Source organism: Streptomyces sp. NBC_00224 (genome assembly GCF_041435195.1).
GTDB lineage: Bacteria > Actinomycetota > Actinomycetes > Streptomycetales > Streptomycetaceae > Streptomyces.
In genome coordinates, this window is the sequence record NZ_CP108106.1 from 8,372,142 (window position 1) to 8,602,827 (window position 230,686).

The window sequence follows — 230,686 nt, forward strand, 5'->3', positions numbered from 1 at the left end:
TCGCCCGGCTCGGGAGCCGGGCGCCGCACGCGGATGTCCGGTTCTCCGGTGTGCAGGACGGGAGTCCCGCGTACGACGGCGGGCCGCGAGCGCAGGGCGGTGTGCCGCGCGGCGAGCCGGCGGGCCGCCGCTTGCAGACGAGCGGGGTCGACGGTGCCGTGCGGGAAGGCGAAGAACATCGGCACCACGTCGGGGCGCCCGGCCGGGTCCAGCGAGCGCACCAGTGCGAAGCGGCGCTGTGCCCCGGTGACGGGCAGCAGGGCGCTGGACCCGTCGCCGGCGGTGATACGCCGGTAGCGGGCCAGGTACTGGCTCGTGATGCTGGGCACGGAGTCCTCTTCTGTCGTGGCGTGGTCGTGGTCTGCCGGGGTGCGTGCGGGCGTGGTGGGCGGAACGGGCCGCCGCGTGCGAGGCCGCGGCGGTTGGTTCAGCGGGAGGGGGTGGGGGCGGGCTGTCCGTCGCCGTCCGCGGCGGTGTCCGCCAGGGGTATCTCGGGGGTGGAGTCGGAGACGCCCTCGGGTCCGGGCAGGTCCCGCATGCGGCGCAGCGGGGAGAACAGCAGCGGCAGCGGTACGAGGAGGAAACCGGCGGCGCAGCAGGCGAGTGCGGTGCGCGGCCCGAAGGACTGGGCGAGGGCGCCGCCGAGGAGCGCGCCGAGCGGCAGGGTGCCCCACATGAGGAAGCGCAAGGTGGCGTTCATCCGGCCGAGCAGCCGCGGCGGGCACAGTCCCTGGCGGAAGCTGACCTGGGCGATGTTGTAGACGACGGCGCCGAAGGAGATGCCCGCCGATCCGGTGGCGAACAGGACCGCGCCGAGGGCGCCGTGCGCGGACAGCGGCCACAGCACGGCGAACGGTCCGCTGAGGAGGACGGACCACAGGATGAGCCGGGCCTGCCCCCACCGGGCGGCGAGCCGCCCGGAGCACAGGGCGCCCAGGAGCCCGCCGATGGCTGACGCGGACAGCACCAGTCCCAGTGCGCCCGGCTCAAGTCCGACGACGCGTACGAGATGCACGGTCTGGGTTGCCATGAGGACGGCCATGCACAGGTTGCCGAGGCCGGTGGTGAGGGCGATGACACGGAGCAGTGGATGGCCGGTGACGAAGCGGATGCCTTCGCCGATGTCCTTGCGCAGGGAGGCGTCGGCGGGGGCCTGGGGCGGTTGCTCCGGCTGCTCGATGCGCAGGAGGACCAGGGCGGACAGCACGTAGCCGAGGGCGTCGGTGAGGACCGCGAGGTGCGCTCCGACGAGCTGGACCAGCCCGCCTCCCGCCCCCGGCCCGGCCACCTGCGCGGTGGAACGGACCGTCTCCAACGCGCCGTTGCCGGCCATGAGCTCCTCGCGCGGCAGGATCTGCGGCAGGTAGCTCTGGTGGGCGACGTCGAAGAACACGGTCGCCACTCCGGTGATGAGCGCGACGACGTAGAGCTGGGCCATCGTCAGGGCGTCGGCGAGCGCGGCGGCCGGGATGCTGGCCATCGCCACAGCGCGCACCAGGTCCGCGCGGATCATCAGGGGGCGCTTGCGCATACGGTCGGTGAGGGCCCCGGCGGGCAGCCCGACGAGCAGGAAGGCGGCGGTCTCCGCGGCGGTGAGCAGGCCCACTTGTAGGGCGGAGGCGTTGAGTTCGAGGACAGCTACCAGGGGAAGGGCCACCAGCGTGACCTGAGCGCCGAGTTGTCCGGCGGCCGCTCCCGCGAGCAGCAGCCGGAAGTCGCGTCGGCGTATCGGGCTACCCGTGGAGGCTCCGGTTGTGACGGACATGTGAACGACCTTCACCGAACGGTCGATCGGGAGTCAAAGGATCACGGCCACTTTCGGTCGAGTCTTGTCTCCGCTTGCCAGAAAGTCGGAAGAATTTTCGCCGAACTAGCGGTAACTCCGCATGAATGCCTGCCACTCGGTGTGTATGGCGGGACCGGCGCGGGTCGATGTGGGCAGGCGAGGCGTGGGAAGAGCGGCGGCTGCCCTGTACATGGAGTGACGGTTTCGATCCTGACCGAAAACGACCACTCACGATCATGTTGTAGCGGAATCGTCAATTCCGTCAGTTACAGGGCGTATGCGGCGTTGCTCCCCGCGCGCTGTGCGGCGGCGGTCCCCCAGCGTCACGTGGCGGGGACACAGGGAAGCCGACGTAGCTACAGCCCGTGCCCGCCCGTGCCCCGCCCCCGGAGAGAGCCGTCACCGTGCGGCGCGTAGCTGAAGAAGGTACGCCGCGGTCAGCGCGACGGCGCGGTCCTCGTCCTGCGACAACTCCACCAGGGCATGTGACGCCGTCGTCCCCGGGATGCCCGCCAGCGCCTGTGTCAGCCGTCCGCGTGCCGGCGCTTCAGTGGTGTCGTGGGCGAGACGGTCGACGAGCCTGGTCGCGATCTGATCCGCCGTCACGGTGTCGCTCGCCAGCGCGCTGAGCGCATCGGCCGCATCGGTGTCGTTCCTTCCCTCCACGATCATGTCGATGAGCGTCGGTGCCGCATCGGCCATTCCACGTGTCCCGAGCGCCAGCGCCGCATATCCGCGGACCACGGCGTCGGGGTTCGTGAGAGCGTCCCGCAGCTGCCCGGTGGCCTCGTCACCGGGCAGCTCGACGAGGGACTGAACAGCACGTTCCCGCACCGCGGCCACCGGTGAGCCGAGGCCCTGCGCCAGCAGTGCCGAGCCGCTGTCGCCCGATCGGGCCAGCGCCCATCGAAGGGCGCCGGCGACGTTCGGGTCCGTCTCGCTCAGCGCCGCCTCGACCAGGGCCTCCACCGGCACCGGAACCTCGTTGCCCGAGGAAAGGGCCGCGCGCTGGCGTGCGTCGGCGCTCTTCGACCCCAGCGCCTGGAGGAGCGCAACGACCTGGAGGACGTCCTCCCACTCGGCGGGTTCCGCGGCATTGATCCGGCACAGCCGCGTGAGCAACTCGGTCTCCGCCGCGATGCGTTCGCGCGTCTGACGGATGAGGTCGCCGACGAGCGCCGAGGGCATGAAACCGGGGTCGTCGAGTGCGCGCCCGATCTCACGCAGCGACAGCCCCAGCGACCGCAGGCTCTCGATGTGGAAGATCCGCCGGATGTCCTCGCCGGAGTACTCCCGATAGCCGGAGCCCGTACGACCCGAAGGCCGCACCAGACCGAGCGACTCGTAATGCCTGAGCATGCGGGCACTGACCCCGCACCGTCGCGCCACCTCACCGATCAACACGCCCTATCGTCCCTCCTGGCCGACCCGTCGAGAGCCACGACGCGTTTCGCCTCCTCGATCGCGAACTCGAACCCGGCGTCCGGGTCGTGCAGCAGCCGTTGTGTGGCGAGCGCGTGCGCGCGCACGCGTGGGTCAGGGCCCGTCGTCGCGGCACGCAGAGCCGGCACCGTCACTTCACCCAGCGCGACCAGTGCCCGGCTGAGACTCAGCTGCGTCTCCCGCTCACCGCGCCCGAGCTGCGTCGCCAACACCGCGGCCAACGCGGGCTCCTCGCCTTCCGGCACGAGCACGACCGCGGCTCGCCAAGCGCTCCGCGCCACTTCGTCGTCCGCGTCGGACAACAGCGCCCGTGTGATCGCCGGCCACGCCTGCCGGTCTCCGATCTTGGACAGCGTGTGCAGCGCCTGGCTTCGTGCCTGCGCACGCTCCGAGCGGACCGCGCGGAGCAGCTCGGGGAGCGTGAGGGACACCGGGTGGCGTGTGAGCGCCCAGGTCAGCATGTCGCGGACGAAGAACTCGGGCTCGATCGCGCATCGTTCGATGAGCTTGTCGACGAAGCGCGGGTCAGGCGTCGTGCCGACTGCCAGAGCGGCCTGCAGTCGCACGGACGAACGGCCGTCCTCCAGGCCCTGGAGTGCTTGGATCGCATACGTGTCCTGTCTCGTGATCGTCATCGGACCACCTCCTTGGCAAGCAGTGAAGGCCTTGTCACTGTGTCAAGGTCAAACGGGGCCCACTGCCCGATCACCAGTCACCTGCCACGTCCCGCCGCGTGCCCGGCTCTCCAGGAGTGCAGGGGTTGTACGAGTGGAACCCGCCGTCGTGTCATTCCCCGGCCGCGCGGGTGTGGACGACCTGGTACGTGTTGAAGTCGACCGAGGTCAGCAGCGAATTGGTGATGCGCTCTGCTTCCATGCGGGCGGCGGGCCTGTTGTCCTGCGCGACGGCCTGGTAGGCGTCGAACGACTCCTTGTTCTCCCACTGTGAGTAGGAAATCACGAAGGAGCCTTCAAGGCCGCGAGCGGCGATGCCCTTGAGTACGGTGTGGGAGACGTAGCCGGGCACGTCGTTGAGGTGTTCGGACTTCGGGCCGAGCGCGTTTGCCAGCTGGTCCTGGTTGTTCTCCGTCACGCCGAAGACCGCGATGACGGTGTAGTCGCCGCGTGCCGGGGAGATTTCGGCCTTGTCGCCGGACTGGGTCCCGGAGTAGACGATCTTGTTCTGGAGCAGGCGGATCGAGGTGGTGAGTTCACCGAAGAGCGGGAGCGTGCGGTGCTCGAACTCCTCGGCGTTGTAACGGTCTTCCAGGTCGGCGCGGCTGCGCCACTGGATGAAGTTGGCCGTGCCCGGCTTGTCCACACCGGCGTGCACGGTGGAGGACATCCAGCCCGGGTAGGCGGCCGAGTCGACGATCTCGCGCATCGCGCCGAGCAGGCTCTCCTGCTTCTCCGGGGCGTCCGTGGTGAAGATGTTGAGGACGGTCAGGTTCTGGTCTTCGGCGGAAATCTTGGGCATGTTCTTCGCTTTCTGTGAGGTGGGGGTTGGACAGGTGGAAAGGGGGGTTGGGCTCAGCTGGGCTGTCCCCTCCCACTCCTACGACGCCAGTCCTCGGCGTCGGTGACCAGACTTGCCGGGGTGGTGCGGCGGCGGGAGAGACCGGCTGATCCAGGGACTGGCACTCCCTACGTACGGGCGGGGCGTCCCCGGAGGCGGAGCGCTGCGGCGTCCGTCGAGGAACGCGCCGCTGACGACGAGCGAGGAGCGGCGAGAGGGAGGAGAATTAAGGGGTGGCGATACCTGAGGCCCAGTTTCCTGGGTGCCGTAACGCCTCGTCCTTTCCTTCCTCGCCCCCACATTCCTTTGACTCATGCCATCCGCCGCGCGATTCCTCTGGAGATCGCTGACCGCCGTGCTGGTGAGTATCGCGGTCGTGTGGGCTCCGACGGCGTTCTCGGCGCCGGGCGTGGTCGTGAAGCGGGAATCGATTCTTCTTGCCCCGTCCACGGGGCCGCCAGGGACGTCCGTTCACGTCAGTTTCACGAGCTGTGCCACACCTGGCTATATCAGTGGCATCAAGTGGGACCAGGACTACATCGACTTCAACGCGACAGATGAGGCCGGAGGTGCCGATATCTCTGTGCCGGCCGACGCCGCTGCGGGAGCTCATGACGTGGCGGCGCGGTGCTACAAAGGCGCTGATGGGGCGTTCTACGGCACTGGGACGTTCACCGTGACGGCACCGGCTGATCCCGAGATCACCCTGCACCCCACCGAAGGCGCGCCGCAGACGACTGTCACGGTAAGCGGTTCTGGGTTCAACTGCTCGTACGTGGATGTGACGTGGGACGGCACCCGGCTCGTCGGCGCCGACGTCACGAGTGAGGGGGCGATCAACGCGGAGTTTCCCGTGCCGGCAGGGTCACCCGAGACGACCTACACCGTACGAGCCGCGTGCACGGACTATCCCGATCGGAGCGGCGAGGCCGTTTTCACGGTGCGAGACCCAGGAACGAACGGAACCGCAACCACCGGGGACACCTCAGGAGACACCAGCGGGGACACGAACGGAACCACCTCCGGGGACACCAGTGGGGACACCAATGGGACCACCTCCGGAGACACCAGCGGAACTACCGCCGGAGACACCAGCGGGGACAGCAACGGAACCACCGCCGGAGACACCGCCGGAGACACCGCCGGAGACACCAACGGAACCGGAAGCGTCACCGGGAGCACCGACGGAGCCGACGGCGGGGGAACGGCGATACCAGCCGGTTGGGTGGTCGGGCCGTCCCTCTTCGGAGGCCTGCTGCTCCTGGCCGCCCTGTTCTCCCTGCTGAACCATCGGCACCGTGGACCACGCTGGGTCCACGACCACATCCGTGCGGCACTGCGCCCCGGAGCCGGGACGGTCGCCCTGCAGGAGCGACGGAACACCGGTTCGGCGAACCGCGCCGTACGGCTCGAACCTCACGCGGATCCAGGTGATCAGCGCCTCTATTGACCTCCGTTGACCTGCATCAGCCCTGTCAGCCTCTACCGAGGTGAAGCCATGACCACGACTGCCGCGGCGACAGAACCGTTCACGGTCCGTGCTTTCCTGTTCGGCCGGGAGGACCACGGCTCGGCCGAGGCGCTCGTCGGCCCGCTCCACGGCGGCGGGGCGGCCAGGGACCTCCTCAGCGGAACGACCCGCCCCCTGACAGCCGCGGCCGATCAGGCCGTCGAGCGTGAAATGGCGGCCGTCATCGATTCCTTCCTCGGCCTGGACCTCTTCGACGTGGCAGCGGGCGGCTGGCGCAAGCACGCCGACCTCACCGCCGCCGCGCGCCGCACGCGCGCCGCCCCGGGCAGCGAGGAGGTCCTCGCGCTCGCGACCCACGAGATCACATCCCGCCACCGCCCCTACGTCGACGTGCTCATGGACGGCGTCAAGATCGGCACCCTTGAAGTGGGCCTCGACCTGGCCTTCCGGATCTCCGGTCTTGTTGCTGTCGTACGCAACGCCGAGTTGGTCGCCGTACGCAGCGGGGCGTGCGTGCTGGACGGGAGTCTCACCGTTCAACAGATCCTGCTGGCGGAACGACAGGGCCAACTGGACCTCCCGGGCATCTGGCACCTGCACACCCCGCTCCCACTGCTCCGCAACGAGCCACCACCACCTCCTCCACCGCCACCCCCACCGACCCGTGCCGCATAACAGCGCAGGCCACGCGCCGTCGTCCGCACAGTCCCGGTCACTCGCCGCGCGATGCGCGCCATACCGGGCGCGAGGGCGGCGGAACATCTCCGTCCTGCCGTAGCGTCGGGAAGGCGCGAGGCGAGCGACGGTGGCCCTGGCCCATGTGCTCGGGTTGCCTTTCGAGTCAGGAGAACCGAATGGGGCGTGCACGCGGGGCGGCGCAGGCGGCAGCGCACTGAGCGGAGAGCGGGGATATGAACCAGGCTGCGCGCGTCCTGGAGGCATCGGGACAAGGGCCCTTTGTCAGAGACGAGTTGGCCGAGTACGTGTCGCATGCTCTGTACCCCTGCGTGGCGCATGACGGGCTGCGGCTGTTCGGTATGAACCCGGCGACGGGTGCGGTCTCCTTCGGGTTCCTGCACGGGTTCAGCCCCGACCTCGTCAGGGCCCAGCTGTACGAGTCGTACCTGGGGGCCGACCCTGTCAGTCCCGTCGATGTCGCCCGTCTGGCGTCCCCGGTGGGGCTGCTCGGCGGGGCCGGCCGGCTGTCGTCGGGCTGGGACACAGTCGGTCACCGGCGTGCCCGCAGGACACTGGCCGCCCATGGCGCCGGCTCGGAGCTGCGGCTGCTGCTGCGGGACGCGCGCGGACCGTGGGGCCTGCTCGGTCTGCTGCGCGATGAGGGCGGCAGACCGTTCGGCAGGGATGACGCCGAGCGGCTCGCGCGGCTCTCGTCATCGCTGATCACCCTGCTGCGCAAGTACGCCACCGAAGGAGAGCCGCACCCCAGGCGGCCGTACCTGCCGGCCGGAGTCGTCATCGTCGGCCCGGACGGCGACGTGCGGTCCATCACTCCCGAGGCACGGGCGTGGCTGGAGGAGATCGACCCCGCGCACGGGCTGGCGCCGCCGTGGATGCCTGAGGTGTCGATGCGTGAAATCGCCTTTGCCGCGCGGCGACATCGGATCGATCCCGCCGCCCCGTCGCCACTGGCATGCAGCCCCACCACCTTCCTCGGCCGACGGATCGCCGTGCACGCCCAGCCCCTGGACGCGGACGGCACCGGGGACGTGGCCGTGGTCCTCCAAGAGGCCACCGGCGAGCTGGTGTTGGCGACGTTCGCGGCGTGGCACGGCCTTACTGTCCGCGAGCGGCAGATCGTCCAGCACCTGCACCGTGGCGAGCCGCCCAAACGGATCGCCCGTGTCCTGGACGTCTCGGTGCACACCGTCAATTCGCATGTGCGGGCGGTCTTCCGCAAGGCTGGTGTCAGCGGCCGCGACGAGCTGTTCGCCGTACTGGGATCCTGAGTTGAACAGCGCGCCATACCCGGGCGGCCCAGTGGACGTGTGCCGGCTCCTACTGCGCGGCCGCGACGGGACGTGGCTCCGCGGCGAGTTCCATCACCTCGTCCAAGACGTCGCGGGAGCGCAGCAGATCGGCGATGAGCTGGTCGATCCGCCGACGCTCCTGCGCGAGTTCGGCGACCAGCCGCTCCGTCGCCTGCGCGGAGGGACCGCCGTCCGCGTCGCGCATGCAGGGCAACAGCGCCGCTATCTTGGTGCTGTTGAGGCCCGCGGCGTACAGGGCCTGAATGCGGATGACCCGGTCGACCGCCCACTCGCCGAACTGACGGTGGCCGCCGGCAGTCCGCTCGGCGGTCAGCAGGCCCTGCTTCTCGTAGTAGCGCAACGAGCGGTCGCTCACGCCCGTCCGTTCGGCCAGTTCCCCGACCCGCATCTTGCCCCCTGCCCGTGACGGGATCATCCCGTCCCCCTTGAACCTGACACCGGTGTCAACTTCTACCGTACGGTCATGACGCACACAACAGTCAACTCCAGCCTCTTCACCCCCGCCCGCCTCGGCCCGCTGCACCTGCCCAACCGCCTGGTCATGGCGCCGCTGACCAGGAACCGGGCGAATGCCGACGGTGTTCCGGGGGCCCTGATGGCCACGCAGTACGCCCAGCGTGCCTCGGCCGGGCTGATCATCGCGGAGGGCACCACGCCGAACGCCGCGGGGCAGACCTACCCCAACATCCCCGGAATCCACAGCGCGGCACAGATAGCGGGATGGCGCCAAGTCACCGACGCGGTGCGCGCCGAAGGGGGAGCGATGTTCCTCCAGCTCCAGCACGGGGGCCGGGTGGGGCACCCGGACAACAGCGGATTGGTGCCGCAGGCCCCCTCGCCCATAGCGCTCCCGGAGACGATCCACACGCCCGCTGGACGGCGGCCTTCCGTGGTGCCCCGTGCCATGACCGTCGAGGACATCCACGCCACCGTCGCCGACTTCGCCCAGGCGGCCCGCAACGCGGTCGAAGCGGGCTTCGCCGGGGTCGAGTTGCACGCTGCCAACGGGATGCTTCTGCACCAGTTCATGGCCGAGAACACCAATCTGCGCAGCGATGCCTACGGTGGGTCGGTGTCGCGCCGCATCCGTTTCGCGGTGGAGGTGACCCGGGCCGTGGCCGACGCGATCGGCCCCGAAAGGACGGGGCTTCGGATCTCCCCGGCGCACACCGTCAACGGGATCGAGGAAGGCGACACCACGCGCATCTACGACGAGCTCATCGAGGCTCTGGCGGATGCCGGCCTGGCCTATCTGCACCTGGAGTCCGCCGATCCGGAGGAGCCGATCTTCGCCCGGATCCGCAACAGCTGGCCCGGCACGCTGATGGCCAACCCGAACCTCGGCTGGCCCGCCCCCATGCCGGCGGACGGCGGGCGGCGCGCCGGAGAACGCCTGCTGGCGGCGGGTGCCGATGTGATCGCGCTGGGCCGCGCGTTCCTCGCCAACCCCGACCTGGTCGAGCGCCTGCGGACCGGCGCGCCCCTGAACGCGGTGCGGGACAAGTACACGATGTACGTGGGCGGGCCGACCGGCTACACCGACTACCCCACATTGAGCGAGGCGGCCGGCCGGGCGTTCGCCTCGGGACGCGCGGCTTGACGGTGGGGCCGTCGGCCGCGAGGAAGGCGGTCGACTTGGCCGAAATACTCGCAGCTGCTGGGCGGTGACCGTCCTGTCGGCGTCGACGCCCGGTCCGCGTTCCTGGCCTGCGTGAAGACCATGTGAAAGAGATGATCATGGCAAGTCGGCGCCGGTTACCCTGCCCGAATGAAACTTATGTTCGGACGAAGAAGTCGCCTTGCTCAGTTTGCGCTGGGAGCGGCCGTAGCCGCCTCCGTACTGCTTCCCGCCCAGTCCGCCCAGGCCGCCTCCGGCCTGGACCCGTTCACCGCGAACTTCAAGCTCACGCGTGTGGACGGGGACAAGACCAACCTCATCACCTCCGCCGAGGCCGCCGGAGTCGCCAAGGCGTCCGTCACCGACGTCCTGGGCACCCGTACGGGACGTCCGGGCCTCTGTCACGCCACCGGGCTGAACGGCGCTCTCAAGCCCGACGGGTTCTGTTGGGACGATGAGGACGACAGGTCCAACTACGCGGATGACGCGGGTGGTTGGATGCCACAGGGCTTCGCCGGTTCGCATGCCGCCACCGCCGACGGGCTGTATGCGGGCCGTTCCCTGACGGCCACCTCCTGGTATCACGGCACGTATGTCTCAGGTCGCACTCCGACTACCGTCGAGGACTACGCGAGGGTCTCGATCGCGGAGTCGACCGGCGGCCAGGTCAAGTACGGGCACATCGCGCTCGTGGAGCCGGTCAACGGCAACTTCAAGCAGCTTCAGTACCCGTCGCACTCGGACGGCGTCGCCTGGTACGGCAACAGGCTGTTCGTCGCCAACGGCGCGGAACTGCAGGTCTTCGATCTGACGCGCATCTGGCGCATGAGTGACACCACCAGCGCCCTCACCGGGCTGACTGCGGGCAAGACCTCCGCTCGCTTCCACCTCTGGGCGATGCCGCTCGTCGCCCGCTACAGCACCGTCAGTACCGCCGCGGTCGACAACATCTCCACGGCATACGTCAACAACAGCCCCCGCGCCTGTGGTCCGGCCGTCCACGACGAGCTGTGCCTGAGCAGCCTGAGCGTCGACCGCTCCGGCGCCACGCCGGCCCTGGTGTCGGTGGAGAACAGGAACGGCGCAGGCGCCCGCATCGTCCGCTGGCCGCTGTCGGCCCTCGGCACCGGCACTCCCACCACGGTCGCCTCGGAGACCACGGGCTACACCTCTCCCGTGTGGGGCATCCAGGGCACGGCCACGGACGGCACCAACTACTACATGAGCGGTACCTGCCCGACGTACTGGCCGGGCGGCACCGAGCTCTACTCCTGCATCCACGTGGCCAAGCCCGGCGAGGCGCCGCACGTCCTCACTCAGGCACCGCAGCTGACCCAGGGCCTCTCCTGGGACCCCCTGGCCAAGCGGCTCTGGGGCGCCAACGAGGCGCTGGTGGACTCCAGCGGGCCGCGCCGGGTGGTGTTCAACGTCGAGCCCGACGCCGGCAAGCCGGTCGACGGCTGGAGCTGGCTCACCAACTTCCACCAGGCGGGCTCCGTCTGTGCGACGCCTCAGGGCAACGCCACCGCCAACGGCACCCCGATCACCGTGTGGAGCTGCACGGGATCGGATGCCCAGCGGTGGAAGTACGAGAACGGTCTGATCGTCCACAAGGCCAGCGGCAAGTGCATCACCCCCGAGGCCAACGGCGCGAACACCAACGGCGCGCTGCTGACACTGTGGACGTGCAACCCCTCAAGCGACGTCCAGCGGTTCTCCCCGTCGGCGGACGGCAGCGCCGTCAACGCCTACGGCAAGGCCATCACACCGAAGGGCAACTCCCTGGGCAACGGCGTCTGGCTGACCCTGTGGACCCAGGGCAGCCCCACTCCTGACGTCCAGGACTGGGCGGTGAAGGGCTTCTAGCCCCACCCCCGCTGCCTCGGCGCCGCAGGGGCCGGCCCGTACTCGGACACCCTTGGCGAGCGCCCTCCGCGACGTGACGTCGGTCTGTTCCACCGCCTTGGTGCGGCAGGCCGACGTGGTGTCCCGGCCCGTCGTCTTCAGGCGAAGTCGGTAGCGGGCTCGGTGGCGTAGCGGCTCATCGTGTGGAGGCCGGCCTGAGGGGTCAGCGGCCTGCCGTCGGCGGTCATGCTCTGGAGGTCTCGGAAGTACTGCACGTACAGGTCGGGGGTGAACATGCTGAGCATGACGGCGGGTCGGTCGGTCATGTTGGCGAAGGTGTGCGGGGCGCCGGGCGGGACCACCACGAGCGTGCCCGCGGTCGCGTCGTGTTCCTTGTCCCCGACGGTGAACCGCACCGTGCCGGAGATGATGTAGAAGCCCTCGTCGTGCTGGGCGTGGCGGTGCTGCGGCGGTCCGGAGGTGTGCGGGGCGAGGACGGACTCGGTGATCCCCAGGCGGTGCCCGGTGTGGCTGCCGTCTTCGAGGACGCGCATGCGCGTGGTGCCCAAGACGATCCTCTCGCCGTCGGCGGGGCCGACCACCGATACGGCGGGGTCGGCCTGCGGTTCACTGGGCTTCGCTTCGTCAATCATGTTCCGAGTGCACCGCCAGGGCCCCGTACGTGTCCAACACCCGTTCCGCCACGCCGATACCTTGCGGGTATCGTCGCAGCATGGAGCTACGTACCCTGCGCTACTTCGTGGCGGTTGCCGAGGAACTCCACTTCGGCCGGGCCGCCGCCCGGCTGCACATGAGCCAGCCGCCGCTGAGCCGGGCGATCAAGCAGCTGGAGACAGAGGTAGGTGCCCTGCTGTTGGCCCGCTCGCCTGCCGGAGTCACGCTCACCCCGGTGGGGGCAGTGCTGCTCGACGAAGCGCGGGCCCTGCTCGACCAGGCCGACCGCGTCCGCGCCCGGGTGACTGCGGCGGCCGACGCCGCGACCCTCACCATCGGCATCCTGGGCGACGGCACCGACCCCGGTATCGCCAGGCTGGCGGCCGCCTTCCGCCGAAGCCACCCCGGCGTCGACATCCGCATCCGCGACGCCGACCTGACCGATCCCACCTGCGGACTGCGCGCCGGGCTGGTCGACGTCGCCCTGACCCGTGCGCCGTTCAACGACACCGCCCTGACGGTGCGTGAGCTGCGCAGCGATCCGGTCGGTGCGGTACTGCGCGCCGACGATCCGCTGGCCCGTCGCCACGACTTGAAGCTGGCCGACCTGGCCGACCGCCGCTGGTTCCAGTTCCCGCAGGGAACCGACCCGATCTGGCAGTCGTACTGGAACGGCGGCAAACCGCGCGAGGGCCCGGTGGTGCGCGTCGTCCAGGAATGCCTGCAGGCCGTGCTCTGGAACAGCACGGTCGGCTTGGCCCCACTGGGACACGACCTGCCCGAGAACCTGACCGCGGTTCCGCTGGTCGACATGGCGCCGAGCCGAGTGGTCGCGGTGTGGAACGACGGCCACACCAACCCGTTGATCCGCTCGTTCATCGAGATCGCGATCGGCGCGTATCGCTACTGAGCGCCTACGGTCCCGGCCGGGCACGGCCCAAGTGCCCAGCGAGCCCTAGAGTTCCTCTCCCGACAGCAGGGGTTCGAAGGACCGGTAGGCGTCGTAGTTCCTGAAGTGTCTGCTGTACAACTCGGATCCGTCACCGAGGTCGCTGTCGAGGGCTTCGTTCACATCCACCACGTGACGGAGTCTCCAGGTGATGGTTTCCCCGAGGTCGTTTTCGTAGCTCGTTTCCAGGCGCTTGCCGTGCGCAAGCGCCTTGCCGCGGGCCTCCTCCTCGTCCTGTGCCGTCAGCAGGACGAAGTTCTCCTGGTAGAGCGGAGCATGGTCTTCGGCCGTGCTCGTTGCCTCGCACAGCAGGACGGCGACGTAGACACTCATGCCTGGAGCCTACTTCTTGAAGCGGTTGTCGTTCAGGAGCTTCCAGGCCGTCTTGCAGGACCTCTCGCCGCAGCCCTTGATGTACTCCAGGGTGTCGCCGTAGTGCTGGCCGGGGAACTCCTGCCGGATGGAGCCCATGCGGCAGCGGGAGATGAAGTTGGTCGCGATCTCACCCAGGTTCTCGTTGGCGACGCACGCGTCGGCTGCGATCACGACTGCGGTCGTCGTGCTGTGCCGGGGTTCGCCGGCGCTCTGCCCGGTCGTGGCAGTCGCCATGGCCCCAGCCTGGGATCCGACCAGTGCGCTGATCGTGACGACAACTGTGGCCGCCACACGGGCGATGGTGTGTCTCATGTGGATGTCCACCTTCGTGCTCCAGAGGTCGGGCGTCATGCGGCCGGATTCAGCAGCCGACCATCTTCCCGTACGCGATCCACACCTCACCCTTGCCGTTGAGGCTGACGTCGCCGGTCTTGTGGAGCCCGGTGTACTTGCCCCGGTACTTCCTGAGCTCACCGAACTGCGAATCCAGCGTCATATACGGGGAGTCGGGCTTCCAGTCACCGGAGAACTTGGCATACACGCCGTCGGTGCCGTTCGTGCCGCTCGCCCAGCAGGCACGGGAGCCCGAGTAGAGGACGAGGTTGCCGTCGTACTGCATCTCCAGCCGGTAGCCGCCGTTGCGCAGGCACTCGCCGGGGATCATCTTGTCGGTGAATGACGTACCGATGCCGCGGCACTCCGCGCGGGCGGCGGCCGCTGTGCCGGTGGCGGTCGTGGGGGTGGCTGACACGGGGGCCGCGGACGTGGTGACGGTGACGGCCGCCACGAGGCCCGCGACGGCCACAGCGCAAGTACGGGACAGAATCCTCATGTGGTGATGCCTTTCGATGCTCGCTCACCGCACCATCTCACGGTCGGGCACGGAGAGTACTCGTTAGGCTACTAGAGGTGACTGACTGATGTCACTCACACTCGACAGGTGGCCGACGGGTCGGCGCGGGGGCGTTCAGCGCGGAATCACCCAGCCTGGCGCCCAGGTCCCGGCGGTGTCGTGGCCGGCCGCTGTGGTGGCGAGGTGGGCGCGGAGGGCGTCCAGCGCTGGGTGGGGGTTGTCGCGGTGCCACAGGAGCGAGTGCGGGTAGACGGGCGTCGGGTCGGTCACCGGGATGCGGCGCAGGCCGTGGTCGGCGGGCCAGACGAGGCGGGTGTGCTCGCCCATGAAGGTGGCCAGGGCCGGGGTGTCGGCGATGGTGTCGAGGAGCGCGTCGGAGCCGAAGTTGGGGCCGGTCGCCTCGATGGTGAGGCCGAACTCGGCGACGAGGTCGTCGTAGTAGGCGCCCCACTCGGTACCGGGGACGAGGCCGGGCATCCAGATCCGGTGTCCGGCGAGCTGGGCGAGGGGCACCGACCGGGCGCCCGCCAGTGCGTGGGCGGGGCCGGTGAGGAGCTGGAGCGGCTCGTCGAGCACCCGGACGGACTCGATGTCCTCGGGAAGGGGTCGGCCGGGCGCGGCGACGGCGCGGAAGGACGCGTCGATCGCACCGGAGCGGATGGCGGCGACGGCCGTCTCGATGTCGAACAACATCACCACGTCGAGGTCGATCTCGGGGTGTGCGCGATGGAAGCCGCGCATCAGGCCTGACGGCGCGACGCGCGAGGCGATCACGTCGATGCGTAGCGGACGGCGGCCGGGGCGCACGGACGTGACCGCGCGCTCGGCGACGCGCAGCAGCTCGCGCGCGTGGGGCAGGAACGCCTGCCCGTCGATGGTGAGCTCGGCGCCGCGCGCGGTGCGGGTGAACAGCCGCACTCCGAGGTTGCGCTCCAGCGCGGCGATGCGCTTGGAGACGGCTTGCTGGGTGACCGCCAGCTCGGCGGCGGCCTCCTGGAACTGCCCTGCGTCGGCGGCGACGACGAAGGTCCGGACGGTGTCGAGGTCCATGTCGACACCCTACGGGTACAACCATTGGTTGTGGCGAAACGGGCCTGTGGTTGTTTGATCCCCGGGCGTGATGCTCGCTTTGATGCTTCCGATCGCGGATCGGTTGTGCGGGTGAGTGGCGAGGGGCGGCGGGCATGAGGATCGGGCACCGGCTGGGACATCTGCCCGGACACCAGCTGGGGAGGCGGTTCGGCTGGCTCTGGGGAGCGTATGGGACCAGCGCGCTCGGCACATGGCTGGCCTTCGGCGCGTTCCCGCTGATCGCCATCCAGGTACTGCACGCCGGACCGGCCGAGGTCGCCGCGCTCTCCTCCGTGGGGGCTGCGGTGGGCGCGGCCGTGGCGGTGCCGCTCGGCCCATGGGTGGAGTTCCGCCGCAAGAGGCCGGTGCTGATCGCGATGGACCTGGTGCGGTTCGCGGCGCTGCTGACGATCCCCGCCGCGTACGCGCTGGGCGTGCTCACCTTCCTCCAGCTCCTGCTGGTCTCCATCGTCGTCGCGGCGGCCGACATCACCTTCCGCGCCGCCTCCGGCGCGTACCTGAAGACGCTGCTGGCGGCCGAGGACCTGCTCGTCGCCAACGCCCGATTCGAGTCCACGGCCTGGACGACCACGATCATCGGACCGCCGTTGGGCGGCGCGGCGATCGGGCTCCTCGGTCCGGTGGCGACGGTGGTGGCCGATGCGGTCAGCTACCTGCTCTCGGCGCTGGGCATCCGCGCGACAGGCGGGCACGAGCCGCGGCCCGAGCGCCTGGAGGCCACACGCATGCGGGCCGGGGACCTGCTCGACGGTTGGCGGTACATCCTCGCCGACGCGACACTGCGTCCACTGCTCCTCAACACCGCCTTGTTCAACGGCCTGGTGATGGCCGTCCAGCCACTGCTGGCCGTCCTGATGCTCGGCCGACTCGGCTTCGCACCGTGGCAGTACGGCCTCGCCTTCGCCGCACCTTCGATCGCCGGACTGCTCGGTTCACAGCTGGCCCGACCGCTTGTCACCCGGTTCGGGCAGCACCAGGTCCTGGTCGTGGTCGGGGCGCTACGCGCGATCTGGCCCGTCGGCCTGGCCTTCCTGGGCTCGGGCACCGGAGGGCTGCTGCTGGTGATGGGCGTCGAGCTCGGGCTCATCTTCTGCTGCGGAGTCTTCAACCCCGTCTACGCCACCTACCGCCTCGAACGCACCGCGACCGACCGCGTCGCCCGCACATTGTCCGCCTGGGCGGTGACGACCAAGGCCTCGACCGCGCTCCTGACGGCCCTCTGGGGCGTACTGGGCACCCTGCTCGGCCCGCGTACGGCCATCGGCCTGGCCGGTGTGCTCCTGCTGGCAACCCCGCTGCTGCTCCCCGGTCGCGCGGCAGCGCAACTCCCCGAGCCGGACCAGGAGTCGGAGCCGGACCCGGCACCGTTCGGATCGTCCACCCCTGCGGGACGGTGGTGACGCGCAGCCGTCCGACGTGCGACGATGCCCGACGACAAGGCGACGCGGAACGAGGAAGCCGGTGGAATTCCGGCGCGGTCCCGCCACTGTGATCGGCGAGCGAACCCCGAACAGACCACTGCCCGGACACGGGCGGGAAGGACGGGGTGAGCGGCGACCCGAGAGCCAGGAGACTCACGTCGTCGCCTCCTTGACGAAACCGGGGCGGATCTCCCCGGAGGAGGAGCGTGAGCGGTCATGTCGGAGCAGCGACCAGAAGGCGGCGCCGGACACACCCCAGCCGACTCGGCACCGTGCCGGATCGTGGTGTGCAGGGACTGCTGCTGCGGGAGCCCGAAGGTGCCCGGAGTCGACCACGCGCAGCAGAAGGCGCGCCTTGCCGAGAGCGCGCCCGTACGTGTCTCCGCCTGCCTCGACGTCTGCGAACAGGCCAACGTGATCGTGGTCCAGCCCTCTCGTGCAGCACGCGTCGCCGGTGCCCGCCCGGTCTGGCTCGGTCTGGTCAACGATCCCGCCGCCACGGACGACATCGCCGCCTGGGTCCAGGCCGGCGGCCCCGGCATCGCGCCCTGCCCCGACATCCTCGACCTCTACGTCTTCACCCCAAGCCGAAGGGCGCGATGAGCACGCTTGGCCGTCCGGCCCCGGCGTCCGTCCCTGAACGGCGGTTGGTCCATGACCTGTATCGGAGCCGGTTTGGCGGTCCGACCATGGTGATCACCAAGCGGTGAGCGAACGGGGGTTCGCCACTTCGTCAACTCAGGGGGAGCGGGGACCGTGGCCAAGGGATGACCCGCGCCCGGCTGTCACCGCCCCGCGAGCAGCTCCAGTGTGTCGATCACCCGGTTGGAGAAACCCCACTCGTTGTCGTACCAGGCGACCACCTTGACATGGCGGCCGTCCACCCGGGTGAGGGCCGAGTCGAAGATGGACGAGGCCGGGTTGCCCGTGATGTCGGAGGACACCAGCGCGTCCTCCGAGTACTCCAGTACGCCCGCGAGCGGCCCCTGCGCCGCCGCGCGGTAGGCGGCCAGCACGTCGTCGAGCGTCACGTCACGCTCGACGGTCGTGTTGAGCTCGACGATCGAGCCCACCGGCACGGGCACCCGGATCGAGTCGCCGGACAGCTTGCCGTCGAGGTTGGGCAGGACATGACCGATCGCCTTGGCCGCGCCCGTCGTGGTCGGCACGATGTTGACCCCGGCGGCGCGGGCGCGGCGGGGGTCGCGGTGCGGGCCGTCCTGGAGGTTCTGCTCCTGGGTGTACGCGTGCACGGTCGTCATGAACCCGTGCTCGATCCCGGCGAGTTCGTCGAGCACCGAGGCCAACGGCGCGAGCGCGTTCGTGGTGCAGGAGGCGTTCGAGACGATCGTGTGCGCCTCGTGGTCGTACGCGTCGTTGTTGACCCCGAACGCGAGGGTGACGTCGGCGCCCTCCGAGGGCGCGCTGACCAGGACCTTCTTCGCGCCCGCGTCCAGGTGGGCACGGGCGGCCTTCGCCGAGGTGAAGCGGCCCGTCGCCTCCAGGACGAGGTCGACGCCCAGCTCGGCCCAGGGCAGGTCGGCCGGGTCGCGCTCGGCGAGCACCTTGATGCGGCGGCCGTCGACGACGAGCGTGTCCCCGTCCACGGTCACCGGCCGCCCGAGCCGGCCGGCCGTCGAGTCGAAGGCGAGCAGCCGCGCGAGGGCGGCGGGCTCGGTGAGGTCGTTCACGGCGACGACCTCCAGATCACTGTCGCGTTCGAGCAGCGCGCGCAGCACGTTGCGTCCGATGCGGCCGAATCCGTTGATGGCGATGCGAGTCATGAGTGATGTCCCTTCGGTTCGCCTCCAGACTCGCGTGGGACGCCCGGCGGCGGCAGAGGCGTGAGCGCCATGGTTCGAAAGGATCTCGCCAAGGGGTGGCGGGGCGTTGCGGCAGGGGCGCGAGTCGCCCCGCGCCGAGCGACCCGTATGCAGACCGGCGCTCACTCCCCGCGCGCGAACGTCCGCCGGTACTCCGTCGGCGTAGTCCCCAGCACCCGCTGGAAATGCAGCCGCAGATTCGCTCCCGTCCCCAGCCCCACATCCGTCGCGATCTGCTCCACACTGCGCTCCGAACGCTCCAGCAGCTCACGGGCCATGTCGATACGGGCGCGCATGACCCACTGCATCGGCGTGTACCCGGTGTCCTCGACGAAGCGCCGGGAGAAGGTGCGCGCGGACACCGCCGCGTGCCGGGCCAGCGCCTCCAGGGTGAGGGGTTCGTCGAGGCGGTGCAGTGCCCACTCGCGGGTGGCGGCGAACCGTTCGCCCAGTGGTTCGGGCACGCTGCGCGGCACGTACTGTGCCTGCCCACCGCTGCGGTAGGGCGCCGCGACCAGGCGCCGGGCCGCGTGGTTGGACGCGGACACACCGAGGTCGCCGCGCAGGATGTGCAGGCACAGGTCGATGCCGGAGGCGGCACCGGCGGAGGTCAGCACACTGCCCTCGTCCACGAACAGGACGTTCGCGTCCACCCGTACGCGGGGGTGTTTTTCGGCGAGTGCCCGTGTGTAGTGCCAGTGCGTGGTGGCGCGCCTGCCGTCGAGCAGGCCCGTGGCGGCGAGCGCGAAGGCACCCGTGGAGATCGCGGCGAGCCGCGCGCCCCGGCCGTGGGCGGCGACCAGCGCGTCGAGGACGGCCCGCGGCGGGTCCTCGCGGCCGGGAAAGCGGTATCCGGGGACGAAGACGAGGTCGGCCCACGCGAGCGCGTCGAGGCCGTGGGCGACGGCGTATGACAGGCCGTCACCGCCGGTCACGAGTCCGGGCTCCGCCCCGCAGACCCGCACCTCGTACGGCATGCTCGCGCGGGTCGTGAACACCTGCGCGGGAATGCCGACGTCGAGCGGCTTCGCGCCTTCGAGCACGAGGACGGCGACGCGTCGCAGAGGGGTTGAGGCTGGCACAGGACAAGCGTACGAGGAGCGCATCATCGCCGCGTACGACGTGCGCCCGTACGACGCACCCGGCGTTCAGTGCCCGAGGCGTCCGCGGAGTCCGGCCCACCGTCCGCGTTGCCGCCGGGGTGCGGCTCGTCGCATCGCGGAGCGGATCTGCGCGACGGTCTCCGAGGGGCCCAGTTCGTGGCGCAGGTTCAGCAGATATCCGGCGGGGTGGCCCGCGAGGGCCTGTCTGCGCTGGTCGAGTGCGCTCTGCGTCGCTCCGACGAGGCACCCGGCGACCACACCCGCCCCGGTGACGGCGGACGGCAGGTTCGCGGTGTCGGCCAGTACGCCCAGCGCCGTCGGTGGCACGAGCGTTTGAAGGCTCAGCACGGCTCGGGCGGGTTGCATGCCGAGCCGCCCGAGTTCACGCTCCATCGTCTCGATCGGTTGCGCGATGCTCCTCTCCACATGGTTGCGCAGCCTGGCCGCTCTCACCTCGGGATCCCGCACCCCACTGATCTCGACGAAGTCCGGCGCGAGTGAGTCGAGGAACGCGCGAAACCGCATCAGCTCCGGCAGCAGGCGTCGCCGTGCCTCGATGATCCGCTCTACCGGGACCTCGGCGATATCGCGGGGGAGGACGGACTGCAGGGCCAGCACGGCGAACGTCTGATGGGCGTCGGTTCGTCCCTCCGCCGTCGTCCCGGTCTCGTCGGCGAGCAGGGCGTACGCCATGGCGTCGATGGTCCAGCCCGAGGTGGCGGCACAGGTCAGCGCCTGGTCGGTCACCGGGGTCATTCCGTTCTCCCTCGCCACCACGTCCGCGAGGATCGTCAAGTAGACGCGGGCCAGGCTTCGGTGCACCGCAAAGGTGTGTACGTCGAGGACTCTTCCGTCGTCTGCGCGGCGCCACTGGTAGTTCTGCGAAACCAGCAGCCCGGCTTCCGCCAGCCGTACCGTCAGGTCGTAGGAGAGCTTCGTCGGATGCACCTCCTCCAACCGGCTGTCGACCGGCAGGAGTTCGTCGTACACGTCCCGGGTGCGCAGGGACTCGATCCCGAGTGCGTGGGCGCCGTACCGCGGGATGAGTTCGTCCTGGTACCGGCTGAGGAAGTCGAAGAACAGCGCGTCGATCTGATCCTCGGTACTTGGCCACGGATCCCGCGGGAGGAAGTGCGGGTCCACTCTCGTCAAGACGTCGCCACTCACCCAGGACCCGCGGATCCGGCCCCGGTCGGGCCTCACATCCACGAGGAAGTCGAGCTCGTCCCGAAGCCGCTTGACCGTGTCGGAGTCCCGCAGGTGCCGGTACCCGACCGGAACGATGCGCCCGAGCTGTGGCCAGTGCAAGGCCGCGGCCTTGACCCACGCGTCGCCGGGCAGGTTGGCGTACGGGAAGTAGAGGGCAATGTCGCTCACGGGCCACACGATGCCCTGTGCCCGCCCGGTGGCGATAGACGGCGGGTGTGTCCCGCCCTCGGCAACCCCGACCTCGGCAACCCCGCCTGTCGTCACACGCTGATGCCCCACCACGCCCTTGAGTGAGGACTGCCGTTGGCGCCCCCGTGCCGTGTGTGCGATGTGTGTAAAAACTGTGCTTCGTGAGGCAGATTTTTCTCATGAGGATTTGAACCGATCACAACTTGGTCACTAAAGTCATGTCTCGAACCTTCGCGCGATGGATCACCCATTCGGGGTGTCGGCGAAGGGGCCGCCATGTCTGCGTAGTTCGGCGGCTCTGAGGAAGAAGGAGCTGCCCTCCGTGGGGTCCCACCGTCGTCCCAAGCATCCGAGCCGCGCCCGTGTCACCGTGTTCACCGCCACCGCCGCCGCGGCCGTCGCGCTCAGCTCCCAGGCCGCCAACGCCGCGCCTGCCAAGCCGAGCAAGGACGAGGTGAAGTCGAAGGTCGACGAGCTCTACCACCAGGCGGAGAAGGCCACCGAAGAGTACAACGGGGCCAACGAGAAGCAGACCGCCCTCCAGAAGGAGGTGACGGCCCTCCAGGACCAGGTGGCCCGCGGGCAGAGCGAGCTCAACGTCCTGCGTAACGGCATCGGTTCGCTCGCCAGCGCCCAGTACCGCTCCGGCGGCCTGGACCCGTCCGTTTCGCTCTTCCTCTCCGCCGACCCGGACAGCTACCTCGACAAGGCGTCCGCGGTCGACCAGTTGGGCGCCAGGCAGGCGCAGGCCCTTGAGACCATCCAGTCCAAGCAGCGGGCCCTGGCGCAGAAGCGCGCCGAGGCCGCCCGCAAGCTCGCCGACCTCGCGGACGTCCGCAAGACGGCCGGCGAGAGGAAAAGGGCCTTCCAGGGCAAGCTCGCCGAGGCGCAGAAGCTCCTGAACACCCTCACCACCGCCGAGCGCGCCAAGCTCAAGCAGGACGAGAGCCGAGCCAGCCGCGGCGCCGGCGAGCGCGTGAACCTGGGCCACGAGAAGCCGGGGTCCGGGCGCGGCTACGCCGCCCTGCAGGCCGCCGCGACGCAGATCGGCAAGCCGTACCAGTCCGGCCACGAAGGCCCTGAGTCCTACGACTGCTCGGGTCTGACCCAGTGGGCCTTCGCCCAGGTGAACGTCCACATATCGCGGGTCACGTACACGCAGATCAACGACGGCAGCTCGGTCAGCTTCAACGACCTCGCCCCCGGCGACCTGGTCTTCTTCAACAACCTTCTGCACGTCGGCATCTACGCGGGCAACGGCATGGTGCTGCACGCCCCGAAGCCCGGTGCCTTTGTCCGCTACGAGAAGATGAGCTACCTCGGCAGCTTCTACGGCGCCCGGAGGATCTGACGAGGAATCGTCCCGCCGGCTGGACCGTGGGGTAGGAAGCGGGGACGGGGGAAACAGCCGGCGACAAGGGCCAGTTGAGGAGCCTTCGGAAAACCCGTGGGCAGGTCCCCCGGACAGGAGGCACCGTCATGCGCATCCCCGGACCCGAGCACCAGGAGGATGGCGGGCTGGGCGCCGTCGCGGCCGCGGGCGGGCTGCACCGGTACCAATTGCGCCTGCACGACGCGTACGGACCGGTCGTGCGCTTCCAACTGCCGGGCGCGGACACGGCCGTGTCGGTCGCCGACCCAGTGCTCCTGGAGGCCGCGGCGCACCTGGACAAGCGGCCCGAGGAGCTGTTCGCGTTCCTGGACCCGTTGTGCGAGGCGGGCAACCTGCAAGTGCTCCCCGCCGACGAGCACACGCCCTGGCGTCGGCTGCTGCTCTCGGTGCTCGCCGGACGTCCGGCCCACGAGCGGCACTTCACGCGCTTCACGGAGCCGGCGCGGGAGCTCGCGGAGCGCTGGGCCGGGCAGGTGGACGGCGAACCCGTCGAGCTGCAGAAAGAGTTGACCGCGCTGTCGCTCCGCATGATCTGCGGGTTCGCGCTCGGCGGCGCGGACGCCGGCACGGACGCGGACCGCGTCGTCGCCGCGTTCGAGGCGGTGCTCACCGAGCACCTCGGGCGGCTCTACCAGGTGCCACGGACCGACCCGCGCTCGGCGGAGCGGGCCGATGAAGCCCTCGCGTATCTGCGCGCGACGGTCGACCGTGTGGTGGCGGCGCACCGCTCGGACGGCCGCGCCGACCGCAGCGACCTGATCGGGGCGCTCGTCGAGGCCGGGGAGAGCTCGGCGCGGATCCGGGACACCGTGATGGTGACGCTGCTCGCCGCCCACCACACCACCGGCGTCGCCGTCGCGTGGACGCTGCACCTGCTGGGCCGCCACCCCGACGCGGCCGACCGCGTCGCGGCCGAACTGGACCAGGTGCTCGGCGAGCGCGCCGCGCCCGACTACGGCGACCTGCGGCGGCTCACGTATCTGGACATGGTGCTCAAGGAGTCGATGCGCCTGTTCCCGCCCGGCCCGTACGGCGCGCGCGAGACGACCGAGGACCTGGCCCTGGGCCCGTACGAGATCCCCGCCGGGACGACGGTGTTCTATCCGTTCTGGGCGGTGCACCTGAACCCCGAGCACTGGCCCGAGCCGGAGCGGTTCGACCCCGAGCGGTTCACGCCGCAGGAGGTGGCCAAGCGGCCGCGGCTCGCGTACGTCCCCTTCGGGATCGGGCCGCGCAGCTGCGAGGGCGCCGCCCTGGCCACGGTCGAGGCCCAGCTCGTCCTGGCCGTCCTGCTCAAGCGCCTTCGCTTCCGGCCCGAGCCTGGGCACGAGGTGACGCCGGTGGAACGGTTCGTGCTGTGGGCACGGGACGGGATCCGGATGACGGTGAGGCCACGGGACATCTGAGGCTGTGTGGGCGAGCGTTCGTATTGCGCGTACGCGGCTGTTCCCAGGGCAGGGCAGCGATCTGCATGTCGGCGGCGGCCACGGCCGGGCCCCAAGTGCGGCATCCTCGTTCTATGGGGGATCGGCGCTACGACCTGTGGACGGCGGCTGGGGCGGTCGCCGCGGGTGCCGTGCTGGCAGCGGCCTCGGTGGTGTTCGCCGCCGGGCGGTTCCCGGGGCCGACCTGGGCGGCGGCCACCGTGGGTGCGGTCGTCGCGTGTGCGGCCATCACCGGGAAGAGGGCCGTGGAGGCTCTGGGAACACGGCTGGCCGAGCCCGTCGAACGAGTCGTACGCCGGTCCGCCGCGAGGAACGCGCTCCTCGGCCCGGCACAACGGGTCGTCGACTCCCGCGAGCGCATGGCGTTGAGCATTCACACGGCGATCCCCCTGCCGAGGGACGCCGACCCGGGTTTGTCGAGCAGCCTGCCGGAATACATTCCGCGCCGGATCGACTCCGACATCCGTGCATGGATCAGGGCACACACCCGGACCGGCGGGCTCGTGGTGCTGGTGGGTGAGGCGGCGGCGGGCAAGACCCGTTGCCTGTACGAGGCGCTGTGCGCCGAGGTCCCCCTCTGGGGGTTGCCCCATATAGAGACGGGTGCGCAGCTCAACGCCCTGGTCCGGGAGGGCGTCGATCTGGCGCAGTCCGTCGTCTGGCTCGATGAGTTCCAGAACTTCTTCGGTGACGAGGCGCTGACGGCCCCATCGGTACGGCAGTTGGTCGCGGGTCGGCACGGCCCCGTCCTGATGGCCGCCACCATCCGCACCGAGGAGCTGGACAGATTGCTGCACTCCACCGAGCCGTCGACCGAAGCCCCCGAAGGCTCGGACGCGATCGGCCGCCGTCACGCCCGCGAGGTGATCAAAATGCTGGCGCGCTGGTCCCCGCGTGGTGAGGCGACGGAACGCGCCATGCGCTTCCACGTCGACAGTCGCCTTTCGGCCGAGGAGCGGACCCGGGCCCAGGCCCTGGCCGCGATCGACCCCCGTATCGAGGTCGCGCTGCGCGGCGCGGAGGACGAGCGGATCACCGCGACCCTGGCGGGCGCCCCGGAGCTGATCGAACGCTGGACGCTCGACTCGGGCGACCGCCACGGCCAAGCGGTCCTCACGGCCGCCGTCGTCGCCCGCCGGTGCGGTCATCCCGAAGTCGTGCCGATGGAGGTGCTGGAAGCACTGGCCATGAGGGCACTGTCGGCGCAGGCGCGTGTCCCGCTGTCGGCCCAGTGGCTGTCCGACGCGATCGCGTGGGCCGAGAACCCGATCGAGGGAAGGATCAGCGCGCTCCGCAGATCGGCCACCACGCCGGGTGTCGTGGAGGGCTTCAAGGTCTCCGACATCCTTCTCCAGCACTCCTACTCGGCGGCCCGGAGCCTCGTGCGTCCCCTGCTTGACGACGAAGGCACGTGGAGCACGCTCCTGGCGCACGCCTCGCCGTACGCCGGGAGCGACATCGGGCTCGTCGCGGACGCCGAGGGCAGGACCGAACTGGCACGGCGAGCATGGCGCAGGGCCGCTGACGCGGGAGACCTGCGGGCGATGCACTGGCTCGGCTGGTCCTGCACCCGTCGCGGAGACCACGCTGAGGGCGCGAGCTGGTTCCGCCGTGCGATCGACCTGGGCGACAACACCGCGATGTGGGCTCTCGCGCGCTGCTTGCACGGATCGGGAGACTTTACGGGGGAGGAGCGCTGGTTGCGGGAGGCCGCATCCCAGGGCGACGCGTCCGCCATGGTGGATCTCGGCGTCGCCCTTTCCGCCCTGGGTCGGCAGGACGAGGCCGAGACCTGGCTGCGCCGGGCCGCGGGACTCGGTGAGGCGGTGGCCATGGCCAACCTCGGGTACCTGTGGGAACAACGCGGGGACCTCACCCAGGCAGAGCACTGGAACCGGCAGGGGGCCGTTGTCGGTCACCCCGGGGCCATCGAGAACCTGGCGCACCTGCTGAAGAACCGGGGGGACACGGACGAGGCGCTGCGGTGGTACCGGCGCGGAGCCGAGCGCGCGCGGGCACTCATGCAGGACTCCCCGGCCGCGTACCGGCCCTGGCCGGGTGAGTCCCAGGACCAGGGGGTGTCCGACACGGTCCTCGGGCTCGCCCGCATGTTGCTGGAGACGGGCAGGACAGAGGAGGCCGAAGTCTGGTTCCACGAGACCGCGGACCGCGGGGACCCGCGAGCCGCGGCGGCACTCGCGGACATCGAGATCGGCCGCGGAGAGCCGTCCCTCGCGGTGTTCTGGCGCCGCACGGCCGCCGAGTCGGCCGACGCCCTCCTCACCCGCAGCCGGCACTCACTGCGGGCCTCGTACGGTGAACTCGGCGTGCGTCGGCATGTGCGCATACTGCGGCGCTACGCGGAGTGCCTCGCCGACCAGGGCGACGCGGCCGGAGCCGCTGAATGGAACTCCCGGGGTGACAGGCACACTTCGCCTGGCTCGCTGCCTTGACCTGACAGGGCCGGTCCGGGCACGGGAGTGCCATAGGAACTCCCTATAGCACCTGCTGACATTTCGTCTTTGCCTCTTGTTCTTTTCCGGACGTACCGTCAAACAACTCGATGGACGAGGCGCTCACCGCGATTTCTCCGAAGAATCGCGCTCTGTGCACGTCGATTTTTTTCCGTCGAGCGGACGAACATGCGATTGAGGGGACCGGTGGCATGGCCACGATTGAGAAAAGCGGATCGGGAACGCGGGAACTCGCGGGAAAGCGAGCCCTGGTAACAGGTGGTTCTCGCGGAATCGGAGCGGCCGTCGTGCGCCAACTCCTGGACGCGGGCGCCGAGGTGCTCACGACCGCCAGGTCGGCGACGAGCACGGTGCCGGAGGGCGCCACCTTCGTGGAGGCCGATGTACGGACACGGGCTGGAGCGGAGGCGCTCGCCGCGGCCGCGCGGGACGTGCTCGGCGGGGTGGACGTCCTGGTCCACAACGCGGGTGGGGCGCAGCCGTACAAGGGTGCTTCGGCGATTCCCGACGAGGAGTGGCAGGAGGCGCTGGACTTGAACTTCCTGGCGTCGGTACGGCTGGACTCGCTGCTGGTAGCGGGGATGCGGGAACGGCGTTCGGGGGTGATCGTGCACGTCTCCTCGGCCGCGGTGCCTCTCACGCCGCCACCTTTCCTGCACTACACGGCGGCGAAGGCGGCGCTGGAGAACTACAGCCGGGGACTGGCCTCGGAGTTGGCCCCGTTCGGGATCCGGGTCAACACCGTGACTCCCGGCAGAGTCGCCACGCCCGGCGGCGAAGCAACGCGGGAGCAGTGGGCGCGCCTGGACCCGGCGCAGGGCCAGAACAACACCACCGTGCCGCTGGGGCGCGACGGTCAGCCCGACGACATCGCCCACGCGGTGCTGTTCCTCATATCCGACCGGGCGAGCTGGCTGACCGGGAGCAATCTCGTCGTGGACGGCGGCGAATTCCCCAGGGGTTGACGCCGACAGCATTCCGGAACGCCGGTTTCGAAAAGAGAATCAAGCGGCGCCCGCCTCCTTCTCGGCCGTCAGGACACCGGTGAGAAGGAGGCGGATTTGTACCAGGTCTCTTTACGCAGAAGTTCGAGCAGGGCTGTCTCCGCCGGGCCCGCGCCGGGCCGGACGGCGGCGACGACGGGCTGGGACACGACCGGGAACACCGGGCGCGCGAGATGCTCGTGACCGTGGGGCACCGCGGAGGCCGGGACGAGCGTCACCCCCAGCCCGTGGGCGGCCCACCGCACGGCCGTCGCCGCCTGGGATACACGGGCGACCGTGGTCGGGGTCAGCTCGTTGTCCCGCAGCACCTCGCGCAGCACGCCGTCGAGCGCGCTGTTGTGGTCGAACCTCACCCACGGCTCCCGCTCCAGTTCGCTCAGCTCGACCCGGTCCGCGGCGAGCCGCGGGTGCCCGGCCCCCAGCACCACGACGAACTCCTCGTCGCCGAGGTGGTGGCCGTCGTACAGGCCTTCCTCGCACGGCCCGGCCATCAGGGCGAGGTCCAGCACACCGCCGCGCGCCATCCGCTCCAACTCGGCGGGGTTCGGCTCCTCAAAGACGGTGACCTCCAGCCGCGGGAAGCGGCGGCGCAACGCGCCCAGCGCCCCCGGCAACTGCCGTGTGCCCAGGCCCATCTGCGCCGCGACCACCAACTCGCCCACCAGTTCATCGGCACCGGCCCGCGCCGTGGCCCTCGCCCGCCGCGCCGCGCTCACCGCGACCTCCGCCTCCCGCAGGAACGCACGGCCGACCACGGTGGGCACCAGTCCGGTCGGCGTGCGGGTGAACAGCTTTACGCCGAGCTCCCGCTCCAGGCCGCGGATCTGCTGGGACACCGACGGCTGAGCGACGTGCAGCAGCTCCGCCGCCGCCGTCACCGAGCCCTCCTCGGCAACGGCCAGGGCGTACTCGAACTGACGAAGGCTCATCGGCTCCCGTCCCCTCCCTGCGGTGGACCGCGGTCCACCGCATTGTAATCTTGTAATGGTAAGTCGAATGGGTGACGCCTCGTGGCTAGAGACATCAGCTGCGCCGTGCACCGGGATGTTGGGCGTAGCCGCGAAGGAGTGTCCGGCGCGCTACCTCACCAGGGCGGCCGTAGCGTTGCTGTCATGTGCTGGAGTGCGACGGCCGACCTCATTGCGGGCGTGGGCATTATGGCTGTGGGGGCCGCTTCGGTGACCTTGGCGGCCCGCCGCCCCCGTGACCTGCCGCTGGCCGCGCTGCCTCTCCTCCTGGGGGGTCACCAGATCATCGAGGCCGCGGTCTGGCACAACGGCGGCGGCACCGGGCCCGCCACTGTCGCCTGGGCTGTCATCGCGCTCCCGCTGCTGGCGCTGTGGGTACCGGCGGCCGTGCTGTGCGCCGCGCCGCCGAGCGCCCGTCGCCGCCTGATCATTCCCCTGGCGGCGGGAGTCGCGACGGCGGCGGCGCTCACCTACGCGCTGGCGACCCGCCCCGTGACGGCCGAGATCCGTGGGCACACCGTCGGGTACTCCCTGGGGCTGCCGCAGCCGGAGCTGATCGTCATCGGCTACCTCCTCGCCACCATCGGCTCCCTGCTCCTGTCCGGCGACCGGGGCCTCGTCCTGTTCGGCGTCCTGGTTGCCGTCGGGGCAGCGGTGTCCTTCGCGCTGTGGCGGCAGGAGTACATCTCCACGTGGTGCGCGTTCGCCGCGGTGTGTTCGGTGGTCCTGTCGCTCTGGGTCAGAAGGCGTCGCCCGCCAATTCCACGGCCCTCAGGCGGTCTCGAACCTTGATAGCGACGGAGGCGATCGGGCTCTGCCTCACCTTTTTCGAGCCGCACGGTGGGTCAGTGACGGTCTGGCGGGCCGGCTGGGCAGATGTCGTGGTGCCGGTGCGCGAACCGGCCGGGACCGCGACGGGAGGGATGGGGTCCCTGTCCTGCCTGGAGGAACAAGTTCCTCACGCACGTCGAGAAGGGCAGGCGACTTCCCAGGCCGCCTCGATCATCTGGAAGATCTCGTCCACCGCGGCCTCCGGATCGGCCGCCTCACGGGCCAGCGAATAGGCGTCGATCACGAACCTCGCGATCGTTCGGCAGGCCGTTGTGGTCTGTGGCAGGTCGGGATCGGCGGCGATGGCCGTCGCCAGTGTCTCCGCATGGCGCAGCCTCATCGACTCCTCGTACTCCCGCAGGGCGGGTGATTCGTCGATCATGCGCCAGATCGGGGCGGCGCTGTCCGCCGTGCAATGGCGCACCAGGGCCTGGATCTCGCGGCGCAGCGCAGGGATGAGCGGCTCGTGCGGCGCCCGGCCGGTGACCGCCTGCGTGAGGCGTTGCTCGAAGTCTTCGTCCTGCTCGAACACCAGGGCCTCTTTCGAGGCGAAGTGGGAGAAGAGCGTGGTGACGGCCACGTCGGCCTCAGCGGCCACGTCACGGATGCCCACCGCGTCGTACCCGCGTTCCAGGAAGAGCCGCAGGGCGGTGTCAGCGATCTTCTGGCGGGTCGCGGCTTTCTTGCGCTCACGGCGTCCGGGCGGCACGGTCATGCCCTGACACTATCAGATACAAAAACAGAACCGTTTCTAAACCCTAACGGTTAGTGTTACGGTCGGCCGCATGAGGAAAGTGAGCTTCGCCGAGTTCGGCGGTCCGGACGTTCTGCAACTCATAGACGCCGAGGAGCCCCACGCGGGCCCCGGCCAGGTACGCATCGCCGTGCGGGCGGCGGGCGTGAACCCCGTCGACTGGAGGATCCGTGAAGGCCAGTTCCAGAAGGTCCATCCGATCGAGTTGCCCGCCGGAGTCGGGCTGGACGCCTCCGGGGTGGTGGACGAGGTCGGTGAGGGTGTCGAAGGGGTCGAGGTCGGCGACCGCGTCTTCGGTGAAGGCTCAAGCACCTATGCCGAGTTCGCCGTGCTGTCGGCCTGGGCCCGTATGCCCGAGGGCCTGACGTTCGAGGAGGCAGCCGGCTACCCCTCCGTGGTGGAGACCGCGCTGCGCATCATCCGCCAGGCCGGTGTGCGGTCCGGGCAGACGCTGCTGGCCAGCGGTGCGTCCGGGGGAGTCGGATCGGCGGTGCTGCAGATCGCCCGCGACCGCGGCATCACGGTGATCGGCACGGCTGGGGCCGCGAACCAGGACTATCTGCGCAGCCTGGGTGCCGTCGCCACGACGTACGGCGAGGGCTGGGCCGAGCGGGTGCGGCAGCTCGGCCATGTCGACGCAGCTCTCGATCTGGCCGGGTCGGGGGTGATCGGCGAGCTCGTCGAGCTGACCGGGGATCCGCAGAAGGTGATCTCCATCGCCGACCTCGCTGCGCCGGAGCACGGCGCCCGATTCTCCGGTGCGGCCGGGAGTATGCCGGAAGCGCTCACCGAGGCCGCCGACCTCATATCGCGGGGGAAGCTCCACATCCCGGTCGAGAAGTCGTACACGCTCGCCGAGGCCGCGGCGGCGCACATAGACAGCCATGCCGGTCACACGCGCGGGCGCCGGGTCGTGGTCGTCTGAGTCGTTTGCAGCGTGGTTGCACGGCACCGGCAAGCTGAATTCCTACCCCGGCGCGGCTGGAACGGTTGTTGGCGCATGTGGACGAGGAGGGGGCCGGGGGCTGACGGAACCTCGTCCCCTCGGATGGCCTGCTCTGTTCGGAGGATGTCTCGGAGGGCCGGACGGGTGCCGGCAGTGGGGTGAATCCGGTGTGCTGCCAGCGCATTGGGGTGTCTGCCTGCCCCTTATGGCGGACACGCGTGCCGGGATGGCTCCCGATTGCGAAGGCCGCAGGGCCGACTCAGGGTGATCGAAACATCCCTCGGCTCGAAGGAGTACGTCCATGGGTGCCTCCCGCAGGTCCCGCTTCCTCCTGACGACAGCCGTCGTCGGCACGATCGCCCTCGGCGCCGCTCAGCACACGGCAACCGCCACCACCCTTTCTCATGTACGGGCGATGACGTACTCCTCCGTCTCCACACCCACTCCGGAGGCCCAGCGGCCGGACGCCGGCGCGGTCACCACGGCGACCGCCGACGGGGCCACGGCACCGACTCGCCTCGCCCCCGACGGGGTGGTGCCGGACGACGCCGCGCCTGCGGCCGACGGGGGCTCGAACCCGCTCGGTGCGGTCACGGGCCTGGTGAGTGGCCTGGTCAGTACCCTCACCGGTGTTGTCGGAGGCCTCACCGGGTTGGTGAGCGGCCTGCTGAAGGGTTTGCTGGGCTGACCGCGCGCGAGCGGGACGAGGCGACGCGTTCCGCCCCCGCGCGGCGTTGTTCGGGGCGGGGCACCCACTTGGCGTAGGGATTATCGTTTCAGTAAGCCTCTATCGGGTGGTGCACGCCGGCTGTTCCAGTCAGTGGGTACGGGTCGGGTCATGCTGCCAGGGTTCCAACTCTGGCAACTGAGGGGCCCTCCATGCGTCTTCGCCGTACCGCCGTCGCTGTCTTCGGCGCTCTCGCGCTCGTCATGACACTGCCTGATTCAGCCGGTGCCGCTTTTGGCACCTTCACCTACGTCAACGTGGACAATGAGGAACTGTCGATCAGCAACCCCATGAGCGGGGAATGTTTCCTGCTGGTCAGCGGGGCGAAGCACGTGGACAACGGCACGAGCTCCACGGCGATCCTGTACGCGGACCGGGGCTGCGAGGAGCCGCTGTCCCCGGGCCTGCCTCCCCGACAGGCTCGTGACTTCACGATTTCCGGTGCTCCCCACAGCGTCAAGTTCGGCTGAGGCGCCGACGCACTGGGCGCCGCTTTGACTGTGGAAGGGCTGGCCAATCCCTGGCGGAAGTGCTGGCTTGACACCGTCTCGCGGGAAACCCAGTTCGACCACACGGGCGGGTCTGCCTACGCTGCATTGCATGATCCCCGCACTGCGCGTCCGCCGACTTTTCCACGCCCTGGAGACGTACCAAGGTGCGGACGTCTTCCTCGCGGTTGTCGAACCGTGGCTGGACGAGCACACCGACGCCGTCCGGGAGGCCCTCGCGCCGCTGGCCGCTTTCGGCGGATGGAAGCGGACCGAGTACGAGCCCGGCGATCCGCTGGAGACGGCGTACGCGCTCAGCCGCGTGAGCGACGCACTGATCTACAAGTTCCAGCCGCTGTTGCCGCCGGGCTCTGACACCTTCTGGGCGCATGACATCCACGAGCCCGAGTGCTGGCCGCAGATCACCCGTGACCAGTACCTGGCTGCCTTCGCCCGGCTCGGTATGGCCCCGATCGCTGACGTCGCGTTCGAACCGTTCTTCCACGAGGTCGTCCACGTCGAGCAGGACGACGATCCGCAGGCGCCGGTCGAGATCACCGGAACGGTCTGGCCGGGCCTGATGTTCGGGGAGATGCTGTTCAGCCGCACCGGTGTGACGGTGCGCTCCGGCACCCGGCACCTGGTCGCGGGCATCGCGGACCAGTCGCCGCTCCACGAAGTGTTCATGCGCCGTCACCGGGAGACCTTGGACGGGTCGCTGGCCTGTGGCACCAACTCGCAGTGGAACATGGACTTCCGCCGCGACTACCTCACCGACGCCGCCTTCCACTTCGCCGTCGATGAGGACCCCGACTCGGACCGGGACATCCTCGGCAGGCCGAGGAGGCTGACTCCGGCCGAGCGATCGGACTTGGTGCGGCACCGCTGCTTGACCCGGCCCCTCCAGGATCCGGATGCTTGGAACAGCGCCTCCCCAGGCGGGCGGCTCACCCTCTCGCGGGATCCGAACTGACCTGCCCGGCGCTCCACCACGCTCCCGGCACTCCTGGCGCCCCTGCCACCGCGGGGGAGTCGGCCCTGGCGAGGGTGGCCGACTGCCCCCTGGTGGCGGCGTGCGACACCGACACGGCGGAGGCCGGGCAGCGGCGGTGGGTCTGCGACGGACACCCGTCAGGTAGTACGCCCTACTCCGGTACCTGGAAGCCGCCGATCTTCTGCTCAAGCAGTTCGGCCAGCCGCAGCGGGGTGCGGTCCTCGAACATCGGACCGATGAGCTGCACTCCCACCGGCAGGCCCTCGGGGGACTTGCCTGTAGGTATCGCGGTGGCGGGTAGGCCGGGCATGGTGGCCAGACCGGCCCAGACGAGCTGGTCGAAGTACGGGTGGTCGACGCCGTCGATGTCGAGCTTGCGTTCCCTGGGATCGGGGTTGTGGTCGTGCGGGAACGCGGGGGTGGGGGTGATGGGACACACCACGGCGTCGAACTCGGCGAAGAACTGCCGCCAGCCGTGGCGGTGGAGCTCGCGACGGTTGTTCGCCTCGATCCAGTCGTGGTGGCTGAAGACCATGGCGCGCAACCGCGTCGCATCGAGGCTCTGGTCGTCCGCGCTCAGTTGGGCGGCGCGGGTCCGCAACTCCTCGTACGCTTCGATGGGAAAACGCGCAACGGCGCTCGAAAACAGCAACTGCGTGTAGAGCAGGGCGGCTTCGGTCAGGTCGGGCAGCAGCGGAGTGTGGCGTTCGACGCGGGCTCCGCTGTCGGCAAGAGCCTCGGCCACCCGGTTCAGGCCCGCCCGCACGGCGGACCCGGTCGGTATGAGCGGATGCTCATCGAGGATCAGGACCCGGAAGTCGCAGAGCCGCTCGTGGCGCGCGGGCGGCAGCGCCACGTCGTGCGCCACACCGAACGTCAGCGGGTCCGGTCCGGCCATGACGTCGAGCAGAAGTGTGAGGTCGCGGGCAGAGCGCGCCATCGGACCGACGACGGCGAGGTCAAGGTCAACCGGCAATGCCGGCGCGTCCGGCGGGACCATACCGCGGTTCGCCGCGAGTCCGAGTGTCGGCTTGTGTGCGTAGACGCCGCAGAAATGTGCGGGGGTGCGCAACGAACCGGCGATGTCGGAGCCGATGGACAGCGCGCCGAATCCGGACGCCAGGGCGGCCGCTGATCCGCCGGAGGATCCACCCGGCGTGCGACCGTGATCCCACGGGTTGTTGGTGGTGCCGTAGATCCCGTTGAAGCTCTGCACATCCTGCAGTCCGACGGGCACGTTGGTCTTGCCGAGCACCACCGCGCCTGCGGCCTTGAGCCGCGACACCTGCACCGCGTCCTCGGCCGGCATGTAGTTCCGGTATTGCGGCATGCCCCAGGTCGTGGGCAGCCCGGCGACGTTGTAGGACTCCTTGACCGTCACCGGAACGCCGAGCAGCGGCTGGTCCTCACCGCGGGCGCGCGCCTGGTCGGCCCTGCGTGCGGCAGCTCGTGCACGGTCGAAGTCCGGCACGCAGATCGCGTTGATCGTCTTGTCGTCCCGCTCGATACGGGCGATCGCCTGGTCGGTCAGTTCCACCGAGGTCACTTCACCGGCGCGCAAGGCAGCCACGAGTTGTTCGGCCGTCTGAAAATTCCACTCCATGAATCCGACCGTACTGGCCTCTGGAGCAGGGCATGAAATACCGCTTCGCACAACGGGGATGGGTGCCTGAACACTCATCATGTCCCTCTCCGGCCACAGACATCGGCCCGGCTGCTGGCGCTGGCGCTGGCGACGCGCGGCGCGACCGCATGGCGGAAACACTCGGTGGGTGAACGGGTCTACAGCTCGATGGGCGGGCGCCGTGTGCCGCCGCAGAGCGGTGATCGATGGGCGGCCGACCGCCCAAGCCAGGCAAGGAGTTCCGCCTCCCAGGGAGTGCGTGTTGGTGAGCCCGGGTCGGTCACCGCCCAGCTGGTGGAACAACTCTCCCAGCCAGGACCGCCACCCGAGTTACGCGATTAACCGATAAATAATCAGTTGGGGTGAAATCCACGCACGGCCCCTATATGGCTTTGACATGTTGCGCTGTCATATTCGTGTCAGATTGCCCCGCTCATCTCGTCGCACCCATCAGGGGAAGGCAGGAACATGGGCAGATTCAGGTACGGAACCACGGCGTCGGCCATCGTGCTGGCCGCCTTGGGATCACTCGCAGTCGCGGGAGGCACGGCTCACGCGGAAGCGGGTCAGGACACCATCGGCATGCTGAAGCAGGAGAAGACCCAGTGGTGCTGGGTCGCCTCCGGGCTGACCATCGCCAAGTTCCAGGGCTACGGCTCCACACAGACGGACTTCTGCAACCGGGCCCAGCCCGCCTACGGTTGCAACAACCAGCCCGCCACACTCGACGACATGGCCAAGGGCTGGAGCAGCCTCGGCATGACCCACCCCGGCTCGGGCCTGAGCAGTGCGGCCACGTTCAACCAGGTGTACACCGACGTCAAGGCGGCCCGGCCGATCGGTGCCCGCATCGGGTGGACGTCCGGCGGCGGCCACATGAACGTGGTCTACGGCTTCGACACGTCGAACACCACGATCGCTGTGGCCGACCCGTGGCCGGACACCGCCACGTACACCTGGTGGAACTACAACGACTACGTGAGCAACAGCTCGTCCAAGTGGACCCATTCCCGCATCGGCATCTCCCGCTAAGGCAGGCGACATGCGCGACACCAGCGGCACCAGCGGCACCAGAACGTTCAGCAAGCGGACGGGCTCTCGCTTCTCCCGCCTGTCCATCGTCCTCGCACTGAGCGCATCCGCATTACTGTCCGTCGTCGGTCCCGCCCACGCGGCCCCGGCCAAGGACCCTCTCCCGGCCGACATCCCCGACTACCAGGCCGCCCTCAACGCGGTGAAGTCCGCCGACGTCCGCAACGCCGTCTGCCGCTTCCTGAGCACCCCGGTGCCCAGCGGCGGCACCGGTGGGCCGGTGCAGACGATCCCCGAGACGGCCGAGCCGTGCCAAGGCCTCCCGGCCTTCACGATCAAGGACCCGTTGGCGCTGAACGAGATCACCCCCGGGTTCGTCGCGGGTACCTCCCAGCCACTGCCCACCGAGGCGGTCAAGCTGACGCAGCTTGTCTCCTCGCTGAACGTCACCGTCAACGGCCGCAACGCCACCGTCATGCTCGCCCCCACCCAGGGCGGCGGCTGGCACCTGGCGGCCGTGCGCGACGGTGACAGCGACGCCACATACGCCAGCAAGGCCACCCTGGGCACGCTGGTCTTCACCGAACCGCAGATCCGCGGCTGGTACCAGCTCAAGCTCACCACCGTCGAGCCGCTCAACGACCAGGCCCGGCAGGGACTGGGCGGCCAGGCGTCGGTGTCGCTCAGCGACTACCAGAAACTGGTCAAGGCTCGCTACGCCGACAAGCTGCCCGGCTCGGAGTACGACACGAAGGGGTACTCCAGCGGCTACAGCCCCCAGCACAAGTCGGACGACGCCTCGTCCTCCATCCCGCTGATTGCCGGCGGTTCCGGCGCGGCACTCGTCCTCGCGGGTGGGGCCGCCGTGCTCCGCCGACGCCGGCGCGCAAGTATCTGCTGAGCCCGACCCCGTACGCCCCCTTGCTCCGCCCCGGCAGCCAGCCGGGGCGGAGCAAGGGGGCGTACGGCACGCTGGTACCGGCCATGGCCGGGGCTCAGTGGACCGGGAAACCGAAGGTGTAGCCCTGCTGCTTGAGCCGGGGGAGGAGACGGCGCAGGGCCTGGATGGTCTGGGTGCGGTCGCCGCCCGCGTCGTGGAAGAGGAGCGTCGGTCCGTTGGGCAGCTCTCGCTCGACGGTGGCGACGACAGCGTCCGTACCCGGACGCTCGAAGTCCTTGCTGTCGACGTTCCAGCCGAGCGGGCGCATGCCCCGGGAAGCGGCGAGGTTGCGGCTGTAGGGGGTGAAAGCCCCGCCGGGTGCCCGGTAGTACATCGGCCGTACGCCCCCGGACGCTTTGGTGATCATGCGTTCGGCGTCGAGTATCTGCTGCGACTGGTAGGTCTGGGACTTCTTGTCCATGGCGGTGTTGTGCGACACCGAGTGGTCGCACAGCCGGTGCCCGGCCGCGACCACTTTCTTTACGAGGTCCGGGTGGGCCTGCGCCTGCGTCCCCACCATGCAGAACGTGGCCTTCACCCCGTACTCGCGCAGCAGGTCGAGCACTTGAGGGGTCCACACGGGGTCGGGGCCGTCGTCGATGGTGATGTTGATGCCGCGCGTCCCCGCCTCCGAGGCATGCGCGATGGTCGCTGCGACCGGCTTGACGTCACTGCCCGGCGTGGCCGGTGCGGTCACCTCGGGCACCTCTGGTGACGAGTCGCCCCCGGTACCGGCCTGGGCGGTCCACACCGAGGCGCCGGTGGCGAGCATCGTCACCCCGAGCGCCGCCCCGGCCACCTTGCCGTACCAGCCCCGCCCGCCGCCATGCCGCACCATGTCCGCCCCATTTCGCGCAGTTCCTCGCCGATTCCCGGTCACCTTGCGACCACCTGGCAGGACGAGGCACGGCGGCCAGGGGATGCGTCTGTTACCGATCACGGACAATTCCGGGGGAGTTCGCGGACAACTCCCTACGAACAGCGGCCGGAACCATGCCGGTTGGCTCGATCGCGCCTCCTCCGGCACCGGCGCGCACCGGCGTGCGGGCCACCCGTACCGACTGCTCAAGACCGGGCCCTGACGGTCGCTCATGATGGGCAGCCGCACAACCCGTTCGTCGCGGCGCGCGCAGGAGCCAAAGGGGGCCGGTGCCTTGGGCGCGGGTCCGTGAAGCAGAAAGTCCGCTGCCCCCGGCGCGATACACCAGGGGCAGCGGACCTTCTCGGCACGGCGTCCGCGGGACAAGTCCCCGCCGAGCAAAGACCGGTCAGCGATGTCAGCGGTAGTAGATGGGCATGATGCGCTTGCTGTCGTCGCACCACACCTCGTGGTACCCGTTCGCCTGAGCCGTCGGAAGCTCCGACGCTTCGCACGCTGCCTTCGAGGGGTAAGCCTCGGCACCGACAGGGACCCAGCCGGCACCGGGAGGGCCGGCGGCGAACGCGGTGGTGCTGGTCAGCGGAACGGCGACCGCCGCCACACCGACAGCGAGACCGACACCGATACGAGTACGCCACGACTTCATAGGTATCTCCTTGACTGTCTTTCACGTTCTGAGCTGGTCACACTCAGAAATTGGGCGAACCCGCCCCACTCTGATGCGTCAGGCCCGCACTCCTCCAGAGACCCGGGGGCAGCCCCGCAGAACCGAACGGGCACAGAAGACTGTCCCGGCGTGCGCCAACAAAGTTCTACTGTCGTCAAATGAACGGGGTCATCACGTGTCGTCGTTGTCGGGTGAGTGCGGTCGGCGCAGGCCTTGGAGGAGTAGTTCGATCAGTCGGCGGGGGTCGTAGCGGGGGTCGCTGTCCCGTCCGATGCAGAGGTTGCCGACGCCGCGCATGAGTTCGTAGGGCTGGACGCCGGACTTGATGTCGCCGGCTTCGGCCGCGGCATCAAGCAGCTGGGCGCAGACCGGCATCAGGCGGTCGAGGAAGTGGGTGTGCAGTGCGGCGAAGCGGGCGCTGTCGGACTGCAGGGCGTCCGCGAGGCCGTGCTTGGTGACCAGGAAGTCGACGAAGAGGTCGATCCACCGGCGCAGCGCGTCGAACGGGGAGGCGGCGTCGGCCAGGAGGTTCGGGCCGGCCTCGGCGCATGCCTCGATCTGGTGGCGGTAGACGGCGGTGACGAGGTCCGCCCGGGTCGGGAAGTGGCGGCCGGTCATCCTCCTCTCGCACGGTCTCGGCTTCTCGAACCACCTCTCCTCGCTGAACGGCTACGCCCCTCTCGCGAACTTCTGGGCGGCACACGGCTTCGTCGTGATCCAGCCGACCCATCTGGACTCCAGGACGTTGAGCCTCGACCCCGACATGCCCGGGGCCGCAGCGCACTGGCGCACCCGGGTCGAGGACATGACGCGGATCCTCGACCAGCTCGATGTGATCGAGGCCGTCGTCCCGCAGCTTCTCGGGCGTCTCGACCGCAGTCGGGTCGCCGTGGCCGGGCACTCGATGGGCGGGCACACCGCGAGCCTGCTGCTGGGCGCCCGCCTCACCGATCCGCACGACGGTATCGAGGTCGACCTGGCCGATCCCCGGATCAAGGCAGGTGTGCTGCTCGCCGCGCCCGGCCGGGGCGGTGACGCCCTCACCGATTTCACCGTCGAGAACTACTCGTTCTTCCTGACCACCGACTTCTCCACGATGACGACGCCCACGCTCGTGGTCGCCGGTGACAAGGACGACTCCGCCTTCCTGACGGTCGCCGGCCCGGACTGGCACGCCGATCCGTACGTCCTCTCCCCGGGCCCCAAGTCACTGCTCACTCTCTTCGACGCGGAGCACGGGCTCGGTGGGGTCTCCGGATACGACGTCGCCGAGACCACGGACGAGAACCCCGAGCGGGTCGCCGCACTCGCGCGGCTCACCTGGGCCTATCTGCGCAGCGAGCTCTACCCGGAGGACTCCGCGTGGCAGGCCGCGCGTGATGTGCCGGCCGCCGGCCCCGACCTGCTCGGGCGGGTCGAATCCAAGTAGGCCAAGCAGACACCGTTTCCATGCCGGTCGAACGGCATGAGGGGGCCTCCTGCGTTCCGGGATGGGTTCTTACTGCTGCGCGAAGTGGTTTTCGAGCCAACTGAGCAGGGTCGCGAACGCCGGGGACATGGTGGTGTCGGACTGGGTGAGAACGGTCGAGCGGCCGTCGTCTTCCACCGTGATCGTGTAGCTCATCGCGTCTCGGGCGTGGTCGGGCCGTTCCGCTGTGGGCACCGGGACGGCCCCCGCGACCAGCCGGGCCAGCTCTGCTGAGGCGTTTTTGGGCAGGGTGTCGGTGTCCAGCACCTTGGGCGGGAGGCGGAGGTTGATCGCTGCCGCCTGCCCGCCGTGTGTCTCCAACGTCACCTTCATCGTCCCAACCTCCCGGCCCACGAAGCGGCGCTCTTTGCCGTCACGTTCGTCCGGGGGTTGGCCCGCATCGACCGCCGGGGGTCACTTTTTCCCCTTCAGCGTGGCCACGTCCTTGGCCAGCGCCGTCACCTGGGTGGTCAGTATCCCGATCTGCTTGGTCAAGGCCGCCAGGCCGTCCTGCCGACCCGTGCCGCCGTTCCGGTTGGCCGCGCGGCCACGTGTCCGGGCGGCCCCGGCCGGGACCCCGCTGATCTGGATTCCTACTTCCTGCCACGCAGCCAGCACAGCCAGCTGTTCGGCGCTGTCGGCCCCGAACTGTGCCTCGGCCTTCTGGTAGGTGGTGTCCGCGAAATCCTGGAACTGAGTTTCGACGGTGGAGGCCTTGAGCGCTTCGTACCAGATGAGTCCGGCGGCCTCCCACGCGAATCCGCCGATGCCCATCGCTGTGAGATAGAACGCCTTGTTCGGAATGCCGGAGTTGATGTGCACTCCGCCGTTGTCTCCTCTCTCGGTGTTCGGCAGGTGGGCGAACTGCCTCATGTGGTCGGGCTGCGGATCCTTGCCGAACAGGGCGTTGTCGTATGCCTGCCCCGGGGCCTTCAGCGATCGCAGGGCGTCGGCCTCGATCCCTGGGGTGAAGACCTCAGGTCCGATCAGCCAGTCCGCCTCCTCGACCGACTGCTTCAGCGACCACTGCTTGACCAGCGACCCGAAGACGTCCGAGATGGACTCGTTGAGTGCCCCGGGCTGATCGTGATAGGCGAGGCCCGCCGTATTCTCGGTGACTCCGTGCGTCAACTCGTGGGCGATCACGTCGAGGGATCCGGTGAAGTCGGTGAACACCTCTCCGTCTCCGTCGCCGAAGACCATCTGCTGCCCGTCCCAGAACGCGTTGTTGTACTTCGCGCTGAAGTGGACGTACCCGTCCAGACGCATCCCCCGGTCATCGATCGAATTCCGATTGAACACGTCGTGGTAGAAATCGTGCGTCGTGCCGAGGCCGACGAACGCCCGGTTGACGGAATCGTTTGCGGACGCCGGTCCGTCCTCCGACCGGGCCAGCACAGCCAAGGGAAGCGACCTGCCGTTTTGGCAGTCGAAGACGGTCCGTCGGCCGTTGCCGGGGGTGGCGGTGCCGGCGAAGGTCGCCCGCACGGCTCGCTCACCCCGCAACCCTGCGGTGGTCAGCAAGGTGTCCAAGGCTGCTTGGCGCACCTCGCTCGTTTCGCTTCTCAGGAGCTTTTCGAGGAGGACCGGGGGGATGATGCAATTGAGGCGGCAGGTCCTGGTCATCGGATACCTCGCGTAAAAGAGGAGCGGCGGTAGGGCCTCGCTCATCTGGTGTCTTGTGTGGGTTGTTCTTCGCTGTTCAGAACAACCACGCCCGCCTCGACTGGCTTGGTCACCGCGACATCGAACAAATCGTCCAGCTCGCCCTCGTGGATCGTGGGCGCCGGAGGCGCCGCGCGTCGAGGGCGCCGTACGGGGGCGCTCATCATCGGGAGCGACGGCGTTGCTGTGACCGGACGACCGCGTCTCACGCGCGGGACGACACCTGCGTGGAGGGCAAGGTACCTCCCTGCATGCCTGCTCAGCCGCGCAGCGAGCCCTTTCCGCCGACTGCGCCGTGCGCATGACCGCAGAGGTGCAAACCGTGTCTACTTCGAGTATCCAGTCGATGCCGCCGACGCGCACCCCGAGTGGGGCGCCGCTCTCCCACGATGACGCGGCCCGGTCGCCCTGACCGGCCTCGGCGAGCAACTTCACCGCGCGCTCCGTCACTTTGGAGATGATCTCGGTGGCGACGACGTCACCGCTGGGCCCTGGCACACAGGTGACCCGGACATCCTGATCGTCATTGGTGGAGGAGGCGTCAATGGTGGAGGAGTCGTCAGTGGTGGAGGAGAAAGAGCTCCCGCTCGCGCGACATCCTGACGTCTCACGTAGTCATGAGGGGTATGCACGAGGATCACGAAGCAAGTGAACGGGCGGGGACCGAGTGAAATCAGCACAGGAGGATGAGTACCTGGAGTTCGTGACCGCGAGGGCAAAGGCGCTGTACCGCTCGGCGTACGCACTCGCGGCCGGCGACACGCATCTTGCCGAGGACCTGGTCCAGGAGACGCTCAGCCGGGTGTATGTGCACTGGAGCCGGGTGGCCGGTGCGGACAGCCCGGCGGCCTACGCGCAGACGGTTCTGGTCCGTACCTTCCTCAGCCTGCGGCGTCGGCGCAGCACCGGCGAGCGCCCGATCGGGAACATGCCCGACAGCCCGGAGTCCGGCCCCGATGCCGCACTGCGGATCACCCTGCTGGACGCGCTCGGCCAACTGCCGCCCCGTGACCGGGCGGTGCTGCTGCTGCGCTACTGGGAGGGCCACAGCATCGAGGAGACCGCCCAGATGCTCAGGCTGAGCAGCAGCGCGGTCCGCTCGCAGGGCACCCGGGCACTCGGCAGGCTGCGTGCGCTGCTGGGCGAGAGCCTGTCCGATCTGGTTCCGCAGTGAGCACCGGTGCACGCAGGTCCATGCCGCCGCAACTCCCTCATCAGCGAAAGAGAAGTGATGCCACCATGCCGTTCGAAGCAGACCTCGCACATGCCCTGGACCGCACGACGGGCTCCCTCGAACCCGACCTCACCGCGCTCGTGAGCGGAGCCGTCCAGCGTGGGCGGAGCCGCCGGCGTCGGCGCGGCGCCGGCGTGCTGGCGGCCGGGGCCGGCGTCTGCGCGGTGATCGCGGCAGGCGGCGCGGTGATCCCCGGCGTGCTCGCCGGGACCCACTCCGCCGGGTCCGACATGGAGCCGGTGGCGCTGGCGATGCCCCGTTCCGCGATCACTGGCACCCAGATGGTCCGGGCCCTGGAACAGACGCTCCCCGGGGGCCGGTTCAGCCAGGTGACCGGACAGAGCAACAACCCCTCGGATCCATCCAACGGGAAGGTCGCCAACGGCGAACTGGTCGTCGACGACGGTCACGGCGCCGCCTTCGTCGGCGTCTCGGCCGTGCGGCTCAAGCTGCCGCTCAGGGATGGCGACGGGCTGAGCTGCGAACAGACGCCCGCGCGTGCCAAAGGCGACACCTGCACGCTGAGCGAGCTGCCGAACAGTGCCGCGATTCCCGGCGGGGCCGTGGTGATGTCGGAGCAGAATGCGGCCGAACACCCGGTCCGGGCGGACACCGCCCGCCGCTGGATGGTGACGGTGACCCTGAAGTCGACCGGCGCCCAGCTGCAGATGGTGCAGTGGAACAGCACCGGCGGCGGCAGTGGCTCCGACACACCGAAGCCGACCCGTGCCGCTCCGCCGCTCTCCGAGCAGCAGGCGGTGGCCGCACTCACCGGTGCCGCCTGGGCGCCGATCCTCGGCGCTGTCGGCTGAGCCGTCGCGACGCCGAAGGGGGTTGTGCCTACCGTCGGCCCCTGGACCCAGGCCCAGGGGCCGGACACCACTGAGCTTGATCCCCTCGTGCCTCGCGCCGCACCGGAGGCCGCCGACAGCTTCGCGCCGCCGCACCTGGGCCGATTCCATCGACGAGTACCGGCAACCGACGTACACCACCGTCCGTGGGGTCGCGAGTTCGCCACCGCAACGGCGAGAGGGCAGTCCTGACGCTCTGGCCTTATTGCGTTACGGGCAGGCACTCGGCGAGCAGGTCGACGATGTCGCGCCAGGCTCGCTGCGCGTGTTGTGGGTGGTAGCCGACGCCGGGGACCGTGGGGTGGTCGACCGGCGGGTGGTGGAAGGCGTGCAAGGCTCCGCCGTAGACCGCGAGGCGCCAGTCGACGCCCGCGGCCTGCATCTCGGCGGTGAACGCGTCCCGTTGCGCGGGCGGCATGATCGGGTCTTCCGACCCGACCCCGGCCCACACCGGGCAGCGAATGCGCGCCGCCTCGCCCGGTCGGCCCGTGGTCGTTGCGTTGACTGTCCCGATCGCGCGCAGGTTGACGCCATCGCGCCCGAGTTCCAGCCCGACGGCGCCCCCGGTGCCGTAGCCGACGGCGGCGATCCGGTCGGGGTCGGTCCGCGGTTCGGCGCGCAACACGTCGAGCGCCGCATGGCCGATGCCCCGCATCCGGTCGGGGTCCGCGAGCAGCGGCATGCAACGGGCCAGCATCTCCTCGGGGTCACCCAAATAGCGCCCGCCGTGAAGGTCGAAGGCCAGCGCTACGTATCCCAGCTCGGCGAGAGCATCGGCCCGGCGGCGCTCGACGTCGCTGAGCCCCATGCCCTCTGGTCCGATCAGGACCGCAGGCCGGCGGTCGACACCGGCGGGGAGCGCGAGGTGCCCAATCATCGTCAGGCCGTCGGCCGGGTATTCGACCGTGTGCGTGGTGACCATCGTCATGACTCTGGACTGTAGTGATCGTCGAGCCCGGTCGGGCCGGTCTTCACCCTCGGCTGAACAGCGCGGGTGTGGGCCCGTGGGCGGGCACTGTGGAGGCTCTGGTTCTTGGCGGAGCACATCGACACCGATACGAACCAGGCCGCCGGCCGTCGCCACGCCATTGAGGGAGCTCTGTCTGCAGTTCCATGGCCGAACTGTCGAAACAGCCGAACTCGTCCAGCCGGAGAAGAGCCACCTTGCCGTATTCGTACGGTCGACCGATTTGCGCACTCGATCGAGGGTTCTTCCGCTCTGGCGCCCGGTGTGCCCCGATGCTTGCAAGGAGGGCGTTGTGACCGGCGCCGTCCGGACGGGCAGCGGGTGGGGGAGATGGTGTGACGCAGGAAACGGGACGATGCAGGGGCCTGGACGGCCAGGCGCTGTTACTGGCAGCCGGGCTGGCTGATCTGGCGGTGAGCACGCTGGGCTCGGCCCTGGGAACGGTGCGGGGGTTGCTGCGCCGCTCGGACGCCGCGGAGCTGGCAGCGGAGGCCGAGCACGACCTCGTGGCGCGTGGGCGGCTGCTGCTGGACCGGTACGCGGCCGCGCCCCCGGCCCACTTGGAGGTCCTCGCCCGGCACGCCCTGGCTCGGAAGGCCGTCGATGACCTCTGACCGGTGGGATCCCACCGCGTTCAAGGCTCGCGTCGACGAGGTATTGCGCCGGTTCGTCGCTCAGGAGGCCGAGGAGTTCGCGGCGATCGATCCGGTCCTGGGGTCGGTGGCCGAGAGGCTGGAAGCGGCGGTCACGGAGGGCAAGCGGCTGAGGGCGGCGTTCTGCTACTGGGGCTGGCGTGCGGTGGGACAGCCGGACAGTGACGCGTTGGTGCGGGCGGCGGCCTCCATGGAGCTGGTGCACGCCGCCGCGGTCGTGCACGACGACCTCATCGACGACAGCCCGCTGCGGCACGGGCGGCCCACGGCCCAGGTCGCCCTGCGCGGTGCCGTGGGGCACTGCCCGGACGCCGATGCCGCCGCGTGTTCGCTGGCGATGCTGGTGGGTGACCTGCTGATGGCGCTGGCCGGGCAGCTCTTCGCCACCAGCGGTCTGCCCGCCGCGTATCTCGTCCGGGCCCGCCCGTTGTGGTCGGTGATGGCCCGTGAGCTGATCGCGGGCGAGTGCCTGGAGATCCTGCGTACCGGAGCCGGTCCGGACACCGAGGCGTCGTTGAAGGTGATCCGGTACAAGACCGCCAAGTACACCGTCGAGCAGCCCCTGTTGATCGGTGGCGCCCTGGCCGGGGCGGGCGCGCGGCTGCGCGAGGGCTACTCCGCGTACGGGCTGCCGCTGGGCGAGGCGTTCCAGCTGCGGGACGACCTGCTCGGCTTGTTCGGAGACCCGGAACGCACCGGCAAGGCCAATGCCGACGATGTACGCGGCCAGCGGCCCACGGCGCTGCTGGCAGAGACGTGGCGCCTCGCCGGCGACGGCGAGCGGGAGCTGCTGCGGGCCTTGCTGGGCCGGGGTGACCTGGACGGGGAGGGGCTGGACGCAGTGCGCGAGGTGATGCGTGGGCTCAGAGCACCCGACCGTATCGAGGACATGATCAGGGCACGGGTCGAGGAGGCTCTCGATGCCCTCCACGAGCTGGATGCGGCGGCGCACGCCGCCGCTGCCCTGACCACGCTGGCGCATTCGGCGGCGGTCCGCCTGTCCTGACTCTCGTACCGAGGCGGCGCGGAATCCGTGCCGTCCCCGGGCAACTGGCCCTCCCGCCGGCCGTGAACGATCCCGTGGAAGACGAGGAACCCTGCCATGACCTGTACCGAGGCATCGATGGACGCTCTGCGGGAGGCCGGTGACGAGCTCGCCGACGCCACCGTCGCCGCACTCTTCGAGCGCGGGGAAGTGGGCAAGTTCAACACCTTGATGCGCTACGTCTCCACCGCCGGCGCCCCGCTGCCGGAGGGGCTGCCCGACGTCGCGCGCGAGTACCTTGACGCCACCCGCGTACCGCCGGCCTGGGTGGACTGGTCGGAGATGGAGAAGGCCCGGCTGTTCTTCATCGACAACAACGTGCACATCTCCACCGCGCTGTCCTTCGCCTCCATGCCCGCCTGCTACGTCGTTCCGCACGTGGCGAAACTGCTGTCGGCCACCCACGGGCTGAAATACCCCTCCAAACGGATGGCGGAGACCGGTCAGTTCACCGTCTACCTGATGCAGCCCGACGCCTTCGAAGCCGGCAGCCACTTCATCCCCGCCGCCCAGAAGGTCCGCCTCCTGCACGCCTCCATCCGCCACCACCTCACCCGCGAGGGCCGCTGGGACGCCGAAACCCACGGGACGCCGATCTGTCAGGAGGACATGATCGGCGGGCAGATGTTCTTCTCCATGCTCGTACTGGACAGCCTGCACCGCCTCGGTATCCACATGTCGACGGAGGGCGCGGAAGCCTACTGCTACGCGTGGCGCGTCGTCGGTGCCATGCTCGGCGTCGACCAGGAAGCCGTCCCCAAGACCCTCGACGAGGCCCGCCAGTTCCTGGACCTGTACATGATCCGGCACATGGGGCCTTCCGCGGAGGGCGCGCACCTGACCCGGCAACTGATCGACCTGTACGAGGAAGTGGTGCCGGGAACCTTCTTCGACCCCATCGTCTCCGCCCTTATCCGCCACCTCGTCGGCGACACCTGCGCCGACTGGCTCCAGGTGCCGAGCACGCCGTGGGACACCGTCGTCAAGGCGCTTCCCCACCTCCTGGGCGTCCTGGAGAGCATCGAGGACCGCTCCCCGCTAGGAGCCTGGGCCCTGGACCGCCTCGGCCACCTCACCAGCGTCCTGGAACTGTCCTCCCTGACCCGGGGACGCGTCATGCACTACGCCATCCCCGAAACGCTCAAGAAGGACTACGGCATCGCCAGCGCGGTACCGCGCACCCACCGGTGGATCCCGCCGGCCGCCACCGTCTCCTGACGACCCATACGTGCCGGGGCGGGAGTGCTTGCTGCGCTTCCGCCGACCTGGAGGCCGTGCGCCGCCTTTCAGGCGTCTCCGGGGACGGTGACGCGAAGACCGGGTGCTTCCCTTCAGTCGGGGCGTGGTGAACTCGCGTCCCGCTCCGCTGCCTCGGCGACGCGCTTGATGTTCGCCAAGCGCCGGTCCCATTCGGTCGCGAGCGAGGCCATCCACCGTGCCGTCGTGTCCAACGCCGCGGGCCGCACCGCGTACCGCACCTCGCGTCCGACCCGGCCGCCGGACACCAGCCCGGCGGCGTCCAGGACGGCCAGGTGTTTGACCACCGCCTGCCGGGAGACGGGAAGTCGTTCGGCGAGCGTCGTGGCAGTGGCCTCGCCCTGCGCGGCGAGCAGGTCGAGCAGCTGCCGTCGGGTCGGGTCGGCCAGAGCGCCGAGGACGCTGTCGACGACCTCGGTGGCGCTGGGCCTTCCTTCCGTCACGTGGAGGCCTGTTCGGCGCGCGACTTGAGGGCGCCGAGTTCCAGGGGCCAGCCTTCGCTGTGGTCCTTGAGGTTCTGGCTGCGCAGTTCCTGGGACCCGGACAGCGCCGCGAACCCGCTCTCGACGACGCGGAGCCGCGTCTGGTCGCCTTCCTGGGTCAACGTGAACTCCACGAGGGTGCTGTTGTCCTCGCGCAGCTCTTCTCCGGGGAACGCACTGGTCCATCGGTATGCCAGGTACGTCGGTGGCTCGACCTTCTCCACGCGTACCGGGAAGTCGCCGTGCTCGGCGTTCTTCGCCACGAGCGACTCACCCTCCTTGGCCACGGTGCCGAGCAGGCTCGCTTTGTCGGCCACCCAGAACCCGGGTTGCGCCACCAGCGACCAGACCCGCTCCAGGGATGCCGCGATCAGGGTTTCGCGTTCGATCCGGTCCTCGCTCATGAGGGGCTCCTTCATCGTCACGATCGGATGCAACCCCAGAGTTGCACATCGAGGTCCGAGGTGCAACCCAAAGGTTGCACCTCGGGGTGGGGAAGGTGTGGCGCTCTGGAAGAGGCTGGTGTCGGCCACTCAGTCGAGACAGAACTCGTTGCCCTCGATGTCCTGCATCCCGAGGCACGACTCGTTGAAGCCATCGGCAAGCAGGAGTTGCCCGCGTACCGCGCCGAGCGCGACCAGTCGTGCGCATTCGGCCTCAAGTGCGGCCACGCGCTCTTCACCCACCAGCCCGGTGCCGACCCGCACGTCAAGATGCATCCGATTCTTGACGACCTTGCCTTCGGGGACGCGCTGGAAATACATTCGCGGGCCCACCCCGGAGGGATCCATGCAGACGAACCCTGCACCCTGACGCTCAGGCGGCAGCGAGCGATCGAACTCGTCCCAAGTAGCAAACCCCTCCGGCGGCGGCGGTACGACATACCCCAACACCTCACACCAGAAACGAGCGACACGCTCAGGTTCTGCGCAGTCGAAGGTGACTTGGAACTGCTTGATCGACGTCATCGGTCGATCATAGAGGCGGGGTCTTTCGTCCTCTCCGCGAGCCCGCCCCTGGCCAGGTTGTGGCGAGGAGGTCCTGGCGGACGTCGGGAACGTCGCATGCGCGCAGGTGAGTTGATGCTGGACCCTGCTTCATGAGTGCATCACCGCCGCAGCCGCTCGTCCCGAATATGCGCCAGCGGTACGGCGGTTGGCCCGCCTGCGCGGCAGCGACACACCGTCCGCGCGCATCACCAACACCGGCAACGGCCACGCCAGGTGGCTGCTGGTCGGGGCGGCCTGTCGTGGGCATCCCTCAGGCGGGAACCGGCTCGGACTCGGCGTACGGGCTGAGCATGGTGTCGAAGTAGCCCTCCGGGGCGTCCTCCAGGAATGTCGACAGATTCTCCAGGAAGGCGCGCAGCGGGGGTGTCGCGTTGTGCCGATCCAGGTCCTCCTGGGAGCGCCAGACCTCGTACAGGAAGAAGCGGCCGTCCTCGTGCTCGTGGAGGTGGTACTGCAGGTTGCCGGGCTCTTGCCGGGTGGGTTCCACAAAAGAGGAGAGGATGCGCCGGACCTCGTCCACGCGCTCCGGCCTGGGGCGCAGGAAACCGTAGAGGGCTATGGGGCGAGCTGTGTTCGTCGTGTTCGTCATGGCCCTCACGTTAAGATCTCACATCAATGTGAGGTTCAAGGGGTTGTGAGGAGCACCACATGAAGATCGGCGAGCTCGCCGCCACGACGGGCACCTCCGTCCGACTGCTGCGCTACTACGAAGAGCAGGGCCTCCTGGAGTCCTACCGCCTCAACAGCGGCCACCGCCGCTACGACGACAGCGCCCCCGTCGTGGTCCGGCGCATTCGCGCACTGTTGGACGCCGGCCTGCCGACCCGGGTCATCCGCGACCTGCAGCCGTGCATTCGCCAAGACGGCACGGTCGCCGAATGCCAGCTGGAGACCCTCCAAGAACACCTCCAGGGTCTGGACGACCGGATCTCCGCACTGTCGGAAACCCGTACCTCCCTGGCCGGGCTCATCTCCGCCACGCAGGCTAGCGAGCCGACACTCGTGTGAAACCGCCACCGCCACCGCGCGTGCGCGGTGGCGTCTACAGCCTCGGGGCGCTGTCGCCCGTGCGGCCTGAGCCCCGACCGTCTGCCCAACTCGCGTTGGTGAAGCCCCTTGACTGGCCCGCGAAGGCCAACTCGTTTGAGAGCGGCGCCACTTCGCATTCCCCATGCCTCCTGGCAGACCGGCAGGACGGAGTCGCTGGGGTGTGACCCCGCGAGAGCGCAGCGCCTCGGGTCGGCCCCGGACGCGCCCGGGGTCGGCTCACTATTGCGCCGACCCCGCCGCGAGGGCGTCCAGCTGCTCCTTCGACGATACGAGGCTGCCGGCTCGCAGGTCTTCCACCACCGCGCGCACCCATTCCAGCTCGGCGGTCGTCACGGCCCGCAGGTACTCGGTCTCCAGGCGGGTGATGCGCGGCAGTCCCTGCTCCGCCTCCGCGGCCATGGCCGCTTCCAGTCCGTCGAGCTTCTCCGCGAGTGCGTCGGCCCGCCGCTCCAGTACGTCCGCCATCTCTTCCGGCGTGAGCAGCAGCAGATTCGACAGGGCGGCAGGAAACTCCGGGAACTCCTGCTTGGGTGCGGAGAGCATCTCCTCCAGCCAGGCGCGGGCGGTCTCGCGTCCCGCGTCGGTGACTTCGTACACGGTCCGCTCGGGGTACTGCTGATCGCGCCCTGTCTCGCGGACCGCGATCAACCCGTCGCCATTGAGCCGCTCGATCGTGCGGTAGAGGCTCGCACGCTGCCTGACGTTGACGACCTGCTCCTTGCCCCAGTCCTTGACCAGCCGCTGGATGCCGTACGGGTGCAGCGGCTTGTAGTGCAGCAGAGCCAGAACGGTCAGGGCGAGGGGGGAGCTGCGGGGAGCGGATGCGGTCATGAACTCGATTTTAGCCCCGGAATAACTAGTTGACGAGAGACTAGTTTCACTGAAACTATCAAGTCGTCAACGCGACACCGCCCAGAGAGGAACCACCGAGATGTCCCTCACCGAGCGCATCCACTCCGACCATGGCCTCGTCAAACACCTGGGAAACTGGACCGAGGCCGGCCACTTCGAGATCAAGGCCCGCCACGGCGCTGCCGTCCTCGACCTCCGTTCCCCCGACCTCCCCGACGACGTCGAGATTCACCTCGACATGGACCGGGCCATGGTCAAGCTGCTCGTCGACGACGGCACCGCCATCGACCACTGGAACCTGAGGTGGACCGCCCGCGGCAAGATCAAGGACTCCCAGCCCCCATCCACCCGCGACGAGGCGGCCGGCCGCCGAATCCATCTGTCCGGCTCCGCGACGAACAGTGAGATCCGCATCCACCGCGGTGGCATCGCGATCCTGTCGGCGATGTTCTCCCGTGCGTACGTCCAGGACGTGCGCCGCGCACACAAGACCGGCGGCGTACCGACGATCGACGACCCCGCGAGGGGACACCAGTCATGACCCGTACAGGCAAAGCCCGCATCGGCAAAGCCCGCACCGCGCTGGTCATCGGCGGCGGTATCGCGGGTCCGGTCGCCGCGATGGCCCTCCGGCAGGCAGGTATCGACGCCACCGTCCACGAGGCGTACGACTCCACGGCCGATGGGGCCGGAGGCGGCATGACCATCGCCCCGAACGGCCAGAACGCCCTCGACGCGATCGGCGCCGGCGACATCGTCCGCGCCATCGGCACACCGGTCACCGCCATGGGGCTGAAGAGCTGGACGGGTAAGGAACTCGCGCAGTTCGCCCCGCCCTCCCGCCTCCCGCCCCTGCAGTTCGTCTGGCGCGCCGATCTCTACCGTGCGCTCTACGACGAGGCGGAGCGCCGCTCCATACCCATCCACCACGGCAAGCGGCTGACCGGGACGACGGACACCGGCTCCGGCGTCACCGCGCACTTCGCGGACGGTACGCAGGCGAACGCCGACATCCTCATCGGCGCCGACGGCATCCGCTCCACGGTCCGCTCCCTGATCGACCCGGCTGCTCCAGAGCCGAACTACGCCGGCCTGGTCTGCTTCGGGGCGCGGATGCACCAGTTAGGGATGCCCTCCACCAACGGCGTCATGTACATGTGCTTCGGCAAGCGCGCATTCTTCGGATACCAGGTCTTCGACGACACCTCGGCGGTGTGGTTCGTGAACCTACCCCACCGCCCCCCGATGACAGTCGCCGAGGCCCAGGCGATCGGCGCGGACGAGTGGATGAGCACCCTGCTGACCGCCTTCGCCGACGACCGCATCCCGGCCCGCGAGATGATCAGCCGTACCGACGTCGGCCAGCTCCTCATCACCGGCCCGATGGAGAACATGCCACGGGTCGCGACCTGGACCCGCGGCCGCATGACCCTGATCGGCGACGCGGCGCATGCCGCCTCGTCCAGCTCCGGGCAGGGCGCCTCCATCGCCGCCGAAAGCGCCGTCGAACTGGCGCGCTGCCTGCGGGACCTGCCCTACGACCAGGCTTTCGCGACGTACGAACAACTGCGCCGCCCCCGCGTGGAACGCATCATCAAGCTCGGCGCCCGCACGAACAGCAACAAGACCGCCGGTCCGGTCGGCCGTGTACTGCGCGATCTCGTGATGCCGGTGAGCATGAAGCTGATCAACCCGGAGAAGATGGCCTGGCAGTTCGACCACCACATCGACTGGGACGCGAAGGCAGCCCCGCTCACGTAACTCCAGCCCGTCCGCCGGGAACCGGCTGGTGCCCGCGCTCAGGCCCGGCACCGTGTCCCGGATGTCCTCATCGTCAGATCGAAAACTCGGTGACAACCGTCCCGGTCGGAGGAGACGCTGGCGGAATGACCGAGCAGCTGCACGTTTTCGGGATCCGTGTGATCCCGCCGGATCCACGTGACCGCCACCGCATGCCCGAAGTCCGGCCGCTGATCGACGGGGTGGACTTCATCGAACGGGACTACATGGCGTCCTGCGGCGACGCACGCAGCTGGCTCGCCCCCGACGGGCCATTCGCCGTGGGGGAAGCACCACATGAGGTGGAGATGGCGACGAGGTGCGGCTGCCACTCCGCCCTCGACGTCGCCATGCGGCGCGAGGGCTCCACGGTGGTGTGGGACCTGAAGGAATCCGAAGGCACTAACCCTGACGGCGGCGAACTGCGTTTCGACGCCGGGCAGTATGACGCCGAAGTGGCCCGGGCTTCCACGGACTCCAGATGGGAATGGCCTGCCCAGACCGTCGCCCGGGTCCTCGGTGATCTCTTGCGCTGCCGGACCGACTGGCTCGCCCACTGGTGCTGCGAGGCGGGCGAGGTCTGGTCGTCGCCGTGGGCCGACGAGATACGCCTCTACTTCGTCAACTACGAAACGCAGCCCGATGGCGCGCTGCGCTTCGCGGGCCGGTTCGGAACGATCCGCCCGGTCACAGACGAGAACCCCATCGCACAGGCAGAACGTCTGGCCCAGGAGATCATGGCGGGCGACCCGCGCGAGGCCGCCGGAATGCGCGGCGATTCCCCGGGAGAGGGGGATGTGCTGGACTGGCTGGGCGGCGGTTACCAGCTTCACGGCCCCAGCAGCTACAAGTGGCCGGTTGCACCGCGGGGGCTCCATTGACGTCCTCGCGCACGCTTTGTGCCCGTTGTACCCGATGATCCACCGACGGTGAATCATCCGCGTCAACACCCCTGGACCAGACGGGCCGTGGGCGGCGACGGCCAGGGTGGCTGTGACCAGGCTCCCGTACCGCGCACCTCCGCGAGCCGTAGATCAGGCCCAGAAGTCGGCCCATGTGCGGGCGGCCTTGGCGGTTGCTTCGATCCCCACCACGCCGTACGCCTTCCAGTCCTCCCACGACCGCGCCTCGGCCTCGGTGAGTACGCGCACCCCCTGGCGGGGTGCCTCAGTAAAAGCGGGGATGGCCGAGACCCACTCCTCCGCCTGTTCAGGGGTCTGCTTCCCGTCCAGGACGAGGCGGAAGCCCCACAGGGCCGCGTCGATCCATCCCGGCCCCCGTGCCGCCCACGCCCAGTCGATCAGCCATGCCCGGTCGGCGACGAGGAAGTTCGTCGCCGCGGGGTCGGTGTGCAGGAGCTGGCGTCCTTGGAGCAACGGCTCGTCCTCGGGATCGCAGTAGTGGCTCCACCGGTCCCATGCCGTCATCAGGCCGACATCCGGTGCGGGCCGGGTACTCAGCTCACGCAGCGCCGCCGCGACGGGCTCCAGATGACCTCCGTCCGGCGTGAAGTCGGCCCAGGGGGTCGCGGTGACGCCCTCGAAGCCCAGCAGCCGCCACCCGCCCGCTGACAGGTCCCACAGCAGCTTGGGCGCGAAGTCGGGCAGATACGCATTGACCTTCGCCTCCACCCCGAGCTCACCGGCCCGCTCGTGGTCCTCGGGCAGCCCTTTCACGAAGATCTTTCCGCCGTCCGGGAGATACAGAAGCGTGGCCACACCAGAACTGTCCCCCGTGGCCATCTCAGCTCTCGTGCACTCCGTACCGACCCGGTCATCCACCGCCGCGCGGGTCGCTTCGGGCAGCTGGTTGAAGGAGAGACGTTCGACGCGCATGGTCAGGCTCCCGCCCCCGGGGGATTCGGCGGGAAGGGAGGGTTCTTGTCCGGCCCCGGCCCGCTGGGTGGACGCCCCGGCGGCGGCTGGGAGGGCGGGCGTGCGGGAGGCTTCCGCGCCGGGCTTGTCATGGGCGCAGCGTAGCCGCCGGCCGCGTTTTCAACCCTGGTCGCTGCTAAAGACCTTGGGGGAAAATCAGATTGGCGATCACCGAGTTGCCCGAACAGGGGGCTCCGGTTGAAACGGTCATGTGCCGCACCAGCGCCGCTGTCTCCGGCCGCCTGATAACAGGGGCCGACCCGTGGACCGGCTGTCGCCCCCTGCGGCTACGGTGACCCGCATGACCGATACCAAGTACTGGACTTCCGCGCCGGACCGGATAGTTCGCGGCTCGATGGGTCTATGTCACCTGACGGTGGCTCAGTCGCCGTTCAACGTCGATGCCCGCAGCCTCCCGTCTCAAGACCCGTCGCGGGCACGCGCGTTCGCCGAGTCGTTCGAGGGCATTGAGGAGGTGTTGGAAGACCTCGGCCCGCGCTCCGTGCAGACCCCGTTGCCCTCCGCGGTGCGTGTCGATCTGGACATCGTCCATGCCGCCGCATGGGGGGGCATGTTGAGCATCGTGAATCCGGCGTTCGCGACCGACGGGAATGACGAGCCGCTGAGGTCGGCGGCCGGTGCGCTGCGTAAGCGATTCCCCGATGCGCGGATCGTGGGCCGGGTCGCCTACCACGGTGGCATGGAGCACACCGAGGACATCGTGTGGCTGCCGGACGGCGCCATGTTCCACGCCTCCGGCTGGCCCGGGGACGAGCCGTTCGTCGTCAGCGGTGACCCGGAGGCGGTGATCGCCTCCCTGGATCTCAAGAGCTGGATGCTCGACAACGCCGGTGTCGACCTGAACGAGGCACTGAACGAAATCGAGTGGTCCCGCCTGGCGGGTCTGGCGCTGGGCCATTCAGACCCGTGGGGGTGGGAGGAGATGCAGGCCACCGCGTTCCGCGTGCGGCATTCGCAGGACGCGGTGCGGGACATGGAGGACCTGTACTTCATCTAGGGCGTAAGGCGGCGGCCACTGGCTGGGGGGTCCGAGGATCGAAACTCTTCAGGCTGGTCAGCGGGCGAGCACGTGGCCGTCGTGGGGGCGGTGGTCGCGGGAGCGGCGCAGGTCGGTGGTGACGTAGGTGCGTTGCAGCCAGCGGTCCGCTCCGTCGTAACGGGGCTGGAAGGCGGTGCGCCCGTGGACGGTGACGCGGTTGTCGATGATGACCAGGTCGCCGGGGGTCAGGCGCAGGGTGCGGGCGGTCGCCTCGCAGGCGTGGCCGAATTCGGTCAGCGCCGCGGTGGCCCGAGGGGTGAGCGGGGTGGTGACGAGCTGGGCCATGCGTATGTCAGGGTCCTCGGCTGCTCCTGACAGCACCGGTCGGGGTGTGGCAGCAGGCTTGTTCACGGCTGCGTCGGGGCTGAAGGAGGGTGGTGGTGTGGTGATGAACTCCGGTGCGAACAGGGCCTGGCGGCCGGCTGGGGTGAGGAGCGGCAGTGCCTGGCGGATGCCGGCGGTGCGCAGGCCGGCGGTCCGGTCGTGGTCGGCGCGCAGGCACAGGAAGATCACGTAGTCGGGTGGGTGGGGGTGGAAGCCGTTCTCGGTGTGGAAGGAGAGCGGCGCCGAGCCGGCGTTGCCGTGGAAGGTCTCCTGCCCGGGCACGGGCACGACGTCCTGTACGAGGGCACCGGATTTCTCGGCAAGGTAAGCGAGGGGCTCGCCGAGCCCGCAGGCCACCATGGTGAGCACTGCGGCCGGGACGGTGGCCTGGCGCTGGACCGAGTTGGGCAGGGCCGGTGTCGCGGGCAGGGCCGCCTGATCGACGGGCAGACCGCCGATCACCAAGGTGCCGTACGGGCCGGAGTGTCGTCGGAACCGGCGCACCTCACGGCGCAGCAGCAGTGGAAGGTCCTCCCAGGCGTCGCGGGCCCGTGCCAGCCACTGCGGGCTGTCGATCTGGTCGTGCCCGCCGGTGCACAGGGTGCGGGCCACCCGCTCGCACGCGCCGGCATCGGCCGGATCGAGTTCCCGGTCGGCGGTTGTGCTTCGGGTGGGGCCGGGCGTCGTCTCGGGCATCAGGGTCTCCTGCCGGGTGTGGGCGTCGGACGCGCGGACTTACGAGGCGACTTACGAGCGGCGCAGGCCGGCTACCGCGTCGGCGACGTAGAGGTCCCCGAATCGGATCAGGGGGGCGTACTGGGCCGCTCGGCGATGGCGCATGAGCCGTAGTTCGGCGACGGCGTTGTCGGGGCCCTCAGGCCGCTGAGCGATGGAACGACGCAGATGCACCATCGAGTACGCCAGGGTGACGTGCCGTTCACTGTCCACGATGTCGGCTTCCAACAGGGCGTCCCGTGCCTCGGCCAGCTCCGGGGCGCGGGCCGCCAGCTGCTCGTAGGAGTCGGGAACCACGGACAGCAGGTCCTTCATCGCCGCCCGGAACAGTTTGTAGCCGCGATGCTGGCGCCCGCTCAACGGGACGTCCACCGACGGAGGCGCCATGCTCTGGCGTATCGCCGTCATGTAGTAGTCGGTCGGGATCGTACTGGCGTGGGTCATGGCCGCCGGGAAACCCCGCACATACACGGTCGCGTCTGCGAGCCGCAGCAGCGCGGCATCGCCGTCGCCGTGCCGCAGATGGCGGGTGGCGTCGGCCACGGCGACCGCGGCGCAGATGTTGAACAGGACATGGACCTGGTGCCCGATGAGCCACCGGGCACTCCACACACTCTCCAACGACGGCCCCGCACCAGGCTCGGGCGCCCGCGCCAGGAGGGCCACCGGCGAGGCGAGGTCACGATCGGAGCCCGGTGCCGCGCCGGTGAGGTCGAGCACCGACTGCCGTATCCCGTCCACCTCCAGCGCCAGGTCGGCACCCGACAGCGGAGCATCACACAGATCTTCCAGACCGCGGTGGATGACCAGGGCACCGTGCAGAGCGGCCTGCTGATCCGACAGCTCCACCTCACGGACCCGGAAGTATGACTGACTGGTCGACTCCGCCGGCACTTCCTCACCGAGTACGGCCGGAGCCAGAGCCGACAGGGCGGTCACCAACTCACCGGCAGCCGCGGTGGCCTGCCGCAGCGCGACGGTCCGCTCGACAGGTCTGGCGTGGGTCGCCACCCCGGCCAGCACACGCGCCGTCCGCCTCGCCTCGGCTTCGACCCGTGGGCCCAGTATCGGGACGGGCCGCCCGCCTCGGGGTTCACGGAAGACGGCGACGGCAGGGTGTTCGACGACCGGATGTAAGCCCATGGTTGAAGTGTTTCGCCAGGAACACTCCTCACGAAACCTTGATCTGCGAGTCTGTTCTTGTACTGGACCCCGGAGTTGTCATACGGGGTTTCATATCCACCCCCGGCGGGCCGCGATCACCCCCGCCTGGAAGCGGTTGGCCGCGCCCAGTTCCTCGTGGAGGCGGCTGATCCGGCGCCGCATCGTCCGCACCGACCAGCCCAACTGGCGGGCTATCGCCTCGTCCTTGAGGCCGCCGACCAGCAGGGTGAGCATCTGGCGGTCCTCCTCGTTGAGCGGGTCGTCGGCGGGGGCGTCCAGCGGGGTGGCCGTGCGCCAGCAGAGTTCCCAGTAGTCGATCAGTCCGTCCAGGAGGGCGGAGGGGCGGATGACGGCCGCGCGTACCTCCGCGGTGAAGTCGAGGGAGAGCGGCATCAGGGCGAGGCGCCGGTCCGCGATGGCCAGTTTGATACGGAGACCGGGCAGGACGCGGGCCTGCTCGCCGTGGTCCACCAACTCGCGGATGTCGCTCAGCACTCCGGGCCATTCCAGGGCCTCGGGGGCGTACACGGCGCGATAGCGGACGCCCCGGGTGAGGGCCGTCGCCTCGACCGGGTTGGAGGTGGTGAGCGCGTACGGCGGGCGGTCCAGTGTGATGACCTCCTCGCGTGCTTCCTGCTGCAGCTGTACGAACCAGCGGCCCAACGCCTCGCCGCCGGTGATGACTTCGACCTGTTCGAAGCTGCCCTGCTGGGCCGTGGTGAACAGACGGGAGAGCTCACCGGCGGCCGCCCGTACGCCGTCGAGGTCGGCGGTACGGGAGCGGACCAGGGACTCCAGGGCCGCGCCAGGCTCGATGGCCGCGTAGCGGCGGCGAGTTCCGGAGAGCCGCCCTACCAGGCCGTTTTCGCGCAGTCGGTCCAGGGCGCGGGCGACCCGCTCGGTGGAGCAGGACAGATCGCCGGCCAACTCGGCGGGAGCGGCGGTGTGGCGGACGAGGAGCGCTCGGTAGACGCTCTCGTCGAACGGGTCGATTCCGGCAGCGGTCAGCTGGGGCATGGACAGGATCCTGGCCTGTATGTGCCAGGGGCAGCAATGGGCCAGGCCAAATCATTGTCTGGACCACGGGATTCCGATTACTTGGTCGGGTATGACCCCTCGAAGATCCCTCACTGCCGCACTCGCGGTCGCCGTCCTCGGCGGCCTGCTGTCCGCGGTGCCCCAGTCCGCCACCGCGGACCCCCACCAGGATCCGGAGCAGCGCGTCATCGTCACGCTGACCGGGGAAGCCGCCGCGGCCGGGAAGGGCGTTCTGCGCTCTGCCGACGCCCGGGCCATCGGTACGGACCGGGCCGCCATCGCCGGCCGACAGAAGTCGTTTCTTGACCGGGCCAAGGGCGCCGGGCTGCACGCCGGTTCACCACGCACGCTGAATCTGCTGCTCAACGCGGTCGCGGTGACGGTGAAGGCTTCCGAGGTCGCCGCGCTGAAGCGGTTGCCCGGGGTGGCCTCCGTGGTCCCCGATGCCAAGATGCGCGTCCTCACCGATGCGAGTGTGCCGCTGATCAACGCTCCGCAGGTGTGGCGGCGCAAGGACCAGGCGGGCAACAGTGCTGACGGCAAGGGCACCACCGTCGCCGTCCTGGACAGCGGGGTCGACTACACCCATCCCGACCTCGGCGGCGGCTTCGGCGAGGGCCACAAGGTCGTCGGCGGCTACGACTTCGCCAACGGCGATGCCGATCCGATGGACGACAATGGCCACGGCACCCATGTCGCCGGCATCATCGCGGGCAAGGCCGCCGGGCAGGGCGGCGTCACCGGTGTGGCGCCGGGCGCGAGCATCCTGGCGTACAAGGTCATGGACGACGCGGGGGAGGGCTACACCTCCGACATCGTGGCCGGTATCGAGGCCGCGATCGACCCGGCCAATCCGCACCGCGCCGATGTCATCAACATGAGCCTCGGCGGCTACGGGGACGGCACCGACCCGCTGGGCGCGGCCGCAACCGCCGCCGCCAGGGCGGGCGTTGTCGTCGTCGCCTCCGCCGGCAACGAGGGTCCGGGCAGGGGCACCGTGAGCACCCCGGCCGCCGCCGACGGCGTCATCGCGGTCGGCGCCTCCATCAGCGGGCTGCGCATACCGAGCGCCGCCTACAAGGGCGGCGAGAAGATCCAGACGTACCGCGGAATGGTCTCCGCCAATCCGCCCGTCAAGCCCGTCACCGCCGATCTCGTCGATGTCGGGCGGGGCGCCGCGCAGGACTGGGAGCGGGTCGGCGACGTCAAGGGCAAGGCCGTCCGCATCGACATGCTGGTCGCCCAGTCCTCGCGGGACCTGTACATGACCGAGATCGAGATGGCCCGGGAGGCCGAGCGCCGCGGCGCGATCGCCCTCATCGGCGGGCCGTCCGGAGGCGGTGGCCCGGTGTTCGCCGCACCGGCCCCGCTGTCACAGGACCAGCCTCAACTCCCCTCCCACGACGGCTCGGTCCCGCTCGCCGCGCAGACCTCCCTCAAGGACTCCGGCGACTCGCTGCGCATGGACACCATGGTCATGCTGGGTATCGACTCCACCCAGTACGCCGAGCTCGGCCGCCGCCTGGCGAAGGGCAAGGTGGCGGTGACGGTCAGCGGCACGGATGTCACCGACAAGATCGCCTCGTTCTCCTCGCGCGGCCCCGGCCTGAGGTGGGACCTGAAGCCGGACCTGGTCGCACCGGGCTACGACATCCGTTCCACCGTCCCCAAGTCCCTCTACGCACCCGGCTATTACCGCATGTCGGGTACGTCGATGGCGGCGCCGCACGTCGCGGGCGCCGCCGCCCTGCTGCGTCAGCTGCACCCCGGCGAGAGCCCGGCCAAGGTCACCTCCGAACTGGTGGGCTCCACGAAGCAGATCAAGGGCTACGGGACGAGCACCGTCGGCTCCGGCCGCCTCGACGTCGCCGCGGCCGCCGACACGGCGGGCACCGGCATCACCACCACCCCGGCGACCCTCTCCTACGGCCTCGCCGACCTCGCCAAGCACACGGTTGGCGGCAGCAAGAAGCTCACCGTGACCAACTCCGGCACCAGGGCCCGCACCGTCCGCCTGAAGGCGAGCGGCGAGGCCAGGGTCAGCCCGGAGACCCTGCGCATCCCGGCGGGCGCCAGTGCGACGGCGACCGTGACCCTGCGGGCCGACCGCCCGGCGGGGGAGGCCGAGATCAGCGGCACGGTCACCGTCGCCCCCGAGCACGGCATCGCACTGCGCGTCCCGTACCTCCTGGTCGTACGGAAGCTGTTCGTCCAGGCCGGCCCCGACCCGAGCGACGGTAAGTCCACCGCCGTCGTCTTCACCCCGGCCCCGCTGGCGAAGCCGCCGGTCCTGACCGTCACCCCGCCGCACGGCAGGCCCTACACCGTCACCACCACGCTCCGCACCCAAAACGTCTACCAGGCGGAGATCACCGGCCGCGGCGAGGGCGCCCACCTGGTGTCCGCCGATGGCCGGACCACCGACGGCAGGACACTGACCAGCAACCAGGACGGCTTCGAGGTCACCCCCGCGAACAGCCGCAACTCCCGCTGGCAGCCCGTCGGCCCCAACTCCGAGAGCGGCGACATCACCACCGCGCCGAGCGCCGCCGGATCCGCCATCCTCACCCAGTACAACAAGACCGGCCCCTGGTCCACCGAGGACAACGGCGCGACCTGGAAGCAGCACACCCGGCTGCCGCTCGGTGACGTGGGCGGCGAGGCCTTCACCGTCATCGACCCGAAGAACGCCAAGCGCTGGTGGTACGCGGCCAACAGCAGATCCGGCATTCCCCGTACGGGCTCGATCCTGCGCACCGAGGACGGAGGCCGCACCTGGCGGACGCTGAACACCCCCGACACGTACATCACCGACTTCCTCACCGACGAGGCGGGCAAGAGCCTCGTCGCCGTCACCGCCACCGACCTGCTGATCAGCAAGGACGGCGGCGACACCTGGACCACCGAGCCCCTCGGCATCCCCGTCGACGTCGTCTACGACGTGGCGATCGGCGGCGACAGCCTCTACTTCTCAGCGGGCAAGTCACTGTGGAAGCGCGACGGCCTGTCCTCCGGAACCCTCGGCAAAGCCGCCAAGGTGTACGAGCCCACCGGCGGCAAGGTCTCCGTCACCGTCGTCGCGGACAGCCGGACCGTGGCGGTGTACGAGGTCGGGTCCGGCGTCGTCGGCTCCTTCGACGGCGGCAAGACCTGGGCCACGCTGGACAACCACGGATACGGCGGTACGGGTCTGACCCTCACCGGCGGCGACATGTACATCGGCTACGGCAAGGACATCCGGGTCGGCCGCGACCACGGCCGCCAATGGAGCACCCTTCCGGCCGTCAACCGCGCCTCGACCACGTCCGACTTCGACCGCTGGGCCGACGGCTCGCTGACCGTCTCGGCGGACGCGGCCGGTGTCTACCGGGGCACGGCGGAGGGCAGGGACTATCGGCGCCTCGGCGTCCAGGGCGGCACCGTCAACTCCCTGGCCATCAGCGGTGACCAACTGCTCGCGGCCGGCCAGCAGGGCACGCACCGCTCGCAGCTACCGGTCTCCGGCGCCGAGTGGGGAACCACCGGTGGCGAGGGCAGGATCGGCGTCGGCACCCGGCTGCTGCAGACCTCCGCCAAGGACTCGCGGATCGTGTGGCGGGTGCGCAGCGGAGCTTGGGGCAACTTCGACCTGGAACGCAGCGGCGACGGGGGTGCCACCTGGCAGAAGAAGGGCGAGAGCAACGGCACGGTCTTCGCCCTGGCGGTGCACCCCGCCGACCCCGACCGCGTGTATGTCTCGTACGCGAATCTCCTGGGCAGGGGCCTGTTCTCCACCGAGGACGGCGGCGCCAACTGGAAGAACCTCCTCAACGACCAGACGTACTTCACCGCCGTCGCGGGCGACTCGAAGAACCCGGACCGGCTGTGGCTCGGCGCCCCCGACGGCCTCTACCGCTCGGACAACGGCGGCGACGACATCACCAAGGTCGCCGACGGACGCGTGGACACCATCGAGTTCACCGGGTCGAAGATGCTGACCGGCGGCGACGCGATCAAGGTCTCGACGGACGGCGGAAAAACCTTCCGCACCGCCGACACCGGCGAGCTGCCGCTGCGGGTCAGCGACGTGCTGCAGGTGGGCAGCACCCTCTACGCGGCCACCACCAGCTACTGGGAGGCGGCCCTGCCGCGCGGGGGCCGAGGCGTCCTGCGCTCCACGGACGGCGGCCGCAGCTGGCAGAACATCTCCACCGGCCTGCAGAACCTCAACGCCACCAGCCTGGCGGCCGCCGGCGGCTGGCTGTACGTGGGCACGGTGCAGGGAGGTGTGCACCGCCTGAAGCTCTGACCGGGCAGGAGCGAAGGGGTGGCTCGCACGCACCGGGCGCGCCACCCCTTTCTCGTCGGCCGTCTCCCCCGCCGTCGTCACCGCCTGTGGTGCGCGGGTCAGCCGGCGTACGGATCCGGCACCGTGCCGGGCCGGGCGAGGAAGGTGAAGTCGCAGCCGGTGTCGGCCTGAGTGATGTGCTCGCTGTACAGGGCTCCGTACCCGCGCTCGAACCGGGCGGGCGGCGGCGACCACTCGGTCCGCCGACGGGCCAACTCCTTGTCCGTCACGTTGAGGTGGAGGCTGCGGGCCGCGACGTCGAGGGTGATGAGGTCGCCGGTGCGAACGAGGGCGAGCGGGCCGCCCACGTGCGACTCGGGTGCGATGTGCAGGACGCACGCGCCGTACGACGTACCGCTCATCCGTGCGTCCGAGATCCGCACCATGTCCCGCACCCCTTGCTTGAGCAGGTGGTCGGGGATCGGCAGCATCCCGTACTCGGGCATACCGGGACCGCCCTTGGGGCCGGAGCCGCGCAGGACCAGGACACTGTCGGCGGTGATGCCGAGCGACGGGTCGTTGACGGTGCGCTGGAGCCGGCGGTAGTCGTCGAAGACGACCGCCGGGCCGGTGTGCTTGAGCAGCCGCTGCTCACAGGCGAAGTGCTTGATGACGGCGCCGTCCGGGCACAGATTGCCGCGCAGCACCGCGAGTCCGCCCTCGACCGCGACCGGATCGGTGCGGGGCCGGATCACGTCGTCGTGGTGGACCTCGGCGGTGGCGAGCTGCTCGCGCAGGGTGTCGTGCGCGACGGTCGGCCGGTCCAGGTGGAGCAGGTCGGTGATCCGGGAGAGCAGTGCGGGCAGTCCGCCCGCGAAGTGGAAGTCCTCCATGAGGTAGGTGTCGCCGCCGGGGCGTACGTTCGCGAGCACCGGGACGGTCCGGGCGATGCGGTCGAAGTCGTCGAGGGTCAGCTCGACGCCCGCCCGCCGGGCCATCGCGATCAGGTGGATGACAGCATTGGTGGAACCGCCCAGCGCGAGGACCGTGGTCACCGCGTCCTCGAAGGCGTCCCGAGTGACGAGCGTGGACAACCTCCGGTCCTCGTGCACCAGTTGGACGATCCTCAGCCCCGAGGCGGCCGCCATACGGTCGTGCTCGGAAGCGACGGCGGGAATGGAGGAGGCGCCGGGAACCGTCACCCCCAGGGCTTCGGCAGCCGCGGTGAGCGTGGAGGCGGTGCCCATCGTCATACAGTGGCCGGGGGAGCGGGCCAGGCCGTTCTCCAGACCGGCCAGTTCACAGTCGCCGATCAGTCCGGCGCGCTTGTCGTCCCAGTACTTCCACATGTCCGTGCCGGAGCCGAGGACTTCGCCCCGCCAGTGGCCGGGCAGCATCGGCCCCGCGGGCACGAACACGGTGGGCAGGTCGACCGAGATCGCCCCCATGAGCAGCGCGGGCGTCGACTTGTCGCAGCCGCCCATCAGCACCGCCCCGTCCACCGGGTACGAGCGCAGCAGCTCCTCCGTCTCCATGGCGAGGAGGTTGCGGTAGAGCATCGGGGTGGGTTTCTGGAAGGTCTCGGACAGGGTGGCCACCGGGAATTCGAGGGGGAAGCCCCCTGCCTGCCACACCCCGCGTTTGACGGCCTGGGCGCGCTCGCGCAGATGGACGTGGCAGGGGTTGATGTCGGACCACGTGTTGAGGATGGCGATGACCGGCTTGCCCAGGTGCTCCTCGGGCAGATAGCCGAGCTGGCGGGTGCGGGCGCGGTGGCTGAAGGAGCGCAGGCCGTCGGTGCCGTACCACTGATGGCTGCGCAGTTCCTCGGGAGCGCGGCGGCGAGTCTCCTCGGGGGGTGGGGTCGGTGATGCGGCGGGGTTCATATGCCCCACCCCTCGACGATGGCGGCGACCTCCGCGCGCCCGGCCGCGTCGAGCGGCCTGCTGGGGGGACGTACGTGGCGCCGGCACAGACCGAGCACGGCCAGGGCCTCCTTGACCACCGTCACGTTGTTGGCGGAGGAGTCGGCGGCGCGCAGTTCCTCGAAACGGCGGATCTGCTCCCACACCCGCATGGCGCCCGGATAGTCGCCCGACCGCAGTGTTTCGAGCATGCTCAGGGAAACCTTGGGCGCGACATTGACCAGGCCGGAGGTGAATCCGATCGCCCCGGCGGAGAAGTAGGAGGGCGCGTACGGCTCGGCGAGACCGGCCACCCACACGAAGCGCTCCAGACCGGCGTCGCGGGCGAAAGCGGCGAACCGCGCCGCGTCCGGCACCGCGTACTTCACCCCGATCACGTTCGGGCACACCTCGCCCAGCGCGGCCAAGTGCCTGCCCGCCAGGCGCGTATTACGGATGTACGGGACGACGCCCAGCTCCGGGACGGCCTCGGCGATGGCGCGGTGATAGTCGACCCAGCCGCCCGCCGCGACGTAGGGGTGCACGGGCTGATGGACCATCAGCATGTCGGCGCCCGCCTCCCGTGCGTGCCGGGCGGCGTCGATGGCGGTCGGCACATCGTGCCCGACACCGACCACGATCGCCGCTCGCCCCGCGGCCTCCGAGACGGTCAACTCCACGACGGTGCCGCGCTCTTGCGGAGTCAGCGCGTAGAACTCTCCGGTGTTCCCGTTCGGCGTCAGCGTCCGTACACCGTGGTCGAGCAGCCTGCGCAGCAGGGCGCGGTGGGTGTCGTGCTCGATGGAGCCGTCCTCGGCGAACGGGGTCACCGGGATCGCCACGACATCGGCCAGGGCGGCGCGCATGGATTCGTACGTCGTCATACCGCCAGGTCCTCTCCGTGGGGCCGGGGGAAGGCCCGCTCAACGAAGGACGCGATGTGGGCGTGCAGGGCACGGGAGGCGCCGTCCGCGTCGCCGGCCAGAGCGAGCCGCAGGATCTCCCGGTGCTCGGTGGCCTCCCGCTCCCACGACGGATCGGCCGCCCAGGCGACCGCGGAGACCAGGGCGGCCTGGTCGCGCACCTCGTCCAGCATGCGCGCGAGCAGCGGGTTGCCGCACGGGAGGTACAGCGCGCGGTGGAACTCCCGGTTGGCCAGGGAGCGTTCGGCGGTGTCCGCCGCGGTGTCGGCGCGCTCCAGCGCGTCGCGCGCGGCGTCCAGGTCCGCGGCGCTGTGGACGGTGCGGCGCAGCGCCTCGGGTTCCAGGAGCAGCCGCACGTCGTACACCTCGCGCGCCATGTCCGCGTCCACCATGCGCACCGTGACGCCCTTGTACTGGTTCATCACGACGAGCCCGGTGCCGGCCAGTGTCTTGAGCGCCTCGCGCACGGGGGTCTTGGACACCCCGTAGTGCGTGGCGAGTTCGACCTCGACGAGAGCCTGACCTGGGGCCAACTGGCCGGTGAGAATGCGGTGCTTGACGGCCTCAAGCACGAACTGGGTCCGGGAGGGGATGGGTGTGGGCACAGAGGTCATGCGCGCCTCTCGACTGTCACGTATGGCATCTCATATATGACGCATCAGGTACGACGCGATGAAAGTAGAGCGGATTCCGGGGCGCGTCAACGGATCTGACGCACCGGCACCGGATGCGCCGGGGGCGTTGACGAGAAATCGCTTGCCATCTACGTTCCATTCATCAGTGTGACCCGGATTGCTCGCCCATGTGGCACGCGTCGAGAGAACGGCAGTTGCCGTACATGGCTGCGATCAGAGCAAATCAGGTAGTAGAACGCCGTTCCACACACTGAACTGTCTGGCTCATCCCCACTCGTCCGAACCCATGGGCAACATCCCGAACCGATGGGCAGCATCCCGAACCGAAGGGACCCACCCGCATGCGCACTCACGCCCCCACAAGCGCTCCCGCGCCCTCCTCATCGCCGCGACCGCCGTCGCCGCCACGGCATTGGCCGGGCTGCTCCATGCCGCGGGGGCCGCCGAACCCGCCTCGTCCGTCGTCGCTTCGGTGACGGCGGGAGCGGGAGCCGGAAAGCTCTGACGACCGCAGGCCCCGCAGCACAAGGAGATGAGACATGACTTCACCAGCACAAACCCGAGCACAGACCCGCACGCGGCAGCCCCGCCGGGCCGCCGGGCACCGCGCCCTCGCAGCGGGCGCCGCCGCGTTCGGCCTGGCCGCCACCGCGATCCTCGGGGGTGCGCTCACGGGTACGGCGAACGCGGCCACCGCCGCGGCCGCGGCCGCCTGGCCGACACCCACCACCAGCAAGCCCGTCCCGGCGACCATCGAGGTCTCGGGTGCGTACGACGGACAGATGCGGCGCTTCTACGGCAGCGGCGACCTCGGCGACGGCGGCCAGAACGAGAACCAGTCCCCGCTGTTCCAGCTGAAGGACGGGGCTGTCCTGTCCAACGTCGTCATCGGCGCGCCCGGCGCCGACGGCATCCACTGCCTGGGAACCTGCACGCTGAAGAACGTCTGGTGGGAGGACGTCGGCGAGGACGCCGCAACCTTCAAGGGCAAGTCGTCCTCGGCCGTCTACCGCGTGGAGGGCGGCGGTGCGAGGAAGGCGTCGGACAAGGTCTTCCAGTTCAACGGCGCCGGCACCCTGACCGTCACCGGCGGGTTCCAGGTCGCCGACTTCGGCAAGCTCGTACGCAGCTGCGGCAACTGCTCCACCCAGTACAAGCGCAAGGTGGTCGTCGACAACGTGGACACGACCGCGCCCGGCAAAGCTCTGGTGGGCATCAACAGCAACTACGGGGACGGTGCCACCCTGCGCAGTGTCCGCATCCACGGCGACAGCAGCAAGAAGATCAAGCCGTGCGTGCGCTACGAGGGCAACAACACGGGCGCCGAGCCCAAGGTGCTCGGCAGCGGCCCGGACGGCACATACTGCCGCTACTCCGCCGCCGACATCATCTACAACTGACCGGTTGCCGGCTGTAGTGCAGCTGCAGGCCGCCGCCCGGCGAGGGACCACGTCGGGCGGCGGTTCGGTCCGCCGCACTCGCCGGGGAGGCGGGTGGGCCGGGGGAGTCCGGTTCGGGTGGGTCGATGGCACGGAGCCGGTGAAGCGCGGCATTCAGCCCGTCGTTTTCCTCTGATTTCGAGGTGATCGCCCCGTCCCACCAGCATCTCGGAAGGGTATACGTGGTCACTCTTGGTGATGCTGAGGCGTTTCAAAGGTGAGCCGCCCCATAGGACCTACGTCACGTACGAGCGAGGATCGTAGTCCCGTGGGGCGCCGTATCGCTGCCTTATGTGGGCTCTCACCTGCGCGAATCGCCGTCCGGCGGTGGCAGGGGCGTCGGTGCCCGGGTGCGAGGCTGTCTAGTAGGTGGGGTTGTTGCCAGGCCGTCGGGGCGCCGGTAGAACTGGATGAGTCGCCGAGCGGCCCGGGTGTTTCTTCCCGCCGCAGACGAATCCCTCTCCCTCGTGTGAGTGGCTCACGCATGCCTGTGGCGTGCCGCGACCGTCCTTGTCCCCGTTGGAAGGCCTGCCTGTGTCGAAGTCCGTCATCCGCCGCATCGCCGCTTCGAAGAAGACCCTCGCGGGTGCCGTCGTCGCCCTCGGTGCCGCCGGTTCCATGCTCGCCACGGTTCCCGCCCAGGCGGCCCCGTCGAGCGCCAAGGCGATCGCCCAGCAGATGATCAAGGACCCGGCGCAGTTCGCGGCCTTCAACAACATCGTTTCCCATGAGAGTGGCTGGGACCACACCGCCACGAACTCCTCCTCGGGCGCCTATGGCCTGGTCCAGGCTCTGCCGGCCTCGAAGATGGCCTCGGCCGGTGCGGACTGGAAGACCAACCCGGCCACCCAGATCAAGTGGGGCCTGGACTACATGAACGACCGCTACGGCAGCCCCGTCGGCGCCTGGAACTTCTGGCAGACCCACCACTGGTACTAAGCCACCAGCGGTAGCAGACACACCAAAGACGCTCGGCCGGGACTACCCGGCCGAGCGTTCTTGCGTATGCGGCAGCCCCCCGCCACTGCACCACGTCGCTGGACACCATGGCACCACCGGCAGCCTCATCCCGTAGGTTCGACACACCGCGGTACACCCGGTACCGCGTACCGGACGCGAGGAACGGGGAACAGGCATGGGTTGGGGAGTGCTGGACCGGTTAGTGGGGGAGCCCGAGAGGTTCTTGGAGCGGTGTCGACACGGCAGGCCGGAGGTGTTCAACACCGGGGCGTTGCCTCAAGAGGTGCCGGGGCTCGACGACTTGGGGGACGCGCTGCGCGTCGGGCTGATGCGGACGCCGTACGTCGAGATGGTGCGTGAGGGCGCGGTCGTCGAAGCGCATGAGTTCTGCGCCGAGCGTGTTGTCGCCGGGCGGGTGGCGCAGGGGTTCGCCGACCCGGAGCGCGTCATGCGGCTCCTCGGCGAGGGGGCGACCCTCCTGCTGCCCCAACTCGACCAGTGGAACGCCTCGGTGGGGGTGCTGACCGCCCGGCTGGCGCACGATCTGGGGCGGCGGGTGGAGGCGTTCTGCTTCGCGACCATGGCCGGTCGGCGTGGGCTCGATGTGCACCGGGATGACGCCGACGTACTGGTGGTGCAGGTCGCGGGCCGCAAGGAGTGGACCGTGTACGGCGCCCCGGCCGATGGCCACTGGAAGCCAGGTCCGGTCCCGGAGCCGGGTGAGCCGGTGCTGCGGACCGTGATCGGCCCGGGTGATGTGCTGTACGTCCCGCGCGGCGCGCCGCACACCGCCACCGGCAACGAAGGGCTTTCCGTCCACATCGCGCTGACCATACGCGAGGCGGGCACGGCGCGGATCCGCCAGACGCTGGCCACGCTGCTGACCACGGATCCCGGAGACCATGCCGCGCGCCCGCTGACGGAGGATCAACTCCTGGACTCCGTACGGGATGTGCTCGATGCGGCGCGCAAGGCGCTCGACGAGGTGACCCCCGAGGAACTGCTGGCTCGGGCCCGCGGACCCCTGCCGGATGTCCCCGGCGCCGCGCGGCGGGCCGACTGGCCCACCGCGTAACCGGCGGAAAACACCGCGGCTGCGGTGGGCCGAAGGCCACCGCAGCCGCTTTGTGCGCGCGATCCGTCAGTATCAGATACAGAACGGACGGTGGCAGGAACCATCGCAGGAGTCGCTGATGCCGGCGCTCTGCTCGGCCTCGCCCGCAGCCACCACCTCGCGCACGTCGAGGTCGAACAGGTCCTGCATCGTGTCGTTGTTCATGAGAAATCCTCTCGTCATGGTCGCGTGGTTCGCGACGGAACGAAACGGACGGTAGGCCGGGGCGGATCGGTCCCGTCAACACCTCACGGGCGACGGCGCACGAAGAGGCAACCGGGGTTGCCTCTTCGGGCACCTCCCGGTCCGGAACGGCTGCTACCTGCGGAATCTCCGTTACACAGGGGCGAGGTATGGCACTCGCACGATGACGGGGAGAAGCATGGGCGGACAGCGCAGGACTCAGTGGGACAGCCAGTTCACTGCCATCGATCCGGTGCTGCTGAGGGCTCCCGCCCAGCCCCTGCCCGAGCGCCCCGACAGCCCGGCCGGCCCCACCGAGGCCGACCTCGCGCGGTACGTCGCCGAAGCCGCACTCGACCCCTTGCTGCGCGAGGCGGTCGAGCTGTCCAGCCCCTCGCTGGCCCGCGTCCTGGCCGCCGACCGTCCCCCGACGGGTGATGCGCTGCGTCGGGCCGCGACCGCCGTCGGACGCTACCGGTTGCGTATGACCACCCGGCCCACCCCGTTCGGCCTGCTCGCCGGGGTCGGCCTCGCCCGCTTCGGTGAGGCCGCCTCTGTCCGCTGGGGCGGCCGCCACCGCGCCGCCGTGCGCCCGGACCTCGGCTGGCTGGCCAAGGTGGTGAAGCGCCTTCACCAAGACCCGGCGGTCCTGCCCGGTCTGCTTCTCGTCGCCGACCAGCAGTGCGTGGTACGCGGCTCCCGGCTCGTACTGCCCTATGTGCCCAGGGACGGTGATGACACCCTGGAGGAGGTGAGTGTCCGTCATACACCGGTCGTCGCCGAGGTGTTGCGCAACACCGCCTCGCCGGTCGCCTTTCCGGAACTGGTGGCGGGGGTGTCCGAGGCCTTCCCGACAGCACCCTCGGACGCCGTGGTGAACCTGGTGCGCACCCTGGTCGCCCGCGGTTTCCTGCTCACCGACCTGTTTCCCGCCCCGGACAGCACGGACCCCCTCGGCCATGTGCGGGACCGGCTGCCCGAAGACCTGTCCCTGCGCGGCGAACTGGAGGGCATACGCTCCGAGCTGTCGCGGTGCGAGGACCTTCCGGCGGGCGGCGACGGCGCCCGCCTCAAAGCCCTGCAAGTCGCCCGGGAACGCATGACCGCGCTGTGCCCCAGCGACCATGTGCTGCACGTCGACCTCGTACTGGACGCGGACGTGGTGCTGCCGGAGGCGGTGCGCGAGGAGTTCGAGCGCGCGGCCACCGCCCTGTGGCGGCTCTCCCCGCCCCGCACCGCCCCCGCCCATCTGCGCGCCTACCACCGGGCCTTCGTCGAGCGGTACGGCACGGAACGCGCCGTACCCGTGACCGAACTCCTCGATCCCGCCGATGGGTTGGGGCCACCGGACGGGTACGAGCACCCGGCCGTGCCCCGGCCCGGCGCCGACGCGGAACCGCGCGACGGCGACCTTGAGGACGCGGACCGCCGACGGCTCCTGGCCGAACTCGCCGCCGGGGCGCTCGCCGACCTGTCCCCGGGCGCACCGCTCCCCGAAGTGGTGCTCGACGAGGCGCTCTTCGCCCGCCTTGCCCCTCCCGCGCCGGACGGCACCGCCGCCAACCGCCCGCCGGACGCCTTCGAGCTGTACGCGGAGCTGACCGGGTCGTCCGCCGGGCGACTGGACTCCGGGGAGTTCAGGATCGCGCTCTCCCCGGTCGTCGGCAGCGACGTGGCCGGGGCCACGTTCGGCCGCTTCGCCGCGCAGTTGGGCGGTCCCGAGCTCATGGCGCGCGTCAGCGGCGCCCAAGCCCCGACCGGCGAGGACGGCGAGCCGGCGCCGGTGCACCTGGAGTTCACCCCTGCCCGGCCGCGCCACGCCAACATCGCCCGCACCCCGCGCTGGCTCGGCCACCGCGTCGTCGTCAGCGCGTTCCCGGACGCGGCGGGGCCCGAAGCGCTGCCGCTGGACGACCTGGTGGTCCACGCCGACCTGGAGGGGCTGAGCGTCCGCTCCCGCAGCCTCGGCCGCCCGGTGCGGGTGACCGCCCACCACGTGCTCAACCAGCGCACCGGCGCTCCCAACGTCGCCCGCTTCCTGCACGAGGTGGGCCGGCTGACCGGCCACCGGCTCTGGCAGCCCTGGGACTGGGGCACGGCCGCCGCCAACCCCGCGCTGCCCCGCGTACGGTACGGGCGCACGATCCTGGCACCGGCCTCCTGGCGGCTCACCCTGCCCACCGCCGCCTACGAGGAGTGGTGCGCCGCCCTGCCCGAATGGCGGCGGCGCTGGGGCGTACCGGCCTCCGTACGCCTCGTCACGGGCGACCAGCGGATCACGCTCGACCTCGACCTCCCCTGGCACCAGAGGCTGTTGTACGCCCATGCGCGCACCGCCGAGACCACACTGATCCAGGAGGAAACGGCGGCCGCCGGGTCCGGCTGGCTGCGGAGCCCCGAGGGGGCCCACACGGCCGAGCTGGTCGTCGCGCTCCGCGCGAAGGAACGGCCCGCGCCCCGGCCCCAGATGCCGCCCATGGCCGCCCGCCGCACGCCCGAGACGGTCTCACTGCCCGGGGGCGACTGGCTGTACGCCCGCGTGGACACCCCGCAAGCCCGGCAGGACACCGTCATCGAGGAGTGGCTGCCCCAGCTCGCCACGGCGCTTGTGGACGGCATCGACCGCTGGTTCTTCATCCGCTACCGCGACCCCGAGCCGCACTTGAGGATCCGCTTCCACGGCGAGTCGCCCGCGCGGGCGGCCGCCCTGCTCACCGTCGTGCGCGACTGGGCCGCCGCGCTCCGCGCCGCACACCTCGCCTCGGGGCTGCGCCTGGAGACGTACGACCCGGAGCTCGAACGCTACGGCGGCCCCGAGGCGATGGCCGCCGCCGAACGGGTCTTCCACGCCGACAGCCTGGTGGCCCTGTCCGCCGGAGCGGCACGCGGCCGGCCGGGCCCCGACCGCGACCTGTTCTCGGCGGTCAACACCGCGGACATCGCCCGGCACTTCCTGGCAGGCGCGGGCGGCCCGCCCGCCGACGTCTGGCTGCCCGCCGCCTACCCGAAGTCCGAGCGCGACCACCGCGCCTTCCGTGAGAACCGTGCCGCCGTGCTGCGGGCGATCGGCCCCGACCGACCCGCTCCCGCCTTCTCCTCGCCCGCCCTGGCCCTCGCCTGGCAGCGACGCGCCGCCCGACTCGCCGACCACGGCGCGCTGTTGGCCGAGCTGAGGGAACGCGACCCGGACCGGATGCCGCCCACGCCGGTGGCGGGCAGTCTCATCCATATGAGCCACAACCGGCTGATCGGCATCGACCCCGAAGCCGAGCGCCGCGCCCTTGCCCTCGCCCGGGGCGCCTTCGAGGCGCATCATGCCCGTCGACGCGCCCAGGAGCAGCGATGACCCAGTCGCTTTCGTCCCCTGGCCTGTCGGTCGGCGCGGCCCGAGAGGCAGTCGACGACGTGGCCGCGCGGCTGCGCAGCCCCGAGGCGGTCGCCGCGTCCGGCGCCCGGGCCGACTCGCTCGCCGCCGGGCACCCGGGCGTCGCGCTGCTCTTCACCACACTGGCCGCCGACCGGGGCGGCGACGCCCGGACCGTCGCCCACGGCCATCTCGCCGCCGCGATACGCGCCGACGGCGGGTTGCACGCCACCGGGCTCTACGCGGGTATGGCGGCCGTCGCCTTCGCCGCGCGCCTCGCGGCCACCGGCCCCGCCGCCTACCGCTCGGTGCTCACCACTCTCACACCCCGTCTCGCGGACGCCGCGGTGGAGCGGGCATGGCACCTGCGCACCGCGCGGGCTGCCGGTACGGGTGTGGCGGCGCACCAGTACGACGCGGTGTCCGGGGTCGCGGGGCTCGCGCGGCTGCTGCTCGCCCTCGACCCGCGCGGGCCGGCGCTGCGCCACTGCCTCGAAGCCCTGACCGACCTCGCCGAACCGGCCGCCACCGGGCACGGCACCCTGCCGGGCTGGTGGTCGGCGGCCGGACCGGGCCGCGACGTCCCTTCCCCCGACTACCCGCGCGGCCACCTCAACCTGGGCCTGGCGCACGGGATTCCGGGCCCGCTGGCCGTCCTCGCCCTCGCCCTGGAACAAGGTGTCCGGGTGCCCGGCCAGGAGGAGGCCGTCGCACGGCTCGCCGGATGGCTGGTACAGCGTCGGAGCGAGGACGCGTACGGACCGTACTGGGCGATGACGCTGCGCGCGGAGGACGAGCTCGCGGGCGCCCTTCCGCCGTCCCCGGCCACCCGGGCCGCTTGGTGCTACGGGAGCCCCGGCGTGGCCCGGGCACTCTTCCTCGCGGGCCGGGCGCTGGGTGAACCCGCATGGCGGCGGACGGCCGCCCGCTCCCTGCACGCGGTACTCGCCCGGCCCGCCGCCACCCGGGCGCTGGAAGGGGCCGGGCTGTGCCACGGCACCGGCGGGCTGCTCCACATCGCCGCGCTCGTCGCGTACGACCTGGCGGACAAGGAGCTCGCCGCCCGCCTGCCCGCGCTCGCGGCCGAGGTCCGCGCGGGACTCGACGCCCTGGAGGGGCCCGGCTTCCTGGAGGGGGCGGCGGGTGCGGCCCTCGCCCTGCACACCTACGCCGAGCGGCCGGACGCCGGGCAACTGTCGTGGGACGCGGTGTTGCTGACGTCCTGATGCGACGTCCTCCCTCTCGTAAGCGAGGGGATTGACGACCGCCACCGTGGTGAGCGGCAGCACTGCACCGGTCCGGCCCGGCCTGTCCGTCGGACGGCCCGGTCGGCCCTGCGGGGGGTCGTTTAGCCGCTATTGATTCGGACGGGTCAGCCTGTACGCCAGCACATACGGGGCCAGTACACGTACAGGAAAGGGCGAGGTGGCACACGTGATCACGAAGCGTGTCAGAGTGACCGTCCGCGCATCCGACCCGCTGAGCCGGGCCGGATTGATGAGTCATCTGCAGCACCAGCCGTCGATCGAGATGGTGGACGACACCTGCGGACGGGCTGAGCCGACCGCTCGGCCCGGCGACCGGGCCGTCACCGTGATGCTCGCCGAACGGCTCGACGAGCCGGTCCCGGCGGATCTGCGGCGGGTCGTGCGCGGCGGGGAACAGCGGGTGGTGCTGGTCACCCGCGAGCTGCGCGAGTCGGATCTGCTGACGGTGGTGGAGTGCGGGGTGCGCTCCATACTCTGGCGCCACCAGGCCACCGAGCAGCGGCTCCTGAGGGCTGTGCACAGCGCGGCGCGCGACGAGGGCGAGCTGCCGTCCGACCTGATCAGCAGGCTGTTGACCCAGGTGGGACGGCTGCACCGCTCTGAGTCGGACCTCGCGACCGGCTCGGGGGGTCCAGCACCCCTGCTCGGCATGGCGCCGCGCGAGGTGGATGTGCTGCGCCTGGTCGCGGAGGGCCTGGACACCCGGCAGATCTCCGCGAAGCTCGCGTACTCGGAGCGGACCGTCAAGAACGTCCTGCACGCGCTGACGACCCGGCTCCAGCTCAGCAACCGGGCGCATGCCGTCGCCTACGCGCTGCGCGAGGGCTACATCTAAACGACCTTGGTGATCTGTGCGGTCCAGGGCCGCGCCGCGCCCCGGGCCGGGTCGATCCTCGACAACCATGAGGACGCGCCGCCGAAGGTGTCGCTGGAGGAGAGGCAGGAGACCGGTCCGCCGATCGCTGCCGCGAGCCGCCGAAGGCGGCCCCGCGCGGTTGTGAACGGTGGTCAACCTCCTTGTGGTCCAGACCTATTGACAGGTCTGGACCAATCCGCTTGAGTGCCTGGTGCCCCCACTTCATCCCCCACAAGGAGTGGCACATGCCCCTACGCCGGATCATCGCGACGCTGGCCTCGGCGGCCTCCGCCATCGGCCTCGCCACCCTCCTCCCGCTCGCCTCGCCCGCGTACGCGGCAAGCTGCGCCGCCCCGTACGCGGCCTCCGCCGTCTACACCGGAGGCACGACTGCCTCCTACGGCGGCCACAACTGGTCCGCCAAGTGGTGGACCCAGGGCGAGACGCCCAGCACCGGCGGCTCGGGCGTCTGGGCCGACCAGGGCGACTGCGGCGGCTCCACCACCCCGCCGACCAACCCCGGCGGATTCGTGGTCTCCGAGGCCCAGTTCAACCAGATGTTCCCGAACCGGAACTCCTTCTACACCTACGCGGGCCTGACCGCCGCACTCAGCGCCTACCCGAGCTTCGCCAACACCGGCAGCGACACGGGCAAGAAGCAGGAGGCCGCGGCCTTCCTCGCCAACGTCAGCCACGAGACCGGCGGACTGGTTCACATCGTCGAGCAGAACACCGCCAACTACCCGCACTACTGCGACACCACGCAGCCTTACGGTTGCCCGGCCGGCCAGGCCGCGTACTACGGGCGCGGCCCGATCCAGCTCAGCTGGAACTTCAACTACAAGGCGGCCGGCGACGCGCTCGGAATCGACCTCCTCCACAACCCCAACCTGGTGCAGACCGACGCGGCCGTGGCCTGGAAGACCGGCCTCTGGTATTGGAACACCCAGAACGGCCCCGGCACCATGACCGCGCACAACGCCATGGTCAACGGCGCGGGTTTCGGCGAGACGATCCGCAGCATCAACGGCTCCCTGGAGTGCAACGGCAAGAACCCGGCCCAGGTGCAGAGCCGGATCAACGCCTACCAGAGCTTCACCTCGATCCTGGGCGTCCCGACCGGCTCCAACCTGTCCTGCTGACAGCGTTCGACAAGAGGCCGGGCCGAGGGGGTTCACACTTGTCCGACGGCTGTTTGCGTGACCGCGGTGTTGGCTAGGGTGGCATCTGACGGCTTCCGTGCGGGCCAAGGCAAGAGGGCCTGGAACAGGGGACACAGGAAGGTGCTGATCCATGGCTGCCCACCGGTCGGATGAAGGGCAGCACCCTCGCCCTGCCTCAGGAAGTCAAGATCCGGAACATCATTTACCGATTACGGCGAGCTACCGTAGGCCGACCGGACGCGGTGGGCGGATGACCGGTCGGTCGGCGCCCGCGGTGCTGCCCCCACCGCTGCGCGCGTGGCTCGGGCTGATCGCGGCGCTCGCCACGCTGGTGGTCGTCGTGCTCGGGGTCCTGTACGCCGGCCACAGCGAGCCCGGCAGGGTGGACAGGTGGATCGTTGAGCCGACGGCGGACAGCGTGCGGCCGCCGTGGCGGCGTGTCGCTCTGGCCATGGACTTCTTGGGGGAGCCCGCCGGGTCGGCGATGCTGGTCGTGGCCGCCGTGACGGGCTGCCTGTTGCTTCGGCGTCCTCGCGCGGCGGTGTTCATCGTTGTCGGCGTCGGCGTGACCGTGGGGACGGCGACACTGCTCAAGTCGCTGGTGGGACGCACCATCCACGGCGACGGCAACCTGTCCTATCCGAGCGGGCACACCGCCTTCCTCACCGCGCTCGCCCTCGTGGTGGCGCTGCTCGCGACCGGCCGACTCGGCCTCGGCAGGACGGCCGGCACGCTGCTCGTGCTCGCCGCAGCGCTGGTCGCGGGCGCCACGATGGGCTGGGCGGAGGTCGCCCTGAGCGCGCACTACCCGACCGACGCCGTGGGCGGCTGGTGCACCGCGCTGGCGGTGGTACCGGCGACCGCGTGGCTGATCGACCGGGCGGCCGACCGGCTGGTCGATCGGATGGCCGACGCCGGTCGGCGGGAGCGTAACTGACGCCACGTCACGCCACGTCACGTCATGCCAAGCGGCGGAATACGGGCTTCACCGGTCGCCCGGCCAGCCACGGGGTGGGGTCAGCGGCGTCCAGCGCCTTCCGGTACACCGCACATGCCTGGGCGACCACATGGACGGTGCGGTCGATGTCGGCGTCGCTGAGCGCGCTGCTCACCACGAACGACGGGGCCAGCACTCCGCCCGCGAGGAGCCGGCGCAGGAACAGGGTGCGGTACGGCTGCGACGGCTGCCCCTTCTCGTCGAGGGTGGCGAAGACCAGGTTGCTGGCCCGGCCCCGGACCACGATGTGGTCGCCTACGCCCATACTGGCCGCGGCTTCGCGGACACCGGCGGCCAACCGCTCGCCGAGGGCGTGCAGTTGAGCGGTGATGCCCTCCTCGACGTAGGTGGTCTGCACGGCCATCGCGGCGGCCAGCGAGTGCGTTTCCGCACCGTGCGTGGTGGACAGCAGGAAAACCCGCTCGCCGGAGTGACGCAGCCCGCCCCGCTCCATCAGATCGCGGCGCCCGGCCAACGCGGAGACGGCGAATCCGTTGCCCAGCGCCTTGCCGAACGTGGAGAGGTCGGGGACGACGCCGTACAGGCCCTGGGCGCCCGCCTCGGACCAGCGGAAGCCGGTGATCATCTCATCGAAGATCAGTACGCAGCCGTGCCGGTCGGCCAGCTCGCGCAGGCCGGCGAGGTACCCGGGCGGTGGTTCGGTGTGGGTGGCGGGTTCGAGGATCAGGCAGGCGACCTCGCCCTGGTGCCGAGCGAGCAGTTTCTCCGTTGCGGTCAGGTCCCCGTACGGGAACGCCACGGTGAGCTCGGTGGTCGCCGCCGGAATGCCCGCGGACATCGGTGTCGTACCGATGAACCAGTCGTCGGTGGAGAAGAAGGGGTGGTCGGCGCAGATGGCCACCCGCGGGCGCCCCGTGGCGGCGCGGGCGAGGCGCACCGCGGCGGTGGTGGCGTCGGAGCCGTTCTTCGCGAACTTCACCATCTCGGCGGTCGGCACCGTGGCCAGGAAGAGTTCCGCGGCCTCGACCTCCACGATGGACGGCCGGACGAAGTTGCTGCCGCGGTCGAGTTGCCGCCGCACCGCCTCGATCACGCGTGGGTGGGCGTGGCCGAGGCTGACCGACCGCAGGCCGGAGCCGTACTCGACGTAGCGGTTGCCGTCGACGTCCCACACGTGGGCACCGCGGCCGTGGCTGATGACGGGGGCCAGGTTGTCGGGGTACTGGTCGTCGCCCTTGGCGTAGGTGTGCGCGCCACCGGGGATCATCGCGTGCAGCCGCTCGTTCGCCAGCCGCGACCGGGGCAGGAGGAACTCCTCGGTGTCTTCGGTGTTCACGCCGACCTCACCTCTCCTTGTGCTTCAGGACCTCGGCGAGGCTCGGCGCCTCCCGGTCCCGCTGGGACATCGATGTGACCGGCAGCGGCCAGGGAATGGCGAGCTCCGGGTCGTCGAAGGCGATCGTCACGTCCTCGGCCGGATCGTGCGGGCGGTCGATCCGGTACGTGGTGTCAGCGGTTTCGGTCAGCGCCTGGAAGCCGTGCGCGCACCCCGCCGGGATGTACAGGGTCGCCTGCGTCTCGCCGGACAGCTCGAAGGAGGCCACGTTGCGGTACGTCGGTGAGTCGGGCCGCAGGTCCACGACGACGTCGAAGATCTTCCCGTACGAGCACCGCACCAGCTTGGCCTCGCCGCTGCCGGAGCGCAGGTGCATGCCGCGCAGCACGCCCCGGACCGAGCGGGACACGCTGTCCTGGATGAAGGCGTCCGGGTCGAGGCCCACCGAGCGGACCACGTCGGCGTCGAAGGTACGGCAGAAGAAGCCGCGCTCGTCGGCGTACGGTGTCGGCTCGAACAGGTACGCGCCGTCGATCGCCGGGACTTCGGTCGCTTTCATGGAGTCTCCCGCAGGGCGTGGGCGTGGCCGGCCGCCGGGAACAGGGCCGTGGTCAAGTCGGTGAATTGGTCCTGGAGTTGCCGGGCGACTTCCTGGTTCCGCTCGGCGAGGGTCCGCCGCAGCTCCGCCGATCGCTTCTCCAGCGCCCGGAACTGCTCAAGCAGCCGGTCGGCGTCGACCTCACGGGCCGGGTGGCAGTACGCGCCAAGCCCCATCCGATCCATGAGCGCGTCGCTCTTCGCCGCATAGCCGATGGCGAGCGTCGGTGTGCCGACCTTCAGCGCGCAGATCAGGTTGTGGTAGCGAGTGGCCACCACGGTGTCGGCGGCCGCCATCTCCTTCATCAGGTCGGCCAGCGAAGCCGTCTCGGCAGCGGTGACCAGCGGCGAGTCCACCGCGTCGAGGATCGAGGCCACCACCGGCGCATCGCACTCGTCGCCGGTGAGCAGCCGGACCGGCCTGCCGTCCTCAACCAGCGTGCGGACGAAGCGAGTTGTCCCGTCGAGGTAGCTCCGGTGGATCTCCTCGGCCCGGGCGCGGTCGTCGTCGCCGCCGTGGAAGGCCATGACCCCGACGCAGACCAGGCCCGGGGTCGAGCTCTCCGACGGTGCCGGCAGGGCGAAGGCGAGGTCCGGGTAAACCTTGTCCCGCGCGGTGTGCACGCCCGTCGCGCGCATTGCGTCGCGGGACAGGGTGTCGCGGTACGAACGGTAGGTGGCGAGCCGTGCCGACCAGCGGACCAGGGCCCGCGTCGACCGGTTGCCGATCCTGTCCGCGCCCACGCTGACCAGCGCGACCCGGGTGCCGAACAGTCGGCCGGACGCGCAGAGCAGGAACAGCGAGTACGGGAAGCCCCACGGCCGCAGCGGCAGCGTGGCCTCCAGGACGCCCATGCCCGGCACGATCACCACGTCGTGCCGGCGCACCCAGGCAGCGGTGCGGAAGACGTCGACGAGTTTGCCCAGCCCTTTCCCCGCGATCGCGCCCGCACGCGACGCGGTCCGGTACTCCCCCCGGTACCAGTGCAGCCGCGTCGCGGGGATCCGGTACCGGGTCGCGACGACCTCGGGTCCGCCGCACAGCGCGTCCACGACCGCCCCCGGGTGCTCGGCGCGGAGGTAGCCGAGCACGGCCTCCAACGACCCGTCGTTGCCGAGGTTGCCGGAGCCGAGCAGGCCGAACACCCCGACGCGCACCGGAGTTTCGTCTCCGAACGTCATGTCTGCCTCCCCTCACGGCCCGCGACGAGCGCGTCGATGGAGACGTCGAGCCGGGCCGGGTCGACCGGGGTGCGGTCCTCGACCCGCTCGCCGGCGCCCGGCCGGGTCCGGCTGGCCATCCATGCGGCCAGGTGGCGGTAGCACGCGCGCCGGTCGGCCGAGGACAACGGCGCCCGCCGGACCGCCGAAACGAAGCCCCAGACGTACTCGGCGAGCAGTCGGGGCGTCGGGTGCAGCGGCCCTGCCCGGCGCGGGTCCAGGTTGACGCACCGGGAGCGCTTGGAAGGGTTCGCCCGCTCAGCGCGGGTGGGGTGGTCGCGGCGGAAGTACAGTAGCTCCGGCACTTGGTGGAAGGGCCCGTGCAGACCGATCTCGGCGACGAACGTGCGGTCCGCGTGGTGGTAGCTGTCGTGCGGCTTCACCCGGCGCAGCACGTCGGCCCGCATCACCCCGTAGAAGTCGTCGCCACCGGGCTCGAACAGCATGCTGCGGAAGCGCTCCGGCGCGTGCGGCGAGTCGGTGGCGAGCGTGTACTCGTACGGCACCTTCACCTGGCCTTCGCCGTCGATGACCGCCTGGTCGGCGTGCGCGAGGATCACGTCAGGGCGTGAGTCCAGCGCAGATACGCAGCGCCGCAGCAGGTCCCGGGCGTACAGGTCGTCGTGCGAGGCCCACTTGAACAGTTCGCCCCGGCACTCGGTGAACACGTAGTTGTGGTTCGGTGCGGCGCCGATGTTCTTGAGCAGCCGGATGTACCGGATGCGCGAGTCCTGCGCCGCGTACTTGCGGCAGATGTCCTGGGTCCCGTCGGTCGAGGCGTTGTCGGAGATGACCAGCTCGAAGTCCTCGTAGGTCTGTCCGAGCAGGGCGTCGAGCGACTCGGCCAGGTACTCCTCGCCGTTGTACACGGGCAGGCCGATGCTCAGCCGGGGATGGGTGGTCATGACGTCCTCACTTCACGGATGGGGTCTTGGTGGTGCTCGCGCAGGGCGGAGCGCAGTTCCAGCCACCACACGGTCGAGCTGCCGACGGTCGCGGCGGCGACGCCCCAGGCCGAGCCGACCGTGCCGGCCACGGCCGCCCCGCCGAGCCCGCCGCTGACATAGCAGGCGGAGGCGAACAGCTGGCAGCGCAGGCTGCGCCGGGCCGCGCCCAGCGCCCGCAGCCCGGCCGCCGCGCCGGTGCCGAGGCCCGCGCCCGCGACGGAGAGTGTGACCGGCGCGATGAGCTGCGAGGCGGAGTGCCAGACGCCGCCGAGGACCAGCTCGCCGAGCCGGTCCGGCACCAGCAGCAGCGACCCGCCCCAGAGCAGCGCGCCGACGGCCTGCCCGCCGCCCAGCAGGAGACAGAACGTGCCGAGGCGGTGCGGGGCCCGCCGCAGTACTCGTGCCGCCTCGGTGACGGTGACCAGCGACAGCCCCATCAGGACGGCGAGGAACGGGCCGAGCAGCAACTCGGCGCCGCGTACCGTACCCACCGCGCTGACCCCGACGATCGCGCCGAGCCCGTATGCCCGCAGCTGGCTCGCGCCGCTGAGGCTGACGTTCTCGACCAGGTACCGGTACCCGAGGTCGCGCTGCTCGCGCAGCCACCCGCGCGCTCCGCTCATGTGGGGCCGGATGCCGGACTGGAAGCAGCCGTACCCCGCGGCCACCGAGGCGGACGCGCCCCAGGCCAGCACGAAAGCGGCCACGCTGCCCACGTGGGCCGCCACCACCAGGGCCGGAACGAGCGCGACGCCCCACACGAGGTCGTTGACGAACGCCTTTTGCCCGGTGCCGGCGGCGAAGAACGCGAACCGCCAGGCGTCCTGCAGCAGCAGCCCCGGCAGCACGACGCCGAGGACGGCGAACGCGGGCCCCACGCTGCCGCCGAGGGCAAGGCCGCCGAGCAGACATGCCGCGCCGATGGTGGTACCGACGCCGAGCGCGGTGCCCGAGGACCGGACCACCGCCGAGCGCCAGGACGCGTCCGGCACGCCGCTGAAGCGCACCACGAGCGGGTCGGTGGCCAGCCCGCGGGAGACGTTGAGCACCACGCCGTAGGTCACCCAGGCCAGGCTGAACGCGCCGAACGCGGCCGGCCCGAGCGAGCGTGCCACGTAGATCCCCACCGCGAAGTTGCTCATGCTGGAGGCCGCCTGATCGGCCAGTCCCCAGGACAGTCGGCCGACCATGGCCCGCTTGGCGGTCCGTGGGGCGGGTCCGGCCGCCGCCGATACCGTCGCCTTCTCCCCTTCGGTGGTCATGGCGTCATACCTTGATCAGATCGGCGCCGCGCAGGGCCTCGGCAGCGGCGGCGACGGCTTCGAACGGCAGCCCGGACCGCTCGGCGACGTCCAGCAGACCGTGCTCGCCGTCGGAGAGGCTGAGCACCCAGAGCATGGCCATCTGGGCCTGCTTGGTGTCGCTGCGGCCGCCGAGCGCGTCGTACAACCCGCGTCGGCCCAGCTGTGGTTCGCCGTAGGGGCTGAGGTTGAGATACCGCCGGTTGCGGTCGAGGACGGCGAAGGCCTCGCGGCAGACGGCGAGGGTGTCCGCCATCGCCTCGGGGGAGACGAAGTCCGGGTTGTCCGCCGAGGTGTGGTACTCGGGGTAGCCGGCGTAGGGGGTCCGGCTGAGGGAGCCCACGCCGAGGTCGAACCCGGGGGAACAGAACTGCCGCTCGTCGTAGCCGTACGGAGTGAACTCGGTGACGTGGTGCGGGCGTTCGGACGCGGCAAGGACGTGCCGCATCACCCGGTCGATCTCCGCGTTGCCGCGTCGGCTCTGCTTGTACGTCAGTCGGCCCCGGTCGCCGGCGCAGGCCAGCACCAGGCCGTGCTTGACCCGGTCGATCCGCTCCGCGTTGCGGGCCAGCCAGGTGATCGCCCCGATGGTGCCGGGCGCGAAGATGAACCGGTAGGTGTAGTACGGCGATTGCTCCGCCAGCGCCCGGGCCAGGAACACCGCCACCGCGATGCCTGCCAGGTTGTCGTTGGCCAGCGAGGGGTGACAGACGTGGCAGGAGACGATCACCTCGTCGGGGACCTGCCCGGGGACGATGTGCTCGGCGTAGGTGAGGTGGCCGTCGGCGAGCGTGGAGTCGATGCGTACCTCGTAATCGCCTTCAGGCAGCGCGTCCAAGGTGTCCTGGGCCAGGCAGAATCCCCACTCCGGCTTGTAGTAGCTGGTGCGGTACGGCACCCAGGCCGGGTGGTCCGGCAGGGTGTGCAGGTGCGCGCGGAGCTCGGCCAGCGGCATGGTCGCCGACACCGGCACGCTGTAGCCGAGCACGTGCAGGCTGGACGCGGCGAAGTCGACGACCCGGTGGCCGGCGGTGTCGGCGATGTACGCGTCCCGGATGTTCCACTCCTGCGGCACCGTCCAGTCGAGCACTTGCGTCCCGGTCGGCACCTCGTGCACCTGCAGCGGAACGTATTCGCCGACGATCTCCAGGGTGGCGCGCACACCGTCGCCGGTGATGCTCCGGCACAGCGGGTACAACCGCTCCACCAGCGCGTGCATCTCCTCGCCGACCGCGGTCACCGGCGCCACCGCAGGGTGTCGTCGACCGTGCCGGCCTCGGACGCCGCGCGCAGCACGGCAAGGCGGGTGAAGCGCCGCTCGAAGTCCTCCCGGGTCAACCCGTGTTTGCGGTAGGCGTCGGCGAGTTCGAGCGCGCCCCGCTTCACCGTCCACTCGCAGTCGAAGCCGGGGATCGCGGCGCGGAACCGGGAGAAGTCCACCCGGTATGACCGCGGGTCGGCACCGGTCTCCCCGGTGATCACCACCTTCGAGCCGGACACCGCCTCGGCGACCTGCTCGGCGATCTCGGCGACCGTGACGTTGTTCATCTCGCTGCCGATGTTGAACGCCCGGTCGTGCACCGCTTCGCGCGGTGCGGTCAGCGCGGCCGCGAAGGCCCGTGCGATGTCGGCGGCGTGCACCAGCGGGCGCCAGGGGGTGCCGTCGGAGAGCACCAGCACCTCGCCGGACAGGAGCGCGTGGCCCACCAGGTTGTTCAGCACGATGTCGGCGCGGAGCCGGGGTGAGTAGCCGAAGGCGGTGGCGTTGCGCATGAACACCGGGCTGAAGTCGCCGTCGGCCAGCGCGTGCAGGTCGTCCTCAACACGCACCTTGGACTCCGCGTACGGCGTCACCGGGCGCAGCGGGGCGTCCTCGGCCACCAGGTCGCTGCCGCCTGCGGCACCGTAGACCGAGCACGTCGACGCGTACAGGAAGCGCCGCACTCCGGCGTCGCGGGCCAGCCGGGCCAGCCGTACGGAGGCGTGGTGGTTGATGTCGTAGGTGAGCTCCGGCGCCAGCGAGCCCAGCGGGTCGTTGGACAGCGCGGCCAGGTGGATCACGGCGTCCACCCCGGCCACGTGGTCGGCCGTGACGTCGCGCAGGTCCACCCGATGCCCCTGCGGGTCGGCGGGCGGCGGGCCAAGGACGCAGTCGGCGAACAGGCCGGAGTCGAGGCCGACGACTTCGTGTCCGGCGGCCGCGAGGACCGGGGCCATCACGGTGCCCAGGTAGCCCTGGTGTCCGGTCAGTAGTACGCGCAAAGTTCAGTCCCCCACAGTGGAAGTGCCAAGGTTGAGCGTGAGTTTGGTGACGGCGAAGGCCTCGGCGTAGCGCGCATGGCATTCGATGCCGCGGATCCGTGCGAGGCCGAGGAAGGCCTCCCGGTCGTACCAGGGCCGGTGCCGTTGCGAGGGGTAGTGCTCCTGCAGCAGCCGCACCTTCTGTTCGGCGACCTCCGGCGACAGCGGCTGGTACGCCGTCGGACGGCCGAGATCGCCGTCCCACTTGACGATCTCGTAGCCGAGGCCGAGGTGGTCGCGGAACGCGGTGGTCACCAGCTTCGCCAGGCCGCGGTGGTCCTGGTGCGCGTCATCGGTGCGCGGTGCAAGCACGAGATCCGGCTCGGTCTGCGCGCGGAGCTCCTCGACTGCGGCCTTGGCCTCGTCCCAGTGCGCGGGCAGTCGGCCGTCCGGCAGCTTGTGTACGGTCAGCCGCAGGTCGGCGCCCGGGCAGAAGGCGGCGAGCGCGGCCTGCTCCTCCTGCTCCCGTTCGCTGCCACCGCCGGAGAGCACCAGCGCGTCGACACGGATATCCGGGTGCGCGCGGCACATTGTCAGCAGCGTGCCGCCGGCGCCGATGGCGATGTCGTCGCAGTGCGCGCCCACCGCGACGATCCGGTCCAGGCGCCCGGCCCCGAGCCGGATCACGCCCTTGCCCCCGCGCCGTCCCGTTCCCACACGGCCCAGGGACGGTCGCCCCGGGCGTAGGCGTCGTCGAGGGCGGCCCGCTCCTTCACAGTGTCGGTCGGCTTCCAGAAGCCGCGGTGCTGGTGCGCCACCAGCCTGCCGCGCTTGGCCAGTTCGGCACATCCGTCGGCGACCAGGTCCCCGTTCTCCGGTATGTGGTCGAAGACCTCCTGGCGGAGCACGAAGTAGCCGCCGTTCTCCCACAGCGGCAGTTCGCTGACCGCGGTGATGCCCCCCACCAGGCCGTCCTCGCCCAGGTCCACGCAGTGGAACGACGACTGCGGCGGCACCACCATCATCGACGCCCCGACGTCACGCCGGGCGAAGGAGTCGATCATCTCCGGCAGCGGGGCATCGGTGAGCACGTCGGCGTAGTTGGCGAGGAACATCTCCTCGCCGTCCAGGTGGTGTCGCACCCGGCGCAGCCGCTCCCCGATCGGCGACTCGACGCCTGTCTGCGCGAACGTGATCGTCCAGTCGGCGATGTCGGTGGACAGCAGCTCGGTCCGCCCGTGCCGCAGCACGAAGTCGTTGGACGTCGTCTCCTCGTAGTTGAGGAAGAAGTTCTTGATGTGGTGAGCCCCGTACCCGAGGCACAGGATGAACTCCGTGTGCCCGAAGTACGCGTAGTAGCGCATGACGTGCCAGATCAGCGGCCGCGGGCCGACCATCGCCATCGGCTTGGGCATGTCGTCGGCGGCTCCGCTGCGCATCCGCAGCCCGTAACCGCCGCAGAACAGAACGACCTTCATGCTGTGACCTCATTCACGACGTGGCCTCGACAATGCTCAGTTCCGGGATGGGAAAGACCAGCCGGCCGCCCCAGTCGTGCACGAAGGACAACTGCTCGACCAGCTCGGCCCGCAGGTTCCACGGGAGGACGAGGACGTAGTCCGGCTTGTCGGCGGCTATCCGCTCGGGCGGCAGGATGGGGATGCGGGTGCCCGGAGTGAACCTGCCGTGCTTGTAGGGGTTGCGGTCGACCGTGTACGCGAGCAGGTCGGGCCGGATGCCGCAGTGGTTGAGCAGGGTGTTTCCCTTGCCCGGGGCGCCGTAGCCGACGACCGTCTCGCCGCGCTCGGCCGCTGTGATGAGGAACTTGAGGAGGTCGCGGCGCACCTTGGCGACCCGGGCGGAGAACTCGGTGTACCCGGACAACTCCTGCAGCCCGGCGGCCTTCTCCCGGTCAAGCACGTCGGCCACTTGCCGGGTCGGCTCGCCGGCCACCTCGGTCGGCCGGGCCCACAGCCGGATGGAGCCGCCGTGCGTGGGCAGCAACTCCACGTCCACGAGCGCGAGTCCGCCGCTCGCGAGGGCCCGGGTCGCGGACGCGACCGTGTAGTACTGGAAGTGCTCGTGGTAGACCGTGTCGTACTGGTTCTCCTCGATCAGGGTCAGCAGGTGCTGCACCTCGATGGAGACCCAGCCGTCGTCGGCGACCAGGGCGCGCAGCCCCTGGGTGAACCCGACCACGTCGGGGATGTGCGCGTACACGTTGTTGGCCACGACCAGGTCCGCCGGGCCGTGCTCGGCGCGGACGTCCGAGCCGGTGGCCGGGTCCAGGAACTCCGTGAGCGTGGGCACACCCGCGTCCCGCGCCGCGGCGCCGACGTTCACCGACGGCTCGATGCCGAGGCAGCGGATCCCGCGGTCCACCACGTGCCTGAGCAGGTACCCGTCGTTGCTCGCGACCTCGACCACGAAGGCGTCGGGGCCGAGCCCCACTCGCCGTACGGCGTCGGCGACGAACGTGCGCGCGTGCTCCACCCAGGAGGTCGAGTAGGAGGAGAAGTACGCGTACTGCGTGAACGTCTCCTCCGGCGTGATCAGCGGAGGTATCTGAGCGAGCCAGCAGTCGGTGCAGACCCGCAGGTGCAGCGGGTACGCCGGTTCCGGTTGGTCCAGTTGGTCCGCGGCGAGGAAGCTCTCGCACGGCGGGGTCGCTCCGAGATCGACGACGCTTGCCAGCGCCGCCGAGCCACAGAGTCGGCATCTTGTCATGTGGTGCCCCCATCCCCCCTGCTCGCGCGGGTGACCCGTCGCGAGCCAGTGTTTTCGTCCCCTACCGGCGGCGGGCTGTCCCCGTCGCCGGACCGACCCGCGATCGCGGTGCGGTATTCATCCACCAGGCGCTCCAGCCCGACGGCCGGGCTGAAGCCCTGCTCGTAACGGCGCCGGGCCGCCTGGCCCATCTCCCGGTTGCGGGCCGTCTCGGCCGTGATCCGGCGCAGGCAGTCCGCGAGCGAGGCGGGCTCGCCCGGCTGGTGCAGCAGCCCGGTCACCCCGTCCTCGACGAGTTCGACGAAGGCGCCGTGACCGGCGGCGACGGCCGGGACCCCCGCCGCCATCGCCTCCGCTACCACCAGGCCGAACGTCTCCAGGGAGATCGAGGGAGCCACCACGGCGACCGACCGCGCGACGGCCTGCCGGCACTGATCCGGGTCGTACAGGCCGACGTACCGCACGTCGTCCCGGCCCTGTGCCCAGGCGGTCACGTCCCGCTCCAGTGGCCCCGCGCCGGCGAGCACGAGCGGCACGCCCACACCGCCGTCCGCGGCGATCTCGTCCCACGCGGCCATGAGCAGCCGCACGCCCTTGGCCTCCGCGAGCCGGCCGAGGAAGAGCAGATGCTCGCCGTCGCCCGCTCGGCGCGCGCCCGGCTCGGGCACGAAGTTGTGCTTCACCGCAAGGCGCGAGGCAGGCATGCCGGACCGCACCAGGATGTCGCGCTGCGCCGCGGAGATGCAGAAGAACCGCTCCACGCCGGACCACCACCGCCGCCGGTTGACCAACAGGCTGACCGCGAGCGGGACCGTCGCCAGCCGGGAGTTGCGGTAGCAGCCGTGCCGGACGGCGGGCAGCGGCGCCAGCGCCCCGACGCACTCGGTGCACGACCGGCCGTCGCGGTGCAGCGTGCCGGGCGGGCAGACCTGGGTGTAGTTGTGCAGCGTGGCGACGACGGGCACGTCGGCGTCGGCACAGGCGGCCAGCACCGCCGGCGACAGGAGCGGGAAGACGTTGTGGACGTGCACCACGTCAGGCCGTTCGCTGCGGAGCCGGGCGGCGAGCTCAGCGCGGACCGCCGGGTTCCACGGCACGAGGAGCGGCACCGCGGCCTTGGCCAGCAGGGACCGGGCGGCGATGTCGTCGCTGCGCCGCTCGAAGACATCGACTCGGTGGCCGGCCGCGCGCAGCAGCCCCACCTCCTCGTCGACGACCCTGTTCTCCCCGCTCGGCTGCGCCGAGGAGTAGCGGTTGTGCACCACGAGTACGTGCATGGTCAGGTCACCTCCCGGTTGCGGGCTCGGCGTGGGATACCCCGTCGGGCGACTGCGGGCGGCGCCAGGGGAGTGGCCTCGGCAGGTGCCGCGAGCAGCGAGGCGGCCAGGGCCAGATGCAGCAGATACGGCGAGGCGTCGCCAAGACCGGCCTCGGTGTACGACGAGATCGCGACGTAGCTGATCAGGAAGATCGCGCAGGCCCTCTGCAGCGACGGCGGGCGCAGCAGCGCGACGCCGCCAAGGACGATGATGATCGCCGCCACGAGGACGACGCCGATCAGACCCTGCTCGTTGTAGACGGCCAGCCAGCTGTTGTCGATCGGCAGGCCGCCGAACGACTTGTCGCCCAGGCCCACGCCGAACACCTTCTCCGGGACGGAACGGGGCTCTGCCAGCAGGGCGTCCCAGACCTTGGCCCGGCCGGTGAGGTTGGAGAAGCTCTCCTTGTCCTGTCCGCGCATGAACCACGTCTGCAGCGCGGAGGCGAACACCACGCCGGCCACCGTGGCGCACAGCACCGACCAGGTGAAGAACCGGCGGGCGGCGGCGCTGGTCAGGATGAGCGAGCTGATCGCCAATACCAACCCGATGAGCAGGCCGATCGTGGCCGTCCGGGTATGGGTCATCGCGAGCAGGACGAACGTCGGCACGATGATCACCGCCGCGCTCGCCCCGGTGGTCCGGCGGCCCAGCAGGAGCAGCACGGTGAGCCCGATGATCACTGCGGAGTACTGTCCGATCTGCGGCGGGGTGAGCGGCCACAGCGCGCCGACCAGCCGACCGCCGTAGTACTCGGGCATGGCGGTGCCCGGTGAGATGACCAGGCCCGCGGCCACCGACCCGAGCACCGCGAAGTACATCCGGATGTGGTAGCGGACGAACGTCAGGCTCCCGTCCCACCAGCGGCTGAGCAGCCACAGCGTGCCGACGAAGAGAGTCAGCCGGAAGCAGCGGAACAGCGCACCGAGTCCGACCTCCAGATGCATGCTGGAGATCACGCTCGGCACCAGCAGCAGGGTGAGCAGGAACACAAAGGCGCTGGGTCGGATGCGCAGCCGGAGATTGAGCGCGAGCGCCAGCGCGAACGCGGCGACCAGCGCGCCCATGGTGGCCATCTGGATCAGGGAGCGGGGCAGCGTGACGATGGTCTTCCCGGCGGAGCCGAGCGTGTTGAGGCCCAGCAGCGCCCAGACGATCCATACCGCCTTCGGCGTGCCGGCGGAGGGCGGTTCGGTACCGGTCCGCGTGCCCGTCGTGTCCGGTCCGCCCGGCAGCCCGCCGCGTATGGATGCCCCGCCCATCTCAACCACCGGCCTGTGAGCCGAAGGTGCTGCCGGAGTCCTGCCGGTACGGCGGGCCCTGCCACTGCACGGAGTCGAGTTTGCGGTCCGCGTCGTCGACGACGAAGGTCCACGGTCCGCGGTAGACGTTATCGTGCCAGCGGTTCTGCTGTTTGAGGATGAGCGCGTCGGCCACCCGCTTGCCCTTGTACGGCGACCAATCCGGATAGGTGCCGTAGTTGGACAGCACCGCCATGAGGCCGCACGCCACCGTGCACTTGACGACGGACGTGTCCAGGACGAAGCGGTTGCCGTGGATGTCCACCCGCTGGGTCTTCCAGCGGCAGTCGGCGTAGAGCGGTGCGGTGGCGATCGACGGCTGGGCGCAGCGGCGGGTGTCCTTCACCAGCAAGGTGCAGTAGCCGGTCGAGGTGTTGGCCGGGCTGTTGCAGAACCGGTTGGCGTTCTCCCACAGGGTGATCCCGGACCAGTTGTTCTCCAGCACGTTCCGGTAGATCTCGATCTTGTCCGTGCGGGCCGGGACCCGTGGTTCGCCGCCCGCCTCCGACACGTAGACGGTCGCGTACGGGAAGGTGTCGCCGTCGGCGGCGTGCTTGCGGCCCTCGACCCAGTTGTTCCGCCGGATCGTGTTGTTCCGGATGACCGCGTTATAGCTGGTCTCGTACATCAGCGCGGCACCGTCGTTGGCCTCCAGCACGTTGTCCTCGATGCGGAAGTCGTTGTTGTTGTTGTCCGCCCACAACCCGGCTCCGCGGTTGTCGTGCACCCAGTTGCCACGGATGTCGGCGCCGTTGACGGCCCAGAACTTGATGCCGCCGGTGCAGCCGCAGCCCGGCTGCTGCTTCTCCCAGTCGTCGGTGTTGTTGCCCACGATCTCGCTGCCCTCGACGACCAGGCCTTTGATGGAGTCGCCGGTCTTGTACGCGTTCATTCCGTACTGTCCGTTGCCGCGCAGGCAGCTGGCGCGGACCTGCTGGCGAGCACCGCCCATCAGCCCGGCGCCGGAGTTGTACTGGATCGTGGTGTGCTCGATCTTCCACCCGTCGGCCATGTCGTGGTTGACCACGCCCTCGTCGTGCGGCGCGACGAAACCCTGCACGGTCAGATAGCGGATGGTGACATTGGGGTCGGTACCGCTGAACGCGTAGTTGTTGGTCTTCCGGCCGTCGAACACCGCGCCCGGCGCGCCGAGGTAGGTGTTCCCCTCCTTGGCCATGACCTGGGCGTAGCGCTCCGGTTGAAGCCTGTGCGTGCCCGGTCGAAGCCAGAAGGTGGTGCCCGGGGGGCTGCTCTTGGTCTTCGCGGCCAGGTCACCGACCACCGCGGGGTCGACCGGCACCGCGCCCGCCGGCGCCTGCGACGGCCCGGCCGCGGGGTTGTCGCACACCCGGGCCACGGTCGTGGCGGACGCCCCGGACGCGGCGGGCGTACCGGTCGGCTTCGCCGGGGCGTCCGAGGTGCTCGTACAGCCCGCCGCCAGCAGGACGAGCACCAGCGGTGCCGTCGGAATCGCCCAGTGCCCCCTCTTGATCACCACGCGTCCCCCTAGCCGCGGAACCTGAGCACGGTGGTGAACCCCTGCGCGCCGTCGGCGAAGCCGGTGCCGACCAGCGTGGTGGTGGGTTCCTTGCGCCCGAAGCCCACGGAGTACCAGCCCAGCGGAGGGTTGGTCTCGCCGCGGTGTGCCCGCCAGGTCAGCTGCCCGGGCAGGTCGAGTTCCGCGGAGCGGTCCTCGCCGTCCCGCGTCCAGGTGAGCACGGCCCGGTTCTCCACCAGGTCCGCGGCGATCGCCGGGCCGAGGTGAAACGCCAGGCGCACGGCCCGGCGCGGGCCGCGCACTTCGTCGACGACCGTCAACTCCTGCTCTGCGGACTTCAGTTCCACCCGGCGGCGGTGCACGGACGGCTGGTAACCGTCGTGCTCGGCACACCACCGGGCCACACCCGCGTCGGAGGTGTCCGCGACCAGGACGCGGCTGCGGGCCTGGCGGGTCCACAGGAACGGGCCACCGGAGACGGACTGGTCGCCGCCGTCCAATTGCAGGGTGTTGTGGCCGAGGGTGGAGCGGAAGTACTGCCGCCACTCGGGCTGCCCGTGGTAGCAGAACGTCCCCGGGTCGGCGAGCACGTCGACCCCGTCGTGGCGGACCTCCACGGACAGTGCGTCCGCGTGGGCATGCGCGGCGATGGACAGGAAGCCGTGCGGACCACCGTCGCAGCGGCACCAGATCTCCGCCGGACCGCGCAGAATGGTCATGCCCGCGTCGGCGAAGTGGTCCGGTCGGTCTGCCGGGCGTGTGGTTCCGCTTTTCGCGTACGGCCGGATGAGCGCGGCAAGGAGCGGGGTGCGCACATCGGTGCCGGTCACCGTCGGCCACCAGGCGAGTCGGCCGAAGACGGCGTCCCCGGTGGCAAGGAGCGAGGCCCAGCGGTCGGTGCCCGCGCCGTCCAGGACCAGACCGTGGCCGTCGTCCGCGTCCCCCTGGCGCGGCGGCCGCAACCGGTTGTCCACGATGGCCGCGAGCGCGTCGGTCATCCGCAGCAGCACCAGCCGGACGGACGCGGGGACCGGCACGCCGGCCGCGTCCGCCTCGGCCACCGCGGCCAGGCCGAGCTCCAGCACCAGCCCGTGGTACTCGGTGGCCAGCTCGCGGTTGAGGCCGGAGGCGAAGGTGTTGCCACGAAGGTGTCGCTCCAGCGACCGCAGCGCGCCGAATCGCCAACGCGCCGAGGAGGGGAACCACCCGAACGCGCAGGCCGCCGCGAACTGCCCGGCGGCCTCGGCGATGACGTGGTTGTTCGCCGAAGACCCCCGGCTGGGGAAGGCGGCCAGCCAGCGCTGGTGGTGCCAGATCTGGTTCCGCGCCACCGGGTTGTCCTCGAACAGCCCGGCCGCGCCCGGCCAGCCGTCGAGCAGCCGGCGGATCCACACCCAGGACAGCAGCCGGATGCCCAGCTCGATGCCGCTGACCCAGTGCACGCCGCGCAGCGGCGGGTTGGCCGCCCACCACGAGCGCAGGTGCTCGGCCACGCGCTCGGCGTACCGCTCGTCCCCGGTGAGCGCGTAGGCGGCGGCGAGCACGGTGAGGTACTGATGCCGGGACAGCTCCCAGATCTGCTTGACGTCCCCGGCCGCGTCCTCGTCGCGGTACGGCACGTCGAAGGCATACCCGGACGGAGCCCGGCGCCCGGTCTTCGGGTCGTACCACCAGTCCGGGGCGGCCAGGTCGTCGCGGGCCACCCCGAAGTACTCGGCGTGCCCTTCCATCAGCCGGTCCGCCTCGGCGATGAGGCGTTTGGCGGCGTCCGGCGGCACTGCGGCGATCGCCTGGGCGGGCAGTACGGCGGTGAACCGGGCGCCGGTCACGCTCGGGCAGTTCGGCCGCGCCGACCGCCACCGCCGCCTGCGCACCGCGTCGCCCACCCGGCCGCCGACCTCGCGCGGTCCCATCCGGGACAGCCGCCGCAGGTACCAGCCCGCGCTCATGCTCATCGAGCCCTCGCCAACGTCACCGGCGCGCCGGTGACCAGACCGGCCTGCACGGCCAGGGTGGCCGCGGTGGTGGCGACCAGCGACTCCAGCGGCACCGGCATCGGCCCGCCCGTCCGTACGGCCTTGATGAACGAGGCCAGTTCGGCGTTCTGGCCCTTGTCGCGGGCCTTGGGCAGCCGCGAACTGACCCACCGCTTGCTGCCGTACACCGAAGCACGGACGAAGTCGTCGAGCCGCAGCACCTTGCCGTCCGCGACGAGGTCCAGCGTCTCCTTGGGGAAGCCGGGCGCGCCGGTGGTGACGTAGCTGATGGTGGCGGTGGACCCGTCCGGGTAGCGCAGCACAGCCTGAATGTCACCGCTGCCCTCGTTGCCGGACGAGGCGACCGCGTACACCGATACCGGGTCGGCATCCAGCAGCCAGCCGGCCGTGTCGATGAAGTGTCCGCCCTCGCCGGCGAACCGCGAGCCCTCGGTGCCCTGTTGGAGGTACCAGCTGCCGTGCTGCAGCCGGCCCGCGTTGACCAGGTAGCGCAGGCTCGCCGGACCGCTCCGGGCGCCGAACCGGTTCCTGGCCTCTTGCAGCAGCGGTGCGAACCGGCGGTTGAAGCCCACCTGCAGCCGGTCGTTGCCGGACTCCTCCACCGCCGCGATCACGTCGGCCAGCTCGTCCTCGGTGAGGGCCAGCGGCTTCTCCACGAACACCGTCTTGCCGGCCAGCAGTGCCCTTCGGGTCAGTTCGGCGTGCGAGCTGTGCCGGGTGACGACGAACACCGCGTCGATGGACTTGTCGCCGAGCACGGCGTCGAGATCGGTGGTCGCCTCGGCGAAGCCGAACTTCCGCTTGGCGTTGGCCGCGGACAGCGCCGTCGTGGTGACGACCGTGGACAACTCGACGCCGTCGCGCCCGGTGAGGTGCGGCAGCAGCATCGACGTCGCGTAGTTGCCCGCGCCGACGAACGCCAGCCGCACAGGCCCCTTGGTGGAGCGGGCCGGGGTGGACACTCCGCCGCTTGCTCGCGTCACCGCGGGCACGGCCACCACCGGGGCCTCCGCTTCCGCTGTGTGTTCATCGGGGCCGGGGTACCGGAACAGCACGGCCACGGCCTTCAGGTCGCCGTCCTTGAGGCGCTGGTACGTCTCGACGGCGTCATCGAAGTCGGCTACGTGGGAGACCAAGGGCTCCACGTCGACGCGGCGGCGGGCGAGGAGATCGAGGAAGCACGCCAGGTTGCGGCGCTCGGTCCAGCGCACGTAACCGATCGGGTAGTCCCGCCCCTCCAGCTCGTACTCCGGGTCGTAGCGCCCGGGGCCGTAACTGCGGGAGAACCGGACGTCGAGCTCCTTCTCGTAGTACGCGTTCCACGGCAGGTCCAGGCGGCACTTGCCGATGTCGACGACCCGGCCGCGGTCCCGGCAGAGCCGGGCGGCCAGCTCGACGGGCTGGTTGGTGCCGCCGCCGGCGGCCAGGTACACCTGGTCCACGCCGTGACCGCCGGTGAGGTCGGCGACGGAAGCTTCCACGGCCGCGGACGCGGGATCGCCGCAGGCCGCGGCCCCCACGCGCTCGGCGAGCTCGCAGCGCACGGGGTCGGGGTCGACCCCGACGACGCGGACCCCCGAGGCGACAAGGAGCTGCACCACCAGCTGCCCGATCAGCCCGAGGCCGATGACCAGCGCCACGTCGCCGAGTTGTGGCTCGCCGCGGCGGACGCCCTGCATCGCGATCGACCCGACGGTGCCGAAGGCCGCGTGCCGCGGCGCGAGGCCGTCCGGCACCCGGGCGTAGAGGTTCTTCGGCACCCAGTTCAGCTCGGCGTGCAACGCGTGCTCATTGCCGGCGCAGGCCACGAGGTCGCCGACCTTCACATCGTCGATCCCGGCGCCGACCTGCTCGACCACCCCGCACAGCGAGTAGCCCAGCGGCGTGTAGGAGTCCAGCTTGCCCATCACCTTGCGGTAGGTGGCGGGCACCCCGCTGGTGGCGACGCTCTGCATGACCTTGGCCACCTGGTCCGGACGGGAGCGCGCCTTGCCCAGCATCGACATGCCGGCCTCGGACACCTTCATGAGCTCGGTCCCGGTGGATATCAGCGAGTAGGCGGTGCGGACCAGCACACCTCCCGGCTTGCACCCCGGCACCGGCACGTCGAGCACCGCCAACTCGCCACTCTTGTAGTTCTGAACAACCTGCTTCACTCGAACTCCTCTGAATTCCTAAGCCGTTAACCGAGTGCTCTGACCGGACCCAGAGGTCGCGTCGCGATACCAGTACTCAAGGGTCAGCACATGCCACAGATGCTTGGAGAAGTCCCGCTGCCCGGCGGCGTCCTCGGCGACCATCCGTGCCAGCGCGTCGCGGCGCAGGAACCCGGAGTTGACGAGCACGCCGTCGTTCACGACCTCGCGCACCAGCGGTGCCAGGTCCCGGCTCATCCAGGCGCGCAGCGGGGCGCTGAACAGGCCCTTGGGCCGGTACACGATCTCCCGGGGCAGGACCGAGGTGGCTGCCTCCTTGAGGACGGCCTTGCCCTGCCGTCCGACGATCTTGCGATCGCCGGGCACGGCGAACGCCGCCTTGACCACCTCGACGTCCACGTACGGCACCCGCACCTCGGTCGACGCGGCCATGCTGGAACGGTCCGTGTACGCGAGGTTCAGGCCCGGCAGGAACATCCGGGCGTCGCCCAGGCACATGCGGTTGACGAAGTCGTCGAGGTCGTTGTCCTGGTAGATGTCCGCGTGCTCGGTCAGCACGTCGTCGACCGTCCCGGCCAGGTCCGGGTTGACCAGGGCGAGCAGCTCGTCCTGGTCGTACATGGTGTAGCTGCGCCGGAACGCGGTCTCCTCCGGCAGGTCGGCGAAGGAGAGGAACCGCTTCGCGAAGCGCACCGACCGGTACCCGCGGCGGGAGGTGGCGACCGGCAGCCGGTCCACGGCCCTGGACAGGCCGCGCCGCAGGGGTCGCGGGATGCGCTGGTAGCGCAGCGCGAGCAGGTTGGCCAGGTGCTTGCGGTAACCGGCGAACAACTCGTCGGCGCCCATCCCCGAGAGCATCACCTTGACCCCGGCCTCCCGGGCCGCCTCGCAGATCAGGAACGTGTTGATCGCGGCGGGGTCGCCGATCGGCTCGTCGAGGTGGTACGTCATCTGCGGCAGCAGGTCGAGCACGTTCGGAGCGATCTCGATCTCGTGCAGGTCGACGCCGAACCGCTCGGCCACCTGCCGGGCATAGCGCAGGTCGTCCGGCATCGCCTCGAACTTGGCGTCCTCGGCGCGGAACCCGATCGTGTAGGCGGAGATCCCGGGTTGGTCGCGGGCCGCCAGCGCGGTCAGGTAGCTGGAGTCGAGACCGCCGGAGAGGAAGGTCGCCACGGGTACGTCGGAGAGCATGTGGCGCCGTGTCGACTCCTCGACGATGGCGGCCAGGTCCGGCTGCTCGCCGCTCCGGGCCCGATCCCGGCCCTCGGCCGCAATGTCGCGGAGGTTCCAGTACCGGCCGCGGTCCACCCGGCCGTCGGGCCGGACCCGGAGCCAGCTCCCCGGCGGCAGCTTCTCCGCCTCGCGGAACGCGCAGCGCGAGTCCGGCACCCAGTAGTACAGCAGCGAGGCCACCAGCGCCGCATGGTCCACCTGCAGCGACCCGCCGGTCACGGCGGCGAGCGCCTTGAGCTCGGAGGCGAACACCAGGCCCGCACCGCGCCGGAGCAGGAACAGCGGCTTGATGCCGAGCTGGTCGCGGGCGAGCACCAGGTCACCGGTGCGCTCGTCGAAGACCGCGAACGCGAACATGCCGCGCAGCCGGGGCAGGCAGTCGGTGCCCCAGCGCCGCCAGGCCTCAAGGAGCACCTCGGTGTCGGAGGTCCCGCGGAAGCGCACCCCGGCGGCTGCCAGCTCGGCACGCAGTTCGGGCGCGTTGTACAGCTCGCCGTTGTACGTCAGGGCGAGACCGTCCGAGACCATCGGCTGGGCGCCGGTCTCGGACAGGTCGATGATGGCCAGTCGGCGGTGCCCGAGGTGGACTTCGCCGTCACCGGCGGGATGGCTGTACCGGCCCGCCCCGTCCGGTCCGCGGTGGGCGAGGGTATCGGTGAGCCGGTCGGCCACGACCTTCCCGTCCGGCCACTGGTAAGTGCCTGCTATGCCACACATGTTCTAGTGCGCCTCCTGCCCGCTGTCCGGGACCCGTGTGGCCCACATCTGCAGTCGCTCCGTCCACCGTTGGCCTTCCCCCACTGCCTGAACGGCGTGGGAGGTACCCCCACCGTTCTGCCGGGACAGCCGCTCGTTGTGGCCGCGCAGCGCGGTGTGCAGCCCGTCCCACAGCGTGCCGTCGGTGCGGTCACGCGGATCGGGGTCGATCAGCACCACACCGATCACCGGAATGTTCAGGTCCGCGAGCTGCCGCGCCACGGTGTGCAGCCAGGCGGCGCTGCCGTGCCCGGCACGCACGATGAGCACGGTCTGGGTACCGAGGTACTGGAGGTCGGTCCACGCCGTGCCGGGCGCGACCGAGCCGACGCCGAACCGGCGCTGCGCGGGCGACACGTCCGCGGCGTCCTTGCCGCTGACCACGGTCGGGCCTCCTGGCTTGTGGCCGTGATTGGCCAGCTGCGGGCCGGGCAGACCGTCGATGATCATCACGGGCCCGTCCGGTGCCAGTGCCTCGGCGAGGTCCAGGGCGATCACGCTCGTGCTGCGCGCACAGCCCAGTTCCAGCAGCGACACCGGTTCCGCGGAGCCGCGCACGGTACGGGCCAGGCTCGTGGTGAGCCGTTCGCGCGCCGCCCGGGTCCGTCTGCGCTGCCACGGGCGGGCCGGTCGCAGGGCCGTGCGGCGCAGCTCAGCGATGACCGAGGCGCCCAGGTTCGCCGCGATGTCCCGGCGCAGCACGGGGCGGTCCGCGACCACGGCGGTGACCGCGGAGATCGCCAGCCCGAGGACGAGCCCGAGGACGAGTCCGATCGCGGCGTTGGTGGCGGCGGCCTTGGGCACGGAGTGCGGCACCGCGCGCGGGGCGTCCACGATCTGCGTCCCGGAGATGACCTTGGGCTTCCCGGTGCGTGCCTCCGCGGCGCGCTGGTCGAAGTCGGAGATGCGCGAGGTGAGTTCGGCCCGGCGGGCGAAGAGCGACTCGTTGTTCGCCGACGCCTTCGGGTCGCTTGTCGGGGGTCGGTTCCCGATCGACTTGTTGACCTGGGCGAGCTCGTCCTTCATACGGTCGCGCTGGTCGAGCAGGGCCTTGGCCTCGGCCTTCGCGGTCTCCTGCATCCGTTGCACGTGGTCCGCGATGAAGGCGTCGGCCAGCGCCTTGGCACGGGCCACCGCCTCTGTGTCGCTGGCGCCTGTCACCTGGATCTGCATCAGGTTGTTGGTCAGGCCGGTACCCCGGTAGTCCGCTATGAAGTCTTCCGGCTTCTCATGGGACTTGAGGGACTGCAGGGCCTTGGCGGCGATCCGCGTGGTCCCCAGCAGTTGGACGTCGGTGCGGATCAGTGTTCCGGAGTCGTTCGGCTGGTCCTCCTGATGCGCGATCAGCACCTTGGTCACCGCGGTCGGGGGCGGCACCGTCACGACCGACATCGCCGCGCCGATCAGCAGCCCGAGCAGCGCCAGGGTGGACCAGAGGCGACGGCGCCTGCGCACCGCCACCACCAGCGGCTGCAGGTCGATGAGCGGAGCGGCGGCCGACGGCTCCGAAGTCTTGCTGGTCGTCACGCAGAACCCCCCGAAGAATGGCCGTGCACCGCGGGCTCCGGAGCGGCGTCGTCCGGAGCATGAGCGGCGGTGCGCGTCGTACGGGCCCGGACGGTGACGGCGACGACGGCGCCGACTATCTCGTGTCCCGCGTCCGCACACGCCTCGGCGATGCCGGCGAGCTCCTCCGCGGTCCAGCTGCCCGCGCTGAGCACGACCAGGGCACCGGACTCGGTGTCGCGGTCCGGCACCAGGGGCTGCGACACCGCGACTCCCACCACCCGCAGCTTGGGGTATCCCCTGCTCGGAGAGCTTGGGGAAGGACCGTTCTCGGCCTCGGCGACGAGCTGCTCGGCGGCCAGACGGGCGGTTCCGTCGCCGTTCGGCACGACGACCAGCAGTGGCCGGGGGGCCGGCAGCTGGTCCCGGAGGCGGGCGCACACCCGCCGGTAGCGGGTCCGTCTGCTGTCCTCGTCGCCGGACATCTGCGGCATCGGTACGTCCCACCGGGTGTCGAGGCCGAGGAGCCGGCGGACCAGGGCCCGCGGGCTGCGCTCTTCCGGCCGGTGCGCGGGCCGTTCATCCGGTACGTCGACGGTGCCGAGGAGTGTTGCGCCCAGGGCCGCGGTGATCTCCGGTTCGGTGCGCAGCCGGCGATTCATCCGTGCCGCGGTGAGGTGGCCGATGACGGCCAGCAGGAAGGACAGCAGGGCCCCGCCGACGACGAGCTGCGTCCTCGTCGGCGGTGCCTCGCTGGTCGGCCGGGGCGCCGGCCCCATGACGACCATGCCGGCCTTGCTGGCCGTCGGGTTGGCCTCGTCCAGCTTCTTCATGGCGTCCTGCAACGCGGTGCGCATCTTCTCCAGTTCGGTGCGGGCCTGCACGCTCTCCACGGTCTTGCCCGGATCGGCCGCATTGGCCAGGTCGGTGATACGGCGGCTGGCCTCCGCGACCTTCTGCCGCAGTGCCTCGGAGTTGGTGGCCGCGTCGGTGTCCGTGCTGTTGCCCGAGATCCGCGCGGCGAAAGTGACGAATTCCTTGGCCATCTGGTCGGAGAGCCGCTGTGCGCGCTCCGGGCTGTCGGCCGTGCCCGAGATGTTGATGATGTTTCCGTCGGCGGCCTTGGCGCTCACCCGGTTCCGCAGGTCGCTGCCCTTGACGCCCTTCCAGCCGAGTGCGGCGGCCGTGCGGTCGACCACCGCCGAACTCGTCGCGATCTGTGCCTGGGTGAGCAGCTCGCGCTCCTCCCACTGCCCCGGCAGCAGGACCGGTGCCGACGCCGTGTAGCGCGGCGGATTGAGCATGGAGGTGCCGTAGCCGAGGAGCGCGCCCACCAAGGTGAGGATGGTGAGGAGCCGCCAGCGCCGACGGAGAATCCGCCCGATCGTGATCAGGCGTATCGTGTCATCGCTCAATGGTGCGGCCTCCTACCTGTGCGCAGGCAGCGGCGTAGGCGGCGAGCAGCGATTGCTGGGAGTTCTGCCAGGAGAGCTGCCCGCTGATCCGCTCCTGGCCGATCTTGCCCATCCGGGCCCGCTTCTCCGGATCGTCGAGGAGCAGCGCGATGAGCTCGGCGAATTCGGCCTCGTCGTTGGCGGGCGCGTAGACGGCGGCGTCACCGGCGGAGACGCGCGCCTCCTTCAGGTCGAACGAGACGATCGGTCGACCCATCGCCATGTACTCCAGGACCTTGTTCATGGTCGACACATCGTTGAGCGGATTGCGCGGGTCGGGGGAGAGGCACACGTCCGCGGTGGAGAGGTAGCGCACCAGGTCGGCGTCCGGAATACGGCCGGTGAACTGCACCTGCTCGGAGAGCCCGAGCCGGCGGGACAGCTCCACCATCGCGTCGAAGGCGTCGCCGGAGCCGACGAACACCGCATGCCAGTCTGTCCGCCCGAGCTCGTCGCGCAGCTTCGCCAGGGCCCGCAAGGCGTAGTCGACGCCGTCCTGAGGGCCCATGACGCCGAGGTAACACAGCAGATGAGGCTTGCCGCGCTTCAACTCCGGCTCGGGCGGTACCGGTTGGAACCGGTCGACCTGGGGCGCGCTGCGCACCACGAAGACGTCTTCCGGCCGTCGGCCGCCACGACGTATCGCGACGTCCCGGTAGCTCTCGTTCGTGGCGAGCACGACGTCCGCGGCCCGGTAGGTCCGCCGTTCCAGCGCGCACACGGCGCGGTAGAGCAGATCTTCGCCGCGGTCGAACCGGGAGAGGTACAGCTCGGGTACCAGGTCGTGCTGGTCGAAGACGAACCGCGCCCCGCGCCGCTTCAGCCACCGTGCCGCCAGGAACAGCAAATCGGGCGGGTTGCAGGCGTGGACCACGTCGACCGGGCCGACCTTGCGGGCCAGCCGGGCCGTATGCCACAACGCCGATCCGTACTCCCGCAGGTAGCCGGCCGGCCCTCCGGTGGCCGCGCGCAACGGGTAGCGGTGGATCCGCACCCCGTCGATCTCCACCTCCGGCTCCGTGTCCCGCGTCGTCCCCCGGGGACAGATGACGTGCACCGTCCAGCCCGCGTCGCGCAGCGTCGTGCACTCCTGCCACACCCGCCGGTCGAACGGCACCGACAGGTTCTCCACCAGGATCAGCGCACGCCGGCCAGGCCGGTCGCCGCCGGGTATGTCTTCGAAGGATGTGTCACCAAGCAAGGCCCACGTACCCAGGTTCGGCCCGGCGCGTCTCGGCGTCGGGAAGGTGGATGAGGTCGACTATCACCGGGCCGTCGCCATGGGGCAGCGCCGACAGGACGGCCGGATCCCTGGTCCCGACCAGACACACCTCGGCGTGTTCGAGCACCTCGTCGACGGAGTCCGCGAGCAGCTGCGCGAGGTGCGGCAGCCGGCTCTCGATGTACTCGCGGTTCGCGCCGATCAGCCGGGAGAGGCTCACGTTGGCGTCGTAGATCCGTAGGTCGTACCCCTTGCCGAAGAGCCTCTCCGCCAGCTCGACGAGCGGGCTCTCGCGGAGGTCGTCGGTGCCGGGTTTGAAGGACAGCCCGAACAGGCCCACCCGGCGTCTGCCGGTGCGCTCGACCAGGTCCACCGCGCGTTGCAGATGGTCGGAGTTGGAGGGCAGCACGTGGGCGAGGATGGGCACCGAGACGTCGGCCCGCTGCGCCGCGTGGACCAGGCTGCGCAGGTCCTTGGGCAGGCATGAGCCGCCGAAGGCGAAGCCGGGCCGCAGATAGGCGGGACTGATGTTCAGCTTGCGGTCGGCCAGGAACACGTCGATCACCTGGTGCGAGTCCACCCCGAGCGCCTGGCACACCGCGCCGAGCTCGTTCGCGAAGCCGATCTTGAGGCCGTGGAACGCGTTGTCCGCGTATTTGATCGCCTCGGCCGTCGGGACCGGCACCCGGAACACCTCGCCGGGCAGGCCGTCGTACAGCGCCATCACCGCGTCGCCGCTTGCCGGGTCGAGCTCGCCGATGACGGTCTTGGGCGGGTCGAAGAAGTCCCGCACGCTCGTGCCCTCGCGCAGGAACTCCGGGTTGACCGCAACCCCCACGTCAACCCAGTCCACCCCGGCCGTGCCGCCGACGGACTTCTCCAGGATCGGTACCAGCAGGTTCAGACAGGTGCCCGGGAGCATGGTGCTGCGGAACACGACGGTGTGCCGCCCACTGCGCTTGTGAGGATCCGTCAGCGCGGCGCCGATCTGCTCGGTGACCCGCTCCAAGTACGTGGTGCACAGGCTGCCGTTGGGCTCCGACGGCGTGCCCACGCAGACCAGCGACACCTCGCTGCCCATGATCGCCTCGCGGACGTCGGCGGTGGCGCGCAACGCTCCGCTGCGTACGACCTCGGCGGTGAGCTCGCCGATCCGCTCCTCGACCACCGGGGCCTTGCCGTCGTTGACCAGGTCGACCTTCACCTGGTTCACGTCCACCCCGATGACCTCGTGCCCCATGCTTGCCAGGCACGCGGCCGACACGCAGCCCACGTAGCCGAGCCCGAAAACGCTGACCCTCATGACCCGTTCCTCCCCCTGGGCAGGCCCAACCGGCCTGCGGTCCGCGCGTCGGCCGGACGACGACCGCCGCGCATCAGTAGGCCCCCTGCCCATAGAGCACCGCACGCAGCGTCTTCCACAAGATCACTGCGTCCAGGGCGAGCGACCAGTCCTCCACGTACCGCAGGTCGAGGCGGACCGCCTCCTCCCACGGCAGGTCGCTGCGTCCGCTGATCTGCCACAGGCCGGTGAGCCCGGGCTTGACCAGCAGCCGCCGCCGGATGTCCGGGCCGTACGCGGCGGACTCCTCCGGCAGCGGAGGCCGCGGACCGACGAGCGACATCGATCCGGTGAGTACGTTGAAAAGCTGCGGCAGCTCGTCGAGCGAGTACCGGCGCAGCACTGCGCCCACCCGGGTCACCCGCGGATCCCGGCGGAGCTTGAACAGCAGGCCGGCGCCCTCGTTGTGGTCGGCCAGCTCGGCACGTGCCTCGTCAGCCCTGGCGACCATGGTGCGGAACTTGAGAATGGTGAACTCGCGGCTGTCCTTGCCGACCCTGCGCTGGCGGTAGAACGCCCCACCCCGGCTGTCCACCAGCACGATCAGCCCGACGAGCACCATCAGCGGCGCGAACAGCATCAGCAGGATCACCGCGCCCATCCGGTCGACGACCTCCTTGACCGCCCGGCGGCCCCCGGTGAAGGTCGGCATGCTGACCCGCAGCAGCGGGATCCCGAGCACCGCGTCGACGTGCAGCCGTGGGCCGGCCACCTCCATCAGCACGGGGGCCACGACCATCTCGGCGTCGCTGCCTTCGAGGTTCCACGCCAGCCGCTGCAGCCGGTCCGGTGACCAGTGCGGGTCCGGTGTGACCGCGACGACACGGTAGCCGTCGCGGCGGACGTGATTGGCGACGTCCGCCAGTCGGCCGACGACCGGCACTCCGTCCAGTTGGTCACCGTCGGGCCCGAGACCGTCCGTCGTGCACACCGCGTCCACCCGCCAGCCGAGGTGCGGGAACTTGCGGGTCCGGGCGATCAGGTCGCACACGGTGCCCGGGCTCCCGGCGGCGAGCACCGGTCGCAGGCACCGCCCTTCCTTGCGCTGTTTGTGCAGCCAGAGGCGCAGCAGATACCGCGCGGTCATGGTGACGAGAGCGATCGCGGGTATCGCGACGAAGATCCAGAGCTTGATGTTGCGCGAGGTGAGGGCGATTCCGCCGAGTGCCAGTACGACGGCCGCCGTGAACAGTGAGCGTCCGAGCCGGCGGAATTCCTCGGCGCCCTGGCCGAGCACGGCCGGAGCCCACGCCCGGCTCACCGTAAGCGTTCCCAGCACCAGCAGTTCGGTGCCGAATGTGAGGATGCCCCATTTCTCGTGCCAGTTGGCCGCGTCCCGGGCCCCGAAGAAGCTGCCGATCGCCATTACCACGAAGGCGGTGGCCAGGGTATCGCTGGTGATTACGGCACGGCGGTACCGCTGCTCCCAGTCGATCTCGGGCCGGCTGATTTCCCCGCTCGCCAGACGTCTTCGCGCCGACGGAAACGAGCTGACTACTTCCCCCTGTCGCACAGGACCCCCCAGGTCGCCAGTGGTTCGACGTGTTCGTCTAACACTGTTCCTCCCCCTCAGGAGGCAGCCCCCGCCTCCCGCGCATCATCCCGGCTATTTCAAGTGCTACGCGAAACAACCCACCCTGGCGGCAGCGGACCCCCAGGTCCTGCCGAATTCTCGGGGTGCACGGGACCCGTCGAAACCTCGGGTGCTCCCCGCACCCAAAGCCCCTGTCGGGATCCGAGAATTGATCCCCCTACGTCTGGTGCCGGGGACATGGCTGCTCGCTGTCCCTAGCGCCGGACCTAAAGATCATTATTGGTCGCCTCGTACCCTGAGCAGCTGACGCACGGACTCTAGACCATCGCAGCCGTTGTGTAGAGAGGATGTGTGTAATTTGTGCTCGCCGTTGAGACTGGATCAACCGATCGGTGATCACCGAAAGGTGACTTGAGGCCATCGCGCGCTCCAGCGGGCCTTCTGCGGTGCCCAGCTCGACAAGGACTTCCCGCTGTTCGCGCACTATGGCGTACCGCTGGGGGGTGCCCGAAGTGGGTGGGGTGATTGACTTGATCGTGTCGGTGTTCGGCGACGTGTCCAAAAACGCGCGCAACCACCGCAAGACCCGGGTGCGTGCCGGCATGACTTCCCGGCACGGCCAGCGGTGTTCTCCTACTTCATGCTGTAAGCGCGGGCCTGCTGTTGATGTTCGCGGGCTGATCATCGGGGGGCCTCCGCGCGTACGAAAACACCGCTGGCGTTCTGCTGCTGGACCAGGCCGCCGAGCGGTGCGGGAACCGGTTGGAGAAGGTGTCTCCGAGCTCCTGGCCGCCCTCCGGGCTCGGCAGACCCGGCCATCGCGACCGCCACGCGTTGCGCGAAAAAATGGCGTGGCTGGCCGGGGAGTTGACTGAGGCCGAGGCCGACGAGACGGGCTGGCTACTGTCCGGAAGGCCATCGAGAGTGTCATCCCGGCCAGCACCGACACCGAGTCGGCCACGGCCTACCAGCGCATTCTGGCCTTCTTCAACAACCACACCGAACCAGCCGTGCGCGTCCCCGGGACCTGCACGAACGCTTCGGCACGCCCGCCGATGACCCGGCGATGCATGTCACCCGCAGCCGCCTCGGACGTCTCGTTCGCCAAAGCCCCACCCGGACGTGGCCTCTGTCGGCAGCGGATATGACGCCCTCTCATAAGCCTCCAGCAGCTGTTGCCCGAACCTTGATTCCACCGGTGGGCGCTCTCCCGCTACCCGTCGGCTTGGCGCCGTGCCGTCACCAGGTAGGCGGTGCCCAACCAGGGGCGGGCTCCTCTGCTCACGGTCCGTTCGGGATGGTCACGCCACTTCCGGCTCCAGCGGCGGGCCAGCCGGTCCAGCGGTGGGACCAGGGGGGTCACGTCGTAGTGGACCGCGTCCTGCGGTGTCAGTCCGGTCTCGCGCATCATCCGGCGGAGGCGGGTCAGTCGGATCGCTCGGATACCGGACACGTCCGCGGCGTGCCGCGGTACGCCGAGCAGTCGTTCGACGCGGCCGAGCACGCGCAGCAACGGCCAGTAGACGCACCATTCGACCAGGCGGTACGGGCTGAGCGGGTTGAGCATCGTCACCGCGACCAGCCCGCCCGGCCGCACCACGCGTGCGATCTCGCGTAGCCCGTCACCGGCGTCGGCGTACTCCAGGACGCCCATCGCGACGACGACATCGAAGTGTTTGTCGGGAAAGGGCATCTTCTCGACACGCGCCACGGTTAACTCGACGTTGCTGGAACCTTTCGAACGACCGGTGGCGGCATCAATCATTGCCGGGGACTGGTCGCATCCGGTGATCTGGAATTTCTCGGGGCGGGTGTCGAGAAGGTGTCGCACCAGCATGCCGGGCCCGCAACCCACGTCCAGTAGACGACCACGCGGGCCGGCATGAAGCGCCTCGTCGATCACGTGCAGTCGGGAACAGTAGTACCGTGCCGCCGGCCGCCATCCCTCGTATGACGCGGCATAACTTGTCGCGTCGTCAGAGGTCAGATACTGCGCGGCTACGGCGGCGTCGCGTGCCGGACTTCCGGTACCGCGATTCGCCCATGCAATCCTGGAAGACGCCATTGTTGTTCCCCTTCATCCTCGGGTATTGCGCTGAATCCAGTGATCGGACGCTCCGATAGGCGAAAGGTGCCGCTGACCTGCGCCGCTGACCTGCAAGGATGTGGGTGCTGAGTTCGCATCCGGTGCGAGAAGTCGAGGCACCTTTCCGGGGGGTGAGCGTACAGGGCGAGACCGTCGCTGGTGGTGAGAAGGCGTTATGTGAGCCTTCGGTCGGGCTTACTCAGGAGGGGCTTTATCGGGTCTTGACTTGATGAACAGCGGGGCTTGGGTATCGGCGAGGATGCCGCGGCTGATGAGGCGTTTGAGCTCGGCCCTGGAGCCTTCCGTGCGGCGATTCTCGGTGCCGGTTGCCGTCGAAGGTGTCCGCCGCAACCCGGACGACCAAGGAAATGACTTCGTCCCGCAGCCCGAGCGGTAGGTGGTCAAGCAGGTCAACGGCACATTGGTGCTTCATCGACGCCTGGCCCGCGAATACGAAACCGGCCCGAAAATGCCGCCTTGCGCGTCTACTGGGCCTCCACCGCGAACATGACCCCGCCTCAGCACACCCATATTGGCCTGGCGCGACACCCCCAAGCGACTGGGTGAATATCGCCGAAATCCTCGACGACCTCCAGGCCCAGCAGGACGAGACCACTGCTGGTGTGGGCCAGGAGTCGGCTGCCCCGCTTGTGGTCGCCATCCCCACTTAGTGCTGCACCTTGCACTGATGGGTGGGCAGGTGTCATGGGCGCGTGGGCAGTTGAGACAGGAGGGTACGCACCGTGGCGGTGAACTGGTCTGGAGCGTCGCAATGCACGACGTGCCCGGCTGGAAGGAACACTCCAGGTAGGGCGACATCGAGCCGAGAGCCGAGGCCAATGCCTGGCGGGACGGTACCTGGCGAGGCAGCCGCGTGGCCAACGACCAGTCGGCGTTTACCACGGCGCCGACGTCCTCGACGATCAGCGCTGTGACCTGGCCCGCGTGCCGGGCGGCGTATTGATAGGCGTTCACACCGCCCAAGGAGTGGCCGAGAACCAGCACCGGGCCGAGCCCGAGATGCCGGTGGAAAGCCGCGATGTCAGCGACGTAATCGGCCCGTTGATAGCTTTGGGCACGTTCGGACTCACCATGCCCACGCTGGTCCAGAGCAATCACTCGCCACTGAGGCGCCAGCGCCTCAGCCAGCGGGGCGAACACCGACGCCTAGGCTGAAGCGCGGCCCGATGAGCCATGCACCGCAGTGAAGAGATCAGCGCCCGGCCACGACTTCCTTCCGAAACTGTTGTAGCCGCCCGTTACCTGCACCGATTGCGCGCTACGGGCAGCCTTTGGGGCAATTCCTCATCCGTCCCACGGCCCGTGGTGGTCGATCAGCCTGACCTTGGCGCGTGGGCTACGGTCGCGCCGGTCGCGCCGAGGACCCGGCCGTGGAAGGCGCCAGTGCCTCGGTGGCCCGTTCCAGCGCCGCGTCCTCCTCGCTGCTGGCCCGAAGCTGAGGCTGGGCGGCGGGACGGCCCTTGGGCAGGAAGACGGCGAACACCAGCCCACCGGCCACCGCGGCCGTCGCGATCAGGAAGGAGACGCGGAAGCCGTGCATGGTCGGGAGCGCGACGGAACCGAAGTCCTGCGACGTGTTGGCGAGGACCATGCCGATGACGGCGCTCGACACCGATGTACCGATCGAGCGCATCAGGGTGTTGAGGCCGTTGGCCGCGCCCGTCTCGGACGGGTCGACCGCACCGACGATGAGCGCGGGGAGCGAGGAGTAGGCGAGGCCGATGCCCGCGCCGACGACGACCGAGGTGACGATGGTCTGCCAGGCCGCGCTCATCAGGCCGAGCCCCGTCCCGTATCCGACCGCGATGATCAGCATGCCGAGGATGAGGGTGGTCTTCGGGCCGTACTTGGCCGAGAGGCGGGCGTAGACCGGAGCGGTCAGCATCATCGTCAGGCCGAGCGGCGCCACGCACAGACCGGCTACGACCATCGACTGGCCGAGGCCGTACCCGGTGGCCGAGGGCAGCTGGAGCAGTTGCGGGAGCACGAGCGAGATGGCGTAGAAGGCGACGCCGACCATCATGGAGGCGAGGTTGGTGAGCAGCACCTCGCGCCGGGCGGTGGTGCGCAGGTTCACCAGCGGCGCCTTGACGCGCAGCTCCATCACGCCCCACAGGACGAGGACCAGGACCGCCGAGCCGAGCAGGCCGAGCGTGGTGGTCGATCCCCAACCCCAGTCGCTGCCCTTGGTGATGGGGAGCAGCAGCAAAATCAGCCCTGCGGAGAGGCCGAGGGCGCCGAACACGTCGAAGGTGCCCTCCGCCCTGACCTTGCTCTCCGGTACGAAGAGGAGGGTGAGCAGGATGGCCACTACGCCGAGGCCTGCGGAGCCGAAGAACAGGGCGTGCCAGTTCGTGTGTTGGGCGACCAGGGCCGCGAGCGGCAGCGCGAGTCCGCCGCCGACGCCTATGGAGGAGCTCATCAGGGCCATCGCCGAGCCGAGCTTCTCACGGGGCAACTCGTCGCGCATCAGGCCGATGCCGAGCGGGATGGCGCCCATGGCGAAGCCCTGAAGGGCCCGGCCGACGATCATCACGAGGAGTTCGCTGGTGAAGCCGGCGATCAGCGAGCCGACCACCATGATGGCGAGGCTGGCCAGGAGCATGCGGCGCTTGCCGTACAGGTCGCCGAGCCGGCCCATGATCGGGGTGGCCACGGCGCCGGCGAGCAGCGTCGAGGTCATGACCCAGGTGGCGTTGGAGGGTGAGGTGTTGAGCAGCTCCGGCAGGTCCTTGATGACCGGCACGAGCAGCGTCTGCATCACCGCGACCGTGATACCGGCGAAGGCGAGTACGGGGACGACACCGCGTATGCCGCGCGGTGCGGCCTGCTGGTCGGTCGTCGGCTGGGGCATTACGGGGCCTCCGGAGGTGGGACGAGGTCGGCGGCAGCTGGGCTGGGTACGTGTGACTCAAACCCGTTTCCCCAGGCGACTATTCCAGTGGACTCCGGTGAATTCCGTACGAGTGTGAATCTTGACCTGGATGGGAAACGCTTGACCTTTTCATTGCCCTGCTCGCGCTGGGTCATGTCTCGCAGCGCTGCGCCTGGCCCGCACAGGGGGAGGGGGCTGCTATCGGCCTTGGAGGCGGAGGGAGACGAGGATCAAGTCGCCGAGTTCGTCCGGGGCTTGGGGGCGCTGGCCGACAGCGATTTCGGCGAGGGTGCTGAGCTGTCCGGGGTAGACCATGACGGGCAGGTCGCGGCGTGTGAGGCAGCAGAAGACGGCGAACTCTTCGAGGAAGTAGGCGCTGGACGTGTCGATGCGCTGCTGGCGTTCGGCGGCACTGACCGTGGGGGAGTGTTTGGCGTGGTAGGCGCGCCCGAAGGCCTCCACCGACGCGCGGAAGGCGTCGTCTTTGGTGAACAGGGTGCGCAGTTCGTAGTGGAACTCCGCGTACTCCTCGGTCTCCTGGACCTGGCTGCAGGTGACGATGGTGAAGTCGGTCGCCGCACGGTAGGCGTCCAGGACCGGCTGTTGGGCGTGGACAAACTGCCGGCCTAAGTCGAGGGCGCGCTCAACAGCCTGGTCGGGGTTCATGCCGCGGGTCGAGGCCAAGGTGAGGCGGTGGATGCTGTCGCCGATCAGCACGGTGCAGCGGCTGAAGCGGCGGGAGACCCACGTGAGCATGCTGTCGAACTTGGCAGGGGTGAAGTTGCTGTTGTCCAGGCTGACGCCGAGGAAGCACGCCTCGTGGCCTTCGAAGGTATTCCGGTGGGCTGCGGGGGAGACCGAGTGGATCGCGGCCTTGTAGTGAGTCCGGCGTCTGCCTTCCGGGCGTATGGAGGAGTGGGCAGGGGCAAGGGGAACAGTCTGGTTGTTCACGGTGGTTTTCCGCCTGAAGAGGGTCGTTTGGTACGGGTAGTTGATCTGTTTGATGACGTCTGGTCCGGAAACGTTCCCTACGGCGTCGCTCGTCACCGGCCTCATCTGCGCGCCGACATGACACCCGGGAGACGGCCGGCAATACGCTGGTGTGCCCGGCGGGTGGGGCCCACACTGGGGGCGTGATGCCAGCGGGGGATCGGTTGTGTGGCGGCCTGCGCGAGGTGTTGGTGCCGGGCGCCGGGGTCGAGGAGACGGGGGCGGCGCTGTCCCGGGTGATCGCGCCGGTGGTGGCGCATGACGCGTTGAGGTTGATGGTGATGAACCCGTCGCTGGGGGTGGGCGCCAGCGCGTTGGGGTTCTGGCACGGGTACGGGCCGGATCTCGGCCGTGAGCTGATGAGGGTCGGCAGCCGGGGCGCGGCCTTCCCCCAGCTGGCGCGCCTGGCGCGGCAGACCGTGCCGGTGGTGGCGGATCGCGGCCTGCGCGCGGGCTGGTACGACCGGCTGCTCGCCCGGTACGGGTTCGGTGAAGAGCTGTGCCTGGTCCTGCGGGATGGCCGCGGAGTGTGGGGACTGCTCGGCCTGAAACGGGCCGCGGGAGGGCGGCCGTTCGGCGCTGATGACACGCACCGCATCGCCGGCATCGGGCCGCCGCTGATCGCCGCGCTGCGCAGTTACGTGACCCAGGGGCCCGTCGCGCCCACGGGACAGCGGTACGAGCTGCCGCCCGGCATGCTCGTCGTCAGCGCCGAGGGTGAAGTCGCGGTGAGGACACCCCAGGCCCGGAAGTGGCAGAGTGTGATGGCGCGTCAGCAGGCGGCACCGGACTGGCTCATCGAATACTGCTTCGCTGCCTTGTCGTTCGAGGCCCGCGAGCATGCCCGCAACCCGAGCCGGCGTTACCCCAGGGTGTGCACACCCTTGCTCGGGTACGGTCAGTGGACCGCGTTCGAGGCCCAGCCGCTCGGCGACAACGGCGACATCGCCATCATGATCCAACGCGCCACGGGCACACTGCTGCTCCCCACGTTCTGCGACTGGCACAAGATCACCGCCCGGGAGCAGCAGGTCGTGCAGCACCTGCAGGACGGTTCCGCGCCCAAACAGATCGCCCGGCTCCTCGATCTGTCCGTACATACGGTCAACGACCACCTCGGCGCGATCTTCCGCAAGACCGGCGCCTGCGGGCGCGACGAACTGATGGCCGCCATCACCGCGTGATGCCCCGGGCTATCACGAACGTGGTGAGTTGCCTGAACGCCTGGGGCTACAACGCCGGAACCCCCGACGGGGTCGCCGGAACGCAAACCACCACCGCGTTCTGGAATTACAACGCCACGGGCTGCTGAGCCAACCCGGAGTGCCGCGTGGGTCTGGTCGGGCGGGGGCTGCTCGGCCACGGCCGGCACCGAGGACGGCCGGCGTCCTGCGAGGACCTGGTGCCGCATGTGAGCGGGGGTGGTGTCAGCGGTTGGCAGTCCGATCGCTGCGGTATTTCGGATCGCTCCTCAACTGAGCCGCCAGGGACGGATCTTCTCGGGGTTTCGCACCGCCCAGATACGCCTGACCCGGTCGCCCGCGATTTCGAACGCGAACACGGTCGCGATGTTGCCGTCCTGCTGCGCCACCAAGCCGGGCAGGCCGTTGACCGTGCACTCCAGGAACGTCGTACGGTCGCCCGACACACGGGCGATCTCGGCGTAGGCACGTGCGACCTGCTCACCGCCCACGATCGGGTGCAGGTGGGTGACGGCCAACCCGCCGCCGTCGGCGGTCGCGGTGGCGTCGGGGTCGAGCAGGCTGATCAGGGCGTTGATGTCCTTGGCCTCCCACGCCGTTTTGAACTGCCTGACGACGCCGGCCTGCCCGGTACTCGGGCCCGCAGGGGTCTGCGCCGTGCGGATACGACGGCGGGCGGACGAGGCCAGTTGGCGGCACGCCGCCGGAGTGCGGCCGACGATCTCGGCGACCTCGCCGAAGGGGTAGCGGAAGACGTCGTGCAGGACGAACGCGACGCGCTCGGCCGGGGTCATCGAATCGAGGACGACCAGGAAGGCCATCGTCACGGATTCGTCGAGGGTGACCCGATCGGCCGGGTCGACCCCGCCGACGCCGGAGCGCCCGGTGATCCACTCCGTGGGCTCGGGCAGCGGTTCCGGGATCCAGGCGCCCACGTACGTCTCCCGCCTGGCCCGCGCCGAGCCGAGCAGGTTCAGGCAGATGCGGCTGGCGACCGTCACCAGCCAGGCGCCGGGCGACGCGATGGCCTGCTGCTCCCGTGCGGACATGCCGTACCAGCGGGCGTAGGTCTCCTGCACGACGTCCTCGGCGTCGGCAAGGGACCCGAGGAGTCGATAGGCGAGGTTGATCAGCCGGCGCCGCTCGCTCATGATCGCGCTGAGGCCCGGATCGCTCTGATCGCCGCCGCGCTCGGTTGTAGTGGTCATGGTTTGGCCGTCTCCCTCGCTCGCTTCTGGCCTCTACCCGTTACGACAAGACAGCGCACCGGAATGTGACGCCGACGCGCCGCCTCACATTCCGCAGGGCTGCGTGGTCGTACCGGTGACGACGACAACAAGACGGACGGATAGGGGACTTCGATGAACGACTTCCAGGCCATCGCGGACCGCGTCGAGATCGAGGCGCTGCGCGGCGAGTTCACCGATGCGGCGATGATGCGCGACCGACCTCGCCTGGCGTCGCTGTTCACACCGGACGGCGCCCTGCGCATGCCCAACATCCCCGTCGAGCAGGTCGGCCGCGAGGAGATCCGTGCCGGGGGCGAGCGGTTGCAGAGGCAGTGGGACTTCTTCGTACAGACCACACACCCCGGCACGATTCTGCTCGACGGCGACACCGCGACCGGCCGCGCCTACATCCAAGAACTCGGGCGCGCCCTCGACGGCCGCCAGGGACTGAACTACGCCGTCTACCACGACCGTTACCAGCGCACCGCGGAGGGCTGGAAGTTCGCCGAGCGGGTGTACGAGGTGAGGTACCTCGACACCTCCCCGCTGGCGGGCACGGCGCCCCACGTGGCGCAGGGCCCCGGGAACAACCCGGCAGAGGCCACGGCAACCCCGGCTCCAGCCGCATCCTTCGCCGCCCCGGCATCGGCCGAACGACTGGAGCGGGTGGCCGCCGCGCTGCGTGCGGGCGGCTTCGCCGCCGAGATCCTCGACGACGCCGCGGCCGCGCGCGCCCGCATCAAGGACCTGGTCCCCGAGGGCGCCAGCGTGCTCACCGGGGCCAGCGAGACCCTCCGACTGTCCGGCATCGACGAGGACATCAACGCCGGCGGCCGGTACGACGCCATCAGGCCGCGCGTCCTGGCCGTCGACCGGGCCACCGGCGCCGACGAGATCCGAAGGCTGGTCGCCGGCCCCGAATTCGTCGTCAACAGCGTCGCTGCGGTCACCGAGACCGGCTCGCTCGTGCTTGCCTCGGCCAGCGGCAGCCAACTCCCTGCCAACGCGGGCGGCGCCGCCCACGCGGTCTGGATCGTCGGCGCGCAGAAGGTGGTGCCTGACCTGAGCACAGCGCTGCGCCGCGTAGAGGAGCACGCCCTCCCGCTGGAGAACGCCCGCGCCCAGGCGGTGTACGGGACGCCCAGCGCCGTCAACCACCTGCTCATCCTGAACGCGGAATCCCGCCCAGGGCGCGGCACCGTGCTGCTTCTGCGAGAAGCCATCGGATACTGACCCGGGCTTCCAGGGTCCGTTTGACTCGCGGGCTCAGAGCCAGTCATGGATGGCGGCGATCCGGACGGTGACTTCGTAGTGGGCAGGGGGGTGGACGCGGCTGGGGAACAGCGGGACTCTCGGCTGAGAGGGCCCCGGCGCCTCAGCCGCCCTCGCGGCTATGTCGGGGCGAGGACAGGGGGCGTCGATGCCCGAGCAGACTCCAGCAATCACCGATGAAGCCCTGGCCCAGGCGATCAAAGACTTGGAAGGCCTCGCCCAGGCTGAATACGGCATGACCCTGGACGAGTTGTTTGCCGATGACACCCCGGTGAAGGGCCATACCACCGCCGAGAACAGGGGTGTGCGCGAGACGCGCGACGCGGTGTGGCGCGTCGGGCGGCTCATTGGGATCACTGTCAAAGAGCCCTTCGCCGACCCGGTGGATCCCCGGGTCCGACCGCATTCACAGACCCCTGAGCTCAGGAACTGGTCGTCGCAGACCGGGGCGAGCCGGGCCTGGGTCCTCACGCCTCCCGAGACCCCACACCCCGAACTGTGGCAGTACCGGCTTCTTGAGGGGTTTCTACGCCTGGAAAAACCGATAGGCGAGTTGGACTGGCTGCCACCGAAGATGGAACCCGAGGTCGCACGGGTTGCCATGTTCTTGCGCGAAGCACAGAGTGAGCGGGGTTTGTTCCGGGCGATCACCCTGGGCGCCCGGAGGTATCTGTGCAAGAACGACACGGAGGTTGGGGCCGCGGTGGCAAGCGCCGTTGGAGCGCCCGCTGTGAAGGGGCGTATCACGGTGGCGCCCGCGCAGACCCTTGCCCAAGGCGGCTTCCAGTCAGCCGCGCAGGCGATGGCGATTGCCGTCCCATGGCTCGATCCGACGATGGTTCCGCTCATCGCCGGCCTGCTCCTGGTCATCGTCGCGAGAGGCCTGGACGTCTACTGCACTCGCGTCCTGCCGGCACCAATAACCTACGTGGCGGAAACCTGAGTGCTCGTCGGTGAGGTGTGTGAGCAGTTCAATCACCGTCCAGTGGACGTCCAGTCCTGCCGAATAGCTTGTGGTCGCCGGCTGATGGTCCGCCAAGCGGACCGTGCCGCAATCCCTATACCGCGCCACACGCTCACCGGGAGGAACAACCCATGAAAGCTGGAATCAAGAAGAGGATGGCCGCGGCCGTCGCGGGCGCGACCGCCGTGGCGGCACTCGCTGTGGGAACCCCGAGCGCCAGCTCCGCCGCGACCCCCAGCCTGCGGGCATTCGGGATCTCAAGTGACGGCACGTTAATGGCCACGTTCACCACCGACAGACCACAGGTGCTCGACTGGTTCCGGCTCGTCACCGGGCTCAGCGGCGACACCGCCCTGATCGGGATCGACTTCCGCGTGCAGGACGGCCTGATGTACGGCGTCGGCAACAAGGGCGGCATCTACACGATCAAGACCCCGCCCGCGACACCGGATGTGGTGGTCACCAAGGTCTCCCAGCTCAGTGTCGCGCTGTACGGCACGAACTTCGGGGTCGACTTCAACCCCGCGGCCGACCGGCTGCGTGTGATCAGCGACAACGGCCAGAACCTGCGGCACAACCTCGCCAACCACTCCACGACCGAGGACACCGTCCTGACCACCCCGCCCATCAACGGGCCGACCAGGGGCGTCACCGCCGCCGGTTACACGAACAACGACTTGGACCCGAACACCGCGACCACGCTGTTCGCCATCAACACGCCCCTGGACCAGGTCGTCATCCAGTCGCCGGCCAACAACGGCACGCTGGCCCCGACCGGCAACCTCGGCCTGGATGCCGGCGCCAACGCGGGCTTCGACATCCACACGGACCTGACCAACGGCAGGGCGACCTCGCTCTCGGCTTTCGCCACGCTCACTCCGGCGGGCGCCTCGACGTCGACGCTCTACACCGTCGACGTGCTCACCGGGTCCCCGGTCAGCGTGGGGCAGTTCCCGGTGGCCATCACCGACATAGCCATCGCACTCGACACGAACTGACACCCCGATCAGTAACGGTGAGCCCCCCACTCACCCCCGGCGGGCTCACGGGTGGCAAGGGCCTGGCGGGCGCGCTCGGCGCCCGCGCGGGCGCGGGCCAGCTGGTCGTGCTCGACGGTGCCGGCCGCGACCGTCGCGGCGGTGGAGTGGTGGACGAGTGCCTCGTCGTAGTGGCCGCCGCCGTGGAGTGCCTCGGCGAGACCGTTGAGGGCGGAGGCCTCGCCGTAGCGTTCCCCGTTCTCACGGAACAGTTCGAGGGCGCGCCGATGGTGATCGGCCGCGGTCCCGAACGCCCCCTGCTCCAGCCTGATGTCACCGAGGCCGGACAGCGCGTACGCCTCGCCGCCGTGGTGCCCGAGGAGCCGGAAGAGGGCGAGGGCCTGCCGCTGGTGATCGGCCGCCTCCTCGTACCGGCCGAGCCGCAGGAGGGCGTTGCCGAGGTGGGAGAGGGTGCGCGCGCGGCCGATCCGGTCACCGGTCAGATCGTGCAGGGCGAGGGCCTTTCGTTGGTGGTCGGCCGCCTCCTCGTACTGGCCGAGGCGCAGGCAGACGTTGCCGAGGTTGGTCAGTGTGCGTGCCTGGCCAACCTGGTCCCCGGTCTCCCGGTAGAGGGTGAGGGCTTGTTGATGGTCGCGTGCGGCGTCGCGGAGGCGGCCCAGCCGCCAGTGGAGATTGCCGAGGTTGGACAGGGTCCTGGCCTGCCCCTTGCGGTCCTCCGTCCGCCGGTGCAGCCCCAGGGCTCGTACGAGGTGGTCCGCGGCTGGTCCGGCGTCGGCGAGCCGCCAGTGCGCGACACCGAGGTTGGTCAGAGCATGGGCCTGGCCCCTCAGGTCACCGGTCGCCTCGGCGGCGCTCAGGGCGTGGCGGTGGATCTCCAGCGCCTCGGTGTGGTGACCGGCGTCGAGGTGGCGGAAGAGGAGGGCGGCCAGGCGTACGGCGTGCCCGGGGCTGCCGCGGTCCGCGGCCACCGCGCAGATGGCGGCCAGGGTGGGGCGCTCGGTGTCCAGCCAGGCCCGTGCCGCGTCCGGGTCGTCGGCGATGGGAGGGGCGTACGCCGGTGGCGCGACAGTGGGTCTGTGGTGCCGCTCTGCGGGGTAGAGGGCGTCCATGGCGGCGGCTGCCGTGCTCAGGTAGTGGTCGAAGAGACGGGTGAGCGCGGCCTGCCGATCGGCCTCGGAGTCATGCGTACGGGCCAGGCGGTACGCGTAGGCGCGCAGCAGGTCGTGCGTGCCGAACCGGCCGGGCCGGGCGGGCTGCAGGAGGTGGGCGCGGGCCAGCAGCGCCAGTGTCCTGGCGGCCCGGGCCGGGCCGTCACCGACGACGGCCGCCCGCTCCTCGCCCGGCGGGTGGCCTGGCCCCTCGCCCGATCCCGGTGTGTCGCCCAGCAGGGCGGCGACGGCGTGGGCGTCGGCCTCCGGGCCGGGGTGCAGGCTCAGCAGGCGGAAGGTGCGGGCGGCGGGGGCGAGCAGATGCTGGTACGACCAGGAGAACACCGCCTCCACCGCCGCGCGTGGGTCGCCGCCCGCGTCCAGCAGATCCAGTCGCCGCTGCAGGTCGGCCAGCTCCGCCACAAGGTCCCCCAGCGGCAACGGCGGGCGGGCGATGGCGAGTTCGGCCGCGACCCGGAGCGCCAGCGGGAGCCGTACGCACTGGTCGGCCAGGGTGGCGGCCGGCCCCGGTTCGATGTCGACCCGCGCGCCGACGAGCGTCCGCAACAGGGCGACCGCGTCGGGCAGCGCGAGCGGGCCCAGCCCGATGCGGCGGGCGCCGTGCAGAGCCACCAGGCCCGCCAGGCTGTCCCGGCTGGTGACCACGACCGCGCAGGACGGCGAGCCGGGCAGCAGCGGGCGGACCTGCTCCTCGGACAGGGCGTTGTCAAGGACCACCAGCATGCGCCGGTCGGCCATCTCGGTCCGGTACCGGCTCGCGCGGTCGTCGACGTCGGGCGGGATGGCGTCACCGGCCACCCCGAGGACGGTGAGGAACCGGGTGAGGGCGTCACCGGGCGGCATGGGGTGGTCCAGGTCGTAGCCGCGCAGGTTGACGTAGAGCTGGCCGTCGGAAAACCGGTGCCGCGTCCGGTGCGCCCAGTGGACGGCCAGCGCGGTCTTGCCCACCCCGGCCGTGCCGGAGACCACCGAGACGGCCATCGCCGTCGGACTTCCGCCCGCCCTGCTCAACAGCCGGTCGAGGGCTGACAGTTCCCTGTCCCGGCCGAAGAAGTCGGGCACGTCCGCGGGTAATTGCGCGGGGAGCGCGCTGACACCCACCGGGACTGGGCCGGAGACCGCGTCCCCGCCGGAGACATGCCCGTGGCCGTGGCCGGGGCCATGGTCGGGAGTCGGAGCGCGAGGACGCCCGGTGCGGCGGCGCAGCACGGCCGCATAGGCCTCGGACAGTTCAGGGCCGGGGTCGACACCGAGCTCGTCGGCCAGTCGGCGGTGGCTTCGCCGGTAGACGGCGACCGCCTGGTCGCGTCGGCCGACGGTCTCGTACGCCCGGATGAGTCGGGCCTGGGCGTCCTCATCCAAGGGCTGCGCGGCTGCGGCCTCCTCCAGGACGGGGAGCACGTCGGCGCTCCTTCCCGCCGTGATCATGGCTTCGCCGTACTGGGCGATCACGCCACGACGCTCCCCGGCCAGTGCGACGAGCATCGGGTGAGCGGCGAGGAACGGCAGGTCGGCGAGGGGCGGTTGCTGCCACAGCCCGACCGCGTCGGCCAGCAGCGCCGCGGCCCGCTCCTGGCCGCCGTCCCGCCGTGCGGTCTCCGCCGCGGTGACCAGGCCTCGAAAACGCAGCAGATCGATGGCGCCGTACGGAACGCGCAGCGCGTAGCCGTCGCCGAGCCGGGGCAGCACCGCGCTGGGGGCGCGCGGCTGCCGCCCGGGCTCCAACAGTCGGCGCAGGTGCTTGATGTGGGTCTGGATGACGTTTGTCGCGGTCGCCGGCGGCCATTCGCCCCACAGGGCGTCCGCGAGTCCGGAGTACGGCAGTTGCTGTCCACGGGACACGGCCAGCAGGGCGAGGATCGCGCGGCGTTGGGGCGAACCGAGGGGGAGGCGTGTGCCGTCCCGCCAGGCGCAGACCGGCCCGAGTACCTGAACGTGCATGAGCTTCCCCGCCCCGCCGTTTCATGATTCCCTCACCTTTCCCTTTCTCTATCGCCATCAGAGGTCTATCCGGAAGGCCCATTCCGGCCCACTGCGGCACTGCGGCTCCCTTGAACTGGACGACCTCCACACTGCGCGACAGTTCGAGCCATGTTCGGTCATCTTCGGCTATGGCTCCTCCGAACAGGCGGCGCGATGCTGGTAAGCGTCCGGTGCGGCGACGGCGGGGGAGGGGGCTCCGGTGAGCATGGCAGCGGGGTCGGTGGTCGTGGCGATGGCCGAGCAGCATCGGGGCGCGTCAAGCTCGCCCGCTGCCGCGAACTCCACAAGGCCCTCGTAGTCGTCCGCGAAGGCGACGCTTTGGAGTAAAAGCTGGCATCTCGCGAATGGTTCGGCATCTTGACAGCGGCCCTTGGGTCGCGGGACAGGGGGGATCGGGTGGGAGCGCTGGAGCGGTTGGAGCCGCAAGACCCTCGGCAGGCGGGACGCTACCGAATCGTGGCACGGCTCGGCTCCGGCGGCATGGGGCAGGTGTACTTGGCGCGCTCACCCGGCGGGCGTCTGGTCGCGGTGAAGGTGGTACGTCCGGAGCTGGCCAGGGACGCCGACTTCCGGCGCCGCTTCGCCCGCGAGGTCACCGCCGCCCGGCGGGTCAACGGTGCCTTCACCGCGGGCGTGGTCGACGCCGACCCGGACGCCTCCCCCGCCTGGCTGGCCGTCGTATACGTACCAGGTGTTTCGCTGGGCGAGGCGATCTCTGGGCACGGCCCCTGGTCGGCGCAGCCAGTACTCGCTCTGGGCGCGGGTCTGGCCGAAGCCCTGGAGGCGATCCACGCGGCCGGGGTTGTCCATCGAGACCTGAAACCCTCCAACGTGCTTCTCGCTGCCGACGGCCCGAGGGTGATCGACTTCGGCATCTCGGTGGCGAGCGAGGACAGCGTGCTGACCCACACAGGCATGACGATCGGCACTCCTGGCTTCATGTCCCCAGAACAGCTCACCGGCCAGCAGGTCGGACCGGCCAGTGATGTCTTCGCCCTGGGCGCGCTGTTGGCTTATACCGCCACTGGAGTCGGCCCGTTCGGCACCGGCACCCCGCACGCCCTGCACTTTCGCGCCGTATACGAACAGCCCAGCCTGGCCTCGCTCTCACCCGAACTGCGCCCTGTGGTGGCCGCCTGCCTGGCCAAACAGCCCGACCAGCGCCCCACTGTGGACGCCCTGCTCAACTGGCTGACCACGGTCGGCGGCTGCGACAAGGGCGATGAGACGGCCGCCGCCACGCTGCTACTCACTGAGCCCGGTTGGATGCCCGACCGGATCGCCCGGCTCGTACGGGAACACTCTGATACATCCCCACCCCCGACTCCACCCCCCACTCCACCCCCGCCTCCGCCGGGCCAACCTCCCGTACTTCCCAACGCTCCCGCACCGCCACCTGTACTGCACCAGGCACCCACGCAGATCGCGGAGCCGTCTGGCCCGGTCCTGTCCTCTCCTGCCTCCGCCGCCAGTGGATCCGACGTGGCAGAGCAGCCGAAGGGGGCGACCGACCAAGCGCGCGACCGTGCACCGGCCGATGCCGAGTCCCTCGGCACTCCCCGTCCAAGGCCGGAACCACGCCATCGGCGTGTGCCACCGCTGGTGGCCGCACTGGGGGTTGCCCTGGCAACCTCAGCGATCGTGGTACTCGCGGTCTTTCTGGGGGAGACCGGTTCCGATGGCAAGGGCGGCGAGTCTCCCGGGCAGGAGCAGACGGGCTCGTACTCTCAGTCCTCTGAGTCCTCTTCCCCCTCCGACTCCTCGACGAGCACGACAGAGCCCTCTGGTGTCGGCCCCGTGAAGTTCGCCAAGCTGCCCAAGGCATGCAAGACGATCACCGAAGGGACGCTTGAGCAGTTGGTGCCCGGTGTGACGGACAGGAACGGCACGGCCGACACGAGCAACACGGCCGACCGCGCCCGCTGTTACTGGAGCGGAAGAGATAACACCGACCACTTCCGCTTTCTCTCGGTTGCCCTGTGGCGCTACGACTCCGACACACGCAGCGGCGAGAGGCACGCCGAGGACACCTACACGAACGTTATCGCCGACGTCCGGACAAGTACCGCCGCCTGGAACATCAAGACTGAGCCCGTGTTCGACATCGGCGACCAGGTAACCGCCATCAGCTCCGACTCGAAGACCAACGACCACAACTACAAAGACGCGACGCTCGTGGTCCGTACGGGCAATGTCGTGGTCAGGGTCTACGACAGTGGCACGGGCTTCGCCGGCACGCGCCCGCCCGACTCCGCGAGCATGGTGCGGGATGCGACGACAGCGGCGAAGGCCGCCATCGAATCGGTCGCCGATGCCAACAGGTAGCTCGGAGGCTGCGAGTACGACACCCGCACCGCAACAGCCCGTCTTGCCGCCATGGACGTCGCCGAGGGGCGGGCCGTGTGAACCCGCCCGAACGTGTACCCCCTAGGCTGGTGCCCGCCACTTGGCGGATCTTGGACAGTGCGACGAACGGAGCGTGACAGGTGACGGGGGCGAACGGCGCGGAGCTCGTCGGAGAGGTTCTGGGCGGGCGATACCGCGTGACCGCGATGATCGGGCGCGGTGGCATGGGTGTGGTCGCCCGGGCGGTGGACCAGCTGCTGAACCGCGAGGTCGCCGTCAAGGTCCTGCGGGCCTACACCGACGCTTCCCCGGCCGAACTGGCCGATCTGCGGGTCCGGATGCAGCGGGAGGCGCAGGCCGCCGCCCGTATCCGGCACAGCGGTGTGGTCACCGTGCACGACGTGGTCGAGGAGCAGGGGCTGCCGGTCATCGTCATGGAGCTGGTCGACGGGCCCTCCCTCGACGACGTGCTGGCGGAGCGCGGCCCGCTGGACCCGCGCGAAGCGGCCGCGATCGGCGCCAAGCTGATGGACGCGCTCGACGCGGCACACCGGGCCGGGGTCCTCCACCGGGACGTCAAGCCCGGCAACGTACTGCTTGAGCGTGGGGGTACCGCCCATGCCGAAGGCTATGGGGGAGGCCGTGTCGTGCTCACCGACTTCGGTATCGCCACCATGGAGACCGCCGGCGATGAGGCCCTGGCCAAGCTGACCCAGAGCGGTCAGATCGTCGGCTCCCTCGACTATCTGCCGCCGGAGCGAGCACAGGGCCGGGAGCCGGGTGCCGCGTCGGACATCTGGGCGCTCGGCATGACGCTGTACGCGGCCGTGGAGGGCTCTTCGCCCTTCCGCCGTACGTCGGTGTGGTCCACGCTGGCGGCGATCGTCGGCGAACAGCTGCCGGAGCCCCGGCGAGCCGGACCGCTCACCACGGTGCTGCAGGCGCTGATGGCCAAGGACCCGCTGCAGCGGCCCGACGCCGGGCAGGCGCGCGAGATGCTGGAGGCGGTCGCCGGGGGCAGGACGGTGGACCTCGCGCCGGCACCGGCCCTCCAGCCCGTCACTTCGCCGGCCTTCGGTCCCGCCGCCGCGCCGTTCTCCCAGCCCGCCCCCCAGCCCGTTGCCTCCTACACGCCGACCGACGCCTTCGGCACCCCTCCGCCGTCGGGCATGGCGCCTGGCATGTCCGCCGGTCACGGCAGCCGTTCCGAGACCCGTGCCACGACCGTCCGCGCGCGGCGCCGCACCCGTACCGTCGTCGCGGTGGCCGCCGCCACCGTCGTCACCTGCGGCGGAGTCGCCTACGCTCTGGTGGACATGGGGGGCGACGCGGGCAGTGGGGCGAACCCGGCGCTTTCCCCGGCGAGTACCCCCGCCGACGGTGACATGTCCGGCACGACCGACGGCCCGACCTCCCCGGGAGACCTGACGCGCATAGGCCCCAGCGCGACGCCGTCCAGCACTCCCTCGAAGAAGGGCGGGGACCGAGCGACAGGTCCCACGCCGAAGCCCGGCAACAGCGGAGGCGGGTCGGCCGTCGACCCGTCCAACTCGACGAAGGCAAAGCCCAGTTCCACGGTGAAGGAGCCCGTCCCGGTGTCGACGGCGTGCACCGGCTGGGCCCACTCGAACCGCAGCGACGGCTACGGTTACGCGTCCCAAAGCACCCACCTCTACACCGGGCCGTACGCGGCATGCTCCTATGTGACCGCGGTCAAGTCCGGAGTGAAGGTCTACTACCACTGCTACGTCGCCAACGCCCAGGGCAACAAGTGGATCTACGCCCGCATCCAGGGCACGAACACTGAAGGCTGGCTGTTCAGCGACAAATCCACCCTGGCGGGCGGCACACTCGCCAGCTGCTGAGGCTGATCCGCAATTCACCAGAGGGTGCGTTGCGGGTCGCGGCCGGGGCGGTTGTGCATCTGCTGGCCACCGCCATCGAGGAGGGCCGGGATCTGTCCTCGATGACGGCATCCTGGCCAACACGGCTTACCGTCTGCTGGTGGCCCGACGGCCTGGCCTCACTTCAGGTGCCGGGTGAAGAACCGGGCCGCGACGTCCCCCGCGAACTGCGGGACGCCGGTGTGCCCGCCCATGTTGGCGTGCAGGGACTTCTCCTTGGAGCCGAAGGCGTCGAACAGGTCCAGGGCCGCCTGCCGGTCGTTGCCTTCGTCGTCCCACTGCAGCAGGACGTGCAGCGGAATGGTGACCTGCCGGGCCTCCTCGAACAGGGCGCGGGGCACGAAACTCCCGGCGAACAGAACGGCGGCCGAGATACGCGGCTCGACCACCGCCAGCCGGATGCCGATGGAGATCACTCCGCCCGAGTACCCGACCGGGCCGCAGATCTCGGGCAGCGAAAGGAGGGCGTCCAGGGCGGCCTGCCATTCCGGGACCACCTTGTCGACCAGCGGGAGGATGAGGGCGTCGACGATCTCGTCGCTGACTGGCTCGCCGGCTTCCATCGCCCGGCGCAGATCGGCGCGGGCCTGCTCGGCGGCGGGCCAACGGGGCCGGTCGCCGCTTCCGGGGAGCTCGATGGTGGCCGTGGCGAAGCCATCCGCCGCGGCGTGCCGAGCCCGGGCCACCAGCCGGGGGTACATCTTGCGCAGCCCGAGCGGGGGGTGGCCGAGCAGGATCAGCGGCGCCGGTGCGGATGCGGACACGGGAGTCCACAGGATGCCGGGGATCTCGCCGAGGCTGAATTCGCGTTCGAGGACGCCGTCGTCGAGACGCTGTTCAGAAGTGAAATGCATGGTCGTGCCTTTCGGGAGTGCACGGAACGGCGCTCCCGGACGACCTATCGCCCGACCGTGGCCCCGGAGGGGAGCACCCATGTCGATACTGCGTTCACGGGTACCACCTCCTCGTTCTCTCGCACGGCCACCGAAAAAGTAGCAGTGGTCGCCGTGGTCCGCCAACGGGTTTTTGCGGAGGCTCCGTGGCCGGATGCCACGGCGCCGCTCGCATCAATCCCCGTTATCGACGCGGCGCCGCTCCTTGAGTGGACCGTCATGTGTATCACTGCTCAAGCCGGTGATGGCGTACGGATAAGTCTGCGGCAACCCGGAGTGCACCCGCACCTACATCGACCGTTCACGGGGCATGCGTCGGCAGTGGTGTGGCATGGAGTCCTGCGGCAACAAGATCAAGGCAGCCGCGTACCGCGCCCGCAAAAGGACCGACCCCGCACCGGCCCACTGACCCGATACATTGACGCTGCGACGCGGTTCACGCTACGAGCAGGCGGAGGCCGAGATCTGCCGCGTCGAGGTCGGCGAGGTCGCGGTTGCGCTCGGCCCATCGGCCGGAGTCGAGGTCGTCGCTGAGGCTTCGTACCGCCCGCTGTTCGGCCTCCGGCCCGACCCTCGTCCACACCGACATCGCACGGCGCACGCGATCCTCCAGATACGCCCCCGGTCGGCGCCAGTACGCCTCGAACAGGCCGTCAGCACAGTCCCACGGGACGGGCACCGGCTCAGCGCGGGCGCCGATCGCGTCGGTCATCCCGGCAAGCGAGGGAAACTCCGCGAGGACGGCGGGGAACTCGGGCAGGTAGTCGCGGGTAAGCCAGAACCGGTCCTGCCATCCGGGCTCGTCGGTGTCGAACGTGAGCACCACCACGCGGCGGGCCACGCGCCGCATCTCGCGCAGCCCCGCTATCGGGTCCCCCCAGTGGTGAACGGTGGAGACGGCCATCGCGACGTCGAAGGAGTGGTCCTCGAACGGCAGGCTCTCCGCGGCGGCGGCCACGCATGGCGCCGAGCCGACAGGCCGCTGCTCCCGCATGACCGCCGATGGCTCCACCGCGGTCACGTGGCGATCAGCAGGCTCGTAGGAGCCGGTGCCGGCCCCGACGTTCAGCACCGTCCGGGCGTCCCCGAGCGCGTCCCAGATCTGCGCGGCGATCCGCGGCTCGGTACGCCGTGTCGCGGTGTAGGCGCCGCCGATCGCGTCGTACAGCCGTGCACCGAGCATCTCCAGTTGCTCCTCCGGTGTCACCTTCAGTCCCTTCGCCCGTGCCTCAAGTTCCCTGTCGATGGCCGCCACCATGGCGTCAGCGCGATCACGCCGCTCCAACAGCAGGCCGCGCAGTCGGCGCAAGTGCGCGACCGCGTCGGTGGACGGGTCACCGACCAGTTCCGCGACCTCCCGCAGCCCGAAGCCCAACCGTCGATAGGCGAGCACCTCCCGCAGCCGCTCCACGTCGCCCGCCGAATAGGCCCGGTACCCGGCCGCGGTCCGTGCCGACGGCCGAACGAGCTTGATCTCGTCATAGTGATGCAGCGTGCGGACGCTCACGCCGGCCAGCTCGGCCACGCGTCCCACGGTCCAGTGATCTTCCACGGCACCGACTATGCAGCCTGACGCCACGTGAGGGTCAAGAGCCTCACTCACAGCAGCAAGAGAATCCGAATGCCTGGTTGTGAGAGCGAGCCGGCATCGTGGTGAGGGGTTTGGGCTTGGTCTCGGTCATGCGGTGGTCGCCGTGAGGGCTGCCGCGAGGAGTGCTTGGGGACCGTCCAGTGTGCTGCTGTGCAGGGCCTCGGTGCGGTGTACCAGCCGTGGTGCGGCGAGGGGGACCGCGCTGATGCCGGGTATGCCGTCGATGGATTGCTGGGGCAGTAGCGCGAGCCCGTGTCCTGCGGTGATGAGTGCGATGAGGCCGCGCACGTCGGCTCCTTCGTAACGCAAGGACGTGCGGTAGCCGTCGGAGCCGCTCACGGTGCGCAATTGCGAAAGCGAGACGGCGGTGTCGGGTGCGTCGATCCATCGGGCGTCGGCGAGATCGACCAAGCGCAGACCGGCTCGGCGGCTCAGCGGGTGCTGAGCGGGGAGTGCTACGGCCAGAGGCTGTTCGGCGATGGCCATCGCCGTGAGCGGGCCGATGTCGGGGAGGTGGAGCGGGTCGTTGGGGGCGGCCACGCCGTCGATCAAACCGAGGTCCAAGGTCGCGGTCGCGACTTCGCGTGGGATGGCCTCGCGGCCAAGGACACGCACCGTCACCTCCAAGCGGGGGTGCGTCTGGCGCAGGTCGGCAAGCGTCCGGGTGAACAGTGAGCTCAGGGCCGGCGGGGAAGCCCCGATGACGATGCGGGCGGCGGGTGCCGCGGTCAGGCGTGCGATGTCCGCGCGGGCGGCGTCCAACCGCAGCAGCAGCGGCTCGGCGTGCTCCAGCAGCCGGACGCCGACGTCAGTCGCAGCGACCGGGCGCCGTAGCAGGAGGATCGCCCCGAGGTCGTTTTCGAGTGCGGCGATGTGCTGGGAGACGGCTGACTGCGTGTAGCCAAGTTCGCGGGCCGCCTCGGAGAACGAACCGCAGCGGGTCACGGTCACGAACGTGCGGAGGAGGTGCGGATCCATGTCCATCAGTATCGCTAATGGAAGGGTCATGAATCATCGTTGGCGCTGTACTCGGTTGCCGGGTCAGGATGTTCGCATGTCTGAGCCTTTGAACATCTCGACAGCCCGTGTCGCGCTGGTGGGCGACCGCTCGCCCAGCGTCCGGGCCCACTCCCGCATCCCCGCTCTCCTCGACGCACTGGCCCGGCGCGACCAACTGGTCCTGGACGCGTACTGGATCCCGACCCAGGACGCGGAATCCGCTGACGCCCTCGACGGCTTCGATGCCATCTGGTTGGTGCCCGGCAGCCCGTATCGCAGCGAAGCCGGGGCGATCGCGGCGGCTCGCACCGCGCGTGAGCGGGGGATCCCGTTTCTGGGCACCTGTGGTGGCTTCCAGCACGCGGTACTGGAGTTCGCACGCGACGTGTGCGGGCTCTCGGGTGTCAATCACGCGGAGAACCGGCCGGAGGCGGACGACCTGCTGATCGTCCCGCTGGCATGCTCCCTGGTCGGCCACGAAGGCGTGGTCAACGTGGAGAGGGGATCGTTGGCGGAGCGTGTCCTGGGAGCTGAGCGGACCGTCGAGCGCTACCACTGTTCGTATGGCACCAGCCCGGACTACCTGGATGTGCTGCGTGCGCACGGACTGCGCTTCAGCGGCGTCGACGAGGCGGGCGAGGTCCGGGTCGCCGAGTTGCCGGACCACCCGTTCTTCCTCGCCACCTTGTTCCAGCCCGAACTCGCGGGAGACGGCACCCGGCCCCACTCGATCATCCGGGCGCTGGCTTCCGCCGCGGTCGAGCATGCCGCCAAGGGCTCCGCACGGATGCTCACGTGAGCCGATCCGACTGAGCCTCGCGCATGGACACGGTGCCGGTGGCCTTGCGGGGGGCGACGCCGGCGGCCCAGTCGCCGGCGGATGCCGAGTTGGGAGTCGCCGATCGGACCCGGCGAGCGTGAGGGCAGGCCGACTTACCCCGTAGCTGCCGTGCTTCCTGGAGTCGAACGGCCAGCTGGGGAACGTTGCCGCGCCCTCCGCGACCCCGCTCGTCACGGCAGCCCCAAGGGTGCACTGAGGACTCCCAACTGCCGGGAATTGCTGCCGGTTTACCCGCGCTCTCTTCCCAAGCCATGTGACATGTGCAATTTTTCTGGCTGCGACCACCGCAAGTCGCGTTCAAGCCAACGGATCAGCACGGCCCGTGGGTCATCGAAGCCTGCACGGACACGCCCGTACGCACCGGGGCGGCCCGGAGGTCCCGGCAGCCCGCGGTACCCCCCCACCGCCGCGCGCGGCAGCGCGGCTTTCACTCCGCTGGGAGGCGGCACGTGAAGACCCCCTCATTACGACCAAGACGACGTCTCGGCGGCCTGCTCATACTCGCGCTCGCCCTGTGTCTGTCGATAGCCGTGCTCACCCCGGCCGGCCACGCCGCCGCGGTCGAGCACCGCGAGTCGGCCCCACGGCCCGCGGCAACGGCACACACCGCCCCGCCGCCGACCGGATCGGCGGCGACGGTGTCCGACCGCGCGGACGAACGCCGCACCCCGATCGACGCCACCCACCGGCCTCCGCAGAACCCGGTCCCGTCCCGCACCGCCCCGACGAAGCCGAGCCGTACGGACGGCCTGACCGCGGCCTCCTGCACCCCGGACGACTTCGGCAGCCGCAGCGGATCTGCCCTCGTGGCCTTCGTCCAGGCATCGACCACGGACTGCGTCAACACGCTGTTCGCCCTCACCGGCACCGACGCCCGCAACGCGTTCCGCGAAGCGCAGATGGTCACCATCGCCAACGCGTTCCAGAACACGGCACGGACCTACCCCGGGGACAACTCCACCCATGTGTGGCAGCTCGTGCTGTTCCTGCGCGCCGGATACTACGTGCAGTTCAACCACGCCTCCGACGTCGGACCGTACGGCGCGACCCTCTCCTCGGCGACCGAGGCCGCGCTGGACACCTTCTTCGCGTCGCCGCACTTCATGGACGTCAGCTCCGCCAACGGCGACGTCATGGGCGAGGTCATCACCCTGACGGACAGCGCCGACGAGCAGGCCCGCTATCTGAAGACGTACCAGAAGGTGCTCAACGGCTACAACAGCACCTACGACGCGTACTGGAGCATGGACGCCGCCGTCAACGACGTGTTCACCCCGATCTTCCGCGGCCACTGGAACCCTGCCTTCCTCAAGGCCGTGACCGCCGACCCCAGCCTCATCGACACGCTGGGCGCCTTCGCGCACAACCACCGCGACAAGCTGAACGACACCTGGTTCTACCTCGCCTCCAACGCCGGCACCGAGACCGCGCGCTTCCTCGACACCCCCGCCCTGCAGGCCAAGGTCAGGCCGCTGGCCAAGGGGCTGCTCGGCGACTCGGCCATCACCGGCGCGACAGCACCCCTGTGGGTCGGGGTCGCCGCCATGACCGACACCTACGACAAGGCCCAGTGCTCGTACTACGGGACCTGCGACTTCGTCGGCCGGCTCACGGCCGCCGCGCTGCCGATCACCTACCGCTGCGACGCCGCCCACACCTTCCGCGCCCAGTCGCTGACCAGTGCGGCCCTCACCGCGGCCTGCACCAGCCTCCAGGGCCAGGACGCGTACTTCCACGGCATCGTCAAGGACAGCGGGCCCGTCGCCGACGACCACAACACGAACATCGAGATTGTGACGTTCGCCAGCCCCAAGGACTACCGCACCTACTCCGGCTGGATCTTCGGCAACAGCACCGACAACGGAGGGGAGTACCTGGAGGGCGACCCCGCCGACCCGGCCAACCAGGCCCGCTTCCTCTCGTACGTCAAGAGCGTGGGCGACGGCTTCCCCGGCGACATCTGGAACCTCAACCACGAGTACACCCACTACCTCGACGGACGCTACGACATGGCCGGCGACTTCGAGGCCGGAGAGGCCGTACCGGACATCTGGTGGATCGAGGGCTTCGCCGAGTACGTCTCGTACAGCTACCGCGGCCTGCCCGACACCGAGGCCGTCGCCGACGCGGCCCAGCACACCTACGCACTGAGCACCCTCTGGGAGAGCACCTACGCCAACTCGGACCTGACCCGCACCTACCCGTGGGGCTACCTGGCCACCCGCTACATGATCGAGAAACACCCCGCCGACGTGCAGAACATGCTGGCCAAGTTCCGTGCCGGTGACTACGCCGGGGGATACGCGGTCTACCACACCGGCATCGGCACCCGCTACGACGCCGACTTCACCACCTGGCTCGACGCCTGCGCCGCCGGAGCCTGCGGCAGCACGGGCAACGGGCCCACCGCCGCCTTCGACGCGACCGTCTCCGGCCTGACGGTGAACCTCACGGACAGGTCCACCGACACCGGCAGCACCATCACCGCGCGCTCGTGGAACTTCGGCGACGGCACCACGTCAACGACGACCAACCCGTCCAAGACCTACACCGCCCCCGGCACGTACACGATCTCCCTGACCGTGACCGACGCCAAGGGCCTGACCTCCACCGGCACCAAGTCCGTGACCCTCAACGGCAATCAGCCGACCTGCACGAACGCCGACAGCCGCGTCCTGGACCGCAACTGCTCCCGCTCCGGCCGCTCGGCCAAGGCGGGGGACCTGGACTACCTGTACCTGTACATGCCGGCCGGCACCGTCACGCTGCGGATCACCACCGCCGGAGGCACGGGCAACGCGGACCTCTACTACAACCCCACCACCTGGGCGGGCCCTTCGGCGTACACCGCGCGCTCGACGAACACCGGAAACGCCGAGAGCATCACCGTCACCAACACCACGGCCGGATACCGGTACGTCAGCCTGTACGCGCAGACGGCGTTCAGCGGCGTCACGGTCACCACGGCCTACTGACGCGTCTCAACGCGGCCAGGCCCGGCAACTCGCTGTTCCTGCGCGACTGCCACTCCTGATCACCGACCCCCGGCCCTGGGCGCCCGTCTCCGGCGGACTTCGGTTCGCGGGAGACGGGCGCGCCCTGTTGCCGGTGCTCGCCTGCCCCTCAGAGCCGGGCCGCCAACTGTCTGTACCTACTGGTATGTACAATCGGGATCGCGATCTTGTCGATCCCGTATCTGGAGGACGTATGCCGCTCGTACGCATCGATGTGCTGAGCCGTGACAGCGGGCGGCTGACGGCCTTGGGGCGGGCGGTGCACGAGGCGTTGGGGGAGGTGATGGGTTTCCCGGACGAGGACCGGTTCCAGATCCTGACGGCACACGACGGCCAGAGCGGCGTCCTGCGGCACGGCACCTATCTCGGCGTGCAACGGGACGACGGCATCGTCTACGTGGCGATCACCCTGCGGGAGGGCCGTCCGGCCGCGCAGAAGCAGGCGCTGTACCGACGCATCGCCGAACTCGCCCAGGAATACGCCGGAACGGAACCCCGCAACGTGTTCGTGGTGCTGACCGAGAACGCCGACGCCGACTGGTCTCTGGGCAACGGCGAGGCCCAGTACCTCGCCTGACGCCCGGCCGACCGGGCCGCGGATCCAACGGGACCCAGCGGTGCTTGTCCTCGGTCAGAGCGTCGCCGTCGGGCGGTCGGTATGCTGCGCGCGTGATGATCGACGGGGTGGTGATGCGTGAGGTCTCGCCTGGGGACGCGGTGGGTCTGGCGGAGGCGTTGCGCCGCAACCGGGTGTCGATGCGGCCCTTCGAGCCGTACCGGCCCGAGGACTTCTACACCGAGCACGGCCAGCGCGAGAGGATCGGCGGACTGCTCGCGGAGCGTGAGGCCGGGCGACTGCGACCGTACGTCCTGATCGAGACGGCCACCGGCACGCCTGTCGGGGCCGTCAACCTCGGCAGTATCGCCCTCGGGCCGTTCCGCAGTGGCGGGCTCGGCTACTGGGTGGACCAGGCGTGGGCGGGCAGGGGACTGGCGACGGCCGCGGTGGAGGAGGTCTGCCGCATCGCCCGCGAAGAACTCGGTCTGCACCGTGTGGAGGCCGGCACCCTGGTCGACAACACCGCCTCGCAGCGCGTGCTCGCCAAGGCGGGGTTCGAGCAGTACGGCACCGCGCCCAAGTACCTGCACATCAACGGTGCTTGGCGCGACCACCGCCTCTTCCAGCGGCTGCTGCACGACGACCCGCCCACCGACTGACGCGGGGGCCTGGGCCGCTCACGGTCCGTCCGGCATACCTGGCTCGCCCGCCTCCGCAGGAGCGGCGCGGCCCAGGGTGCGGATCGCCGGGACCGCGAACAGTGCCACACAGCCCGCCAGGCAGGCGCCCGCCGACACCAGCAGCAGCCGCCCCGGGGCGACCAGTGAGGTGGCCGGCCCCGCCAGTATCTGGCCGAGCGCCATCCCGGACACCGAGCCGGCCTGCTCGTACGCCGTGACGCGGTTGAGCACCGCGGGCGGGGTGTGGGTCTGCACACTGGTCGCCCACATCACCGACCAGAACGCCCAGGCGCCGCCGCCCAGGACGTGGCCCGCCAGCAGTACGGGCAGGCCGGCGCCCAGTGCTACGCAGAGCGGCAGCCCGGTGTACAGCACCATCGCCGCCGCACCGGCGGCCAACGGCCGGGCAGGGCGCAGCCGCAGGGCCAGCAGGCCGCCGAGCACCGTTCCGACGCCGAGGAAGGAAACCGCCAGGCCGTAGGTGTTGGAGCCGTGCCGGGTGCTGATCAGCGTGGAGCTGAGCGGTACGAGGGGGCCGAAGAGCAGGACGCCGTAGCCCACCCAGATCAGGATCACCGCCCACATCCAGGTGCGTGCGCGGAACTCCTGCCATCCCTGGTGCAGGTCACGACGGAGCGAACGGCCGGTGCGGGCGGGGGAGTCGGGGCCGGCCGGGGCCTTGGTGGGGGCGTCGGCGGGGGCGAGCGGGATGAGGGCCAGGCACAGAGCGCTGAGCAGGAAGGTCCCGGCGTCGATGGTGTACACGGTCCCGGCGCCCGTCAGTGTGATCAGCAGTCCGGCCAAGGTCGGTCCGAGCAGTTGGGCGAGTGCGTCGGCCACCTTGAGTGTGCCGTTGGCCCGCTGTGGCTCGTGGGCGACCAGCGGGACCATGCCGTTCACCCCCGGCAGGAACATCGCCACGGCCGCACCGGCCAGTGCCGCCATGGACACCAGCAGCCAGAACGGCGGTGTCCCGACGAAGAACGCCGCCGCCAGTACCCCCTGGGTGAGCACCCTGGCCAGATCCGCGCCGACCATCATCCGGCGCGCGCCGAACCGGTCGGCGAACACCCCGCCGAACAGGACGAGGAGGACGAACGTCCCGGTCCAGGTGCCGAGGACGAAGCCGACGCCCGACACCCCGTACACCGCGCCGACGGCGAGCGCGGTGGCGACCGGCATCATGGCGTCGCCGACCAGCGAGACAGAGCGGGCGGTGAAGTACAGCGTGAAGCGCCGGTCCCACAACAGGGGGCGGGCGGTTGTCGGTTCGGGCCGGGCGGCCTGGTCCTGCGTCTGCGTGGTGGTCACCGGACATATATTGGACTGGACCAATCGCTCAACCCCAGTGTCCCGAACGACACGATGAGGTACTTTCCCGCCATGACGCTCCGCCCGCGGCCGAAGTCCGCTGCGCTGCACCGGGTCGTGGCCCTGCTCCAGCCCCCGCAGTCGACCTTCACGCTGGCCTGCGCGAGCGCGGTGTTCGGCGACCACGGCCCGGCGATCCCGGCCCGTTACGCCTTCGAGGTCTGCACCGAGCACCCGGGCCCGGTGCCCACCCAGGACGGCTACGACATGCTGGTCACCACGGGTCTCGACGCGTTGGAGCGCGCGGACACCGTGCTGGTCGCCGGATGGCAGCAGCCGCCGGGCACCGCGGTGTCGCCCGCTGTGGTCGCCGCGGTCCGCCGGGCGCACCAGCGCGGCGCGCGGGTCGTCAGTCTCTGCTCGGGTGCGTTCGTGCTCGCCGCCGCCGGACTGCTGGACGGCCGTCGGGCCGCCACCCACTGGGCCCGCGCCGCCGAGTTGGCCGCTCGGTTTCCGCGAGTCGGGGTCGACCCCGCGGTGCTGTACGTGGATCACGGCGACGTCGCCACGAGCGCCGGATCGGCGGCCGGTGTCGACCTCAGCCTGCACCTGGTGAGCGCGGACCAGGGCGCCGCGTACGCGATGCGGATCGCCCGGCAGATGGTGATGCCCCCGCACCGCGAGGGCTGCCAACTGCAATATGCCGAACTGCCGACCTCCGGACCGGTCACCGACTCGCTGGCCCCGCTGCTGGAGTGGCTGTCGGGACGGCTGGACCAACCCGTCAGCGTCGCCGACATGGCGCACCGCTCCCAGGTCTCACCCCGCACGCTGACCAGACGCTTCACCGAGCAACTGGGTGTGAGCCCCGGACGCTGGCTGCTGGACCGGCGGATCGCCGCTACCCGGGCGCTGCTGGAGGAGACCGACCTGCCGGTGGAGACCATCGCGCGCAAAGTCGGCCTCTCCTCGGCCGTCAACCTGCGCCGGCGCTTCCACGACGCCCTGCGCACCACACCTGCCGCGTACCGGCGGGCCTTTCGTGCGGAGAGGGCGGGGTAGGTACCCGCGGGTTCGGCGACGGGGCCGTGAGGCGAGTGCGGCCTGACGTCGCTCGTGCCACAACGGGCCGATCTCAGTGACGAGTTTGGCAATCACCTCGGGCGTGAGGCCCGTGATCCGCCGGCTTCGGATGATCGTGCACGTGCCCGGTTCCCCGCCGCACAGCTGTTTTCCGCCAGGTGGGGTCGGTGTTGGTCGCTTCTGGGCAATCCAAGGGCGAGATACGGCCACTTCTTTCAACAGCATCGCAACTGGGCGTCATCGTTCGTTTACATTCCGATCATGTCTGATACGCAGTACGTGCCGCAGTTGCCGCAGGAGGAAACCGCCTTGATTCGTGCGTGGCACAAGCGTGGCTATGAAGCCGCCCGGCAGGAGGCGGCGAGCGGTGAGCGGCTGGTGCGCTGTCTGGGGCTGGACCGCACGGTGGTGAACCGGCTGGAGCGCGAGCACGACGGCCGACTGGTGGAATACGTCGCCCACCGGCTGAGCCGGTGACACCCGTGTCGTCTCAGCGGGCGAACGACGCGGTGCTCATCGCCGGGGCCTACTCGGTCGACCTGGTCCTCACGGATCTGCGCGGTCCGGTGAGGGCGGGGACCGAGGTGTGGGCCGGTGGGCTGGACATGGTGCCCGGCGGGGCGTTCACCTTGGCGATGGGGTTGCACCGGTTGGGGCGCCGAGCGGTGTGGGCGGCCGATTTCGGCACCGACGTCTTCAGCCGTGAGGTCCTGGCGACAGCGCGCCGGGAAGGCATGGACGAGACGGGTTTCCGGCGTCACCAACACCCTGTGCGCAACGTGACGGTGGCTCTGTCCGATCGCCAGGATCGGGCAATGATCGCCTACGAGGACCCCGTCACGGCGCGTCCCCTCGCAGAGTTGATCGATGTATTCCGGCCGACGGTGGTGATGCTCCCCTTTCTCCAGTTCGGCCCGGACATCACCGGCGCCTTGGAGGCGGCCGCGCGGCACGGGGCCCGAGTGTTCATGGACTGCCAGGACTATCCCGGGCACATCGGCATGGACGAAGTACGCAAGGCGCTGGGGCAGGTGGACGTATTCGCGCCCAACGAGTCAGAAGCGCTGCGGGTGTCCCGGGCCGACACGGTCGAAGAGGCGCTTGCACTGCTTTCCGACCTGGTACCCACGGTGGTGATCAAGCGGGGACCAGCGGGAGCGATCGCCGCCGCGAACGGCCGTCGAGCACGTCAAGCCTCTCCCAGGGTGCCGGTAGTGGACACGACCGGGGCCGGAGACTGCTTCAACGTGGGCTTCGTGCACCGGTGGATGGACGGCCGCCCGCTTCACGACTGCCTGGCAGCGGGCGTGGCCTGCGGAGCAGCAGCCGTCACCGGACCGGGCTCCAGCAACGCGCTCAACGCCCCCGAGCTCGCTACATGGCTCACCCGGCTGCCGCACTGAACGTGGAACGAGAAAGACAGGGGGCTGTCGTGAACGATCGCGCGAGCCGGGCCCATGCCCGTGACTGGCATGTACCCGCGGGCGAAAGAGTGCTGGTCGCCGACCTTGACGGCACGCTGCTTGGCGGCGACCAGGAGAGCCGCTTGCGGCTGCGCCGGGCACTGGAGCGCCACCCGGACATCACCGTCGTCTTCGCCACCGGTCGCAGCCTGAGTTCCGTACGGACGCTGCTGCGGCAGGATCCGCTGCTCCCAGCACCACGGTGGATTGTCGCGGACGTCGGTGCCAGCGTCATCGACGCGACCGACATGAGGCACATCGACGCGCTGGAACGACCACTGCGGATGGGATGGCCCGGGCACGAACACGTCCGGGAGACACTGCGCGGCTTCCCTCAACTCGCGTACCAGAAGGTTGCCCAGGAAGGGCGCTGCTCGTTCTATCTGGCTCCCGAAGGGCTGACTGGCGCCCTCACTTCGGCAGTGGAGAACATGGGATGCTCCTGGTCCTACAGCGAAGATCGCTATTTCGACGTTCTGCCTCCGTACGCGGGTAAGGGTCCGGCCGTCCGGCAGCTCGTGCACACGCATCAGTGGCCCTTGTCCAGCCTGCTCGTCGCCGGTGACTCGCTCAATGACCTTTCGCTGTTCCACCTGCGCTCTCACGGGGTCATCGTGGGCAACGCCGAAGCGGCCCTCACCGAGCGAGCCCCCGACGACCCCCTGATCCACCGCTCCCACCTCGACGGTGGCGCCGCCATCCTCTCGGCGCTGCAACGCCTCAACTGGGTCAAGCCTCCCGCACCGGTAGTCATCGGCTACCATCGTGCGCCTGCTCGCTGGAGCGAAGGACGATGGGAACAGCCCTCCAGCCCCAACGGCATCCTGCCCACCCTGACATCCATCCTCGGCTGCCAGAACAAGGACCGCGAACCGCATGCCGTGTGGGTCGCCGCGGTCACCGCCGAAGGACACGACACCTGGCCCGCCTCGTTCCCCGATCGCCTGCCCATGGCCCTGCTGCCCGTGTCGCCGTCACGCTGGACCGGCTACTTCCACCGGGCCTGCAAGGAGACGCTGTGGCCGGCGCTGATGTCCCAGCCGCACCTCATCCACCACAACCCGGCCCACTGGGCCGACTACGAGCAGGTCAACGCCACCTTCGCACACCACATCAGCGCGCATACCGCCCATGGCGGAACGGTGTGGCTGCACGACTACAACCTCTGGCTCGTCCCTGGCCTCCTCAAGCGCAGCCGGCCGGACCTGACCGTCGGCCTGTTCCACCACACCCCCTTCCCCCCGCCGGAGGTCTTCCGGGCGCTGCCCGTCGCCGATCAGCTGCACGCCTCCCTCACCCAACTGGACTGGGCAGGCTTCCACACGGCCGCCTTCGCCGACCACTTCCAGCAGCTCCTGCACGACAGGACCACCGTCCCACGCACCGGCGTCCACCCCCTGGGCATCGACCAGGCAGCCGTCGCAGCCCTCGCACGCTCCCGCGCCCCCCACGCCGCAACCGAAGACGGCCTGCTGGTGTTGTCCGTGGAACGCCTGGACTACGCCAAAGCCCCCGTCCACAAGATCCGCGCCCTCGCGGCCCTGCTCGACCGGCAACCAGAGCTGCGTGGACGGCTCCGTTTCCGGCTCGTGTGTCCGCCACCCGAGCCCGGGATCCGCGCCTACGAGACAACCCGCATCGAACTCGAAGAGGCCATCACCACACTCAACGCCCGCTGGAGCGCCGGTGAATGGCAGCCAGTGGAATACATCCCCCGATCGCTCCCCTTCACGGAGGTCATGGACCACTACCTGGCAGCCGACGTCTTCTGGGTGACCTCCCTGGCCGACGGGATGAACCTCACCGTCCAGGAATACCTCACCGCCCAGGCCGCCTCCGGCCGCGCAGGCATCCTGGTCCTGTCCCGACACACCGGTGTCGCCCAGCAGTTCGGGAACGCGGCACTGCTCACCGACCCCCACCACCCGCAAGACCTCGTAGACACCCTGCACACCGCGCTGACCATGCCTCCATCTCGTCGCATGGCAAACACCGCCCACCTGATCCACCTGCTCGACGCGGCCACACCCTCCGACTGGGCCCGCGCTGTCATCGCGGCCATCGCCGACCAGGCCGGACAGCCGTCAGGCCCGCCCACCCGGACGACCGTCCAGCAGTGAGCGGCGCCGACTGTTCTGCGACGCCGTGGATCGCACCGTTGCGCTGTGGTGGTCTGCAGGTGTGGCCAGGGGCTACTGCCTACAGAAGAGCACTGTAAATAACATGATCCTGCTCCTTCACTGTCGTCGCTCCAAGCTCGCGGTCAACTGCAGGTCGTTATTTAAACTCATCAGCAACCCCAAGAGATGAAGTGGGGCGTGTGCCTGAAGCGAGTGCTGAAGGGAGTTACTGTGCTTCAGCGCCGGGGGAGGGTGTAATCACCGTGGTGACGGTTCGGTGTCTCGACCTGGGAGAGACGCTGGTGGGATGGCTTGTTGGCTGACTCGGCAGGTGGATTGAGGAGAGGGCGTGCGTAGGTACGAGGCACTGTCGGTACGGCAGTTGGCTGCTGCTGCAGAGCGTGTGGCACCGCGGGATCCGGACAGTTGGGAGGGCCGGGAGCCGGTTGTCGGAGTGGGCGGGATTCCTGTGAGGGTGTCGCCGGCGCGGGCACGTCAGTTGTGGATGGTTGTCGGGATGTGGGATCGGGCGGTGGGTCGTACGGAGATGCCGGATCGGGCGCGGCGTTCGGCGTCGCAGTTGTTCACCCCGCCTGTGCTGCGTGAGTTCTGGGAGCTCGCGCAGTCGGGGCAGTTGCGGGCGCTGCGGCCGGAGCGGGGCCGGAAGGCGGAGTTGCCGTTGGCGACGTTGCGGATCGTGCGGGACTGTCTCGGGATCCTGGGTTCTCTCGTGTCGCCGAAGGGCAGGCTTCTTGGGCTCCCTTCGGTGCCGCAGCCCGTGTTGAAGGAGACCGTGCGCGCCGAGTCGTTGGGGATGCTGTATCGGCGGTTGGTGGATTTGGCCGGGGCGAGCCCGTTGGAGCGGGACGGGGTGGCTCTGTCTTACGAGGACCGGACACGTTTGCTGGCCATGATCTCCGTGGTACTGGATACTGCGCCGCGCTCTGGCGAGCTCGCGGCTGTGCGGCTGGCCGACTTGACGTCTGGTGAACGGGCTCTGAGGGTGCGTCGTAGACAGCAGAAGGCCCCGCCCAACCGCGCGGAGGAAGTCGCCGCGCTGGCGGAGGTTGATCCGTCCTCGGTGAGGGCGGTGTTGTGGGGCAATCGCCATCAGGTGTCCGAGTGGACCTATCAGCGGATCGTGGCGGCGTTGGGTGAGTTGGAGCCGCTGCCGGAGGCTGAGTGGTATCGGCTGCAGGAAGGTACGCGGGTGGCAGTGCGCCGGTGGCTTGAGGTCCGTGAGCAGTTGGTGGAGTCGCTGCCGCTCACGGGTGGCCGCTCGGCGCTGTGGGTGACGCTGGTGCCGACGAAGGCGGGACCGGCTGGGATCACTCTGCGTCCGCAGGGCTTGACCCAGGCGTTCGCGCGGGGGATGACCGCGCTGAACTGGCTGATGGCTGGGCAGTATGGGTGGGAGCCGATGCCGGTACGTATGGAGCAGCTACGCCGAGCGGTGGTGGCAGAGCCACTCGGGCCATCCGAGCTGTCGGAACTGGTACCGAGGTCCTGAGGCGCCTGTGCCTGGCTGGTGATGCTGAGCGCGCCTGCCGATTTATGGCGGAGTTTCTGAGTCGTGTGCGCGCGGTCTGCTCCGCAGACGCGACGCGCCGCCGCTACGCGGCGGCTGCTGTGGGAACGCTCCGCGCTCCCACAGCCGGCGGAACGCTCCGCGTTCCGTGGGGTCGGCTGGATGTGCTCGCCGTGAGGTTGCTTCGGTTTCGTTTGGTGTCCCAGTAGGCAAGCGTCCCTGAGGCATGTCGGGAGTGATGTCGGTGGTGTGGTGCGGCTGACCCGGGCTCCAGGGCGGCCACCCGTACGGTACGGGAGTTCGGCTGCGCGGTGGCCTCCGGAGGCAGGGCCGACAGGACGGCGGCCAGGTCGTCGAAGGAGAGCCCTCCGACAGCGGGCGGTCGGTCACCGCGGCTGTGGACCATGTTGCTGGGCAGTGGCCCGCAGCATCGTGCCGTAGAGCGGGTTCGCGGCCGGGTGCAGAGCCGGCCTGCAGGCGGTGCGGGCCATGCCCCGGGCGCCGCGGACTGGGCGTTGCGCGCGGCGAAAGTGTGGTCACCGGAGAGCCTGGCGTGCAGAGGTTCGGCACGCTCGGACTGGGTGGGGAGCGGGGGCAGCCTGGGGCATGAAGCGGCTCTTCCACAACGAGTGACAGGGTGATCAACTTGTAGGGGCAAGCATGCCGGGCCCTACCCTGAGGAGAAACCGGTATTCGAGACACACCACACCCTTGACCGCCCGCAGTTGGCGCGAAACGGATGGCGTCACGGTGTTCGCAAACGCTGAGTCACTCTTGTGTCGGCGCCGCCGAGCGAGGGGTCACGCGAGTGCCGTCCGTGCGCATGGAGCGGTTGCTGGTTGACCCGGGTCTCCAGCCACGCCGGCCCGAGGCGTTCGACGCGGCCCTGCGGCCCTCAGACGGCCTCCAGATGCCCTGCCGGTGTTGCCCCCGCGCCGTCGGCTGGGCAGGCCTGCCGGGGCCTGGAGGAGGCGCCGAGGCAGGCATTCTGGGATGGGCGGGCCGGGCAACCGCCGCGAGGTGTGGGCTGACGGGGGAGCAGGTGACGTCCGTGATGCGGGCAGCCGTGGTGAGCAGTGCGGTCAACGCCGTTGTGCGCCCAGGTGCGTTCCCGTCGCTTGGGTTGTGCGACGACCGATGTCTCGCGCGCGTCCTGTGGTTGCTGTTACGGCATCAGGTGGGTTCTCAGCAACGATGGTGTTCGGCTACAGCTGTGTCGGGGGCATGGTTCACCGGAAGGCCCCCTGGGGCCTGGAGGGGTGCGCGGAGCGCAGGACCATGACCTATTGGATGGTCCAGCGCATCCGAGGCGCTGGCGCGGGGGTGGACGGGGGTGGCGTGAGCCCCCGTCAGTTGATGAGTCCGCGCAGCGGACCTCGGGTTCGCCTGGTTGGGGATTCCTCTGGTTGGGTTTCGTTGGGGTTGGAGCTTCGTCTGGTTGGTCATTCGTTTAGTTCGGGGTCAGATGCTGATGCCCGCAGAGGTCAGGGAGTGACACTCCCTGGTGTCACATACTGGCATCCAGGAGAGTCATCATCTGATGGTCCGGGGGGTCACAATCTGACACTCCGGAGGGGGCTCGCTCGCCGCGAAGCCCGGAGCGGTGTTCCGGCGTGCGTCCGGCCAGCCGGACGTTCGGTCGGCTCACGCAGGAGTCTACTCGCGTAGGCGACGAGGCGTAGGGCCGGGCCGGGGGCGGGCAGTTCGGACGGGTGCCGCGGAAAGTCCGGGCACGGCCGGGGTCCGTGCGGGGGAACCGGGCCGTGCCGAGGGGGTGGTCGTGGCTGCCGCCTGGCCACGTCCGAGGGCGGGTGCGGTCAGCCGAGGGCCGGTGTGTCGCTCCCGCTGTTGAACGAGGTGTAGAACTCGCCCAGGCTCAGGGGGCCCTCGTAGGTCTTCCTGGGCAGTTCGTGGATCCGATAGACGGTCTGGGACCGCAGCGGGTTCCGGGGGTTGCGGCCCGTCCGCGACTCGACCGCGTCGATGGCCTTGAGCTCGTGGAGGTATTTGCGGAGCGTGGTTTTCGATTTCACTCCGGAGATCTTCAGAAGGTTGTCCTGCCTCGTCCAGACCAGTGTGTCGCCGTGCTGTTTTCGGAGGGTGTTCACATGCGTATAAAGGGTCCAGTAAAGCGTTTTGGCCCCTGGCGAGATCTCGGAGAGCAGAACCCAGTCAGGTATGTATGTATATCCGAGCCGTGGGGTGCGACCCGGTTCCAGTCCTGCGTCGACAGCGAGATCTGGGTCCGAAGGCGCCATATTGTGTTCGTCCTTGTCGCTATGTGGGGAGTGGGGCGCTCGTATGTCATTGAGGCTTCTTGCTCGCAACGGGTTCGCCCCGGGCTGCGTATGCGGGGCCGGAGTGCCGGGGCTGAGCGGTCGCAGGTCCCGGGCCTGTGAGGCCTGCGAGCCGGGTTGCGGGGCGGCGTGGGCTCGGCGGCTGTGCGGTGCGTGCGTGAGGGCAACGGCTCTTCGAGTGCCGGGAATGAGTCCTCGGTGGCCGCGGGTGAACGGTGTTCGCCGGCGCTTTGGCGCGCATGGGCCGGTGCTCTGTCGGTCTCCCCCGGAACACCGGCAGGTGCTGGTGCATGACGACTGTCCCTGCTCTTGGTCTTACGGCCGGTAACTTTACGGTGATGCATCGTAGAGAACGGAAGACCTTGTGTCACAGTGGTCCAGACCAGTTTGGCTGTTTGGTCGGAGAACTGCCGAACTGGTCACGCCAATTGAAATACGCCCCGCCGGCAGGCCTTTGCCGGTGACGGTGGAGCCGGCGGCGACAGGTTCATTCCTTTTCCGCTTGCCCCGGCTTCCCGTGTTTTGCCGGGCTCAGGAAGAGGCCGACACCGGTGTGGACCGGGCGGCATGGCGGGGCCAGGCCTGGACGGCGGTGCCCGTGTGCTTGCCGGAGTACATCGCGGCATCGGCGGCCCGCAGCAGCGACGACAGGTCCCGGGTGCCGAGCGCTCCGGGCGCGGCCGCGCCGACGGATACCGAGACGGCGACCCTGACCCCGTCTGCCGTGACGGGTGTACGCAAGGCGTGGGTGAGCTGGTGCAGCCGTGCATCGCGCTGGCCGGCTCCGACCCGTACGGCGGCGGCGAACTCGTCCCCGCCGAGCCTTCCCACCGTTCCGTGGCCGCCCGTCCACGCCGCCAGGCGCGCGGCGGTGGCGGCCAGTACCGCGTCGCCGACCGTGTGTCCGTGGGTGTCGTTGAGCGATTTCAAGTGGTCGACGTCGCAGACGAGCACCAGCATCTGGTCGCCGTGACGGTCGATGAGGTGCTGCGCCCGGGCGCTCCAGCCGTCGCGGCGCAGGGTTCTGGTGAGCGCGTCGCGCTGCGCCGCGGCGAGCCGGCGGCGCCAGATGACCGTGTGGATGCTCCAGCTTGCGGCCGGGATCGCGGCCGCGGTGACCAGGGCTGCGATGCGGACGAGGCCGGCCGGACGACTCGGGTTGGACACCATGACGGGGGATCACCCTCTCGAACACGGGAACGTGACGGCTGCGTGACACCGGACGGGCGGACATCCGGACGCCGCCGTGGTGGGTCCGCAGCGTTTACACACCGAAGCTCATGAGGGGCAGAGCCCTGCCCCTCGCCCAGAGTTCGGTTCTGGCCCGGTCCCAGTCGAGGTCGCAGTCGGCGCGCAGTCCGCGCGCGGCCCATCCCCCGCGGTGGGCCGATCGGGGGATCTCCCGCCCGGCCCGGTGCAGCAGCAGCGCCCAGGTGTACGCCTCGCGCGCGGCTTTGAGTGCACCGCTCGGGCTGTCGGCCCGTCCCAGGAAGATATGGAGGCCAACGGGCCGGGGCCGGCCCGGCATGCGCATCGGGACATCCACCTCCCACATCGGCAGGGACATCGACACCTCCTCTCGGTGGGTGGAGAAGCAACCACCAGAAGTGGATTCACCGGAAACGCGGGACTGGATTGCGCGACAGCACCGGGCAAAGACCTTCCGCTGCAGCTCCCGCAGAGAAGGAAAGCGGGGAAATGCGGGGCGGCGCAAGGGAGTAGACGGTGCTTTCGATGTGCCTCGTGTACGGGGCAGAAGGGTGCTGCGGTCCCGGTTCCCCTGCGGTGCGGGCGCCTGCGCGGCAGGGGCCTGGTATGGCTCACGTCCGAGGTCGCGTCAGGGTACACGTCGGGCGGAACCCTTCCGGTGCTGGGCCGCCCCAACTCCGGGTCCTGCCCGCTCAGGTGGCGTGGACTCGCGCGACGCACCGGTACCTGCTCCTGGGCGAGGACGTGCCTCGGGGGTGCTCAGCGACTCTGGCGATGATCTCATTCGACTTCTACGATCTGTGATCGATGAACTACTGAGGTGAGACGGCTTTGTGAAGGCGAGAGGTCCAGAGATGATGCAGCACCCTTTGGCAGCCCTGCGAGCGTCGGCCGGGATAACCCACCCCGCCTACGCGCGCCTTGTCGCCGACACCCATGCCGAGCTCGGTTACGGACCCATGGCCGCGCGGCGCGAGAAGGTTTCCCGGTGGGAGTCGGGCGGGACCGTGCCGGAACTCACCGCTCAACTTGCCATCGCCCACATCCACCAGGTCCCCGAACACGAAGTCCGGCGTCTGGGCTGGCCGCACTGGCTCCACCTGGCCGCCGGGGACTCCGCTTTGCTGACCCGCCCGTGGGACCACAGCGGAGCCATCGAGGCGCTGCGCGCGGAGGTCCAGCGAGCCGACCGGCACGGCCCGTCCCACCTCGCCCTGAGTGGCCCCTTCGTGCACGCCCTGGCCGAGCAGTGGCGTACGGCGGCCAAGCGCTCCACGCCGGCGCGGGCAACGGGGGCACACCGCACCCTCGCGGGCACCACGGAGTGGGCCCGGGCCAGGGTGGAGGGGCTGGGGAGGATGACACGGACGGTGAGCCCGGCCGTCCTGTACCCCGCGGCCCGCAGCGACCTCTCGTTGCTCACGACGTTCTTGTCCGGGGCGAGTTACGACTCCAGGACGAGCGGCCCGCTGTTCCTGCTGGCCGCCCGGGTCGCGAGTCTGTGCGCCGGGCTCGCCATCAGCCTCGGCGAGACCGCCGGCGCGGAACGCCACTACCTCGTCGCCGCGCGGGCGGCCATGGTCGCGGGCAAACCCGAGATATCGGCCGCGTACCTGGCGGGGGTGGCGTACACCCACCTGCTGGAGGGGAAGCCGCAGGACGCGCTCTGTCTCATCGACGCGGCCCAGTCGGCACTGCACCGCCCGGGACACCATGTCGCGGCCATCCTGCATCTGCTGGGCGCCCGCGCCCACGCCCTGCTCGGTGAGGCCGCTTCCTGCGCCCGGTCCCTGGATCGGGCCGGCGCGGCCCTGGCCGCTCTCGCCACCGGTCACCGCGGCAAACCCTGTCCGCTCCAGGTGGTGGAGATGCACCTGGCCGCGGGCGAAGTGGCGGCCGCCGCGCAGGGCGCCGGCCCGGCCGTCTCCCTCTGCGACGTCTCGGCCAAGGTCATCCGTCGTTACGAGGAGAGGTTCGCCGCGCACAGCACCGGCGCGGACGGAGAGAAGACGTACGGCCGCCTCGTGGCGCGGCGCTGACCGGTGTGCTCCCCGCGCGCGTTGGGCGGTGGTTGTGCGCCGAGTGACAAACCCGCAGGGTCGGATGCCTTCCTGTTCCGCCTTATTCCGTACGCCGATTCAGTAGCCGGGCAATTTGCTGCCGGATCAGTGAAATTCACGGGAACGCGTTGGCACGCTCTTTCGGAAACAGAGAGGATGACGGTGCCTGCGGCGGTCAATCGCCGCACGCACTCGCTGGGATCTCTCCAAAACGACAGGAGGATACGGTTGTGAAGCGATTTCCCCACTCCTGCCGAGTCGGAATCCGGCCCCCGCGCCTGCGCGCCGAGCGCGCCGCCCCGCTCTCCTCGATCCTGCGCATCTACGCCTGCAGACCGTGTCAAGTGGTATGGGCCAGGTCGGCGGCGGAGTGCTGGGCGTGCGGCCGGCCGCCGACAAGTGACCACGCCAGTATGACCCATGCCGTCACCCATCTGATGCACGGATCTGATGCGCGGAATCCGGTGCTCAGTGCCGTTCGGGGCTGAGACCGCGCATTCGAAGAAGGGGTGTTATGGCGTGTTGGATTTCGTCCCCGCCGATCCTCGTGTGCCGTTTCCCGATGCCGTCGACGTCACCGCGTGCAGCGAACACCCCGCATGGTTCAGCGACCGGCGCCAGGGCGAGGCTCCCGAAGAACTCGAACGCGCCAAGGAGACCTGCCGTACCTGTCCCGTCGCACGGCAATGCCTGCTGTGGGCCCTGGCCAACCCGGCTCTGACGACGGTGGGCGTGTGGGCGGGCACCACACCGAAGGAGCGGGCCTTGCTACGCGCTCGCCTTGAGCAGCGGTTGGGCCCCGACTGGATCAGTGCCGCTGCCCGCCGCCGGGGCCGGGGGCGCCGCCACCCGTGAGGCGGGGGCGGACGCCGGCCGCAGCAGCGCGCGCAACGCGGCGCTCAGCTCCGGGGCTTCGTCGTAGACGCGGGCACAGTGCGAGCAGGCCGCCAGGTGGCGCGAGATGAAGCGGTACTTGCGCACCGGCGGGGTCGGCGCGCCCAGTAACGCCTGGAAGGGGATGCACCACGCGTCGGCGACCAGAGCGAGGTGCGCCTGCAGGTATGTCTCCCGCAGCCCCTTGCGGGCCCGGGCGGCCAGCGCGGCGACGCCGTTGGACGTCATGCCGAAGCGGCGGGCCAGGACATGGTGGGGGATGCCCTCCACCGTGCTCTGCCACAGCATCGTGCGCCACTGCTGGGGCAGTTGCCGCACACTGCGCACCAGGATCCGGCGGCTCTCCTCGTCCAGGACATGCTGCTGGGGGTCGGCCGCGCCCGCCGTGAGGTCCGGCGCGCGGTGCTCCAGCCACGAGAAGTCGGTCGTCGGCAGCGTCCGCCGACTCTCGGCGCTCCACTCCGCGGCCATGTGGCGGATGACGGTCAGCAGATAGGGGCGCCACGCGGTGGTCGGACCCGCGCCGGAACGCAGTGCGTGCAGGGTACGCAGGATGGACTCTGACAGCAGATCCTCCGCCTGGTGCGCGTCCGCGCTCAGCTGCCGGGCCCGCGCGAGTGCCACGGGCCGGTGACGCCGGTAGAGGGCGGCGGCCGCGGCACTGTCGAACACGCCCTTCGCGAAGCCGTCCCTGAGCCTCCGGATCAGCTCCTCGTCGCAGTGCGAGGGCTCTTGGGGGTCTGGGCTGCCGTCTGCGGGTGCGGCGTGTCGGCGGGACAACGTACCTCCAAGGCATGGCGGCGGAGCCTGGTGGGGCACTGCTGCGTCGGCGCGGGGTGGTGCCAGTCAACGGCCGCGCGAGGTACGGGCGCAATGCTCGCCGACGTGCCTTTGAGGTGCCCAGTGGGTGGCCGGGGGAACTCCCCGGCGGTCAGGGGGTGCGAGGTGGTGTCTAGAACTGGCCCGCACCGGTCAGGGCCAGGACGCTGGTGGCGATGCCCGTCAACAGCAGCACGAGCAGTGCCGGAACGGCTGCCGCCGTGGCGCGGGGCCGTATGCCCCGCCCGCGTCCTGCCGCGGGACGGCGGCCTCCTGTCAGGGGTGCGGTCAGCATCGCGGTGATCGTGCGGAGGCGGCTGCGCCGAGCCGCGGTGGCCGGCAGGAGGGGCGTGATGGTCTGCCGGGCGAGGACTTCCTTGGTACGCAGGTACTCATGGCCGGGCCACCAGGCCAGCAGCGCAGCCGGAAGCTGGGCTTCCAGGCGCAGGTCGAGGGTGATGAGGTCGGGATGTATATGGCAGTGGGGGCACAGCAGCGGGATCGGCTCCAACGCGCCCGGTGCCGCGTCCGGCTGCGGCCGGGTGTTCTTGTGCCGGCAGGCCGGCTGTCCGGTCCGTGCGAGGTAGAGGTCGGCGTACGTCCGGTGCAGGGTCTGCCGGGCGTGCAGACAGGCCTCGGCCAGTAAGCCGGTTTCCACACCGGTGATCTGCGAGATCACCGTGGGGGTGTCGTTTTCGATCACGCTGTGCCAGATGAGGCACCGCGCGAGGGGGGAGAGCCGTGAGAAGGCCACGGACAGCTGGCCGTCCTCGGTCAGCGGCCACAGGGCCCCTTGCGTGGCCCAGGCGCGAAAGCCGGGTGCCAGCCTGTCGGCCGCGGCGGGGAGTTGGGCGACGGCGCGGCGGCGGATGCGGTCGATGAGGTCCTGCCTCAGGCAGCCGTAGTACGGGGCGGAGGACGCCTCCTGCGCCAGTGCCCCGTTGAGCACCTCCTCGAAGGCCTGGCACACCAGTGCATGGGCGTCCATGGGTGCGGGCATGCAACTGGCCGCGTAGGCGTGGGCGGCGCGGTAGTGGCGGTGGTAGAGGTGGCGGAAGTGGTCGGTGCGGCCGTCGCGTACCGCGCGCAGGAGCGCTCGGTCGGACGGAGGGCGACGGGCCAGGTGGAGGCCGGGAACCGACGGCATGCGGGATGCGTTCCTCTCTCGTACAGCTGATGGGGCTGATGCGGCTCAAAAGGCAGGGGGCGTGGGGGACTGGGGGCCACCGCGGCCGGGGAGGGAGGCCAGGGCGGCGGCGATGTCTTCGAGGTTGTGGTGGCCGTCGGCGCGGCTGATGAGGGGCAGCGCGTCGTGCGGTGCGGCCTGTTGGGCCAGGACGTAGCAGAGGGTGGCGCTGGGGTGGTGCGGCGCGCGGGCGGCGATCAGGGCCGAGGGGGGCCTGAGCCAGTCGCGCGGATCGTCCGGTCCGGCCGGGGTGGACAGGACGAGTGCCCACTGGTGCCCGGAGCGGTCCGGTACGTAACGCTCCAGGTGCCCGGAGGGAAGCCCGCTGCGCAGATGGGCGGGGTCCTGCGTCTCCAGGGCGGGAAACGCGGCGTACAGGGCGGTGCAGTGGTCGAAGACCGGTGGTGGTTGTGCGGTGGCGCTCAGGGCGCCGTCGAGCCAGGCGGAGTACAGCGGATCGGTGGTGGCGCGCCAGGCGAGGAAGGCGGGCAGGGCGGCCATGCGGGCGTACAACTGGTAGGCGGACTCGGTGAGTTGCCTCAGCTGTTGGCCGAGCGGGGTCGTGGGGCTGGTCAGTGAGGCCGCTTCGGTGCACAGGGCGGCTTCCGCCCGGACCATGCAGGTGGCCTGGGCCCAGCCCAGCCGGCTGATGGGGGACCTTTGCAGCTGCGGCGTCGCCGAGCCAGGCGCGCCGACCTGGCGGATCGCACCGTGCAGTGCTTCGACGGCGTGCCGGGCACCCGATCCGCAGGACGCCAGGCACGTCAGCGGATCGGAGACGGCCGACTGGCCCGGGGCGTCGGGGATGGTGTAACCGGCCGCCGGACTCCCCGTGGTGCCGGTGTGCAGCCGGGCGGCCCCGCGCGCGCCGGCGGTCAACGCCTGCCCTGTGTCGAAGAGTTGTCTGATCAGATAGAGCCAGTACAGGGCGTCGGACGCGGCAGGCCCGTCGTACTGGATGCCGTAGGCCACCGTGCCGGGCAGGAGCTCGGGGCGCAGCCGGGGCAGCAGCGCAGGATTCACGGCCGCCGTGGGAGGGACGGCCGGAGGATGGTCGGGCACGGGGGGTGCCGGCGGGGTCCTGCGGTGACGCCCGGGCCGCGCGGTGTGCACGGAAGCTACCTCGTGATCTCGTGGAGGGGGGCGGGGAGTGCCGTACGGGCAGGGGGTTTTGCGGGGGCGCGGTCAGCGTCCGTTGATGCGCGGGGACACGGGGGCGGGGGCCCTGCGGCCGGGCACGGTGGCGCGCGCGGAGCGCCGCCAGGTACGGGAGCGCTCCTGGCGGACGCTGTTGATGAGGCTGCGGCAGCGCAGGGCCAGTTCGAGCTCGAAGCGGCGGTGCGGCTCGTGCAGCGTGCTGCCGAAGAGCTCCTCGACCTGCCGCATGCGGTAGCGGACGGTCTGCGGGTGCACGTCCAGCACTTGGGCGGCTTGGCTGGCGCTGCCTTCCTGGAGCCAGGCGAGCAGGGTGGAGACCAGCCGTTCGCGCCGCCGGCGGGGCAGTTCGTCGAGCGGTTGCAGATACCGCGCGGCGAGCGCCTGCGACAGCAGCTCGTCCTGCATCAGCAGGAGGGTGGTGAGGTGTTCCTCGACGTAGATCACTCCGGCCTGGTGGCCGTGGCGTTCCTGGGACAGGTAGAGGAGGCTGCGCGCCCACCTGAGGGCGGCCCCGGCCTCGGCCAGGGGCACGACCGGCCCGACGGAGGCGGTGTGCTGGCCGAGCGAGTCGCGCAGAGCCGTCTGCGCCGCGGGTGACGGGTCGGGGATCAGGCAGCACGGCTCGTGCACACCCGTTGACCCCCACAGGGCGTTGTGGGGCAGCGAGCGCACGCTGAGCTGGGCCGGAGCCAGTGCGACGGGCTGGATGTAGTGCGGCAGCGACGCCCACCCCGCGTTCTTGCCCAGTGCCTCCAACTCGGCGGCGGGCACGGGGCGTTCGTCGGCCAGTACGTCGAACAGGAGCTGCCGGGCGCGCGCGGGGTCGTTGCCGCCGGGGCCGGGCGCGGACGCCGTCTGGCGGCCGGCCGGGGGGCCGCCCGCCGGTAACGGCCGGCCCGCCGGGCCCGCACCCGGCTGGGCGAGGGCGCCCAGGGCCATGGCGAGCGCACGCTCGACCGCACGCCGCCGTTCTTTGGGCGGCTGGTCGAGAAGGTGGCCGGACACGCGGGCCTGCTGCTCCTGGAGCAGGGCGACGATCTGGTCCACGAGTGCGGGGATCGCGTCGAGTAACGCCTGTGCGTGGGGGAGTGGGGCGGGACCCGGTAGGGGGTCGGTGAGGGCGTGCACGGTCCGTCCCTGTGGGTGAGGAGATGGGGAGGATGAGGCGAGGCGCAGGCGTCAGATGCCGTGCCTGCGGATCGGGGCCTGTCGCGTGCGGCGGCTCCTACGCATGGGCGACGTGGCGGCGTCTACGCATGGGCGAGGGATGGCCGCGGCGGTCCGCCGTGCTCCGCCGCCGGATGCGCCCGGTGCGTGGTCCGGCCCTGTCCTGGTACGGCGTGATGCCGGCGCGCGGACTGGGACGTGATCCAGACGATGGTGGGCGGCACCGACTCCTCCTGCGGGGGCGGGGGCCACGCGAGCACCACGCACATGATCGCCGTCCACAGCACGAGGGCCAGCAGGGCGATCCCGGCGGGGGAGGGGAAGCGGGGTGGCGCGCCCTCGGTATCGGGCCGCTCCGTCGCGTCCTGCGCGTGGGGCCCCGCGTGCGGGGGGACCGCAGGGCCCGGGTGCGTAGCGATGGGCAGCGTAGGGGGAGCGAGCGGGCGGGCGTTGCCGTCGTCGTGCGGCCACCAGCCCAGGACGTGGCGGGGCAGCTCGGAGGCCAGTGTCTGGTCGAGCCCGGCAGCCGAGGCCCACAGGCCCGCGCACCGGGTGCACTGCGCGAGGTGGTGCCCGCCGTCCCGGCGGCCGGTCGGCACGAGGGACCGCTGCAGCTGCCGCAGGGCGCGCCGGCAGGCCGGTTCCGCGAGGTGTGGCAGATGCGCGCGCAGCCACCTGCGCCGCAGCTGCGTGGAGACCCGCAGGCTGTCCCGTACGACGCGGTCCGGCGACAGGCCGACGAGCTCGGACACCGTGTCCGGGCTCTCCTGTTCGACGCTCACGTGCCACAGCAGGCACTGCCCGAAGGCGGGCAGTGCGTCGAACGCCGCTCCCAGTGCGCCGTCCTCCGTGTCGGGCCACCCCCCGTCGAGCCCCGCCCAGCTCCAGAAGGGCACGGACAGGTCTCCGTGCCAGCGCAGCGGGCCGGTGGCCGCCAGGGTGCGCACGTTGTCCAGGAGCTGGAGGCGCACGCAGTGCGGCCGGCGCCGCCGGGCGGGAGGGCGGCGGCCGGACAGCAGCTCGCCGAACGCCTGCTCCGCCAGAGCCCGCGCGTCCTTTTCGCTCCGTACGCACGTACCGGCGTAGGCGTGCACCGCCCGGTAATGGCGGCGGTAGAGGCCCGCCGACGATTCCAGGTGTCCTCGGTGTACGGCGTTGAGCAGCAGGAGATCCGACGGGGGCTGCGGGGGCAGGCGCAGTCCGAGAGATCCGAGGGAAAGGTGCATGGAGGCTCCGGGCTCAGTCGTCGCGCGGCAACGTTCCTCGTTCCGTGCTGATCCGCTCTTAAAGAGAAAAAAGCCGTTCACCCATTGCGCTGTTTTACTCCTTCTTTGCTCCCGGGGGTCGGGGGCCACTGCCACCCCGCCAAGGCCGGCCGCCTCCTTGTCGACGCCTGACAAAGACAAACCGGCCCGCTGCCCCGCGGTCCTACAGTGCTGGCCCGTCCCCATATCGAAAGAGGCGATGCCATGTCTCGTGCGCAGCGCTCGCGCGGCGGCCGGCCGGCCACGCGTCGGCCGCCGGCATCCGTGGCTCCGCAGACCCCCGAACGCCCGGCCGCCCCCCGGCAGGTGCGGCGCACCCTGCTGCGGACCGGGCTCGTCGTGGTGCTCACCGCTGCGGCCGCCGCGGCCACCGCCCTGTCGGCCCTGGTCCGGGCCTTCCTCGACTTCGGCGCGGGAGTCCTGGCCCTGGTGTCGCTCAGCGCGGCGGTGCTGTGGGGCCTGACGGCCACCGACCGCCGCGTGGCCTACCCCGACCACCGGCTGGTGGCCCAGGGCGTCCACCGCGCCCTCGGCGTCGCCGGGTTGGGCTTCCTCGGACTGCACATATGGATCAAGGTGGCCGAGGGGAACACCTCCGCCGCCGCGGCCGCCGTCCCCTTCACCGACCTCGACCAGCCGGTGCTCATCGGCCTGGGCACCCTCGCCGGATACGTCTTCGTCATCGTGGCCGTCACCGGCGTCGCCCGCAGCGTCTTCGTCTCCCCCGGGCGGGCCCGGGTGTGGCGGGCCCTGCACATGACCGCCTACCTCGCCTGGTGCGCCGCCCTGCTGCATGGCCTCAAGTCGGGCCGTGTCGCGGCCTCCTGGGCGAACGTCGCCTACATCGTCTGCCTGGCCGGCGTGGGCGTGGTGCTGCTGTCCAGGCTCTGGCTCCCGCGCGCCGCGGGCACCGGCGGCCCCGCGCCGCGCAGCGAGAAACCGCGATCCCAGCCCTACACACCGCCCCCGCCACCGAGCGCGACAGCGACGATCCCCATCCCGGGCAGAGGGTTTCCCGTGCCTGAACCCGCGCCCCCGCGCCTGCCCGAGCGGGGGCGACAGGTGTGAACACCGTCCAGCCCGACGTGACCTCCTTCGGGCCCCCGGTCCTGCTGGCCGGGCTTGAGGGCAAACGCCGCCTGGACCGGGCCCAGCACCTGGCCGTGCACGGCGAGCCGCCGCGGCTGCGGGCCTCCGAACTGGCCGAGCTCGCCGAGAGAATCGACCTGCGCGGCCGGGGCGGAGCGGGCTTCCCCCTCGCCCGCAAACTGCGCGCCGTGATGAAGGCCGCCGACGCCGTCGAAGGCCGCTGCGCCGTCATCGTCAACGGCACCGAGGGCGAGCCCAGCTGCCTCAAGGACACCGCCCTGCTGCTGTATGCGCCCCATCTCGTCCTGGACGGCCTGGAACTGGCGGTCGAGGCCCTGGACGCCGAGGAGGGCGTCATCGGCGTGACCCGGGAGGACACCGAGAAGTCCCTCACCGACGCCCTGGCGGAGCGCGGGGCCGCGGCCCAGGACGTCCTGCGAATCCAGCGGCTGCCCGAACGCTTCGTCACGGGCGAGGGCACCGCGCTGACCAACGGTCTCAACGACCGTCTGGCCGTGCCCGCCGGGCAGAAAGTGCGTACCAGCGAACGCGGGCTGCGCGGGCTGCCGACCCTGCTCTCCAACACCGAGACATTCGCGCAACTGGCCATCGCGGCCCGGCGGGGGGCCACGGCCTACTGCGAGACGGGCCTGTCCACCGAGCCCGGCACCGTGCTGCTGACCGTCTCCGGTTCCTGGGTGGTCGAGACGCCCACCGGGGCTCCGCTCTCCTACATCCTGGAGATGTGCGGAGCCACTCCGGGCCAGGGTGTGTTGGTCGGCGGCTACCACGGAAAGTGGATCAGTGCGGAGGCCGCGCGGTCCGTCACCGTCTCGCGTGCGGCCCTGAGCGCCGTGGGCGGAGCACTGGGTGCCGGAGCGGTGATCCCCCTGCCCGAATCGACGTGCCCCCTGGGCGAGACGGCCCGCGTCGCCCGCTGGATGGCCGAGGAGTCCGCCAACCAGTGCGGTCCGTGCGTATGGGGCCTGAACGGCCTGGCCGAGCAGATGACCGCGCTGGCCGGCCGGGGCGGCCGCCCGGCGTACGACGCCGTGTTCCAGTACATGGACGGTGTACGGGGGCGCGGAGCCTGCTCCCACCCTGACGGCACGTCAGGCTTTGTCACCTCGGCGCTGTCGGCCTTCTCCGCCGACGTCTCCCAGCACGTGTACGAGGGCGGCTGCGGCCGGCCCGTCGCCGGCGTACTGCCGCTGAACGAGGACGTGGACCTGCGCCTGCTTGTCGACTGGACCCTGTGCCGGGCCCACGGTTTGTGCGCCGACGTCCTGCCCACCGTCATCAAACTCGGCCTCGACGGCTACCCCGACTCCGCCAACATGCCGGTCAAGGCGGAGCTGCGGGAGCAGGCGCTGCGGGCGGTGCGCCGCTGCCCCGCCCTGGCCCTGCGCATCGACAGCTAGGTATGGCGCATACGTACGCCGTCCCGCAGGCCACCCGACCCCTGATCCCTGACCCCTGATCGAAGAGAACGCAGTACCAAGGACACGAGGAGTCCCTGATGAAAAAACGCCGTCCCCCGCGCATGGTGATTGCCGCAGCGGCCACCGCGAGTGCCTTACTGCTGACGGCCGGCTGCGGAAGCAAGGACGACTCCCAGAATGACGCCGCCTCGCTGCTCCCGGCCGGTGGGGGAGCGGCCGCCGGAGGGCTCGGGCAGCTGCCCACCCAGCCCGCGGGCGGAGCCCCTCCGGTCGGCGGCGCACCGGCCGGAGGGGCCGCGGCGGGCGGGGCACCGGCCGGAGGGGCGGGCGGTGGGCAGCTCGCGCTGCGCCAGAACGCCAAGCTCGGGTCCGTCCTCACCGACGCCCGCGGACTCACCCTGTACCGCTTCGACAAGGACAAGCCCCAGCCGCCCCAGTCGAACTGCAACGACGCGTGCACCGTGACCTGGCCGCCGGTCATGGCCTCCGAGGCCTCCGCCGCAGCCGGCAGCGGGATCGGGCCCGTCGGCCAGGTCCAGCGCGCCGACGGAAAGCAGCAGCTGACCCTGGGCGGCTGGCCCGTCTACCGTTTCTCCAAGGACAACGCCCCCGGCGACACCAATGGCCAGGGGGTGGACAACGGCGCGTGGAACGCGCTTGCGGCAGACGGCAAGAAAGCGGGCGGGGACGGGAACAACGGCCGGGGCACGCCGTCGCAGGGACGCCAGAACGGCTCGGGAAACCAACAGGGCGGGGACCGGTTGGGCGGCAGGGGCAGTGAGGGAAGCGATCTGGGGCTGACGGTCGTCGTCCAGCCCGTCATCGGCTCCATCATCGTCGACAGCAACGGACGGACCCTCTACCAGAACAGCGACTTCTCCCGCGGCGGCCGGTCCGTGTGCGACGCGCAGTGCCGACAGTCGTGGACGCCCGTACCGGCGATCGACCGCTCGCGGGTGCAGAACATCGACCTCCGCCTGGTCGCGGACGTACAACTGGACGACGGCTCACGGCAGTTGGTCATCAACGGCCACCCCATGTTCTGGTTCAACCGCGACCGCACTTCCGGTGACATCGGGGGCCAGGGCCGCGACGGCTTCTGGGCTTTGTCCTCGGACGGCCGGTTCAACCAGCGCCGGTGAGCAGACCCAGGAGGCGTCTCATGAAGAAGCCAGGCCTGTGCACGGCAGTGGCCGTCGGGGCGGTGCTGTGCGCCGCCGGATGCGGTACGGGCGAGGGGCCGGGGCCCGGCGCCGGACCCGCCCGGGCGGACATCGCCGCGGCCGCCTCGGCCATCGGCTGCGCGCCGCACACGACCCTGGACGCCGACGAGCTGCGTGAGGCGACCTGCACCAAGAGCGGTACGCGCTACCGCGTCACGGCGTTCGCGACGAGCGCCGGACGCGAGGCGTGGCTGGAGGAATCCCGGGCGTACGGCGGAAGCTACCTGGTGGGGGCCCGCTGGGTCGTCGTGGCCCGGCCCGAGAGCGCACTCAGCACCCTGCGCGAGAAGCTCGGTGGCGAGCTTGAGGCGGCGGCGCAGCACGCGCACATGGGCTGACACCCGCCGACGAAGCAGCCGCCCGCCCCGGTGGCTGTAGAAGCCTTCCGGGACGGGCGGCAGAGGAGCACGGCCCTGATCGCTTCCCGTGCGCCGGGAGTCGAATCAGAGTTCGTCGTGACTGTACGGGTGGCCTGCGTCAGCCGTGCTTCCGGACGCTTCCCCGTCGGCGGGCTGAGGGGCGGGCGGCGCGGCAGGGGGTGACAGGTGGTCGGTTCCGGCTATGTCCGCCAGGTCCCAGAAGGGGGCGTCCCGGTCGGACGGACGTGTCCCGGTCGCTACGTAGTCGGCGGCGGCCGCCGCCCCGCGCATACTGTCGTCGAACCCGATCACCTGCTCGACGGTGGCGTGCTCCGCGATCTGCCAGGGGACGATGGTCTCTTCCACGGCACGGGTGCCGCCTTCGCCCGGCACCGTCACCTGGAGCACGGTGTTACGGGATCCGAGTGCCTCCATGAGCTGCTCGTCGGGGCCGATCCCGAGCTTCTCCTTGAGCTTGCGCAGCTGCTCGCTGTCGTGGTCGCCGTCCCCCGTCACGTTGACGTCCTTCTTGTCCACGGTTTGGACGGTGACCCCGTCCGGGAGAGTGACCCGCACTACGCCGCCGGCGCCGTTGCCTTCCCCGTTCCCGGCATAGCCCGCGGCATCGCGGGCGGTGGCGGCCAGGTAGAATCCCTGCCAGTTCGGGTCGTGGTTGCCCTCGCCGCCCTCGGTGGGGCGGAGTCCGTCTTTCATGCTCTCCAGGTCTGCCGGGCTCTTGTATCCGTGATAGCCGACCAAACTCATCGTGACCGTCCTTGTGTTCGGTGCCCGCATCGGGCGTGGATTCAGTTCCTGCACTGCTGGCCGGAGTTGATGCAGTTCGCGGCCTGGTTCGCTTGGTTCGGGTTCATCACGTTGATGAAGTCGCCGTGATCGGTGACGGGCTTGTGGCGCTGTTCGGGGAAGCTGTCGATGGCGAAGAAGCTGTTGGCCGGCACGTCGTAGGTGAGTCGCTGGGTCAGCTGGGGGATCGCCCGGAAACCCTTCTTGCAGGCGCCGTTGTCGTCGGAGAAGGCCACGTGCGTGCGGTGGTTGGCGCTGTCGGTGTTGCGTCCGTCCCAGCAGTCGGGAAACTCCAGCGACCGGACCACCTGGCTGCCCTGCGGGCAGATGGGGTACTTCGTCTTCAGCTCGCGGTTCTCGAACCCCGTGCAGCTCCACGAGGCGCGGGCGTCCTTCTGCCCGTTCGTGAACGCCTTCGCGTCACCGGTGATCAGACGCATGTCCTGCGGCATCGCCGTCACCTTGCTCACCGCGCTGCCCTGGTAGAGCAGCGTCACCGAGGACGGTGTGAGGATCTTGCCGACGTTCTTGTCGCGTCCGCCGCCCGGCGCCGCCGCGTCCCGCTCCCTGCTGCCGTCCAGCAGGCGCAGGACGGGCCAGTAGTGGGCGGAGCGGTCGCCGTCCGCGCAGGTCGTTCCCGATGCCTTGAGGCTGTCGAGGTCGGAGTCGGCGTCCGTGGAGAGGTTGCCCACGTAGTCGTGCATATGGTGGGCGCCGTTGCCGACGCCGGGTGCGACGATCACGTTGTCGGAGTTGAAGTGCCCGTTCTCGTTGCGGCCGCACTGGGAGACGAAGAGGCCGGCGGAGCCGTTCCTCTGCTGGCGGGGTTTTTCGACGTTCGGGTCCACCTTGGTGATGTCCGCGAAGTCCCGGCGTGAGAGGCCGCTGTCCGCACCGTCGCCGTTTCCGTTGCCGCCGTTCGCGTTGCGGCCGCGGTTGCCTTTGCCGTCCCTGCCCGCGAGTGCGGAGACGGACTGCCCGCTGCTGTCCACCGCCTGCCGTTTGAACGCGCACGATGCCATCTTCTCCAGGCCGCCCGCCTGACTGCCCGGCCGGCCGGCCGCCTGCGTGATCGCGGCGGACATCGTGCCGAGGGTCTGCCTGCGCTGCCGTTCCAGATCGGCGAGGAGGGCGTCGTTGCCGCCCTGGACGCCTGCGGCCCGTGCCTGGTCGAGCTGGGTCACAGCGGTGTTGAGCTGCTCGTTGAGGAGGGCCACGCTCATGTCCACGGCCTGCCTGGCCGCGACGGGAACGTCGGTGAGGATGTTGGCCACGTCGGGGCAGTTGATGGTGACGGCTTCGGTCTTCTCCCCGGAGGAATCGAAGAACAGGGCCCACGTGCCCGCCGCGATTCCCGCGGCCGCCACCACCGCGGCGACGGGCAGGGCGACGGCCCGCGCGGACCGCCGGCCCCCACGCCGGCGTGAACGGTTGCGCATCATGGATGTCCTTCCCCCTTCGGGGCGATCACGAGAGCCGGGCGGCGAAGACCGGATCGACGAGCCCGGTCGCCTCAAGAATGTTCATGTGGTCCAGAACGACGTTGTTGGCGCGTGAAGCGAGGCCGCGGACCAGCGAGTTCTGACTCTGCGAGCGCGCCTGGGCCACGGCCGTGAACACCTTTCCGTGGGCGTTGCGCAGCAGGTTCACGAACAGCTTGTCGGCCGTGTCGCCCGGGGGCGCGGCCTGGATCTGCGCAAGCCATCCCCGCTGCTGGGCGCTGGGCTGGTCAGGAACTTGCCAGTTGAGTGCCTTCGCGGTCGCGAGGACGTCCTGGTCCAGTGCCGTGTGCCCGTCGATGAGATGCCGGCCCGCCTCCTGGACGGCGGCGCGTGTGCTCTTCTGGGCGACGGCCCCCGAGGGCAGCTCCCACAGGCCCGCCTGCCGGACCCGGTTCATCAGGTCGCGGTCGAGTGCGGTCAGCGGGCCGAACGGTGTGTTGATGGTTCCCAGACCGTCATCCGGGCTGCCCGCCGCCGCCGTCGAGGCGGTGGACAGCGCGCGCGGCTCCTTGAAGAGCGTGGCGGGGATGACCAGGGCGACCATCGTGGCGACCAGAGCCAGCACGATCCCGGCGGTGACGACGGGCTTGGAGACAAGGACGTTTCCGCCGGGTGTGTTGTCCGCGAGCGATCCCGGCGTTGCTCTCCGGGGTCCGCCACCACTTCGGCCGATGGGACGCACAAACCCTCCTCGGTGTTTCCACGTTCAGTGCGTACGGGCATCGGAGAAACGACACCCACTCCTGATGTCCAGGGCGCGGTGGTGTCAGCGTAGGCATCCACGGCGCGGGCACCGGAGTTTGAGCACCTCCGGACAAGAAACCGGCCCCGTTGTGTGTGCGGCTCAACCGGGTATGTCCCGCGCCGTGCACCGGGCATCCAACTCTGGTCCGTGCACACGCACTTCCCGCTGAAACGGGCCCGGGAGTTATGGGCTCCGAATGAATTCGCCGCTCCCGGGCGGGCGCGGGCCACCTCATCGCGTATGCAGAAGAAGGCGAGGTTCGCCGAAAGGACGTGAAGGAGCAGCGATGAGGAAACGGCACCCGGTCCCCGCGGGATTAGGGCTAGTTCTCGCGGCGGTGCTGATGACAGCGGCGTGCGGGGGAGAGTCGTCCAAGTCGGCGGCCTCGGGAGCGCGCCCCGCCGACGCCGGCGCGTCCCTCGCCCCCAGCCCCGCCTCGACGTCCACGGCTCCGCCCGCCGCGTCGGCCGGCCCGGGGGGCGCGGCCGACGCGGGCCAGCTCGCGGTACGCCAGGACAACGCACTGGGGAACGTCGTCACCGACGGCAAGGGGTTCACCCTCTACCGTTTCGACGACGACGTCCCCAACTCCTCGAAGTCCAGCTGCGAGGGCCCGTGCGCCCAGACCTGGCCGCCGGTCATGGCCGACGGGGTGAAGACCGCGGCGGGCATCGAGGCCGGCGCGGTGGGCCGCCTGCAGCGCAGTGACGGAATGCAGCAACTGACGCTCGGCGGCTGGCCGGTGTACCGCTATTCCAAGGACACGGAGGCGGGCCAGGCCAAGGGCCAGGGCGTGCAGGGCAAGTGGAACGCGCTCGCCCCGGACGGAAAGAAGGCGGCCAAGGCCGGCGGGTCGGGCATGCCCGGTATGGGGATGGGAGGAGAAGGCGGCAAGGAAGGGGGAGGCAAGGACGAGGGCGGCAAAGAGGGAGGGGGCAAAGAAGGGGGCGGCAAAGAAGGCCGGGGCGGCGAAGGCGGTGAACGCGGCGAGCCCGAGCGCTCCGGGGAGAAGGGCGAGCAGGCGCTGAAGGTCATCGTCGTCCCCGTCGTCGGGCAGATCATCGCCGACTCCTGGGGCCGGCCGCTCTACCTCAACGGCTCCGGTGGCCGCTGGAGTTGCGGGGAAGGCTGCCGGAGCAGCTGGCGGCCCGCCCGGCCGGTCAGCCCGTCCCGGGTGCGCGGCATCGAGCGGGACCTGATCGGCCAGGTCAGGCTCTCCGACGGCTCCTACCAACTCACCGTCGCCGGACACGCGGTCTTCTGGTACGCGGGCGACCGCAAGAGCGGCGAGGTCAGCGGGCAGGGGCGCGACAACTGCTGGGCCATCGACGCGCGCGGCAACTCCACCCGTCCACGGGGCCAGTCGAAGTAGCGGGCAGAGCGCGACACACCCTTCCACACCGCTGTGTACCGTGCGGGCCGCACACCGAGAGTTCGAGGAAGCCACTTGAGGACCATTCGAGGACTGCGGCTGTTCGCCGCAGCTGTCATCAGCGGCCTGCTGGCGGTGACCACCACCGCCTGCGGCACGGCCGACGACAACAAGGCGTCGGTGTCCGGCCGGCTCGCCGGGAACTCCCCACAGGATCTGAAGAGGTGGATAGAGGGAGGGTGGCAGGACTGGGACAAGAGCCAGTGGCTGCGTGAGGCGAAGGACTTCTTCAACCCCGTCATCCCCGGCCGGTGGCAGCCAGACGCCATGAAGGACGCCCGCCCCGGCGACAAGACCGTCAGCCGGGCGGCCCCGGCCGACCTGGGTGTGAGCGACCCGGAACCCCGCCCCGTCACGGCCAGACCCGTGGGGCTTCCCTACCACCAGTTCGCCGCCCCGGTCGGCAAGGTCTTCTTCGACGGCCCCGAGGGCCGCATGGTGTGCTCGGCGACCGTCGTCACCGACCCGGTCCGGCCCGGCAGGTCCAACATGGTGTGGACGGCGGGGCACTGTGTGCACGCGGGCAAGGACGGGGGCTGGTTCCGCAACATCGTGTTCGTACCGTCCTACAACGACAACGGTGTGTCCGCCGCGCAGTTCAACAGCTCCCGGCAGGAAGACGTCCTGCCGTTCGGGGTGTGGTGGGCGGACTGGGCCCAGACGTCACCCCAGTGGATCGCCGAAGGGGCCGAGACCGGGGGCGCCGGGGCGCCCTTCGACTTCGCCGTCCTGCACGTCAAACTCCCCAACGGCGACGGCAGATCGCTGGAGGAGACGGTCGGCAACGCCGTGCCCGTGAACTTCACCGCCCCGCCGGTGAAGTCGGTGCCCGCCATGAACGCCAAGGGGTACCCTGCGGGCCCGCCCTTCGACGGACAGTTCATGTTCTCCTGCGACGACGCGCCCGGACGCCTGTCGGTACGGCCCGACCAGCCGACGATGTACCGCATCGGCTGCACGATGACCGGCGGATCCTCCGGGGGCGGCTGGTTCACCACGGGTCCCGGCGGACAACTGCTGCTCACCTCCAACACCTCGATCGGGCCCGCCGACAACACCTGGCTGGCGGGGCCGAGCCTGGGCCCGGAGGCCAACGAGGTCTACGCGTCGGTCAGCAGAAAATTCGCCTTCCAGTGACGGCGAGGTGAGCGCGGCGGTGGCGGGGGCATCCGGACGGGGGCGGCGGCGCGGCGGCACCCGTCTCCTGGCGTGGGGGCCGGAGACGGGTCCCGCCGCGCCGCCGCCCCCGTCACCGGGTGTCGGCCGCAGGTAGGACCTACCGCCCCCGGGCCCGGCCGGCCCCAAGCCCGAGCACCGCCCCCATCTCCTGCGCCCAGCGCCACGGCTCGTCCGTAGGGTCGGCCAGCGCGTCGACGTACTCCCAGTACGCCCACCCCGCCACCCCGCCGAAGCCGGGACAGCGGCGCAGCAGCCCCGCGACGGCGGTCTTCAACTCGTCGCCGGCCAGGATCTCGTCGTCGCTGCCGGAGAGGCTGGTGGGTGCGCTGAACACGAGCTTGCCCGGCGGGATCACCCCGCGCGCGACGATCCGCTCGTACGCCGCCGTACGGTCCCTGCCGCCACCGTTCATCCGTACGTGGAAGCGGTCCACCTCGTCGCCGCGGCTCCAGTAGAGGCGGTCGTAGTGCAGCGCCGACGGTGTGCTGCCGCCGCTGAGTTCGGTGGCGGTGGGGGCGAAGGAGATGACGAAGTCGGCGCCGAAGTCCGCGCGCAACCGGTCGATGAGCCGCTCCGTGACGCCCGCCGACATGGGTTCCGGTACGCGCAGGTCGAGGCCGTCCAGTCGGTAGTGGCGCAGAAAGGCCTTGAGTGGCGGATAGTTCGTACGGAAGCCGTGGTCGAGCCGCGCGAAGCTGCGGCGCCCGCCCAGCAGGGCCAGTACCCGTACCCCCTGCTCCCGCAGGGCCGCGAGGTCGGCCCACATCGGGGCCGGCCCCGGCGCACCGGGTAACGCGGAATTGAGGCTGACCACACCGCCGGTGTCCAGCCGCACGGTGCCCACGACCAGGTCGGTGAGTCCGGTGTGCCGTGCCGTGAGAGCGAGCGGGGAACGGTAGCGGCCGCCGTCGTGGTGGGTCCGGTAGTACATCACGAGGAGCCTGCCACCAAGGGGCCCTGTTTCTGCCATGCGGCATGCTAGGCGGGAGCGGAGCGGGCGGGGTCCGGGATGTGCGGCCGGTGACAAAACCCGGCCGCTTGTCGGCCGCGTCAACGCTGGTGCTCTCCCCCTGGCCGGGCGTGGACCTGCGGGAACCGGTGGCTGCCCCCTCGGTGTACGCACATGTTGAGCATTGTAGGATCTGATAATCCTATCCTTCCTGCATATTCGGAGATTGATACATACCGGCATGCCGGGCGGAGGGGACCAGATCACGGAGAGGGTGGGACGGGACATGGCCGGGGGGCTGCGGGTGGCCGTCGTGGACGACAACAGGCTGATGCGGGCGGGACTTGAGACGACCCTCTCCTCCGCCGGTGACCTGGAGGTGGTGGCCTCGTGCGGCGGCGCAGACGCGCTGGCCGCCGTGGCCCGGTGCCGCCCCGATGTCGTCCTGCTGGACATCCGGATGCCCGACGTGGACGGGATTACGGTCCTGCGTCAGCTGCGCGAGCTGCCGTGGCAGCCGGTCGTCGCGATGCTGACGGCCTTCAGCGGCGACGACGAGGTCAGTGCCGCGCTGCGCGGCGGGGCGGCCGGGTACCTCCTCAAGGACATCGACCCTGAGGACCTGGTCCGCCAGGTGCGTGCTCTGGGAGCGGGTCAGCGGCCTTTGGCTCCGGGGGTCACCCCCATCGTCATCGACGGCTACCTCGCCGACGTGTCCGCGCACACCGAGGCCCGCACGGCCGTGGCCGCTCTCACCGCGCGAGAGCGCGAAACGCTGTCCCTCCTGGGCCGCGGCCTGTCCAACGCCCAGATCGCCCATCGCATGCACATCGCGCCCGGCACCGCGAAGGACTACGTCAGTGCCCTGCTGGCCAAGCTCGGGCGGGTCAACCGCGTGCAGGCGGCCGTCCTCGCCGAACGCGCCCGGCTCCTCACCCAGGTGGGCCGCCACCACCGGCGTCCGGCGGCCGCCTCGCGTCCCCCCGCCTCGGGCAGCTCGTCCGACCCGGCGGTCAGGTGAGGGCGGGGCCGCCGCTGGTGCTGCTCGCCCCCTGCCTGGTGGTCCTGGGGGAATCCTGGGAAACCTGGCGGTGCTTCCCCCACGGGCAGTCGTCGCCGGTCTATTTCTCCCTCCTCTTCCTCACCCCTCCTCTGCTCCTGCTGCGCAAGCGCTTCCCGCTCGCCGTCTTCCTGCTGGCACTGCCCGTCCTTTGCACGGGAGCGTTCTTCGCCCCGCTGGTCCCGCTGTACGAGATGGCGCGGCGCTACAGCAGCCGGACCCTCCTGATCGGGTGCGGATCCGCCTACGCCCTCATCGTGTTCTTCGTGCGGTTCTTCCCGCCCCTCGGTGAAGAGTTCACCCGCGAATGCCTGAGTCACTATCTGGTGGCCTTCCTCGCCGGAGGCGTCCAGACCACTTCGGCACTGGCTCTGGGTATGCTCATGCGTGCCCGCCGTGAACTCGCCGCCCGCCTCGTCGAGTTGACGCAGGCCCATGAGCGGGAGAAGCGACTGGAGGTCGAGCAGGTCCTGGCGGCCGAACGGGCCCGCCTGGCCCGCGAGATGCACGACGTGATCGCCCACGACGTCAGCCTCATCAGCGTCCAGGCCGGTGCACTCCAGGTCACCGCAGCCGACCAGCCCACCCGCGAGGCGGCGCGCACGGTACGCCGACTGGCGTCGCACACTCTGGAACAGCTGCGTCACCTGCTCGGCGTCCTGCGGACCCCCGACGGCACCGCCGACAGGCAGCCGACGCTGGCCGACATCCCCCACCTGCTCGCCGAGAGCGGCCTCGACGTCACCTCACGCCTGACCACCTGCATCATGGCGTCGGCGGCGGGCTCCTCCTGGACACCGCACGTGCAGCACGCGGCGTTCCGCACGGTCCAGGAGGCGCTGACCAACATCCGCAAGCACGCCCCCGGCGCCCGGGTCCACGTCCGCCTCCATGAGGGCCTCCGGCGTCTGCACGTCGAGGTGCGCAACGGGCCGCCCGACGCCGACGCGAAGCCCTCCGCGCTGCCGGGCAGCGGCCTCGGGCTCGATGGTCTGCTGGAGCGGGCCCGCCTGCTCGGCGGCACGTTCGAGGCCTATCCGCTGCGCGACGGCGGCTTTCTGGTCCGGGCCGTCTTTTCCCCCCGCCGACCGGCGGGGCAAGCAGTGGTCGGTCGGCGGGTAGCGGGTGCCCCCGCCTTCCGCCGATCATCGTGAGGACCAGGCAGTGGCCGGGGCGGAATCCCGTACGGGCCACCGCTTCCGTAGGGCATGAGGCGCAAGAGTGAACACCAACATGATGGACCCGGCGGCCGACGGGGTGCGGCCGGGGTGACGGTTTCGTGCCTTGTGGAACGCATGGTGCCGGACGAGCTGTGGGAGTTGTTCCAGCGGGTGGTGCCGCCTGCGCCGGTGCGCCGGCAGGGCGGCGGACGGCGCCGGCACGGGGACCGTGAGGTGCTGGCCGCCATCGTGTTCGTGGCCACCTCGGGCTGCCCGTGGAACCACCTCCCCTCCGGCTTCGGACTGTCGGGGGTCACCGCCTTCCGGCGGTTCACCGAGTGGTCCCGCGTGCGGGTCTGGGACGACCTGCACCGCCTCGTCCTGGACGAACACGGTCCCCGCAGCGAGCGGGACTGGGCGCGGTACGCGGCCGGTGCGGTCAGGCTGCGTGCCGGGGGAGGCGATGCCTGAGGCGCGCCTTGCCGTCACCGGTCAGGTCCGCGTACTCCCGCCGGGCAGGGCCTGCTTCGACCAGCTTTCGAAGGCGGTGGCGCAGGCGTGGTCGAGGTGGCGCAGCCCGCTGAGGTCGAGTTCGAGCGGGCGGTCGCGCGGCAGGGCATCCAACTGGTCGAGGAGCGCGGGCAGTCGCAGGAAGGTGGCGCTTCCGACGGCGCGTACCAGCAGACCGCCCGCATCGGTGTCCTCGACCTCCAACTGCACCCGAGACGTCTCCCACGCCGACTTGGCGACGGCGGTGAGCAGCCCGGCGAGTACCCCCTCGAAGAGGTTGGTCGCCACGATCGCGGAGGCGGTGACGGCCAGGACGACGGCTTCTGCCCGGTGGGTGCGCCACATCCGGACGAAGTCCCGTACGGGTGTGAGTTTGCAGCCGGCGTGGACGAGTACGCCCGCGAGTGCGGCCAGCGGGATGACACCCAGGGCGGCGGGGAGCGCTGCGGCGAAGAGCAGTAGCCATACGCCGTGCAGGACGCGGGAGAGCTTGGTGCGGGCGCCCGCCTGGACGTTGGCGGCGCTGCGGACGATGACGGCGGTCATCGGCAGCGAACCGAGCATCCCGCAGACCGAGTTGCCCACGCCCTGGGCGATGAGCTCCTTGTCGAAGTCGGTACGCGGCCCGTCGTGCAGCCGGTCCACCGCGGCGGCGCTGAACAGGGACTCGGCGGACGCGATGAGGGTGAACGCGAGGAGCGTGCCGAGCGCGCTCAGGAGCACCGGCCCACCGGCGAGGCGGCCGAAGTCCTCGCGCTCGGGCAGAGAGACGGCATCGGCCAGCCCGTTGACCTCCAGGCGGGGCACCGGCAAATGGAACAGGGCGACCGCGCCGGTGGCCAGCGCGGTCGCGACCAGCGGCGCGGGCAGCATACGTGCGGCCCGGCGCCAGCGCGGCCACGCGATCAGGACGGCGATGGTGCCCGCGCCGATGCCCAGAGCGGTGGCGGCATCGGCGGAACACGCCGTGCTTACGGCGAGGTGGGGCAGCCCGGCGAGGTTGGCGAGGCCGTTGCCGTGGGCGTGTGCGCCGGTGAGGGTGTAGAGCTGTCCGGCGACCAGGACCAGGCCGATCCCGGCGAGCATGCCCTGGACCACCCCGGTGGAAATGGCTCGGAACCAGCGCCCCAGTTTCAACACGCCCAGGGCGATTTGGAGTAGTCCGGCGAGTAGGACGAGGACGCCGAGCGTGCCGGGTCCGTACGTTTCCACGGCCTCGTACACCAACACCGTGAGTCCGGCGGCGGGTCCGCTGACCTGGAGGCTGCTGCCGGGCAGCAGCCCGGTGAGCAGACCGCCGACAATGCCGGTGACCAGCCCCAGTTCGGCAGGCACCCCCGAGGCGACCGCTACCCCGACGCACAGGGGCAGCGCCACCAGGAACACCACCAACGAAGCGGTCACGTCCGCACGCGAGAACCGGACCCGCCTCATGATCCGCGTGTGGGCCTGTGGGCGGCTCACAGCGGCAGGAAGGATTCGCCGGCCGGGCACAACGCCGAGGTACGGCCGGTGTCCAGCTCGTAGTACCAGGCGTGCAGCTCCAAGTCCCCGCGTTCCAGGCGCTCTTGGACGCAAGGGTAGGCCCGCAGCCGGTCCACCTGCGCGCGTACATGGGCCTGGACAGCGTCGGCGAGCGCGGAGGTCCCGTCCGAGAACAACGCGTCCGGGAACTGTGCGGTGATCCAGTCGCGCACCCCGGGTGCGCCGGCTAGGTCCTGGCCGCGCGCTCGCGCGCCGACCGCACCGCAGTGCGAGTGGCCGCACACCACGATGTCGGCAACCCCCAGCAGCCGTACCGCGTACTCGATGGTGGCGGCCTCGGCTCCGACGGGTGCGGCGGCGTCGTACGCGGGCACGACATGCCCCGCCGTACGGAGCTCGAACAGGTCGCCGGGCCGGGCCCCGGTGATCAGGGCCGGTACCACCCGGGAGTCGGAGCAGGTGATGAACAGAGCCAACGGCGATTGGCGTGCGGCCAGCCGCCGGTAGGTCTCCTGGGCGCCCTGCCGGCCGGCTATGCGGGCCGGGAACGCGCGGGCATGGCGGATGAGGGTTTCCATATCGGGGTCTCCTGCCGGTGCCCGGCTATACCAGCCCGTCGAGCACTTCACGGGCCCTGCTCGAAGCCCCGTGCTCCTGCAGTGTTTTGTAGATGTCGTACCCCGAGGCATACAGTTTTGCGTCCCTGATCGGTGTCGTGGCATAAAACCACCACCCCACTGTGCCGGTGACGTTCTCGGCGGCCAGGCCGACGAGTTTGGCCAGGACGTCGTCGCCCGCCCCTATGTTCTCGCCGAGCTGCCGGTCGGCAGCCGCACGATCGGCCCGGGCTTTTTCGGCGTCGTTGAAGAAGATGTTGGGCCCCACGGTGTACCTGAAGTCGTGCTGGACACAGGCTTCCCATGTCGGACCGGGTGTGAGCCACGACGGCGCACCGGTGCATCCGTTGGTGTAGAAGCTCGTCTGCAGTGCCTGGAGGTCGGCGCTGTCGCCGCCGGAGACGGGCGCGATTATTTCGTCGCGCAATGCGATGAAGTTCCTGTTGCTCAATTGCGCGATGCGCAGATAGAGGCCTTCGGTGAAATGAGCGCCCGGGTTTGTTGCTGACGGCTTCTCAGGCTCAGGCATGGCGTTTCCTTGCCGCGTGGGGTGTTTGATTTCGGGTGCGGCGGAGCGCCGCGGAAATATCGGTCTATCAGGGTCCGGGATGCTCCCGGCGTGCCGCGGGAGTATTTACTTCCCTGAGTGACAAAGCCGGTTCGGCTATGTGCGCGGGGGAGTGGGTCCGAGGCGGGTCGGCACGCCCTCGTAGCGCAGGCCCGGCAGCAGCCGTTCCTGCTTCATCACCACACTGTGGGCGGTCACGACGGTGTCCCGGCCGACCTCCGCCCCGTACAGCAGCACGGTGTTGTCGGCGAGCGTCGCGCCCGCACCGATGCGGATATGGTCGATCTTGAGGACGCGGTCCTCGAAGGTGTGGGCCTGGAACATCGCGCAGACCGTGGCCCCGTCGCCGATGTCGAGCATGTCCGGGTCGACGACCTGGGCGAAGCCCTCGCCCAGTACCACCCGGCGCCCGATCCGCATCCCCGTCCGCCGTAGGTACAGCGGCAGCAGCAAGGTGCCCTCCAACGCGGTGAGCGGTGCCAGGGCGATGACGCGCCAGGCCACGTAGAGGAAGTCCCAGCGGCTGCACCAGCACGTCCACAGGGGCCGCGAGGCCGGGCGCACCCGGCCGAGGAGGATCCACTTCAGCGCGAGCACCACCGCGCACAGCGCGAGAGCGCAGCCGAGCGTGACCGCGGGGGCGACGAGCAGCAGCAGACCGGGCAGGACCGGATCGCAGCCCGCGATACCGATCAGCCATGCCTCCATCGCGGCGAGCGGAACCACCGGCAGGGTGAAGCGGGCCAGTTCCCACAGCCAGCGGTTGATCCGCCGGATCGTGGACGGTTCGTGGGTCAGCGTCCGGTCCGCCGCGGCGGGTTCGCGTCCGGGGAGTTCGAAGGGCGGGTGGCCGAACCATGAACTGCCGGGCCGGAAGGCCCGGTAGGGGCCGGCGGTGGCGATGCCGATGAGGAGGTTGTCGGGCAGCGTGCTGCCGCACGGCAGTACGGTGTGGTTGCCCACGAACGTGTCGCGGCCCAGCCGCAGGGGCGCCAGCAGCACCGTGCCGCGGTGGATGCGCGGGCCGCCCAGGTAGATGCCGTCGGCGAGGAACGTGCCCTGGCCGATGGCGACCAGTTCGGGCACCACGTCGATGACCGTGCTGATCTCGCAGTCGGGGCCGATGTCCATGCCCGCCAGGCGCAGCCAGCGCGGCCACAGCAGCGTTCCGCTGAGCCAGTTCCCCGCCGAGTCGACGAGCGCGGGCTTCATCCACACTCGGAGGTAGGCGAGGCTCCATCTGCTGATCAGTGCGGGCGCGACGGTGCCGAGCGCCCGTGCGGCCAGCGCGTGGAGGACGACGGAGGTGGCGAGTCCCAGGCAGCTTCCCGCCGCGATCACGGCCAGCAGGGTCAGGTGTTGGGCCGGGTGTTCCAGGTCGGTGAGCAGCGAGTCGTAGGTGTAGCCGGACCGCCACACGACGGCTGCGGCCAGCAGCGTGTAGGGCGCGGCGAGGAGGGTCCGCAGGACGGCCTGGCTCAGGATCAGCGCCGCGCCGTGGGCCTTGGGGGAGAGCTGTCGGCCGCCCCGGACGGGCGCGGGCAACTCGGGAACCGGCGGGCCGGGGTGTGCCGGGACTCCGTCGGCCGTCACCCCGGCAGGCACCTCCGCGCCCGGCGGCAGTGACGACAGTGCGGTGAGCCATGCGCCCTCGCCGACGCGGGTGCCCGGCCCGACGCCCGCGCGGACGTCGAGCACGGCCCCCTCGCCCAGCACGACCGGGCCGACGACCACCTGGCCCCGTTCCAACTGCACCAGCCGGACCGCCGCGTCCTGGCTGAGGGTGACGTCGTCGCCGATGTCGAGCAGGTCCCAGCCGCCCGCGAGGAGGTTCACGCCCCGGTGGATGTGCACGCGTTCACCGATACGAGCACCGAGCGCGCGCAGCGCCATGCACTGGTACTGGGTACCCGCCAAGGTGCGCCACGGCACGATCCGCACCACCTGGCGGACCATCCACATGCGCACCGCGCGCCCGCTCCACGCCGGTACCGTCTCCGGGACGTACGTGCCCACCAGTGCCTTTTTCGCGAGCACCGCCAGGAGCACCGTCACGGGGGTGAGCAGGGGGCCGACCAGAGCGAGGGCGAGCGGGGGGAGCAGGATCAGCGGGACGAGTCCGATGGCGCCGGACACGGCGGGCAGCAGCCAGAAGACGGTCAGATACGCGGGGATCGACAGCGCGACGAGCTCGGCGGCGAGCCACGTGGTCTGCACGGCGGTGGCCGCGGCGGCGTTCCCGCTGTCGGGCGGCTTCTGCCCGGTCGGCTCCGGTTCTGTCAGCGCGGGCTCGTCCGGCACGTGCCGCTGCCCGGCCAGCTGCGCCAACCGGGCCGGAGTACGGGCCTGGTAGACGTCGCGCACCGCGAGGGAGGCGGTGCGGGGATCGGTGCGGAGTTCGGAGACGAGCATCGCGGCGTGCAGCGAACTGCCGCCGAGGCTGGTGAAGAAGTCCTCATCGGCGTCGATGTGCGTCAGGCCCAGCACGCGGGCGGCGGCGGCCGCGATCCGTTGGGCCGGCCCGTCTGCGGGGCCTGGCGCCGCCGGCGTCCCCTCGTGGCTGGAGCGGGGTGGCTCCAGCGGGGGCAGGTCGTCCCGGCGCACCTTGCCACTGGCGCCTCGGGGCAGGGTGTCCACGACCCCGAAGCGTGCGGGCACCATGTGGGGAGGCAGCCAGGTCCCCAACTGCCGGGCGATGTCCCCGGGTTGCGGTGGCCGAGAGGCGTCGCTGGGCACGATGTGTGCGGCGAGCAGCTGTGCGGGCCCCTCTCCCTGGATGCGGCAGGCCGCCTCCCGTACCCCCGCACAGCGCGCGAGGCTCGCCTCGACGGCTTCCAGTTCGATCCGGTAGCCGCGTAGTTTGACCTGGGAGTCCAACCGTCCGTGGTAGACGAGCGGGCCGTCCGGCTCGCGGTGCACCAGGTCGCCGGTCCGGTACAGGCGTCCCAGCTCGGGGTGGTGGGGAAAGCCGGCAGCTGTACGGTCGGGGTCACCGAGGTAACCGAGGGCGACGCCGTCGCCGCTCATGCACAACTCGCCCTGCTCGCCCGGGCCTACCGGCTCCAGGTTGTCGTTGAGCACCCACGCCCGCATACCGGGCACCGGACGGCCGATGGCGACCGGCTCGCCCGGCACGATGTCGTGCCGCAGACAGGTGACGGTGCATTCGGTCGGGCCGTAGCCGTTGACCATCCGGCGGCCCACCGACCAGGCGTCGGCCACATCGGCGGGCAGCGCCTCGCCGCCGACGTAGAGCAGCCGCAGCGCGGGCAGTTCCGCGCCCGGGTCGGCGCAGCCGGTGGACCGCAGCAAGGTGGGCGGCGGGCACAGCACCGTGATGCCCTCCTGCCGCAGCCAGGGCACCAGATCGGGTCCCAGCCGGGTCACCTCGTCGTCCATCGCGACGAGCGTCGCGCCGGAGGACAGCGCCATCCAGGTCTCCTCGACCGAGGAGTCGTAGGCGCTGGAGGAGCCCTGCGCCACGCGGTCGCCGGGGCCGAGGCCGAACTCCGTGATGTCGGAGGCGATCAGCGAGGCGATGCCCCGGTGGGCGATCATGACGCCCTTGGGGCGGCCGGTGGTGCCCGAGGTGTAGATGAGGTAAGCGAGTGCGTCCGGGCCCGGCGGCGGAGGTGGCCCGGCTCCCGGCGGCGGGATCGGCAGGTCGACGCGGAGCACCCGCCTCTCGTAGCCCGCGCGGCGGATGCGGCGTTCGCCCTCCTGGTCGGTGAGGATGACCGAGGCGCCGGACGCGAGCAGGATGTCGGTCATCTGCGCGTCGGGGAACGCCGGGTCCAGGCACACATGTGCGGCACCGGCCCGCAGCACGCCGAGCTGAGCGGCGTACAGATGGCCGGTCGTCCTGGGCAGCAGAACGGCGGCGATCTGGCCCTGTTCCACGAGCGTGGCCACGGCCCGGGCGACGGCGTTGACCTGTGCCTTCAGTTGGGCGTAGGTCACCGTCCGCCGGTCCCGGCCGGGCACGGGTGGCAGGTCGAGCGCGACGGCCTGCGGCCACCGCAGGGCCGCCTCCTCGAACAGGTCGGGAAGCGACGCGTTGCCGAGGGCGGGACGGCGCGCGGCCGCGACGGTCACGGCCCGGCCGCCCCGGCGGCGGACTCCGGCGCGCCTTCGGACGCCGGCGGACCCGCGGTCAGCAGATGCGGGGCGAGCCAGGGCCGCAGCCGGGCGCGTTCGGTGTCCGAAGCCGCCGAGAAGCCGGCGATACGGCCCGCGCAGTTCTCGCTGCCGCACCAGCAGTCGAACGGCTCGGCCATGGCGAACTCGGTGGTGCTGTAGTGGAAGGTGATCTCCTCGCCGGGCTGGATCCCGGTGAGCGCGATGACCTGCTGCCCGTCGATCCGGGCGTTGGGCGTGCAGCTGTGGTTCATGAACCGCCAGAAGCAGGAGTCCATCATCTCCTCGTGCCCGATGCTCGGCGACAGGTCGAGATGGGTGTCCTTGCCGACCTGAACGGAATACCGGCTCGGTATGTCGGTCAGCTCGCCCGTCATGTCGAAGAGGCGGGCCCCCGCCGGTGCGGGCTCACAGGCGATCAGCGTGTACGCACCGCCCGCCCGCAATACCCCGACCTGTATATCCCCCATGCGCCCATCGGGCTCGGGGAGAGCATCCTCGAACGGCCCCACGAGAACCAGGGTGTTCTCTTCCTCGGTGAATTGCGAAACCGCTTCCTGCATACGGTCGACCTCTTCTTCTCGGGCGTGCTCGGGCGTGCTCGGGTGTGCCGGACCTCGGGCATGTTTCACGTCCGTCCCCGGGCTTTTCAAGCGGCCACTCGGCCGCTGACAAGTACGCCTCTGGAGTCCTCCACTTCGCGCAAAACCGATCATGGGCGGCCCTTGAGGACGGAGGATCGGGCCCACCGGCGGGCGATGGGCCCGCTCGCTGAGGAGAGACCCGGGAGACGTCATGCCATTGGGGCTGGATCAGAACGTTCACGTCACCAACCATCTGAACCAGGACATCCATGTGATGCCGACCCTCGACAAGGGCTGGCTGCTGGCCGACGTACTCGCGGACACCGCGCTCTTCGCGATCGGCGTCGGAGAGATCGCGACCGCGACGGGACTCGCACTCCCCGCCGAACTCGCCACCTTCGCCGACCTCGCCCAGTTCCTGAAGGCAACGGCGGGACTGCTCTCGGGGACCGCGGCCACTGGAACCCGTTCGGCGGAAGTGGCCCTGGAACTGGTGGAGGCCTTCAAGAAGGGGGCCATCAAGGTCCCGGCCGGCGAGAGCGTGAACGTGAGGGAGCAGGGGTTCCTCAGCACCTACTTCAAGCCGACCAGCGGCTGGTTCGGCATGGCCGACTTCACCACGGTGGACCTGACCGTCATGACGCAGGACGGAAAGCGCACCGCTGACGTCGACTCGTCTCCCGACCAGTCCTGGATAGCCGACGAGACGGGAATCTCCCGCGCGGTGTACGGCACCCTCAATCAAGTCGACACCAATTCCGCAGCAGTCGCCTGGAATTGAGGGTCACGGGGCACGGGAAGAGGCACGGAACGAGGGATATGCACCGGCGGAGAGTTGCCGTGGTGGGCGGCGGAGTGGCGGGTCTGACCGCCGCCTACGTCCTGCGCAAGGCGTGCGACGTCGTCCTGTACGAGGCCGACGGGCGGCTCGGGGGGCATGCCCACACCCATGACCTGCCCGCCGCCGGGGGCGGGACCGTCGCAGTGGATTCAGGGTTCATCGTCCACAACGAGCGTACGTACCCCACGTTGTTGCGGCTCTTCGCTGAACTCGGCGTGGCCACGCAGGACTGCGAGATGAGCATGTCCGTGCGGTGCGACGGCTGCGGCCTGGAGTACGCCGGGGCCCGCGGCCCGGCCGGGCTGTTCGCCGGACGCGGCGCATGGCGGGGCCGCTACCTGCGTCTGCTCGCCGAAGTGCCGTCCTTCCACCGCCGCGCCCGCCGCCTGCTCGCCGACACCCGGCCCGAGCCCTACACCCTCGGCAGGTTCCTCGCGGACAACCGGTTCTCCCCGTACTTCACCTCCCACTTCGTCACCCCTCTGGTCTCCGCGGTCTGGTCGTGCCCCGCGCAGGTCGCCCTGCACTACCCGGCCGCCTACCTCTTCCGCTTCCTGGACCACCACGGGCTGCTGTCGGTGACGGGCTCGCCGCAGTGGAGGACGGTCACCGGCGGCTCTGCCGCATACGTCGCCAGGATCGCCGAGCACGTCGGCAGCGTGCGCACCAGCACCCCGGTGGCTTCGGTGCACCGCACCCGCGCCAGGGCGTGGATCACCACCGAGGACGGCGCCACGGACCCCTATGACGCCGTCGTCATCGCGACCCACCCCGACCAGGCCCTGCGCCTGCTCGCCGACCCCACCCCGCAGGAGCAGGTGACCCTCGGGGCGTTCCGCTACACCCGCAACCCGACCGTCCTGCACACGGACACCGCGCTGCTGCCCACGTCCCCCCGCGCCCAGGCCTCCTGGAACTATTACCTTCCCTCCTGCGGGGAACCGGGCCAGAGCGTCCAGGTCAGCTACGACATGAACCGGCTCCAGCAACTGCCCTCCACCGCCGCCGCCCGCTATGTCGTCACCCTCAACGCGGGCGAACGCGTCGACCCGGACCGGGTGGTGGCGCGCATGGTGTACGAACACCCCGTACACACCCCGCGATCCGTCGCCGCGCAGCAGGTACTGCCGACGCTCAACACCACGGTCACCGCCTATGCGGGCGCCTACCACGGCTGGGGATTCCACGAGGACGGCTGCCGCTCGGGCGTGCAGGCGGCGGCCGCGCTGGGGGTCGTGTGGTAGTCCGGTCCGAGCCGCAGCCGGGCACCTCGACCCCGAATCCCCAGACACCGGCCCTGTACGACTGCGTCATCCGCCACACCCGCACCTCACCGGTCCGCCACGCCTTCCGCCACCGCACCCACCTGTGGCTCGTCGACCTCGCGCAGCCGCCTCAACTGCCGTGGATGTTACGCATGTTGGCCCGTTTCGACGCCCGGGACCACTTCGACGGCACCTCGCCGACGATCCGCGCCGCGCTCGATACCTACCTGGCCTCCCAGAACGTGCACCACGACGTCGGACGCGTCCTCATGCTGGCCCACGCGAGGGTCCTGGGATACGTCTTCAACCCGCTGACGCTGTACTGGTGCCACGACCGCACCGGCGCCCTGGTGTGCGTGGTGGCCGAAGTGCACAACACCTACGGGCAGCGGCACGCCTACCTGCTCGGACCGGGTGCGACGGGCGGCGCGGAGGTGGCCAAGGACTTCTACGTCTCCCCGTTCTTTCCCGTCGACGGCCACTACCGCATGCGCCTGCCCGTTCCCGACGACCGGCTCGCCCTCACCATCCAGCTCACCCTCGGTGCCGAGCGGCCCTTCACCGCCACCGTACGGGGCAGGCGCCGCCCGGGCACCGCGCGCGCCCTGCTGGCGGCAACGGCACGCCGCCCCTGGCCGACCCTGGCCGTGTGGGCGGGCATCCGCCGCCACGGCATCCACCTGTACCTGCGAGGACTCCCCGTCCAGCCCCGGCCCGCCCCCACCCCCACGGAAGGCCCCGCCCTGTGACCGACTCGCTCGCGCACACCGCCGGCAAGGACCCCACGCACGCCGGATTCCGGCGGATCGACGCCGAGGTGTGGCCCGATGTGGCACGGCTGCCGCGGGCCCGGCTCGGGCGGACCGCCGCCGCTCGGGCGGTGCTGCGGCGCGTCTGCGCGCGGACGCCGCTCTCCCTGCTGACGGGCGAGGCCACCTCGTACGGCAGCGGCCCGGCGCTGCGGCTGCATCAGCCCGACGCCTTCTTCCGCCGGATCGGCGCGCAGGGCCTGATCGGCTTCGGCGAGTCCTACATGGCGCAGGAGTGGGACAGCGACGACCTGGTGGCGGCCCTGACCGTGCTGGCCGCGCACATGGACGGCCTCCTGCCCGCACCCCTGCGGGGGCTGCGCTCCCTCTGGGGCGGGCGCAGGCCCCAGGCGCAGCGCAACACCCCCGAGGGGGCCCGGCGCAACATCCAGCGCCACTACGACCTGTCGAACGATTTCTTCGCGCTGTTCCTCGACCCGACCATGACGTACTCGTCGGCTGTCTTCGCCACCCTTCCCGCCGGTCACGAGGTACTTGAGGAGGCACAGCGCCGCAAGACCGAGCAACTGCTCGACCTCGCCGCCGTGGGTCCCGGCACCCGGCTCCTGGAGATCGGTACGGGGTGGGGCGGGCTCGCGCTGCGGGCCGCCGCTCGCGGGGCCGAGGTGGTGACCGTGACGCTCTCCGCCCAGCAGCGGGACCTGGCCCGGCGGCGCATCGCCGCCGCCGGTCTGGCGGACCGGGTGAGCGTCCAACTGCGCGACTACCGGGAGGTGGAGGGCAGCTACGACGCGGTCGTCAGCGTGGAGATGATCGAGGCGGTCGGCGCCGAGTTCTGGCCGGTCTACTTCGCCGTACTGCGTGACGTGCTCGCGCCGGGCGGCCGGATCGCTCTGCAGGCGATCACCATGGAGCACCAAGCGATGCTCCGCACCGCCGGCACCCACACCTGGATCAGCAAGTACATCTTCCCCGGCGGGCTCATCCCCTCCCGGGAGGCCCTCTCGGAGCACTCCGCGAACGTGGGCCTGCGTATCGTGTCGGACCACGGCTACGGCGAGCACTACGCCGAAACGCTGCGGCTGTGGCGCGAGCGCTTCGACAGCACCACCGCTCAAGTGGAAGCCCTCGGCTTCGACACGACCTTCCAGCGCATGTGGGAGCTCTACCTCGCCTACTCCGAGGCCGGTTTCCGCGCCCGCCACCTGGACGTACGCCAACTGCTCCTGATGGAGGGGACCCTACGGTGACCGAGTCGGCCTGGTGCGGCCTCGGGGTGAACCTCGCGGCCACCGCCGCGACCTCCCTCGCCGTCCTTCTCGTCGCCGTGGCCGTCGCGCTGCCCAAGAACCTGCACCGGTTGGTGGACGTCGCCTGGGGCCTCGCCTTCACCGCGGTGGCCGTGGTCACCTGCCTGCTGTCGTCGGAACGCGGCGACCCCACCCAGCGCCTCCTGGTCACCGCCGCCACCGCACTCTGGGGCCTGCGCCTGGCCGCCCACCTCGCCTGGCGCGGACGCGGACACGGCGAAGACCCCCGGTACGAGCGGCTGCTCGCCAAAGCACCGGGCAGCCGCAACCTCTACGCCCTGCGCACGGTCTACCTCCTGCAGGCCGCCCTGATCTGGCTCGTCTCCCTGCCGGTCCAGGCCGCCCAGTACGCGAAGGCGCCCGCCCCCCACGTCACCTTCCTCGCGCTGAGCATGTGGGCCGTCGGCGTGGCCTTCGAAGCGGTGGGCGACTTCCAGCTCGCCCGCTTCACGGCGGACCCCGCCAACCACGGAAAGATCATGGACCGGGGGCTGTGGGGCCTGACCCGCCACCCCAACTACTTCGGTGACTTCCTCGTCTGGTGGGGCCTGTACCTCACCGCCTGCGGCACCTGGCAGGGCGCGGCGCTGTGTCTGGTCTCGCCGCTGCTGATGACGTTTCTCCTCACCAAGGGCAGCGGAAAACGGCTGCTGGAGGCCCATATGGCCGAACGGCCCGGATACGCCGTGTACGTGGCCGATGTCAGCGGATTCGTCCCCCTGCCCGCACGCCGCAGACGCGCCGAGACTCAAGAGGCCCGGGGGCCGTCATGAGCCCGGACGTATCGGACCCGCGCGAGGGTGGGTCCGCCCTCGCGCCGCGGTGGGCACCACCCCGGCCCACGGCCGCCGTCCTCCTGCTCCACGGCGGCCGCGCCGACGCCCTTGAGGCGCCGCCGAGGCTCAACCTCCCGCTCCTGCGCATGCATCCCGTAGCAAAGTGGATCATCAGGGCCACCCAGGGGGATCAGGTACTGGTCGGCGAGGTGCGCTACCGCCACCGCGGCTGGAACGGCCCCCGGCAGGACGCCGCCCACGATGCCCGCCGGGCGTTGGCCGAGCTGCGCCGTACCACCGGCCCCGTACCGGTCGTCCTCGTCGGGCACTCCATGGGCGGCCGGGCCGCCCTGCGCGTCGCGGACGATCCCTGCGTGCGGGGTGTGGTGGGCCTCGCCCCTTGGTGTCCGCCCGAGGAGCCGGTCGCCCACCTCGGGGATACCGAGGTCGTCCTCCTGCACGACGAGAACGATCGCGTCACCGACGCCCGGGCCTCCTGGGACTACGTACGCCGCGCCCGCGCCCGCGGCGTACCGGCGGGCGGCATCGCGATGCCCCGCGGCGGCCACGCCATGCTGCGTGACGCCCGCGCCTGGCACCGGATCACCACCGCCATGACCCTCGGCTTCCTGGGCCTTGCCCCCGTACCGAGCGAGGTCTTCGAAGCCCAGCCGCCGTTCGAGCGATGACGGCCCTGACCGCGCGGGCCGCTTCACCTCGCTGTCAGCCACGGTTCCGTATTCACCGGCTGCCCCCCGATGAGGGGGGCAGCCCCCGCCGTTCGGGGGGTGCTCCAGAGCCGGGCACACCTGCAAGGATCGCCAACGGCATGAGGGAGCACTCTCGCGTTCAGGCGACGCTGTTGCCGACAGCACGGATCTCCCCGACCTGCCGGACTCGACTGCGCCCACAGCCAAGGAGAAGCGACCATGCCCAGGGCTCCCGAGGACATGAGCGCGTGGGAGCTGGCCACGACGTTCCGCATCGTCATGGACGACATCGCCCGTCGGGACCGCGGCGCGGAAACCGAGCGTGTGCTGGCCGTCCGGGCGGGATACGCGGGCGCGCTCTGGCGGGAGATGGTCACACGCGGCTTCGCGTTCGAGAACGAAGGCCCGGCGCAGGCGAGGCGCCACCAGCATCCACCACCGTCCTCCTCCGCGGCCCGCAGGAGGCACTCGCACCATCCGTAGCGAGCTGCCGGCGGTTGATGCCCCGTCCCTTGTCGCCGGCTCCCCGCTGCTCCCGACCGTGGAGGGTCGTTCAGGTGGCGGATCCGGCCGCGGCGCCTGTCTTGCGGTCGGGTCCCCAGCGCTTGAGTGATTCTTCGAGGTCGAGCGGGCCGGGGCTGGTGTCTTCGGCTGCGGTCGGCCAGTCCTCGCGGGGGACACGCCACATGATCTCGAATTCGTTGCCGTCGGGGTCCTTGGCGTACAGGGATTTCGAGACGAGGTGGTTGGTGGAGCCGACCAGGGCGCCGCGCTTGTTGATCTTGTCGGCGACAGCGACCAGCTCGCCGAGCGTGCCCACCTCCCAGGCCAGGTGGTAGAGGCCGACGCGGCCGCGCTCGGGGCCAGGTGCGTCCGGTCCGACGGAGAAGAGGCCGAGGTCGTGGTCGTTGAGCGTGTCTTCGGCGCTGAGGAACGCGGCGCGGCCGGGGACGTCGACGTCGAGCTTGAAGCCGAAGACGTCGGTGTAGAACTCGACGGCTCGTGCGACGTCGCGCACGTAGAGCACCGCGTGGTTGAGGCGGCGTACAGGCATGGAGCTCTCCCAGGGCAGTGAAGGGTGAGGCGGTGGCCTCGCTTGCGACCATAAAACAATGTGAGACTTCAAGTAAATACCGCGATCCGCGAGGCTTTAGTTACGGTGCGTAATCGGACCCCTGCACCGCCTTGACGACGCGGGCTTGGCGGATGCCTCCCGCGTCGTCGGCAGCGCCGCTGAAGGAGCTCATTCCTCCAGGAACTTCGTGACTTGCAGACGACTCGCATGGTCGACGAGCGCGACCAACGCATCCCTGCTCGAACCTCGCATACGAGCGTCGCACAGCATGATCGGTGTCTGCGGACTGAGATCCAGAGCCAGGGCGACCTCTTGCTCCCCGTAGGTGTGTGTTCCTTCAAAGCAGTTCACGGCCACGATGAACGGGATACCTCGCCGCTCGAAGTAGTCGACAGCGGGGAAACAGTGCGGTAGACGGCGGGTGTCGGCCAACACCACCGCCCCCAGCGCTCCCTGTGCCAGCTCGTCCCATACGAACCAGTACCGCTCCTGTCCCGGTGTGCCGAACAGATACAGGGCAAGACTGTCGTTGAGGGTGATCCTACCGAAGTCCATCGCGACAGTGGTCGTCGTCTTTTGCTGAACTCCCCTGAGGTCATCCACCTGATGACCCGCCTGGGAAAGCCGCTCCTCGGTCCGGAGCGGGCGGATCTCGCTCAACGCCCCGACGAAGGTGGTCTTTCCCACGCCGAATCCGCCGGCGACGAGTATCTTCATCGCGATGAAGTCGGGCCTGATGGCGCCGTCAGAGTGCGCGAAGGGCATCGGCCACCTCCTTGAGGATGTTCTGGTCGGTCAGCCAGACGGCGGAGGCGGGATGGGTGACGCGGATGCGCCCGTCGTTCAGCAGGTCACCGAGCAGAACACGGATCACGCCTACGGGAAGACCGAGTCCAGCGGCGATCTCGGCGACGGACATCGGCTGTACCTGGCAGAGCGAGAGGATGGTCCTCTCCTCGGGCGAACGCGTCGTGGCACCTTTTCCTTGCGGCCTGGTGTAGATGACGGAGACAAGGTCGAACTCTCCCCGGCTCGGACGCGTACGGCCCGCGATTATCGCGAAGGGGCGAACGACGGAACCCACATCGCTGTGAGGGCTCGGATAACTCATATGACTGCGTCATCCAGCCCAGGGAACGGCTGGCCGAGAGGAGTGCGGACGGGCTGATCCAGGTGTTCTCGCACCTGCTGCACGAGCCGGGCCATCTCGTACGCGATGAGGCCGATGTCGGCGTTCATCTCGCTGAGGACGGCAAGGCATGACCCTTTTCCAGCAGTGACAACAAAGAAGAACCCCCTCTCCAGCTCCACCATGTTCTGCAGCACTGCTCCGGCACTGAATTGCGCACTCATTCCCTTGGCGAGGCTGTGGAGTCCGGAGGCAATAGCGGCCAGGCGCTCGGCGTCGGCCCGGTCCTGCTCGCTGGAAGCGCCGACCGCCAGACCGTCGGCTGAAAGAAGCACTACGTGGCGGATGTTGGGAACACGTGAGACGAAATCATCCAGAAGCCAGTTCGTGTTCTGGATTTCCTGAGATGTCAAGGTCATTGAGTATTCCGATCTGCTGGAGCGCCGCCTTGAGTGCGCGCGACCGCCTGCTCAGGCGGACACGCCGCCTCGTCGGCCGGTACCGCGACCGCACGCACGGCACGCCGTCCTCGCAGCCATCCGCTCTCCAGTGCGGTGATCGTGGCCTGAGCCGCCGTCGGGCTGCGGTGCGTTTCCACCGGAAGGTCGTGGCGGGATGCCTGGGGCGACGGAGGTGGTGGGTCGGTACGCAACTGAGGCACCAGGTGTGCCTGGCGAACTCGTTGGGGGAGGGGCGCAGGGGAACTTACGGGGCCTGCCGTTTCGTGCGGAGCCGGCATGGACGGCTGTGGAGGCAGCGAGGGAAGCCCCGGGCGAGTCCGGCGCGCGTGCGGGGGATGCGCCTTGGAAGACCGCGGAACCGGGCCCGTGCGCGCCCTCAGCAGCGTCTGGGGAATGAGGACGGTAGCCCTCACGCCGTAGTGGGCCGAGTTGTCCAGCCGGACTTTGACGCCTGTGCGACGGGCCAGGCGGTTCACAACGAACAGCCCGAGCTGGCTGGTGTTCATCAAATTGACCGCGGCGGGGTCCTGGACCCGGAGGTTGGCCTGCGCCATTCTCCCGTGACTCATACCGAGGCCGCGGTCCTCGACGGTGAGTGCTACCCCGGTGGCCAGCCGCTCGGCGCGCACCTGCACCGTGGTGGTGGGCGGGGAATACGTCAGAGCGTTCTCAAGGAGCTCGGCGATCAGGTGGGACAGGTCAGCCACCGCGGAGCCCAGCAGATGCCGCTCGGGGATGTCCAGCAGCTCGACTCGGGGATAGTCGTTCACCTCGGACAGGGCCGCGCGCAGCAGTGAGAGCAGACTGACCGGCTCGCTCCACCAGCGTGGCGGCGTGGCGCCGGACAGGATGATGAGGTTTTCGGTGTGACGACGCATACGTGCCGTGAGGTGATCGAGGCGGAAGAGGTCTTCCATCAAGTTCGGGTCTTGAGCCGCCCGTTGCAGGCCGTCCAGCACCTCGAATTGCTGCTGCAAGAGCAGCTGGCTGCGCCTGGCCAGGTTCACGTACACATCGGACACGCTCTTGGCGACTGCCGCGCGTTGCGCCGCGTCCTTGAGCGAGGCGCGCTCGTACGCGAGGAGGAGTGCCTCTCGGTGCAGGGCGTTGAGGGCGGACCTGATCTGACCCACCTCGTCGTTACCGTGCCGTTGGAGGGGTGCCTCCGCATCGATGTCCACCTTGTTGCCGGCGTCCAGTTGACGCATGGCTTGCGGGAGGCTGCGTTCGGCTACTTCAGCTGCTGCCATGCGCAAGCCGACCAGATCCGCGATCAGGTCGCGCCCGATGCGTACCGAGATCAAGAGAGACAGAAGGATGCCGCACAGACCCAGCAGGACCAAGGACCCGGACGAGCCGAGCGCCGAGTCAGGGATGCCGTCTTCTCGCCCGGTGGCCGTGGCGTCGGCCCCGGACTCCAGTCGGAGCAATGCTGTCGTCACCGGCGTGACCGTATTCGTCCATGCTGACGCGGTGGAAAGGCAGTTGACCCGAGGCAGGGGTCCTGCGGATCTCACCGAGTCTTCGCACGCCCCCAGAGCCTGGTACGCCCTGACTGGGACGACGCCCGGAGCGGCGGGGCGCACGTCGTCGGCTGCGGCACTGAGCAGGAGGCGCTGGGAAACCACGGATGCGATGAAAGCCCGGTGTTGTTCACTGTTCAGGCCGCCGTTCGCTCGGGCGACGTCGAGGATGAGGGTTTCTCGGGCGATCATTTCCCTGGCCCGGGGCACTTCCGGGGCCACCCTTGCCGCACGTGGATTCCCCGTGGCCTTGGTCAGGACATCGCCGACAGCCAGCCCCTGCTCGATTACAGCGGTATACGAGCGGTAGACGTCGGCCCATCGTGCCGCGGAGGCGGCGACCGTGGCCCGGGGTTTGGCAACCGACTGGGAACGGGTGGCGTCGCCGGGCGCCCGTGCTCCGAAGGCTTTGATCTGGGAACGCGTTTCCGGGACGTGTTCCGCAGCCTTTGAGAACTGGTCGAAGCGTGCGTGCAGATGAGGTTCGAGAGCGTGAATATCGGAGGGGAGGCCGTTGCGAAGGGCGGCATCCGTGTCCTTCGCGCGGGCGATGAAGACGGACAGCAGGTCTGCCCGGGGACGACTGACATAGCGTAAGGCTGCCGATCGCTCCGCCTGCGCCGCAGTCACGACGTCTCGGGACTGTGCCAGCAGGCGCGCGTCGGTCTTTTGAGGCCGCGTCAGATGCGAAGAGTGCTGCACAGTGGTGACCGCCACGAAGGCCCACAGGGCCATCAGGCATATGACGGGCGCCATGAGAAGCGAGATGATCTTCGCGCGGACCGACCTGGGCCTCAACCATGTCAAGGGGGAGACCTTGGTTTTGACGCCCTCGACGCCCTCGACGCTCTCGGGGCTCTCGTGCGGCATGGCGAACTGGGGCTTGGGGGAGGCCTGTTGACTGTCAGGCTGCCGCCCCTGCACCGACTCAGGGGGTACGTGCACGATTCCCTCCTCAGACAGAATGCAGCTGCTCGGAGCGGCGCGGATCCTCGGCGCGAGCCGGGACCTGGGCATCTCGGAGCTGCCTGGCTTTCGCGGATTTCAGTAGCTGATGTTCGGTCGGTGAGAGCGCGACGAACGCTGCGGTCAAAAAGAGGAACGAGCCCACCAGGATGGTCAGGGGGACGATGAACTCCACCCCCGAAGCGCCTGGCAGGTCCGTCCGTGCCGGCGTCACGTGGGCGTGCAGCGCCGCCATGCCGGTGTGGTGCATGGAGCTGACTGCCAGCCCCATGACCAGGGAGGCTCCGGCGCTGCCCCAACCACTGTGCACAGTGAGTGCGGCCCAGAGTGCGGCTGTGGCCGCAACGACGGCGATCACTACGGACAGAGCCACCAGCCGCCAGGAGTATTCGAGGTGGCCATGGAGCCGCAGCGCGGCCATTCCGACGTAGTGCATGGCGGCGATACCGAGTCCGGTGCCGAGGCCGCCCATCATCAGCCGGGGCTGCGACTGGCCGTGCCCTACGGAGAAGATCCCCGTACTCACCACAGCAACGGCGATCAGAAGGCTGAGCACCGTCAGCGGCACGTCGTACAGGACCTCAGTGCCTGAGATCTCGAAGCCGAGCATGGCGATGAAGTGCATCGTCCAGATGCCGCAACTGATGGAGATGGAAGCCAGCAATAGCCACCCCCGCCGGGCTGCCCCGGACGTGACCAGCGCCCGGGCCATGCAACGGAGCCCGAGGGCCGATCCCGCGCACGCCATTGCGTAGGAAGCGGCAAGTGTCAGCCATTCGTGGTCGGCATGGTGCATTTCCATCATGGAGCTCCTCTCAGCATCGAGTTGACGGCAGTCGCCCGTGGTGCCCGCCGTCGGCGCCCGGGGCGTCCACGCGCACAGTCGGTCGGAAACACGGTGTGTGAGTGGCCTCGGCGGTTACCGTCCGACCGGACGGACGGGTTGCCCGCCTGTCATCGGTACAGGGAAGGGTGACGCGGTCGTGGTCAGCGGAGCCGGCCATGCTGGAGAGGCCGGCCCATCGCGATGCCCCGGCGGTCAAGCCGTGAGCGGCCAAGACGAACCCTCGCATGCACGTGCATTCCCCCGACCAGCTCCTCATGGACCAACCCTGCGTGGGTCGGGAGCCGGTAGCGGCATCCCAAGCCGTTCGCTCAGTCCGAGATCGCTGAAAATACCCCCAGACCGTGTGCCCGCTTGTGCTGACCAATCCCCGGCACGGAGCACCAGTTGTACCAGTGGATTTGATCAACTGGTCTGTCAGCGAAGGAATTTGAGCAAGCGTGATAAAAAAGGGGCCTCACGGCTGGGACTGTTCGGCAGGCCGAGACCGTGTCCCGGGGTGGTGCCGCGGGTGCGGAAGCGCTGGGGCCCGTGATCGCGCAGGTAGTCGGGGAAGCCGGGCCCGTGATCGCGCACCGTGATCACGGGCCCCTCCACGATGAGATCCACCGGTCCCTCTCCGTGCTGGTGCGCGTTGGTGACGAGATTGCCCAGGATGTGCTCCAGGCGCCGCTGGCCGGTCCTGGTGTGCTCACCGGTTGGTCATACCGTTGCGCGGCGGGCGGAGGGTGCCCCGGGAGCGGGCCCTGGCTTCCACGGGCTTCGGAGGAGTGGACCGGGCGCCGCACACCGCCGTCCTCGCCCGTGGTCCGCGCGGTGGTCAGGCCCGCGCGAGTGGCGACGACGGCCGCCTGGACCCGATTGCTGACGCGCAGCTTGGCCAGCAGCGCACTGATGTAGTCCTTGGCCGTGGCCGGGCTGATGTAGAGACGGGCGCCGATCTCGGAGTTGGAGAGGCCGTCGGTCAGGAGGACGAGTACCTCGCGCTCCCGGGCGGACAGCCCCACCAGGTCGGGCCCGGTGTCCATCGCGGGCGGGCCGTACGGGCCGCGGCCTTGGACCGTCGGCGCCACCGGACCGTCGCGGTCGCGGTCGCCGTCGCCGGCGGCGCCGAGCGCGCGGACCGCGTGGATCAAGTCGTACGGTCCGACGTCCGCGGAGAGGAAGTGCCGGACGCCGACGCGCCGTGCCTCGCCCAGGTAGGAGTCGTCGTAGGAGGTGGCCAGCATCGCTATGCGCGGCGGACGGGACAGTGCGCACAACTGCGCGAGCAGGGGCAGGTCGGCGGCGTCCGGGGCCCCGGCATGGACCAGCAGTACCGCGTCGGGCTGCCGCGCCCGGGCGCAGCCCACTGCCTCGGTGTCACGGGCGACCGTCACGTCCGCGAGGTCGGGAGCGTGCTTGAGGGCGGCTGCCGTGCCCAGGCACAGCAGAGCCCAGTCGCCGGTGACCATCACCCGCAGCGCGGGGATTTTCCTGACTGGCCTGGTGGACATGGGCGTACCTCACACTCACTCGTACATCTAATTAATTAGATGAGCATGGCGAGATCCTATGCCCTTCATTGGTCGAGACGTCAAATATGTTAGAGGTGTTTGACGGTGAGCGACGGTGGAGGTCTAGTCTGTTGAACGGGCGGACGGCCCCCCGGGACAAGGAGAAGTGAGCGGCGTGGCAGAAGAGTCGCTGGTGGGACAGGGTGCGATCGCACGGCGGCTGGACTACCTGATCAGGGAGCTGCATCCGGCAGGGCGCGGCCCCTACAGCTACGTCGAGCTCGCCGATCTGATCAGGCAGCGGGCCTCCCTCGACAACGGCCCCACGGTCTCCCACGGCACCATCCAGAACATCCGCAGCGGCCGTGTCACCAACCCCGGCGTGGAGTCGCTGCAGGCCATCGCCCGGTTCTTCGGCGTGACCACCGCCTACTTCACCGATGACGCCGTGGCCGAGGTCACCATCGCCCGGATCCGGGAGATCAGGGAGAGCGGCGAACGGGCCAAGGCGAGCGACGAACTCGCCGATGCCCTGGAGGACCAGCAGGTCAGGGCGGTCGCTTTCCGTCTGGGCGGCCTGTCCAGCAACGCCCTGCGGGGCATCAAGGGCATCGTCGAGGGCTTCCGGGAGGCGGAGGGACTTCCCGCCGTCACCGCGGATCCCGAGCCCGGACCCGCGGCCCGCACGTCCTGACCCCGGCTCCCTCCGACGGCCTCCCAGCCGCTGGGCCCCGGCCGACCAGTGCGCGAAGAGGGCAGCCACCCACAACCCGTCCAATCTATTGGACGCAGGGTGTCATCCTGCGCCTATGATGGTCGCCAGGCTGATGCGGAATGCATCGCTCCGCCCCCGTGCCCGCCGAGCTGTCACCGACCCCGACAGCCCCACGAAAGGCGCCCCCATGACGTGGTGGACCCGCCGGCGCCCCGATCCCCGGACGGCAGCAGCGGCGACCCTGCCGATCCCGCACCCCTTCGACCTCGAAACCTTCTGTGCGGGCATCGCCGAGCAACGAGGCCGCCCACTGCACCTCCTGGCGCTCCAGGGCGCCCGCGACCCCGGGCTGCCCTGCGGCCTCTGGCTCGGTCTGGACAGCGCCGATCTCGTCTTCTACGACGACCAGGCGGCGGACATCCTCAAGGTGCACATCGTCCTGCACGAGATCAGCCACATGCTGCTCGGGCACACCGCCCCCGACCTGGATCCGCCCGCCACGAAAACCGCCGACGCCGCAGAACAACGCGCTCTCCACAGTCACCTGGAGCACGCCCTGCGCCACGCCGCCCACACCGGCACCGCAGCCCCGCTCCCCACCGCCGAGATCATCCGCGCCGAGGCCGACCGCATCCGCGCCCTGGCCACCACCCGCCGACCGGCGGACGACTCCATCGGCCTGGATCCCGCGCGCATCGCCCAGCTGCTCGGACGTACGCAGTACGCCAGCGAACAGGAACGCGACGCCGAACACCTGGCCACCCTCATCCTTGAACGCGCCTCGCGCGACGAGACCCGTCCGACGACTCCCCACGCGGCCGAGGCGCTGATCCGGTTCAACGACCTGTACGGACACCCGGACCGGCCATGAACACCGCCCAAGCGGCCCTGGCAACCCTGTTCTGGGTCCTGGCCCTGTGGCGCCTTCCCGCCGCCCTGCGCAATCCGGCCCAACGCGGTCTGTGCGCCTGCCTCCTGAGCCTGGCCGCCTCCGCGAGCATGGGCCTGGCAGCCGACTCCGACCTCATTGACTGGGCCGTGGGCATCCCCGACGCATCGATTCTGTTCCGGCACTGGAGCGGTCTGCTGTACACCGCCTTCGCGCTCGACACCGCCCTCGCCATGGCCTGCCCGGCGGCACGCCGCCGCACCCGCACGCCCCATGCCGCCGTGGTGGGCGGCGGCCTGCTGGCCTCACTCGCCCTCTACCTCTGCTTCCCATGGCCCCTCGTCCCGCAGGACTTCACCCAGGCCTGCGAAAGTTCCACTGCCTACTGCACTGCGGCCAACCTCTACGCCGTGCTCTATCCCGCCTACCTCGCCACGGCCGGCGCCATCCTGGCCTTCCTGGCCTGGACGTACAGCCGCCGCACCCGGGCTCCGTGGCTCCGCATCGGCCTGAAGGTGCTGGCCGCGGCCATGGCCCTCGGCACGGTCACCTCCCTCATCCGCTCCGCCCTCGGCGCCGCCCGCCTGCTCGGCGCCGAGGCATCGCTGGACTGGCATGCCGTCAAACCGCTGGTATGGGCCGTCTACGCGCTCGCCCTGATCGGCTGCGCCATCCCCTTGTGTGGAATCGCGGCCCAACGACTGCGCGACCGCCGGGCCCTGCGCCACCTGCTCCCCCTGTGGTCCGCCCTGACCCGGCACGCACCCGGCATCGTCCTGCCCACCCCACCCGGCACTGCCCCGCGCCTGCGCCTGCACCGCCTGGTGATCGAGATCCACGACGCCCGGCTCGCCCTCACGCCCTACACCAGCCCGGCCCTGCACCGCCATGCCGCCCGCACCGCCCAGGCAACCGGCCTGACCGGCGGCCCACTCGACGCACTGACCACGGCCCTGGTCCTGCGCGCCGTACACCGCACCAAGGAATCCGGCTGCGGCCCCCACCCCCCGCAGCCCGGCGCCGAGCCGTCCGCCCCCGCGAACCTCGCCATCAGCCTGGACTTCGACACCGAGATCAGACGATTGCGCGCCCTGTCCCGCGCATACCACAGCACCACAGCACGGGCCTACGCCCCGGACCTCGCCGCCATGGGACCAGCGGAGTGTCAGTAAAGGCTCACGTCATAGGCCTTGAGGGCTTCGCCGATCGGCTGGAAATACGTGACGCCGCGAGGGGATCCCGGTTGGGTACCGCAGCCGGTGCCCTTGTCGATGGCCGACGTAAGCCCCAAGGCGGTGGTACCGGAGAAGAACGGCCCGCCGCTGTCACCGGGCATGGCACAGGCCGTGGTTTTGACCAGGCCCCTGACCTCGAAGCTGTGGCCGTCGTAGTCGACCCCGTTGAGCGTCTGATCGACGGCCGTGACGACACCGCTCCTGACCTCCGAGCTGATGCCGCTGCGCGTCACCTTCTGGCCGACCCGGGCTTCGCCGGCTTTGGTGATCGTCTGGAATCTGCCGTTGTACAGGTCGACATCATGCGGCGGAATGCCGGAAGCGGTGTACTTGACGATGCGGTAGTCGCCCTTCTGCGAATCGACGCCGGGGCGGAACACGGACATGCTGCCGACCGTCGTTTCGTCGTCGTCCGGAACGGCGAACCGGGCGTTGCCATGGCCGCAGTGGCCGGCGGTCACGAAGAAGTAGACGTGGGGATCGCGGTTGCTGCGTACGTTGAACCCCAGGGAGCACGTAGTGTCCCTGCTTTCGTTGTAGATGGCGTCTCCGCCGTGCAGAGCAGGGGCGCGCGTGGCCGACGAACCGGTGCCGGTGGCGAGAGCCCGGGTCCCGGACGCTTGCGCGAGCCCCCTGCGGGAAGCGGAGGTGTAGGAACCGGCCACACGAGTGAGCGCCACGGCCTCACCCAGAGGCTTGAGAGCCTTCTCCAACTGGTCGAGCCGGGCCCCGGACACGGTGGCATCCGCCGATACGGCGATCTTGTCGTGAACCGGATCGGTCGCCCATCCCGTTCCGGCGATGCGCGCGGTGTGCTCCAAGTGGGCGCGTACCTTGCGTAGTTGGGCCGTACTCCGCTCCACCAGTCGGGTCTGCACGCCCTCGCGAAGGGCTGTCTCCGCCGCGGCACTGCTGGTGACATTGAGGATCACCCGTGCGGTGTGCTCGTCCACGAACGAGCCCGCCGTCCGGTCTACCCCCAGTACTCCGCCTCGGCGGACCCCTGGCGGCACGTCCCCGCATCCACCCGGACAGGCCACCGCATCCCCGCTGTGACCGTAACGGGCAGGTACGGGAACGAGGTTGAGCGCCCCCTTCGACGACACCACCGCCGGATTCCCGAGACCGTGCCCGACGAGACGCAGCCCCACCGGTCGGCGGGGAGAGAGCCGCCGAGGCAGACGATCGGCGGATTGGCGGCGGCCTGCGCGTACTACAGCTCACGTTCGTCGGACACCCAACAGTGCCCCTCCCGAGCCCCGGATCAGCGGGTCTTGAGGTGTGTCAGTCCGATACTGGACTGGCGATGGGTTCGATGCGCGGCTCGGCGAGCCTGGTGTAGTCCGCGCCGGAGATGGCCAGCGAGCGGTCAAGGCGGGCGGCGTTGAAGTAGAGGCAGGGCTGGGCGATGACGTCTGGGTCTGCGACGAGTTCGAGTTCGGGGTCGAAGCTGAAGGGCAGGACGGTGCCGGGGACGGCGTGGGCCAGTCGCTCGGCCGTGGCCGCGTCACAGAAACCGACGTAGCGGGCTGCGAACAGCGTGCGGATGGCGTTGAGGTCCACACGCCGGTCACCGGGAACGACCGCGAGCACGTGGCGAGTGACTCGCCGGTCGATCTTGACGATGAGGATGAGGCATTTCGCTGCTTCCGACACCGGGTGTCCGCGCAGTGCGCTGACCGTTTCGGTGGTGCCTTCCGGTTCGTGGTCAATGAGTTTGTACACGGTTGCCGTGCTGTCGAGCAGGTTGATCAGACGCTGGTAGGTGTCGTTGTCCGGCATGGGGACTCCTCTGGGTGGGTGGTGCGGTGGGTGCGTTCGATGCCCTGTCCCCAGTACGTTCCGGTGACCATGAGCGCCGCCCCGAGGCCGGCGAGGGCGGTGACCTTTTCGCCGCCGAGGCCGATGCCGACCGCGACGGCCCAGACCGGTTCGGTGCCAAGTAGCAGACTGGCCCGGCTCGCGGAGCTGTTCTGTACCGCCCAGGTCTGGGCAAGGAAGGCGAACACACTGCAGAACAGGGCCAGATAGACGAGCTGGCCCCAGACCCCGGGATCGACCTGAGTCAGCCTCGGCAGGCCGCTGGAGGCCGGCACGGCGAACAGCACCGAGCCGAGAACCGTCTGGACGGCCGTGAGCTGCAACGGCCGGACAACACGGCCCTTCGTCAGTCGCCCCACGAGCGCAACATGCACTGCGCGCACCACCGCGGCGGCGAGCATCAGCAGGTCGCCGATGCGGGGAGTGTGGAAGCCGCTGCCGGACATGAGCAGGGTGACGGCCAGCAGGCACAACCCTGTGGCGGCGAAGAAGCGCGGGGGCAGCGGGCCGTTGCCTGCCGTGCGGTCCAGCAGTGGGGTGAGCACGATGGTGAGGCTGATGATCAGGCCGGCGTTGGCCGCGCTGGTGTGCGCGACGCCGTACGTCTCAAGAACCAGGACAGCGGCCTGGGTGACCCCCAAGAAGGACCCGATACGCACCTCATCGCGGGTGTAGCGCCCCTCTTGCCGGATGGCGACGAGGGCGAGGCAGGCGATCCCGGAGATCGCATACCGCGCGAACAGCACTACGAGGACGGGCAGGACGTAGGTGGCCGTCTTCGCGGCCAGGTAGCTGGAGCCCCAGACGATGGCGACAAGGAGAAGCACTGCATCAGTGCGGCGGGCGTGGAACACCCCCCTACGCTGCATCCCTTCCACTCTGAAGCCAAGGACGAAGTTCTTAAGGGATCTTGAAGTATCACTACACTGAGAGGGTGAACGAACGACAGTTGCAGATCTTGCGAGAGCTCGGCGAACTGGGAAGCGTCACCGCGACCGCCGAGGCGCTGTTGATGACTCCCTCGGCGGTCTCCCAGCAGCTACGACTGCTGCAACGCTCGATCCCCGTCCCGCTCACCGAGCGCGAGGGACGGCGGCTGGTGCTCACCGACGCCGGGAACGCCCTGGCGAGCGCGGCCATCGAGGTGGAGACCGCGCTGGCCCGGGCACGGCACACCATCGAGGAGTTCATCGACCGGCCGGACGCGGGTGTGTCGGTGGCGGCCTTCCACAGCGCGGCCGCCGCGTTCTTCCCGCTGCTGCTGCGGGGCCGGACCGGCCCCGGGCACCCGCAGCTCTCGCTCGCCGACGAGGATGTCGCGCAAGACCACTTCCCGCGACTGACCCGGGACTACGATCTCGTACTCGCCCACCGCCTCGACCAGGCGCCACCCTGGCCGGCCTCGGTCGCCGCCAGCACGCTGCTGCGCGAACCGCTCGACATCGCCCTGCCGGCCGACCACCCCCTCGCCGCCAAACGACGCCTCACCCCGCGAGACGTCGCCGATCAACCCTGGATCACCGTTCACGACGGCTTTCCCCTGATGACGACCATCGACGCCATCGCGACCGCCGCAAACCGGCGGCTCAACATCGTCCATCGCATCAACGAATTCACGGTGGTCGCCGAAGCCGTAGCCGCCGGAGGCGGCCTCGCTCTGATGCCACGCTGGACCACTCGTCCGCACCCCGCACTGATTTTCCGGCCGCTCAGCGGCGTGCACACCCGACGCCACATCGATGTGCTCCACCGCCCCGAACGTTCCGCCCGGCGAGCCGTACGGATGGTGCTCAACGAACTCCACCACGCAGCCGCAGTGATCCGGAACCGAGACGTCAACGCGGGTTCCAGTGCGAAAGAGACACTCCCTGACGAAGCCTGATGCACTCCCGCGCACCCACCACGACCTTCCCGAAAATCGCTGGCCCGGCCCGCCAACTGGGCCGTAGCTTGCTGCCGGTGACAAGTGACCCCCACGAACCATCGGAGCCCCTTCCCGCCCCCGGACTCTTCTCCCGTACGTATCTGGCAGTCACGGCGAGTTTCGCCGCGGTGATGTTCTTGACCGGGTTCGCGGCGCTGGCGGTGATGCCGTTGCTGCCGGTGGCCGCCCGAGACCTCGACGGAGTCGGTCTCTACCCGCTGGTGGCAGGGGCGTTCGTGGCGGCGAGCCTGCTCGGTGGTGTGCTGGGCGGGGCATGGGCGGATCTTGGCGGGGCCCGGCGACCGCTGACGGCCGGGCTGGTCCTGACCGTTGTGACGCTCCTCGTCTCCGCGACCAGTACCACCATCTGGCAACTGGTCCTGGGACGTTTCACCGACGGGATCGCGGCGGGCCTGGTGGCCGTGTCCGTCAACGCGGCCATCGGGCAGTCCTACCCGGATCACCTGCGCGCCCGCGCCCTGTCCCTCATGAGTGCGTGCTGGATTGTGCCGTCACTGGCCGGCCCCCCGCTCGCCGGGTTCGTGGCCGCGTCATGGTCATGGCGAGTGGTGTTCTTCGGCGTCGCCGGGTTCACCCTGATACCTGCCGCGGTCGCGGTGCTGCTCCTTCGCCGACAACCAGCACAGCCAGGAGCATCGCAAGGACCTGGGAGTCCCGAGGCATCCGTGCGTCGGCCCGCCCTGCCCGCCACGGTGGCGGTGAGCGTAGCCGCGGCTCTCACCCAGTACGGTGTTTCCGCCTTCAACGCGTGGCACGCGGTGTGCGCGTCGGTCGGTGTGGTGCTGCTCGTGACGTTCGCCCCGAAGCTGCTGCCACCGCACACCTGGCGGGCCGGGGGCGGATTGCCCGCCACGGTGCTCCTGCGGGCGCTGACCTCTGGCGCGTTCTTCACGCTGGAAGCCTTCGTCCCCCTGATGCTCAGCACGGCGCGCGATGTGCCGGGCGTGGTCACGGGGTTCGCGTTCACCGGGGCGGCACTTGCCTGGGCCGGAGCCTCCTGGGTGCAGGGCCGCCTGCAGAACCGGGTGCCGCGGCACCGGCTGGTCGCCATCGGGGCCGCAATCATGGCCGCCGCGGTGGCGGTGGCGGCACTGTGCACCATTCCGGCGGTGCCTCCGGCCGCGGCGGTGTCCTCGATGGCGATGGCCGCCGTCGGCATGGGGCTCGCGACGCCGTCACTCACACTGCTGTCACTCGCGCACACTCCGCCCGACAGGCAGGGCTACGCAAGCGGCGCGATGCAGACCTCGCAGAGCCTCGGCCAGACCCTGGTCCTGGCCGTGACGTCGGCTCTGTTCACCGCAGTCTCAGCGGCGTCGACGAGCCGGCTCCCGGCGTTTGCCGGAGCCTACGCGCTCCTGATCCTCCCGATTGCGGGTGCCGCCTGCCTGGCAGGGCGGACGCGCGTCGCGGACGCAGGCCAACACGATGCCTCGGGATTGTCGGTCGCCACGGCCGAGGAACAACTACGGTAGGCCGATGCCACCGACGCCGTACCGCGCCGCGCTCCTCGTCATCGACATGCAGCACGACATGAAGCCCATCATGCACCGCCCTGAGAGAACCGTCGGAACCATCGCGGGACTCAGCTCTCGGGCGCGTGCCGCGAAGGTTCCCGTCATCACGGTTCAGCAGCGAGGATGCGGCGATGCCTTGCCCGGACTGGCACCGCGAAGCGGAGAGCCGGTGGTGACGAAGACCTGTGCGGACGCCTTCTTGGACACCGATCTCGACGAGACGCTGATCCGGCTCGGCGTGACCGAGGTCCTTGTCACCGGCTTCGCCACGGAGAACTGCGTTGAGACGACCGCCCGCCAAGCCCTCAGCCACGGCTATGACTTGGTGCTGGTGGCGGACGGGCACACCACATCGGTCCGCTCTCAGCCGACGGACTTTGCCCCGCCAGACCAGTCGATCGCCCACCACAACGAGATCTACCGGCACATCGACTTTCCTGATCGCAGCGTTCGGGTCCTGCCTGCCATAGAAGTTGACTTCATGGCGCCGGAGCTGGATACACCCGAGGGGTAAGGCTGGGGAGGGTCGCCGCCGTACGGCCATGGCGCAGGGGTGACGGTTGGTCGTCAAAGCAACGCGTTTCATAGGTGGTTTCAGGCGGGTGCGATCTTGCCAACGCTCTCGGGGTGTCGGCCTACAGCCGTCGGGACGGGCCTGGTGCGGTTTCCCGGCTCTGCAGGCGCTTCCGCGGCCTCCTTAGCGGCCTCGACCGCCATGGTGCTCACTGCCCTCGCTGCTCCGTTCACTCCCGCCGCCCCCGCACGGGCCGCGGCTCCTGCCGACACGGTCACCCTCACCCTGCCTGACCGCGAGGAACATAGTGGGTGTTCTATGGACCTTTTGGCGGGTTCTGCGTTGAGACGCGAGGTGCCGGAGATTGGGGGCCTGGCCCCGGGATGGCTGTTGCGCGCTATCTGGCAGGATCTGCAGGCATCGCATACGTATGAATGGGGGGCGGATGCTCACAAGCCGCGGGCGGCCGGGGGTCGTGGGGTTGCTGACCAGGGCGGGCCTGTTCCTGGCCGGGCTGGCGGCGGTGAGTTGGGGGCTGGTGGCCGTCATTCCGCTGAGCCTCGCCGAGGCCGCGACGGGCCGGGGTAGCCACGCATTTGCCGTCTCGGTCTTGCGGGGTGTCGCCCGTGGAGCGGGGGGAGCGGCTGCCGATGTGCTGGTCGCTGCGCTGCTGGTCCTGTGTGTCAGGGGCTTGGTCAGGGCCTGTCGTCGACGGCTTGGGACAGCGCCCTGAGCGGGCTGAAGAGGCTGGGTGCGGGTGCGGGTGCGGGTGCGGGTTCGGGTTCGGGTTCGGGTTCGGAGAGGATGTCCCGGTCGGCCAGGCGTTTCAGCTTGGCGCGGATGCTCTCGGTGTGCCGCGGCTCGTTGGCGATGCCCAGCATCTCGCAGACCTCTTTTGCACGGAGCCCGCGCCTGGTCTGCTCGAAGGCAGCGAGGACCTCGCGGTAGCCAGGGCGGCAGCGGTTCGGGCGGCTCGTCGCCGTCCCCGGCGGACAGTTCCAGCGCCGTCTCGCGAGTGAACGTCTTCGGGCGCCCGCCCTGCGTATGACGCTCACGCGGGACCGGGTCATCGTGGCCGAGATGCGCTCTGCGCGTGATCTTGCCTGGCTGGAAGAGCGGGCGCGCCATGGACGCGCGGGATACATGGACCCGAAGCAGGCGGCGGCGTTCGCGGAGTTCCTCGCCAGCCAGCCCCCTCCGCGCTCCCCAAGGACCAACCCCTGGCACCAGGACCGCACTCGCAGGAGATAGCGGTGTGGCAGGTGACCGACGCGTGGCAGCGCATCGAGACATGGCTGCGTGCCCATGCCCCCGCGTCGTATGCATCCCTTCCGCTCCTGGAAGAGGCCCCCGCCGATCCCCTGGGCGTCCTGCTGGGCCGTACGCGGGCGGCGATCCTGGATCTGCACCACGCCATCGCCGAGACGGGCTGGCTGAACCGGCTGAACCGGCTGCCGCAGGACGGGGGTGCCCGGACCGCCAGGACGCAGCCCGCGGCTGGAGTTGGGTCTTGCTCCTCTACGCGACGCAAGTAAAGAACAAGCCAATCACACACCATGAGATTGCAAAAGCAAACCAATTTTTGGGTGTGCTGGACGAGATCATATCCAACTAGTCCGGTTTGACTCTTATTGGGTGACTCTTCAAGACTTCGCCTTCATCTCCCCTTTATGTACAGGGGCATTACGTGATGAAGAGGGCTAGTCAAACCAGCATGGACAAGCAAGACATCACCTCTGCGCGCATGCGCAGGGTCATCACCCGCGGCATCGTCACCACCACCGCTCTGGCCGCAGTGGTCGGCGTGGCCGCGCCGGGAGTCGCCATCGCCAGGCCCGGGGAGGCCGTGGCCGCGGCCGCCGCCATCGGTACCGACGAGAAGCAGCGCGTGGAGGCGGCCGCCGTCGTCGGCCTCGACGCCACGTGGGACGTGCTCCAGCGCAGTGACCTGGACTTCATCCAGGAGCTGTGGCGCAAGGCCCGCGAGGGCGGCGAGAAGTACGAAGCGGTACGGATGGCGGCCGAGGAGGCCATGCTCAACCCCGACGCGGAGGCCCACGTACGGTTCATCACCGGCGGCATCCACGAGGCGTACGCGACCGACAGGAAGCGCGAGCAGGAGCGCGAGGCCGCCGCCCGTGGCGACCGGCTCGCCAAGTCGCAGGCGCTCATCGCGGTGGGCATCCCCGGCAGCCCCGACCTGCTGGCGCTGAGCGACGACAACTTCGTACGCGCCGTCATGAAGCACGAGGCCGCCGGTCCGCAGGTCAAGGCCGCGGCGGCAGCCGCGCTCGCCGGTGACGCGGTCGCCTGGCGCGAGTTCATCACCAACGGTGCCCGCGAGGCCCACCAGCGCGATGTGGCGGCCGAGCTCAAGGAGCTTGAGGAGAAGAACCGCGAGGAGGCGCAGCGCCGCCAGGAGCTGGCCGCGCGCAAGAGCACGGCGGCCCTGTTCAACCTCACGCCCGCCGAGGCCATGCTCAGCCTCAGCGACGACAACTTCATCCGCGAACTGCTGCGCCAGGCCGTTGCGGCCAACGGCCCCGAGCTGTACGCCGCCGCCCAGAAGGCGGCGCTGAGTCCGAACGCGGCCGACTGGCGCGAGTTCATCCACACCGGCGCGGAGAAGGCGTACAAGACCGACGCCGAGAACCGGCGCAAGCAGATCGCCGAGGCCAACAAGCTGCGTCTGAAGCAGATCGCGGCCGCCCTGGCCAAGACCGGGGTCAACCCCTGGTTCGTGGCCAAGGCCAACAAGGCGCTGACCGGCACGGACGAGCAGGTCGTCGACTTCCTCAAGGAGGACAACCAGTACCGCGCGATGCGCCAGTCGCTGCAGCCCGCCACCGGCAAGCCGGCCGGCTTCTTCGTCCGGCAGTCGCGGGTGGACGCCGGCGAGGCCTTCGTCGCGCCCGTCGCGGCCAAGGGCAAGCAGGCCGACCGTGAGGACGCCACCTGGGTCGTGGTGCCCTCCCTCGCCAAGAAGGCCGACTGCTACTCCTTCGAGTCGGCCCGTGACCGCGGCTCCTTCCTGACGCTGAAGGGCCAGCGGGTCGTGGCGGCCGCGCACGACGGAAGCGACGGCTCGGCCAAGGCCGCCACCTGGTGCGCCCGCCCGGGCCTGTCCGGCTCGGGCAAGTCGTTCGTGTCGGCGAGTCAGCCGGACCGCTGGCTGCGGCACTTCGCGGGCGACGTCTACGCCGCCGACAAGGACGGCAAGAACCGCTTCGACGGCGGCAAGGACTTCGCCCAGGACGCCAGCTGGAAGCTGGCCAACCCGCTCGCGCCCTGATCCGGCCCGACCGGCCCCACTCCTTCGCGGACACTCCTTCGCGGACCTGAACAGAACGGAACACCCGATGTCCCGGATCATCCGAGGCGCGCTGGCCGCCACCGCCGGCCTGGCCGCCCTGGCCGGCACCGTCACCGCCGTCCACGCGGCCGACACCACCACCACTACGACCGCCGCCGAGGCGGCCACCGTGCAGCTGCAGGCGGCGCACAGCGGTCAGTGCCTGACCATCGGCAAGGGCAGCCTGCGCAACGGCGCCAACGCGGTGCAGAGCACGTGCGCCGACGGCGTCGACAGCCAGCTCTTCGAAATGGCTCCCACCGGTGACGGCACCCTTGAGCTGCGGCCCAAGCACAGCGGCAAGTGCCTCGAAGTGGAGAACAGCGGCACCGAGGGCGGCTCGAACATCCAGCAGTGGTGGTGCAGCGGCGGCACCAACATGCGGTGGCGCCCGTTCCTTGTGGACGTCGCCAAGGACCTGTACGAGCTGCGTCCCGCGCACACGACCGCGGCCCGCTGCCTCGACATCAAGAGCGGCGCCGTCACCGAGGGCGCGAACACCCAGCTGTGGTACTGCAACGGCAGCGCGGCCCAGCAGTGGCAGATCAAGCCCGTCAAGGCCTGACCGCCGGTCCCCGCACCGCTCCCGGCACCGCTCCCGGCACCGGCTTTCGTACGGGCCTGAGCACCCCCCACCTTCGAGAGGAAACCGAACACCCCATGTCCCGGATCATCCGTGCCACGCTGGCCATCACCGCCAGTGTCGCCGCCCTGGCCGGCACCGCGACCGCCGTCCACGCCGACGCGGCCGAAGACGCGGCCGCCAAGGCGGCCAAGGCCGCCAGGGAAGCGGCCAACACGGCACGCGCGAGCGCCGACGAGGCCGCCGCGCGGGCGAAGCTGCCCGAGGCGACCGTCCAGCTGCAGGTCGCCTCCAGCGGCAAGTGCCTGGAAATCAACAACGGCGCGATCAACGACGGCCTGCCGGCCCAGCAGTGGACCTGCAACCCCGACACCGTCGCCCAGCACTGGCGCATGGTCCCCAAGGGCGGCGCCTCCTACGAGCTGCGGACCGTCACCGGCAACAAGTGCCTCGAAGTCGAGAACAGCGGCACCAAGGCCGGCGCGGCCGTTCAGCAGTGGACGTGCTCGGGCGGAGCGCAGATGCGCTGGCAGGCCGTGCTCGTCGACCCGGCGAGGAAGCTCTTCCAGCTGCGCCCCACCCACACCCAGGACCGCTGCCTGGACATCGTCAGCGCCAAGACGGAGAACGGCGTGAAGGCCCAGTCGTGGTATTGCAATCAGTCGGACGCCCAGCTGTGGCAGATCAAGCCGGTCAAGGTCAAGTGAGGTCGGCAGTGAGGCGTCAGTGGTGGGTCGCGCAGGCCACGGCGGTCGCCCTGCTGGCCGGCGGGGGAGTGCTGGCGGCGGGGGCGGCACCGGCATGGGCCGGTGCGCCCCTGTCCACCGCCGCGTCCACCGCCGCGGCGGAGCAGCCGGCCGACCCGGCGGCGGCGTTGAAGGCCGCCGCCGCGCAGAGCGCGCGCGACTACGTCCACTCGATCGCCGTCTCGAAGCTGCCGGCCGAGCTGCGCGTCTCCGCGTGGAACGCGCTGCGCAGCACCCGGGGGGACGAGGCGATCGCCGAATGGATGGCTCCCGGCGGCGGTTACACGTACGCCAAGCAGCGCCTGAAGGACTCTCGCGCGCAGAACCGGAGTTTCTGCGAGCGGGTCGTGGCCACGCACACCGCGCAGTTCTCCCCGGCGGTGCGCGCGGCTGCCGAAAAGGCGCTGAAGGGCTCGGACGCCGACCGTGCGGCCTTCGTGAAGACCGGTTACGCGCAGGCGCAGAAGCGGGACCGGGAAAGTCGTGAGGCGGACGTCCAGCACCGGCTGGAAGTCGTGGCCGCGGACCGGGAGTTCGTCGCCGCGCTCGCCCAGCACGCCCCGGGCGAGCAGGTGCGGGTGGAGGCACAGTGGGCGCTGCGGCCGGGTGCCACGGATGCCGACATCACCGAGTTCTACGGGTACGGCTGGGCCACCGGGGGGTCCTTGGACCTGGAGGCGTACCGGCTGCACGTGTCGGATGCCGAGACGGGCCGGCGCGCCGCACTGTCGCAGCTGATCGCGAAGGCGGCGGCCGCCCAGGAGGCGGTCAAGGGCGCCGCCGACGCCGCCAAGGCCCGCGCCGAGGCGGAGGCCGCCTGGAAGGCGGTGTCCGAGCACGCGGGTTCCGCGCAGAAGGCGTGGCTGGCGGAGCAGGAGGCCGCGGCCGCGCAGGCGGAGAACTGGCGGAACGTCGCCAAGGCCGCCAAGGAGTCCGCGAACGGGCTCTGGAAGGGCATCGGCGATCCCGCCGAGGCCAACCAGACGTCCTGGGCCGAGGAACAGGCGGGAGCGGCCGCGTCGGCCGGCTTCTGGAAGGACATGTTCGAGCGGGCCCAGGAAGCGGAGAGCCGCGTCAAGGGCTGATCTCCGGATCCGTCCCGGGTGCCGGCCGGTGTGACCAGCCGGCCGGTACCCGGGACGCCCCGCGCTCAGTGGCTTCCCTTCTGCGCGCGCCTGCTTACGCGCGCGTCTCCTTGTTCTCTGCGTTTTTGCTGTCCTCCCTGCTCTTCAGCGCGGTGATGCCTGGGGCAGGGGGTGTTTTCTGTTTCCTTAATTGAGGGGGATTCATCCCGTGATGGGTAGATTCTGGCCAAAGGCCGGACGAATACGCGGTCGTGCGACCGCGGCAGCGTCGGGGACCCTGTCCGCGACCCTGGTCCTGGCGATCCTGGGCGGCTCGACGGCCGAGGCCACCGCCGCCACGACCGCCGGCGCCGAGCAGGCGTCGTACACCAAGACCCTGGCGACGCTGGACCGCGTGGCCGCGGCCCTGCCGAAGGCCGACGCCGCACCGCCGCCCGCACCACGCTCCGAGCTGGACAGGCTCAGCGCCGAGCGCGACCGCCAACTGGTCGAGGACTACGCCGAGTTCGACGAGGAAGACGAAGTCCGCGAGGCCGCGAAGAAGGCCCTGGAGAGCAGCGACCCGAACGCGATCAAGGACTTCCTGGAGCACGGCGAGGCCGAGGCACGCCAGCGCGCCAAGGACAAGCGTGACGGCACCGACGTCAAGAACCGCCAGCAGATCGAGGCGATGCGCGGCACCGGCGGCCCGGTGTTCAACGCCGAGGTCGAGCGGGCCCTGAAGTCCGACGCCAAGGCCCGTGCCGACTTCCTCGCGTTCGGCGCGGACATCGCCCGCGCGCAGGACAAGAAGAACGAGCAGAGCGCCAAGGAGCGCGCGGCGGAGCTGCGCAAGCGCGTCGAGATGCTGGTCGCCTCCGGCGGCCCCGAGGTCAAGAAGGCCGCCGCGGCCGCCCTGGCCACCAACGACGACAAGGTCATCGCCGAGTTCCTCGAAAAGGGCTACCAGATCGCCGCCCAGAAGGACGCGGACGACCGGGCCGCCCACGAGAAGGCGCTCAAGGAGGCCCAGGAGGCCGCGGACAAGCTCCGCGAGCTGGCCGAGAAGGCCGCCCGCGCCGCCGAGGCCCGCACCAAGCTCATCACCGCCCACGGCAACGCGGTCAAGGCCCTCAAGGAAGCGTCCAACGCGATGACTTCCGCGGCCGGACAGGCGCGCCAGGCGGACCGCATGCTGTCCGCCGACCGCGCGGGCAAGACCCTGTCCTCCTACGACAGCGTCAAGACCGAGGCCGCCCGCCAGGTCACCATCGCTTCCGGCGCCGCCAAGGCCGCCCAGGTGGCAGCCGGGCAGGCCAAGGTCCAGGCGGGTGTTCTCGTCGAGACCGGTCTGACCTACGGCACGCAGTGGTCCGACGTCGCCGCGGGCATCGCCGCGGCGGCCGAGGCGGCCGTCAAGGCGAGCCAGACCGCGCAGCACGCCATCGACGCCACCGAGGCCGACGCCAAGGGCCTGAACGCCAAGAACCAGGCCGAACTGCACGAGCAGCAGGCCAAGCAATGGCGGGCCAACGCCGAGCAGCACGCCAAGGCCGCGGCCACGCTGGCCCAAGCAGCCGAGAAGCAGGCCAAGATCGCCGCGGATGCGGCCGCCCACGCCAAGACGGCCCGTATCGCGGCCGAGAAGGCCGAGAAGGAGGCCTGGGAGCACGCCAAGAAGACCCGCGAGGCGCGAGTGGAGGCGCAGCGCCAGGCGAAGATCGCCGCCGAGCAGCGGGCGATCGCCGAGCGCGAGCGGAATCTGGCCGCACAGGCGCGGGCCCGCGCCGAGCGCGAACGGGACGCCGCCGCCGCTGCCCGGGCCCGCGCGGAGGCCGAGGCGCGCACCGCGTCCGCGGCGCGCGCGGACGCCCAGGCCGCCGCGGCCACCGCGGCCTCGGCCCGGACCGACGCCGAGAAGCAGGAAGGCATCGCGGCCAAGGCCGACGAGAACGCGCGCGGCATGGAGACCGTGTCCCGGGAGGCGTGGCGCAAGTCCCGCGAGGCCCGGATGGACGCCGACGCCAAGAAGGCGCGTGCGCAGGCCACCGCGTCGATGGCGGCCGCGGCCAAGGGCACCGCGTACTCGGTCGAGGCCCAGACCGCGGCGACCACCGCCCGGGCCGACGCCGACACCGCGAACACGGCCGCCGGTCAGGCACAAAGTGCCGCCGACACGGCGAGCGGCGCGGCGGTCCGGGCACGTACCGCCGCGACCCAGGCCGCCGGTGCGGCAGCCCGTGCACGGGCTGCCGCAGCGGAAGCCACCGCGCACGCGGCACGCGCCAACGCCGCGGCGAACAAGGCCGAGGCGGCCGCCGCCGCAGCCAACGCGGCCGCGAACCGCGCCGAGGCCGAGGCCGCCGCCACCCACGCGGCCGCTCTGCGCGCCAACACCCAGGCCGCCGAAGCCACCGCCCAGGAAGCGCGGGCCGGCGTCGCGGCCCACGAGGCCGCACGGCTGGCCGGGCTGGCCGCCGTCGAGGCCAACAACGCCCTCCAGGCGGCCAACCGCACCAAGACCGAGGCCGAAGGCGCGGTCCGCGAAGCCGCGATGGCCCGGCTCCAGGCCGGTATCGCCGTCCAGGCCTCCAACGCCGCCCGCACGACCGCGGCCGGTATCGCCGACCCGGCCAACACCGCGATCGAGCTGACCGCGCCGTTCTCCGGCAAGGACATCGACGCGGACTTCGCCGCGGCGGTGGCCACCGCCGCCCAGGAGATGGGTCAGGAGCAGGTCGCCTCGGCCGAGGCCAAGGCAGCGGAGGCCGTGAAGGCCGCCGAGACGGCCGAGGCCGCCGCGAAGCGGGCCAACGCCCAGGTCGCCCCGGCCTTCAAGGCCGCCGCCGACGCCGCCCGTTCGTCCGCGAACGCCGCACGCTCGATGGCAGCGGCGATGAAGTCCGCGGCCGAGGCCGCTGCCGACGGCGCCAAGGCCCGGGCCGCCGCGGCCCGTGCCAACCAGGCCGACGCCCAGGCACAGCAGGACGCCAAGGACGCCCGGGCAGCGGCCAACCAGGCCTACGCCGACGCCACCGCGGCCCGCCAGGCCGCCAACCAGGCCGAGGCAGAAGCCGCCCGCGCCCGGGGCGCCGCCGCCGAGGCGGACCACCACGCCGCCGCGGCCGCGGGTGCCGCCAACCTCGCCGAGAAGGAGGCGGCCACCGCACAGGGCGCAGCGACCCAGGCGCAAGAGGACGCTGTCGCCGCCGGAAAGCTCGCCGACTCCGCCGAAACGCACGCCAAGTCGGCGAAGGAGGCGGCCGACAACGCCCTCAAGTACGCCAAGGAAGCCGACGAGGTCGCCAAGAAGGCGGAGGCGGACCAGGAAGAGCGGGAGCGCAAGGCGCTCGAAGAGGCCGCCAACGCCGAGAAGACCGACATCAGCGAGCTGTCCGACGAGGACCTGGCCGATCTCGAAGAGGCCGGTATCTCGAAGGAAGACCTCGAAAAGGCCCGGGGACTGGCGGGCAAGGGCTTCGAAGACTTCCTGCTGGAAATCGGCGGTGAGGTCCTCAAGGAGTACTTCGACGTCGACAACATCAAGAAGTGCTACAGCGAAGGAAACGTCGAGGCCTGCTTCTGGGCGCTGGTCAACAACCTCCCGTGGGGGAAGGCGCTCCGGGCCATCGAGAAGTTCCCGGCGATCGCCAAGGCCATCAAGCGCCTCGCCAACATCGGGGACCTTCTCAAGGAATCGGCGGCGGCGAAGAAGCTGCTCAAGAAGAGCGATGACGTTCTCAACAAGCTCTACAAGCAGTTCGACTGCCGCAGGAAGCACAGCTTCCCGCCCACTACCCCCGTCCTGCTCGCCGACGGCACGCACCGCCTCATCAAGGACGTGCGCATCGGGGACAAGGTGGTCGCCACCGATCCCGAGAGCGGGCGGACCGACGTACGGCCGGTGACGAACTACTTCACCACCGAGGACGACAAGAAGTTCACCCGCCTCGTCGTCACCACGGCCCAGGGCCCCGCCACCGTCACGGCGACATCCAACCACCCCTTCTGGCTGACGGACCGCAAGCAGTGGGTGGACGCGGGCGACGTGCGGGTGGGAAACCGGCTGCGCACCCCCGCGGGCTCGACGCTCGCCGTGACGGGCGTCGTCAACTACCACGAGCGCCAGCGCACCCATGACCTCACGGTCGGGGAGTTCCACACCTACTACGTGGGCGTGGGAGCAACCGATGCCCTCGTCCACAACTGCACCGACCTGGAAGCAGCGGAGCGCCGATTCAGCGATCAGGCACACACCTACAAGGACCACATCAATCCGACCGAGGCGAGGATCGCGGCGAAGCTGGAGAAGGACGGCATCGTCACGAAGTGGACGGATGCGGCAACGGCGCAGGCGGCCGTGGACGAGGTGGTGAAAAAGAACGCGAAGTGGCTCACCAACAACCTCCGCAATCTGCAGCACAACGAAACCGCAGAGCTTCCCGTTCAGATGTACAGCGGAGGGTCGCTGGGAACTTTCCTCAGAAAGGACGGCAGTTCGGGTGCCGCCAGTAACAGGGTGAAAGTCGTGATCAAGAAGATCGAAAAGGGCAGGAGTCCCGACGGCAAGAAGGTTCCGGGTGGGTACTACATCTACACCGCGTATCCACTACCGTAGAGCGGGCAATGACAGAAGGACGTGCAGTGGACCCCGATTTCGGACTGACCGCGCTGGGCGGAAAATTCCACATGGACTGGCGGCATGAAGGCCAGACGCCCCGGGACTTGGTACGCCGGTGGGCCGCGCTCGTCGGAGACGACGAGGCCGGTCTCGAACGGCTGCGGCGCCTGGACGAGGACACGCGGCTGCTCCTCGCATCGCCGCTCTCGGACGATGACATCCATGCGTTGTGGAGAGCCGCCGCGATGTTCTATCCGTTCTACCCGGTCGCGGGGGAGGAGCCTGCGCGGGGCCGCGTATGGCTGACCGAGATCGAAAGCGAACTGCGGCCGTATCGCCGGGAGCCGGGGGGTGAGCCTGCTGTGGGGGCGATCTCCGACGTCGAGAGTGCGGCGGTCGTCGCTCTCGCTGGACGTCTGGCACCACAAGCCGGGCTACCACTGGAGCCCTTGCCGGCCCACACCGTGATCGCCGCGGTGGAACGCTGCGCGATGCAGGTGAGTGCCGCACTCGCCTTCCGGTTCCTGGTGCACGCCTACTCGGCATACAGCAGTCCGGTACCCGCCACTTCCTGGGACGTGTTCGAGGAGCTGAACCGCTCTTTCGGATATGGGGAGTTCATGCTCGCGACGATCGAATACCTCCGGGAGGAATAAGTCACTCCAGTGCTCTGGCCCGGCCGGTTCTGCCGGGGTATGACTGAGCGCTGGACAGGGACGCGGAAGCGCCTTCCTCGCCGGGACGAATGGACCTCTCCAGGTCTGTGGTCCCCCGAGGGAGGCGCTTCCTGCTTCATGGGTGCTTGACGTGCTCCCCGCCCTAAAGGACGGGGATTCCAGCCTGGGCCGTCAGGTCCTTCTGGTGGCTTCCTGCTTCACGGCGCTGTGCGGGCACGGATGCCCGTCTTACCGGCGCTCCACTGGCGTTTAGCCGGTCCGCTTGTCCAGCGGCCCGAATGTTTTTGGCGGCGTTGATGTCGCGGTCGTGGACGGTCCCGCACTCCTGGCAGGTCCACTCACGGACACTCAGGGGCTTGGGGCCGTCCTTGATCCCGCAAGCGGAGCAGACCTGAGAGGTCGGCTCGAACCGTCCGATCTTTGCGAAGTGCCGGCCGTGTTTGGCGGCCTTGTACTCCAGCATGTTGACGAACGCCGACCATCCGGCGTCGTGCACGGACTTGGCGAGCCTAGTACGTGCGAGACCGGACACCGCGAGGTCTTCCACGTACACCGCTTGGTTGTCGCGGATGATCTTCGTGGATTCCTTGTGGTGCCAGTCCCGCCGCCGGTCCGCCACGCGGGCGTGCTGGCGTGCGACCTTGATACGGGCCTTGGCCCGGTTCTTCGATCCCTTGGCCTTGCGGCTGAGGTCCTTCTGCAACCGCTTGAGTTTCTTCTCGGCGCGGCGTAGGAAGCGCGGGGCGGAGATCTTCGTACCGTCTGAGAGGACGGCGAATGCGGACAGGCCGAGATCGATGCCGGTCTCGGTGTCCAGTTCGGGCAGGAACTGCGGGTCGGTGTCCACGACGAACGAAGCCCAGTAGCGGCTGGCCGCGTCCATCGTGACCGTGACCGAGGTCGGCATGGCTGGAAGCGGACGAGACCAGCGCACCCGCAGGTCCCCGACCTTCGCCACGTACAGCTTGCCGTTGTCGCGCAGGGAGAATCCGTTGGCGGTGAGTCGGATCGACTGCCGCTGGTCCCTCTTGGACTTGAACCTGGGCGGCGCGACCTTCGGTCCCTTGCGCTTGCCGGTGACCGAGGAGAAGAAGTTCCGGTAGGCGGTGTGCAGATCGCGAAGCGACTGAACCAGTGCCACCGAGGACACCTCACCCAGCCACAGTCGTTCCTCTGTGCGCTTCGCGGCGGTGATGACCTGCTTTTGCAAGTCGGTGTCCTTGATGTACGGCAGCCCCGCAGCGTGTGCTTCCCGACGGGCCCTGAGGCCGTCGTTGAAGACCACGCGGGCGCACCCGAACGCCCTGGCCAGCGCGTGGCGCTGGGCGGGCTCAGGGTACACGCGGAAGCTGTACCGGAGCTGCACGGCCGCGATCCTATCATTTGGTCTATGGCTACCGATGGCGAATACAGGCGTGGCAGGCACGTGGTGTCTGGGATGCACGTTCATTTGGTCTTCGTGACCAAGTACCGGCGTGGTGTGTTCAACGACGAGATGCTGAACGTGTGCGAGGCGACCATGCGGAAGGTGTGCGAGGACTTCGAGGCTGAGCTAGTCGAGTTCAACGGCGAGGATGACCACGTGCATCTGCTGGTGCACTACCCGCCGAAGGTAGCCGTGTCCGGCCTCGTGAACAGCCTCAAGGGCGTGTCCGCCCGAATCCTGCGCCGGGACTTCACCGGCCGAGTGAACCGGGCGATCATGCACGGCCACTTCTGGTCGCCCAGCTACTTCGCCGCGTCCTGCGGCGGCGCCCCGCTCACGGTGGTGCGGCAGTACATCGAACAGCAGCGTCGGCCGCTATAGCTTCGCTCTGCGGACCGTTCCGGCCTACCCCGCCCTGAAGGACGGGGCTTGCGCCGGGCCCAAACGGTCACGGCGGAGCCGGTGTCACGGGCGATTCCCCCTCCTGTGACCTCACGCCCAAGGTCCTCACGCCAAACGGTCCTCACGTCATTCGGAGACATCCCATGCCCACCACTGCCTCGCCCGGCCACTCCTCCGGCCACTCCTCCGGCGGCGATTCCGGGCGAACTTCCGCCTACCGCTTCACCGTTCTCGGTCCCCTTCGCGTGCACGACGGGTCGGCCGAGGTGCGCGTCGGCGCGCCCCAGACGCAGGCGGTGCTCGCGGTCCTGCTGCTACGGGCGCGTACCCCCGTGTCCCGCCGGGAACTGATCGCCGCGGTCTGGGGCGACGAGGCCCCGCCCGGTGTGCTGGGGTCGTTGCACACCCAAATCTTCACCCTGCGTCGGCTGCTGGAGCCCGGCCGGGTACCCCGCGCCACCGCGCGCACGCTGCTGACGACGGGCGACGGCTACACGCTGCGCGTCGCCCCGGAGGACGTCGACCTGACGGTCTTCGAGTTCCGTACGGCCGAGGCACGGCGGGCCTGGGCCGCCGGTCGGCCCGAGCGGGCGCGGTCACTGTTCGTCTCCGCGCTGGACCTGTGGCGCGGCAGGCCGCTGGCCGGTGTGCCCGGCCCGTACGCCGAGGCCCAGCGCACCCGGCTGGAGGAGCTGCGCCTGTCGGCGGTCGAGGCCCGCTGGGAGGCCGAGATTGTGCTGGGCGGGCACGACAACGCGATCGGTCCGCTGCGCGTGCTGGCTGCCGAACACCCCTGGCGCGAGCGGGTCCACGAGTTGCTGATGACAGCGCTGTACCACGCCGGACGGCAGGCGGACGCGCTCGATGTCCACGCGCGCGTCCGCCGCGCGCTCGCCGAGGAGCTGGGCACCCGCCCGGGTCCCGGCCTGGACCGGCTCCATCAGGAGATCCTCAACCCCGGACCCGGGCGGCAGGCGGGCGACGCGGCCGAGCGCCGCGCTCCGGACCGGTCCTACGGACCGGCTCAACTGCCCCAGCACATCGCCGACTTCACTGGCCGCAACGATGAGGCCGACCGGCTGTGCGCCGCGCTGGAGAAGGGCGGGATCGTCGCCGTCAGCACCATCAGCGGGATGGGCGGCATCGGCAAGACCGCCCTGGCCGTCCACGTGGCCCAGCGGATCCGCCACCGCTTCCCGGACGGGCAGCTCTACGTGGACCTGAGGGGAACCGACCCCCGGCCCGCGGAGCCCATGGAGGTGCTGGGCCGCTTCCTGTGCGCCCTCGGCGTCCGCGCCGGTTACCTCCCGACGCTGCCCGAGGAGCGGGCCGCCCTCTACCGCTCCATGCTCGCCACCCGGCAGGTGCTCGTCGTGCTGGACAACGCCCGCGACCCGGCCCAGGTGCGCGACCTGCTGCCCGGCGCGCCCGGCAGCGCGGTGCTGCTCACCAGCCGCTCCCGGCTCGTCGGCCTGACCGGGGCCACCCTGGTGGACCTGCGGCCCATGGCGCGGGCTGAGGCCCTGGAGCTGCTGACTCGGATCGTCGGCGAAGAGAGCGTTTCCGCCGAGCCGGAGGCCGCCGTCGAGGTGCTCGACGCCTGTGGCCATCTGCCGCTCGCCGTCCGTATCGTGGCTTCCCGGCTGGTCGCCCGGCCGGACCACGCGCTCGCGGAGACCGTCGCGCTGCTGGCGGACGAGCGGCGCCGCCTCGGCGCGTTGAAGGCGGAGGACACCGCCGTGGAGACGACCTTCCGGCTCGGCATGGAACTGCTGGACGCCGAGCACGTCCGCGCCTTTTGGCTGCTGGCCCTGCCCGAGGTGCCCGAACTGAGTGTGCCCGTCGCCGCGGCGCTGCTCGCCCGGCCGGAGTGGGAGGCGGAGGAGCTGTGTGAGTCGCTGGTGGATCTGAGCCTGCTGGAGTCGGTCGCCCCCGGCTGCTACCGCTACCACGACCTGCTCCGGCTCTTCGCCCGTCAGACCGCATTCACCGAAGTGCCGGACCACGAGCGAACCGCCGCACTCACCCGACTGCTGGAGTTCTGCCTCGCCACCGCCCTCGACGCCCACCGGGCGTCGCTGCCCGACGACGTGTTTCCCGGGCACGTAGCCCCGCTGCGCTGCGAGGGCCTGGACTTCACCGGCCCGCAGAAGGCCACCGCCTGGCTGCTCGACGAGCAGACGTCGCTCCTGGGGCTCATCGAGCAGGCGGCCGGCGACACTTCGCTGTCGCTGACCGTTTGCGCGGACCTGCTGCTGGCCGCGGACCCGCTCGGCCGCCTCGGCGCGCAGCCCTACGGCATCGAACGCGCCGCCCGGACCCTGGCCGAGGCCGCGCGCGCCGCCGGCCACCGCACCGCGGAAGCACGCGCCCTGTACATGCTCGGCAGCTCCGTGCAGCACCGCTTCGCCATGAGGCTCGGCACCCCATCCTTGGACCGGGCCATCGAGCTGTGCCGGGCGGCCGGGGACCGGAGGCTGCTCGCCCACGTCCTGATCACACGGGGCGGAGGCGCGCTGGCCCTGCGCGACTTCACCTTCGCGCACACCCTGCTGACCGAGGCGCTGACCCACAGCAGGGCCCTGGCCAGCCGCGGCATCGAGGCGTACGCGCTCGGCTTCCTCGGCCTGGCCCTGCTGGCCACCGGCCGGGCCGAGGAGGCACTGGCGCACTGCCGCGAGGCGGTCGCCGTCACCCGGGCGACCGGGGACATCGCGGGTCAGGCCAACGCGCTGCACAACCTCGGCCAGGTCTGCCTGCGGACCGGACGGACGTCCGAGACCTTCAACCACCTGCACGAGAGCCTGCGCCTGTGGCGGCAGACGGGCTCCCGCTTCCGCGAGGGCCTGCTGCTCGGCGCGATCGCCGAGGCCCACAACCTCGCGGGACGACCCGTGGAGGCCGCCGAACACGCCGCGCGGGCACGGGACATCGCCGAGGCGCGCGGCGACGCGGGCATCCTCGCCCGAGCCCTAGCCCAGCTGGGCCACGCCCACCGGGTACAGGGCGACACCGACGAGGCCCGGGAGCACTACCGCCGCGCGGAGAGCGTCTTCCGCGAGCTCGGCCTGCCCGACGCGGACGATATCGCGCGGCACCTCAGGGAGCTCTGACCCGCAGCGGGCGGGGCAGAGACCGCGTCCCCCCGGCTGGGGAACCAGGTGGTCACCAACTGGTGACCACCCCAGAGACCGTGGTCGAACGCCAGCTGGCCGCCTACAACAGCCATGACCTCGAAGCCTTCGCGGCAACGTATGCCCCGACGTCTGCATCAACCGCCGCGGCGGCGGCCGCCTGCGCGGGCGCGACGCGGTACGGGAGGCGTACGGCGACATGTTCGCCAAGGGTCGCTGTCGGGCCGAGAACGTCGGCCGGCTCACTGAGGGCGACTGGGTGGTGGGCTCCGGCGCGGTCGTCGAGTGCGACGGCGACAGCCGGTGCGGCATCGGCGCGGGCACAACGCTGTACGGCGGCGCCCGGATCCGCGCCACCGGCGGCGCGGTCGTCACCATCGGAAGGGACACCGGGATCGGCGACGGCGGAGCGCGGATCACGGCGGCAGGAGACGGCGAGATCCGGATCGGCGACGGGGTGCGGATCTCAGGCGGCGCCGAGGTGATCGGCCCCGGCCTGCTCGGTGCCGGCAGCCAGGTCCGCGGCCCGGTCTCGGCCCGCTCCATCGACCTGGCTGCCGGCCGCCCGTACACCCATCCCGACCCGGACCACCGGGGCGCCGTCCTCAAGGGCTTCGGCCGCGCCCATGGCATCCGCCTCGGCACCGGCGAAGTCCTCAACGGCACCGGCGACTTCGCCACCGCCCCGGTCCAACGCCAGCGCCACTACCACCCCGACGCCCCGCACCTGCCGGAGCTTCCCTGCTCATGAACGACGTCAAGCAGTGGGGAACGAGGTGGGCTGAGGAGACGGAGGCTTGAAATCGGTCCAGCTCGTGGCCCTGCGGCTACGGAGTGAGCCAGCCGCGCAGGAGTCTGCTGACGGCGGGCATCGCCACGTACGTCATGAGCACGTTGAAGACGCAGGCCACGATCGCGCTGGCGAGTAGGAGGGGGAGTGCGGTCAGGCGTGGCACGAGAAAGAGGCTTCCGAGTACGGAGATCGGGTAGATCGCCAGGGTCGCGCTGATCGCCATCTTCCATCGGGGCGGCGCAGGCCGTGTCGAGCCCGGCTTGGCGAACCAGGTCTCCATGCCCGTCAGTTGGCGCCGGGCGATCTCGGTGTGGTGGTGTCCCTCGCAGTCGGCGAACCAGGCCGCCCGCTCCGCCGACTCCTGCCAGGCACGGCATGCCTCCGCGTCCCGGAAGCGGTGGACGAGGAACCAGGGGGCGTCGCCGCCGGAGGAGCGGAAGAGTCCGTATCCGAGGTGGCCGGGGAAGGCGGCCGCGCTTTCGAGGATGCCCCTCGCCCACAGCTCGAAGGCGGCCTCGTGGCCCGGCTCCACCCGGCGAGCTATCAACAGGGTCACCTCTCCCGTGTCGACGGGAACAGTGGCGTGCTCAAGGCTGACCGCGGTCACACGAACTCCTCATGATCTCACCGCGCCCGCCCACACCTTACGTGTTGGATGCCTCGCTGGTGCCTGGAGGTGCGGTGGAGTCTGCGTCCCATCTGCATGCCGACGGCGCGGACGCCTGTGAGGGCCTGCTCGACGAGCAGCCAGCGCGGCGAGTCACTGCCCGGCGTACGCGCCGGGACGGGTCCTGGTCCTACGTACGCTCCGCAGGCTGTCATCGGCGATGCGCTACTCAGGCAGCGGACTCGACCACGGTGGCGATGAGCTCCCGGTTCTCGGGGGCGCCGCCTCCACCGCCGAAGGAGAAGCGGCGGCGGGTGTAGCTGTAGGCGATGCCGCTGCGGGGGTCGGCGAACGACTGGGCGCCGACCGCGCCGCTGTGCCCGAAGGCGTCGGCGCCCAGGCTGGGGTAGCGGACCGCCTGGGCCTCGAACCCGAGGAGGAAGTGGTCACGCTCACCGGTCACCACGTCGGTGCCGGAGGTGTGCGGCGTGGTGAACTCGGCGAGCACGTCCGGCTTCAGCAGCGGCGCATGGCCGTCGAGTTCACCGATCGCGGCGGCGTACATCCGTGCCAGACCACGGGCGGTGCCGACACTTCCGGCCGAGGCAGGGCCGAGCGCACGCACGGCGCGGGTGTTGGCGAACTCGACGAGATCGGTCGGCTCGGGAGCGTTGAAGTTGAAGGCGATACCGGTGAGGGAGTCTGGGGCGGGCAGGTTCGCCTGGGCGATTTCCTGCTGGTGCGGCAGCAACGGCTGGACCGGCAGATAGCGGTGCTCCTGGTCGGCGGGCAGGCCGAGGTGGAAGTCGAGGTGGTGGGGCGCGCGGATCCGCTGCTCGAAGACTTCCTGCAGCGAGGTCCCGGTGGCACGGCGCACCACCTCGCCGGTCAGGGCGCCGATGACGAAGGCGTGATAGCCATAGGCGGTGCCCGGGGCCCAATAGGGCTTCTGGGCGGCCAGCCGGGCCGCGAGCAGCCGGTCATCGGCGAGTTCGGCGGGCGTGAAGCCGCCGTCAACGCCGATCAGTCCGGCCTTGTGGGCCAGCAGATCCCGCACGCTGATCCCGGCCTTGCCCTCGGCGGCGAATGCGGGCCAGTACGCGGCGACCGCGGTGTCGAGATCGATCACGCCGTCCTGGGCCAGCAGCGCCAGGACCAGGTGTGCCGCACCTTTGCCGGACGAGAACAGCCCCAGCAGCGAGTCCCCGGTCAGGCCGGGGCCGGTCCACAGATCCACCACCTGCCGGCCTCGGTGGTAGACGGCGAGCTGCGCCGAGAGACCGGGCTCCGCTTCGGCGGCCGAGGCGAGGCGGTCACGTACACCCTCGAAGCCTCCGGCGACAGTGCCGTGCACAACGGTGCTGGTGGTGGACATCTCACGTGCCTTCTTTCTGGTCTGAAGGACGCAACAGGCGGTATGAAGCAGCTCTGTGACTGCGTCCTCACGGCGCTGGGCCGGCCGTGATCAACAACGACTACGGTATAGTCACCGATGATTACCGTCAACATAGGTGACTAACTTGAGGGATGGCTGGCCGATGCGTCGGAGTGAGACCAAACGCGACAACCCTGACCTGGGGATTCTGGCCGCCGGCCTGCTGTTCGGCATCCAGCGTGAGCTGTTCGCGCGGCTGGCCGAGGACGGCTTCGGTGACCTGCGCCCGCAACACGGCGCGATCCTGGCATTCCTCGACGCCGAGGGCAGTCGTGCCACTGACCTGGCGCGCCGCTCCGGCCAGCACAAACAGGTAGTCGGCAAGCTCGTCGACGAGCTCGAAGCCCTCGGCTACCTATACCGGGAGCCGGATCCCGCGGACCGACGTGCCAAGCTCGTGCTGCCCACCGGGCGGGGCCTGGCGCAGATGAAGCGCTCCGACGCCATCCTCGCCGACATCGAGCGCCGCCACGCGCACGAACTCGGCGCCGACGACTACGCCGCGTTCAAGCACGCGTTCACGAAGCTGGTCGACCACCAGCGCCACCAGTCGACCAAGGCCGGCTCCTGACGTTGTCGTCGAAAGTCATCGAATGTCGTCAGTGAACCTCTTTCATCCCTTCTCCGGAGGGTGAAGGTGCAGGTCAGCAGGGGTGCCTGTGACATGGCGAAGCCCCCGTCGTTGGTGTGGTGATTCCACTCATCACATCGACGCCGGGGGCTTCGTTGGTTCCGTATCCTGCCATGCTCGATGTGCCGCACGAGCTTGTTGAGCATGTTTCCTGGCTGCTGCATGCCCGCAGACTGGAGATCAACTCGCCCTGGCGCAGGCTCGGTTGCTTCAAGCAGGCTCTTCTTGCGCTGGCTCATCTACGGAAGAACGAGACGTTCGCCCAGCTCGGGGCAGGTTTCGGTGTGTCCGAAGCCACCGCATGGAGGTACGTCGACGAGACACTCGAGGTCCTGGCCGCCTGGGCACCGGGCCTGCGAGAAGCTCTCGTCGGCCTGGGTGACGGCGACTTCGTCATCGTTGACGGCACCCTGATACCCACTGACCGGATCAGGGCGGGCGAGCCCTACTACTCGCAGAAGCACAAGAAGCACGGGATGAACGTGCAGGTCATTGCCCGTCCCGACGGGACACCCCTGTGGTTCTCGAGGGCTCTGCCCGGCCGGACCCACGACCTGACCGCGGCCCGTGCTCACGGAATCGTCCAGGCTTGTCTGACCCGGCAGATCCTCATCCTCGCCGACCGGGCCTACCAAGGAGCCGGTGCCACCGTCCGTACTCCCTACTACCACCACCGCATCCAGCCGTCGCAATACCAGCGGTTCAACCGCGTACACGCCCGCCTCCGGGCTCCGGGCGAACGCGCCTTCGCCCGCCTCAAGTCCTGGCGCGTTCTTCGCCGGACCAGATGCTCCACCAACCGCGTTGGACGTATCATCGCGGCCGTTCACACCCTCCTCACCTGCAGCTATTCAAGATGAAAGAGGTTCAGTGAAGGGCTGAACCGGCACAACGCCGTGGGCACGGAGCCGTTGCTGGGTATGGGTCGGCATGCGAGCTCGCGCCGCAGAGGGATACGTACCGCCCCCGCAGCTTTCGCAGGGTGTCGGTGTCGAAGCCGGTGCCGACCTTGCCCGCGTAACGCAGCCGTCCGTCCTCGTCGTGGTGGCCGAGCAGGAGGGCGTCGAATCCGATTCGGCTGCCGGAGTGTTCTGTGAAGCCCCCGATCACGAACTCCTGGCCGCCCCGCTGGTCACGCAGCGCGCGCTGCGTGTCGTCGAGGGGGTCGGGGTGGCGGGTGAGCAGGCCGGTGACCTTGCGGGGCGACAGGGACGCGTGGTTGGCCTCGACGCGGCCCTGGTTGATGTAGCGGACCAGGAGGTTGGCGCTGCCGGTGTAGCCCTGCTCGCGGATCTTCGAGAGCAGGTGGGTGACGGGGACGGCCGGGTCATCCGTGCGGCGTTTGCGCAGGTGGTCGCGGTAGGGATCGACGAGGCAGGACCGGTGGACGGGGGCGTGGACCATGCGGTCCGGCTCGGTGGCGCGGGCGTAGCGTTTGACGGTGTTCAGCGAGAGGCCCAGACGGCGGGCGCAGGCAAGCAGGTCCACGCCTTGAGACGGCTCGACGCCGCCCACCGTCTGCCCCGGCTGCGCAAGCTGTGGGCCGACAGTGCCTTCCGCACCACCGTCCTCGATTACGCCGCATCCGGGGCGCTGGCGCGGGGGCGGACGGGGACAGCGACACGACGCCCACTCCTGATGTCCAGGGCGCGGTGGTGTCAGCGTAGGCATCCACGGTGCGGGCACCGGCGTTTGAGCACCTCCGGACAAGAAACCGCCGCCGGTGTGTGTGCGGCTCAACCGGGTGGGTTGCGCGCCCTGCGTCAGAGACCGAACTTCGGTCCGTACGCACGCACTTGCTGCTGGTGCGGGGCCCGGAGTTATGGGCTGCGAATGAATTCGACGCTCCGCGCCGTGTGCGGGCTGCCTCATCGCGTATGTAGAAGAAGGCGAGGTTCGCCGAAAGGGCGTGAAGGAGCAGCGATGAGGAAACGGCACCCGGTGCCCGCGGGGTTAGGGCTGGTTCTCGCGGCGGTGCTGATCACATCGACGGCCAGTTCATGTTCTCCTGCGACGACGCGCCCGGACGCCTGTCGGTACGGCCCGACCGGCCGACGATGTACCGCATCGGCTGCACGATGACCGCCGGATCGTCCGGGTGCGGTTGGTTCACCACGGGTCCCGGCGGACAACTGCTGCTCACCTCCAACGCGTCGATCGGGCCGGCCGACAACACCTGGCTGGCGGGGCCGAGCCTGGGCCCGGAGGCCAATGAGGTCTACGCGTCCGTCAGCAGAAAATTCGCCTTCTCATGAGGCACACCACTGATGAGCAGAGACAGCCCGGGAGACACGATGAAGAAGCTCGTTTTCACTCAGCTCGCCCAGGAAGAGAGCAACTGGTGCTGGGTTGCCACCGGGCTGAGTATCGCCCAGTACTTCGGTCGCGGCACGGAATTGAGGCAGGCTGATTTCTACCTCAAAGCCGGGGGACCCCTCGGGAACGTACCCGAGCCCGAGCCCGGCACCTGGAACCTGACCGCAGGTCTGCAGCAGGTTCAGGTCGGCTGGCAGGAACTCGGGCTGGCGCCGGGCACCCTTGCCGTCGGAACGGTCAAGGAGGAGAGCAACGGAGCCACTGCCGTCGCCGGCATCCTCGACTTCGATGTCATCAAGGAGGAGATCGAAGCGGGTCGGCCCATTCTGACCAGGGTGGGGCGTGCGGCCGGTGATCACGCCCTTGTCATCTACGGCTACGACGCCGAGACCGACGGTGGCACGGTCCACTTCAGCGATCCCTGGGCGCGGAGCAGTTTCGCCACTGACAGTCCGCCGAGGGACACTTACCAGAGCATGCCCTACTCCGCCTATGTCGAGAACATGGAGTTTCGGTGGTTGCAGTCGGCATACCGGATTGGGCAGGAGCCGGGGTGAAGATGATCGTTTCCGGGAGAATTTCGCGACGCGCCACGATCCGTTCGTGAGCCGCCCGACGATCCGTTACATCCCCACCACCGGGCATCCGTATATGAAAGCGGTCTACCTCGTCCCGCGACCCCAGTAGAGACGGTCGTAATACGGCCCGAACGGTGTGCCGACGCCGCGGAGTTCGGATGCAAGCGGAGCGAAAGAAATAATAAAAACATCACCGCAGTCCGAGCGCAACCGGTCGATCAACCGCTCCGTGATGCCGGTCGGCATGGGGTCTGTTACGCGCAACTCCACGCCGTCCAGACCGTAATGGAGGGGGAGAGCGATAGCGGCCGTGAGCAGAGTGACCCCGGCAATACGGCATAGTGACCTTACTGTCCTGGGGCTTCATTTCTGTCATGCGGCATGCTAGGCGCGGGACTTGCGGGCAGAGGTAATTCGGTGTGACTGACGACAATATCCGGGCGTCCGGAGCGTATGAGGAGACGATTCAGATGGACGACCACGCTGGGGATGCAACTGACGGAAAGCGTCAGGAAAAAACCGGGCAGCAGGACTCGCTGATCCGCGCACCACGATCCGCTCCCGTCGCATCCGGGCCCGCGAACGCAGCTGATCTGCGCATCGCCTCGAAGCGGGCGTACTACGACAACAATCTGCCGTTCGGTCAGGCCGAGACGATCAGTGTGTACGTGTACAACGCGGGGCCCGCCGTCGCTCGTGCGGTGACCGTGGAGCTGCCGTACACCTCCTCGATGAACGGGGAAGCACTCACCAAATCGCTGCGCCGGGCGCAGGTACCGCTCGACGTCCAGCCCTCACAGGCACTGAAGGGGAACAACCTCTCCTGGAAGGACGCCGGTTCATTCCACTCCTCTGTGCGTGATTGGATCGTCGAGTGTTCGCTGGGCGACCTCGCGCCGTACACGCTGCTCGAAGTGAGCGTGAGTTTCCCCATGACGCACGGAGAGAGCTATACCGACCGCCCATTGACCGCCACGGTGTCCTCCCAGACCCCTGACCCGGATCTCCGCACCGCCTCCGCCCACTACGTCATCACGCCCAACCACCATCACGACGGGCCCCGGTACTGGCAGAGGGAAGGCGCCTGGGAGCAGTTGGACACCGCCGGGCCGGCCCCGCTGGAGCCGATCGACCAGGCTGATCTGCGTATCGCCTCGAAACGGGCGCGCTACAACAACGACCTGCCTCTTGGCCAGGCCGAGACGATCAGTGTGTACGTGTACAACGCGGGGCCCGCCGTCGCTCGTGCGGTGACCGTGGAGCTGCCCTACACGTCCTCCATGGACTGGAACGCACGCACCACCTCGCTGCGCAGGACATGGGTTCCGCCGGGTGTCGCCCCGCAGGAGGCGCTGAGGGCAAACGGCGTCCTGTTATGGGAGGACCACAGGTCTTTCCGTTCCTCTGTGCGTGATTGGAACATCGAGTGTTCGCTGGGCGACCTCGCGCCGTACACGCTGCTCGAAGTGAGTGTGCGTTTCCCCATGACGCGCGGAAAGAGCTATACCGACCGCCGGTTGACCGCCACGGTGTCCTCCCGGACCCCCGGTTCCCGTTCCGGTGCCATTTCCACCCAATACGCCATCACTCCCAACCACGACGAGGACGGCTCCGGCTACTGGCAGAAGGAAGGGGCCTGGGATCAACTGGGCGAGCAGTGGAACCCGGACGAGGACCCCGGGCAGCCTTCCCCGACCGGCTGGAGGCTGACGACCCCGGTCATCACGAGTCAGTCGGGGGAGACCCGCACCGACACCGCCATCAGCGACGTGTACTTCTCCCAGACCTCCGCCGACGCCCGGGCGAAACCCGCCGTCACCAGCCTCGACCCCGTGCGGCGCATCTTCACAGCCGCTCAACTGGACGGCGGCTCGGTCACGCGCCACGTGCAGCACGGCTACCGCATCACCGTCAGCCTCGACCGCACCACCGCACAGGCCTACATTGCTGCCCCCGACACCCTCGTCTCGCTCGTGCCGTCCCAGCACCAGGTTGCGGGCGGAGAGAGGGAGGTTCTCGTCGGGGGGTGGTTTGCGGTGAAGCATCTGTGGCCCGGCGCCCGGCTGAACGGGATGAGTGCGCAGGGGAAGCCGGTCGAGGCATACGTGGTGCGGGTCGAACCGGTCCGCCTCGACCACACCGACCCGGGCGAGAACCAGTGGGTGCAGCTGAAGGTCCACAGTCATTCCCACAGCTATGTGGTGGGGACCGCTGACCGGGGAGGGCTCCTGGCCCACAACGGCGGTGGCCGCAAGGCTGGACCTGCCGCACTGCCGGTCATGCTGGGCACCGCCCAGCGGGCCGCACAGCGGCTGATCGCCACCCACCACACCACGACCGCCGCCCCCCATGGCTACTTCCTGCGCGCACGCCGCCCGACCGAACCCCGGCCGGTGCGCGCTGCCGGCTCGCTGCCGCTTCCCGAGGGTGTCCCGCGCCGTGACGAGGCAGGCCGCTGGCTGCTCTACCTCTACGAGGAGGCGTCGCCCGGGGTGGTGCAGAACGCACGCGAGGCGGTCGCCGCCGGAAGCCCGTGGGAACTGACGTATGACCCCGGCCATCCCGGTCGGCGCACCGCGGCCCTGCGAGGAACGCCGCTGCAGAGCGTGCTGCTTACGCTGCCCGCCTCAGGGACCGGCGGCGGAGCCGGCCGCCACGGCCAGCTCGACCGCGACGAGTATCCCCCCACCATCGCCCGGGAGGGAGGCGACCTCGCGCGCGTCATGTACATCGAGACCGAGGACAACCAGTCCGCCGGCAGGCTGGTGGGGCGTCAGATTCAGGCGTACATGAGCTCGGACGATCCCGACGCGCCGTCCGGCACGTCGGTACGTATGCGCCGGGGCGACCGCTTCCGGTACGCGGTCATCCATGAGGGATACGGCTCCGTCGAGTACCTGGGCGACGGTCACCTGGACGATACGGCGATCGAGCCGCCGCCACGCGACTGAACCTCTTTCATCCTGAATAGCTGCAGGTCAAGAGGGTGTGGATGGCTTGCACTGTGCTGCTGATGCGGTTGGTTGAGCAGCGGGCTCGGCGGAGGACGCGCCAGGACTTGAGTCGGGCGAAGGCCCGCTCGCCTGGCGCTCTCAGTCGGGCGTGGTCGCGGTTGAACTGCTGGTAGTGTTCTGGTTGTTCGCGGTGGTGGTAGTACGGGGTGCGGACGGTGGCGCTGGCGCCCTGGTAGGCGCGGTTGGCCAGGATGAGGATCTGCCGGGTCAGGCAGGCTTGGACGATGCCGTGGGCGCGGGCCGCGGTCAGGTCATGGGTCCGTCCTGGTAGTGCACGTGAGAACCAGAGCGGTGTCCCGCCGGGGCGGGCGATGACCTGCACGTTCATCCCGTGCTTCTTGTGCTTCTGCGAGTAGTAGGGCTCGCCCGCCCTGATCCGGTCAGTGGGTATCAGGGTGCCGTCAACGATGACGAAGTCGCCGTCACCCAGGCCGACGAGAGCTTCTCGCAGGCCCGGTGCCCAGGCGGCCAGGACCTCGAGTGTCTCGTCGACGTACCTCCATGCGGTGGCTTCGGACACACCGAAACCTGCCCCGAGCTGGGCGAACGTCTCGTTCTTCCGTAGATGAGCCAGCGCAAGAAGAGCCTGCTTGAAGCAACCGAGCCTGCGCCAGGGCGAGTTGATCTCCAGTCTGCGGGCATGCAGCAGCCAGGAAACATGCTCAACAAGCTCGTGCGGCACATCGAGCATGGCAGGATACGGAACCAACGAAGCCCCCGGCGTCGATGTGATGAGTGGAATCACCACACCAACGACGGGGGCTTCGCCATGTCACAGGCACCCCTGCTGACCTGCACCTTCACCCTCCGGAGAAGGGATGAAAGAGGTTCATTGGCGCTGGGTGAACTGGGTTCCCGTCGGTGGCGACGCTGGACAGCTTGTTCTGCCATGGGCTGACCAGGCCAAGATTAAAGTCGACGTCGGACGCGGGCGACAGCCAGGACGATATTCGCGCTGTCACCACGGCGCGGCAACGCGCCAACATCAACTTAGAAGACCCGTTCTATTTACAGGCCCGGATGAGAGACCTTCGGTGGCTTGGTGGTGCCGGTCTCTCGTGTCTCTTGGCGCGGGTTTGTTTCTCTTGGTTGTGTCCGCGCTTTGGATGTACTGGTGTCCTATGGGGGTGTGTCAATGGCCTTTGTCTGTGTCGCTCGTGCGGGGTCATGTTGTGGCGTGTCGGAGTTGGCAGGGTGCGGATCGTGGGAGTCTGTGCGCAGTCGGGCTTCATGATGAGGGGAAGAGGGTGGGTTGTGCCGGTCGTTGATGTGACGAAGGCGTTTCGGTTCGCTCTTGACCTCGCGGAGGGGCAGGAGGGGCTGCTGGAGCGTCATGCGGGCAGTGCGCGTTGGGCGTTTAACCATGCGCATGCTCAGCTGCTTGCGCAGCAGCAGGCGTTCGACCTCCGTAAGAGCCGGGCAGCTGAGGAGCTTTCCGGTCTGGACTGTGACTCGTTTCTCGCGTTGCCCAAGAGTGACCGTCGAGAGCTGTATGCGCGGGCGGGTCGGCAAGTCAGGGAGGAGAACGTCCGGCGTTGTGCGGAGTTGAGGCTGTGGGACGAGCACCGCAGGCTGGTGAAGCATTGGGGCAGGCCGCGCCTTGACGCCGGTCCGGTGCCGCCCGGTGATGCGCCTCGGGCAGCGCAGGTGCTGTACCGGCGGCGCCGCGAACTTGCCGCGCTTGAGACCAGTGACCCCGTCCGTTACAGAGTCGAGCGCAAGGCTGAGCTTGACGAGATCCGCCCCCGCGTTATCGAGGCGAAACAGCGCCTGGCCGGCGAGGGTGCCTACATCCTTGACGCGTTCGACCTCAAGTCCCTGTGGCGCCAGAGGCGTCATCTGCCCCGGGAAGAGGGCGGCTCGCCTTGGTACGAGGGCATGCACACGGAAGCGTTCGGGTGCGGCATCGAGCGTGCCAGCACGGCCTGGGCCAACTGGATGTCGTCGGTGGCCGGCAAGCGCAAGGGCCCGAAGATGGGCATGCCGCGCTTCAAGAAGAAAGGCAGGGCGAGGGAGTCCTTCACCCTGCCCAACCCCAGCCGCAAGGCAGTCGGTTTCACCAGCTACCGCCGCCTGGACGTCCGCTCCCTGGGGAACTTCCGCCTGCACACCCCGGCCCGGCACCTGCTGAGGCTGATCCGCAAGGACCGGGCACAGATCACGTCGGTGACGTTCGGCCGTGAGGGCCACCGCTGGTACGCATCTGTGCTGTGCGTGGTGCAGCAGGACATCCCCCACCGGCCCACGCGGACACAGCGCGTGAACGAACTTATCGCGGTCGATCTGGGTTCCGATCCCGTCGCCGTGCTGTCCGCGCCCCTTGATATCGCCAGGCCGGACTCGGACCGTATCCCGGCACTTAAGCCCTACCGTCTTGGGCAGAAGCAGCTGGCGCGTATCCAGCGCAAGCTGTCGCGGTGCGCGAAGGGTTCGAAGAGGCGCAGGAAGAAGCTCCAGCCCCGCCTGGCCAGGGCACACCATCTGGTCGCCGAGCGGCGCAAGGGTTTCCTGCACGGTGTCAGCAAGCAGCTCACTACCAGGGCCGCGGTGATCGCGATTGAGGACCTGGACCTCAAGGCGCTGACCGCGTCCGCGGCGGGGGATGTGGCGGCACCGGGGCGTAACGTCACAGTGAAGTCGGTGTTCAACCGGCATCTGCTCGACAACGGTCTCGGCGAGCTGCGTCGTCAGCTCGTCTACAAGTCTTCGTGGTATGGCTCCCGGCTCCTCGTATTGGAGAAGGGTACCGCGACCGCGACGGAGTGCAGCAAGTGCGGCGAGCGAAACCCAAGCTCAAAGCCTGGCAAGAAGCGCTTCACCTGCCCTGCCTGTGGTCTTGACGTGGACCGCAGGACGAACAGCGTCCGCAACATCTACAAGGTTGCGCGCGGGCAGTACACGTCCGTCGCCTCTGGCCAAGGGGAGACGCAAAACGCCCTCCGAGAAGAGGAACCGCCGACCGCCAGCGATGGCGCAGGCCCCTCTTCGCTGAAGAGACCCCCGCCAGCCCCAGCCGGGCGGGCGGGTGGAAGACCCACGCGGTCACCCTGAACCAGCAATGGTCCAGTCACCCCTCAAATCCGTGCGCGGAGACAACTCAACAGAGCGCCCACACAACAGGAGACCCACTCGGCGGCACAAAGAGAAGGCAAAGCCGCCACGGACACACAGGCCAAAGAGCCCAGAGTCCACACACACAGAGGTGAGCCGTTCGTGGGCGAGCTGGGCGTGAACTGGAACAACCAGAGTCCTCGCACACAGAGGTGAGCCGACCTCCTCGAACTGGTCGAGCACGAGCACGAGTCCCCGCACACAGAGGTGAGCCGGCCCGCCAGCACGACAGCGAGCAGCCGGGGTAGCAGAGTCCCCACACACAGAGGTGAGCCGTACGGCGACCCGCTCCTGCTGCCGGAGCAGGCGAACCAGAGTCCCGACACAGTAGGGCGAGCCGCAGCCGGACGGGCGTCTCCGCGTGGTCACGGACACCCTGATCATTGGATCGTGAAGATCCATAGGACAGGAGTTCCCGTTGGGGACGTCGACGGACTCGCCTGAGTTCAAGGCCCATGCCGTCGCGCTGTACCGCGCCAGCCCCGGTGGGACATACGCCTCGGTGGCCAAGGGCGTGGGCATCAACCACGAGCTGCTGCGGGTCGGGTTCCGGGACGCCGAGGCCGCAGCCCGGCCGGGGGCGGGGGAGGCCACTGCTATGGAGATGGAGAACCGGCCGTTGCGGGCTCGGGTGAAGCAACTCGGGCTTGAGCGGGAGATCCTGCGGAGGGTCGCGAAGAATTTTGCGTCCTAGACCAGCTGGTGAGTAGCCGCTTCCAGTTCGTCGACGATCACCGTGCGCCTTCGGCGTCAAGCGGCTGTGCCGGATGCTGCAGGTCTCGCGTTCTGGTCGTCGGCGTCTCTGCCGCCAACATCCTTGACTGCGAAGGGCTGAGCCCATGGCGGCGGGTCTCCAAACGCAAAACGACCGCTGCCTCGGCTGCCGTCTGTCAGGCCGTGTTCATGCTCCGCTGGTTCGCGATCACACATGTGTGGACCGCCTGGCCGCGACGCGGGTATCTCTCAGGCCACCGGATACCGCATTCTTCACGAAAGCGTCGACGTCCTCGCGGTACAGGCGCCTGATCTCGTTGAGGTTCTGGAACAGTGCCGACGCGAAGGTGTGCCGTTCGTGATCCTGGACGGCACCCTCATCCGCTGTGACCGGGGGGACCGAACGCGGCACCGATCTCTGGTATTCGATCCGGATCAAGCACTCTGCCGGGAACATGCAGTTCCTCGCCGCGCCCGACGACACACCCCTGTGGGTGTCCGACGTCGAACCGGCAGCGTCCACGACCTGGCCGCCGCCCGCATCCACGCGCAACCCGATCTCTATCAAACGGCCCGCGACGGCCTGCCCACACTGGCCGAGATCGGATACCTGGGTGCCGGAGCCGGTGTCCACGTTCCCTTCCGGAAGTACCCCGACCTGCCCGGTGACCTCGGCGTCACCAACCAGACCTACAACAGACTCCTACGAGGGCTCCGCTTTCTCGGTGAGCGTGCCATGGCCGAGCTGAAGCAGCGTTGGCGCACCCTCCAGTACGTCACGCTTAGAGGTCCTAACAAAGGCGTTGGACGTGGCGGTGGGTGATGAGGCAGGTGGCGAGTCCGAGGAAGGCTTCGTGGATGTCGTCGCGTCGTTCCCAGCGGATGCGTAGTCGGCGGAAGCCGTGGAGCCAGGCGATGGTCCGTTCCACAACCCACCGGTGGACTCCGAGGCCGGATCCGTGCGGGACGCCGCGGCGGGCGATCACCGGTTTGACCCCCATTGCCCAGACGAGACGGCGGTATTTGTCGTGGTCGTAGCCGCGGTCGCCGAGCAGGCTGTCGGGGCGGTTGCGTGGCCGTCCGACGAGGCCGGCAACAGACGGGATCTTCTTCAGCAGGGGTATCAGCTGGGTGATGTCGTTGCGGTTGCCGCCGGTCAGCGAGACGGCAAGTGGGATGCCCTGGCCGTCGACGATGAGGTGGTGTTTGCTGCCCGGACGTGCTCGGTCGACCGGGCTGGGACCGCTTTTGGGCCCCGTCGAGCTGCCCTGATGTGGGAGGAGTCGATCACCGCCCTCGACCAGTCCAGCTTCTTCGCGACCCGCAGCTTCTTCAGCAGCACCAAGTGCAGTTGGTCCCAGACGCCGGCATCGTTCCACGCTGCCAGGCGCCGCCAGCAGGTCATACCGGATCCGAACCCCAGCTCCTGCGGCAGGTATTCCCACTGGATCCCGGTATGCAGCACGAACAGGATCCCGCAGAGTGCCTGCCGGTCCGGTACCCGGGGGCGTCCCTCCACCTGTTTCGGCGCCGGATCCGGAAGCAACGGCTCGATGAGCGACCATAGTTCATCCGACACGATCCATGGCCGCGACTGACGTTTCCCCACGGCCAGACCAACGACCATCCGAACCAAAAGTCACATGATCAACAACTTCTGTTAGGGCCTCTTAGCCCGAACCGGAACGGCGCCATCGCCCAGGCCGTCCTCGTCCTCAATAATGCCTGGCGATGATCCCTGAGAAAGCGTCACTGCCCGCGCCACGCGCACCGTCTCCGCCGGAACCCGACCAAGCCCTTATGTACGCAATGACACCGCCGCCGCTCCCAAACCCGACGTCGGTCTCCACCACCACAGCCATGTGATGGTGGAGACCGACGGCAAGCAGAGGTCCTTCATTCGCCAACGGTGTCCGGTTCGCAGACGCCCCGCACCGGCATCGGGTCACCGGCCACCGACGAGATCGGCGTAGACGAGCACGTTCTGGTCGTAGCCCTTGCCCCGGACGTACGACCCGCCGCAGGTGACCAGCCGGAGTTCGGAGCGTTCCTGGGTGTCACCGAGCACGTCTTGCCGGGTGAGCGCCGCCTTGGACACGGCCTTGCTGCCCCGCACGGTGAAGATGACGCTCGAGCCGTCCGCACGCTCGATCACGATCTCCTGCCCCGGCCTCAGCGCGCCGAGCCGGTAGAAGACCGAAGGCCCGGTGCGCGAGTCCAGGTGCCCCACGAGGGCGGCCGTGCCCGCCGCGCCCGGCGCCGACGACGTGGAGTACCAGCCGACCTTCTCTTCGTCACGTCCTTGGGGGACCGGAAGCATGCCGGTGTCCTCGGTGCTGTCAAGCCGGATGATGGCGGAGTCTACGCCGATGCCGGGGATGCGGATGGTGCGTGGCGGCACCGCCGGCAGGGGCGCGACCGGATGCGACGGCGCAGCCGAGCTGCGCGCGCTGCTGTGGGCGTCGGGTCGGGGCGGAGCCTCCGGGGCCGACGGGCCGCGCACCCCATACCACACCATTGCCATACCGGTGGCGGCCAGGGTCAGCAGCAGCACGATGGCGGCCGATGAGGCCCGGTTGTGCCGGGTTTCGGCGTTCGCGCGGTCAGTGCTTGGCACGGCGGCGCACCGCGTACGTGGTTCCGGCTCCGCCCAGGAGCGCGAGTACCGCGCCGCTGCTGACCCACAGCGCCGAGGAGTCGGAAGTCTCCGTGGCGCCCCCGTTGCCGGCCGCGATGCCGAGCTTGCTGGATCCGTCGGAGGTGGTGGGGCCGCCGTCGGCGGAGGGAAATCCCGTCCCGCCCGTGCTGGAGGAGCGACCGGTGCGGCCAGTGCCGCTGGTGCCGGTCAGCGAAGAGTCTTCTTTGCCGCCGTCCTTGGCCTTGTCTCCCGCCTTGGCCTTGTCACCGCCCTTGTCACTCTTGCTGCGGGGCTCGTCGTCCCTGCGGCCGTCCTTGCTCTTGTCGTCCTTGCCGTGGTTGTCGTCCTTGCCCTTGCCCGCGCTGTTGACGAGGTCGTCGACGGCACGGACTGCCTTGACAGCTGCTTCCCACTCGGCGCCGAACTTGTCCTCCTGGAGCCGGTGGCCCGCCAGCGGGGCGAACTTCTTCTTCGCGTCCGCGAGGATGGCCCCTCCCTTCTTCGCGGACGCGTCCTTGAGCTGTTGAACCTGCTGCTCCAGGCTGGAGAGCCGCTTGCTCAGGGCGCCGATCCGGCCCTCGGCTTCCTTCGACTGCGCCTTGATCTGAGCGTCCAACTCCTTGATCCGCTTGTCGAACTCCGGGTCCAGGTCGGGCAGTTCGCGTACCTGCTTCTTGAGTGCGGCGACCTTCTTGACGTATGTGGTGCCCCATGCGAGGTCGGCGGCCGCCGAGTCCGGCTTCTGGTCGGCGCTCTGCGCGGCCACGGTGCCGGTCGCGGGCTGGGTTTCGGCGGCCATGGCCGAGGCCCCGCTGGACAGGAGCAGAGCCGCCCCCGTCAGAGTGGTCATGCCGACCCCGAGGGCCATACGACCAGCCATACGACCGGTTATACGATGCCGAGCGGCAGCAAACGAATGGGTGCTCATGGGAATTCCCTCCATGCTTCTTGCCAGTGGAGGGGTGGAGGCCGCATGGGCCTCCACCCTTGGACGAACGGGGCACCCGGGCGCAACGGCCCGGTGCCGGATGCTGTTTATTGCTCGGCGACGGCCTTCTTCGTGGCCTGGCGCAGCTCGATGATGAACTGCTTGGTCCTGTCGAAGTTCACCGTGAACTGCTTGTCGTCCTTGATGAGGGCCTCGGTGACCTGCAGCTGGCTGTTGGACTTGTTGTAGAGGGCGTCCAGCCTGAAGTTGTCGCGCTGCTCGGTGGCGAGCACGACGATAGCCTTCTGGGACTGACGCAGCAGCCGGACCAGTTCCTCGGTGGAGTTGAGGTTGTCCAGGGCCTTCTGGGTGTCCTTGAGCTTGTCCCCGAGGTCCTTCGCCTTCTGACCCGCGTCCTTGTCGTTCGAGTCCAGGTTGGCCAGGGCCTTCTGGTGGTCCTTTACATCGTCCTTGAGGACATCCTTGCCGCGGCTGTCGGGCTGCTTGTCGATCCTGCCCTTGAGGTTGTCCAGCTGCTTCTGCAGGTCGTCCTTGAGCACGGCGTTGTCGACCTTCCCGCTCAACTCGCCCAGGGCCTTGTTGGCGGCGTCGTAGGACGGGATGAAGTCGTTGCCGCCGGCCTTGCGGGCGGCATCAGCGACCTGTGCCCGGGCGTTGGACAGGGCCTTGTTCGGGGCGTCCTTGCTCGACGAGTCCTTGATGCCGTCGATCTTCTTCTGCAGGTCGTCGGCGACCTTGTCGAGTGCGTCGGCCAACGCCTTCTCGGCCTCGGTGACCTGTGTCCCGGCCTTGTCAGCCTGGGCCTTGAAGTCGTCGGTGCCAATGGCCTGACGGGCCTTCTCGATTCCCGCGTGAGCCTCGTCCGTCTTGGCGCGGGCCGGGTCTCGCTTGCCGTCAGGCAGGGCGGGGATTCGGTGCTGGACCTTCTTCAGACGGTCCTCGAGGTCCTTGATCGGGGCCTTGTCCTTGGTGTCGTCGGCGGCCTTGATGTCTTCGCCCAGCTTCTTGATCGCGTTGACCGCGGTCGTGTAGCGCTTGTCGAACTCTTCAGGCTGGCTGCGGTACTTGGCGAGCTGATCCGTGGAGACCTTCTTCTGCGCGTCCTCGAGAACCAGGCGCAGCTTGGCCTGCTTCTCCGGGGAGAGGGCCTGGAGCTGCTTCTCCATCTCCGCGACGCGCGCAGCGAGCCGGTCGGATATCCGGCCGGTGGCCTTCTTGTGCTGGTCCTTGACCTGCTTGTCGAAGTTGGCGATCTTCGTGTCGTAGTCCTTGTCGAGAACGTCGAGGTCGTCGATTTGTTGCAACAGGGCGCGCAGTTCGGTGACATAGACGTCCTTCCACGCCAGTTCGTCCTTCCGGAACTTCTCCAGGTCGTCGATTTGCTCGCTGACCGTCTGCTTCAGCGCGACCTTCACCGCGTCACGCGCGTGGGACACGGCCTGGGCCAGCTTGCTGCTGTCGCCCTCGGGCAGCGCCGAGGCGATGCGCTGCGCGGCGGAGACCTTGTCCTGGGCCGGGGCCCGGAACTTTTCCGGAACCGAGGTCAGCGCCTGGCCAGCCTGGCTGATCGCGGACTGCGCCTGTGTCTTCGAGTCAATGGGGGTGCCGGAGGGCTCGGCGGCCTGGGCAATGCTCGCGCCGGCGGACAGGGCGGTGCTCACCGCGATGGCCACGAGACCGGCCTGGGCGGCACGGCGGGCCTTGCGCGGGCCGTGGGACTGCTTGGTCATCTTGAGTAACCCTTTCGCGTACGTGAATCGGCCGAACGGCCATGAGGGAGGTTCGGTTAGGTGTTCAACTGCTTGGGTCCGGCGCGCCGGCTGACTGGCTGTATTTCTTCAACGGGCCCGATATCAGGCTTGGAAGGCCTTAACTATTTCGCTGTAGGCGGTGACAATGTTCGTCTCGGCAGCATCGGCAAGGCTGCCGAATTCCGCAGACGTCTTGGCGACGTCGGCCTCTGCGTACGCCGACTGTGCCTGGCTGAATACGCCCTGCACCCTGCTCTTCTGCTCATCCGTCAGCTTGCTGCGGCTCTTCTCTAGCTGACGAAAATTCTCGGTCAGTTTCGTGGCCCGCTCGGCATTTGCGTCCTGGAAGCGCTTGAGCTGGTTATTCAGATCTTTGATCTTGCCTTCAAGATCCTTGCTGCCCGATCCGTCGGCCGTGGTCGGTTCCATCTGGATGTGGGCCACCAGCATTCCGCTGTACCCGTCGGGGTCCGCCGCCACCTTTTCAGACCGTCCCGGATTTGCGATGCGCACCGTGACTTCGTCGACCCCGGCTGGCGCCTGAA

The 230,686-nt window shown here is 70.0% G+C and carries 196 protein-coding genes, 7 pseudogenes and 1 riboswitch (2 of these 204 only partly in view); of the genes and pseudogenes, 97 read left to right on the plus strand and 106 right to left on the minus strand.

Going from position 1 to position 230,686, the window contains the following annotated elements; genetic code table 11:
- The 5 genes from OG965_RS37430 to OG965_RS37450 all read right to left on the minus strand — a co-directional run.
- A protein-coding gene (locus tag OG965_RS37430; RefSeq protein WP_371656533.1) for a non-ribosomal peptide synthetase crosses the window boundary here: on the minus strand, positions 1-329 show its 5' end (the start). It extends 967 nt beyond the left edge of the window; 329 of the gene's 1,296 nt are visible here — the first part of the coding sequence; it begins with the start codon at positions 327-329; its stop codon lies off the left edge, out of view.
- A gap of 98 nt (positions 330-427) precedes the next feature.
- A complete protein-coding gene (locus OG965_RS37435) occupies positions 428-1,765 on the minus strand; it encodes an MFS transporter (protein WP_371656534.1) in 1,338 nt (445 codons plus the stop codon).
- 420 nt (positions 1,766-2,185) lie between these two features.
- Positions 2,186-3,190 carry a MerR family transcriptional regulator gene (locus OG965_RS37440; protein WP_371656535.1) on the minus strand — a complete coding sequence of 335 codons (1,005 nt, stop codon included), beginning with the start codon at positions 3,188-3,190 and terminating at the stop codon, positions 2,186-2,188.
- Positions 3,184-3,864, minus strand: a complete 681-nt coding sequence (locus OG965_RS37445) for a HEAT repeat domain-containing protein (protein WP_371656536.1) — start codon at positions 3,862-3,864, stop codon at positions 3,184-3,186. Before OG965_RS37445 ends, OG965_RS37440 begins: the two co-directional genes overlap by 7 nt.
- A gap of 151 nt (positions 3,865-4,015) precedes the next feature.
- Complete coding sequence (locus OG965_RS37450) at positions 4,016-4,705, minus strand: antibiotic biosynthesis monooxygenase (RefSeq protein ID WP_371656537.1); 690 nt, start codon at positions 4,703-4,705, stop codon at positions 4,016-4,018.
- Between the two features lie 352 nt (positions 4,706-5,057).
- Here OG965_RS37450 and OG965_RS37455 point away from each other — a divergent pair, with 352 nt between their 5' ends.
- The 3 genes from OG965_RS37455 (at position 5,058) to OG965_RS37465 (ending at position 8,182) form a co-directional block, all read left to right on the plus strand.
- On the plus strand, positions 5,058-6,194 hold the full coding sequence (locus OG965_RS37455) for a hypothetical protein (protein WP_371656538.1): 1,137 nt from the start codon (positions 5,058-5,060) through the stop codon (positions 6,192-6,194).
- 48 nt (positions 6,195-6,242) lie between these two features.
- Positions 6,243-6,890: a hypothetical protein gene (locus OG965_RS37460; RefSeq protein WP_371656539.1), complete on the plus strand. Its 648-nt coding sequence runs from the start codon at positions 6,243-6,245 to the stop codon at positions 6,888-6,890.
- Positions 6,891-7,222: 332 nt separating this feature from the next.
- Positions 7,223-8,182 carry a helix-turn-helix transcriptional regulator gene (locus tag OG965_RS37465; protein WP_371656540.1) on the plus strand — a complete coding sequence of 320 codons (960 nt, stop codon included), beginning with the start codon at positions 7,223-7,225 and terminating at the stop codon, positions 8,180-8,182.
- 49 nt (positions 8,183-8,231) lie between these two features.
- Here OG965_RS37465 and OG965_RS37470 read toward each other — a convergent pair whose 3' ends face one another.
- Positions 8,232-8,612: a MerR family transcriptional regulator gene (locus OG965_RS37470; protein ID WP_371657164.1), complete on the minus strand. Its 381-nt coding sequence runs from the start codon at positions 8,610-8,612 to the stop codon at positions 8,232-8,234.
- A 75-nt stretch (positions 8,613-8,687) separates the two neighbouring features.
- Here OG965_RS37470 and OG965_RS37475 point away from each other — a divergent pair, with 75 nt between their 5' ends.
- Together OG965_RS37475 and OG965_RS37480 are read left to right on the plus strand one after the other, a co-directional pair.
- Entirely contained in the window at positions 8,688-9,824 is a 1,137-nt protein-coding gene (locus OG965_RS37475) for an alkene reductase (RefSeq protein ID WP_371656541.1), read from the plus strand.
- Between the two features lie 168 nt (positions 9,825-9,992).
- A complete protein-coding gene (locus tag OG965_RS37480; protein ID WP_371656542.1) occupies positions 9,993-11,708 on the plus strand; it encodes an RICIN domain-containing protein in 1,716 nt (571 codons plus the stop codon).
- A 137-nt stretch (positions 11,709-11,845) separates the two neighbouring features.
- Here the strand turns inward: OG965_RS37480 and OG965_RS37485 are convergent, their stop codons facing one another.
- A complete protein-coding gene (locus OG965_RS37485; protein WP_371656543.1) occupies positions 11,846-12,340 on the minus strand; it encodes a cupin domain-containing protein in 495 nt (164 codons plus the stop codon).
- 80 nt (positions 12,341-12,420) lie between these two features.
- On the opposite strand from OG965_RS37485, the gene OG965_RS37490 reads away from it, so the two are divergent.
- Positions 12,421-13,272: a LysR family transcriptional regulator gene (locus OG965_RS37490; protein ID WP_371656544.1), complete on the plus strand. Its 852-nt coding sequence runs from the start codon at positions 12,421-12,423 to the stop codon at positions 13,270-13,272.
- Positions 13,273-13,317: 45 nt separating this feature from the next.
- Here OG965_RS37490 and OG965_RS37495 read toward each other — a convergent pair whose 3' ends face one another.
- The 4 genes from OG965_RS37495 to OG965_RS37510 form a co-directional block, all read right to left on the minus strand.
- Positions 13,318-13,644: a DUF4288 domain-containing protein gene (locus OG965_RS37495; protein ID WP_371656545.1), complete on the minus strand. Its 327-nt coding sequence runs from the start codon at positions 13,642-13,644 to the stop codon at positions 13,318-13,320.
- 9 nt (positions 13,645-13,653) lie between these two features.
- Positions 13,654-13,920: a hypothetical protein gene (locus tag OG965_RS37500; protein ID WP_371656546.1), complete on the minus strand. Its 267-nt coding sequence runs from the start codon at positions 13,918-13,920 to the stop codon at positions 13,654-13,656.
- A 127-nt stretch (positions 13,921-14,047) separates the two neighbouring features.
- Complete coding sequence (locus tag OG965_RS37505) at positions 14,048-14,518, minus strand: hypothetical protein (protein WP_371656547.1); 471 nt, start codon at positions 14,516-14,518, stop codon at positions 14,048-14,050.
- Positions 14,519-14,653: 135 nt separating this feature from the next.
- Entirely contained in the window at positions 14,654-15,589 is a 936-nt protein-coding gene (locus OG965_RS37510) for a LysR family transcriptional regulator (RefSeq protein ID WP_371656548.1), read from the minus strand.
- Positions 15,590-15,723: 134 nt separating this feature from the next.
- On the opposite strand from OG965_RS37510, the gene OG965_RS37515 reads away from it, so the two are divergent.
- Positions 15,724-17,031, plus strand: a complete 1,308-nt coding sequence (locus OG965_RS37515; RefSeq protein ID WP_371656549.1) for an MFS transporter — start codon at positions 15,724-15,726, stop codon at positions 17,029-17,031.
- A riboswitch (cobalamin riboswitch) is annotated at positions 17,029-17,228 on the plus strand. (Overlaps the previous gene by 3 nt.)
- A gap of 40 nt (positions 17,229-17,268) precedes the next feature.
- Complete coding sequence (locus OG965_RS37520) at positions 17,269-17,655, plus strand: (2Fe-2S) ferredoxin domain-containing protein (RefSeq protein WP_371656550.1); 387 nt, start codon at positions 17,269-17,271, stop codon at positions 17,653-17,655.
- Between the two features lie 182 nt (positions 17,656-17,837).
- Here the strand turns inward: OG965_RS37520 and gap are convergent, their stop codons facing one another.
- From gap to OG965_RS37535, 3 genes are all read right to left on the minus strand, one after another.
- Positions 17,838-18,836, minus strand: a complete 999-nt coding sequence (gene gap, locus OG965_RS37525) for a type I glyceraldehyde-3-phosphate dehydrogenase (protein ID WP_371656551.1) — start codon at positions 18,834-18,836, stop codon at positions 17,838-17,840.
- Between the two features lie 161 nt (positions 18,837-18,997).
- On the minus strand, positions 18,998-19,981 hold the full coding sequence (locus OG965_RS37530; protein ID WP_371656552.1) for a GlxA family transcriptional regulator: 984 nt from the start codon (positions 19,979-19,981) through the stop codon (positions 18,998-19,000).
- A 42-nt stretch (positions 19,982-20,023) separates the two neighbouring features.
- Positions 20,024-21,355: a DUF6236 family protein gene (locus OG965_RS37535; protein WP_371656553.1), complete on the minus strand. Its 1,332-nt coding sequence runs from the start codon at positions 21,353-21,355 to the stop codon at positions 20,024-20,026.
- A gap of 343 nt (positions 21,356-21,698) precedes the next feature.
- Between OG965_RS37535 and OG965_RS37540 the strand changes: the two genes are divergently transcribed.
- The 4 genes from OG965_RS37540 (at position 21,699) to OG965_RS37555 (ending at position 27,653) form a co-directional block, all read left to right on the plus strand.
- The gene (locus OG965_RS37540) at positions 21,699-22,727 is read left to right on the plus strand and encodes an NlpC/P60 family protein (RefSeq protein ID WP_371656554.1); all 1,029 of its coding nucleotides are present in this window, start codon (positions 21,699-21,701) and stop codon (positions 22,725-22,727) included.
- A 128-nt stretch (positions 22,728-22,855) separates the two neighbouring features.
- On the plus strand, positions 22,856-24,175 hold the full coding sequence (locus OG965_RS37545) for a cytochrome P450 (RefSeq protein WP_371656555.1): 1,320 nt from the start codon (positions 22,856-22,858) through the stop codon (positions 24,173-24,175).
- Between the two features lie 113 nt (positions 24,176-24,288).
- The gene (locus tag OG965_RS37550) at positions 24,289-26,667 is read left to right on the plus strand and encodes a tetratricopeptide repeat protein (RefSeq protein WP_371656556.1); all 2,379 of its coding nucleotides are present in this window, start codon (positions 24,289-24,291) and stop codon (positions 26,665-26,667) included.
- Positions 26,668-26,879: 212 nt separating this feature from the next.
- Entirely contained in the window at positions 26,880-27,653 is a 774-nt protein-coding gene (locus OG965_RS37555) for an SDR family oxidoreductase (protein WP_371656557.1), read from the plus strand.
- 68 nt (positions 27,654-27,721) lie between these two features.
- Here OG965_RS37555 and OG965_RS37560 read toward each other — a convergent pair whose 3' ends face one another.
- Complete coding sequence (locus tag OG965_RS37560; protein WP_371656558.1) at positions 27,722-28,621, minus strand: LysR family transcriptional regulator; 900 nt, start codon at positions 28,619-28,621, stop codon at positions 27,722-27,724.
- A gap of 183 nt (positions 28,622-28,804) precedes the next feature.
- On the opposite strand from OG965_RS37560, the gene OG965_RS37565 reads away from it, so the two are divergent.
- The gene (locus tag OG965_RS37565; RefSeq protein WP_371656559.1) at positions 28,805-29,452 is read left to right on the plus strand and encodes a DUF6629 family protein; all 648 of its coding nucleotides are present in this window, start codon (positions 28,805-28,807) and stop codon (positions 29,450-29,452) included.
- Positions 29,453-29,618: 166 nt separating this feature from the next.
- On the opposite strand, the gene OG965_RS37570 is transcribed toward OG965_RS37565, so the two are convergent.
- Complete coding sequence (locus tag OG965_RS37570; protein ID WP_371656560.1) at positions 29,619-30,206, minus strand: TetR/AcrR family transcriptional regulator; 588 nt, start codon at positions 30,204-30,206, stop codon at positions 29,619-29,621.
- A 70-nt stretch (positions 30,207-30,276) separates the two neighbouring features.
- On the opposite strand from OG965_RS37570, the gene OG965_RS37575 reads away from it, so the two are divergent.
- From OG965_RS37575 to OG965_RS37590, 4 genes are all read left to right on the plus strand, one after another.
- The gene (locus OG965_RS37575) at positions 30,277-31,170 is read left to right on the plus strand and encodes an NADP-dependent oxidoreductase (protein WP_371656561.1); all 894 of its coding nucleotides are present in this window, start codon (positions 30,277-30,279) and stop codon (positions 31,168-31,170) included.
- A gap of 322 nt (positions 31,171-31,492) precedes the next feature.
- Entirely contained in the window at positions 31,493-31,879 is a 387-nt protein-coding gene (locus OG965_RS37580; RefSeq protein ID WP_371656562.1) for a hypothetical protein, read from the plus strand.
- 191 nt (positions 31,880-32,070) lie between these two features.
- Positions 32,071-32,388, plus strand: a complete 318-nt coding sequence (locus OG965_RS37585; RefSeq protein ID WP_371656563.1) for a hypothetical protein — start codon at positions 32,071-32,073, stop codon at positions 32,386-32,388.
- Positions 32,389-32,518: 130 nt separating this feature from the next.
- Entirely contained in the window at positions 32,519-33,379 is an 861-nt protein-coding gene (locus tag OG965_RS37590; protein WP_371656564.1) for a hypothetical protein, read from the plus strand.
- 172 nt (positions 33,380-33,551) lie between these two features.
- Here the strand turns inward: OG965_RS37590 and OG965_RS37595 are convergent, their stop codons facing one another.
- Positions 33,552-35,003: an amidase gene (locus OG965_RS37595; protein ID WP_371657165.1), complete on the minus strand. Its 1,452-nt coding sequence runs from the start codon at positions 35,001-35,003 to the stop codon at positions 33,552-33,554.
- Between the two features lie 489 nt (positions 35,004-35,492).
- Here OG965_RS37595 and OG965_RS37600 point away from each other — a divergent pair, with 489 nt between their 5' ends.
- A complete protein-coding gene (locus OG965_RS37600) occupies positions 35,493-36,056 on the plus strand; it encodes a papain-like cysteine protease family protein (protein ID WP_371656565.1) in 564 nt (187 codons plus the stop codon).
- A 10-nt stretch (positions 36,057-36,066) separates the two neighbouring features.
- Complete coding sequence (locus OG965_RS37605) at positions 36,067-36,957, plus strand: hypothetical protein (RefSeq protein WP_371656566.1); 891 nt, start codon at positions 36,067-36,069, stop codon at positions 36,955-36,957.
- Between the two features lie 94 nt (positions 36,958-37,051).
- Here OG965_RS37605 and OG965_RS37610 read toward each other — a convergent pair whose 3' ends face one another.
- From OG965_RS37610 to OG965_RS37620, 3 genes and pseudogenes are all read right to left on the minus strand, one after another.
- On the minus strand, positions 37,052-37,834 hold the full coding sequence (locus tag OG965_RS37610; protein WP_371656567.1) for a polysaccharide deacetylase family protein: 783 nt from the start codon (positions 37,832-37,834) through the stop codon (positions 37,052-37,054).
- Positions 37,835-38,273: 439 nt separating this feature from the next.
- Positions 38,274-38,522 carry a hypothetical protein gene (locus tag OG965_RS37615; protein WP_371656568.1) on the minus strand — a complete coding sequence of 83 codons (249 nt, stop codon included), beginning with the start codon at positions 38,520-38,522 and terminating at the stop codon, positions 38,274-38,276.
- Positions 38,523-38,714: 192 nt separating this feature from the next.
- Positions 38,715-39,152, minus strand: a pseudogene (locus OG965_RS37620) (TetR/AcrR family transcriptional regulator); the annotation flags it as partial.
- On the opposite strand from OG965_RS37620, the gene OG965_RS37625 reads away from it, so the two are divergent.
- Entirely contained in the window at positions 39,121-39,972 is an 852-nt protein-coding gene (locus OG965_RS37625) for an alpha/beta hydrolase family protein (RefSeq protein ID WP_371656569.1), read from the plus strand. The pseudogene OG965_RS37620 and the gene OG965_RS37625 sit on opposite strands and share 32 nt — an antisense overlap.
- A 69-nt stretch (positions 39,973-40,041) precedes the next feature.
- Here OG965_RS37625 and OG965_RS37630 read toward each other — a convergent pair whose 3' ends face one another.
- Positions 40,042-40,344, minus strand: a complete 303-nt coding sequence (locus tag OG965_RS37630; protein ID WP_371656570.1) for a protealysin inhibitor emfourin — start codon at positions 40,342-40,344, stop codon at positions 40,042-40,044.
- Between the two features lie 81 nt (positions 40,345-40,425).
- A complete protein-coding gene (locus OG965_RS37635) occupies positions 40,426-41,637 on the minus strand; it encodes a M4 family metallopeptidase (protein WP_371656571.1) in 1,212 nt (403 codons plus the stop codon).
- Positions 41,638-42,343: 706 nt separating this feature from the next.
- Between OG965_RS37635 and OG965_RS37640 the strand changes: the two genes are divergently transcribed.
- Both OG965_RS37640 and OG965_RS37645 read left to right on the plus strand, forming a co-directional pair.
- The gene (locus OG965_RS37640) at positions 42,344-42,850 is read left to right on the plus strand and encodes a SigE family RNA polymerase sigma factor (RefSeq protein ID WP_371656572.1); all 507 of its coding nucleotides are present in this window, start codon (positions 42,344-42,346) and stop codon (positions 42,848-42,850) included.
- Positions 42,851-42,915: 65 nt separating this feature from the next.
- Positions 42,916-43,722, plus strand: coding sequence for a hypothetical protein (locus OG965_RS37645; RefSeq protein ID WP_371656573.1), 807 nt, complete (start codon positions 42,916-42,918; stop codon positions 43,720-43,722).
- A 241-nt stretch (positions 43,723-43,963) separates the two neighbouring features.
- Here OG965_RS37645 and OG965_RS37650 read toward each other — a convergent pair whose 3' ends face one another.
- On the minus strand, positions 43,964-44,689 hold the full coding sequence (locus OG965_RS37650; protein ID WP_371656574.1) for a dienelactone hydrolase family protein: 726 nt from the start codon (positions 44,687-44,689) through the stop codon (positions 43,964-43,966).
- Between the two features lie 374 nt (positions 44,690-45,063).
- Here OG965_RS37650 and OG965_RS37655 point away from each other — a divergent pair, with 374 nt between their 5' ends.
- From OG965_RS37655 to OG965_RS37665, 3 genes are all read left to right on the plus strand, one after another.
- Positions 45,064-45,342 carry a polyprenyl synthetase gene (locus tag OG965_RS37655; RefSeq protein ID WP_371656575.1) on the plus strand — a complete coding sequence of 93 codons (279 nt, stop codon included), beginning with the start codon at positions 45,064-45,066 and terminating at the stop codon, positions 45,340-45,342.
- Complete coding sequence (locus OG965_RS37660; protein WP_371656576.1) at positions 45,332-46,387, plus strand: polyprenyl synthetase family protein; 1,056 nt, start codon at positions 45,332-45,334, stop codon at positions 46,385-46,387. Before OG965_RS37655 ends, OG965_RS37660 begins: the two co-directional genes overlap by 11 nt.
- A gap of 96 nt (positions 46,388-46,483) precedes the next feature.
- Entirely contained in the window at positions 46,484-47,644 is a 1,161-nt protein-coding gene (locus tag OG965_RS37665) for an oxygenase MpaB family protein (protein WP_371656577.1), read from the plus strand.
- A gap of 113 nt (positions 47,645-47,757) precedes the next feature.
- On the opposite strand, the gene OG965_RS37670 is transcribed toward OG965_RS37665, so the two are convergent.
- The 4 genes from OG965_RS37670 to OG965_RS37685 all read right to left on the minus strand — a co-directional run bounded on the left by OG965_RS37670 (position 47,758) and on the right by OG965_RS37685 (position 49,764).
- Positions 47,758-48,126 (minus strand): ArsR/SmtB family transcription factor, encoded by a 369-nt coding sequence (locus OG965_RS37670; protein WP_371656578.1) that lies wholly within the window; start codon positions 48,124-48,126, stop codon positions 47,758-47,760.
- Complete coding sequence (locus tag OG965_RS37675; RefSeq protein WP_371656579.1) at positions 48,123-48,569, minus strand: SRPBCC domain-containing protein; 447 nt, start codon at positions 48,567-48,569, stop codon at positions 48,123-48,125. The genes OG965_RS37670 and OG965_RS37675 overlap by 4 nt, the downstream gene beginning before the upstream one ends.
- Before the next feature lie 129 nt (positions 48,570-48,698).
- Complete coding sequence (locus tag OG965_RS37680; protein WP_371656580.1) at positions 48,699-49,133, minus strand: VOC family protein; 435 nt, start codon at positions 49,131-49,133, stop codon at positions 48,699-48,701.
- A gap of 292 nt (positions 49,134-49,425) precedes the next feature.
- A complete protein-coding gene (locus OG965_RS37685) occupies positions 49,426-49,764 on the minus strand; it encodes a putative quinol monooxygenase (protein WP_371656581.1) in 339 nt (112 codons plus the stop codon).
- Positions 49,765-49,823: 59 nt separating this feature from the next.
- On the opposite strand from OG965_RS37685, the gene OG965_RS37690 reads away from it, so the two are divergent.
- A complete protein-coding gene (locus OG965_RS37690) occupies positions 49,824-50,183 on the plus strand; it encodes a MerR family transcriptional regulator (protein ID WP_371656582.1) in 360 nt (119 codons plus the stop codon).
- A 261-nt stretch (positions 50,184-50,444) separates the two neighbouring features.
- On the opposite strand, the gene OG965_RS37695 is transcribed toward OG965_RS37690, so the two are convergent.
- Positions 50,445-51,056 carry a PadR family transcriptional regulator gene (locus OG965_RS37695; protein WP_371656583.1) on the minus strand — a complete coding sequence of 204 codons (612 nt, stop codon included), beginning with the start codon at positions 51,054-51,056 and terminating at the stop codon, positions 50,445-50,447.
- A 100-nt stretch (positions 51,057-51,156) separates the two neighbouring features.
- Here OG965_RS37695 and OG965_RS37700 point away from each other — a divergent pair, with 100 nt between their 5' ends.
- The 3 genes from OG965_RS37700 to OG965_RS37710 all read left to right on the plus strand — a co-directional run bounded on the left by OG965_RS37700 (position 51,157) and on the right by OG965_RS37710 (position 53,737).
- Entirely contained in the window at positions 51,157-51,618 is a 462-nt protein-coding gene (locus OG965_RS37700; protein ID WP_371656584.1) for a hypothetical protein, read from the plus strand.
- Complete coding sequence (locus tag OG965_RS37705; RefSeq protein ID WP_371656585.1) at positions 51,615-52,838, plus strand: FAD-dependent oxidoreductase; 1,224 nt, start codon at positions 51,615-51,617, stop codon at positions 52,836-52,838. The genes OG965_RS37700 and OG965_RS37705 overlap by 4 nt, the downstream gene beginning before the upstream one ends.
- A gap of 125 nt (positions 52,839-52,963) precedes the next feature.
- Positions 52,964-53,737 (plus strand): hypothetical protein, encoded by a 774-nt coding sequence (locus OG965_RS37710; protein ID WP_371656586.1) that lies wholly within the window; start codon positions 52,964-52,966, stop codon positions 53,735-53,737.
- A 153-nt stretch (positions 53,738-53,890) separates the two neighbouring features.
- On the opposite strand, the gene OG965_RS37715 is transcribed toward OG965_RS37710, so the two are convergent.
- Entirely contained in the window at positions 53,891-54,691 is an 801-nt protein-coding gene (locus OG965_RS37715) for an aminoglycoside phosphotransferase (RefSeq protein WP_371656587.1), read from the minus strand.
- A 340-nt stretch (positions 54,692-55,031) separates the two neighbouring features.
- Here OG965_RS37715 and OG965_RS37720 point away from each other — a divergent pair, with 340 nt between their 5' ends.
- Complete coding sequence (locus OG965_RS37720; protein ID WP_371656588.1) at positions 55,032-55,748, plus strand: DUF6333 family protein; 717 nt, start codon at positions 55,032-55,034, stop codon at positions 55,746-55,748.
- A gap of 57 nt (positions 55,749-55,805) precedes the next feature.
- Here the strand turns inward: OG965_RS37720 and OG965_RS37725 are convergent, their stop codons facing one another.
- The 3 genes from OG965_RS37725 to OG965_RS37735 form a co-directional block, all read right to left on the minus strand.
- On the minus strand, positions 55,806-56,810 hold the full coding sequence (locus OG965_RS37725) for a TauD/TfdA family dioxygenase (RefSeq protein ID WP_371656589.1): 1,005 nt from the start codon (positions 56,808-56,810) through the stop codon (positions 55,806-55,808).
- Positions 56,811-56,861: 51 nt separating this feature from the next.
- The gene (locus OG965_RS37730) at positions 56,862-57,992 is read right to left on the minus strand and encodes a hypothetical protein (protein WP_371656590.1); all 1,131 of its coding nucleotides are present in this window, start codon (positions 57,990-57,992) and stop codon (positions 56,862-56,864) included.
- Between the two features lie 90 nt (positions 57,993-58,082).
- On the minus strand, positions 58,083-59,030 hold the full coding sequence (locus OG965_RS37735) for a helix-turn-helix domain-containing protein (protein WP_371656591.1): 948 nt from the start codon (positions 59,028-59,030) through the stop codon (positions 58,083-58,085).
- 91 nt (positions 59,031-59,121) lie between these two features.
- Here OG965_RS37735 and OG965_RS37740 point away from each other — a divergent pair, with 91 nt between their 5' ends.
- Positions 59,122-63,339 carry a S8 family serine peptidase gene (locus OG965_RS37740; RefSeq protein ID WP_371656592.1) on the plus strand — a complete coding sequence of 1,406 codons (4,218 nt, stop codon included), beginning with the start codon at positions 59,122-59,124 and terminating at the stop codon, positions 63,337-63,339.
- Positions 63,340-63,437: 98 nt separating this feature from the next.
- Here OG965_RS37740 and araD read toward each other — a convergent pair whose 3' ends face one another.
- From araD to OG965_RS37755, 3 genes are read right to left on the minus strand one after another with little or no spacing between them, the layout of a single operon-like run.
- Positions 63,438-65,204: an L-arabinonate dehydratase gene (gene araD, locus OG965_RS37745; protein WP_371656593.1), complete on the minus strand. Its 1,767-nt coding sequence runs from the start codon at positions 65,202-65,204 to the stop codon at positions 63,438-63,440.
- Entirely contained in the window at positions 65,201-66,106 is a 906-nt protein-coding gene (locus OG965_RS37750) for a dihydrodipicolinate synthase family protein (protein ID WP_371656594.1), read from the minus strand. The genes araD and OG965_RS37750 overlap by 4 nt, the downstream gene beginning before the upstream one ends.
- A complete protein-coding gene (locus OG965_RS37755) occupies positions 66,103-66,759 on the minus strand; it encodes a GntR family transcriptional regulator (protein ID WP_371656595.1) in 657 nt (218 codons plus the stop codon). The genes OG965_RS37750 and OG965_RS37755 overlap by 4 nt, the downstream gene beginning before the upstream one ends.
- A gap of 560 nt (positions 66,760-67,319) precedes the next feature.
- On the opposite strand from OG965_RS37755, the gene OG965_RS37760 reads away from it, so the two are divergent.
- The 3 genes from OG965_RS37760 (at position 67,320) to OG965_RS37770 (ending at position 70,254) form a co-directional block, all read left to right on the plus strand.
- A complete protein-coding gene (locus OG965_RS37760; protein ID WP_371656596.1) occupies positions 67,320-68,180 on the plus strand; it encodes a pectate lyase in 861 nt (286 codons plus the stop codon).
- 573 nt (positions 68,181-68,753) lie between these two features.
- Positions 68,754-69,158, plus strand: a complete 405-nt coding sequence (locus OG965_RS37765) for a transglycosylase SLT domain-containing protein (protein ID WP_371648004.1) — start codon at positions 68,754-68,756, stop codon at positions 69,156-69,158.
- 292 nt (positions 69,159-69,450) lie between these two features.
- A complete protein-coding gene (locus OG965_RS37770; RefSeq protein ID WP_371656597.1) occupies positions 69,451-70,254 on the plus strand; it encodes a JmjC domain-containing protein in 804 nt (267 codons plus the stop codon).
- Positions 70,255-70,326: 72 nt separating this feature from the next.
- On the opposite strand, the gene OG965_RS37775 is transcribed toward OG965_RS37770, so the two are convergent.
- Positions 70,327-70,458 carry a hypothetical protein gene (locus OG965_RS37775; protein WP_371656598.1) on the minus strand — a complete coding sequence of 44 codons (132 nt, stop codon included), beginning with the start codon at positions 70,456-70,458 and terminating at the stop codon, positions 70,327-70,329.
- 217 nt (positions 70,459-70,675) lie between these two features.
- Here OG965_RS37775 and OG965_RS37780 point away from each other — a divergent pair, with 217 nt between their 5' ends.
- From OG965_RS37780 to OG965_RS37800, 5 genes are all read left to right on the plus strand, one after another.
- Positions 70,676-73,822 (plus strand): lantibiotic dehydratase, encoded by a 3,147-nt coding sequence (locus tag OG965_RS37780; protein WP_371656599.1) that lies wholly within the window; start codon positions 70,676-70,678, stop codon positions 73,820-73,822.
- On the plus strand, positions 73,819-75,066 hold the full coding sequence (locus OG965_RS37785; RefSeq protein WP_371656600.1) for a lanthionine synthetase C family protein: 1,248 nt from the start codon (positions 73,819-73,821) through the stop codon (positions 75,064-75,066). The genes OG965_RS37780 and OG965_RS37785 overlap by 4 nt, the downstream gene beginning before the upstream one ends.
- Positions 75,067-75,295: 229 nt before the next feature.
- A complete protein-coding gene (locus OG965_RS37790) occupies positions 75,296-75,943 on the plus strand; it encodes a response regulator transcription factor (protein WP_371656601.1) in 648 nt (215 codons plus the stop codon).
- Between the two features lie 266 nt (positions 75,944-76,209).
- Positions 76,210-77,106, plus strand: coding sequence for a glycoside hydrolase family 19 protein (locus tag OG965_RS37795; RefSeq protein WP_371656602.1), 897 nt, complete (start codon positions 76,210-76,212; stop codon positions 77,104-77,106).
- A gap of 271 nt (positions 77,107-77,377) precedes the next feature.
- Entirely contained in the window at positions 77,378-78,064 is a 687-nt protein-coding gene (locus OG965_RS37800; RefSeq protein ID WP_371656603.1) for a phosphatase PAP2 family protein, read from the plus strand.
- A gap of 22 nt (positions 78,065-78,086) precedes the next feature.
- Here OG965_RS37800 and OG965_RS37805 read toward each other — a convergent pair whose 3' ends face one another.
- From OG965_RS37805 to OG965_RS37925, 25 genes and pseudogenes are all read right to left on the minus strand, one after another.
- Positions 78,087-79,421 (minus strand): glutamate-1-semialdehyde 2,1-aminomutase, encoded by a 1,335-nt coding sequence (locus tag OG965_RS37805; RefSeq protein ID WP_371656604.1) that lies wholly within the window; start codon positions 79,419-79,421, stop codon positions 78,087-78,089.
- Positions 79,422-79,428: 7 nt separating this feature from the next.
- Positions 79,429-79,980, minus strand: a complete 552-nt coding sequence (rfbC, locus tag OG965_RS37810; RefSeq protein ID WP_371656605.1) for a dTDP-4-dehydrorhamnose 3,5-epimerase — start codon at positions 79,978-79,980, stop codon at positions 79,429-79,431.
- Positions 79,977-81,200, minus strand: a complete 1,224-nt coding sequence (locus OG965_RS37815; protein WP_371656606.1) for a polysaccharide pyruvyl transferase family protein — start codon at positions 81,198-81,200, stop codon at positions 79,977-79,979. Before OG965_RS37815 ends, rfbC begins: the two co-directional genes overlap by 4 nt.
- The gene (locus OG965_RS37820; RefSeq protein WP_371656607.1) at positions 81,197-82,144 is read right to left on the minus strand and encodes a glycosyltransferase family 2 protein; all 948 of its coding nucleotides are present in this window, start codon (positions 82,142-82,144) and stop codon (positions 81,197-81,199) included. The genes OG965_RS37815 and OG965_RS37820 overlap by 4 nt, the downstream gene beginning before the upstream one ends.
- On the minus strand, positions 82,141-83,448 hold the full coding sequence (locus tag OG965_RS37825) for a hypothetical protein (protein WP_371656608.1): 1,308 nt from the start codon (positions 83,446-83,448) through the stop codon (positions 82,141-82,143). Before OG965_RS37825 ends, OG965_RS37820 begins: the two co-directional genes overlap by 4 nt.
- A gap of 4 nt (positions 83,449-83,452) precedes the next feature.
- A complete protein-coding gene (locus OG965_RS37830; RefSeq protein WP_371656609.1) occupies positions 83,453-84,736 on the minus strand; it encodes a DUF4910 domain-containing protein in 1,284 nt (427 codons plus the stop codon).
- The gene (locus tag OG965_RS37835; protein WP_371656610.1) at positions 84,724-85,749 is read right to left on the minus strand and encodes an NAD-dependent epimerase/dehydratase family protein; all 1,026 of its coding nucleotides are present in this window, start codon (positions 85,747-85,749) and stop codon (positions 84,724-84,726) included. Before OG965_RS37835 ends, OG965_RS37830 begins: the two co-directional genes overlap by 13 nt.
- A gap of 3 nt (positions 85,750-85,752) precedes the next feature.
- A complete protein-coding gene (locus OG965_RS37840; RefSeq protein ID WP_371656611.1) occupies positions 85,753-86,415 on the minus strand; it encodes a PIG-L deacetylase family protein in 663 nt (220 codons plus the stop codon).
- On the minus strand, positions 86,412-87,206 hold the full coding sequence (locus OG965_RS37845; RefSeq protein WP_371656612.1) for a glucose-1-phosphate cytidylyltransferase: 795 nt from the start codon (positions 87,204-87,206) through the stop codon (positions 86,412-86,414). Before OG965_RS37845 ends, OG965_RS37840 begins: the two co-directional genes overlap by 4 nt.
- 13 nt (positions 87,207-87,219) lie before the next feature.
- Complete coding sequence (locus OG965_RS37850) at positions 87,220-88,455, minus strand: class I SAM-dependent methyltransferase (protein WP_371656613.1); 1,236 nt, start codon at positions 88,453-88,455, stop codon at positions 87,220-87,222.
- Complete coding sequence (locus OG965_RS37855; RefSeq protein WP_371656614.1) at positions 88,452-89,732, minus strand: glycosyltransferase; 1,281 nt, start codon at positions 89,730-89,732, stop codon at positions 88,452-88,454. Before OG965_RS37855 ends, OG965_RS37850 begins: the two co-directional genes overlap by 4 nt.
- A gap of 2 nt (positions 89,733-89,734) precedes the next feature.
- The gene (locus tag OG965_RS37860; protein WP_371656615.1) at positions 89,735-91,036 is read right to left on the minus strand and encodes an O-antigen ligase family protein; all 1,302 of its coding nucleotides are present in this window, start codon (positions 91,034-91,036) and stop codon (positions 89,735-89,737) included.
- A gap of 1 nt (position 91,037) precedes the next feature.
- On the minus strand, positions 91,038-92,573 hold the full coding sequence (locus OG965_RS37865; protein ID WP_371656616.1) for a right-handed parallel beta-helix repeat-containing protein: 1,536 nt from the start codon (positions 92,571-92,573) through the stop codon (positions 91,038-91,040).
- A gap of 8 nt (positions 92,574-92,581) precedes the next feature.
- Positions 92,582-94,528 carry an alginate lyase family protein gene (locus OG965_RS37870; protein WP_371656617.1) on the minus strand — a complete coding sequence of 649 codons (1,947 nt, stop codon included), beginning with the start codon at positions 94,526-94,528 and terminating at the stop codon, positions 92,582-92,584.
- The gene (locus OG965_RS37875) at positions 94,525-96,726 is read right to left on the minus strand and encodes a bi-domain-containing oxidoreductase (RefSeq protein WP_371656618.1); all 2,202 of its coding nucleotides are present in this window, start codon (positions 96,724-96,726) and stop codon (positions 94,525-94,527) included. The genes OG965_RS37870 and OG965_RS37875 overlap by 4 nt, the downstream gene beginning before the upstream one ends.
- 18 nt (positions 96,727-96,744) lie before the next feature.
- Positions 96,745-98,679, minus strand: a complete 1,935-nt coding sequence (gene asnB / locus OG965_RS37880; protein WP_371656619.1) for an asparagine synthase (glutamine-hydrolyzing) — start codon at positions 98,677-98,679, stop codon at positions 96,745-96,747.
- Positions 98,680-98,682: 3 nt separating this feature from the next.
- The gene (locus OG965_RS37885) at positions 98,683-100,245 is read right to left on the minus strand and encodes a Wzz/FepE/Etk N-terminal domain-containing protein (protein ID WP_371656620.1); all 1,563 of its coding nucleotides are present in this window, start codon (positions 100,243-100,245) and stop codon (positions 98,683-98,685) included.
- Complete coding sequence (locus OG965_RS37890; protein WP_371656621.1) at positions 100,242-101,639, minus strand: Wzz/FepE/Etk N-terminal domain-containing protein; 1,398 nt, start codon at positions 101,637-101,639, stop codon at positions 100,242-100,244. Before OG965_RS37890 ends, OG965_RS37885 begins: the two co-directional genes overlap by 4 nt.
- Positions 101,629-102,879, minus strand: a complete 1,251-nt coding sequence (locus tag OG965_RS37895; protein ID WP_371656622.1) for a glycosyltransferase family 4 protein — start codon at positions 102,877-102,879, stop codon at positions 101,629-101,631. Before OG965_RS37895 ends, OG965_RS37890 begins: the two co-directional genes overlap by 11 nt.
- Positions 102,869-104,203 (minus strand): nucleotide sugar dehydrogenase, encoded by a 1,335-nt coding sequence (locus OG965_RS37900; RefSeq protein WP_371656623.1) that lies wholly within the window; start codon positions 104,201-104,203, stop codon positions 102,869-102,871. The genes OG965_RS37895 and OG965_RS37900 overlap by 11 nt, the downstream gene beginning before the upstream one ends.
- A 73-nt stretch (positions 104,204-104,276) precedes the next feature.
- On the minus strand, positions 104,277-105,755 hold the full coding sequence (locus OG965_RS37905; protein WP_371656624.1) for a sugar transferase: 1,479 nt from the start codon (positions 105,753-105,755) through the stop codon (positions 104,277-104,279).
- Between the two features lie 1,234 nt (positions 105,756-106,989).
- Positions 106,990-107,841, minus strand: coding sequence for a class I SAM-dependent methyltransferase (locus tag OG965_RS37910; RefSeq protein ID WP_371656625.1), 852 nt, complete (start codon positions 107,839-107,841; stop codon positions 106,990-106,992).
- 885 nt (positions 107,842-108,726) lie between these two features.
- Positions 108,727-109,023: pseudogene (locus tag OG965_RS37915) on the minus strand (alpha/beta fold hydrolase); the annotation flags it as partial.
- Positions 109,024-109,167: 144 nt separating this feature from the next.
- Positions 109,168-110,737: pseudogene (locus tag OG965_RS37920) on the minus strand (MFS transporter).
- A gap of 219 nt (positions 110,738-110,956) precedes the next feature.
- On the minus strand, positions 110,957-111,709 hold the full coding sequence (locus OG965_RS37925) for a tRNA-dependent cyclodipeptide synthase (RefSeq protein WP_371656626.1): 753 nt from the start codon (positions 111,707-111,709) through the stop codon (positions 110,957-110,959).
- A gap of 185 nt (positions 111,710-111,894) precedes the next feature.
- Between OG965_RS37925 and OG965_RS37930 the strand changes: the two genes are divergently transcribed.
- Positions 111,895-112,932 carry a helix-turn-helix transcriptional regulator gene (locus OG965_RS37930; protein WP_371656627.1) on the plus strand — a complete coding sequence of 346 codons (1,038 nt, stop codon included), beginning with the start codon at positions 111,895-111,897 and terminating at the stop codon, positions 112,930-112,932.
- A 287-nt stretch (positions 112,933-113,219) separates the two neighbouring features.
- Here the strand turns inward: OG965_RS37930 and sigJ are convergent, their stop codons facing one another.
- On the minus strand, positions 113,220-114,158 hold the full coding sequence (sigJ, locus tag OG965_RS37935) for an RNA polymerase sigma factor SigJ (RefSeq protein ID WP_371656628.1): 939 nt from the start codon (positions 114,156-114,158) through the stop codon (positions 113,220-113,222).
- A 153-nt stretch (positions 114,159-114,311) separates the two neighbouring features.
- On the opposite strand from sigJ, the gene OG965_RS37940 reads away from it, so the two are divergent.
- From OG965_RS37940 to OG965_RS37950, 3 genes are all read left to right on the plus strand, one after another.
- Entirely contained in the window at positions 114,312-115,412 is a 1,101-nt protein-coding gene (locus tag OG965_RS37940) for a nuclear transport factor 2 family protein (protein WP_371656629.1), read from the plus strand.
- 187 nt (positions 115,413-115,599) lie between these two features.
- Complete coding sequence (locus OG965_RS37945) at positions 115,600-116,394, plus strand: hypothetical protein (protein WP_371656630.1); 795 nt, start codon at positions 115,600-115,602, stop codon at positions 116,392-116,394.
- Between the two features lie 152 nt (positions 116,395-116,546).
- A complete protein-coding gene (locus OG965_RS37950; protein WP_371656631.1) occupies positions 116,547-117,413 on the plus strand; it encodes a DUF4394 domain-containing protein in 867 nt (288 codons plus the stop codon).
- Between the two features lie 8 nt (positions 117,414-117,421).
- On the opposite strand, the gene OG965_RS37955 is transcribed toward OG965_RS37950, so the two are convergent.
- A complete protein-coding gene (locus OG965_RS37955) occupies positions 117,422-120,523 on the minus strand; it encodes a tetratricopeptide repeat protein (RefSeq protein WP_371656632.1) in 3,102 nt (1,033 codons plus the stop codon).
- A gap of 498 nt (positions 120,524-121,021) precedes the next feature.
- Here OG965_RS37955 and OG965_RS37960 point away from each other — a divergent pair, with 498 nt between their 5' ends.
- A complete protein-coding gene (locus tag OG965_RS37960; protein ID WP_371656633.1) occupies positions 121,022-122,890 on the plus strand; it encodes a serine/threonine-protein kinase in 1,869 nt (622 codons plus the stop codon).
- 227 nt (positions 122,891-123,117) lie between these two features.
- A complete protein-coding gene (locus OG965_RS37965) occupies positions 123,118-124,776 on the plus strand; it encodes a protein kinase (protein ID WP_371657166.1) in 1,659 nt (552 codons plus the stop codon).
- Between the two features lie 158 nt (positions 124,777-124,934).
- On the opposite strand, the gene OG965_RS37970 is transcribed toward OG965_RS37965, so the two are convergent.
- Positions 124,935-125,669 (minus strand): dienelactone hydrolase family protein, encoded by a 735-nt coding sequence (locus tag OG965_RS37970; RefSeq protein ID WP_371656634.1) that lies wholly within the window; start codon positions 125,667-125,669, stop codon positions 124,935-124,937.
- Between the two features lie 301 nt (positions 125,670-125,970).
- Between OG965_RS37970 and OG965_RS37975 the strand changes: the two are divergent.
- Positions 125,971-126,117 (plus strand): annotated as a pseudogene (locus tag OG965_RS37975) (CGNR zinc finger domain-containing protein); the annotation flags it as partial.
- A gap of 27 nt (positions 126,118-126,144) precedes the next feature.
- On the opposite strand, the gene OG965_RS37980 reads toward OG965_RS37975, so the two are convergent.
- Both OG965_RS37980 and OG965_RS37985 read right to left on the minus strand, forming a co-directional pair.
- On the minus strand, positions 126,145-127,242 hold the full coding sequence (locus tag OG965_RS37980; RefSeq protein ID WP_371657167.1) for a methyltransferase domain-containing protein: 1,098 nt from the start codon (positions 127,240-127,242) through the stop codon (positions 126,145-126,147).
- Between the two features lie 144 nt (positions 127,243-127,386).
- Complete coding sequence (locus OG965_RS37985; RefSeq protein WP_371656635.1) at positions 127,387-128,277, minus strand: LysR family transcriptional regulator; 891 nt, start codon at positions 128,275-128,277, stop codon at positions 127,387-127,389.
- Between the two features lie 76 nt (positions 128,278-128,353).
- Between OG965_RS37985 and OG965_RS37990 the strand changes: the two genes are divergently transcribed.
- The 4 genes from OG965_RS37990 to OG965_RS38005 all read left to right on the plus strand — a co-directional run bounded on the left by OG965_RS37990 (position 128,354) and on the right by OG965_RS38005 (position 133,371).
- Positions 128,354-129,097: a hypothetical protein gene (locus OG965_RS37990; RefSeq protein WP_371656636.1), complete on the plus strand. Its 744-nt coding sequence runs from the start codon at positions 128,354-128,356 to the stop codon at positions 129,095-129,097.
- A gap of 491 nt (positions 129,098-129,588) precedes the next feature.
- Positions 129,589-132,114: a collagenase gene (locus OG965_RS37995; RefSeq protein WP_371656637.1), complete on the plus strand. Its 2,526-nt coding sequence runs from the start codon at positions 129,589-129,591 to the stop codon at positions 132,112-132,114.
- 232 nt (positions 132,115-132,346) lie between these two features.
- Positions 132,347-132,730 (plus strand): tautomerase family protein, encoded by a 384-nt coding sequence (locus OG965_RS38000; protein WP_371656638.1) that lies wholly within the window; start codon positions 132,347-132,349, stop codon positions 132,728-132,730.
- Positions 132,731-132,825: 95 nt separating this feature from the next.
- Positions 132,826-133,371 (plus strand): GNAT family N-acetyltransferase, encoded by a 546-nt coding sequence (locus OG965_RS38005; RefSeq protein WP_371657168.1) that lies wholly within the window; start codon positions 132,826-132,828, stop codon positions 133,369-133,371.
- 18 nt (positions 133,372-133,389) lie between these two features.
- Here the strand turns inward: OG965_RS38005 and OG965_RS38010 are convergent, their stop codons facing one another.
- Entirely contained in the window at positions 133,390-134,703 is a 1,314-nt protein-coding gene (locus tag OG965_RS38010) for an MFS transporter (RefSeq protein WP_371656639.1), read from the minus strand.
- Positions 134,704-134,775: 72 nt separating this feature from the next.
- Here OG965_RS38010 and OG965_RS38015 point away from each other — a divergent pair, with 72 nt between their 5' ends.
- The 5 genes from OG965_RS38015 to OG965_RS38035 all read left to right on the plus strand — a co-directional run bounded on the left by OG965_RS38015 (position 134,776) and on the right by OG965_RS38035 (position 140,879).
- Complete coding sequence (locus OG965_RS38015) at positions 134,776-135,765, plus strand: GlxA family transcriptional regulator (RefSeq protein WP_371656640.1); 990 nt, start codon at positions 134,776-134,778, stop codon at positions 135,763-135,765.
- 282 nt (positions 135,766-136,047) lie between these two features.
- Positions 136,048-136,263: a hypothetical protein gene (locus OG965_RS38020; RefSeq protein WP_371656641.1), complete on the plus strand. Its 216-nt coding sequence runs from the start codon at positions 136,048-136,050 to the stop codon at positions 136,261-136,263.
- The gene (locus OG965_RS38025) at positions 136,260-137,189 is read left to right on the plus strand and encodes a carbohydrate kinase family protein (protein ID WP_371656642.1); all 930 of its coding nucleotides are present in this window, start codon (positions 136,260-136,262) and stop codon (positions 137,187-137,189) included. Before OG965_RS38020 ends, OG965_RS38025 begins: the two co-directional genes overlap by 4 nt.
- A gap of 29 nt (positions 137,190-137,218) precedes the next feature.
- Positions 137,219-139,369 carry a trehalose-6-phosphate synthase gene (locus OG965_RS38030; RefSeq protein ID WP_371656643.1) on the plus strand — a complete coding sequence of 717 codons (2,151 nt, stop codon included), beginning with the start codon at positions 137,219-137,221 and terminating at the stop codon, positions 139,367-139,369.
- A gap of 349 nt (positions 139,370-139,718) precedes the next feature.
- Positions 139,719-140,879 (plus strand): hypothetical protein, encoded by a 1,161-nt coding sequence (locus OG965_RS38035; protein ID WP_371656644.1) that lies wholly within the window; start codon positions 139,719-139,721, stop codon positions 140,877-140,879.
- A 1,835-nt stretch (positions 140,880-142,714) separates the two neighbouring features.
- On the opposite strand, the gene OG965_RS38040 is transcribed toward OG965_RS38035, so the two are convergent.
- The 3 genes from OG965_RS38040 to OG965_RS38050 all read right to left on the minus strand — a co-directional run bounded on the left by OG965_RS38040 (position 142,715) and on the right by OG965_RS38050 (position 144,761).
- Positions 142,715-142,930, minus strand: a complete 216-nt coding sequence (locus OG965_RS38040) for a hypothetical protein (protein ID WP_371656645.1) — start codon at positions 142,928-142,930, stop codon at positions 142,715-142,717.
- A 795-nt stretch (positions 142,931-143,725) separates the two neighbouring features.
- Positions 143,726-144,364 carry a GGDEF domain-containing protein gene (locus OG965_RS38045; RefSeq protein WP_371656646.1) on the minus strand — a complete coding sequence of 213 codons (639 nt, stop codon included), beginning with the start codon at positions 144,362-144,364 and terminating at the stop codon, positions 143,726-143,728.
- Positions 144,365-144,458: 94 nt separating this feature from the next.
- Complete coding sequence (locus OG965_RS38050; RefSeq protein ID WP_371656647.1) at positions 144,459-144,761, minus strand: hypothetical protein; 303 nt, start codon at positions 144,759-144,761, stop codon at positions 144,459-144,461.
- Between the two features lie 496 nt (positions 144,762-145,257).
- Here OG965_RS38050 and OG965_RS38055 point away from each other — a divergent pair, with 496 nt between their 5' ends.
- Both OG965_RS38055 and OG965_RS38060 read left to right on the plus strand, forming a co-directional pair.
- Positions 145,258-146,442 carry a hypothetical protein gene (locus OG965_RS38055; RefSeq protein ID WP_371656648.1) on the plus strand — a complete coding sequence of 395 codons (1,185 nt, stop codon included), beginning with the start codon at positions 145,258-145,260 and terminating at the stop codon, positions 146,440-146,442.
- 471 nt (positions 146,443-146,913) lie between these two features.
- On the plus strand, positions 146,914-147,318 hold the full coding sequence (locus OG965_RS38060) for a WhiB family transcriptional regulator (RefSeq protein ID WP_371656649.1): 405 nt from the start codon (positions 146,914-146,916) through the stop codon (positions 147,316-147,318).
- On the opposite strand, the gene OG965_RS38065 is transcribed toward OG965_RS38060, so the two are convergent.
- The 5 genes from OG965_RS38065 to OG965_RS38085 form a co-directional block, all read right to left on the minus strand.
- Positions 147,232-148,137 carry an RNA polymerase sigma factor gene (locus OG965_RS38065; RefSeq protein ID WP_371656650.1) on the minus strand — a complete coding sequence of 302 codons (906 nt, stop codon included), beginning with the start codon at positions 148,135-148,137 and terminating at the stop codon, positions 147,232-147,234. The two genes, OG965_RS38060 and OG965_RS38065, sit on opposite strands and share 87 nt — an antisense overlap.
- 172 nt (positions 148,138-148,309) lie before the next feature.
- Entirely contained in the window at positions 148,310-149,323 is a 1,014-nt protein-coding gene (locus OG965_RS38070; RefSeq protein ID WP_371656651.1) for a hypothetical protein, read from the minus strand.
- Between the two features lie 45 nt (positions 149,324-149,368).
- Complete coding sequence (locus OG965_RS38075; protein WP_371656652.1) at positions 149,369-150,385, minus strand: hypothetical protein; 1,017 nt, start codon at positions 150,383-150,385, stop codon at positions 149,369-149,371.
- Positions 150,386-150,547: 162 nt separating this feature from the next.
- Entirely contained in the window at positions 150,548-151,648 is a 1,101-nt protein-coding gene (locus tag OG965_RS38080; RefSeq protein ID WP_371656653.1) for a PucR family transcriptional regulator, read from the minus strand.
- 122 nt (positions 151,649-151,770) lie between these two features.
- Positions 151,771-152,913: a hypothetical protein gene (locus tag OG965_RS38085; protein ID WP_371656654.1), complete on the minus strand. Its 1,143-nt coding sequence runs from the start codon at positions 152,911-152,913 to the stop codon at positions 151,771-151,773.
- 243 nt (positions 152,914-153,156) lie between these two features.
- Here OG965_RS38085 and OG965_RS38090 point away from each other — a divergent pair, with 243 nt between their 5' ends.
- The 4 genes from OG965_RS38090 (at position 153,157) to OG965_RS38105 (ending at position 157,044) form a co-directional block, all read left to right on the plus strand.
- Positions 153,157-154,020 (plus strand): hypothetical protein, encoded by an 864-nt coding sequence (locus OG965_RS38090; protein ID WP_371656655.1) that lies wholly within the window; start codon positions 153,157-153,159, stop codon positions 154,018-154,020.
- Entirely contained in the window at positions 154,017-155,462 is a 1,446-nt protein-coding gene (locus OG965_RS38095; protein WP_371656656.1) for an NADH-ubiquinone oxidoreductase-F iron-sulfur binding region domain-containing protein, read from the plus strand. The genes OG965_RS38090 and OG965_RS38095 overlap by 4 nt, the downstream gene beginning before the upstream one ends.
- Before the next feature lie 98 nt (positions 155,463-155,560).
- Positions 155,561-156,625: a hypothetical protein gene (locus OG965_RS38100; protein ID WP_371656657.1), complete on the plus strand. Its 1,065-nt coding sequence runs from the start codon at positions 155,561-155,563 to the stop codon at positions 156,623-156,625.
- Positions 156,626-156,645: 20 nt separating this feature from the next.
- Positions 156,646-157,044 (plus strand): hypothetical protein, encoded by a 399-nt coding sequence (locus OG965_RS38105; protein ID WP_371656658.1) that lies wholly within the window; start codon positions 156,646-156,648, stop codon positions 157,042-157,044.
- Positions 157,045-157,149: 105 nt separating this feature from the next.
- On the opposite strand, the gene OG965_RS38110 is transcribed toward OG965_RS38105, so the two are convergent.
- From OG965_RS38110 to OG965_RS38120, 3 genes are read right to left on the minus strand one after another with little or no spacing between them, the layout of a single operon-like run.
- Positions 157,150-157,860 carry a hypothetical protein gene (locus tag OG965_RS38110; protein ID WP_371656659.1) on the minus strand — a complete coding sequence of 237 codons (711 nt, stop codon included), beginning with the start codon at positions 157,858-157,860 and terminating at the stop codon, positions 157,150-157,152.
- Positions 157,861-157,871: 11 nt separating this feature from the next.
- Positions 157,872-159,311, minus strand: a complete 1,440-nt coding sequence (locus tag OG965_RS38115) for a DUF1996 domain-containing protein (protein ID WP_371656660.1) — start codon at positions 159,309-159,311, stop codon at positions 157,872-157,874.
- 25 nt (positions 159,312-159,336) lie between these two features.
- Positions 159,337-160,053 carry a DUF4142 domain-containing protein gene (locus OG965_RS38120; protein ID WP_371656661.1) on the minus strand — a complete coding sequence of 239 codons (717 nt, stop codon included), beginning with the start codon at positions 160,051-160,053 and terminating at the stop codon, positions 159,337-159,339.
- A gap of 406 nt (positions 160,054-160,459) precedes the next feature.
- Between OG965_RS38120 and OG965_RS38125 the strand changes: the two genes are divergently transcribed.
- Together OG965_RS38125 and OG965_RS38130 are read left to right on the plus strand one after the other, a co-directional pair.
- Positions 160,460-161,488, plus strand: a complete 1,029-nt coding sequence (locus OG965_RS38125) for a hypothetical protein (protein WP_371656662.1) — start codon at positions 160,460-160,462, stop codon at positions 161,486-161,488.
- A 75-nt stretch (positions 161,489-161,563) separates the two neighbouring features.
- A complete protein-coding gene (locus OG965_RS38130) occupies positions 161,564-162,685 on the plus strand; it encodes a serine protease (protein ID WP_371656663.1) in 1,122 nt (373 codons plus the stop codon).
- 139 nt (positions 162,686-162,824) lie between these two features.
- On the opposite strand, the gene OG965_RS38135 is transcribed toward OG965_RS38130, so the two are convergent.
- Positions 162,825-163,697: a chitinase gene (locus tag OG965_RS38135; protein ID WP_371656664.1), complete on the minus strand. Its 873-nt coding sequence runs from the start codon at positions 163,695-163,697 to the stop codon at positions 162,825-162,827.
- A gap of 220 nt (positions 163,698-163,917) precedes the next feature.
- On the opposite strand from OG965_RS38135, the gene OG965_RS38140 reads away from it, so the two are divergent.
- The 3 genes and pseudogenes from OG965_RS38140 to OG965_RS38150 form a co-directional block, all read left to right on the plus strand.
- Positions 163,918-164,697, plus strand: coding sequence for a response regulator (locus tag OG965_RS38140; protein ID WP_371656665.1), 780 nt, complete (start codon positions 163,918-163,920; stop codon positions 164,695-164,697).
- Entirely contained in the window at positions 164,694-165,890 is a 1,197-nt protein-coding gene (locus OG965_RS38145; RefSeq protein ID WP_371656666.1) for a sensor histidine kinase, read from the plus strand. Before OG965_RS38140 ends, OG965_RS38145 begins: the two co-directional genes overlap by 4 nt.
- Positions 165,891-166,031: 141 nt before the next feature.
- Positions 166,032-166,349: pseudogene (locus OG965_RS38150) on the plus strand (transposase); the annotation flags it as partial.
- A 39-nt stretch (positions 166,350-166,388) separates the two neighbouring features.
- On the opposite strand, the gene OG965_RS38155 reads toward OG965_RS38150, so the two are convergent.
- The 5 genes from OG965_RS38155 to OG965_RS38175 all read right to left on the minus strand — a co-directional run bounded on the left by OG965_RS38155 (position 166,389) and on the right by OG965_RS38175 (position 173,683).
- Entirely contained in the window at positions 166,389-167,840 is a 1,452-nt protein-coding gene (locus tag OG965_RS38155; protein WP_371656667.1) for a SulP family inorganic anion transporter, read from the minus strand.
- Between the two features lie 26 nt (positions 167,841-167,866).
- A complete protein-coding gene (locus OG965_RS38160) occupies positions 167,867-168,469 on the minus strand; it encodes a carbonic anhydrase (protein WP_371656668.1) in 603 nt (200 codons plus the stop codon).
- A gap of 25 nt (positions 168,470-168,494) precedes the next feature.
- Positions 168,495-169,037 (minus strand): hypothetical protein, encoded by a 543-nt coding sequence (locus tag OG965_RS38165; RefSeq protein ID WP_371656669.1) that lies wholly within the window; start codon positions 169,035-169,037, stop codon positions 168,495-168,497.
- A 135-nt stretch (positions 169,038-169,172) separates the two neighbouring features.
- Positions 169,173-173,171, minus strand: coding sequence for an amino acid adenylation domain-containing protein (locus OG965_RS38170; RefSeq protein ID WP_371656670.1), 3,999 nt, complete (start codon positions 173,169-173,171; stop codon positions 169,173-169,175).
- Positions 173,168-173,683, minus strand: coding sequence for an SET domain-containing protein-lysine N-methyltransferase (locus OG965_RS38175; protein WP_371656671.1), 516 nt, complete (start codon positions 173,681-173,683; stop codon positions 173,168-173,170). The genes OG965_RS38170 and OG965_RS38175 overlap by 4 nt, the downstream gene beginning before the upstream one ends.
- Before the next feature lie 325 nt (positions 173,684-174,008).
- On the opposite strand from OG965_RS38175, the gene OG965_RS38180 reads away from it, so the two are divergent.
- The 7 genes from OG965_RS38180 (at position 174,009) to OG965_RS38210 (ending at position 179,952) form a co-directional block, all read left to right on the plus strand.
- Positions 174,009-174,578, plus strand: coding sequence for a hypothetical protein (locus OG965_RS38180; protein ID WP_371656672.1), 570 nt, complete (start codon positions 174,009-174,011; stop codon positions 174,576-174,578).
- Between the two features lie 38 nt (positions 174,579-174,616).
- The gene (locus OG965_RS38185) at positions 174,617-175,882 is read left to right on the plus strand and encodes an NAD(P)/FAD-dependent oxidoreductase (RefSeq protein WP_371656673.1); all 1,266 of its coding nucleotides are present in this window, start codon (positions 174,617-174,619) and stop codon (positions 175,880-175,882) included.
- Positions 175,876-176,652 (plus strand): DUF1365 domain-containing protein, encoded by a 777-nt coding sequence (locus OG965_RS38190; protein ID WP_371656674.1) that lies wholly within the window; start codon positions 175,876-175,878, stop codon positions 176,650-176,652. The genes OG965_RS38185 and OG965_RS38190 overlap by 7 nt, the downstream gene beginning before the upstream one ends.
- Positions 176,649-177,923, plus strand: coding sequence for a class I SAM-dependent methyltransferase (locus tag OG965_RS38195; RefSeq protein WP_371656675.1), 1,275 nt, complete (start codon positions 176,649-176,651; stop codon positions 177,921-177,923). Before OG965_RS38190 ends, OG965_RS38195 begins: the two co-directional genes overlap by 4 nt.
- Positions 177,920-178,756, plus strand: a complete 837-nt coding sequence (locus tag OG965_RS38200) for a DUF1295 domain-containing protein (RefSeq protein ID WP_371656676.1) — start codon at positions 177,920-177,922, stop codon at positions 178,754-178,756. Before OG965_RS38195 ends, OG965_RS38200 begins: the two co-directional genes overlap by 4 nt.
- Positions 178,753-179,448 carry an alpha/beta fold hydrolase gene (locus OG965_RS38205; protein ID WP_371656677.1) on the plus strand — a complete coding sequence of 232 codons (696 nt, stop codon included), beginning with the start codon at positions 178,753-178,755 and terminating at the stop codon, positions 179,446-179,448. Before OG965_RS38200 ends, OG965_RS38205 begins: the two co-directional genes overlap by 4 nt.
- Before the next feature lie 240 nt (positions 179,449-179,688).
- Positions 179,689-179,952 (plus strand): hypothetical protein, encoded by a 264-nt coding sequence (locus tag OG965_RS38210; RefSeq protein ID WP_371656678.1) that lies wholly within the window; start codon positions 179,689-179,691, stop codon positions 179,950-179,952.
- Positions 179,953-180,022: 70 nt separating this feature from the next.
- On the opposite strand, the gene OG965_RS38215 is transcribed toward OG965_RS38210, so the two are convergent.
- The 8 genes and pseudogenes from OG965_RS38215 to OG965_RS38250 form a co-directional block, all read right to left on the minus strand.
- A complete protein-coding gene (locus OG965_RS38215; protein ID WP_371656679.1) occupies positions 180,023-180,523 on the minus strand; it encodes a VOC family protein in 501 nt (166 codons plus the stop codon).
- 189 nt (positions 180,524-180,712) lie between these two features.
- Positions 180,713-181,309, minus strand: a complete 597-nt coding sequence (locus OG965_RS38220) for an ATP/GTP-binding protein (RefSeq protein ID WP_371656680.1) — start codon at positions 181,307-181,309, stop codon at positions 180,713-180,715.
- The gene (locus OG965_RS38225) at positions 181,290-181,655 is read right to left on the minus strand and encodes a DUF742 domain-containing protein (RefSeq protein ID WP_371656681.1); all 366 of its coding nucleotides are present in this window, start codon (positions 181,653-181,655) and stop codon (positions 181,290-181,292) included. The genes OG965_RS38220 and OG965_RS38225 overlap by 20 nt, the downstream gene beginning before the upstream one ends.
- A complete protein-coding gene (locus OG965_RS38230) occupies positions 181,652-182,092 on the minus strand; it encodes a roadblock/LC7 domain-containing protein (RefSeq protein WP_371656682.1) in 441 nt (146 codons plus the stop codon). The genes OG965_RS38225 and OG965_RS38230 overlap by 4 nt, the downstream gene beginning before the upstream one ends.
- Complete coding sequence (locus OG965_RS38235) at positions 182,089-184,602, minus strand: nitrate- and nitrite sensing domain-containing protein (RefSeq protein ID WP_371656683.1); 2,514 nt, start codon at positions 184,600-184,602, stop codon at positions 182,089-182,091. The genes OG965_RS38230 and OG965_RS38235 overlap by 4 nt, the downstream gene beginning before the upstream one ends.
- Positions 184,603-184,612: 10 nt before the next feature.
- Positions 184,613-185,428: an MHYT domain-containing protein gene (locus tag OG965_RS38240; protein WP_371656684.1), complete on the minus strand. Its 816-nt coding sequence runs from the start codon at positions 185,426-185,428 to the stop codon at positions 184,613-184,615.
- Between the two features lie 456 nt (positions 185,429-185,884).
- Positions 185,885-186,148 (minus strand): annotated as a pseudogene (locus tag OG965_RS38245) (ATP-binding protein); the annotation flags it as partial.
- On the minus strand, positions 186,049-186,963 hold the full coding sequence (locus OG965_RS38250; protein ID WP_371656685.1) for a DNA-binding response regulator: 915 nt from the start codon (positions 186,961-186,963) through the stop codon (positions 186,049-186,051). The pseudogene OG965_RS38245 and the gene OG965_RS38250, both read right to left, overlap by 100 nt.
- Before the next feature lie 175 nt (positions 186,964-187,138).
- Here OG965_RS38250 and OG965_RS38255 point away from each other — a divergent pair, with 175 nt between their 5' ends.
- From OG965_RS38255 to OG965_RS38265, 3 genes are all read left to right on the plus strand, one after another.
- Complete coding sequence (locus OG965_RS38255; RefSeq protein ID WP_371656686.1) at positions 187,139-187,657, plus strand: helix-turn-helix domain-containing protein; 519 nt, start codon at positions 187,139-187,141, stop codon at positions 187,655-187,657.
- 208 nt (positions 187,658-187,865) lie between these two features.
- A complete protein-coding gene (locus OG965_RS38260) occupies positions 187,866-188,549 on the plus strand; it encodes a hypothetical protein (RefSeq protein ID WP_371656687.1) in 684 nt (227 codons plus the stop codon).
- On the plus strand, positions 188,546-189,739 hold the full coding sequence (locus tag OG965_RS38265) for an MAB_1171c family putative transporter (RefSeq protein ID WP_371656688.1): 1,194 nt from the start codon (positions 188,546-188,548) through the stop codon (positions 189,737-189,739). The genes OG965_RS38260 and OG965_RS38265 overlap by 4 nt, the downstream gene beginning before the upstream one ends.
- On the opposite strand, the gene OG965_RS38270 is transcribed toward OG965_RS38265, so the two are convergent.
- The 3 genes from OG965_RS38270 to OG965_RS38280 form a co-directional block, all read right to left on the minus strand.
- Complete coding sequence (locus tag OG965_RS38270) at positions 189,733-190,755, minus strand: S1 family peptidase (protein WP_371656689.1); 1,023 nt, start codon at positions 190,753-190,755, stop codon at positions 189,733-189,735. The genes OG965_RS38265 and OG965_RS38270 overlap by 7 nt on opposite strands.
- A gap of 331 nt (positions 190,756-191,086) precedes the next feature.
- The gene (locus tag OG965_RS38275) at positions 191,087-191,584 is read right to left on the minus strand and encodes a YbaK/EbsC family protein (protein WP_371656690.1); all 498 of its coding nucleotides are present in this window, start codon (positions 191,582-191,584) and stop codon (positions 191,087-191,089) included.
- The gene (locus OG965_RS38280; RefSeq protein WP_371656691.1) at positions 191,554-192,477 is read right to left on the minus strand and encodes a DMT family transporter; all 924 of its coding nucleotides are present in this window, start codon (positions 192,475-192,477) and stop codon (positions 191,554-191,556) included. The genes OG965_RS38275 and OG965_RS38280 overlap by 31 nt, the downstream gene beginning before the upstream one ends.
- An 80-nt stretch (positions 192,478-192,557) precedes the next feature.
- On the opposite strand from OG965_RS38280, the gene OG965_RS38285 reads away from it, so the two are divergent.
- The 3 genes from OG965_RS38285 (at position 192,558) to OG965_RS38295 (ending at position 195,599) form a co-directional block, all read left to right on the plus strand.
- The gene (locus OG965_RS38285) at positions 192,558-193,505 is read left to right on the plus strand and encodes a LysR family transcriptional regulator (protein WP_371656692.1); all 948 of its coding nucleotides are present in this window, start codon (positions 192,558-192,560) and stop codon (positions 193,503-193,505) included.
- Between the two features lie 173 nt (positions 193,506-193,678).
- Complete coding sequence (locus OG965_RS38290; protein WP_371657169.1) at positions 193,679-195,043, plus strand: MFS transporter; 1,365 nt, start codon at positions 193,679-193,681, stop codon at positions 195,041-195,043.
- Positions 195,044-195,047: 4 nt separating this feature from the next.
- The gene (locus OG965_RS38295) at positions 195,048-195,599 is read left to right on the plus strand and encodes an isochorismatase family protein (RefSeq protein WP_371656693.1); all 552 of its coding nucleotides are present in this window, start codon (positions 195,048-195,050) and stop codon (positions 195,597-195,599) included.
- Between the two features lie 695 nt (positions 195,600-196,294).
- Here the strand turns inward: OG965_RS38295 and OG965_RS38300 are convergent.
- Complete coding sequence (locus tag OG965_RS38300) at positions 196,295-196,480, minus strand: hypothetical protein (RefSeq protein WP_371656694.1); 186 nt, start codon at positions 196,478-196,480, stop codon at positions 196,295-196,297.
- Between the two features lie 372 nt (positions 196,481-196,852).
- Between OG965_RS38300 and OG965_RS38305 the strand changes: the two genes are divergently transcribed.
- The 7 genes from OG965_RS38305 (at position 196,853) to OG965_RS38335 (ending at position 206,621) form a co-directional block, all read left to right on the plus strand.
- Positions 196,853-197,134 carry a hypothetical protein gene (locus OG965_RS38305; RefSeq protein WP_371656695.1) on the plus strand — a complete coding sequence of 94 codons (282 nt, stop codon included), beginning with the start codon at positions 196,853-196,855 and terminating at the stop codon, positions 197,132-197,134.
- A 179-nt stretch (positions 197,135-197,313) separates the two neighbouring features.
- Positions 197,314-198,891, plus strand: a complete 1,578-nt coding sequence (locus OG965_RS38310) for an AbfB domain-containing protein (protein WP_371656696.1) — start codon at positions 197,314-197,316, stop codon at positions 198,889-198,891.
- Positions 198,892-198,958: 67 nt separating this feature from the next.
- Positions 198,959-199,516, plus strand: a complete 558-nt coding sequence (locus OG965_RS38315; RefSeq protein ID WP_371656697.1) for an RICIN domain-containing protein — start codon at positions 198,959-198,961, stop codon at positions 199,514-199,516.
- A gap of 95 nt (positions 199,517-199,611) precedes the next feature.
- Entirely contained in the window at positions 199,612-200,241 is a 630-nt protein-coding gene (locus OG965_RS38320) for an RICIN domain-containing protein (protein WP_371656698.1), read from the plus strand.
- Positions 200,242-200,249: 8 nt separating this feature from the next.
- On the plus strand, positions 200,250-201,365 hold the full coding sequence (locus tag OG965_RS38325; RefSeq protein WP_371656699.1) for an ALF repeat-containing protein: 1,116 nt from the start codon (positions 200,250-200,252) through the stop codon (positions 201,363-201,365).
- A 211-nt stretch (positions 201,366-201,576) separates the two neighbouring features.
- On the plus strand, positions 201,577-205,962 hold the full coding sequence (locus tag OG965_RS38330) for a polymorphic toxin-type HINT domain-containing protein (protein WP_371656700.1): 4,386 nt from the start codon (positions 201,577-201,579) through the stop codon (positions 205,960-205,962).
- Positions 205,963-205,988: 26 nt separating this feature from the next.
- Positions 205,989-206,621, plus strand: coding sequence for a hypothetical protein (locus OG965_RS38335; RefSeq protein ID WP_371656701.1), 633 nt, complete (start codon positions 205,989-205,991; stop codon positions 206,619-206,621).
- Positions 206,622-206,784: 163 nt separating this feature from the next.
- On the opposite strand, the gene OG965_RS38340 is transcribed toward OG965_RS38335, so the two are convergent.
- Positions 206,785-208,008, minus strand: coding sequence for an RNA-guided endonuclease InsQ/TnpB family protein (locus OG965_RS38340; RefSeq protein WP_371656702.1), 1,224 nt, complete (start codon positions 208,006-208,008; stop codon positions 206,785-206,787).
- Positions 208,009-208,032: 24 nt separating this feature from the next.
- Here OG965_RS38340 and tnpA point away from each other — a divergent pair, with 24 nt between their 5' ends.
- From tnpA to OG965_RS38355, 3 genes are all read left to right on the plus strand, one after another.
- Positions 208,033-208,449, plus strand: coding sequence for an IS200/IS605 family transposase (gene tnpA, locus OG965_RS38345; RefSeq protein ID WP_371648450.1), 417 nt, complete (start codon positions 208,033-208,035; stop codon positions 208,447-208,449).
- A 164-nt stretch (positions 208,450-208,613) separates the two neighbouring features.
- Complete coding sequence (locus OG965_RS38350; RefSeq protein ID WP_371656703.1) at positions 208,614-211,583, plus strand: BTAD domain-containing putative transcriptional regulator; 2,970 nt, start codon at positions 208,614-208,616, stop codon at positions 211,581-211,583.
- Positions 211,584-211,803: 220 nt separating this feature from the next.
- Positions 211,804-212,355 carry a hypothetical protein gene (locus OG965_RS38355; protein WP_371656704.1) on the plus strand — a complete coding sequence of 184 codons (552 nt, stop codon included), beginning with the start codon at positions 211,804-211,806 and terminating at the stop codon, positions 212,353-212,355.
- 76 nt (positions 212,356-212,431) lie between these two features.
- On the opposite strand, the gene OG965_RS38360 is transcribed toward OG965_RS38355, so the two are convergent.
- Positions 212,432-213,004: an antibiotic biosynthesis monooxygenase gene (locus tag OG965_RS38360; protein WP_371656705.1), complete on the minus strand. Its 573-nt coding sequence runs from the start codon at positions 213,002-213,004 to the stop codon at positions 212,432-212,434.
- A gap of 229 nt (positions 213,005-213,233) precedes the next feature.
- Positions 213,234-214,379, minus strand: a complete 1,146-nt coding sequence (locus OG965_RS38365; protein ID WP_371656706.1) for a serine hydrolase domain-containing protein — start codon at positions 214,377-214,379, stop codon at positions 213,234-213,236.
- A gap of 163 nt (positions 214,380-214,542) precedes the next feature.
- On the opposite strand from OG965_RS38365, the gene OG965_RS38370 reads away from it, so the two are divergent.
- Both OG965_RS38370 and OG965_RS38375 read left to right on the plus strand, forming a co-directional pair.
- Entirely contained in the window at positions 214,543-215,010 is a 468-nt protein-coding gene (locus OG965_RS38370; RefSeq protein ID WP_371656707.1) for a MarR family winged helix-turn-helix transcriptional regulator, read from the plus strand.
- A 116-nt stretch (positions 215,011-215,126) separates the two neighbouring features.
- Positions 215,127-215,930 carry a transposase family protein gene (locus OG965_RS38375; protein ID WP_371656708.1) on the plus strand — a complete coding sequence of 268 codons (804 nt, stop codon included), beginning with the start codon at positions 215,127-215,129 and terminating at the stop codon, positions 215,928-215,930.
- A gap of 7 nt (positions 215,931-215,937) precedes the next feature.
- Here the strand turns inward: OG965_RS38375 and OG965_RS38380 are convergent, their stop codons facing one another.
- Positions 215,938-216,558: a hypothetical protein gene (locus OG965_RS38380; RefSeq protein ID WP_371656709.1), complete on the minus strand. Its 621-nt coding sequence runs from the start codon at positions 216,556-216,558 to the stop codon at positions 215,938-215,940.
- Between the two features lie 512 nt (positions 216,559-217,070).
- Between OG965_RS38380 and OG965_RS38385 the strand changes: the two genes are divergently transcribed.
- The 3 genes from OG965_RS38385 to OG965_RS38395 all read left to right on the plus strand — a co-directional run bounded on the left by OG965_RS38385 (position 217,071) and on the right by OG965_RS38395 (position 220,915).
- Positions 217,071-217,325, plus strand: a complete 255-nt coding sequence (locus OG965_RS38385) for a hypothetical protein (RefSeq protein WP_371656710.1) — start codon at positions 217,071-217,073, stop codon at positions 217,323-217,325.
- Between the two features lie 39 nt (positions 217,326-217,364).
- Complete coding sequence (locus tag OG965_RS38390; RefSeq protein WP_371656711.1) at positions 217,365-217,943, plus strand: papain-like cysteine protease family protein; 579 nt, start codon at positions 217,365-217,367, stop codon at positions 217,941-217,943.
- Positions 217,944-218,434: 491 nt separating this feature from the next.
- On the plus strand, positions 218,435-220,915 hold the full coding sequence (locus OG965_RS38395) for a hypothetical protein (protein WP_371656712.1): 2,481 nt from the start codon (positions 218,435-218,437) through the stop codon (positions 220,913-220,915).
- Between the two features lie 7 nt (positions 220,916-220,922).
- Here the strand turns inward: OG965_RS38395 and OG965_RS38400 are convergent, their stop codons facing one another.
- Positions 220,923-221,726: a transposase family protein gene (locus tag OG965_RS38400; protein ID WP_371656713.1), complete on the minus strand. Its 804-nt coding sequence runs from the start codon at positions 221,724-221,726 to the stop codon at positions 220,923-220,925.
- A 506-nt stretch (positions 221,727-222,232) separates the two neighbouring features.
- Between OG965_RS38400 and OG965_RS38405 the strand changes: the two genes are divergently transcribed.
- From OG965_RS38405 to OG965_RS38415, 3 genes are all read left to right on the plus strand, one after another.
- Positions 222,233-224,029, plus strand: a complete 1,797-nt coding sequence (locus OG965_RS38405; RefSeq protein WP_371656714.1) for an RNA-guided endonuclease TnpB family protein — start codon at positions 222,233-222,235, stop codon at positions 224,027-224,029.
- Between the two features lie 478 nt (positions 224,030-224,507).
- Positions 224,508-224,783 (plus strand): transposase, encoded by a 276-nt coding sequence (locus tag OG965_RS38410; protein WP_371656715.1) that lies wholly within the window; start codon positions 224,508-224,510, stop codon positions 224,781-224,783.
- Positions 224,784-225,017: 234 nt separating this feature from the next.
- Positions 225,018-225,626 carry a transposase family protein gene (locus tag OG965_RS38415; protein WP_371656716.1) on the plus strand — a complete coding sequence of 203 codons (609 nt, stop codon included), beginning with the start codon at positions 225,018-225,020 and terminating at the stop codon, positions 225,624-225,626.
- Positions 225,627-225,681: 55 nt separating this feature from the next.
- Here the strand turns inward: OG965_RS38415 and OG965_RS38420 are convergent.
- From OG965_RS38420 to OG965_RS38440, 5 genes and pseudogenes are all read right to left on the minus strand, one after another.
- Positions 225,682-226,430: pseudogene (locus tag OG965_RS38420) on the minus strand (IS5 family transposase); the annotation flags it as partial.
- A 318-nt stretch (positions 226,431-226,748) separates the two neighbouring features.
- Positions 226,749-227,420 (minus strand): sortase domain-bontaining protein, encoded by a 672-nt coding sequence (locus tag OG965_RS38425; RefSeq protein ID WP_371656717.1) that lies wholly within the window; start codon positions 227,418-227,420, stop codon positions 226,749-226,751.
- Entirely contained in the window at positions 227,407-228,321 is a 915-nt protein-coding gene (locus tag OG965_RS38430) for a hypothetical protein (RefSeq protein WP_371656718.1), read from the minus strand. Before OG965_RS38430 ends, OG965_RS38425 begins: the two co-directional genes overlap by 14 nt.
- A gap of 155 nt (positions 228,322-228,476) precedes the next feature.
- Entirely contained in the window at positions 228,477-230,120 is a 1,644-nt protein-coding gene (locus tag OG965_RS38435; protein ID WP_371656719.1) for a hypothetical protein, read from the minus strand.
- A 123-nt stretch (positions 230,121-230,243) separates the two neighbouring features.
- Positions 230,244-230,686 carry the 3' end of a hypothetical protein gene (locus OG965_RS38440; protein ID WP_371656720.1) on the minus strand. It continues 661 nt past the right edge of the window, so the window shows 443 of its 1,104 coding nt (coding positions 662-1,104); its start codon lies off the right edge, out of view; its stop codon occupies positions 230,244-230,246.

What these genes read in the sequence shown, in the direction of transcription:
- OG965_RS37435 (WP_371656534.1), bottom strand. Translation starts at nt 1,765, where the DNA reads ATGTCCGTCACAACCGGAGCCTCCACGGGTAGCCCGATACGCCGACGC.
- OG965_RS37445 (WP_371656536.1), bottom strand. Translation starts at nt 3,864, where the DNA reads ATGACGATCACGAGACAGGACACGTATGCGATCCAAGCACTCCAGGGC.
- OG965_RS37450 (WP_371656537.1), bottom strand. Translation starts at nt 4,705, where the DNA reads ATGCCCAAGATTTCCGCCGAAGACCAGAACCTGACCGTCCTCAACATC.
- OG965_RS37455 (WP_371656538.1), top strand. Translation starts at nt 5,058, where the DNA reads ATGCCATCCGCCGCGCGATTCCTCTGGAGATCGCTGACCGCCGTGCTG.
- OG965_RS37460 (WP_371656539.1), top strand. Translation starts at nt 6,243, where the DNA reads ATGACCACGACTGCCGCGGCGACAGAACCGTTCACGGTCCGTGCTTTC.
- OG965_RS37470 (WP_371657164.1), bottom strand. Translation starts at nt 8,612, where the DNA reads ATGCGGGTCGGGGAACTGGCCGAACGGACGGGCGTGAGCGACCGCTCG.
- OG965_RS37475 (WP_371656541.1), top strand. Translation starts at nt 8,688, where the DNA reads ATGACGCACACAACAGTCAACTCCAGCCTCTTCACCCCCGCCCGCCTC.
- OG965_RS37480 (WP_371656542.1), top strand. Translation starts at nt 9,993, where the DNA reads ATGAAACTTATGTTCGGACGAAGAAGTCGCCTTGCTCAGTTTGCGCTG.
- OG965_RS37485 (WP_371656543.1), bottom strand. Translation starts at nt 12,340, where the DNA reads ATGATTGACGAAGCGAAGCCCAGTGAACCGCAGGCCGACCCCGCCGTA.
- OG965_RS37490 (WP_371656544.1), top strand. Translation starts at nt 12,421, where the DNA reads ATGGAGCTACGTACCCTGCGCTACTTCGTGGCGGTTGCCGAGGAACTC.
- OG965_RS37495 (WP_371656545.1), bottom strand. Translation starts at nt 13,644, where the DNA reads ATGAGTGTCTACGTCGCCGTCCTGCTGTGCGAGGCAACGAGCACGGCC.
- OG965_RS37500 (WP_371656546.1), bottom strand. Translation starts at nt 13,920, where the DNA reads ATGGCGACTGCCACGACCGGGCAGAGCGCCGGCGAACCCCGGCACAGC.
- OG965_RS37505 (WP_371656547.1), bottom strand. Translation starts at nt 14,518, where the DNA reads ATGAGGATTCTGTCCCGTACTTGCGCTGTGGCCGTCGCGGGCCTCGTG.
- OG965_RS37510 (WP_371656548.1), bottom strand. Translation starts at nt 15,589, where the DNA reads ATGGACCTCGACACCGTCCGGACCTTCGTCGTCGCCGCCGACGCAGGG.
- OG965_RS37515 (WP_371656549.1), top strand. Translation starts at nt 15,724, where the DNA reads ATGAGGATCGGGCACCGGCTGGGACATCTGCCCGGACACCAGCTGGGG.
- OG965_RS37520 (WP_371656550.1), top strand. Translation starts at nt 17,269, where the DNA reads ATGTCGGAGCAGCGACCAGAAGGCGGCGCCGGACACACCCCAGCCGAC.
- gap (WP_371656551.1), bottom strand. Translation starts at nt 18,836, where the DNA reads ATGACTCGCATCGCCATCAACGGATTCGGCCGCATCGGACGCAACGTG.
- OG965_RS37530 (WP_371656552.1), bottom strand. Translation starts at nt 19,981, where the DNA reads ATGCGCTCCTCGTACGCTTGTCCTGTGCCAGCCTCAACCCCTCTGCGA.
- OG965_RS37545 (WP_371656555.1), top strand. Translation starts at nt 22,856, where the DNA reads ATGCGCATCCCCGGACCCGAGCACCAGGAGGATGGCGGGCTGGGCGCC.
- OG965_RS37550 (WP_371656556.1), top strand. Translation starts at nt 24,289, where the DNA reads ATGGGGGATCGGCGCTACGACCTGTGGACGGCGGCTGGGGCGGTCGCC.
- OG965_RS37555 (WP_371656557.1), top strand. Translation starts at nt 26,880, where the DNA reads ATGGCCACGATTGAGAAAAGCGGATCGGGAACGCGGGAACTCGCGGGA.
- OG965_RS37560 (WP_371656558.1), bottom strand. Translation starts at nt 28,621, where the DNA reads ATGAGCCTTCGTCAGTTCGAGTACGCCCTGGCCGTTGCCGAGGAGGGC.
- OG965_RS37565 (WP_371656559.1), top strand. Translation starts at nt 28,805, where the DNA reads ATGTGCTGGAGTGCGACGGCCGACCTCATTGCGGGCGTGGGCATTATG.
- OG965_RS37570 (WP_371656560.1), bottom strand. Translation starts at nt 30,206, where the DNA reads ATGACCGTGCCGCCCGGACGCCGTGAGCGCAAGAAAGCCGCGACCCGC.
- OG965_RS37575 (WP_371656561.1), top strand. Translation starts at nt 30,277, where the DNA reads ATGAGGAAAGTGAGCTTCGCCGAGTTCGGCGGTCCGGACGTTCTGCAA.
- OG965_RS37580 (WP_371656562.1), top strand. Translation starts at nt 31,493, where the DNA reads ATGGGTGCCTCCCGCAGGTCCCGCTTCCTCCTGACGACAGCCGTCGTC.
- OG965_RS37585 (WP_371656563.1), top strand. Translation starts at nt 32,071, where the DNA reads ATGCGTCTTCGCCGTACCGCCGTCGCTGTCTTCGGCGCTCTCGCGCTC.
- OG965_RS37590 (WP_371656564.1), top strand. Translation starts at nt 32,519, where the DNA reads ATGATCCCCGCACTGCGCGTCCGCCGACTTTTCCACGCCCTGGAGACG.
- OG965_RS37595 (WP_371657165.1), bottom strand. Translation starts at nt 35,003, where the DNA reads ATGGAGTGGAATTTTCAGACGGCCGAACAACTCGTGGCTGCCTTGCGC.
- OG965_RS37600 (WP_371656565.1), top strand. Translation starts at nt 35,493, where the DNA reads ATGGGCAGATTCAGGTACGGAACCACGGCGTCGGCCATCGTGCTGGCC.
- OG965_RS37605 (WP_371656566.1), top strand. Translation starts at nt 36,067, where the DNA reads ATGCGCGACACCAGCGGCACCAGCGGCACCAGAACGTTCAGCAAGCGG.
- OG965_RS37610 (WP_371656567.1), bottom strand. Translation starts at nt 37,834, where the DNA reads ATGGTGCGGCATGGCGGCGGGCGGGGCTGGTACGGCAAGGTGGCCGGG.
- OG965_RS37615 (WP_371656568.1), bottom strand. Translation starts at nt 38,522, where the DNA reads ATGAAGTCGTGGCGTACTCGTATCGGTGTCGGTCTCGCTGTCGGTGTG.
- OG965_RS37630 (WP_371656570.1), bottom strand. Translation starts at nt 40,344, where the DNA reads ATGAAGGTGACGTTGGAGACACACGGCGGGCAGGCGGCAGCGATCAAC.
- OG965_RS37635 (WP_371656571.1), bottom strand. Translation starts at nt 41,637, where the DNA reads ATGACCAGGACCTGCCGCCTCAATTGCATCATCCCCCCGGTCCTCCTC.
- OG965_RS37645 (WP_371656573.1), top strand. Translation starts at nt 42,916, where the DNA reads ATGCCGTTCGAAGCAGACCTCGCACATGCCCTGGACCGCACGACGGGC.
- OG965_RS37650 (WP_371656574.1), bottom strand. Translation starts at nt 44,689, where the DNA reads ATGACGATGGTCACCACGCACACGGTCGAATACCCGGCCGACGGCCTG.
- OG965_RS37660 (WP_371656576.1), top strand. Translation starts at nt 45,332, where the DNA reads ATGACCTCTGACCGGTGGGATCCCACCGCGTTCAAGGCTCGCGTCGAC.
- OG965_RS37665 (WP_371656577.1), top strand. Translation starts at nt 46,484, where the DNA reads ATGACCTGTACCGAGGCATCGATGGACGCTCTGCGGGAGGCCGGTGAC.
- OG965_RS37675 (WP_371656579.1), bottom strand. Translation starts at nt 48,569, where the DNA reads ATGAGCGAGGACCGGATCGAACGCGAAACCCTGATCGCGGCATCCCTG.
- OG965_RS37680 (WP_371656580.1), bottom strand. Translation starts at nt 49,133, where the DNA reads ATGACGTCGATCAAGCAGTTCCAAGTCACCTTCGACTGCGCAGAACCT.
- OG965_RS37685 (WP_371656581.1), bottom strand. Translation starts at nt 49,764, where the DNA reads ATGACGAACACGACGAACACAGCTCGCCCCATAGCCCTCTACGGTTTC.
- OG965_RS37690 (WP_371656582.1), top strand. Translation starts at nt 49,824, where the DNA reads ATGAAGATCGGCGAGCTCGCCGCCACGACGGGCACCTCCGTCCGACTG.
- OG965_RS37695 (WP_371656583.1), bottom strand. Translation starts at nt 51,056, where the DNA reads ATGACCGCATCCGCTCCCCGCAGCTCCCCCCTCGCCCTGACCGTTCTG.
- OG965_RS37700 (WP_371656584.1), top strand. Translation starts at nt 51,157, where the DNA reads ATGTCCCTCACCGAGCGCATCCACTCCGACCATGGCCTCGTCAAACAC.
- OG965_RS37705 (WP_371656585.1), top strand. Translation starts at nt 51,615, where the DNA reads ATGACCCGTACAGGCAAAGCCCGCATCGGCAAAGCCCGCACCGCGCTG.
- OG965_RS37710 (WP_371656586.1), top strand. Translation starts at nt 52,964, where the DNA reads ATGACCGAGCAGCTGCACGTTTTCGGGATCCGTGTGATCCCGCCGGAT.
- OG965_RS37715 (WP_371656587.1), bottom strand. Translation starts at nt 54,691, where the DNA reads ATGCGCGTCGAACGTCTCTCCTTCAACCAGCTGCCCGAAGCGACCCGC.
- OG965_RS37720 (WP_371656588.1), top strand. Translation starts at nt 55,032, where the DNA reads ATGACCGATACCAAGTACTGGACTTCCGCGCCGGACCGGATAGTTCGC.
- OG965_RS37725 (WP_371656589.1), bottom strand. Translation starts at nt 56,810, where the DNA reads ATGCCCGAGACGACGCCCGGCCCCACCCGAAGCACAACCGCCGACCGG.
- OG965_RS37730 (WP_371656590.1), bottom strand. Translation starts at nt 57,992, where the DNA reads ATGGGCTTACATCCGGTCGTCGAACACCCTGCCGTCGCCGTCTTCCGT.
- OG965_RS37735 (WP_371656591.1), bottom strand. Translation starts at nt 59,030, where the DNA reads ATGCCCCAGCTGACCGCTGCCGGAATCGACCCGTTCGACGAGAGCGTC.
- OG965_RS37740 (WP_371656592.1), top strand. Translation starts at nt 59,122, where the DNA reads ATGACCCCTCGAAGATCCCTCACTGCCGCACTCGCGGTCGCCGTCCTC.
- araD (WP_371656593.1), bottom strand. Translation starts at nt 65,204, where the DNA reads ATGAACCCCGCCGCATCACCGACCCCACCCCCCGAGGAGACTCGCCGC.
- OG965_RS37750 (WP_371656594.1), bottom strand. Translation starts at nt 66,106, where the DNA reads ATGACGACGTACGAATCCATGCGCGCCGCCCTGGCCGATGTCGTGGCG.
- OG965_RS37755 (WP_371656595.1), bottom strand. Translation starts at nt 66,759, where the DNA reads ATGACCTCTGTGCCCACACCCATCCCCTCCCGGACCCAGTTCGTGCTT.
- OG965_RS37760 (WP_371656596.1), top strand. Translation starts at nt 67,320, where the DNA reads ATGACTTCACCAGCACAAACCCGAGCACAGACCCGCACGCGGCAGCCC.
- OG965_RS37775 (WP_371656598.1), bottom strand. Translation starts at nt 70,458, where the DNA reads ATGAACAACGACACGATGCAGGACCTGTTCGACCTCGACGTGCGCGAG.
- OG965_RS37780 (WP_371656599.1), top strand. Translation starts at nt 70,676, where the DNA reads ATGGGCGGACAGCGCAGGACTCAGTGGGACAGCCAGTTCACTGCCATC.
- OG965_RS37785 (WP_371656600.1), top strand. Translation starts at nt 73,819, where the DNA reads ATGACCCAGTCGCTTTCGTCCCCTGGCCTGTCGGTCGGCGCGGCCCGA.
- OG965_RS37795 (WP_371656602.1), top strand. Translation starts at nt 76,210, where the DNA reads ATGCCCCTACGCCGGATCATCGCGACGCTGGCCTCGGCGGCCTCCGCC.
- OG965_RS37800 (WP_371656603.1), top strand. Translation starts at nt 77,378, where the DNA reads ATGACCGGTCGGTCGGCGCCCGCGGTGCTGCCCCCACCGCTGCGCGCG.
- rfbC (WP_371656605.1), bottom strand. Translation starts at nt 79,980, where the DNA reads ATGAAAGCGACCGAAGTCCCGGCGATCGACGGCGCGTACCTGTTCGAG.
- OG965_RS37815 (WP_371656606.1), bottom strand. Translation starts at nt 81,200, where the DNA reads ATGACGTTCGGAGACGAAACTCCGGTGCGCGTCGGGGTGTTCGGCCTG.
- OG965_RS37820 (WP_371656607.1), bottom strand. Translation starts at nt 82,144, where the DNA reads ATGACCACCCATCCCCGGCTGAGCATCGGCCTGCCCGTGTACAACGGC.
- OG965_RS37825 (WP_371656608.1), bottom strand. Translation starts at nt 83,448, where the DNA reads ATGACCACCGAAGGGGAGAAGGCGACGGTATCGGCGGCGGCCGGACCC.
- OG965_RS37845 (WP_371656612.1), bottom strand. Translation starts at nt 87,206, where the DNA reads ATGAAGGTCGTTCTGTTCTGCGGCGGTTACGGGCTGCGGATGCGCAGC.
- OG965_RS37850 (WP_371656613.1), bottom strand. Translation starts at nt 88,455, where the DNA reads ATGACAAGATGCCGACTCTGTGGCTCGGCGGCGCTGGCAAGCGTCGTC.
- OG965_RS37855 (WP_371656614.1), bottom strand. Translation starts at nt 89,732, where the DNA reads ATGCACGTACTCGTGGTGCACAACCGCTACTCCTCGGCGCAGCCGAGC.
- OG965_RS37860 (WP_371656615.1), bottom strand. Translation starts at nt 91,036, where the DNA reads ATGGGCGGGGCATCCATACGCGGCGGGCTGCCGGGCGGACCGGACACG.
- OG965_RS37870 (WP_371656617.1), bottom strand. Translation starts at nt 94,528, where the DNA reads ATGAGCATGAGCGCGGGCTGGTACCTGCGGCGGCTGTCCCGGATGGGA.
- asnB (WP_371656619.1), bottom strand. Translation starts at nt 98,679, where the DNA reads ATGTGTGGCATAGCAGGCACTTACCAGTGGCCGGACGGGAAGGTCGTG.
- OG965_RS37900 (WP_371656623.1), bottom strand. Translation starts at nt 104,203, where the DNA reads ATGAGGGTCAGCGTTTTCGGGCTCGGCTACGTGGGCTGCGTGTCGGCC.
- OG965_RS37910 (WP_371656625.1), bottom strand. Translation starts at nt 107,841, where the DNA reads ATGGCGTCTTCCAGGATTGCATGGGCGAATCGCGGTACCGGAAGTCCG.
- OG965_RS37930 (WP_371656627.1), top strand. Translation starts at nt 111,895, where the DNA reads ATGCCAGCGGGGGATCGGTTGTGTGGCGGCCTGCGCGAGGTGTTGGTG.
- sigJ (WP_371656628.1), bottom strand. Translation starts at nt 114,158, where the DNA reads ATGACCACTACAACCGAGCGCGGCGGCGATCAGAGCGATCCGGGCCTC.
- OG965_RS37940 (WP_371656629.1), top strand. Translation starts at nt 114,312, where the DNA reads ATGAACGACTTCCAGGCCATCGCGGACCGCGTCGAGATCGAGGCGCTG.
- OG965_RS37945 (WP_371656630.1), top strand. Translation starts at nt 115,600, where the DNA reads ATGCCCGAGCAGACTCCAGCAATCACCGATGAAGCCCTGGCCCAGGCG.
- OG965_RS37950 (WP_371656631.1), top strand. Translation starts at nt 116,547, where the DNA reads ATGAAAGCTGGAATCAAGAAGAGGATGGCCGCGGCCGTCGCGGGCGCG.
- OG965_RS37955 (WP_371656632.1), bottom strand. Translation starts at nt 120,523, where the DNA reads ATGCACGTTCAGGTACTCGGGCCGGTCTGCGCCTGGCGGGACGGCACA.
- OG965_RS37965 (WP_371657166.1), top strand. Translation starts at nt 123,118, where the DNA reads ATGATCGGGCGCGGTGGCATGGGTGTGGTCGCCCGGGCGGTGGACCAG.
- OG965_RS37970 (WP_371656634.1), bottom strand. Translation starts at nt 125,669, where the DNA reads ATGCATTTCACTTCTGAACAGCGTCTCGACGACGGCGTCCTCGAACGC.
- OG965_RS37985 (WP_371656635.1), bottom strand. Translation starts at nt 128,277, where the DNA reads ATGGATCCGCACCTCCTCCGCACGTTCGTGACCGTGACCCGCTGCGGT.
- OG965_RS37990 (WP_371656636.1), top strand. Translation starts at nt 128,354, where the DNA reads ATGTCTGAGCCTTTGAACATCTCGACAGCCCGTGTCGCGCTGGTGGGC.
- OG965_RS38000 (WP_371656638.1), top strand. Translation starts at nt 132,347, where the DNA reads ATGCCGCTCGTACGCATCGATGTGCTGAGCCGTGACAGCGGGCGGCTG.
- OG965_RS38005 (WP_371657168.1), top strand. Translation starts at nt 132,826, where the DNA reads ATGATCGACGGGGTGGTGATGCGTGAGGTCTCGCCTGGGGACGCGGTG.
- OG965_RS38015 (WP_371656640.1), top strand. Translation starts at nt 134,776, where the DNA reads ATGACGCTCCGCCCGCGGCCGAAGTCCGCTGCGCTGCACCGGGTCGTG.
- OG965_RS38020 (WP_371656641.1), top strand. Translation starts at nt 136,048, where the DNA reads ATGTCTGATACGCAGTACGTGCCGCAGTTGCCGCAGGAGGAAACCGCC.
- OG965_RS38045 (WP_371656646.1), bottom strand. Translation starts at nt 144,364, where the DNA reads ATGGTGTCCAACCCGAGTCGTCCGGCCGGCCTCGTCCGCATCGCAGCC.
- OG965_RS38050 (WP_371656647.1), bottom strand. Translation starts at nt 144,761, where the DNA reads ATGTCCCTGCCGATGTGGGAGGTGGATGTCCCGATGCGCATGCCGGGC.
- OG965_RS38055 (WP_371656648.1), top strand. Translation starts at nt 145,258, where the DNA reads ATGATGCAGCACCCTTTGGCAGCCCTGCGAGCGTCGGCCGGGATAACC.
- OG965_RS38060 (WP_371656649.1), top strand. Translation starts at nt 146,914, where the DNA reads ATGCGCGGAATCCGGTGCTCAGTGCCGTTCGGGGCTGAGACCGCGCAT.
- OG965_RS38070 (WP_371656651.1), bottom strand. Translation starts at nt 149,323, where the DNA reads ATGCCGTCGGTTCCCGGCCTCCACCTGGCCCGTCGCCCTCCGTCCGAC.
- OG965_RS38085 (WP_371656654.1), bottom strand. Translation starts at nt 152,913, where the DNA reads ATGCACCTTTCCCTCGGATCTCTCGGACTGCGCCTGCCCCCGCAGCCC.
- OG965_RS38090 (WP_371656655.1), top strand. Translation starts at nt 153,157, where the DNA reads ATGTCTCGTGCGCAGCGCTCGCGCGGCGGCCGGCCGGCCACGCGTCGG.
- OG965_RS38100 (WP_371656657.1), top strand. Translation starts at nt 155,561, where the DNA reads ATGAAAAAACGCCGTCCCCCGCGCATGGTGATTGCCGCAGCGGCCACC.
- OG965_RS38105 (WP_371656658.1), top strand. Translation starts at nt 156,646, where the DNA reads ATGAAGAAGCCAGGCCTGTGCACGGCAGTGGCCGTCGGGGCGGTGCTG.
- OG965_RS38110 (WP_371656659.1), bottom strand. Translation starts at nt 157,860, where the DNA reads ATGCGGGCACCGAACACAAGGACGGTCACGATGAGTTTGGTCGGCTAT.
- OG965_RS38115 (WP_371656660.1), bottom strand. Translation starts at nt 159,311, where the DNA reads ATGATGCGCAACCGTTCACGCCGGCGTGGGGGCCGGCGGTCCGCGCGG.
- OG965_RS38125 (WP_371656662.1), top strand. Translation starts at nt 160,460, where the DNA reads ATGACAGCGGCGTGCGGGGGAGAGTCGTCCAAGTCGGCGGCCTCGGGA.
- OG965_RS38135 (WP_371656664.1), bottom strand. Translation starts at nt 163,697, where the DNA reads ATGGCAGAAACAGGGCCCCTTGGTGGCAGGCTCCTCGTGATGTACTAC.
- OG965_RS38140 (WP_371656665.1), top strand. Translation starts at nt 163,918, where the DNA reads ATGCCGGGCGGAGGGGACCAGATCACGGAGAGGGTGGGACGGGACATG.
- OG965_RS38155 (WP_371656667.1), bottom strand. Translation starts at nt 167,840, where the DNA reads ATGAGGCGGGTCCGGTTCTCGCGTGCGGACGTGACCGCTTCGTTGGTG.
- OG965_RS38160 (WP_371656668.1), bottom strand. Translation starts at nt 168,469, where the DNA reads ATGGAAACCCTCATCCGCCATGCCCGCGCGTTCCCGGCCCGCATAGCC.
- OG965_RS38165 (WP_371656669.1), bottom strand. Translation starts at nt 169,037, where the DNA reads ATGCCTGAGCCTGAGAAGCCGTCAGCAACAAACCCGGGCGCTCATTTC.
- OG965_RS38175 (WP_371656671.1), bottom strand. Translation starts at nt 173,683, where the DNA reads ATGGGGGATATACAGGTCGGGGTATTGCGGGCGGGCGGTGCGTACACG.
- OG965_RS38180 (WP_371656672.1), top strand. Translation starts at nt 174,009, where the DNA reads ATGCCATTGGGGCTGGATCAGAACGTTCACGTCACCAACCATCTGAAC.
- OG965_RS38185 (WP_371656673.1), top strand. Translation starts at nt 174,617, where the DNA reads ATGCACCGGCGGAGAGTTGCCGTGGTGGGCGGCGGAGTGGCGGGTCTG.
- OG965_RS38205 (WP_371656677.1), top strand. Translation starts at nt 178,753, where the DNA reads ATGAGCCCGGACGTATCGGACCCGCGCGAGGGTGGGTCCGCCCTCGCG.
- OG965_RS38210 (WP_371656678.1), top strand. Translation starts at nt 179,689, where the DNA reads ATGCCCAGGGCTCCCGAGGACATGAGCGCGTGGGAGCTGGCCACGACG.
- OG965_RS38215 (WP_371656679.1), bottom strand. Translation starts at nt 180,523, where the DNA reads ATGCCTGTACGCCGCCTCAACCACGCGGTGCTCTACGTGCGCGACGTC.
- OG965_RS38220 (WP_371656680.1), bottom strand. Translation starts at nt 181,309, where the DNA reads ATGCCCTTCGCGCACTCTGACGGCGCCATCAGGCCCGACTTCATCGCG.
- OG965_RS38225 (WP_371656681.1), bottom strand. Translation starts at nt 181,655, where the DNA reads ATGAGTTATCCGAGCCCTCACAGCGATGTGGGTTCCGTCGTTCGCCCC.
- OG965_RS38230 (WP_371656682.1), bottom strand. Translation starts at nt 182,092, where the DNA reads ATGACCTTGACATCTCAGGAAATCCAGAACACGAACTGGCTTCTGGAT.
- OG965_RS38240 (WP_371656684.1), bottom strand. Translation starts at nt 185,428, where the DNA reads ATGATGGAAATGCACCATGCCGACCACGAATGGCTGACACTTGCCGCT.
- OG965_RS38250 (WP_371656685.1), bottom strand. Translation starts at nt 186,963, where the DNA reads ATGTCCACCAGGCCAGTCAGGAAAATCCCCGCGCTGCGGGTGATGGTC.
- OG965_RS38260 (WP_371656687.1), top strand. Translation starts at nt 187,866, where the DNA reads ATGACGTGGTGGACCCGCCGGCGCCCCGATCCCCGGACGGCAGCAGCG.
- OG965_RS38265 (WP_371656688.1), top strand. Translation starts at nt 188,546, where the DNA reads ATGAACACCGCCCAAGCGGCCCTGGCAACCCTGTTCTGGGTCCTGGCC.
- OG965_RS38275 (WP_371656690.1), bottom strand. Translation starts at nt 191,584, where the DNA reads ATGCCGGACAACGACACCTACCAGCGTCTGATCAACCTGCTCGACAGC.
- OG965_RS38290 (WP_371657169.1), top strand. Translation starts at nt 193,679, where the DNA reads ATGTTCTTGACCGGGTTCGCGGCGCTGGCGGTGATGCCGTTGCTGCCG.
- OG965_RS38295 (WP_371656693.1), top strand. Translation starts at nt 195,048, where the DNA reads ATGCCACCGACGCCGTACCGCGCCGCGCTCCTCGTCATCGACATGCAG.
- OG965_RS38300 (WP_371656694.1), bottom strand. Translation starts at nt 196,480, where the DNA reads ATGCTGGGCATCGCCAACGAGCCGCGGCACACCGAGAGCATCCGCGCC.
- OG965_RS38310 (WP_371656696.1), top strand. Translation starts at nt 197,314, where the DNA reads ATGGACAAGCAAGACATCACCTCTGCGCGCATGCGCAGGGTCATCACC.
- OG965_RS38315 (WP_371656697.1), top strand. Translation starts at nt 198,959, where the DNA reads ATGTCCCGGATCATCCGAGGCGCGCTGGCCGCCACCGCCGGCCTGGCC.
- OG965_RS38320 (WP_371656698.1), top strand. Translation starts at nt 199,612, where the DNA reads ATGTCCCGGATCATCCGTGCCACGCTGGCCATCACCGCCAGTGTCGCC.
- OG965_RS38330 (WP_371656700.1), top strand. Translation starts at nt 201,577, where the DNA reads ATGGGTAGATTCTGGCCAAAGGCCGGACGAATACGCGGTCGTGCGACC.
- tnpA (WP_371648450.1), top strand. Translation starts at nt 208,033, where the DNA reads ATGGCTACCGATGGCGAATACAGGCGTGGCAGGCACGTGGTGTCTGGG.
- OG965_RS38350 (WP_371656703.1), top strand. Translation starts at nt 208,614, where the DNA reads ATGCCCACCACTGCCTCGCCCGGCCACTCCTCCGGCCACTCCTCCGGC.
- OG965_RS38355 (WP_371656704.1), top strand. Translation starts at nt 211,804, where the DNA reads ATGTTCGCCAAGGGTCGCTGTCGGGCCGAGAACGTCGGCCGGCTCACT.
- OG965_RS38365 (WP_371656706.1), bottom strand. Translation starts at nt 214,379, where the DNA reads ATGTCCACCACCAGCACCGTTGTGCACGGCACTGTCGCCGGAGGCTTC.
- OG965_RS38370 (WP_371656707.1), top strand. Translation starts at nt 214,543, where the DNA reads ATGCGTCGGAGTGAGACCAAACGCGACAACCCTGACCTGGGGATTCTG.
- OG965_RS38385 (WP_371656710.1), top strand. Translation starts at nt 217,071, where the DNA reads ATGTTCTCCTGCGACGACGCGCCCGGACGCCTGTCGGTACGGCCCGAC.
- OG965_RS38390 (WP_371656711.1), top strand. Translation starts at nt 217,365, where the DNA reads ATGAAGAAGCTCGTTTTCACTCAGCTCGCCCAGGAAGAGAGCAACTGG.
- OG965_RS38395 (WP_371656712.1), top strand. Translation starts at nt 218,435, where the DNA reads ATGGACGACCACGCTGGGGATGCAACTGACGGAAAGCGTCAGGAAAAA.
- OG965_RS38415 (WP_371656716.1), top strand. Translation starts at nt 225,018, where the DNA reads ATGTGTGGACCGCCTGGCCGCGACGCGGGTATCTCTCAGGCCACCGGA.
- OG965_RS38430 (WP_371656718.1), bottom strand. Translation starts at nt 228,321, where the DNA reads ATGGCTGGTCGTATGGCCCTCGGGGTCGGCATGACCACTCTGACGGGG.
- OG965_RS38435 (WP_371656719.1), bottom strand. Translation starts at nt 230,120, where the DNA reads ATGACCAAGCAGTCCCACGGCCCGCGCAAGGCCCGCCGTGCCGCCCAG.